Genomic DNA, 226060 nt, shown 5'->3' on the forward strand with positions numbered 1-226060 from the left:
GCCTTTGCCGGCTTCGATTTCGACAAGGTCGCGAAGTTCGGTGAGACGGACATCGAGCGCTGCCTTGGCGACACGGGCATCGTCCGCCACCGCGGCAAGATCGTTTCGACCATCAACAATGCCCGTCGCGCCCAGGAGCTCAGACAGGAATTCGGTTCTCTTGCGGGCTATTTCTGGTCGTATGAGCCGCAGGCAGCGGAACGCCCGAAACTGGTGACCTATGAGGCGATCGTCGCCAATCCGACGACCCCGACCTCGACGCGGATTTCCAAGGACCTGAAAAAGCGCGGCTGGACCTTCGTTGGTCCGACGACGATCTACGCCTTCATGCAGGCCATGGGCCTCGTCAACGATCACATCGAAGGCTGCCATTGCCGCACAGCGGTCGAGGAACTGCGTGGCAAGCTCGTAAGGCCCGGGGCCGGCGTGGCCTGATTGATGCGCCCGTCGTCAGATTGGCGATGGGCGTTTCCGGGCGAAGGCTTAGCAGGAGCGAGCGCCGTCGAGGCGGTCCTTGGAACCACTTCAATCCGGAGAAGGGTTGTTGGTGGATTCAAGCTTTGTGTTCAAACGCAGAGCATCACACGCTCGCGCGGAAAGGCGAAGACGCCTTGCAGCAGATCCTCGCCACCAGGCGTTCCCAACGCCGACCGCCCGATGCAGAAAAGCTGCGCTTTCAAGGTCGGCACGTGCACCATGGCAGTAAAGCAGAAGGATGAGGACGAAGCGCTCGCCTGTTCGAGAATGTTGAGCACGGTCGGGCGATCCTTTCGGTCATAGGCGCGCACCAGATCGATGACGCCGCAGGAAGGAGCGGAGATGCCGAGCAAGGCGGTGGTCTGTTGGCCGAGCTGGAAAATGCCGGTCGCGAGATCGCAGCGCCAGGCTTCCATGAAGTAGGTCGCCTCGTCGAGGCCCCGCATCCAATTGTCATCGGCGCCCAGATGACCGGGCCGGATCGCCCCACAGCCTGGTGTCATGAATCTCAACATGATGCCCATCCCTCTCTTCGCGCCGGTCGCGAGAAGCCTCTGCAGGAAACCGCCATTCCCGATGAAATGTTCGCCGTTCCATGTTGCCGTTGGGGTCTTCGGTCCGATGTTCTCATCGCATCCGGAGTGACCTGTGGGTCAATGCTCCAGGCCCAAGTTAGCCGATCATTTCCCTGATCGAAACGTCGACGGATCGCCCGGGTGATAAACTTTCGGTGATTATTGTCGCTCTATTACTCCTTATAGTTGAGGTCAAGTCGTTCCGATCAGTGGGGTCGAGGCAATCGGCTCCAGCTTCGTCTCGTGCCGAGTGCCCCGCATAGCTTGCCACGACCGGCGCGACGTCACGCTTTGCGCGGTGCAAACCCTTGCCGCCCCCCACTTGATCCGATAGGGAAAGCTGCCAACACGCTGACAGCCCGGAATGCTCCCATGACCGAGAAACAGAAGAAACCGCAGAAGCTCAAGGCGCGCCTGCCGCGCGGCTTTGTCGATCGCTCCGCCGCCGATATTCGCGCGACAGACGAAATGATCGGCAAGATCCGGGCCGTCTACGAGCATTATGGTTTCGATCCGGTCGAAACACCGCTGTTCGAATACACCGATGCACTTGGCAAGTTCCTGCCCGACAGCGACCGTCCGAACGAGGGTGTCTTCTCGCTGACGGACGACGATGATCAGTGGATGTCGCTGCGCTATGACCTGACGGCGCCGCTCGCCCGCCACGTTGCCGAGAACTTCAACGAGATCCAGCTGCCGTTCCGCACCTACCGTGCCGGTTACGTCTTCCGCAATGAGAAGCCGGGCCCCGGCCGCTTCCGCCAGTTCATGCAGTTCGACGCCGATACGGTCGGTGCCGCCGGCGTCCAGGCGGATGCCGAAATGTGCATGATGATGGCCGACACCATGGAAGCGCTCGGCATCGCGCGCGGCGATTACGTCATCCGCGTCAACAACCGCAAGGTGCTCGACGGCGTCATGGAAGCGATCGGCCTTGGTGGCGACGACAAGGCCAACGCCCGCCTGACGGTTCTTCGTGCCATCGACAAGCTCGACAAGTTCGGCACAGAAGGCGTGCGGCTCTTGCTTGGCGAAGGCCGCAAGGATGAAAGCGGCGACTTCACCAAGGGTGCGGGCCTCAGTGCCGAGCAGATCGACAAGGTGCTCTTCTTCGTCGGTATCAAGGACTATGCGACAAGCGCTGCCGAACTTGCAGCCCTTGTTGCCGGCACGTCGAAGGGCGGCGAAGGCGTCGAGGAACTGAACACCATCCGCAGCCTGGTATTGAGTGCCGGCTATGAGGCCGACCGCATCAAGATCGATCCCTCGGTGGTACGTGGTCTCGAATATTATACCGGCCCGGTCTTCGAGGCCGAGCTGCAGTTTGCCGTCACCAACGAGAAGGGCGAGAAGGTCGTCTTCGGTTCGGTTGGCGGCGGTGGCCGCTATGACGGCCTCGTCTCGCGCTTCATGGGGCAGCCGGTGCCGGCGACCGGCTTCTCGATCGGCGTGTCCCGCCTGATGACGGCGCTCAAGAACCTCGGCAAGCTCGGCGCCTCCGAAGTTCTGGCCCCGGTCGTCGTCTGTGTCATGGACCGCGACATCGAGAGCATGGGCCACTACCAGCGCTTCGTGCAGCAGCTCCGCCACGCCGGCATCCGTGCTGAAATGTACCAGGGCAACAAGAAGAACTTTGGTGACCAGCTGAAATATGCCGACCGTCGCGGTTCGCCGTTGGCCGTCATTCAGGGCGGCGACGAGCGCGCCGCGGGTCTCGTGCAGATCAAGGACCTGATCGAGGGCAAGCGCCTGTCGGGTGAAATCGAGGACAACGCGGCCTGGCGCGAGGCGCGTGTGGCTCAGGTTTCCGTCCCGACCACGGAACTGGTCGAAAAGGTACGCGAGATGCTGGCGGCGCAGGCCGAGGATCGGGCAAGGGGCTGACGGTCATGGCCCTCATCAACCTGCCTGCCTTCGCCGACGAACTGCTTGCCGACTTCGAAAGCCTCGGCACGCTGCGCGTCGATACCCCGGTGATCCAGCCGGCCGAACCCTTCCTCGCCATGGCTGGCGAGGATCTGCGACGCCGCATTTTCATGACCGAAAGCGAAACGGGCGAGAGCCTGTGCCTGCGTCCTGAGTTCACGATCCCGGTCTGCCTGCGCCACATCGAGGCGGTGACCGGCACGCCAAAGCGCTACGCTTATCTCGGCGAGGTCTTCCGCCAGCGCCGCGAGGGCGGCAACGAGTTTTATCAGGCCGGCATCGAGGATCTCGGCGACACCGACATCGCTAGTGCCGATGCGCGCATCGTCGGTGATGCCATGCGGGTCGTTGCCAACCGCTTGCCTGGCCGCACGCTCAGTGTGACGCTCGGTGATCAGGCGGTGTTCGAGGCGGTCGTCGGCGCCTGCGGCCTGCCAGCCGGATGGCAGAAGCGGCTGATCCATGCCTTTGGCGACCAGAAGCACCTAAAGAAGCTGCTCACGGAACTCGCCCATCCGCGTACGGTCGGTGTCTTCGGCCCAGAGGTGGTCCGCCTGTCGATGGACGGACTGCTCGAGGATGAAGCCCGCCTCGTCGCCCATATCGCCGAAACGATGGAAGCGACCGGCTACTCCACCAATGCCAGCCGTTCGCCGCAGGACATCGCCCGGCGGCTGAAGGAAAAGATGGAGCTGGCGAACACGCAGCTCGATCGCAAGACGCTGGACCAGGTTGGCGCGTTCCTGGCGCTCGATGTGCCGCTTGCCGATGCTCCGGCGGCACTCTTTGCCTTCGCGCAGAAGTCCGGCCTCAAGCTCGATGAGGCGCTCGTCCGTTTCGAAGCCCGTGTCGCAGCACTTTCCAAGGCCGGTGCCGACATCGGCGCAATCCGCTACCGCGCCGCCTTCGGACGTCCGCTCGACTATTACACTGGCCTCGTCTTCGAGGTCGAAGTCGCCGGCATTCAGGCGGTTCTCGCCGGCGGAGGTCGCTTTGACCGGCTGCTGACGCTGCTCGGCGCCCGCGAACACATTCCCGCCGTCGGTTTCTCGCTCTGGCTCGACCGCATCGAAAAGGCGATTGCCTCTGAAGGAGGCGTCCAATGACCATCACCATCGCGCTACCGTCCAAGGGGCGGATGAAGGACGACGCCTCGGCGATCTTCGAGCGGGCCGGCATGAAGATTGTCGCCGTCGGCAATGACCGCTCCTATCGCGGCCGGGTCGAGGGTTCTGATGATGTGGAGATCGCTTTCCTCTCGGCCTCCGAGATTTCGCGAGAACTCGGAAGCGGCGCGATCGATTTCGGCGTCACCGGCGAGGATCTTGTACGCGAGGGGCTTGCCAATGCCGATGCCCGCGTCGAGTTCTGCGCTCGTCTCGGCTTCGGTCACGCCGATGTCGTCGTCGCGGTGCCGGAGATCTGGTACGACGTCGACACCATGGCCGATCTCGGCGATGTTGCCGCGGACTTCCGTGCTCGGCATGGCCGCCGCCTGGCGATTGCGACCAAGTACTGGCGGCTGACGCAGAACCATTTCTCGGGCAGCCACGGCATTCAGCTCTACCGCATCGTCGAGAGCCTGGGCGCCACCGAAGGCGCGCCGGCTTCCGGGTCTGCCGACATCATCGTCGACATTACCTCGACTGGCTCGACGCTGAAGGCGAACCATCTGAAGATTCTGACGGACGGCGTGATCCTACGTTCGGAAGCCTGCCTGGTGCGGGCGCGTAAGTCGGCGCATGACGGCGATCCGGTTGTGGCACGGGTTATCGCAGCCGTTCGTGGCGTACTTTGACGCTGCGAACGGGGCAGGGCGCACCCTACGGCAAACTCGGTGGCCCTGAGGACTGCAAAAAATAAAGTAGGGCCCTCACAAAGCGCGCCCTCCGCTCCTATGTAAGTCCTGCGGACGGCTCTGCCGTTTCCCGACATCCCGTTTCAGGAGACCTTCATGGCCGATCTTTCCACCTTCCCGATCACCAAGCGCTGGCCGGCGAAAAACCCAGATTTGATCCAACTCTATTCGCTGCCGACGCCAAATGGCGTGAAGGTCGCGATCGCGCTCGAAGAGTTGGGTCTTGCCTACGAGCCTCACCGGGTCGCCTTCGACGCCAACGAGCAGAAATCGCCGGAGTTTCTCTCACTTAATCCCAATGGCCGCATCCCCGCGATCATCGATCCCAATGGTCCGGATGGAAAGCCGATTGGCCTGTTCGAGTCCGGCGCGATCCTCATCTATCTGGCGGAAAAGACCGGCAAGCTCCTGCCCGCCGATGCGGCCGGTCGCTACGAGACGATCTCCTGGGTGATGTTCCAGATGGGCGGCATCGGCCCGATGTTCGGCCAGTTCGGCCATTTCTTCAAGTTTGCGGCCGACAAGGTCGCCAACAATTCCTATCCCGTCGAGCGCTACCGCGACGAAGCCAAGCGCCTCCTCGGCGTGCTCGAGGCACGCCTTGAGGGGCGGCAATGGCTGATGGGCGACGAGTACACGATCGCCGATATCGCCACGTACCCGTGGGTCGAAGGTGCCCGCCGCTTCTATGGCGGTGCCGAGGTTCTCGAGTACAAGAGCTTCCCGAACGTGATGGCCTGGGTCGATCGCGGTCTCGCGCGCCCTGCGGCTCTGAAGGGCATGGAAGTGCCGCGCAAGGAATAGCAATCGCGACAGCTCTGTGTCTGAGTTGACGAAGCTCGGGCGCAGGGCTAGGCCTTGCTGTACGGTCGAATAAGAAACGGGTGGAAAGCGTGTCAGGAAGGCTTGTAGTTGTCGGTGGCGGTCAGGCCGCCTTTGCCCTGGTTGCCAAGCTGCGTGCGCTCAATGACGAGCGGCCGATCACCATCGTTGCCTCCGAAGCGAGCCTGCCGTACCAGCGCCCGCCGCTTTCCAAGAAATACCTGTTGCGCGAGATGAGCCTCGACCGGCTCCTCTACCGGCCGGAAGCCTGGTACGGCGATCACAATGTCGACGTGCGGCTCGAGACGACGGTGACCGGGCTTGATCGCGCCAGCAAGCGCGTGACGCTCAGCAGCGGGACGTTGCTCGAATACGAGGTGCTGGCCTTTGCCACCGGCGCCACCCCGCGCCGGTTACCCGCCTCCGTCGGCGGCGATCTCGATGGTGTGTTCGTGGTGCGCGACTTCAGGGACGCGGATCGCCTTGCCGAGGAAATGAAGCCCGGCCGCCGCGCCTTGGTCGTCGGCGGCGGTTACATCGGCCTGGAGGCGGCCGCTGTTGCCCGCACCAGCGGGCTCGAAGTCACCGTCATCGAAATGGCCGACCGCATCCTGCAACGCGTCGCCTCGTCGGCGACATCCGGCCTCGTGCGCGATATTCACCATGCCCGTGGCGTCGACATCCGCGAGGGCACCGGCCTCAATCGTCTCGTTGGCGAAAATGGCCGAGTGACCGCAGCGGAACTTTCCGACGGATCGACCTTGCCGGTCGACGTCGTCATCGTCGGGATCGGCGTCACAGCCAATGACCGCCTGGCGCATGATGCGGGGCTGGAAACCGCCGGCGGTATCGTCGTCGATGCCTTTGGACGGACCGCCGACCCCGCGATCTTCGCCATGGGCGATTGTGCCGTGCTTCCCTGGGAAGACATGCGTATCCGGCTGGAATCGGTGCAGAACGCCGTCGACCAGGCGGAGGCCGTTGCAGCGATCCTCGCCGGCGGCGAACACCCCTATGAACCCAAGCCCTGGTTCTGGTCCGATCAGTACGACGTCAAGCTGCAGATCGCCGGCTTCGGCCTCGGTCATGACGAAACGATCGTCAGGCTCGGCCAGCGCGAGGGCAGCGTGTCTGTCTGGTATTTCCGGCAGGGGCGACTTGTCGCCGTCGATGCGATCAATGACGCCAAGGCCTATGTGACGGGCAAGAAGCTGCTCGAAACCGGCATCAATCCCGACCGGGCCGTCATCGCCGATCCGCAATCGGACCTCAAGGCGCTGCTCTCCCAACCCTGAGTGGCAGAACCACGCCTGGCGGCGTTTCCCGCCTGCTGCAACTTGCAGGCGGTTCGATTTCAATTTTCATTAACGACGAAACGACTGTTTTGCCTCGCAATTGTGGGGTTGAACCACGATTTATCATTTCCTTAAATCACCTGCCGCCAACACAGGTCGCTTAACTGGAGGCGAGAGGTCTCGTTTCCCGGCGGTTGTTGATTTAGGCGATTGCGATGTTCAAGGTTCTTACATGCCTCGTGGTGGAGCATAATCCGAAGCTGGTCGTTTTGGCCGCGCTCGTCTGCTTCCTTTCAAGCTATGGCGCGGTGACGCTGCTGCAGCGGGCCCGCGGTTCGTCTGGCAAGGCCAAGGCGATCTGGGCAACGGCTGCCGGCATAGCCACCGGCTTCGGTATCTGGGCCACACACTTCATCGCCATGCTCGCCTACGACCCCGGCGTTGTGCTCGGCTACCAGATGGACCTGACCGGGTTGTCGCTCGCCGTCGCAATCATCCTGACCACGACGGCGCTGTTGATCGCGACGCATGTGCAGGATCGCCTCGGCTGGCTTGTCGGCGGGTTTGTTCTCGGCGGCGGCGTCGCCTGCATGCATTTTCTCGGCATGGCGGCATTGGATGTTCCCGGCAGCATTCGCTGGGACGCGACGCTTGTCGTGACCTCGATTGTCGCCGGCTCGCTGTTCGACATCGCAGCGCTTCGCACGATCGGTCGCATCGCTAGCCCGCTGAAGGCGAAGATCCTCGCGACCCTGCTCATGACGCTCGGGATCGTTGCCCTCCATTTCACCGCCATGGGGGCGGTGACGATCGAAGCCGATCTGCTTGCGCCGACCCATGAGGGCATGATCCAGCCGCACCTCCTGGCCTTCGTTATCGCCGGGACTGCGTTCTTTCTGCTGTCCATGGTTCTGATCGCAGCCGGCTTTGCGCATCATGCGGAACTTTCGGCCGCTGCTGCCGAGCAGGAGTTCGCCCGCTTCGTCCGCAGTGTGAAGGACTACGCCATTTACATGCTCGACGTCGATGGCCGCGTGGCGAGTTGGAACGCCGGCGCCGAGGCCAACAAAGGTTACGCTGCCGAAGAGATCATCGGCAAGAATTTCGCCTGCTTCTATTCTGCGGAGGATCAAAGGAACGGCATGCCGCAGAAGGCGCTCGAAGTGGCACTCGGCGACGGCAAGTTTGAAAACGAAGGCTGGCGCTATCGCAAGGACGGTTCCCGTTTCTGGGCACATGTGGTGCTCGATCCGTACCTCGATGAGGAGGGCCGGCACGCCGGCTTCATCAAGATCGTCAAGGACATCACCAAAGCCAAGGTCGATGCCGATCGCATTGCCGAAGTCAGCAACAATCTCGACGTCGCGCTCGAAAACATGTCGCAGGGCATCTGCCTGTTCGACAGCGCCGACCGGCTGCTCCTGTCGAACCGGCGCTGCCGCGAGATTTTCGGCTTCTCGGAGACGCTTGCCGGCAAGGGACTGACCTTCCGCGAGATCCTCGACATCGTTTTTGCCCGCATCTACTCCGATCCTGAGATCGCGCAGGCCAAGTCCGCGGAACTCTATCAGAAGCACCGGATCGAAATGGTCGGCAAGGGCGGTGGCGATGTCGTCGAGAAGCTCGCCAACGGCCGCTCGATCCTGACCAAGCATCGCACGCTGCCCGACGGCGGCTGGGTCAGCACCTACGAGGACATCACCGAGCGCCTCGACACCGAGGAGCAGATCACCTTCCTTGCACGCCACGACAGCCTGACCGGTTTGCCGAACCGCCTGCAGTTCAGCAGTTATCTCGAGGAAGAGCTGGATGCGGCCGCCTGGTTCAACCGCAAGGTCGCCGTCATCGGCATCGACCTCAACAAGTTCAAGGAAGTCAACGACCTGCATGGTCATGCTGCCGGCGACTTTGTTCTGGTGACGATTGCGCAGCGGGTGAAGGGCCTGCTGCAGGAAGGTGAGTTCGTGGCGCGCCTCGGCGGCGACGAGTTCGCGGCGGTCAAACGCTTCGAGGAACTGGCCGAGCTCAACGACTTCCTGCGTCGGATCGAAAAGAGTCTGCACGAGGAAATGCGCTTCGGTGATTTCGAGCTCAAGTCCGGTGGTAGCATGGGTGTGGCGATCTATCCGCAGGATGCGGAAACGGCCGATACGCTGATCAACAACGCCGATCTTGCCATGTACCGCGCGAAGGCGGCGCTCAACCAGACAGTCTGCTTCTACGAAGTATCCATGGACGAAGCCGCCCGCCAGCGGCGCGCGCTTGCCAACGACCTCTGGGATGCCGTCGACAAGAAGCAGCTTGCGCTGCACTACCAGGTGCAGAAATCGGTGATGAGCGGCGTCGTCATCGGCTACGAGGTGCTTTTGCGCTGGCACCATCCCGAACGCGGCATGGTGCCGCCCAGCGAGTTCATTCCGCTCGCCGAGGAATGCGGTGCGATTCTGCCGATCGGCGAATGGGTGCTGCGCCAAGCCTGCCGCGAGGCCGCGAGTTGGGAGAGCAATCACAAGATTGCCGTCAATCTGTCGCCAGTCCAGCTCGCCAATGGCGATATCGTCAGCCTCGTGCAGGACGTGCTCGCCGCGACCGGGCTCGCCCCGAACCGGCTGGAGCTGGAAATCACGGAATCGACGATCATCGACGACAAGGAGCGTGCGCTGCTGACCCTGCGGCAGATCAAGGAACTCGGCGTCACGATTGCGATCGACGATTTCGGGACCGGATATTCCTCGCTCGAAACGCTGCGGTCGTTCCCCTTCGACAAGATCAAGCTTGACAAGAGCTTCATGTGGGAAGTGGAGGGCAGCCCGCAGGCCAAGGCGATCGTGCGCGCCATCCTGGCGCTCGGACAGAGCCTGTCGGTGCCGGTCCTTGCCGAGGGCGTCGAGACGCAGAAGCAGCTCGATATCCTGCAGGCGGAAGGGTGCGACGAGGCGCAGGGCTATCTGCTTGGCCGCCCGGCGCCGATTACGCTCCTGTTTAGCGGCGATGAAGAGGTGGCTGCCGCCTGATCCGGCGGCTGCCGCCATCGCGCATGTTGGATCTCGCGCGACCGCTGGTCGCGAACGCCCGTTTCTCGTCTGGATTTCAAGTCTTGCCGCCGCACCTCGTCGGTCGGTCAGACCTGCGCTATTGCCGCAGCAGCGTACGGCCGGCGCCTTCCACCAGGAAGCGCGGGAAGAAGAAGACACCGGTTATCGTGCCGGAGTAGCGCTGTTCGAGACCTGAGGATTCGCCGATGCAGAACAGCGGCTGTTTCTGGCCGTGCTCTTCGAGTGCGATCGTCGTCGAAAAGCAGAAGGATGAGCAGCTTGTCGCTGCTTGCTCGAAAAGCTCGAGCACGTGGTTGCGGTCGGCGGGGTCGTAGCAGCGCACGAAGTTGAGCAGGCCGCATTCGCCGTCGCGCAGGCCGTGGATGGCGGCAGCTTTCTCGCCAAGTCGGAACAGCCCCGTCGACAAGTCGCCCGACCAGCCTTCCGACGCGCAGAACTGTTGCAGGAACTCATGATGAGGCAGGTCGAGGTGCGGCTGTCCCGGAGAGCCGAGGGGAACGGAATTTGCTCTCGTGATCTTGAACACGGTCTACCCCAGCAGCACTCCTGGACATCGTCTTCGGCGACCCAGGAAACACGTCCTATTGTGCAAGTTCCGCCCACCATCAACCAATGCAAGAGTGCACGCCGCCTACCGCGGGCGTTTGCTCAACTTGAAAGGTCGCGAGATGTTAATGAAGCTCGCCAGCGAAGTAATTTCGTCGGAGAGGTCGGCTAAATTTGCGATTAAATACTTATATGCTTTTCGTGATATTCTCGAAGAGGTCTCGGATGTACGGTTAGTCCGAAAAAGCTTCGGCGATTGTTCGCCCGCTTGAGTTCGCTACCCGATCTCCCATGAATCTCCGCCCACTTGGGGCGCTGTTATAGTTCGTTTTTTTTCGACTTCAACGGTTTTTTGAAGCCTGACTACAACCGCCGGCTTTTTTCTGCAAACAGTTTGCCAGACCGGTTCATCACCGGTGAATGGCATTGATAAAAAACAAGAAAGGCGACCCGAAGGCCGCCTTTCCGATCCGGATGGATCGCTGCTGCGATAAGGCTATTGCCTTATCACATCATGTCCATTCCACCCATGCCGCCCATGCCGCCCGGCATGCCGGCCGGAGCATCCTTCTTCGGCAGTTCGGCGATCATGGCTTCCGTCGTGACGAGGAGACCAGCAACCGACGCTGCGTCCTGAAGGGCGGTGCGAACGACCTTGACCGGGTCGACGATACCCATGGCGATCATGTCGCCGTATTCGCCGGTCTGGGCGTTGTAGCCGTAGTTGTCTTCGTTCTTGTCGAGGATCTTGCCGACAACGATCGAAGCTTCATCGCCAGCGTTCTCAGCGATCTGGCGGGCCGGAGCCTGCAGAGCGCGACGAACGATGTTGATGCCGGCTTCCTGGTCTTCGTTGACGCCCTTGACCGAGATCTTGGAGGCCGAACGCAGGAGCGCGGTGCCGCCGCCCGGTACGATACCTTCCTGAACAGCAGCGCGCGTCGCGTTGAGGGCGTCGTCGATGCGGTCCTTCTTTTCCTTCACTTCGACTTCCGTCGAGCCGCCAACGCGGATCACGGCAACGCCGCCAGCGAGCTTGGCAAGACGTTCCTGCAGCTTTTCGCGGTCGTAGTCGGAGGTGGTGTCTTCGATCTGAGCCTTGATCTGGGCGACGCGGCCTTCGATGTCAGCCTTCTGGCCGGCGCCGTCGACGATCGTCGTGTTTTCCTTGGAGATCGAAACCTTCTTCGCACGGCCGAGCATGTCGAGCGTGACGTTTTCGAGCTTGATGCCGAGGTCTTCGGAGATCACGGTGCCGCCCGTCAGGATGGCGATGTCTTCGAGCATGGCCTTGCGGCGATCGCCGAAGCCCGGAGCCTTGACGGCAGCGATCTTCAGGCCGCCACGCAGCTTGTTGACGACGAGCGTTGCAAGAGCTTCGCCTTCTACGTCTTCAGCGATGATCAGGAGCGGCTTGCCGGTCTGAACGACAGCTTCGAGAACCGGGAGCATGGCCTGGAGGTTCGAGAGCTTCTTCTCATGGAGGAGAACGAAGACGTCGTCGAGGTCAGCGACCATCTTTTCCGGGTTGGTGACGAAGTAGGGCGACAGGTAGCCGCGGTCGAACTGCATGCCTTCGACGACTTCGAGTTCGGTTTCGGCGGTCTTGGCTTCTTCAACCGTGATGACGCCTTCGTTGCCGACCTTCTGCATTGCTTCAGCAATGTCGAGGCCGATCTGACGCTCGCCGTTGGCCGAGATCGTGCCGACCTGTGCGACTTCTTCCGAGGTGTTGATCTTCTTGGCCTTGGCCTGGAGATCCTTGACGACTTCGGTGACAGCGAGGTCGATGCCGCGCTTCAGGTCCATCGGGTTCATGCCGGCAGCAACGGCCTTGGCGCCTTCGCGAACGATCGCCTGGGCAAGAACGGTTGCGGTCGTGGTGCCGTCGCCAGCGATGTCGTTGGTCTTCGAAGCAACTTCGCGGACCATCTGGGCGCCCATGTTTTCGAACTTGTCTTCGAGTTCGATTTCCTTGGCAACCGATACACCGTCCTTGGTGATGCGCGGAGCGCCGAAGGACTTGTCGATGATGACGTTACGACCCTTCGGGCCGAGCGTGACCTTTACAGCGTCAGCGAGGATGTCGACGCCACGCAGCATTTTTTCGCGCGCGGTGCGGCCGAACTTGATTTCTTTTGCAGCCATTTGAGAAAACTCCCGGGCTCATTGCCCATTGGTTGTCATGAAAAGGTGTGGACGACGGCTGATCAGCCGATGATGCCCATGATGTCGGCTTCCTTCATGATCAGAAGGTCTTCGCCGTTGATCTTGACTTCGGTGCCCGACCACTTGCCGAACAGAACGCGGTCGCCAGCCTTGACGTCGAGCGGAACAACCTTGCCGCTTTCATCACGGGCGCCCGAACCGACGGCCACGATTTCGCCTTCTTGCGGCTTTTCCTTGGCGGTGTCCGGAATGATGATGCCGCCCTTGGTCTTCTCTTCAGACTCGACGCGACGTACGACGACGCGGTCGTGCAGCGGGCGGAAATTGGTGCTTGCCATTAGTCTAATCCCTCGATCAAATGACATTACGGATCGCAGACCGACCCGATGGATGGGTGTTAGCACTCTCATTTATCGAGTGCTAGCGACGCCGAGATAAGGCTCGGTCCGTAACGAGTCAAGGATTGGCCCTTAGATTTTTTGCCCGGGAAGGGTTCCCTTTTTCAGGTGGCGACACTTGTATTCTTGTGCCTTCCTTGCCATGCAAGCCGGAAACCGTGTTTGCAGGAAGCCAGGATGGCCGCAAGGATCAACAGTTTTCGCGAAATCGCCGGGCGCTACGACGTCGTGCTGTGTGACGTCTGGGGCGTTCTCCACAACGGTGTGCAGGCCTTTGCCTCCGCCTGTGAGGCGTTGGCCGAGGCGCGTGCCGCTGGCCTGACCGTGGTGCTGATCACCAACTCGCCGCGCCCGCATCCGGGTGTGAAGATCCAGATCCGCGGTCTCGGCGTGCCGGATGAGGCTTATGACCGGATCGTGACCTCGGGCGATGTGACCCGCGCGCTGATCGCTGCCGCCGCCAAGAAAATCTTCTTCATCGGTGCCGAGCGCGACCTGCCGCTGCTCGAAGGCCTGGGAACGCAGATCGTGTCGTCGGAAGATGCCGAGACGGTCGTCTGTGCCGGCTTTTATGACGACGAAACCGAAACGCCGGAGCATTACCGCGCGACGCTGACGGGCCTGGCCAAGCGCAAGATCCCGTTCATCTGCGCCAATCCCGATCTGGTGGTCGAGCGCGGCCACAGGCTGATCCCCTGTGCCGGCGCCATTGCCAAGCTCTACGAAGAGCTGGGTGGCGAGGCGCGCATTGCCGGAAAGCCCTATATCGCCATCTACCGTGCGGCGCTGACGGAGGCGAAGGCCGTTCGCGGCGCACTTGACCTGTCGCGTGTGATCTGCGTTGGCGACGGCATGCCGACGGACGTCAAGGGTGCCCAGGATGCTGGCTTCGATCTGCTCTACATCAGCGCCGGTATCCATGCGCAGGAATACATGAACGAAAGCCGCACCGACGAGGCGAAGCTCGCCGCCTTCCTGAAGAAGGAAGGTGCCTCGCCGAAGTATTGGATGCCGCGGCTCGCCTGACGGGAAGACGGAGATGACGGTTTTTCATCGCAACGAGACCCGTGACCCGCTTCCGGAGCATCTGCGCGGCGGCGTCGTCGCGATCGGCAACTTCGATGGCGTGCACCGTGGTCACCAGTCGGTGCTCAACCGCGCGCTGGAAGAGGCAAAGGTGCGCGGCGTTCCGGCGCTCGTGCTGACCTTCGAGCCGCATCCACGCACGGTGTTCCGCCCGGAAACCCCGGTCTTCCGGCTGACGCCGGCGCCGTTGAAGGCGCGCATCCTCGAAGGCATGGGTTTCGGCGCCGTCATCGAGTATCCGTTCGACCGCACCTTCTCGCAGCTTTCCGCGTCGGATTTCATCCACCGTATCCTGCTCGAATGGCTGCACGCCTCGCATGTCGTCACCGGCTTCGATTTTCACTTCGGCAAGGGGCGCGAAGGCGGCCCCGCCTTCCTGATGGCCGCCGGCGGCGATAACGGATTTGGCGTGACGCTCGTCGATGCCTTCCGCGACGAAAACGCGTCGGTCATCTCGTCGAGCTACGTGCGCTCGCTGCTTGGCGAAGGCGACGTCTCGCAAGCTGCCGGCATGCTCGGCTATCGCTATCTGGTCGAGGCGGAAGTGATCGGCGGCAAGAAGCTCGGCCGCGAACTCGGATTCCCCACCGCCAACATGCGGCTTGCGCCCGATGTGGAACTGCGCCCCGGTATCTACGCGGTCCGCTTCCGCCGGCCCGACGGTTCGCTCCATGATGGCGTCGCCAGCTTCGGGCGTCGACCGACGGTCGACAGCAACGGCGAGCCCTTGCTCGAAACCTTCGTCTTCGATTTCTCCGGCAATCTCTACGGCGAGATCTGTACGGTTACCTTCTTCGGTCACCTGCGCGATGAGTTGAAATTCGACGGGCTTGATCCGCTGGTGGCGCAGATCCGACAGGACGAAGCCGAGGCGCGGGCCTTGCTCTCCGGTGTGCAGCCGCTCGGCGATATCGACCGCAAGCTCAACTTCGCCCGATAAAAGATTTCGGCGTCCGCGTGGCGCCGGACCTTTTCAAAAGGCCGAAAACGCCTTAAACAACCGGCCACCATGACCCGGCACCGTCGATTGATCATCGATCAGCGAATTATTGGCCCGGCCTTCCGCGCGCTTTAGTCAGCCGGAAGGTCCGGGATTTCGGCGTTTCCGACGCCCCAGTCATCTCTCGATACCGAGCCCATTTCGTATGCGCGACCCTTCGCGCGAAGAAGCGATTGCAAAGACCATGACCGACACCGCTGAAAAGATCGACTACTCCTCGACCCTCTATCTGCCGCAGACGGAGTTTCCGATGCGCGCCGGCCTGCCGCAGAAGGAGCCGGAAACGGTCGCCCGCTGGCAGAAGATGGGCCTCTACAAGAAGCTGCGTGCGTCGGCTGCCGGCCGCGACAAGTTCGTGCTGCATGACGGCCCTCCCTATGCAAACGGCAACATCCATATCGGCCACGCGCTGAACAAGATCCTCAAGGACGTCATCAACCGCTCGTTCCAGATGCGCGGCTTCGACGCCAACTACGTGCCCGGCTGGGACTGCCACGGTCTGCCGATCGAATGGAAGATCGAGGAAAAGTACCGCGAGAAGGGCCAGAACAAGGACGAGGTTCCGGTCAACGAATTCCGCAGGGAATGCCGCGATTTCGCCGCCGGCTGGATCCAGGTCCAGGCCGAGGAGTTCAAGCGTCTTGGCATTGAGGGTGACTTCGACAATCCCTACACGACGATGAACTTCCACGCCGAAGCGCGCATCGCCGGCGAACTGATGAAGATCGCCAAGCTCGGCCAGCTCTATCGCGGCTCGAAGCCGGTGATGTGGTCGGTTGTCGAGCGTACGGCGCTTGCCGAAGCCGAAGTCGAATATGCCGACGTTGAAAGCGACATGATCTGGGTGAAGTTCCCGGTCACCGAAGGTCTGGACGCACTTGCCGGCACCTTCGTCGTGATCTGGACGACCACGCCGTGGACCATCCCCGGCAACCGCGCAATCGCCTTCTCGTCGCGTTATGCCTATGGCCTCTACGAGGTTGCGACGGCCGAAAACGACTTCGGCCCGCAGCCGGGCGAAAAGCTGATCTTCGCCAAGCGCCTGGCAGACGAGTCTGCGGCCAAGGCCAAACTCACCTTTAATTTCGTCCGCGACATCGAAGGTGCTGAACTGGCGGCTGTTACCTGCGCCCATCCGCTGCACGGTCTCGGCGGCGGTTACGCCTTCAAGGTGCCGCTGCTCGACGGCGACCACGTCACCGACGACGCCGGCACCGGCTTCGTGCACACGGCACCCAGCCACGGCCGCGAGGACTTTGACGCCTGGATGGACAATGCGCGCGCGCTCGAAGCCCGCGGCATCTCCTCGGCGATCCCGTTCACAGTCGACGACGCCGGCTATTTCACCGCCGATGCCCATGGTTTCGGCCCGGACGCAGAAGGTGGCGCTGGCCGCGTACTCGACGACAAGGGCAAGAAGGGCGACGCCAACGACCGCGTCATCAAGGCGCTGATCAGCCGCCACGCGCTCTTTGCCCGTGGCCGCCTGAAGCACTCCTATCCGCATTCCTGGCGCTCGAAGAAGCCTGTCATCTTCCGCAATACGCCGCAATGGTTCGTCTACATGGACAAGGCGTTCGGCGATGGCACGACGCTGCGCTCGCGCGCGCTTTCGGCGATCGACGACACCCGCTTCGTTCCCGGCGCTGGCCAGAACCGCCTGCGCGCGATGATCGAGGGGCGCCCGGACTGGGTGCTGTCGCGCCAGCGCGCCTGGGGTGTGCCGATCGCGATCTTCGCTGACGACCAGGGCGAGATCCTGATCGACGAGGCCGTCAACGCCCGTATCCTCGATGCCTTTGAACTGGAAGGCGCGGACGCCTGGTTCGCCGAAGGTGCCAAGGATCGCTTCCTCGGCAACGACCACGACCATGCCACGTGGCATCAGGTCATGGACATCCTTGACGTCTGGTTCGACAGCGGTTCGACCCACACCTTCACGCTCGAAGACCGTCCGGACCTGAAGTGGCCGGCCGACGTCTATCTCGAAGGCTCGGACCAGCATCGCGGCTGGTTCCACTCCTCGCTGCTCGAGGCCTGCGCGACGCGCGGCCGCGCGCCTTACAACGCCGTTGTCACCCATGGCTTCACCATGGATGAGAAAGGCGAGAAGATGTCGAAGTCGAAGGGCAACACCGTCACGCCGCAGGAAGTGATGAAGGATGCCGGCGCCGACATCCTGCGCCTGTGGGTGATGACGACCGATTACTGGGAAGATCAGCGCCTCGGCAAGACGATCATCCAGACCAACATCGACGCCTATCGCAAGCTGCGCAACACGATCCGCTGGATGCTCGGCACGCTCGCCCACGACAAGGGCGAGGAGATCGCCTACGCCGACATGCCCGAACTCGAAAAGCTGATGCTGCACCGCCTGGCGGAACTCGATCAGCTCGTGCGTGAAGGTTACGATGCCTTCGACTTCAAGAAGATCGCCCGCGCACTGATCGATTTCTCGAACGTCGAGCTCTCGGCTTTCTATTTCGACGTCCGCAAGGATGCACTCTACTGCGATGCGCCTTCGAGCCTGCGCCGTCGTTCGGCACTCGCCGTCATTCGCAAGCTGTTCGATTGCCTCGTGCTGTGGCTGGCGCCGATGCTGCCCTTCACGACGGAAGAAGCCTGGCTGTCGCGCAAGCCGGATGCGGTCTCGGTGCATCTCGAGCAGTTCCCGGCCATCCCGGCCGAATGGAAGAACGAGGCGCTCGAAGCCAAGTGGGACAAGATCCGGGCCGTGCGCACCGTCGTCACCGGCGCGCTCGAGATCGAACGCAAGGACAAGCGCATCGGCTCGTCGCTGGAAGCAGCACCCGTCGTCCATGTTGCCGATCCGGAGCTCTTGAAGGCGCTGGAAGGCCAGGACTTCGCTGAGATCTGCATCACTTCGGGCATCGTGATCGAAGCCACGGAAGGTCCCGCGGAGGCGTTCCGCCTTGCCGACGTGGCCAAGGTGAGCGTCGAACCGAAGCTGGCCGAAGGCCAGAAATGCGCCCGCTCCTGGCGGATCACCACCGACGTCGGTTCCGACCCGCTCTACCCGGACGTGTCGGCTCGGGACGCTGCTGCCTTGCGCGAACTTGGTTTCAAGGCTTAACGCATTGTTACCGGATGAATTGCACTCGTTGCGTTCATCCGGTAAAACCTGCCCGAAATTTGGCGGATTTCTCCGCCATGGGCGCTTGAGTGGCCGCGCTGACCGGTGGCCGGCTGGAAGGAATCTCATGGAAATGACGCGAGACTTGCGAGTGTTTGCCAGCGTGGCCGCCATTTTGACGAGCGGCCTGGTGCTTTCGGGCTGCATCGGCGGCCCGACCTATGGCACTGACAAGACCGCCGGCGAGCAGCTCATGGACGACCTCGGCAGCGTCGCCAGCTTCGGCCCGCCGAAGCGTGATCCGGTCAAGTATCAGCCGCGCCCCGGCCTCGTACTGCCGCCATCGGCGCAGCAGACCGCTCTTGTCGAGCCACAGAAATCGCTGGCCAGCCGCGAGGCGAACCCGGAATGGGTCGAGTCTCCGGAAGAGGTTCGCAGCCGCCTGCGCGAAGAGGCCGACGCCAACAAGAACAATCCGAACTATGTTTCCCCGCTCGCCAAGGCCAGCGCCAACGGCCGCCGCCTTTCGGCGAAGGAGCAGCAGCAAGCCTATCGCGAAGCCCGCAAGATCGAGATGGGCGCCTATTCCGACAAGCGCCGCTTCTTGAGCGATCCGCCGCTTGACTACCGCCGCCTGCCGGAGGGCACCGAGACCGAACTCGGCGAGCCGGAGAAGGACAAGGAGCGCCGCCGCAAGAAGGAGGCGCAGATCAAGAATTCCGGCACCAAGTGGTATTGGCCCTTCTGAGCTGCGCATAAACCATGACGATAAGCATTCGCGAGGCTCGCCCGGAAGACGCGCAAACCATTCTGCGCTTCATCACGGAACTTGCCATCTACGAGAAAGAGCCTGACGCAGTCGAGGCGACGGTCGAGATGTTGCAGGCCTCGCTCTTCGGCCCGGGTGCCATTACCCGCGCCGTGATCTGCGAGAAAGATGGCAAGCCTGCGGGCTTCGCCATGTGGTTTTACAATTATTCCACCTGGCAAGCGCGCAAGGGACTCTACCTTGAGGACCTTTACGTCACGCCGGATTGCCGTGGTTCGGGTGCCGGCAAGATGCTTTTGAAGCACCTCGCGAAGATTGCCGTCGAGGAAGGCTGCGGCCGCTTCGAATGGAGCGTGCTCGACTGGAACGAACCGGCGATCCGGGTCTATGAGGCGGTTGGTGCCGAGCCCATGTCCGAATGGACGCGTTACCGGCTGTCCGGCGCGGCCCTCGAAAGCTTCGCTGCCGATTAGGCGATCTCAAGAAGATCGGAAACGGGGTCTCGCTGAATGTCGGGGCTGGCTTCAACGCTTGCCGGCGAAGAAGTCCCTGAGGATCTCGGCAGCCTCCCGTTCGGCGAGACCCGAATAAACGTCCGGCACGTGATGGCAGGTGGGCGAACCGAAGAAGCGCACGCCGCTGTCGACCGCACCGCCCTTCGGATCGTCCGCGCCGTAGTAGAGGCGGCGGATGCGGGCGAACGAAATCGCCGCCGCGCACATGGTGCAGGGTTCGAGGGTGACGTAGAGATCGGCGCCCGACAGCCTTTCGTCCTTGAGGACGGCAGCAGCCTCGCGGATGGCGACGATCTCCGCATGTGCGGTCACGTCGTTGAGTTCGCGGGTGCGATTGCCGGCGCGGGAGATGATCTGGCCATCGAAAACGACCACGGCGCCGATCGGCACTTCGCCGCGCTCGGCCGCCTTCCTGGCCTCCTCAAGGGCCACATCCATGAAGTGTGTCGTCTCAGCCATCGCTCAAACAATAATTTCTCTTAACCCACGGGCCGCGACCTGATAGGACAGCCGCAAAAGGCAGGCAACACAAATGACATCCAAAGACAAGCCCACACGGCCTGGCGGCAAGTCCGCCGGCCGGGACAAGAAACCGCATTTCGCCGACAAGAAGGCTGGAGCTCCGAAAAAGGCTGCTGGCTCGAAGACTTTCGGCGCCAAGACTTCCGGCCCGAGGGCCGACGGCCCCAAGTCCTTCGGACCAAAGACCGGCGCTTCGCGTCCGGTCCGGGAGCGCCCGAGCGTGGCTGCTCCGGGTGCCGACGAACCGCAGCGCATCTCCAAGATCCTGGCGCGCGCCGGCGTCGCCTCGCGCCGCGACATCGAACGCATGATCATGGAGGGCCGCGTCAAGCTCAACGGCGTCATCCTTGACACCCCGGTCGTCAACGCGACGCTTGCCGATGCGATCGAGGTCGATGGTCAGCCGATCCGCGGCATTGAGCGCACGCGCCTCTGGCTCTACCACAAGCCGGCCGGTCTGGTGACCACCAATGCCGATCCGGAGGGGCGCCCGACCGTATTCGAGAACCTGCCCGACGAACTGCCGCGCGTCCTGTCGATCGGCCGCCTCGACATCAACACCGAGGGCCTGCTGCTTTTGACCAATGACGGCGGGCTTGCCCGCGTGCTTGAACTGCCGTCGACCGGCTGGCTGCGTCGCTATCGCGTTCGCGCCCACGGCGAGATCGACCAGGAAGCGCTCGACCGGCTGAAGGACGGCATCGCCGTCGACGGCGTGCTCTATGGGGCGATCGAGGCGACCCTGGACCGGGTGCAGGGTTCGAACGTCTGGATCACCATGGGGCTGCGCGAAGGCAAGAACCGCGAGATCAAGAACGTTCTCGGCGCGCTCGGCCTCGACGTCAACCGCCTCATCCGCATTTCCTACGGACCTTTCCAGCTCGGCGAACTGCCGGAGGGACATGTGCAGGAAATCCGCGGCCGCACGTTGCGCGACCAGCTTGGACCGCGGCTGATCGAGGATGCCAAGGCGAATTTCGACGCGCCGCTCTACAACGACCAGGCGGCGACCGTTGCCGGCGATGCGGCTGACGATGATGCCGGCGACACGCGCCGGCCTGAACGTGCCAACCGCTGGGAAAAGCCGGAAGACAAGCGCGAGCGCGCTCTGTCGCGGCTGGACACGCGTCGCGACGATCGCCGTGACGGCGGCCGCAAGGACGGTCCCCGTGGCAAGGGCGGCTCCCGCGACGACCGCGACGCCAAGTTCGAGGACCGGCCGAAGCGTGCGCCTGCACAGCGCGCCCGCACCGCCAATGTCTGGATGGCGCCGGGCGCCCGTCCACTGGCCGAAAAGAAGCCGAAATCCGCTGACGGCGACGCCACCGAGAAGCCCGCCCGTCGCGAGCGTCCGGAAGGCGCGCCGAAGAGCAAGCGCTACGGTCGCAGCAAGGACGGTTTTGCGACGAAGACATCCGGAAAGTTCGATCCCGACCGCAAGGGCGGCTCGCCCAGGGATTTCGATCGCGCCGATCGTCCGGCCTCTGCCGCGCCGGTCAAGCGTCGCGACGAAGAAGGCGAATGGATCAGTGCAAGCGAACCTGCCCGTCGCGGCAAGGACGAGGGGCGGGATGGCGGTTTCGGCCGGCGCAAGTCGGGCGATGCGGGAGAGCGCAGGTCGCGCGATCACGGTGACCGTCCTGCGCGTCGTGAAGGCGGCGACCGTCCGGCTCGTTCCGAAGGTGGCCCGCGCAGCTATTCCGACAAGCCGAGAGCACCACGCGCCGACGGTGATCGTCCGCCGCGTCGCGAAGGCGGCGATCGTTCGTTCGGCGATCGGCCGGCTCGTTCCGAAGGCGGTCCGCGCAGCTACTCCGACAAGCCAAGAGCACCGCGCGCCGAGGGTGATCGTCCGCCACGCCGCGAGGGCGGTGATCGCCCGTTCGGCGACAAGCCTCGCGGCAAGTCCTTCGGTGGCAAGCCATCCGGCGGAAAATCCTTTGGCGAACGGTCTGGTGGTCCGCGCGGTGGCAAGCCTGGCGGTGGTAAACCCGGCGGCGGACGCCCCGGTGGCGGTGGACGTCCGGCCGGCGGCGGTAAGCCGCGCGGCAGAGGACACTAAGCGGCGGTGCGTATCGTCGGTGGAGAGTTTCGGGGTCGCAGCCTGGCGACCCCCAAGTCCAGCGATATCCGTCCGACCACGGACCGGACGCGTGAAAGCCTGTTCAACATCCTGAGCCATTCCTATCCGGAGGCGCTCGACGGCACCAGAGTGCTCGACCTTTTTGCGGGCACCGGCGCCGTTGGCTTCGAGGCGCTCTCACGCGGGTGCCGGCAGGCACTCTTCGTTGAGCAGGGCGTCGAGGGCAGGGGACTGCTGCAGACGAACATCGAGACGCTCGGCCTGCAGGGACGGGCCAAGGTCTTCCGCCGTGACGCCACCAGCCTCGGCGGAGTCGGAACGATGGAGCCGTTTCATCTGGTCTTCGCCGACCCGCCCTACGCGAAGGGTCTAGGCGAGAAGGCGCTGGAATCTGCCGCCGCCGGCAACTGGCTCGTCCCCGACGCACTGGTGATCCTCGAAGAGCGGGCAGACGTTCAGCCGGCGCCGACGGCCGTGTTCGAGAACCTCGATGTCAGGGTCTTCGGCGATACACGCATGCACTTCTACCGCTTCCGCGGCGCCTGATGTCATATTTTCGGTTTCCTTGAGGCGATAGGCTGTCGCCGATCACGCTACGCAGAAGCGGAGGCTTGCCGATGAAGCAGGATCTTTCGATGACGAAGGGGGCGGCGCAGGCGTCCGGCCAACCGACCGTCGCGCTGGCGCTGGGCGGCGGTGGTGCGCGCGGGCTTGCGCATATTCACGTCATCGAAACGCTGGATGAACTCGGCATTCGACCCGTGGCGATTGCCGGATCCTCGATCGGCGCGATCATGGGCGCCGGCATGGCGGCTGGCATGCGCGGGGAAGAGATCAGGGCGCACACGCTTTCGACCGTCGGCCATCGTCGCGAAGTCGTCAATCGCCTCTGGCAGTTGCGGCCATCGAGCCTCTCCGAGGCCATGGTGAACGGCTTTCGCTTCGGGCAATTCAATGGCGAGCGCGTTCTCAGGGCTTTTCTGCCAAAGGCCATTCCGCCGAAGTTCTCGGATCTCGGCATTCCGCTCAAGGTGGTTGCCACCGACTATTACGGCCAGACCGAGCATGTCTGCGAAAAGGGTGACCTGTGGCAGGCGCTGGCCGCCTCAGCTGCCCTGCCTGCGATCTTCATCCCGGTCAAGATCGGCGGGCGCGTGATGATTGACGGCGGCATCTATAACCCCATCCCCTTCGATCATCTGCGTGGCCTAGCGGACATCGTCATCGCCGTCGATGTCGTCGGCGGTCCTGACGGCGATGGCAAGACGATCCCGAGCCGTATCGACAGCCTGTTCGGGGCAAGCCAGTTGATGATGCAGTCGATCATCGCGATGAAACTCAAGGAAGGCGCGCCGGATATCCTGCTGCGCCCCGATGTCGGCCGCTACCGCGTGATGGATTTCCTGCGCGCCCAGGAGGTGCTGAACGGAACCGCCGCGATCAAGGACCAGCTGAAACGGGCGCTCGACGAACGGATGAAGGCGCCGAAGCTCAAGTGAGCCTTGACGGCTGACGACCTGGTCGGGAAACGAGGCTGGCCGCGTCAGGCGCTCTCGCGTTCATCGGCAGGAAGCCCCGGCAGGATGCGCTCGCCCGTCTCCTGGGAGTGATCGACCTCACGCTTCGGCTTGACCAGCGGTTCCGGCCTGACGGGACGCGAGTGCAGCATGTCGCGACCGGCGGTGATGCCTTCGGCCTCTTGCAGCACGAGGCGTGCCTCGTCGCGCTTGCGGATGTCGTCCATGATGGCGATCGCCTCGTCGTCACCAACCCCCAATGCCTCCAGTGTCTTGCGGCCAAAGAGCAGGCCGGACTCGAAGGTCTCGCGCAATTCGTAGTCGACCCCTTTGGCACGCAGTTCCAGCGTGTGCAGGCGATCGTAGGAGCGGGCGAAAATGCGGGCGTTCGGGTACTCCGATTGTACCAGATCGATGATGTGGTCGGTCGTTTCCTTCTTCTGCGTGCAGACGGCGACGATCTTTGCTCGCTCGATGCCGGCGGCTCGCAGCACGTCGAGGCGGTTGCCGTCGCCGAAATAGATGCGGAAGCCGAAGGTCGCGGCCTGGCGCACGCGGGCGGCGGAATGGTCGATGATCGTCACGTCGCGGCCGCCGGCGAGCAGGATCTGCGCGGCGATCTGTCCGAAGCGGGAAAAGCCGATCATCAGCACGTCGGCATTGGCGCCGTCGAAATCTTCCTCGATCTCTTCGTCCATCTCGTCCTGCTCGTGCATCAGCTTCGGCGCCAGCATGGAGGCAAGCGGCGTCAGCGCCATCGACAGCGTGACGATCGCGACCAGCAGCGAGGCGTCGCCATCCGAAAAGACACCGGCGCTGGCTGCCGCCGTGAACAGCACGAAGCCGAATTCGCCGCCCTGCGGCAGAAGCAGGCTGATGCGCACCGCGTCGTTGTGGTGCGAACCGGTCAGCCGGCAGAGCCAGTAGAGCACCAGACTCTTCAGCGCCATCAGGAGCGGCACGGCGATAATGATCAGCTGGTAGCGCTCGACGATGACGCCGAGCTCCAGCGACAGGCCAACGGCCATGAAGAACAGCGCCTGCAGGATACCGCGGAACGGCTCGATATCCGCTTCGAGTTCATGGCGATAGGAGGATTCCGCCAAAAGCACGCCCGCGAGGAAGGCACCCATCGCCATCGAGAGGCCGGCGAGCTGCATCATGGTTGCGGCGCCCATGACGACGAGCAGGGCTGCCGCAATCATGACGTCGCGAGCGCCTGTGCGGCCGATGATCTGGAACAGGGGGTTCACGAGGTAGCGGCCGGCGGCGAAGAGCACGACGATCGCGGTCGTGGCAATGGCGAAATCCTCGAGCGGCGGCGTCGTGTCCTCAGGCGCCTGCGCCGCGAGCAGCGGGATCAGCGCCAGCAGCGGCACGATCGCCAGATCCTGCAGCAGAAGGATGGAGAAGGATCGTTGCCCGTAGCGGGTGTTGCGGTCGTTGCCTTCGTCGAGGATCTGCATGGCAAAGGCGGTCGAGGACAGGGCCAGACCGAAGCCGGCGATGATGCTGCCGCCCTGGCCGAGCAGCCCGAGGGCATAGATCATGGAAGAGAGCACGATGCCGGTCAGCACCACCTGTGCCGTGCCGAGGCCGAAGATATCGCGCCGCATCTGCCAGAGACGTGACGGTTTCAATTCAAGCCCGATGATGAACAGCAGGAATACGACGCCGAGTTCCGAGACATGCAGGATCTGCTCGCCGTCGGTGATGCTTTGGGCGACCGGACCGATGAGCACGCCGGCGCAGAGATAGCCAAGGATGGTGCCGAGGCCGAGCCGCTTGAAGATTGGTGCGGCCACCACTGCGCCGCCAAGCAGCATCAGCGCTTGAGAATAGATGATCGGTGTCGTTGCCATGCCTGCGGCTTTCACTATTGGGCACCCGGCCCCGACGAGGGAGCTTTCGAGAGCGGTCATTTGCGGTGTATGGGCGGGAATCAGGCCGATGCCCTTGATGCCTGCGTCACTGCACAATAAATGGGGCAGGAATGAAAGGCTACATCATGTCAGACACGATCGATTCTGCCGACCTCGAAAAACGCGCCTCCGAACTCGTGGACCTCGCCCGCAAGGCCGGCGCCGATGCGGCGGATGCGGTGGTGGTGCGCGGGCGCTCCCGTTCCGTCTCCGTCCGTCTCGGCAAGGTCGAAGCGACGGAAGCCTCCGAAAGTGACGATTTCTCGCTCCGGGTCTTCGTCGGGCGACGCGTCGCCAGCGTTTCGGCCAATCCGGGCTTTGATCTGAAGCTGCTCGCCGAACGCGCTGTCGCCATGGCAAAGGCTTCGCCGGAGGATCCCTTTGCTTCGCTTGCCGATGCGGACCAGCTGGCAAGGTCCTATCCGGACCTCGATCTCTTCGACCCCACCGCCGTTTCCACGGACTCGTTGACGGACGCGGCACTGGCTGCCGAAGAAGCCGCACTCGCGGTCTCAGGCGTCACCAATTCCAGCGGCGCCGGCGCCTCGGCCGGCATGGGTGGTCTGGTTCTCGTTACCTCGCACGGCTTTTCCGGCTCCTACATGGCCACACGCTTCGGCTGCTCCGTCAGCGCGATTGCCGGCGAAGGCACGAAGATGGAGCGCGACTACGATTTCGACAGCCGCCTCTATGTCGGCGACCTTCGGCCGGCCGAGGAGATCGGCCGCCTTGCCGGCGAGCGCGCGGTGGCGCGCCTCAATCCGCGCCAGGTGCCGACGGCCAAGAACGTCACCGTCGTTTTCGATCCGCGTATGGCGCGCGGCTTCGTCGGCCATCTCGCCGGCGCCATCAACGGTGCAGCCGTCGCCCGCAAGACGAGCTTCCTGCGCGACCGGATGGGCAAGCAGGTGATGAAGGCGGGTCTTTCGGTGACCGACGACCCGTTGATCGTGCGCGGCTCCTCGTCGCGGCCCTTCGACGGCGAAGGCGTCAAGGGCTCGAAGCTGGTGATGGTCGAGGACGGCGTGCTCAATCACTGGTTCCTTTCGACCTCGGCCGCGGCCGAACTCGGCCTGGAGACCAACGGCCGCGGCGTGCGCGGTGGCCCGACGGTCAATCCGGCCTCGACCAACCTGGCGCTCGAGCCGGGTTCGATATCGCGTGAGGATCTGATCCGCGGTGTCGGCACCGGCTTCTACGTCACCGAGCTGATCGGCCAGGGCGTCAACATGGTGACCGGCGAGTATAGCCGCGGCGCCTCCGGCTTCTGGATCGAGAATGGCGAACTTACCTTTGCCGTTTCCGAGGTCACGATCGCGTCCAATCTCAAGGACATGTTCATGGCGTTGACGCCGGCCGACGACATCGATCGCAAGTTCGGCGTCGCTGCACCGACGCTTGCCATCGAGGGCATGACGCTCGCCGGTCTCTGAAGAGGCCGAAGGAAAAACGGTGCGGCTTTTCCGCGCCGATCCCGCTCTCGTGCTATAGGAGAGGCGGGCTGACGGGGTATTGGATGTCTGACACAGCACCATCGGGCGTGGATTGGAAGCCGGATCTCGAGTTGATCCGCGCCGCTGCGGTCGTCGCCGGAGAAACGGCACTCGGTTATTTTCGCAAGGCGCCGGATGTCCGCTGGAAGAATGAGGGCCGCTCGCCGGTCAGCGAAGCGGACTTGGCGGCGAACGACGTCCTGAAGACGCGGTTGCTCGCGGCGAGGCCCCATTATGGCTGGCTGTCGGAAGAGACTGACGATGACTCCAGCCGCCTGACCCGCGAAACGGTCTTCGTTGTCGATCCGATCGACGGCACGCGCGCCTTCATCGCCGGCAAGCAGCTCTGGTGCGTCAGTGTTGCGGTCGTCCACCGAGGGCTGCCCGTCGCCGGCGTCCTCTATGCGCCGGCGCTTGACGAACTCTTCGAGGCGGTCGCTGGCGGCAACGCGCTGAAGAATGGCACCGCGATCTCGGTGCGCGAGGCAAAGGCTGGGGAAACGCTGCATCTGGCTGCTGCCGAAGATACGGTCGGCAAGCTTCCGGCCGTCTATCGCAACAGCGTCACGCGCGTACCGCATGTACCGTCGCTTGCCTATCGGCTGGCCATGGTTGCCGACGGGCGGATCGACGGTACGCTGGTGAAGAAGAATTCCCATGATTGGGATCTGGCCGCGGCCGATCTCATTCTCGCCCGGACCGGTGGTGCGCTTGTCGATCTCGACGGGCAACCCTTGTCCTACAATCGTTCCACCGTCGTTCACGGCGTTCTCTGCGCAGCGGCAAAGCCGCTCTTGCCAGGCTTGATCGCCGCATCGCGGTCGATGGAGCCCCATTGACCTTTGGGGCCGAATGCCTCAAATCAACGCCCATACCCAAAAAGAAAAATGGAATTCCGATGGCTCACGAATCCGAGAAGAAACAACGTCTGCACCTCGTCTTTGGCGGCGAACTCACCACGCTGACGGACGTCCACTTCCGTGACTTGGACAAGCTCGATATCGTCGGCATCTACCCGGACTACGAAAGCGCTCTTGTTGCCTGGAAATCCAAGGCGCAGATGACCGTCGACAACGCGCACATGCGTTACTTCATCGTCCACATGCATCGTCTGCTCGACCCGGAAAACGGCTGATGCCGATGAGGTCGGGATGCGCGGCGCAAACCCGCATGCCAGTCGCCCCTGAGTTTCTCCCGGCCGTGACGGCTGGGGAAGGTGTCTCGTCATGAGCAGCTTTCGCGCGCGCCTGGCGCTCTCCAGCTACCGCTGGATCGGCTCGGCCATCTATCCCCTGGTTTGGTCCTACCTTGCCATTCGCGCGGCGAAGGGCAAGGAGGATCCCGCGCGCCGTCGCGAGCGCTACGGCCATGCGAGCGCACCACGGCCGCAGGGCCCGCTGGTCTGGTTTCACGCCGCCAGTGTCGGCGAGACCAACGCGGTCATCCCGCTGATCAAGGAAATCCGCAGGCGCGGCATCAATGTCGTGCTGACCACGGGAACGACGACCTCGGCCCGTGTCGTTGCCCAGCGCCTGGGAACAGGCGTCATCCACCAGTATGTCCCGCTCGATTTCAAGCCGGCGGTCAGCCGGTTCCTGAACTATTGGGAGCCGGATCTGGCAATCATCGCCGAGTCCGAAATCTGGCCGATGACGATCCTGGAGCTCGGCCGGCGCCATATTCCGCAGGTTCTGGTGAATGGCCGTCTGTCCGATCGTACCTTCGCCCGGTGGAAGCGGCGGCCGGCGCTCGCCGATGCGCTCTTTGAAAACCTGGCGCTGGTCATTGCCCAGTCCGACGTCGATGCGGAGCGCTTCCGCACGCTCGGCGCGCTGCCGGTCATGGTCTCCGGCAATCTGAAGGTCGATACCGACGCGCCGCCGCATGATCCGCTGGCGCTCAAGGAATACCAGCAGCAGATCGGCTCGCGGAGGACCTGGGCGGCGATCTCGACCTTCGATGGCGAGGAAAACGCTGCCGGCGTCGTGCATCGCGCGCTGAAGGAACGGACCGGCCTGCTGACAATCATCGTGCCACGCCATCCCGAGCGCAGCGATGCAATCGAGGCGGCGCTGGTGGCCAAGGGCCTGAAGGTCGCGCGCCGCACGCGGCGCGATCCGCTGACGCCGGATGTCGATGTCTTCCTCGGGGATACCATCGGTGAAATGGGCCTCTATCTACGCCTGACCGAAGTCGCCTTTGTCGGCCGTTCGCTCTTTGCCGAAGGCGGCCAGAACCCGCTCGAGCCGGCGATGCTCGGCTGCGCGATCCTCTCCGGCGGCAATGTCCAGAATTTTCGCGAGACCTATCAGACGCTTGCAAAGAACGGCAGCGCAAAGATCGTGCGCGACGTCGAGATGCTGGCGAAGGGCGTCAACTATCTGCTCGCCAACGACGACATGCGTCGCTCGATGATCGATGCCGGCCTTGAAACCGTGCAAGAGATGCGCGGTGCTCTGTCGGCGACGATGAAGGGGCTCGAACCTTACATCAATCCGCTCATCGTCAAAGCGCGCCTCAATCCGCCGACCGAAAGCTGACACAAGCAGGAGACGATCCCTCATCATGACCGAATCCAAAGCCATCGCCGGCATCCTCTTCGACAAGGATGGAACCCTGCTCGACTACGCAAAGAGCTGGGTGCCGGTGAACTATGAGCTGGCACGGATTGCGGCCAAGGGTGACGAGACGCTGGCCCGCACGCTGCTTGCGGCCGGCGGCATGGATGCCGATACCGGCCATGTCCTGCCCGACAGCCTGCTTGCAGCCGGCAACACGGTCGAGATCGCGACCGGCTTCGTGGGCGCCGGCGCACCCTTCACGGTGGAGGATCTCACCACCCTGTTCGACAGCCTGTTTGCACGCTCGGCGGAGTATGCGGTCCCGGTCACCGATCTCGGCACGTTCTTTGCCGGCCTCCACGCCAAGGGCTATCGCCTTGGCGTTGCCTCCAGCGACAACGAGAAGTCGATCCGTGAGACCGCCAAGCGCTTCGGTTTTGATGGTTACCTGCATTATGTGGCCGGCTATGACAGCGGCTACGGCGTCAAGCCGGAGCCGGGCATGGTGCTTGGCTTCTGTGCTGCAACGGGCCTTGAGCCGCAACAGGTCGTTGTCGTCGGGGACAACAATCACGACATGCACATGGGCCGCAGTGCCGGCGTCGGCATGACGGTCGCGGTGCTGACGGGGACCGGTTCGCGCCAGTCGCTCGCTGCAGCCTCGGATCATTGCCTCGCCGACATCACCGAACTTGAGGCCGTCCTCTAGAGCGCCGTGCGTTCAGATGAACGCACCAAGGATGCTCTAGTCGCAAATCCGGGAAAAGCGTGAAGTGGTTGCCTGTCGGCATGCCATTCTGCCGTGCGGTTTCCGACCCAAGCGGCTGCAGTCGTATCCATAGCTTGCGTTTTTTCACATTCTGACGTTTTTTGGGCGATCCGTCGGCTTCCGGCGGCAAGAAGCACATGTGTCCTCCCGGAGAGGGGGGACGATACCGGCTGGGGCACGGAACGAAGATGGTATCGGAAGCGCCACCATTCTGGTGGACAAAGGCGGATTGGCGTGCTCGCGCGTTGTGGCCGTTTTCATGGGTCTATGGCCGGATTGCCGGTCTGCGCATGGACCGCGCCCACCGCGCATCGGTTCCCGTGCCGGTCATCTGCATCGGCAATTTCACCGTCGGCGGTGCCGGCAAGACCCCGACGGCGATCGCGCTTGCCCGCGTCATCCGCCAGAAAGGGCTGAAGCCCGGGTTCTTGAGCCGCGGTTACGGCGGCTCGCTCGACGTGACGACCGTCGTCGACCCGGAGCATCATCGCGCGCGCGACGTCGGCGATGAACCCTTGCTGCTGGCGCGCGAGGCGTTGACCGTCGTCTGCCGCCGCCGTGTCGACGGCGCCCGCCGCCTGGTGAAGGAAGGCGTCGATATCATCATCATGGACGATGGCTTCCAGAGCGCACGGCTCGCCTTCGACTTTGCACTTTTGGTCATCGACTCGCGCCGTGGCATCGGCAACGGTTATCTAGTGCCGGCGGGGCCGGTGCGGGCGCCGCTGCCCAACCAGTTGCGCCACGCAACGGCACTGCTGAAGATCGGCGGCGGCACGGAGGCCGACGCCCTGATCCGCCGCGCAGCCCGTGCCGGAAAGCAGATCTACGAGGCCGAAGTGGTGAGGCTCGATGATGGATCGCTAAAAGGCGTCAAGGTCCTTGCCTGGGCCGGTATCGCCGATCCGGAGAAATTCTACCGCACGGTGCGCGAGACCGGTGCCCTCGTCGAGGAAACCCGCAGTTTTCCGGATCATCATCATTTTTCCGACGACGAGATCGCCGACCTGCTCGATCGAGCGGCGGCTCTCGGCTGCACGCTTGTCACGACCGCCAAGGACATGGTCCGGCTCGAGCCCGGTCATGGCCGCGCCGCCGAACTGGCCTCTGCAAGCCGGGTGATCGAAATCGACGTGCGTTTCGACGATCCCATGGCGCCGTCAAAAATCATCGAGACGTCGCTTGCTGCCGCGCGCGCCCGCAAGCTGCGCGAAGGCATGAGCAAGTAACGGCTCTTCGTGCCAGCAGAAAAGATCTGAGGGAGGCGCCTTAGCGGCGCTGGTTCGGCAGGGCGCCGGCGCGCTTCTCCGCCTCGAGCGACGCTTCCGCGTCGACATACGGCTCCTGCCGGGCGACGCTCCAGTAACGCAGCTCGTCGACGGGAATGGTCTTGCCGGTCATCGCGCAGATCACATGCGAGCCGGCGAGAATGATCTGAAAGTCGCCGTCGAGATAACGGATCTTCGCCTCGCGCGACGTGCTTCCTTCAAACCGGTTCATCATGTTCGTTGCCTATAGGTCTTGTGGTCTGTTCTCTGGTCTAGCTTGCCATCCGGCAAAATGCCAGCCGCTTTTCATAGCCGCTGGCGGGATCAGCTTCGTCCGAACAGCCGTTCAATATCGGAAAGCTTGAGCTCGATATAGGTCGGCCGCCCATGGTTGCATTGGCCGGAACCGGGCGTCGCCTCCATCTGCCGCAGCAAAGCGTTCATTTCCTCGGTACGCATGCGTCGGCCGGAGCGCACCGATCCATGGCAGGCCATCGTCGCTGCAAGATACTCCAGCCGGCTTGTGAGGCCGTTGGCAGTGTCCCATTCGGCAAGCTCGTCGGCAAGCTGGCGCACCAGGCCGACGGCGTCCATTTCGCCGAGCATGGCGGGCGTCTCGCGCACGGCGATCGCGCCCGGGCCGAAGCGCTCGATGGCAAGGCCGAGGCGGGCGAACTCCGCCACGTGCGCCATCAACCGGTCGCAGTCGTCTTCGGCCAGATCGACGATTTCCGGGATCAGGAGAGCCTGCGCCGCGACGGGCCGCGAATGCAGCGCCGTGCGCATCGCCTCGAACACCAGCCGCTCATGGGCGGCATGCTGGTCGACGATGACGAGGCCGTCATTGGTCTGGGCGACGATATAGTTCTCATGGAGCTGCGCGCGCACCGCGCCGAGCGGGAAGGATGCTGGCGCCGGCGCATCCTGGTGCGATACCGGTATCTCACGCTCGATCGGGGCCGCCGTGCGTGCCGATGGCGTCGAAAAGGCGGTGAAGCTTGCCTGCGGCGCTTCCGCAAGGCCGCGCAGCATGGCGTCGAACTGTGTCGGCCGAGAAGGGGATGTTTCGGGAGTCCAGGGCTGCGGGCGGTAGGATCCGGAGCGGAAGGCTTGCATCATGCCGCGCGCCCCGGTGGTTGCCGCGCGGTCGCCGTCGCGCGTCAATGCCTCGCGGATCGCGCCGATGATGAGACCTCGGATGAGGCCCGGGTCGCGGAAGCGCACATCGGACTTCGCCGGGTGCACGTTGACGTCGACCAGCGCCGGGTCGAGCGTGATCGACAACACCGCGACGGGATAGCGGCCGCTCGGGATCGTCTCGGAATAGGCTGCGCGGATCGCCGACAGCAACAGCTTGTCCTGGACCGGGCGGCCGTTGACGAAGACATATTGCTGCAGCGAGTTGCCGCGATTGTAGGTCGGCACGCCGGCAAAGCCGGTGAGCCCGACATCTTCGCGTGTCGCATCGATTTCGATGGCGTTGTCGCGGAAATCCTTGCCGAGCACCTGGGCCATGCGTGCCAGGCGATCGTCGCCGGTCGCCGGGAATTCGAGCGTCGAGCGGTCGCTGCCGGACAGCACGAAGCGGACGGCCGGGAAGGCGATCGCCATGCGGCGCACGATCTCGGAGATCGCGGCTGCTTCCGCCTTCTCGGACTTCATGAACTTCAACCGCGCCGGCGTCGCGAAGAAGAGGTCGCGAACCTCGACGACCGTGCCGGTGTTGGCGGGCGACGGGCGAACCGGATCGGTCTTGCCGCCGGTGACGGTGATGACGGCGCCTTCGCTGGCGCCGGCCGTGCGCGTGGTGATCGAGAGGCGAGCGACCGAGCCGATCGAAGGCAGCGCCTCACCACGGAAGCCGAGCGTGCGGATGTCGAACAGGCTGTGGTCGAGCTTCGACGTGCAGTGCCGGCGCACTGCCAGTTCGAGATCGTTGGGCGTCATGCCCGAGCCATTGTCGGTCACGCGCAGAAGCGTCTTGCCGCCGCCGGCGGTTGCGATTTCGATGCGCGTGGCACCGGCGTCGAGCGCGTTCTCGATCAGCTCCTTGGCGGCGCTGGCGGGGCGTTCGATGACTTCGCCGGCGGCGATCTGATTGATGAGGGTTTCTGAAAGCTGCTTGATGGCCATGTCCCATTTTCCCGGATTCGCTTGGGAAACGGAAGGGGAAATGGCGGCTCGTCCCCGGCCTCGAATCCAAGTGGCCGGCGACCCGGAAAAATGAGCGAGGAGTTTAATCGCCCCTTAACACTCTGCTGCGATTTTCCACAACAACCTGAATGATCACGGGTTTTGTCTTTTGAGCATTGCGGCGTAGCTGGACGCCGTACTCCCGCCGCTCGAAGAGACGCCTGCCAAGGCCTTCCCAGCATGTCCCGAAATGAAACCGCCGCTGCAGCATCGCGCGTCTTATCAGGCGCGCCGAGGTCGCTGTAGCACTGTGAATGGCTGCATGTTTCGCAAATCGGAGACGATTGAAACGTGCAGTAGGCGAGTGAGGACAGCGCAATGAGCGATGGGGCGTCGAACGGCGCGGACATCAACCGGATCATTCTGGAGTCGAGTTGCGACGCACTCGGCATCGCTGTGCTTGTCTGCAGTCGGGACGACACCATTCTCTTTGCCAGCCGCACGATGCTGCAATTCTTCCCGGTGCCTTCGGAAATCCTGATGCCCGGCACGCGCCTTCGAGACTTTCTCGGCGCAGTCTATGACACCGGCGTTCGCCCCGGCACCGTTCCCGAAAGCAGCCGCCGCCGCACCAACCGCGAGGACTGGATCGCCGAACACATGGCGTTGCACTGGCGCGAGCGTTACGAAAGCGTCGAACGCGCCGGCCGTACCCGCTGGGTTTCGATGCGCAAGCGTCGGCTGTCGAGCGGTATCGGCATCCTGTCGATCAGCGACGTTTCCGATCAGAAGAAGCGCGACGAGCAGCTTCAGACGGATCTGGAGCGCGTCGAGTTGACCGAACAGATCCTCGACGCCCAGCCCAACCCGATCTGCGTCAAGGACCGCAATCTCAACTATATCGCCGTCAACAGGGCCTTCTGCTTGATCCATGATCTGCCGCAGGATGCCATTCTCGGCCGTTCCGCCTGGGATCTGGTCGAAAGCGAGCTTGCTGAACGTTTCGAGCAGTCCGACCGTATGGTGCTCGAGACCGGCAAGCCATACTCGCAGGCCGAGCACATCGTGCGCGCAGACGGCAGCGATCTTTGGGTGCTCACGCGCAAGTACCGCGTCGGCATGCCCGGCCGTCATTTCGTCGTTACCTGCATGAACGACGTGACCGATATCGCCGACTTGCATCAGAGTAGCGATGAAGCTCCAGCCGAGGTCGGCCTGCAGATCCGCGATTACAGCATCTTCGCTGCGGCGCAGAACTTCTACGACCCCTTCCGGGCGCTGAACGTCCAGCAGCTTGTGGAAGCGGGGTCGATGATCGAGACCTTGCCCGCCCGCGGCCTCCGTGTTCTGGTCGCCACCGCCGACCGGGCGATGGAGGGCCGGCTCGTCGCGCGCCTGCGCGGTTCCGGGCTCGATGCCTGCGCCGTTCGCGATGCGGGCGAGCTTCGTGCCTTCGGACTTGCGGTCGAAGACGCCGGCGTCAAGCTCGATGTCCTGCTGCTCGACCTGGCGTTTTCCGAGAGACAGCAGGTCGTTTCGGCCTGGCGTCACTGCCCGATCCTGCCGCTGTCGGCGCAGCAGGACGGTGCTGCGGTACTGGCCGAAGTGTTTCGCGTCTGCTCCGAGCGGACAACGACGTCCGCGACGCTACAGCCGGATTGGTCGCTGTCGTTTGAAGGCGAGGGGATCGCCGCACCGCCGCCGGCGCCCCAGGTCGACGTGCTCGTTGCCGAAGACAATCAGATCAACCAGTTCGTGTTCACGCAGATCCTGGAGGGGCTCGGCGTCTCGCATCGGATCGCCGCCAATGGCCGCGAGGCCGTCGAGCTCTGGCACGAGCTGCAACCGGCCCTGGTGCTGATGGACGTATCGATGCCGATCATGAACGGCTTCGATGCGACGGTTGCCATAAGGTCGGCAGAGAACAGCAGAGGACAGAAAACGCCGATCATCGGTGTTACCGCGCAGGCGCTGGATATCGACCTGCAGCAGTGCAAGGCATCGGGCATGGACGACCATATCATGAAGCCCGTGAGCCCGGACATGATCGAGGCGGTCTTAAGAAAATTCATGCCGGCGAAGGCGATGCGAACGGCAGGTTGAAAGAAAGACGTGTCAACTCGCTAGAATTGGGGAGGCTAATGGCAGATTTAGGAGCAAAGCGATATCGGATTGTTAACCGCCGATTGCGATCGTCTGCACCGAATTGCCGTTAAAGTGTAGAGCCTCGCCCGAATGCATTGCGCCCATCCCGTTGCTCATGTCCGGACCGTGTCGGAACGACATTGCCGGTTCGCGCCGTGGCGTGCGTTTTCGCCGGCAGCCGAGCGTCGGCCGTATTCTCCTGATCCGGTCGCGGAGACGCGGCAATGACGGCTGTTGAGACGCCATATCACCGCATCGGCCTCGAGATGCCCGCCATGACCGGCAACATTGATCTGTTGACGGGGCTCGGCAATTCGCGCTGCCTGCGCCAGACTGTGCTTGAACTCGCCAGGGAGCGCGCCAGCGACCCCGCGCCCTTCACCATCGGCCTTGCCAATATCGACGGCTTCAAGCCGATCAATGACCTGTTCGGGCCGGCGGCCGGTGACGAGATTCTCTGCCAGGTGGCCTACCGCCTGAAAGCCTGCGCGCCCGAGGGGGCGACGATCACCCGTTCGGAAAGTGACGAATTTGCCTTTGTCCTGCCGCTCGTCTTCGAGCGCAAGGGTGCAGAGAAGGTCGGGCAGATGTTGAAGGAGGTGCTGTCGGCGCCCTTCGATCTCGGCGACCGCCATGTGCGACTGTCCGCGTCCTTCGGGTTTGCTGTCTACCCCTTTGCCGGCGAGGTGTTCGAGGATCTGCTGAAGAGCGCCGATACGGCGCTGTATCGCTCGAAGCGTCGCGGCCGCGGCCAGATCACCGTCTATTCGCAGGAAATCGCCCAGGAGATGAAGCGCGCGACGCAGCTCGAGCAGGCGCTGCGCAATGCCATCATCGCCAACGAAGTCGATGTGCATTTCCAGCCGATCGTCGATCTGCGCAATGATGCAGTCGTCGGTTTCGAAGCCCTGGCGCGCTGGTGCGATGCCGATCTCGGCTATGTTTCGCCGGCTGTTTTCGTGCCGCTGGCCGAGGAGCGTGGCTTTATCGAGCAGCTGGCCGAAGTGCTGTTGCGCAAGGCGGCGCATGCGGCGCTCTCCTGGCCGAAAGAGCTCTTCCTGTCCTTCAACCTTTCCTCGGCGCAACTGATGGATCCGGCGACCAGCCATCGGTTGCTGTCGATCATTCATCAGATTGGTCTCGATCCCAGGCGCTTGGAACTGGAGATCACTGAGACGGCTGTCATGGCCGATGCCGATATCGCCCAGAAGATCGTTGCGGAACTGCGTGCCGCTGGCGTGCGCGTTTCGCTCGACGACTTCGGCACCGGACAGTCGAGCCTGGGGCGCCTGCGCGATTTTTCCTTCGACAAGGTCAAGATCGATCGCGCCTTCGTCTCGCGCATTTCCGCCGATCGTGCTTCCGAGCATATCATCAAGGCGATCGTTTCGATGTGTGAGGGCCTCGAACTGGAGGTCGTCGCCGAGGGTATCGAGGACTTTTCCGAGGCCCTGAAACTCAAGGCGCTCGGTTGCGGCCTCGGGCAGGGCTATTTCTATGGAAAGCCGGCCGATGCCGTGGCAACGATGCGATATCTTTCCGACCGCTATAGCGGCGTTTCGGCCCAGGCCTGAAGGCCTGATCCGGTCTATTCGCCGGTGGCCGGTAGCGCCACGCGGTCCCGCCGCCCTTCTTCCAGCAGCCAGTCGCGGACCCGTTTTGCCTGGGCGTTGAGTTCGCGTGACCGCGGCCAGACGACATAAAAGGCAAGACCGGTCTTGAGCACGTGTCCGGTGACCGGAACCAGGGCGCCGGAGCGGATCTGCGGGTTGATCAGGTGTTCCCAGCCGAGCGCCACGCCTTCTCCCGCGAGCACCGCCTGAATGACCAGAACATAATCGTTGATCGTCAGGCGGCGTGCCTGCTTGGGGTAGGTGAGGCCGGCGCTCGCAAACCATTCGGTCCAGTCGCAGGCTCGCCGCACCGGCTCTTCGAGATGGATGAGATTGTGCCGCTGCAGGTCGGCCGCGCTCTTCGGCAGCCCGTGCTCTTCGATATAGGCCGGCGTCGCGACGGCGTTGACGACTTCCTCGGCGAGTTGGGCGGCATGATAGCGTGGCCAGTGCCCGGGGTCTCCACCGCGGATGCCGAGCGGGATCGGTTCCTCCTCGAGATCGAGATCGCGCACGCTGGTCTGGATGCGAAGGTCGATCTCCGGCAGATCCTCGCGCATACGGTTGAGGCGCGGCAGCATCCACATCGAGGCAAAAGCGGTAGACGCTGCAAGCGTCACATTGGTCTCGCGACCCTTGGCGCGAATGTCCTCGGCCGACTTCTGGATGCGCGACAGACCGACCGACACATCGGCATGAAATTTCTCGCCTGCCTCCGTCAGTTCCACAGCCCGATGCACGCGATGGAACAGCGGCACGCCCAGCTGCTCTTCCAGGCCACGGATGGCGTAGGAGACTGCCGCCTGGGTCATGCCGAGCTCGTTTGCGGCACGGGTGAAGTTCTGGTGGCGGCCGGCGGCCTCGAAGACGATGAGGTTTGCGGCGGAGGGAAGCAGGCGGCGCAGGTTTTCCATAAACCATACTTATCGCATGGCTCGATTTTTTCCAGCGTTACAATGGAGTTTTTCGCCAATAGCATCATCTCAGGTGATGGGAGGATGTGAGGATGGATACGGCACTGGCAACAGGCGAGGCGGCACCGAGAAGGACGCGGGGCTCAAGGCCGCACCGGCGCGAGGGTGCTGGCCGAGGCCTCGGCGTTCCCTATATCATCAGAAACATCCCGACCTACGATATCCTTGGGGAAGAGAGCCTCCTGCGTATCGAGGCGGTCGCCGATCGTATCCTTGCCGAGGTGGGCATCGAGTTTCGCGACGACCCTGAAGCGATCGACCATTGGAAGCGGGCCGGCGCCAAGATCGACGGCGTGCGCGTAACCTTCGAGCCCGGTATGCTCAAGGAAATCGTCGCCTCGGCACCAAGGCAGTTCACCCAGCACGCCCGCAATCCCGCCCGCAATGTCGAGATCGGCGGCAACAACGTCGTGTTCTCGCCGGCCTATGGTTCTCCCTTCGTCATGGATCTCGACAAGGGCCGGCGCTACGGCACGATCGAGGACTTCCGGAATCTGATCAAGCTGGCGCAGTCGAGCCCGTGGCTGCACCATTCCGGCGGCACGATTTGCGAACCGGTCGATGTGCCGGTCAACAAGCGCCACCTCGACATGGTCTACAGCCATATCAAGTATTCGGATCGCGCCTTCATGGGGTCGATTACCGCCGAAGACCGGGCGGAGGACTCGATCAATATGGCGCGTATCCTCTTCGGTCACGATTTCGTCGATCGCAACTGCGTCATCCTCGGCAACGTCAACGTCAACTCGCCGCTGGTCTGGGACGGGACGATGACGAAGTCGCTGCGCGCCTATGCGCGGGCGAACCAGGCGGCGGTGATCGTGCCCTTCATTCTCGGCGGCGCAATGGGGCCGGTAACCAATGCCGGTGCGATCGCCCAATCCTATGCCGAGACGCTCGCCGGCTGCGCGCTGACCCAGCTTGAACGCAAGGGCGCGCCTGTCATCTTTGGCAACTTCCTGTCGTCCATGTCGCTGCGTTCGGGTTCACCGACCTTCGGCACGCCGGAGCCGGCAATCGGCAGCATGGTCGTCGGCCAGCTCGCGCGCCGGCTTGGTCTGCCACTGCGCTGCGCCGGTAATTTTTCCAACTCCAAGCTGCCGGATGCTCAGGCGATGCAGGAAGGCGCGATGTCGATGCTGTCTGCAGTCCATTGCGGCGCCAATTTCATCCTGCATTCGGCAGGCTTTGTCGACGGTCTGCTCGCCATGTCCTACGAGAAGTTCGTTATGGACACCGACTTCTGCGGCGCCCTGCATTCCTATCTCGCCGGCGTCGTCGTCGACGACAATACGCTGGCGATGGACGCCTTCCTGCAGGTGGGGCCGGGCAGCCACTTCCTTGGCTGCGACCACACGATGCGCAACTACCAGACCGCATTCTGGGATTCTGCCCTATCCGACAACGAACCGTTCGAAAAATGGGTCGAGGAGGGCGAAACGGACATGGCAACCCGCGCCAACCGTGCCTGGAAGAAGACGCTTGCCGAATACGAAGCGCCGCCGCTGGATGTGGCGCTCGACGAGGCGTTGATCGATTATGTCACACGCCGCAAGGAGAGCATGGCGGATGCCTGGTATTGACGAAACCGGCATGCTCGGGCGCCTTTCAAGGAACAGGAAATGACATCGTCGAAAGACCCGTTGATCCAGCCTTACCGCTCAAGCATCTGACGCTCAAGAACCGGATTATATCGACGGCCTACGAGCCAGCCTATTCCGAAGACGGCATGCCGATGGATCGCTACCGGCTCGTCTGAACGAAACGAAGCGGCGGCGCAAAGCACCGCCGCCCGTTGGAAGGCGTACTGAACAGCTTAAGTGCAATTCCAGAGAAAGTGTGAAGCGGCTTTCCGGCCGGAATTGCGGCACTCAAAGTTACTGCTGCGGCTGTTCGGTACCCTGCTGCATCGGCTGCGCCGGTGCAGTGGTCGTGGTCGAAGAGGTCGTCGAGGTGTCAACCGGCTGGTTGGCGTTCTGCTCGGCCACCTGCTGCGCCTTTGTCTTGAATTCCGGCGCTGCCTTCAGCGTGTCGGCGGTTTCCGTTGTCGTCAGCTTCAGGTCGTCGGTATTCGGCTGCTCGGCGATCGCGATGCGGTCAAAGGGGACCGCCACGTCCTTTTCGCCCATGCCCAGGAAGCCGCCGACGCCGATCACGGCCGCTTCAACGCCACCGTCCTTCTTCATGATCAGGTCGTTGATCTTGCCGATGCTTTCATCGCCGGCATTGTAGACACTCTGGCCGATATAGGTGCTCGCGGCGATCTGATCGCTCTCCTGTTCGGTCAGGTACGTGCCGCTGGCCGTGGCGACATCCCCGGGCGCTTCCTCGGTAATCGGTGCCTTCGTCTGGGCCTGGTCTGCCGGTGCTTCGCTACCTGGAACCGGCTGCATCGTTTGCGGCTGATCCATCGGCTTGGTCGCATCCTGCGCAAAGGAAACCGGGGCGACAGCAAGACCAGCGAAAAGGGCGCCGGCCGCGACGGTGGTTACAAGTTTCTTGGTCATGTCAAACTGCCTTTCCTTGATGTTTCGATCAAGGCACGGCCCTGGCGCTGTCGCCAGATCCACCGCACCGGTGATATGACGTCAACGCCCAGACGCCAAAACGGTTCCGGAAAAAACAGTCAAAGCATCACGGGTAAGGCGAAAATAGCGTCAAACCTCCCATGTTCCTTGGATCCTAGTGGCAGATTCCCCGATATTTCACAGGAGCGTTGATCTTATACTCTGCAACATCGGTATTTTAGAAGATGATAATCTTCTATTGTTCGTTGACGGATTCTTGATTGTTCTTGGCGATACTTCGGAATAGACGGGGTGAAGAGCGCAGCTGCTTCGTCCTGCTATCCTGGACGACATCACCATGTTTCTGCCGCGGCGCTTCCTTTCGGTTTCCCTCCTGTCTGTGCTGGCGATGGCCGCTCTGGTTTCGATCGAGCGCAACCTTTTCGGCGCGCCCTATTTTTCCGAGCGTGCGCCTCAGGTCCAACCCTATAATCTCTGGCATGCCTGGGTCGCGCTCAGCCTGTCGCTCGCCGCGGTTCAGGGGTTCACCCGCGACGTCTCCAGGCTCGGAGAGCCGGTGCTTCGGATGGCCTCGCCTCGCGAGCTGTCGACCTGCGTGGCGACGTGGATGTTTGCGACGCTCGTGGCGCTGGTGTTCGCTATCGATCCGAAGGCCTTCAGTGCCCTGGCGCGGGAGGACGGCCTGGTCGAGTGGTCGTCCGCTCTCCTGATCTTCGTCGCCTGCGGGTTCCTTGCGGCAGCAGCCACGGGCCAGCTTCGCGCCGCCCTCGCCGGGGGAGAGCGCCTCGCGTGGATCGCCGCCAGCGCCGCGGCGCTTCTGAGCGCGGGCTTCTTCGTGATCGGTATGGAAGAAATATCCTGGATGCAGCGCGTGTTCGGCATCGTCACGCCGGAGGGGTTGTTGGCCATCAACAACCAGCAGGAATTGAACCTGCACAACATCTCCACCGGCCTTTCCGAGTTGCTTTACTACACCGGCAGTTTCGTGCTGCTGACACTTGCACCCTTCATCTGGCTCCATCTCCGCAAGGGCGTGAGCTTCGGCCGGCTCGACGCCTTCGCGCCGAGCGTTCTGGTGCTGGTGGCAAGCGCGCCCATGGCTGCGTTCAACAGCGACAACTGGAGCATGCTGCCGACGCAGATGATGGTGATGATGACCGTGATCATCCTGCTGGTAATCGCGGACATCGCATTGAAGGCCGGCCACTGGCGCGAGTTCATCGTGCTGACGGTCGGTGCCGTTCTGATCGTTGCGATCCAGGAGCTGTTCATCCTGCAGGCGTCGCAGTTCGTGCGGCTCTGGGATCCGACCGAGTACAAGGAGTTCTTCATCGCCCTTGGTCTTGCGATTTACGGCTTTCAGACCTGGTCGCGTCTGCGCTCGTCCGTGGCGGCATCGTCTGCAAGAGCCGCCCTCAGCGCCCGTCCACTCGCCGGATAAAGATACCCCGCCGGAGCGGCGGGGTATCTGACCAATCGCTCTTTTGACACGTCGTCGTCAGTGGCTTTCGCGCAGGACCTCGCTGCCGCTGCCGCCGACGAGGAAATCCAGGTCCGCGCCCTTGTCGGCCTGCAGCACCGTGTCCTGGTAGAGCTTGTAGTAACCGCGGGTCCATTTCTGCGGCGGCGCCTGCCAGGCTGCCATGCGCGAAGCAAACTCGTCCTCGCTGATCATCAGGTTGAGCTCGCCCTTCATCGCGTCGAGGCGGATGCGATCGCCGGTCTTGACGATGGCGAGCGGTCCGCCGGCGTTCGATTCCGGGCTGACATGCAGGACAACGGTGCCGAAAGCGGTACCGGACATGCGGGCGTCCGAAACGCGCACCATGTCGCGCACGCCTTTTTCCACCAGCCGCCGCGGGATCGGCATGTTGCCGACCTCGGCCATGCCCGGGTAGCCCTTCGGTCCGCAGCCCTTGAGCACCAGAATGGTGTCCTCGGTCACCGGCAGGTCCGGGTCGTCGATCTTTGCCTTCAGCTCCTCGATCGTTTCGAAGACATAGGCTGGCCCTTCATGAACGAGCAGATGCTCGCTCGCCGCCGATGGCTTGATGACGGCGCCGTTCGGCGCAAGGTTTCCCTTGAGCACGCGAATGCCGGCTGCGGCCCTGAGCGGATTGTCGAGCGGGCGGATGACGTCGTCGTTATAGACCTCGGCATCTTCCCAGTACTTGCTGATCGGCACGCCGAAGACCGTCGGTGCATCGGCATGCAACAGATGCTGGATGCGGTTCATCACCGCCGGCAGGCCACCGGCATAGGCAAGGTCTTCGATCAGATACTTGCCCGACGGCATGCAGTTGACGATGCACGGCACCTGGCCGCCGACCCTGTCGAAGTCCTCGAGACAGAGATCGACGCCGGCACGGCCGGCAATCGCCAGCATGTGGACGACCGCATTGGTCGAGCCGCCGACGGCGGCATTGGCGATGATGCCGTTCTCGAAGTTCTTCTTCGTCAGCACCTTCGACAGGCGCAGGTCTTCATGCACCATCTCGACGATGCGTTTTCCGGTCATGTGCGACAGCGCCATGCGGCGGGCGTCAACGGCGGGAAGTGCGGCATTGGTCGGAAGCGACAGGCCCATCGCCTCGACGATCGAGGCCATGGTGGTGGCCGTGCCCATGGTCATGCACACGCCCGGCGAGCGCGACATGCCGCTTTCGGCCGCCATGAATTCCTGCATGCTCATATCCCCGGCGCGCACGGCTTCGGAGAATTTCCAGACATCCGTGCCTGAACCGATGTCCTTGCCCTTCCACTTGCCGTTCAGCATCGGGCCGGAGGAGACGACGATCGTCGGCAGGTCGACGGAGGCAGCACCCATCAACTGGCCGGGGGTTGTCTTGTCGCAGCCGCCAAGCAGCACCACGCCGTCGATGCCATAGGCGCGGATCGCCTCTTCGACATCCATGGCGAGCAGATTGCGGAACAGCATCGCGGTCGGACGCATCTGCGTCTCGCCGAGCGAGGAGACCGGGAACTCGACCGGAAAACCGCCGGCCTCCCAGACACCGCGCTTCACGCCTTCGGCAAGGATGCGAAGGTGGCTGTTGCACGGCGTCAGTTCCGACCAGGTGTTGCAGATGCCGATAATCGGACGGCCGTCGAAGACGTGGTCCGGAAATCCCTGGTTCTTCATCCAGGAGCGATGGATAAACCCGTCCTTGTCGGTGCCGCCGTACCAGTGACGGCTGCGCAATTCTTTCTTCTTGTCGCTCATGCGAGCTTCCTCCTCACCATGCGATGAAACGCGTGGCCGAATTGTATGACTTTTTATTGGCGCTTCGCCAAGTGGTTAGTCGAGCGCTTCCGCTCAGAGGCGGAATGACGGTTCAAACCGGCCCTTGACGGTGATACCGAGATCGAAGGTCTTTCCGGCATGCGGATCGGCCGCACGCGCTGCATCGTCCAGGTCTTGCCAGGCGGACGTCACCAGTATGCGGTCGGCCTTGAGCCCGATGAAGGCGGTGCAGCTCGGCTGCGTTGTCGGCATCGCGTAGCGCGCGATCCGCCCACCGTCGGGCCTGTAGACGTCGACCGTGCCGCTGCCCCAGCGGGCGTTCCAGATCAGGCCATCGGCATCGCACACGGAGCCGTCGATGCCGCCTTTTTCGCCACTGCTGTCGACCAGCAGGCTGGGCTCACCCTTCGGCAGCCCGGTTTCGACATCGATTTCGACACGCATCAGGTGGTTGATGTCGGTGTCGACGAAATAGGCGACGGTTCCGTCCGGCGAAAAACAGATGCTGTTGGGAATGGTGATTGCGTCGTAGAGCTTCGTCACCTTCGTGCCAGCGACGTGATAGATCGCGCCGGCACCCTTCTCGGCGCTGCGGCCCATGGTGCCGATCCAAAGCGAACCGGACGCATGGACGCGGCCGTCGTTCGAGCGATTGCCGGGCTTGTCCTCAAGCGTGGTCACGAGGCTGAAGGCGCCCGTTTGCGTATCCCTGAGGAAAAGCCCCTGGTCGGACGCGATCAGTTGCCGCGACGGATCGATGACGGCAAGCACGCTGCCGAGGAATGGCAGGGTGTGTACGGCCTTGCGGCCGGTTTCGAGGTGCAGCTCATGCAGTTCCTGGCCCTTGATATTGAACCACCAGGCGGTGCCGGTGGCCGGGTCGTAGGTCGGGCCTTCCCCGAGGATCGAGGGCGATTCGCAAAGGATGCTGCCGGAAAAGGGAATGGTATCGCTCATCAGCGTGCTCCATAGACGGCGTCGTAGGCCTTGATCGTTGCGACGGCGCGTTCGCGAACTTCGGCGGCGGACATGCCCGGCTTGTAAAGGCTCGAGCCGAGACCGAAGCTGCGGATGCCGGCCTTGGCGTAGTCGCCGAAGTTGGCATCGGAAACGCCACCGACGGCGGCAATCTCGAGGTCGGGCGGCAGGATGGCGCGGATCGCGGTAATGCCCGATGGCCCGAGCACGCTCGCCGGGAAGAACTTGAGGCCGGTCGCACCCGCGGCGGCGGCCGAAAGCGCCTCGGTCGGGGTGAGCACGCCGGGCATGGTGACCATGCCCTTCTTCGCCGCAAGGGAAATCACCGCGGGCTCGACGTTCGGGCTGACCATCAGCCGCCCACCGACATCCGAGAGCTGCTCGACCTGTGCAGTCGTCAGCACCGTGCCCGCGCCGATCAGGCAGTTTTCCGGCGCCATTTTCACCGCGGTCTCGATCGAGCGGAACGGATCGGGCGAGTTCAGCGGGATCTCGATCGCGGTGAAGCCGGTTTCGATCAGCGCGCCGACGACGCCTTCGGTTTCCTCGGGCCTGAGGCCACGCAGGATGGCGATCAGCGGATAAGTCATCGACGGAAAGGGGATGCGGTTCATGAGCTTGTCTTTCGTTCAGAGAGGCCAGATCGCCTGGGCGGCGGTCGAGAGGCCGGCGCGGACCGCCGTGTCGGCATCGACGACCCTGAGCGGGCAGTCGAGGCTTTCGAGCGCGGCTTGATAAAGCGTACCAAGTGAACCGGAGGCCACGAGGCAGATACTGTCGATCGTCTTGGCTGAAGCCAGCGCGCCGGCAATCTCAAGGCCGATCAACGTGCCCGACAGCAACGCCTTGGCGTCGGTCGCATTCGCACCATGCAAAAGTTGTCCGGCGCGTGCGCCGAAGATCAAGCTGGTCCCCAGGGCAGGATTGGTGCGTGCTTCGGCGACAGCCGCAGCGAAGGCAGGGTGATCACCGGAAAAAACATGGGCATCTGCGATCGAGTGGCTGAGGATCGAATGTTTCGAGATCACGTCGAACAATTCGCCGGTCATGAAGGTGGAGAAGCCGCTGACTGCGCCATCTTCGAGCCGCACCCATTTGCTGTGTGTTCCCGGCATGCAGACGAGGTGCCGGCCGGGGCCGAGGTCGCTGGCGGCGCCGAGCAATTGCGTTTCCTCGCCGCGCATGACGTCTGGACGCCGCCTGTCGCGTTGCGCGAGGCCCGGGAGGATGCGGATGTCGCGGTCGAGATCCGGCACCGCCACCGCATGGGAGGCGATGTCGGCAAGGGCCGCAGGCGTATCCAGATAACCGGCCTCGACCCACCCCTGCTTTGCGCCTGCCATGCCGCAGATGATCGCAGGCAGATGGCTGGGCGCGTCGACGGCGGCTAGGTGCCGTTCCAGGATCGTGTGAAAACCGGCCTTGTTGGCGGTCGTCATGCCTTCGCCGCTGCGGCGTTCGGCAAGCACCGAGCCATCCTCGCCGATGATCCACAGCCGGAAACTCGTGGTTCCCCAGTCGACCGCGGCATAATAGGCTGCCGTCATCAAAGTGCGCCTCCATCGATGATCATTGTTTGCGCCGTCATGCCACAAGAGCAATCCGACGTGAGGTAAAGGCAGGGTCCGACGAGATCGTCGGCAGTCAGGCTGCGTTTCAGGCACTGCCTTTCCTGCATCTTGGCAATCGCCACGTCGTCCAGCCACAGCCGTTTCTGTCGTTCGGTGACGATCATGCCGGGCAGGATCGCGTTGACACGGATATTGTCGGGTCCGAGCTTGCCGGCGAGCGATTTGGTCAGGCCGACGATGCCGGCCTTCGCCGTGGCATAGGCTGGAATTTCGCCCATGTTGAGCAGGAAGGCGATCGAGGAGAAATTGACGATCGAGCCGCCGCCCGCTTGCCGCATGTGCGGCGCGACCGCCTGGCTCATGAAGAAGAGGTGCCTGAGATTGACCGCCTGGCTCTCGTCCCAGCTCTCTTCAGTCACGGCTTCCAAGCTCTGGCGGTCGTCGCGCGCAGCATTGTTGACGAGCACGTGGATCGCACCGAGCGATGCCACCGCCGATTCCGCCGCATGACGCACCGCGTCGATATCGCGCAGGTCGCCGGCGATGAAATGCGGCTTGTGGCCGGTTTGATCGTCAAACCGCGCGCAGAGCTCGGCGCCTGCCTGCTCATCGATATCGACGAAGGCGACCCGCGCGCCCTGGCGCACGAAGCCCTCGACGAGGGCGGCGCCGATGCCGGAGCCACCGCCCGTGATCAGTACACAGCGGTCGCGCAGATCGTGAAATTGTACACTGGGCGCCGGCATGTCCCGTATTTCCCTCGTGAAAGCCGATTTGACATTATCAACAGTTCCATTATTTGGAACTTGATTTTAGTATGTGGAATTATCGTGTCGAAGCGTCTATCTTGTCAAGATCAGGCGCGCGACGGCGAGGCCATTTGAAGACAAGCGAACGACGATGACGAACGAGATGATGGTGGCCGACGAGGGGCGCGGGGAGACTGGCACCGGCACGCTCGGCAAGGCGATCGCCGTGCTGGAAGCGGTGGTCACGGCAGACGGCCCGCAACGCTTCACCGATATTCTTGCCCGATCCGGACAGCCGCGCGGCACATTGCACCGGTTGCTCAGCCACCTCGTCGAGGAAGGGCTGCTGATCCAGCGCAGGGATCTCTCCTATGAGCCCGGCCTTCGGCTGCTGACGCTTGCCTACCGCTCCTGGTCTGCCAACCGCTTTCGCGACGTTGCCGAACCACACCTGCAGCGCCTGCACGAATTGACCGGAGAGACCGTGCATCTAGGCATCTTGCGCGAAACGGAGATCGTCTATGTCGACAAGGTCGAGAGCCGCCAGACGGTGCGCATGAGCTCGCAGATCGGCAAGGCCTCTCCAGCCTATTGCACCGGCATCGGCAAGGCGGCGCTGTCGTTGCTGGCGCAGCCGGAGTTGGAGCATGTGCTGGCGAGGACCGCGTTTCACCCTTTCACTTCGCACACGCATCGATCGGCGGAAACGCTGCGCGCGGAAGTCGAAGAAATCAGGCGTGACGGCCATGCCTTCGATCGCGAGGAGCATGAGGCGGAGATTCGTTGCGTGGCTGCACCCATCGCTATCCCCGGTAGCGAGCTTGCGGCCGGGATCTCGGTGACGGGGCCGGCTTACAGGGTCAGCATGGAGCAGCTGGTAGCCTGGGCCGCACCTGTGCGCGAAGCGGCCCGGGCGATAGCCGAGGAGGCTGCGATCCGGCTCGGGCCCGGGCGCGGTGGACCTTGAATTCACTTTACGGTAAATTAGAAACATCGACTGGACGCGGCGCGTTAAGCTCGATAGTTTTTAATATATCAGACTCAGGTTCGTGGATGGTCTTAGTCTGGTTCGGTTTTGGTATTTGTAGAATTTTTGACGTAATCTTCATGCGGCGTCAGCGGCCGGCCCGTCCATGGTGCCGGATGTGGAGAAGGGCGGAAGATGATCGATTTCAGCGCGAATTTGTCGTCGTTGACGCTTCCTGATGGGCGGAGCATCAGGGGGCCGATCTGTTGCGAAGAGGACTTTCGGCGAGTGATCGCCCAGGTGGCGGATGCCTATGGCTTCCGCGGCTTTCTGGTGCTTGCGGTTCCGGACACGGGCTGCAGCAGCCTGTCGGCCAATGCGCTGATGACCAATTATCCGACTGCGTTTTTGCAGGGGTATGACAGCGCCGGCCTCATCAGTGGCAGCCCGGTCATCCAGCGCCTGCGCCGCAGCACCATTCCCTTCACCTATGACGCCCATCAACTGGCGCGTCGTCGCTCCGACGGCAAGGGCGATGCGGCCATTTGTGTCTTCGAGCAGGCGAACATGCCGCGCGGCCTCTACCTGCCGGTGGCTGACGCGAGCGGCCATCGCGCGGCCATCGCCTTTGGCGGGGATCGTGCCGTCGTCTCGAACGACGAGTTGCAGGAGCTCAATCTGTGGGCGGGCCTGCTCTACAGCAAGTATATGGAAGTTCGCGACCGCGATCGGCGCGGACCGGGCAGTCTTTCGCGCCGCGAGGTGGAGTGCCTGCGCTGGGCTGCTGCCGGCAAAACCACCAGCGAGATGGCAAAAATCCTGGCGCTGTCCGAGTACACGGTCAACCACTACCTGAACCGCGCGACGCGCAAGCTGGACTCGGTCAACCGCGTCCAGACCGTCGCGAAGGCCATGCGCGCCGGTCTCATCAATTGAGATCGGTGCCGGCCGCGGCTGAAGCGGGCGGCACTGACTGCACCTCGCGAAAGAAATACACAGACTTTTGGGCCGAGGCGGCAGGGAATCTCGATCATCTGTTGGCATTGGCAGGCTGCTCGGTCTATTTGATACTTGATGAATGCCATGGAACGCGCGAATGCAGGATACGATGACGACCGGGATGACTGACGCAGATCTGCCCCGGGGCGGTGATTTCGCGTCCGAGATCGCAAAGCTTGAGACCCAGTTCGATATCATCCGCTATATGCGGAGGGTTACGCAGGTCTTCGGCTTCAAGACCTTTCTGATCTGCTCGATCCCCTCGATCGACGTGGAGCGGCTGGCTGCGAGCACGGTCATTTCCAATATGCCGGCCGAACTGCTGAACAAGTATGATAGCCTGTCGATGCTGCGCTTCAGCACCGGTGTGCGCCGCCTGCGCGAGACGACGACGCCGTTCCAGGTGACGCTCGAAGCCTGGGAAGGCGAGGGCGGCAAGCCGGAGACGGCGGCCGAATACATCGCGATGCTGCGCGAGAACGGCATCTTCCAGGCGAGCTATTTTCCCGTTCATGATGCCGAGGGCGGCCGCGGCGCTGTCATCCTCATGGGCCCGCTGGTCGAATTGCCGATGACGGTGACCATGGAACTGCAGATGATTGCGATCCATGTCTACAATCGCCTCGCCGAGATCGGCTCTGTGTGGAAGAGTAGCGGCGCGGCGCTTTCGGAGCGCGAGATCCAGTGCCTGAGCTGGACGGCGGCCGGAAAGACCAGCGCCGAGATCGCCGGCATCCTCGGGCTCTCCGAGCATACGGTCAATCACTACCTCAATCACGTGACCAAGAAGCTCGACGCTGTGAACCGCACCCAAGCGGTCGTGAAGGCGATGAAGAAGGGCTACATCAGCTAGCTCTCCCGGCATCGAAGCCCGTTCGCCTCTCGTTGTGGTCGCGAAGGCTCTGAGCATCGTCGCGCCTGCGCTTCCATCGCCCTGACATCGCCACTCCTGCTGCCGAATTGCTCCATACTTGGACGATCGAAAGAGAGTTGCTCAGAATCTGAGCAGATGCTCCGACCGGGTCAGGCGCTGAGAAACAATACATCTGCTTGAAATTATTTGATATTTTTGCAGGTTCGGAATCTGGCACGCATCCTGCATTTCAATTGGCATGTCCAGAGGGGACTAAAAAGAAGACAGCGCCCACGAAGGTCGCGATCGAAAGGGCCACTGCCCGCCTCAGGTGATCCCGGATGTACGGACACCGGGGTGGGCGGTGGCTCTTCCTTTTTCCGTTATGTCGCATTGGCGAAGCGCTCCGCCTCGACTATCTAAGGGATAACAAAAGAATGAGAGGGCGCGATGCCGGAAGTCAGCAAAGAAGTGGTCCTTGAGAAGCTCCGCACGGTGCGTGGCCCGGGCATGGAGGGCAACATCGTCGACCTCGGGCTCGTGTCTGATGTCTTCATATCCGATGGCAAGGCCTATTTCTCGATCACCGTGCCGGCCGATCGCGCCAAGGAACTGGAGCCGATGCGGGCCGCAGCCGAGCGCGTCGTGCGCGACATTCCGGGGATCACGGCGGCCATGGTTGCGCTGACCGCCGACCGCAAGGCGGCGCCCGCAGGCGCGCCCGTGCAACGCCCGCAACCGTCGGCAGCGCCTCATGCCGGCCACTCCCATGCGCCGCGTCCCGCTGGCGGGCCGCCCGCCAAGGCGGGAATTCCGGGCGTCGGCGCCATCATCGCGGTCGCCTCCGGCAAGGGCGGTGTCGGCAAGTCGACGACCTCGGTCAACCTGGCGCTGGCGCTGAAGGCAAACGGCCTGAAAGTCGGCCTGCTCGACGCCGATATCTACGGCCCCTCGATGCCGCGCCTTCTGAAGATTTCCGGAAGGCCGCAACAGATCGAAGGCCGGCTCATTCGCCCGATGGAAAACTACGGCCTCAAGGTCATGTCCATGGGCTTCCTCGTCGACGAGGAGGTGGCGATGATCTGGCGCGGACCGATGATCCAGTCGGCCCTGCTGCAGATGCTGCGCGAAGTCGCCTGGGGCGATCTCGACGTTCTGGTCGTCGACATGCCGCCTGGCACGGGTGACGCCCAGCTCACCATGGCCCAGCAGGTGCCGCTCGCGGGCGCCGTCATCGTCTCGACACCGCAGGATCTGGCGCTGATCGATGCCCGCAAGGGCCTCGCCATGTTCCGCAAGGTGGAAGTCCCGGTTCTCGGCATCGTCGAGAACATGAGCTACTTCATCGCACCCGACACCGGCAAGCGCTACGACATCTTCGGCCACGGCGGTGCCCGCAAGGAGGCTGAGCGCATCGGCGTCCCGTTCCTCGGCGAGGTGCCCCTGACCATGGGGATTCGCGAAACGTCGGATGCCGGGACGCCGCTCGTCGCGTCCGACCCGAGCGGTGAGGTCGCGCGCGTCTATCGCGATATCGCGACCAAGGTCTGGGAGCAGGTATCCGCCACGCAAAAGGACAAGAGCCGCGCCGCGCCGACCATCGTCTTCGAATGACGGTTTGCGGGGTACCCACCCTGGACTTTGAAGGCACGGTTCGCCTCGCCCCGGAGCCTTCAGCTGTTCAACGTGCTACGGCGATTTTGCGCGTCAGGCATGACGTAACGCTGGGGCACCGAATCGTTTTGCCCTTGATTCGATTTTGATTTAAGCAAACATGCGGTAGGGTGGAGCCAGGATCGCGGCACACGCCCGCGCGCCGGATTGCAAGGGGGCATTGATTTTGCGTTTGCGTTGCGCCATATGCCTTGCCGCACTTGCGAAGGTGCCCAACTTGACGCCCTCTCGCCGGAGATCTTGGCCTCCCGCGATGACTGAGTTGAAGACTTTGTCCTGACTGGCGGAACGTTCGATCCGATGGATCTCTATTGTGGGTATTTTGTGGCGCACGACCTTTCGCCTTCGCTGTTCGGCATCAAGGCTCCCTTGACGAGGACGGTCGCATGATCACCGGCTATTGCGCCGATGGGACTGCCGTCGTTCTGACGCCGGCCGAACCACCCGAAAAATTGCGTCCCGATGTCATCTGGCTGGATCTGGTCGAGCCGACCAAGGCAGAAGACCTGATGATGGAGAAGCTTCTCGGCATTTCCATCCCGACACGCGAAGATCTGAAGGACATCGAACCGTCGAGCCGTCTCTATGTCGAAGAGAGCGCCGTGTTCATGACGGCGTCGCTGGTGTTCCGTTCGGATACGGATATCCCCGGCCTGACGGATGTCGGCTTCATCCTGTCAGGTGGCCGACTTGTCACCATCCGCTATGCCGAGCCCCGGTCGTTCACGCTCTTCAAGACGTCGATGCATCGCTTCCCGGGCGGTTGCCGCGATGGTGCGGTTGTCCTCACCCGGCTTCTGGAAACGATCGCCGACCGTACCGCCGAAATTCTCGAGCAGGCGGTCACCAAGATCGACGATCTGTCGATCGACGTCTTCGGCGACAAGGCTGCAGGCAAGCGCCGGCCGCCACATTATCTCGAGGCGCGCTTGCGTGACGTTGCCGGCCATCACCGCCTGGTTGCCAAGACGCGGGACAGCCTTGCCTCGCTCTCGCGCCTGCTGACCTTCGTCTACACCGTTCCGGTGGTGCAGGACGACAAGGACACGCGTGAACTCTGCCGCTCGATTTCACGCGACATCCAGTCGCTTTCCGAGCATGCAAGTTTCATATCCGGCAACATCACCTTCCTGCTTGATGCGTCGCTGGGCCTGATCAACGTCGAGCAGAACGCCATCATCAAGATTTTCTCGATCGCGTCGGTCGTGCTGTTGCCGCCGACCCTGGTCGCCTCGGTTTACGGCATGAACTTTCGTGTCATGCCCGAACTGGATTGGCACTTCGGTTATCCCTGGGCACTTGCGGCGATGGTGATATCGGCTGTCATCCCCTTTTTCTTTTTCCGCTGGAAAGGCTGGCTGTGAACGCCAGTAGGTTTGCATGACCCAACCGCATGCCCCCTCCCACGAGCCGAAGGATCTGCGCCGCCTGCTGATCCTCGGGCTTGGTTCGATCGGTGTCGTCTACGGCGATATCGGCACCAGCCCGCTCTATGCCTTTCGCGAAGCGCTGCGCCCGGTCTCCCACGACGGCGTGACCGACGTGGAAATCATCGGCCTGATCTCGCTGATGATCTGGACGCTGACGATCATCGTCACGATCAAGTACGTGCTGTTCCTGCTGCGCGCCGACAACCAGGGCGAGGGCGGCACGCTGTCGCTGCTTGCCCTTCTGATGAAGTCCGCCAACGGGCACGCATCGATCCTCTTCTTCATGGGGATTGCCGGTGCAGCGCTCTTCATCGGCGATGCGATGATCACGCCGGCCCTGTCCGTTCTTTCGGCCGTCGAAGGTCTGAAACTGGTGACGCCGGCGCTATCGGAATATGTCGTGCCGATCGCGGTGGTCATCCTGCTGATGCTCTTCGCCGTGCAGTCCAAGGGAACGGCAGCCGTCTCCAACTTCTTCGGGCCGATCACGCTTGTCTGGTTCCTGGTGATGGGCTGGATCGGGCTTGTCCACATTGCCGATGACCTGTCGATCTTCAAGGCCTTCAATCCCTACTATGCCGTGAGCTTCATGCTGAGCGAAGGCTATGTCGGCATCATCGTGCTCGGCGCCGTGTTCCTGACGGTGACGGGGGCGGAAGCGCTCTACGCAGACCTTGGCCATTTCGGGCGCCGCCCGATCCAGTGGGCCTGGTTCCTGATCGTCTTCCCGGCGTTGACCCTCAACTATCTCGGCCAGGGTGCCTTCGTGTTGAAGAACCCGGAGGCGATGTCCGATCCGTTCTTCCTGATGTTCCCGAAATGGGCGCTGTTGCCGGTGGTCATCCTTGCGACGGCAGCCACCATCATCGCCAGCCAGGCGGTGATAACCGGCGCCTTCTCGCTGACCCGTCAGGCAATCCATCTGGGCTTCCTGCCGCGCATGGCGATCTTCCATACGTCTGAAACCCACACGGGCCAGATCTACCTGCCGAACGTCAACACGCTGCTGATGTTCGGCGTCATGGCGCTGGTCTTCGTCTTCGGTTCGTCGGAATCGCTCGCCACCGCCTACGGCATCTCGGTCACCGGCGCGATGGTGGTCACGACGGTGCTTTCCTTCGAGTTCTTGCGCGTGCGCTGGAACTGGTCGGGGATCTGGGCGGCGGCCGTGCTGCTGCCGCTGTTTGTGCTGGAGTTCATCTTCCTCGGCGCCAACATGCTGAAGATCCACGACGGCGGCTACGTGCCGGTGCTGATCGCCGCCACCTTCATCATCATCATGTGGACCTGGCGGCGCGGAACCGAAATCCTGCACGCCAAGACGCGCCACATCGACATCCCGCTTGCAAGCTTCATCAAGTCGATCGAGCGCAAGAGCGAGCATGCGCCGGTGGCCGTGCCCGGAACGGCCGTGTTCCTGACGAGCGATCCGGAGTCGACGCCCGCGGCGCTCCTGCACAACATCAAGCACAATCACGTGCTGCACAATCAGAACTTCATTCTGACGATCCGCACCGCCAATACGCCGAAAGTGCCGAAATCTGAGCGGGTGAGCATGCAGCCGCTCTCGGATCGCTTCACGCTGCTCGAGATGCGCTTCGGTTTCATGGAAACGCAGAACGTCTCGCAGGCGCTCGGCCTTTTCCGCAAATCGGGGCTGAAGTTCGACATCATGTCGACCTCATTCTATCTCGGTCGCCGCAAGCTGGTGCCCGATGCAGAATCCGGCATGCCCCATTGGCAGGACCGGCTGTTCATCGCGCTGGCCAATGCCGCGATCGACCCGTCAGACTATTTCCGCCTGCCGACCAACCGCGTCGTCGAACTCGGTTCGCACGTCATCATTTGACCCCGCGGCCCGGCGTCCGGTGTGCCGGGCGGGGCGGGCACCAAGAGACAAAAGGAGCCGCTCCGGCCAGGGCGGCTCCGTTCGCTTTCTGAGCCATGTCCATCAGCGAGACCGCATTAACCAAACATCAAGGTTAATGCTTCATTTTCAAGGCTCGAACGAAGCGGCTCCGGCGGGGTGTCCGGCCGCCTCATTGTCTTAGCTTCCCGTGCGGAATCTCCGACGCTGGTATCTCGCCGGCGCGGGCGAAGCCGCGCCGTTCGTCAAGCGTTGCGTGGAGTCGGTTGGTGCGTAAGAGTCAGAACCTGCGTCAAAAGTCTCGCCTGAACGTGTCTGCGTGGATGGCGCCTGCAATCATCGGCCTTGCGCTCTATCTCGGCTTTCCCTCCGTCGCGGCCTACGCGGATCTTGCAACATTCCTGTCCGGCATCAATCGCGGCGGCGAGCGCTGGCGTATGTACATGACGCCGTCGCCGGCGGGCTCGATCCACGAAGTCGAAATGGTCTTTGCCGATCCGATCACGACGGGCGCGCTCGATGGCGGCGCCGGCATCAACATGCCCGACGGCAGTCGCGTGGCGCTCACGTCGGAGACCAAGCATTCCGGCACGCCGGATGAGGAGCGCATCAACCGCCGCGCCAAGAAAGGGCGCATTGTCGCCGTCACGCCGGTGACACCGCCGAAGGATTTCACCGCCGGCTCCATCCTGCAGCGCACGAGTTCCCTCACGGAACCGCGCTTCGAGGAAGGCGAGAAGATGGTCTTCGCCAAGTCGCGCATCGAGGGCAAGGAGATCGAGATCGCCACGGCCTTCTATAGAAAGAAGCCGCCAAAGGCAGATCCCGGCGTTTCGCCGATGCTGGCCAAGCTCGTGACGAACGACAAGCCCGACATTCTTGCGACTGCTTACGTCCGGCCCGAGCCGGACTATGCGCGTGAATCACCCTTCGATTCGATTCTGCGCGAAGACAAGAACGCCGGCCGCTTCATTCCTGAAATAGCACCTGACGACCACGCCTGGGCCGCAACGGTGCTGCCTTCGACCGTCTTCAGCAAGGAAGAGCAGGCCTGCCTTGCCGAGGGCATCTATTTCGAAGCGCGCAGCGAGTCGCTCAAGGGCCAGGCGGCGGTCGCTCAGGTGATTCTCAATCGTGTTCGCAATCCGACCTATCCGAAAACCATCTGCGGCGTCGTTTATCAGAACAAGAGCTGGCGTAATCGCTGCCAGTTTTCCTTCGCCTGCGACATGATCCGAGACCTGATCTATTCCCGCTCGCACTGGAAGATGGCCAAGGAAGTCGCGATGGCGGTCACGGCCGGCAAGATCTGGCTTCCGGAAGTAGGCTCTGCGACCCATTACCATGCGACCTACGTCAATCCGCCATGGGCGAAGACGATGAAGCGGGTCGGCAAGATCGGCATGCACATCTTCTACCGGACCTACGGCGGCGGCTGGAGCTAATCGGCGCCTGACGCGATTCCGCCGTCTTTTCCTGTCTGGCCACAGAGCCGGGATTCCAGCCGGCCGAGCGCGGAAATCCTGCGACAACCTTGCCGCCGATCCTGCTTCCTGCCTCTAACTATTTGAATCGGTGTAATAATATTGTCCACGGCCAAGCGACCTGCATGCCTTGACTATGCGGGTGCCTAAAACTATGTTGCGCGCGACTTCAAATGGGGCCGAAACGTGGCTTGAACGATGTCCTATTGTATGACCGAAATCGCGGTCTGAGACCCGATCAGGACGGCAAGGGAGTAGGCACGTGGCGGAGAAACCTGAAGAAAGTCTGGAAGCAAGGCTGAAGCAGCTCGGCGACAAGATTGAGGCCAAGAAGCCTCATGCGTCTGATGCAGCGGAAGCCCGTGCCGCCGAAAGCCGCAAGGGCTATGCGGCGGCGATGAAGCTGTCGAGCGAATTCATCGCCGGCATCGTTGTCGGGGCGTTTCTGGGCTATCTTTTGGACCACTTTGCGGGTACAGGGCCGTGGGGCATGATCATCCTCCTGCTTCTTGGCTTCTGCGCTGGCGTGCTGAATGTGCTGCGCTCGGCCGGTATGGTGGCGACACCGAAAGCCGGAAGAGGCGGCCCTGAGAATGACAAGAAGGACGGAGACGCCCACTGAGGCGTTGTCCCGAAGAAAACGGTTTCCGCTCTTGGGCGGGTAGAACGAAAGAGAAGCGCGGTGTCAAACGATCCGACCCACCAGTTCCTGGTCAACAAGATTGTCCCGATCGAGATTGGCGGAATTGACTTTTCCTTCACCAATGCGTCGCTCTTCATGGTTGCGACCGTGGGTGTTGCCGCAGGCTTCCTGTATTTGACGACGTCGCAGCGCGGTCTGATCCCGACCCGCATGCAGTCGGTCTCCGAAATGTCTTACGAATTCATCGCCTCGATGCTGCGCGAAGGCGCCGGCAGCGGCGGCATGAAGTTCTTCCCGATGGTGTTCTCGCTGTTCATGTTCATCCTGACGGCGAACCTGCTCGGCATGATGCCCTACTTCTTCACGATCACCAGCCAGATCATTGTCACCTTTGCGCTCGCGCTCTTCGTGATCGGCACCGTCATTCTCTATGGTTTCTACAAGCACGGCTTCGGCTTCCTGAAGCTTTTCGTGCCGCATGGCGTTCCTGGCGTGCTTCTGCCGCTCGTCGTTGCGATCGAAATCATCTCGTTCCTTTCCCGCCCCATCAGCCTCTCGGTCCGTCTCTTTGCAAACATGCTGGCCGGCCACATCACGCTGAAGGTCTTCGCAGGCTTCGTCACTTCGCTCAGCGCTCTTGGCGCGCTCGGCATCGGTGGCGCCATCCTGCCGCTCATCATGACCGTCGCCATCACCGGTCTTGAATTCCTCGTCTGCTTCCTCCAGGCCTATGTCTTCGCGGTACTGACCTGCATGTACCTAAATGACGCTGTGCATCCCGGAAGCCACTAAGGAATAACAGTCGCTTGCTTCCGGCCGGCCCTCCGCCGGAAGCGCAATCCTAAGCCGCAACACCATTCGAAGGAGTTCAAACATGGAAGCGGAAGCAGCAAAGTACATCGGCGCAGGTCTCGCTTGCCTCGGTATGGCCGGCACGGCTCTCGGCCTCGGCAACATCTTCGGCAGCTACCTGTCCGGCGCACTGCGCAACCCGTCGGCTGCTGACGGTCAGTTCGGCCGCCTCGTATTCGGCTTCGCCGTTACGGAAGCTCTGGGCATCTTCTCGCTGCTCGTAGCTCTGCTCCTCCTGTTCGCCGTCTAATAACGGCTGGAGTTTCGGCCGCGGCCCGTCAAAAGGCCGCGGCCGCGCATATTCTTGAGTGCACCTGGAGGTGAGCATGTTTGTGACCGCGGCCTATGCCCAGCAGTCAACCACCACTGAAGGCGCCGAAGCACACGATGCCGCTGCGGCCGGTGAGGTGCACACCGAAACGGGTGTGGCCCACGAAGGCGAGGCTGGTTCCGGCGTGTTCCCGCCCTTCGATTCGACCCATTTCGCATCGCAGCTGCTTTGGCTCGCGATCACGTTCGGCCTCTTCTATCTCCTGATGTCGAAGGTCATCATTCCGCGTATCGGCGGAATTCTCGAAACCCGTCACGATCGGATCGCTCAGGATCTCGATGAAGCGTCCCGCCTCAAGGGCGAAGCCGACGCGGCCATCGCTTCCTATGAGCAGGACCTGGCAACGGCCAAGTCCAAGGGTCACAAGATCGCTGACGACGCTCGCGAATCCGCAAAGGCCAAGGCCAATGCAGATCGCACGGCCGTCGAGGCTGATCTCGCCAAGAAGATCTCGGCTGCGGAAGACCGCATCGCCGACATCAAGGCAAAGGCACTGGCTGACGTCGGCGCCATCGCTGAGGAAACCGCGACCGCTGTCGTCAAGCAGCTGATCGGTGGAACCGTCACCAAGGCCGAGATCACCGCTGCCGTCAAGGCATCGGCTGGTAACTGAGGAGCACTGAACTATGCATCTTGATGCAACTTTCTATGCCTTCGTTGGCCTGATCCTGTTCCTCGTCCTGATCGCCTATCTCAAGGTTCCGGGCATGATCGGCAAGGCGCTCGACGCCCGTGCCGACAAGATCGGCAACGAGCTGACCGAAGCCAAGCGTCTGCGCGAAGAAGCACAGAGCCTTGTCGCCGAGTACCAGCGCAAGCGTAAGGATGCCGAGGCGGAAGCTGCCGGTATCGTCGCTGCCGCTCAGCGCGAAGCCGAAATGCTGACGGCGGAAGCCAAGCAGAAGACCGAGGAATACGTTGCTCGCCGCACCGCTCTGTCGGAGCAGAAGATCAAGCAGGCCGAAAGCGACGCGATCAACGCCGTTCGTTCTGCTGCCGTCGATCTGGCGATTGCCGCTGCCGAGAAGGTCGTTGCCGCCAAGGCCGACGCCGGTGCACAGAGCGATCTGTTCACGAAGGCGCTTGGCGAAGTCAAGGCACGCTTGAACTAAGCCTCCAGGTCATTCCCGATTGAAAAAGCCCCGCCCTGTGCGGGGTTTTTTGTTTGGGCCGCGCAGCGTCAGTGCGCGACGGCCTGCCGCTGGCGGGGGGCAGGAACGTGCATTTTGCATCCCGGTTACGCTTCGTCTTTCGGAACGCACGGTCGGACGAAATGATACTGCGCAAACTGCAGCGACGGTGCGCCTTTCTGCCACCCGTGGACGCCTGGGCGAAGTGCCGACGCGCACCGATGTTCGCGAATGTTGGTGGGAACAGGGGGCGCAACGCGACGACCCTGGAGCCGCTTCTTTCCTGTTCAGTCCTTGCGGAGTGGACGGAAGCTCATGCGGTGCAAGGCGCAGGGGCCTTGGGCTTCAATGGCACGACGATGCGTCACGGTCGCATAGCCGGCATGGAGCGCAAAGCCGTAGCCGGGATGCGCGAGGTCGGCGCGGGCCATCATGCGATCGCGCGTCACCTTGGCGACGATTGAAGCGGCGGCAATCGACAGCGATCGCGCATCCCCTTTGACGACGGCCTTGGCGTGGCATGAAAGCCCGGGCGGCACATCGCGGCCGTCGACGAGCACGAAGCGCGCAGTCGAGGGAAGGCCCGCCACAGCGCGGCGCATCGCCTCCAGGCTTGCCTTACGGATATCCGTGGCGTCGATCGTGCCGGCCGAGGCCGAGGCGATCGACACTTCCGATGTCGCAAGGATTGCCTCGAACAGCTTCTCGCGCGCCTGGGCACTGAGCTTCTTGCTGTCGTCAAGGCCTTCGGGAATGGCGTCGGGATTGAGAATGACTGCGGCCGCCACGACCGGTCCTGCGAGCGGGCCGCGGCCGGCTTCATCGGCCCCGGCGACCGGCCAAAATCCATCACCTCTTGCCGACAGTTCAAAACTGAAATCGGGTGCTTCGATGATATCGGGAAAAAGGGGAGAATCGGACGATCTGCGGGACATAAGTCTAATTCGCATGATCGACCGATTCTCTTCAAGCCCCCAGGTCCGAGTGCGGCGGCGGACGGGGGGGATGGCCGATGCCCCAGGCGGGGGCGGGGCACCGGAACTGCTCTGCGACCTTCTAACGCTCACACCGGCTTACCTGAGGGGCTGGGAGGACACCTCTCCCATTTCCCGGGGCATCCTCGGCGCGCATCGCTGGTCACATATCCGGAATGGCCATCGCGAAGGCCAATCCGGAAAATCATCAAAGAAGCGAGAGCTGCACCCCCGTTCCCAGCGGCGGTACGAAGAGGTCGTCGCGAAGCTGACGGCGTGTCGGGTTGAACCCGAGGCGCTTGGTGGCGAGATCGAAACGGCGGCCGATCTGCCAGGCGTAGGGACCGGCACCTTTCATGCGCTTGCCGAATTCGGCGTCATAATCCTTGCCGCCACGCATGGAGCGGACGAGCGACATGACATGGCGGTAGCGGTCCGGATAGTTGCGCAGAAGCCAATCGCGAAACAGCGGGCTGACTTCGAGCGGTAACCGCAACAGAACATAGCTCGCTTCCGTCGCCCCCGCCGTCCTTGCCGCCTCGAGAACCCGTTCGATCTCATGGTCGTTGAGCGCCGGGATGATCGGGGAGACGAGAACGCCAGCGGGAATTCCGGCCTCGGCGAGCGCCCGGATAGCCTCCAGCCGTTTGGGCGGCGTTGCGGCGCGCGGTTCCATCGTTCGCGCCAGCTTCCGATCGAGCGTGGTAACCGAGATGCCGACACGCACCAGTCCCTTCTCGGCCATCGGCGCGAGAATGTCGATGTCGCGGGTGACCATCGCCGATTTGGTGACGATCATGACCGGGTGGTTGGCATCCCTCAGCACTTCGAGGATCTGACGCATGATGCGCCATTCCTTTTCGATCGGCTGGTAAGGGTCCGTGTTGGTGCCGATGGCGATGGGCCTGACCTTGTAGTCCGGCCGCGCCAGCTCGCGTTCCAGGAGCCGCGCCGCATCCGGTTTCGCAAAGAGCTTCGCCTCGAAATCCAGGCCTGCCGACAGGCCCATGAAGGCGTGGCTGGGGCGGGCGAAACAATAGATGCAGCCATGCTCGCAGCCGCGGTAGGGGTTGATCGAGCGGTCGAAGGAGATATCGGGGGAGTCATTGCGGGTGATGACCGTCCGCGGCTTCTCGACCTGAACTTCGGTCTTGAACGGCGGCAGGTCTTCCAGGCTTTCCCAGCCATCGTCGAAGCTTTCCCGCGCCTGCGGCTCGAAGCGGCCGGACATGTTGAGCCCCGCGCCGCGTCCGCGGCGGCGATCGATGTCGATCCGCAAGCCCGTTGCGCTCATCATCGCTTCGGCGACATCTGCCGTATTGGCGGGTGCGAGCGCACCCTGCCTGATCTCAGACAGCTCGTTCATTGGAATCTCCCCGGAATCAGATCTCTGATCCCGTTTTGTTCTGATTATTTTCCTATCGCGAATACGAGAACAATTCAAGAACAAAAAACAGGAATGTTTCGGGCGGGTCCAGGCGCTTCCCGTTCGGCGACCTCAGCCGGTCAGCAGATGTAGCAATTGTGACGGTGATGCGGTAGGACGGGTCATGTTGACGATCATCATGGAAACGCGGGACAACGAAGCCGAACTGGTGCAGACGCTGTCGGTGCTCGTCGCCGGCGCCGTGGAGGGCCTCGTCAGCGATGTGATCATCCTCGACCACGGCTCCAAGGATGGCTCCTTGCGTGTGGCGGAAGCGGCCGGCTGCCGCTTTCACGTCGACTGGAATCTCGGCGATGTCCTGCGTTCAGCGCGCGGCGAATGGCTGATGCTGCTCGAACCCGGTGCCCGTCCGATCGGCCGATGGATCGACGAGCTTGCCGAATATGTCTCGATCAACAGGTCGCCTGCGCGCTTCTCCGATTCCAGAATGCACCGCAAGCCGTTCTTCCGCCGCCTGATCCGGCGAAAGAAGCCGTTGGAAACGGGTTTCCTGGTCAACAAGCACGATGCGGTCGCAGCGGCGGAAGGCAACCGATGCCTTGGCGACATGACAAATGTCCGTGCGGTCCGAAAACTCTCGACGGAGCTCGTTCCTGCCTGGGTCGCCGTCGAAGGCAAGCCGGTGTCGGGGCGCTCCTGACCGCTATGCACTAAAAAGGTGCCAGTCCCGGGGGACGGCACCTCAAGGTGGCTCTCAAATGACCTTGTCTGGTAAATGTCTTGCCGGGCAGCATTCTGGCTGCACGTCGTATCCCCTTGTTCTCCCCGCCCGGGGATATTGGCGGGGAGGCGTCTTTGCAGCCCGAAGAGAAAGGTGCGGCGGCCGATCTTCGCGGGACTGGTGATCGGACGCTAGCGAGGCAAAAAACGGCTGTCAGTTCCAAAGGTAACAGACGGGCCAGAAGAGTGATGTGGCGGATCCGGCTCAGCCGCGTTTGAGGTGCTCATCGAGCCGGGGCATGATCTCGACGAAGTTGCAGGGCATGTGCCGGTAGTCGAGCTGCTGCTTCAGGATGCCGTCCCACGCGTCGCGGCAGGCGCCGGGGGATCCCGGCAGAACGAAGATGAAGGTAGCATTGGCGACGCCGCCAGTCGCGCGCGACTGGATCGTCGAGGTGCCGATTTTTTCGTAGGAGAGCCGATGGAACACTTCGGAGAAGCCGTCCATGCGCTTTTCGAACAGCGGTTCCAGCGCCTCGGGCGTCACGTCCCGGCCGGTAAAACCCGTGCCACCCGTCGTGATCACCACGTCGATCGTCGGTTCCAGCGTCCAGGCCTTCACCTGGTCGTAGATCGTCGCGCGATCGTCCGGCACGATTGCGCGTGCTTCAAGGCGATGACCCGCGTCACGCACCCGCGCTTCCAGCGTGTCGCCTGATTTGTCGTCGGCGAGCGTTCGCGTGTCGGACACCGTGAGGACAGCAATTCCGACTGGAATGAAGGGACGCTTTTCGTCGATGCCGGCCATTCTAATTGCCTCTTCCTGTCGTGTTGCAGGCGAGAACGTACCAGCCGGGCTGCGTCCCCGAAAGAGTACGCGCTGTCGCAGCCGCATGCTCACGGTTGTCGAAGATGCCGAAGCAGGTTGCGCCTGAGCCTGACATCCGCACCAGCATCGCGCCTGCTCCCGTCAGCGCTTCGCAGACGTCGCGGATCACCGGCTGCAGCTGCTCTGCCGGCGGCTGCAGATCGTTGCGCATCGCCGCCATGGCCGCCAGCCAGGAGTCGATCGTTCCCCGATCCTGCGGCAGAGCGAGCGGCGGATTGGTCTTGTTCGCAAGCGTCCGAAAGACCACCGGCGTCGAGACGGCAACGAGCGGATTGACGAGCACGAGAGGCATGGACGGAAGATCGTCGAGCGGCGTGATGTTCTCGCCGATGCCTTTGGCCACAAGGGAAATGCCGGCGAGGCACATCGGCACGTCGGCGCCGAGCGCCAGTGCCATCGCATCGAGGCGAGAGGGTTCGATCGCGGCGTGCCAAAGTTCGAGAAGCCCAAGCAGCGTTGCCGCGGCGTCAGCAGAGCCGCCGCCGATGCCGGAGGCGAGGGGCAGGTTCTTTTCGAGATGCAGGTGAACAGGGCCGGCGGCGGCGGGATCGCGCGCACGCAGTTCCGCACGCAGGATATCTCGGGCCTTCAGGACCAGATTGCCGCCCTCAGCGCTGGCATCCATTGGCAGTTCGGCGGAAAAAGGCCCCGATACGGTGAAGCGATCAGCGTCTGCCGATGCAAAGCCTATACGGTCGCCGCGATCGGCGAAGGTGACGAGGCTTTCGAGAAGATGGTGGCCGTCGGCCCGCTGGCCGACGACGTGGAGCGCCAGATTGATCTTTGCGGGTGCTGCGCGCGTCAGCGCGAAGCCCGCAATTCCGTCCTCGATCATTGATCGATCAGGACTTCTTGTCCGGCGCCGGTGCTTCCGGTGTTACCTTCTTCGGCGCCGTTTCCTTGGCGTCGGCAGAGGCTGGAACCTCTTCCTTCAGCGGCGGCAGACCATTTTCGATCTTCGCCTTGATCTTCGGGATCTCGGCTTCCTCCGGCTTCAACTCGAGCGTCTGCGTCCATTGGAACACCGCTTCGAGCTTGCGGCCAACCCGCCAGTAGGCGTCACCGAGGTGATCGTTGATCGTCGGGTCGCCGGCCATCAGTTCGGCTGCCTTTTCCAGCTCCACCACCGCATCGTCGAAGCGGTTCATGCGGAAATACGCCCAGCCAAGCGAATCGACGATGTAGCCATCGTCGGGCTTCAGTTCGACCGCCTTGCGGATCATCTCGAGGCCTTCGTCGAGATTGATGTTCATGTCGACCCAGGAATAGCCGAGATAGTTCAGAACCTGCGGCTGGTCCGGGTTGAGTTCCAGCGCCTTCTTGAAGTTCGGTTCGGCCTTGTCCCAAAGCTTCTGGCGCTCGTACGCAATGCCGCGCTGGAAAAACACCGTCCAGTCGCCGCGCTTCGGCACCGGTCCGATCTGTTCGACGGCCTTGTCGTAAAGCGTACCCATCTCCTTGTAGTCCTTGGCATCGGAAAGCACACTGCCATAGGCGAGATAGTTGCGGATGTTCTTCGGATCGACGTCGATCAGCGCCTTCAGGTGCTTCTTCGCTTCATCGACCTTGCCAATGCTGGCCAGGCTCAAGCCGAGTTGCAGTTCAGACACGCGCCGCATCGGCGAGGTCTCGGGGATAGCCTTGTAGAGTTCGATCGCCTCGTCCGGCTTCTTCAGGTTTTCGGCGATGCCGCCGAGCATCACCAGGATGTCGGCGCTGTCGGGGTCGAGCCGGCGGGCGGTCTGCAGATAGAGCGAGACGATATCCTCGGCGCCATCGCGATTGAGCGCAGCACCAATCGAGAAAAGCACAGCCGCAGCACCCTGGCTGGCGTTCTTGACCTGCTGTTCCTGCGGAACACCGTTCTCGATCTCGGTCCTCAACGCCTGCAGCGGCGTGTAGTTGTTGACCATGTTCTCGCCGACGGCGATGGTGTCGAGCGCCTTCTGCTTGTTGTTTTCGCGTGCCTCGAAACGGGCGAGCGCTTCCACCGCACGCATGAAGGTGTCGGGAGCAGCGCTTCCGCCCTCGCGATCAAGAATGGCGTCGTTCAGTCTCGTCCGTGCCGTTTGCTTGTCACCAGCGGCAACCGCGATTGCGCCGGCATGATAGTTCTTGAACACGCGGAACCAGTCGGGCCCTTCGAGGCCGTTGACCTCGGCGAGAGCTTCCTTCGGTTTGCCCTGGCCGAATTTCGCCCAGGCGGAAAGCAGGCCGTTCATCAGCCGGTCGAGATCGTTCGGGCCCTGGTAGTTGAGGAGCTTCTGTGCGTTGCGATATTCGCGCTTGCTGATCGCTTCGATCGCGCGGATCACGGTGGTGATGCGCTCGACGGCTGGGTCGGACTTCAGTTGCTCGGCAATCTTGGCGCCTTCGTCGAACTGGCCGGCCATCAGCAGGGTGATCATCAGCCGCTGCTTGACGTCGTTGTTGTTTGGTTCGAACTGCAGCGCGATCTTGTAGAGCTCGGTGGCGGACGCGAAGTCGCGATCCGTATCGGCGGTACGGGCAGCGAGGAACGCGCCAGCAAAAGTGTTCACCGATTTGATGTCAAAGGGTTCGCTTTCCTCGACGGCGGCGGCCTTGTCTTCCGCGAAGGCCTGGTGGCTGCCGCTGACTGCGGCGAGAGCCAGCAGTGCTGCGCCGCTGAGGAGGCGGAGGATCGTCATTTGCCGCATGTCAAACCTTTCGTGCCGATTGCTCGGCCTTGCGCACCACTGAGGGTTGTTTTCGGAGTCAGCCACATATAGCCCAGCACAACTCTTGAGGAACAGAATGGCTTTTTTGGCGCAATGCGGCAAGAAATTCCTGTCGTTCGTCCCGGTACGGTCGAGGTTCCGTCAGCTTACCCGATCGATGCAGAAGTCGATCACTTCAGTGAGCGCCGATTTCCAGGGTGACGCCGGCAGTGGTGCCAGCGCATCGCGGGCAATCGTGCCGTAATGCTGGGCGCGCGCGATGGTGTCGCTGAGGCCGCCGTAGCGCTTGATCAGCCCGAGCGCCTTGTCGAGGTTCTGGTCGCTGCTGTCGCCGCCTTCGATCGCCTCGCGCCAGAAGGCTCGGTCTTCCGCCGTTCCGCGGCGGTAGGACAGGATTACCGGAAGCGTGATCTTTCCTTCGCGGAAGTCGTCACCGACATTCTTGCCGAGATCGCTCGACGAGCCGCCATAGTCGAGCACGTCGTCGACGAGCTGGAAGGCGAGGCCGAGGTTCATGCCATAGGATTTCAGCGCATTGCGGTCGGACTTGCTGGTCTGGGCGACGATCGGGCCGACCTCGGACGCGGCCGCAAAGAGCGCCGCGGTCTTGGCGCGGATGACCTGGAGATAGTCGTCTTCCGTCGTCTCCATGTTCTTGGCGACGGAAAGCTGCAGCACTTCGCCTTCGGCGATGACCGAAGCAGCCGTCGACAGAACGTCGAGCGCATCAAGCGAGCCGACGTCGACCATCATGCGGAAGGCCTGGCCGAGCAGGAAGTCGCCGACCAGAACGCTCGCCTGGTTGCCCCAGATCGTGCGCGCGGTGGATTTGCCGCGACGAAGGTCGCTTTCGTCGACCACGTCGTCGTGCAAGAGCGTCGCGGTGTGCATGAACTCGACGCTGGTTGCGAGCTTTACGTGGGCGTCGCCCTCGTAACCGAACATCGAGGCAGAGGCGAGCGTCAGCATCGGACGCAGCCGTTTGCCGCCGGAAGAAATCAGGTGGTTGGCGACCTCGGGAATCATCTGAACGTCGGAGCCGGCCTTCGACAGGATGAGCTGGTTGACGCGCTCCATGTCCGGCGCTGTCAGGTCGACGAGCGGCTTAACGGACGCCTGTTTGTTTTTGCTGTCTTCCAGCGGTATCACTACGCCCACACCGGGACTCCTGTTTTCATTGTCGCTTTCGACAATAGGAAGGGGTGTCCCGTGCGGCAAGAGGCGAATTGTCCCGCTTGCTGAAATAGGACAGGAAAAACCGCCGGATGAAGGAATTGATCCGTACCAACGATGCCGTCGTGCTCTCCTTTGCCGAGAGCCTGATGAAGGACGCCGGCATCGCAAGCCTCATTGCCGATCAGGGCATGAGCATTCTGGAAGGCTCGCTTGGCCTGCTGCCCCGCCGTTTTCTGGTCGCGGATGAAGACGCGGAAGCCGCAAGGCGGATACTGATAGACGCCGGGCTTGAGGCGGAGTTGCGGTCGTGAAGGTGGCACGCAAACCGGGGATGCCGCAGGTGCAGGCGTAATGGCTTCTGCAACAACCGAAACCGTCGATGCCTTCCATCGCGGCAAGTTCCATGTCGTTCAGCCGCTGGGGCAGGGGCATCGCTCCGGCATGGACGCAATGCTCTTGGCATCGCTCGTCTCGTCGGATCGCCCGTGCCGCATCGCCGACCTCGGCGCTGGTGCGGGTGCCGCCGGCATGGCTGTTGCGTCCCGGATCGAAGGCGCGGAAGTGGTGCTGGTGGAGCGCTCGCCGATCATGGCGAACTATGCCCGCCGCAGCCTGGAACTCGCCGAAAATGCCCGCTTTGCCTCGCGGGTCTCGCTGCTTCAGGCTGACGTCGCGCTTGCCGGCAAGGCGCGTGTCGCGGCGGGTCTGGCGGATGACAGCTTCGACCACGTGATCATGAACCCGCCCTTCAACGATGCTTCCGACCGCAAGACGCCGGACAGCCTCAAGGCCGAGGCCCATGCGATGAGCGACGGGCTCTTCGAGGTCTGGGTGAAAACGGCCGGTGCGATCATGAAGCCGGGTGGGCAACTGTCGCTGATCGCGCGGCCGGAATCGATCGCCGAGATCATCGCCGCCTGCGGCCGCCGCTTCGGCGGCATCGAGATTACGGCGCTGCATCCGCGCGTCGGCGAAAATGCCGTGCGCATCCTGGTGACGGCGATCAAGCAGAGCCGCAAGCGGCTGGTGTTGCGCGCACCGCTCGTCATGCACGAGGAGGGGCATCGTTTCGCCGATCATGTCGACGACCTCAACAATGGTCGCGCCGCCTATCGTCGCCGCTGATTTACCGTATGCGGCATTGCGTTTGTCGTGGCAGTGCATACATGCCATGGATGGGCCAATACACTTGGCCATCGGAGCGGCGTCAGGAAAAGTGCGATGCGATCTTCCACCCTCATCCCGCTCCAAGGTGATCCAGTAGGCAGGAGTTGAAATGAAGGCGTTCCTGAGACGGTTGTTGCCGAGGCGATTTCGCAAGGAAGGCGTGACGGTCCCCGTTGTCCGGCTTCACGGCGCGATCATGGCCGGTGGCGGGCAATTTCGGCCGGCGCTCAACCTGGCAACCGCGGCACCGCTCCTGGAAAAGGCCTTTGCCATAAAGGAAGCGCCTGCTGTCGCGATCTCCGTCAATTCGCCCGGCGGCTCCCCAGTGCAGTCGCGCCTGATCTACCAGCGCATCCGGGATCTCGCCCAGGAGAAGAAGAAGCGCGTCCTGATCTTCGTCGAGGACGTCGCAGCGTCTGGTGGCTACATGATTGCGCTTGCCGGCGACGAGATCATCGCTGATCCGACCTCGATCGTCGGCTCGATCGGTGTCGTGTCCGGCGGTTTCGGCTTTCCGGAACTGCTGAAGAAGATCGGCGTCGAACGACGCGTCTATACCGCCGGTGAAAACAAGGTGATGCTCGATCCGTTCCAGCCGGAAAAGGAAAACGACATCGCGTTTCTGAAGAACCTGCAGCTGGACATCCATGATACCTTCATCCAGATGGTGAAGGCCCGTCGCGGGCAGATGCTGGCCGACGATCCGGAAATCTTTTCCGGGCTTTTCTGGACTGGCCGACGCGGGCTGGAGCTGGGGCTTATCGACGGTCTCGGCGATCTGCGCGGCGAGGTGAAGAAGCGCTACGGCGACAAGGCGCGGCTCGAACTCATCCAGCCGGTGCGCAGCCTTTTCGGCCGCCGGCAAGCTGGCGCGGCCGTTGCCGGCGCCATCGTCGAGCCCTTGGCGGCGTCGGCCGCGGCGGGTCTTGCCGAAGCAATCGAGGAAAGGGCATTGTGGGCGCGGTTCGGGCTTTGAGCCCAAGCAATTCCGGCGAAAGCGCAAAGCCGTTTCGCGTCCGGAACTGCGCAAGACAATGAGATAGGGCGTCCACGACTGTATTTTGATCGGAAGCGCCTCAGCTCGCGCGTGATGTCCTTGGAGGAAAAATGCCGCAACTCATCCTGCTCTTGATTGCAGGTTTCATCTTCTGGCTCGGCTATCGCAAGTTCGTTGCCGATGCGCAGAAGTTGACGCGCCAGCGTGAACAGACCCGCCGCGAGGAGCGGACGGGGGCGCAAGGCACGCTGGTCCAGGATCCGGAAACCGGTGAGTACAGGCTGAAACGCGAAGACGAATAGAGAGATCGAAGGGCGCGGAAGCTCCGGAGTGTCTAAATGGCGGGCCGGCGCTGTAGTTGCTTGACCCTCGACATCAGGCGTGGCACCTGTCCGGCTCAATTTTTAGAAGAAATCCGGACGCGATCCATGACCACTCTGCCCGATCATATGAACCCGAAGCGCTCGTTTCAGGCCCTGATCCTGACTTTGCACAACTACTGGGCCGACAAGGGTTGTGCCGTCCTGCAGCCCTACGACATGGAAGTGGGCGCCGGCACCTTCCACCCGGCAACGACCCTGCGCGCGCTTGGTCCGCGCCCCTGGCGCGCAGCCTATGTGCAGCCGTCACGCCGCCCGACGGACGGCCGCTATGGCGAAAACCCCAACCGCCTTCAGCACTACTATCAGTACCAGGTGCTCCTGAAGCCGAACCCGTCCAACCTGCAGGAGCTCTATCTCGGCTCGCTCGAGGCGATCGGCCTCGATCCGCTGCTGCACGACATCCGTTTCGTCGAGGACGATTGGGAAAGCCCGACACTCGGCGCCTGGGGCCTCGGCTGGGAATGCTGGTGCGACGGCATGGAAGTGTCGCAGTTCACCTATTTCCAGCAGGTTTGCGGCATCGAATGCTCGCCGGTCTCCGGTGAACTGACCTATGGTCTCGAGCGTCTCGCCATGTACGTCCAGGGCGTCGACAACGTCTACGATCTGAACTTCAACGGCCGCGAAGGTGCGGATAAGATCAGCTATGGTGACGTCTTCCTGCAGGCCGAGCAGGAATATTCGCGTTACAATTTCGAATACGCCAACACCGCCGTGCTGCATCAGCACTTCATCGATGCGGAGGCCGAGTGCCAGGCGTTGCTGGCAGCCGGCGCACCGGGCGACCACAGCAACAACCGCCTGCACAAGTGCGTATTCCCCGCCTATGACCAGTGCATCAAGGCGAGCCATGTGTTCAACCTGCTCGATGCCCGCGGCGTGATCTCGGTTACCGAACGCCAGAGCTATATCCTGCGCGTCCGCACGCTGGCAAAGGCTTGCGGCGAGGCCTTCCTCCTGACCGACGCGGGCGGCGCCAACCTCAACCAGGATGCCGCTTGACCGAGCAAGCCCCGAGCCTTGTCGTTCACATCAACGGCTGGCCGGGCTCGGGCAAGCTGACGATCGCGCGCCATCTGGCCGAGAGGCTCGGCGCGCGATTGGCCGACAATCACACGCTGATCAATCCGGCAGAGGCGCTGTTTGAGCGCGGCAATCCGCTTTATCGCTCGTTGCGCGCCGCGATCCGCGAGAGCGTTTTCGAGCATCTGGTGAAGGCGTCGGCCGAACAATCTTTCGTCTTCACCGATGCGCTCTCGGATGACGCAGCCGACGCGCGCGCCTTCCAGGATTGTGCCGAACTCGCGCGACGACGCGGCGCCCGCTTCGTCGCCGTCGTCATGGATTGCGATGTCGAGGAAAATCTGAAGCGGCTGACACGGGCCGGACGGTCAAAGCAACACAAGCTCACCGATCCCGCGATCCTTCTTGACCTTAGAGCCAAACACCGATTGCTGCGGGGTAATGGTGATGCGGTTATCGAGATCGATGTGACGAGGCTTGGCGCCAATGAGGCGGCCGATCTAATCGCTGACGGCATCCTTGCTTGATCAAAGAACCTTGACGATGACGGCGGCTGTGTTGGCCTGGTCGAGCGTCGGATACGCGCCTGTATAGATCTGGCCCGCATAGGTCTGGAGGGCGCGACGAACACCGACGGGCTTTTCCCCTGCGATGGAGACGTTCGCATAGGCAACGAAAAGCGCCGTGAAGGCGATTGCGTTGATGAGGGTTGCGAACGTTTTCATGACCTTAGCTTCGTCTTCCAGGAGTTGCTCTCTGGATCGGAATATGGCTGAAGGTCAGCAATGCTGCCGTTCCCATTGGAACAGGGATTGGATGCTGCGCGCGAACACTGTGTTCACGAGAGAGACATGCGCATCTTCTCGGTTCGTAGCGACAGTTGGGGAGGAGTGCGTTTCTCCGCGAAATTGCGCTAGAAAGGCCTTTGCAGCTTGAAAGCCGGTGCTAATCTCTGCCGGGCAATTTTGGAGGGTACCCTATGATCGGTCTGGCAATCGCCGTCGTCGTGATCCTGTATCTGGTTTTCGTCTATAACGGCCTGGTCAAGGCGCGGCAGATCGCCGAGGAAGCCTGGTCCGGCATCGACGTGCAGTTGAAGCGCCGCGCCGATCTCATCCCCAACCTGATCGAGACGGTGAAGGGTTACGCCGCGCACGAAAAATCGACGTTCGAAGAGGTGATCGCCATGCGCAACCGGGCGCAGGCGGTGCCGGCGGGCGACGTCGAGGGACGCGCCCAGGCGGAAGGTGCGCTCTCTCAAGCGCTCGGCAAATTGTTCGCGCTTGCCGAGGCCTATCCGGATCTGAAGGCCAACGAGAATTTCGCCGAACTGCAGCGCTCGCTGGAGGCGATCGAGGGCGAGATCCAGATGTCGCGCCGCTATTACAACGGTGCTGCCCGCGACCTCAACGTCAAGGTCGAAAGCTTCCCGTCGAACCTGATCGCCAACGCCTTCCGCTTCGTCAAGGCCGGCTATTTCGAGATCACCAACGAAGCTGATCGCGCGGTGCCGCAGGTCAAGTTCTGACCATTCCCCGTCGCGATCCCGATCGCTGCAAACCCTCCACGCCGCGGGCTCCCGCCGCGGCGCCCTTCGCATCAAGAGACCTCATTCGATGACCACCGATAGCATGAAGAAGCTGACCATCCTGCCGACCGATCACCCGCTCCGCGGCAATGTCCGCCCGCCGGGCTCGAAGTCGATCACCAACCGCGCACTGCTGCTGGCCGGCCTTGCGAAAGGCACGAGCCGGTTGACGGGCGCGCTGAAGAGTGACGATACGCGCTACATGGCGGAAGCGTTGCGCGCGATGGGTGTCGAGGTCAGCGAGCCGGATGATACGACCTTCGTCGTCACCAGCACGGGCAAGCTGCTCCCGCCCGCCGCACCCTTGTTCCTCGGCAATGCCGGAACGGCGACGCGCTTCCTGACGGCGGCGGCGGCCCTTGTCGATGGCACCGTTGTCGTCGATGGCGACCAGCACATGCGCAAGCGGCCGATCAAGCCGCTGGTCGAGGCACTCGGCACCCTCGGTGTCGAGGTTACCGCCGAAACCGGCTGCCCGCCGGTCACCGTTAAGGGCACGGGCGGCTTCCTGGCCGGCCGTGTCGTCATCGACGCCGGTCTGTCCAGCCAATACGTTTCGGCGTTGCTGATGGCGGCACCTGGCGCGAAGGGGCCGGTCAGCATCGAGCTTGCCGGCGACGAAATCGGCGCACGCGGTTACATCGACCTGACGGTTGCCGCCATGCGCGCCTTCGGTGCCGAAGTCGAGCAGGTGAGCCCGTCGGTCTGGCAGGTTGCCCCGACCGGCTACAAAGCTGCCGACTATGTCATCGAGCCGGACGCTTCGGCTGCCACCTACCTCTGGGCGGCGGAAGTTCTGACCGGCGGCGCCATCGATCTCGGCGTTCCGGCAACGGCTTTCTCGCAGCCCGATGCGCGCGCCCATGCGGTAATCGCAAGCTTCCCGAATCTGCCCGCTGTCATTGATGGCTCGCAGATGCAGGACGCGATCCCGACGATCGCGGTGCTTGCCGCCTTCAACAACACGCCGGTTCGTTTCGTCGGTCTTGCCAACCTGCGGGTCAAGGAATGCGATCGCGTGCGCGCGCTGTCGCTGGGCCTGACCGCTATCCGTCCCGGCCTCGCACATGAGGAAGGTGACGATCTGATCGTCTCCTCCGATCCGGGCCTTGTCGGCCAGACCCTGCCAGCCTCGATTGACACCTTCGCCGATCATCGCATCGCCATGAGCTTTGCGCTTGCCGGCCTGAAGATCCACGGCATCACCATCGAGGATCCCGGCTGCGTCGCAAAAACCTACCCGGCCTATTGGGACGCGCTTGCATCCCTCGGCGTCGAATTCACCGGCGACCGGCCATGATCGAGAGCGGGATGAGGAAAAGCGTATGCGGTTTTCCGCCCGCATCCCGCTCTAACCTATCAAATCGCCGCGCTTTGACCCTCAACCGGAACTTGATCCTCCACCGGAAGAAAGCTTGATCCGCATGGCTCGTCTCGCTGCCGCATTCACCGTTCTGGTTCTTTTGCTGGCGACGGCGGGCATCGGGCGGGCGGAGGAGGTCTTCTCCGCCTATCGCTCCGTCATCGATTTCGCCAAGGACGGCACGATGACGGTGACCGAGACGATCACCGCGACGGTCGAGGGCAACAAGATCCGCCGCGGCATCTATCGCGACCTGCCCTTGACCTTCACCGATGCGAAGGGCAAGCGCAGCAAGGTGGACTTCAAGCTGCTTTCGGTCGAGCGCGACGGCGAGGAAGAGCCTTACCGCACTGAATCTATCAGCGGCGGGATCCGCATCTATACCGGTTCGGCCGAGGTTTTTCTGGAGCCAGGCGAGCACACCTTCCAGTTCACCTATGAGACCGGCCGTCAGATCCGCTTCTTCGACGACCACGACGAACTCTATTGGAACGTCACCGGCACCGAATGGGACTTCCCGATCGACGAGGCAAGCGCCACCGTGACGCTGCCGGAGGGCGTGAGGGCCGAAGCGCTTGATTACTTCACCGGTGGCTATGGCGCGACCGGCAAGGACGCCCGCGCGTCGCGGGACGGCAGCGAGATCTTTTTCGCCACCACCCGCCGCCTCGACCCGCGAGAAGGGCTGACCATCGCCATCAAGATGCCGAAGGGCAGCATCGACCGACCGACCTCCAACCAGGAGAACGCCTGGTGGCTGCGCGATCACCTCGCGCTCGTCATCGCCGGAGCCGGACTTGCCGTCGTGCTTCTTTACTATAGCCAGGCCTGGCTGCGGGTAGGGCGCGACCCGGACCGCGGCGTCATGGTGCCGCGCTGGGATCCGCCGGATGGGATTTCGCCGGCACTGGTAAACTACATCGACAACAAGGGTTTCTCCGGCGAAGGCTGGACGGCGCTTTCGGCAGCGGCACTGAACCTCGCGGTCAAGGGCCATGTGGTGCTCGAAGACCTGAAGAACGCCATCGTCATTGCCGCGACCGGCAGCAGGGGCGGCGAAAAGCTGCCGACGGGTGAGGCGGCTGTCATGAAGGCGGTCAACGCCGCCGGTGGCAAGCTCACCATCGACCGCGCTCATGGCACACGGGTTCAGGCGACCGGCGCTGATTTCCGCAATGCCATGGAGCGCGAGCACCGCGGCAAGTACTACCACGCCAACAGTGGCTACATCGTTGCCGGCGCCATCCTGTCTGTGCTGGCAGTCGCGGCGGTGTTCATCTTCGGTGATCTCAGCGAGGACAGCCTTCCGCTGGTGATCGTTCCCGTTTTCATCGCCTTCTTCGTCTCGATCCTCGCGGTCTCCTTCGGCAAGTCGCTTCGCCGCGAGAAGAGCCTGATGAGCCGGATCATGTCGATCGTGGTGGTCGCCTTCATCGGCTTCGTCGCCTTCACGATCTTCTCGGCGATCCTCGCCGCCGTCTTCTATTCGGCGGCCGAGACGGACGAGCTTCCGTTGCTGTTCGTGATCGGCGCGATCGTGCTGGTCAATGTCCTGTTCTTCTTCCTGATGGGCGCGCCGACGCCGCTCGGAACGCGGATGATGGATGGCATCGACGGGCTCCGCCAATACATGACGCTTGCGGAGAAGGACCGGATGAACATGCAGGGTGCGCCCGAGATGTCACCCCGGCATTTCGAGACGCTGCTCCCCTATGCCGTGGCACTCGGCGTCGAAAAGCCCTGGACGGCGACCTTCGATCGCTGGTTGCTTGCGGCTGCAGCGGGAGCGGCGGCCGCGGCTGCCTATCAGCCGGGCTGGTATCACGGCGACAGTTTCGGCTCGAGCACCTTCGGCGATCGTATCGGCGGATTTGCCGGTTCGATGGCCGAGACGATGACCTCTTCCCTGCCGCCCCCGCCCAAATCGTCATCGTCAGGGTTTTCGACCGGAGGCGGCTTCTCCGGCGGCGGCGGTGGTGGTGGCGGCGGCGGTGGTTGGTGAATCGGCCGCGGTCGCGCATAGAAAGCCAAATTCATCGCAGCGCTTGGTGACAATCTTGCCAGAGATTGCTAAGTCCGCCGCAACCGTCAGGAACAGAAAAAGTCGCTCCCATGCCCGATCTTCTTATCGAACTCCGCTCCGAGGAAATTCCTGCCCGCCTGCAGCGCAAGGCGGCCGGCGACCTCAAGAAGCTGCTGACAGATGCTCTGGTCGAGGCGGGCTTGACCTATGAGGGGGCGCGCGAATACTGGACGCCGCGCCGGTTGACGCTCGATATCCGTGGCCTCAACGCCCGCTCCGCCGATATCCGCGAAGAGCGCAAGGGCCCGCGCACCGACGCCAACGAGAAGGCGATCGAAGGTTTCCTGCGCGGCGCCGGCCTCGCCTCGATCAGCGAGGCGCATGTCCACAACGATCCGAAGAAGGGCGATTTCTACGTCGCCCATATCGTCAAGCCGGGCCGTCCGGCCGAAGAGATCATCGCCGAGGCGATGCCGGGCATCATCCGCAACTTCCCCTGGCCGAAGCCGATGCGCTCCGGCGTGGCGTCGGCAAAGCCCGGTGCGCTTCGCTGGGTCCGCCCGCTGCAGTCGATCGTCTGCACCTTCGGCTCGGAAACCGAGGAAACCCATGTGATCCCGTTCGAAGTCGACGGCATCGTCGCCTCGAACGTCACCTACGGTCATCGCTTCCACGCGCCGGAGGCGATTACGGTTCGCCGCTTTGCCGACTATGCTGAAAAGCTCGAAAAGGCGAAGGTCGTTCTCGATGGCGAGCGCCGCAAGGAGATGATCCTTGCCGATGCACGCAACGTCGCCTTTGCCAATGGCCTGGAGCTCGTCGAGGACGAGGGGCTCCTCGACGAGGTTTCCGGCCTCGTCGAATGGCCGCAGGTGCTGATGGGCAGCTTCGAAGATGCCTATCTCCAAATTCCCTCGGAAATCATCCGACTGACCATCAAGACCAACCAGAAGTGCTTCGTTACCCGCGCTCCGGGCGCCGAGACTCTTTCCAACAAGTTCATCCTCGTCTCGAACATCGAGGCGAAGGACGGTGGCAAGGAGATCGTGCACGGCAATGGCAAGGTCGTGCGTGCGCGCCTTTCGGACGCCGCCCATTTCTGGCACCGCGACCAGGGCAACCTGCCCGATCTCGAGACGCTCGAAGCTTCCGCAAAGAAGTTCGCTCTGGATCTCGATAAGCCGCTCGACCAGCGCATGGCCAAGCTCGACGCGCTGAACGTCACGTTCCACGCCAAGCTCGGCACGCAGGGCGAGCGCGTCGCCCGCATCCGGGCGCTGGCAGGAGAACTTGCCAAGGTCACCGGTGCCGACCAGAAGCTCGTCGATCGTGCCGCGGTGCTGGCCAAGGCTGATCTGCGCACCGAGGCTGTTGGCGAATTCCCCGAGCTTCAGGGCATCATGGGTCACAAATACGCGCTGCTTCAGGGTGAGGAGCAGGCTGTCGCCGATGCACTCGAGGATCACTACAAGCCGCAGGGCCCGTCCGACCGCGTACCGACCGATCCGGTGGCGGTAACGGTGGCGCTTGCCGACAAGCTCGACACGCTGGTCGGCTTCTGGGCGATCGACGAAAAGCCGACCGGCTCCAAAGACCCTTACGCGCTTCGCCGCGCGGCGCTCGGTGTCATCCGGCTGATCCTGGAAGGCAAGGCGCGCCTGGCACTGCTCCCGGCCTTCGAAGCCGCGCTCGTTGCTCTGCGCGCACAGAAGCCAGCCCTGGCGGACGACGTTTCCGCCGATCTGCTTTCCTTCTTCCATGATCGCCTCAAGGTCTATCTGCGCGATCTCGGCGCCCGTCACGACCTGATCGACGCGGTGGTAACGCCCGATGCCGACGACCTATTGATGATTGCCCGCCGCGTCGAGGCGCTGACGGCCTTCATCACCGACGAGGAGGGCCGCAACCTCCTCGCCGGCACCAAGCGCGCCACCCAGATCCTCGCCGCCGAAGAGAAGAAGGGAACGACCGTCGCCGACGCTGTCGATGCCGGCCTTTTCCGTCTCGACGCCGAAAAGGCCCTGCACCAGGCCGTCGAGGTCGGCTCGGGCGAAGCGCGCAACGCTATCGCCAAGGAAGACTTCCGCTCGGCGATGGAAGCGCTGGCCAAGCTGCGCCAGCCGGTCGACCAGTTCTTCAACGATGTTCTTGTCAATGACGACGATGCCGCGATCCGTGCGAACCGCCTGGCACTGCTTGGCCTGATCCGTTCGGCAACCGGCACGGTTGCCGATTTCTCAAAGATTGCGGGCTAAGACAGAGATGCTTGCCGCCGGTTCGCTGGCGGCATCGGCCGTTCCTCACGCACAAACGTTCAAGCTGGTTGCGAGCGTGCGCCCTATATCCTGTCTCCATCATCAAGATGGAGACAGCCGATGGATACCGCGACGAAGACCCACAAGCCGATCAATTTCGCCGAAAAGCTCTCGCTCTTCAGCGACCAGTGGCAACCGCGCGTCATTGCCGAACTCAACGACTACCAGTTCAAGATCGTGCGCATCGAAGGCGACTTCATCTGGCACGATCACAAGGATACCGATGAGGCCTTCATCGTACTTGAAGGTTCGCTGCGCATCGATTTCCGCGATGGCTCGGTGACGCTTGGACCAGGAGAAATGTACGTCGTGCCGAAGGGCATCGAACACAAGCCCTGTGCGGAACGCGAGGTGAAGATGCTGCTGATCGAACCGCGCGGCACTCTCAATACCGGCCATGAAGGTGGCGAACGCACTGCGGAAAACGATCGCTGGATCTGAGGCGCGCGGCTGCCGGCGTCACGATCATGCTTGAAGGGAGCGAGACCTCGGAGTAGGAGGGGCGCATGCCCGCAAAAATCCTCGTCAGCGCCTGCCTCATGGGCCATGCCGTACGCTACGACGGCCAGTCGAAGCCGCTCGTTCATCCGGCGATCGAACGCTGGCGCGCCGAAGGCCGCCTCGTGACCATCTGCCTGGAAATGTCTGCCGGCATGCCGGTACCGCGCCCGCCGGCAGAGATCGCCGGCGGCGCCGTCGGCAACGACGTTCTGGCAGGCAGCGCGAGGGTGGTGGAGATCAACGGCCGCGATGTTACCGAAGGTTTCGTACGAGCCGCCGAAAACGCGCTTTCGCTTGCGAGGGAAACCGGCTGTCACTTCGCCCTGCTGATCGACGGAAGTCCGTCCTGCGGATCCGGTTTCGTCTATGACGGAAGCTTTTCCGGCGCGCGTCATCCGGGCGAGGGGGTGACGGCAGCCTTGCTCGCCGGCAATGGCATCGAAGTCTATTCGGACAGGCAGATCGACGCGCTGGTCGCGCGGATCGAAGAATTGGAAGGCCCTCAATAAAGATTACGCCCCTGCTTCTCTCAGGGGCGCAATCTCTCGCTGTGCAGCGAAACGCCCGTCAGCCTTGTATGCAGGGGACGGCTGAGCGGGGCAGGGAACTTTCCCGATAGGAGATCAGTCTAACCGAAGTTCGAGGGTAGACGGATCAAATTGCTGTGAGCCGTCTTTGGTTGGCTGTGCAGCCGCGCCGCCCATGGAGGCGCCGATCGGCGTGACCGCGGCGGTCTTTGCGGTCTGGTCGATCGCGATCAATTTCGCGTCGTCCGCGACCGGGTTCTGGTCGTCGGTGTTCGTCGAGACGACGACTGTCGGCGAGGCATCGCCGTCGGCGGCGGCGGCCTTGATGATCTCCTGCGAGGGCTTGCTGACGAAAACAACCGGTGAGCCACCGAGCCAGGCCTCGGTGCGCACCATCTTCATCTCGCCGTTGATCTTCTTGAGCTCGATCGTTTCGTCGCCTGCAGCGATCGTCGGCACCACATAGGTCACCTTCTTCTTCGATTGAAGCGGCGGGCACGCGGCGCAAGAGACCGTGGCAACGCTGGCGTTGTCGGTCGTGCCGGACGCGAGCGCCTCGATCGACGATGCCGCTGCGTTGCCGGCGGCAAGGCCAAGGACGGTGGTGATCAGCAACAGGCGCATACGCTTTCTCCCGCAATTGTTAGCGGCGAGAATATGCGCCCTCCCTTACTTTCCCGTCAGGAGAATTGGTAAAAATAGAATGATCCTGGAACGCGGTTCTGTTCCGGATCACGCTTTCTCGCGTGCAACCGCGCGCCAGCCGATATCGTGCCGGTAGAAGCCATTTTCCCAGGAAACGGCCGAGACGGCCGCATAGGCCCTGTCCTTGGCCGTGCCGGCATTTTCGCCCGTTGCGGTAATGTTGAGGACGCGGCCGCCGGTCGCGACCAGGGCGCCATCCTTCATCGCTGTGCCGGCATGAAACACCTTGGTGGTTTCGGAGGCTGCGGGCAGGGCGTCGATCGGCGTATTCTTGGCGTAGCTGCCCGGATAGCCCTTGGACGCCATGACGACGGTCAGCGCCGTCTCGTCGCGCCATTCCGCGGCCATGCCGGCGAGCGTGCCGGTCGCTGCGGCATAGAGCAGCGGCAGCAGATCGCTCTTCATCCGCATCATCAGCACCTGGCATTCCGGGTCGCCGAAGCGGACGTTGTATTCGATGAGTTCCGGTCCCTTGGCGGTGATCATCAGGCCGGCGAAGAAGACGCCGGAGAAGGGATGGCCGCTTTCGGCCATGCCGCGCATCGTCGGCTCGATGATTTCCTTCATCGTGCGCTCGATCATATCAGAGGTCATGACCGGGGCGGGCGAATAGGCGCCCATGCCGCCGGTGTTCGGCCCGGTGTCGCCGTCGCCGACCCGCTTGTGGTCCTGGGCGGAGGCGAGCGCCAGCGCCGTCTTGCCGTCGCAGAGGCAGAAGAAGCTTGCTTCCTCACCATCGAGATAGGCCTCGACCACCACTTCCGCGCCGGCTGCCCCAAAGGCGCCGGCAAAACAATCGTCGACGGCGGCGAGCGCTTCATCGAGGGTCATCGCAACGGTCACACCCTTGCCGGCAGCAAGGCCATCGGCCTTGATGACGATCGGCGCGCCCTGCTCGCGTACATAGGCCTTGGCGCTTTCGGCATCGCCGAAACGACCATAGGCACCGGTCGGGATGTCGTAGCGGGCGCAAAGATCCTTGGTGAAGCCCTTGGAGCCTTCAAGCTGAGCGGCGGCGGCAGAGGGGCCGAAGACAGCGATGCCGGCTGCGCGCAGGACGTCGGCCAGACCGGCGACCAACGGGCCTTCGGGACCGACCACGGCGAAGTCGATCACTTCCTTGTGGCAGAAGGCGGCGACCGCCGCATGATCTTCCGTGTCGAGCGCAACGATATCAGCTTCCTCGGCGATCCCGGGATTGCCCGGGGCCGCATAGAGCTTCGTCAGTTTGGGAGACTGCGCGATCTTCCATGCAAGGGCGTGCTCGCGCCCACCCGATCCGATCAGAAGAACCTTCATTGCAGCCCCCGATATCCTGAAATTGCTGCGCTGCGGTTAGGACGGCGGGGCGGCAAGGTCAAGGGAAAATGGGACTCCGGGCAGCGATTCCCGCAATCGCGACCGTTCAGGCAATGGCCTGCCGGCTTTGAACGTCGTCCAGCCCTTCGTCGTGTGCGTAGCGAGCGGTGCGTGTCAGGGCCCAGATGCCGAGATCCTCGATCGGCAGCGGCTTGCTGATGAGGTAGCCCTGAAACAGGTCGCAGCCGGCTGCCGTCAGCATCGAGAGTTTCTCCGGCGTGTCGATGCCTTCGCCGACGACCGCAACGTCCTTGGCGTGGCAAAGCGCGATCAACGCTTTCAGCACCGGCAGTGACTGCGACGCGGTTAGGTTCGACACCAGCGCCCGGTCGAGCTTGATGGTGTCGGCCGTGTATTCGATGATCTGCTGCACGGAGGTGTAGCCGGCGCCGAAATCGTCGATCGAAAGGCGGAAGCCCTTCTGACGCAAGGCGTCGATGTTGCGGCGAAGCTGGTCGCTGAATTTGACGGCGAAGGTTTCGGTCAGTTCGATTTCGATCGACCGTGCCTCGAGCCCATGCCGCTCGAGGCACTCGGAGAAATGATCGGCAATCGCCTTGGAATGCAGTTCGGCCGAGGAGATGTTGATCGCCAGCACGGTTTCCGGGCCGAAGAGTGCCTTGAGCTGTCCGCAATCGGACATCGCCTGGTTGATCACCCACCAGTCGATCTTGGTAAAGAGGCCGGAGCTTTCGGCGATCGGGACGAATTCGTCTGGGGTAACATTGCCGAGGACGGGCGAATACCACCGCAACAGCGCCTCGCAGCCGGTGACGCGACCTTCGGTGTCGACCATCGGCATGTAGACGAGATGGAACTGTTCGTCCGGATCAAGCGAGCGCAGTTCGTCCTGGATCTGGCGCAGCCGCGTGCGCTTGTCGTGAAGCGCACGAGAGAAGCGGGCGGAACGGTTCTTGCCGCTGGTCTTTGCCTGATACATCGCGGCGTCGGCGTTCGAAATCAGCTCGGCAAGGTTGGTCGCATCATCCGGGCAGATCGCCGCGCCGATGCTTGCCGTTACCGGGTAGCGTTTGTCGGAGACTTCGAAGCCGTCCTCGAAAAGCCCCAGAATGGCCGCGGAGATTTCCCGGACCGTTCCGTCGCCGGGTCGCGACCGCACGAACACGGCAAATTCGTCGCCGGAGAGACGGGCGAGAATGGCCGGCTTCTGGCCGCGACGCTCGGTGATCGCGTCGACACGCTCGCCGATGCGGACGGCCAGCGTCTTCAAAAGCTCGTCGCCGATCTCGTGGCCATGCTTGTCGTTGACGAACTTGAAGTTGTCGATGTCGATGAACAGCAGACTGCACTTCTCGCCGGCGGCAATCGCCTCGCGCACGGCGCCGGCAGCAAGCGCATTGAAATGGCCGCGGTTGCTGATCCCGGTCAGGGTATCTGTCCAGGAACTGCGTTGCACGAGTTTCAGCGATTGCACCGACTGCCGGTGCAATTCGCGGATATTTTCCGTCAGCCGCCCGATCTCGCCCTTCTCCTCCATGTCGCGGATTTCGTCGCGCGCACCGACCATCACCGCCATCACATTGGCGTCGAGGGATGCGATCGGATCGGTAATGAAGCGGCGGATCAGCACGATGATCAGCCAGATCGAGAACAGGCTCATCGCGACGGCACCGAGCGCCAGCAGGAATTTCTGCCGCGCCATCAGCGCATCGAAATGCTCGCTCGAAACCGTGAGCGTGGCATAGAGCGAAGGCCCGAGATGAACGCTGGCAGAAAGATCTTCGGTAATCGCCAACGGCCAGGGCTGGAGCACGATGTCGGAGCCGTACTCCTTCTTCAACGCCTGCTGCATGTCGAGGAAACGGTCCGGCTGGATCGCGACCTGCACGAGCAAAGCGTTCGATTTCTTGCTCGGCAGCGGCCGGCTGAAGGCAACCGGATCGAGGAAGAAGGAATAGACGATACGTGGTCTTTGTCCTGCTTCGTAAAGATAGGTCCAGTCGGCGAGTTTGTCGTCGCGGATCAAGCGGCGGGCGAGGTTGAGCTGGGCCTCGTCGATCTGGGCGAAGGGGTCAAAGCTGTTCTCGAAATAGTAGTCCGTCTTCAGATCGGAAGTCAGCAGCGCCAGCGACACGTAGCCCGTCGGGTCGTCCAGGAGCGATTTGAGGCTTTCCTGCAGCCTGACACCGAGCGCATTGGCGCGGTAATTCTCATCCGTTTCGGACACATACTGGCGCAGCGAGTTGCCGTTCAGGAGCGCATTGAGGAAGCCCTTGCTGCGGCCGATCTCGTTCTGGAACACGGCGGCTGCATGTTCGAGACGTTGCGACAGCTTGGCGTGCTCGAGCGCGCGAATGGAACGGCTCTGGGTGACGTGGACCGAGACTGCGGCCAGCAGGTAGCCAGCGAGAACGACGGGGAAGATCAGGATGAGCGCGCGTTTGCCGAGGTTCACTGGAAGTTCGCCAATGTGCTGATGATGCGCCGGCGCAATTGCACCGACTCTGTGGACAGTTCCTGCTGGTACTGGCTCTTGGCCAGGATGTCGGGTGAGGGGTAGATCGCGGGGTCGCCGCGAACTTCTTCCGGCAGAAGGGCATAGGCCGCCCGGCTTGCCGTCGGCATGTTGAGCGCCAGCGCGTTCGCGGCAGCACTGCCAGGCGAGCCGAGATAATCGAGAAGAGCCAGCGCCCGGTCCTTGTTCGGGGATTTGGCGACCACAGACATGCAGTCGAGCCAGGAAAGCGTGCCTTCCTTGGGAACGGCGTAGCGCCAGACACCAGGCGTAGCGGCCTTGTCGTTCAGCACGTGCTGGTCGCCGCTATAGCCCAGCGCCATGTAGATTTCCTTGCTGACCGTCGGGTTCTGGATCGCGCTGATGATATATTCGTAGGTGAGCACCGAAGGCGCCTGTTCCTTCATGAGACCGAAGGCGGCCTTCAGAGTCGCGCTGTCGTTGGTGTTGATCGATTGACCGAGCAGCATCAGCGGCGCGACGAAGGCCTCATTGTGGTCGTCGTACATGGCGACATGCTTGGCGAGCGCCGGGGCAGGGCGCATGAGCTCCTGCCAGGAGGTCGGCGCCTCCGATACGACGTCTGAACGATAAAGAATGCCCATCGTGCCCCAGAGATAGGGAAGGCCGCTGCCCGCGCAGCGCTTGCGCCAGCTTTCGTCATAGTCCCGGAGCGAGGCGACGTTGGTCTCGTCGAGCTTTTCGAGCACGCCCTTGCGCCCGAAAAGGGCGGCGCTGTTCTCGCCGGTTACCACCAGGTCGACGCGGCTGTTCGGATCTGCCAGCACCTCGTCGCGGGTGTCGCCGCTATCGTAATAGACCTGGTGCACCGCGACGCCGGTTATCGACGTCCAGCGGTCGAGGATCTTCTGGTCGATGTAGGATTCCCAGATTAGCAGGTTCAGGGTCTCGGCCGGTGCCGCCGTTGCGAAGAGCAACGTCGCCAGAAAGGCCGGAATCGCCGTTCGCCCCTGCATTGAATACCCCTACCCAAGCCCGTCAGACGACCGTAGCGCGCAAAAATTGATGAATGATTACGTAGGGCTGCGACGAATAGTGGGGTGTCGAGTGCTGCTTGCGGCGGAAACGAAAGCCGGGCGCCGCATAACGGCGCCCGGTGAAAACGAAAGCGATTTCGGCGCAAAACAGCCCTATCTTGCAGGGATCTTCGGCAGCAGGATCGTGAGGATGCCAAGCAGCGGAAGATAGGAGCAGATGGTGTAGACGAATTCGATGCCCTGCCGGTCGGCGAAGATGCCGAGCACGGCCGCGCCCATGCCGCCGAAACCGAAGGCGAAGCCGAAGAAGACGCCGGCGATCAGCCCCACCCGACCCGGTACCAGCTCCTGCGCGAAGACGACGATCGCCGAGAATGCCGAGGAGAAGATCAGGCCGATGATGACCGACAGGACGCCGGTCCAGAAGAGGTTCGCATAGGGCAGCAGCAAGGCGAAGGGGATGACGCCGAGGATCGAGAACCAGATCACGAAGCGGGCGCCGTAACGGTCGCCGATCGGACCGCCAAGGAAGGTTCCGGCCGCGGCCGCGCCGAGGAAGAGGAACAGCATGAGCTGCGCCTGCTGCACGTCGATGCCGAACTTCTCGATCACGAAGAAGGTGAAGTAGCTGGAGATGCTCGCCATGTAGACGTTTTTGGTGGCCGTCAGCAGCACGAGCACGGCGACCGCCCACATGACCCGCCCTTTCGGCAGGGGAAGGGTGCGGCTGGGCGCTGCCCGGCTCATCGTCGTGCGGCGATGGCGCACATACCAGGTGCTGACCCAGGAGAGCACGAAGAAGCCGATGATCGCGACGATCGAGAACCAGCTGAGGCTTCCCTGGCCGAAGGGAATGACGATGAAAGCGGCCAGCAGCGGACCCATGGCGCTGCCGGCATTGCCGCCCACCTGGAACAGCGATTGCGCCAATCCGTGGCGTCCGCCGGAGGCGAGACGGGCGATGCGCGAGGATTCCGGATGGAAGATCGCCGAACCGACACCGATCAGGCTCGCCGCCACCAGAAGGACCCAGAAATCATTCGCGTTTGCCAGCAGGATCAGGCCGCTGCAGGTCGAAAGCATGGCGAGCGGCAGCGAATAGGGCAGCGCCCAGCGGTCGGTGATGATGCCGACAGCCGGCTGCAGCATCGACGCCGTCAGCTGGAAGGTAAAGGTCAGGAGGCCGATCTGCACGAAATCGAGCGAGTAGTTCGCCTTGAGCAGCGGATAGAGCGCGGTCAGCAGCGACTGCATGATGTCGTTCAGCATATGGCAGAAGCTGACAGCCAGGATGACGGAGAAAGCGGTCTTCTCCGGGGAGATCCCGGAAGTTGAGGTCACGGTAGACATGGGGTGAATCCTTGCCGTCTCGAAGGTTGTATGCGGCGTGGGCTATCTGTACTGAGGTTGCGATTGGCCTGCTTTTGTGATGTGGTCGATTTCTTTCGTGAGTGGGCCAAATGCCGATCCGCCGATTTCCCTTGCCGCAGCTTCCCGATGCCGATCACTTCCGGAATCTCGATTGGGTCGAGACTGGAAACGCGCCGGTGCTCGCACTGGGACGAGACTACAGCGCCGGCCTTCTGGTTCCGTTCCACAGCCATACGCGCACGCAGCTCTGGTGGGCGCGCGGCGGCGTCGTGCTGATGCGCACCGAACGCGGGCGGTGGATGGTGCCGCCCGGCCATGCCCTGCTGATCCCCGCTGGCATGGAGCACTCGGCCGAGATGATCAGCGACGTGCGCATGCACTCGATCTATTTCGCGCCGGACCTTCTGCGCGCCGAGCGGCCGATGGTCATGGAGATCAATCCGCTGGCCGGCAGCCTGGTGGATGCGCTCGTCAGTATCGAGAACGAGACGATGTCGGAGCGGCGTGAACAACTGGTCACGGATCTTTTGCTGGAGGAAATCGGCCGGCTGCAGGAGCGCCCGCTCGGCTTGCCGTATCCGCGCGACGAGAAACTAGCAGCCCTTTGCCGGCAGTTCCTGCAGGCGCCGTCGGCTGCGGCAAGCATCGACCAGTGGGCGGAACGGATGGGCCTCAGCCGGCGATCGTTCACGCGGTTCTTCCGCAAGGAGACGGGTGTCAGCTTCGTCACCTGGCGCCAACAGGCCTGTATCTTTGCCTCCTTGCCGTTCCTGGCCGATGGCGAGCCGATCACCAATGTGGCGCTCGATGCCGGCTATGAAAATGTGGCCGCCTTCACCACCATGTTCCGCCGCATGCTCGGCAGCCCGCCGAGCGTCTATCTCAGGACATATCTTGGGCAGTAATCGGCGCCGGTTGGCCGGCTATGGCAAAGGAACGTTGAATTGACCTGGTTAACGGAATCGTAGGAACAAGCCGCAATAACTCGCCCCGTGCCGTTCCAGTCCACCTCCCTCCCTCCCTCCCTCGGCCTGTCGGCACGGTCAAAACTTCGCCCCGGCGAATGATTCTTCCGGAGTTGTTTCTTGCGTATCCGTTCTCTTGTCCTCCTTTCTGGAACCCTTTTGCTATCGGCGAACGCCGTCTCTGCCGGCGACGGCCAGTATTTCTGGTCCGGTGACTGGTATCTGAAGGTGGGAGCCACCGGCTTCCTCGGTCCGAAGTATGAAGGCGCCTCCAAGCGCATGTTCCAGGCAGCACCCCTGATCTCGCTCGGCAAGGCCGGCAGCTCGGTTCGCTTCTCCTCGCGCAACGACAACATGTCCTACGCGCTGGTCGACCAGGGAAGTTATCGTGCGGGTCTCGTCGGCAAGCTGATCTTCGAGCGCGACGCCGGCACGTCCAGTGACCTGAAGGGTCTCGATCCGATCAAGTTCGGCGGTGAAATCGGCGGCTTTGCAGAGGTCTATCCGACGGACTGGCTGCGGGTGCGCGCCGAAGTCCGCCAGGGCATTCGCAGTCACCATGGCGTCGTCGCCGACGTCGCGGCTGACGCCTTCACCGATGTCAGCAGCAATGTCCGCATCTCCGGCGGTCCGCGCGTGACCGCTGCCACCAGCGCCTACTACGGCGCCTATTATGGCGTGAACGACCGCGAGTCTGCCGCATCCGGCCTCGCCAAGTATTATCCGCATGGCGGCGTCGGGTCCGCCGGCGTCGGCGCCGCGATCACCTGGCAGGCAACGGAGAAGCTCGAAACGAGTGCCTATGCCGAGTATCGGCGCCTGCTTGGCCCTGCCGCCGATTCCAGCCTCGTTCAAGAGCGCGGCAGCCGAAACCAGGTCCTGGTCGGCCTGTCGGCGACCTACCGTTTCGACTTCACCCTTCCTTGACACCCGCTGGTCCGGCGCTGCGGCGATCTCGCCGCTTGACCGGTCGGACCTGCGGCGTCAAACAGGGGGATGAACACGTTCCCCGCCGATTCCGGCCGCGTCCACGACGCGCCGTCCAACAATTGGGTTTATCGCGCACTGCCGCGCGCGCTCTGGCCCCATGCGCAGCTTGCCCGTTGGGACCGTCCGATCGGCTGGCAATTGCTGCTGCTGCCCTGCCTCTGGTCCGTGGCGTTGGCTACGGGCGCAGCGGCAGGCACCGAAGCCTTCTCGTTCGGCCGCTTCTTGTACCATTGCTTCCTGTTCACGGTGGGCGCGATCGCCATGCGCGGCGCCGGCTGCACCTACAACGACATTGTCGACCACGACATCGATATGGAGGTTGCGCGCACCCGCTCGCGGCCGTTGCCGTCGGGGCGCATTTCGCGTCTTCAGGCGAAGGTGTTCATGGTGCTGCAGGCGCTCGTCGGCCTGGTCGTGCTGCTGCAGTTCAACACCTTCTCGATCGTACTCGGCATCCTGTCGCTTGCGATCGTCGCAATCTATCCCTTCGCCAAACGGTTTACCGATTGGCCGCAATTCTTCCTGGGGCTAGCCTTCTCCTGGGGCGCGCTGATGGGCTGGGCGGCCGAATTCGGTACGCTGTCGCTGGCTGCCGTGCTGCTTTACGGTGCGGCGATTGCCTGGACGATCGGCTATGACACGATCTACGCCTACCAGGACAGAGAGGACGACGAGCTGATCGGCGTGCGTTCGACGGCAAGGCGGTTCGGCGACAATCCACGGCCGTGGCTGATCGGCCTTTATGGCATTGCGACACTGTTGCTGCTGCTGTCCTTCGTGGCCGCCGGTGCCGGCGCAATTGCCTATATCGGACTTCTGATTGCGGCGGCGATGCTGACCTATCAGATCCTGGTGCTGAACATCCACGATCCGGTGCAGTGCCTGGCGCTGTTCAAGTTCAACGGTGTTGTCGGCCTGATCATCTTTGTCGGCCTGGTACTGGCGTTTCTGGTACGCCTGATATGAAAAATCCTCCGTCGCGGCGGAGGATCCTCTTCATGCATCTGGTCCGTCCCGCTTCTGCATGTTTCCTAAAATCCTAGCCGATTTAAGGGTAAAAACATGCAGCCTCGAAAGTGCTACAACGACCTTTGCGCGTCAGATAAGATGCGCGGCGCTGTAGTGGCGGGCCGTAAAAGCTTCATGCCCAGCTGATCTCGCGGGCGGCCTTGCGCTCCTTCGCCTCATGACGCGCACGGAAGCTGGACAGGATGACGGCAACGGCGGCGGCGATATGCTTGCGCATCGGGTTTCTCCTTCTTTCGTGATCTTGGCTATGAACCCGATATGGCACGAAGAAGGCGACGGAGCTGTTTCCGTGGGAACATCTGAAGCAATCCCAGAAAACCCTGTGAAGTGGCTTGCCGTGCGCAACGGCATCTCAAAATCGGCAGCCCAAAATCGGCAGCACGGAAATCGAACGACAACAGCCGGCCGCAGGGAACGGCCGGCTGTTGCGCTGGAGGTACTGCTGCGGATTAGCTGCGGGCGATGATCTCGCGCCCGTCGATTTTCATGTGAACGCCGAGCGTGCCGGTGGAGCGGCGCACGAGGAAGCGCGGCCGGCGCTCTGCGAAGAAGGAGTGGCGGCGGCGCGGCTTGACCGGTGCGGTGCGCACGTCGCCCAGGTGCTCTTCAAGCGGTCTTGCGACGCCATCCGCTTCGACCATCAGCATCGGAATGCGATAGGCCTCCGCCCAGGCGCGCCAGTCGGCGGCAATGTCGGACAGGTCGTGTGCGACGAGCAGCGGAACGCAGAGGTCCGGGTCGTCGTGATGAAGTTCCAGCGTCACTGTAACGTCTCCGTCGCCGTGATCGATCGCGCGAGCCGCGACCCCTTTGAATGCCCGCGCCGGCAATGCGATCGAAAGCGGCAGGCCGCTCGATGGTAGCACCTTGCGCAGAACTGCGCCACGCTCGTCCAGGCTGATCGTGACATTACCCGTGTGACCGTGCAAAGCGTAGCTTGCTTGCTGTGGAAAGCGCTTCGGATCAAGACGGAGCGTGTTTTCGACCCATGCGGGTTGAGAGAGTGTGTTGCGCATTTCAATCGCCCTTGTTTTTCCTTGAGAGCCGGTTTCCGGTCTTCTCGTCGGGACTTTTTCGTCCTCTATGGGCTGAAGAATAGGCGCCCCCCTTTCCGAACGGCTTAAGAATCGCGGTTAAGAAAACTTTGCGTTTTTCGATGGTTAGCAAAAGCCGACCGCTCAGGGTTTCCGTTTCGTCAACGGCTCCGGCGGTCTTGTTCCGATCGGAGGCAACCAGTGGCACGTTGGCCGCCGGCGAAAAGCCACACACAAGCCAGTGCTGCAATCATGACGCGTCAGAATTCTGTTTCGGGGGTGGTTCGGCCGCTCCATGGGTAACCGACGGGGCCAGGCATGGTATCGACCTATCTCGACTACAGTCGCATCACGCGTGATTTGCGCAGCAGCCTCAATCGTGTTGCCCAGCAGCCGCAGATCGCGCGCGAAGCTGAATATTACCGGGAGAACATCGACAAGGTGAAGACCGTCGACGCGTTCCTCGACGATTACCGGCTCTACTCCTACGCGATGAAGGCACATGGCCTGGAGGACATGACCTATGCCAAGGCCTTCATGCGCAAGGTTCTGGAAAGCGACCTCAAGGACGACAACAGTTTTGCCAACCGTCTCACGGATGAACGCTACCGCAATTTCGCGCAGGCCTTCAACTTCAGTTCGGCAACCGCAGTGGCCCAAACCAACGCACAGCAGGATGCGCTGATCGGCCTCTATAATGACCGCATCAACAATCTCGATACAGTCATGCGGCAAGAGATGGCCTATTTTGGCGCGGCGATGGATCTGGTCACCGATGTCGACCAGTTTCTGGGCAATGAAAGGCTGCGCTCCTTTGCCTTCACCGTGTTCGGACTGGATGCGAAGACCTTTTCGTACACGGAAGTTCGCAATGCGTTGACGAGCGATCCCGCGACCTTGACCGCTAATCAGACGGCAGCCAAGACGCGGCTGACCGAAGCGAGCAAGCAACTGACGGATCTCGGCGCACGCGACACGGCTCTCGCCCAGATCGTCAGCCTGACGGCCCAACTGGCCGCAGCGCCCGATGCCGACAAGCCTGCCATCCAGACGAAGATCGATGAGCAGAACGCAATCGTCACCGACCTCGATGGACGGCTGCCCCCGCGCGACCAGGCGCCGGCGCTAAAGGCGCAACTCTCCCTGGAGGTGAACACGCTTGCCAGGCAGATCAGCGGTCTCGATATCTATATCCAGCTCGCCTCGACATTCAATTTCAATGCTGACGGCAGCGTGCCTTCCGGTGAGAAGGCGATCAGCGACGAAAAGAAAAAGCTGCTCAACGAGGCCTATGTCTTCCAGCGGCCAGGCGTCACACCGTCGGGTGGCGCACGGCTGACCGGCGCTGGCGCGCTGCTCAACAAGGAATACTACGAGCAGAAGATCGGCAGCATTACCAAGGTCTCTGACCTGCTCGCCGACAACCGCCTGCTCAACTACGTCATCACCGCCTTCGGCCTGCCGTCCGCGACAACGATGCCCTCCACGGTCGAAAACATCCTCACCAGCGACATCAACGACCCGGAGAGCTACGTCAACAAGTATGGTGGCGAATACAACGCCGCCTACAAGAAGATGCTCGCCGCCTTCAACTTCCAGACTGACGGTACGCTGCCAGCCGGCAAGACCGCGCAGGATGCGGACCAGATGAAGACGACGTCCGACGGCTACATGGTGCGCTACAACGACAAGAGTGATGCCGAGGACGAAGCTCTGGTCAAACGCTTCAAACTCGTGATCGGCACGATGAAATCGGTCGATGAACTGCTCGCCAACAACGACATGAAGAAGTTCATGCTGCGTGCTTTCGGTCTTGAGAATGAAGATCTGAGCACGCGAACGTTGAAGCGGATTCTGACCAGCGACCTCAACGATCCCAAAAGCTACGCCAACACGCTGCGCGATGATCGATACGTCAAGCTGGTAAAGGCATTCAACTTCAATCCGGACGGCACGCTCGGCGCACCAAAGCTCGCGCAGAGCGAGGCCGACATCATGAATACGGCCAAGGCCTATGTGATCGCCAAGTCCCGGTTCGGCACGGATGAAGAGAAGAAGGTCGCCAAGGACAAGGCGCAGGAGGAAGCCAAGTACTACGCGGCCGAGATCGAGAAGGTCGAGACGCTCGACGCCTTCCTCGCGAACCGGCGTCTGGTCGATTTCGTGCTCGTCGGATCCGGCATCGACCCGGAAACGGTCAAGACCGAATATCTCAAGGACATGTTCACGTCCAACCTGGACGATCCAAAGAGCTTCATCAATACCGATCCGAACGGATTGAAGTATCGCGGGATCGTCGCCTCCTTCAACTTCGACACAGACGGCAAGATCGTTCGGGGTGAGGCCGGCCAGATCCAGACCCGGCGCGGGTTGATCACCACGGTCGACCTCTATCTCAATCAGTCGCTCGAGGAATCCGAAGGCGCCGACAACGGCGGCGTTCGCCTGGCGCTCTATTTCAAGCGCAAGGCCCCGGAGATCAACACCGCTTACGACATCCTGGCCGAAACCGCCCTGTTCCAGGTCGTCAAGACGGCCTACAGCATGCCGGAGGGGTTGCAGAACGCCAAGATCGAGGCGCAGGCCGCCTATCTCGAGCGCGTCATCGACATCAAGGATCTGCAGGATCCCGCAAAGCTCGAGAAGCTTTTGCAGCGGTTCACCGCGCTCTATGACGTCGAAAACAACACGGACGTCTCGCCGGGCCTGGCCATCCTCAGCGGTAGCGGGGGAGGCGGCGTCAGCGCCGAGACGCTCCTGTCTCTCTCGCAGCTACGGGCAGGCGGTCGCTGACGCGGATTGCGTCAAGTGCAGCGAGCCCGTTGCGGCAGGTGCCCAAGCCTGCCGCATAAGACCGTCCGCTTCAGCGGTCGGCGCGCAGCACCTTGTCAGGGTTCATGATGCCGGCCGGATCGAAGGCGTGCTTGATCCGTTGCATCAGCTCGATCTCGATCGGCGTGCGGATTTCTGCGAGCTCGTCGCGCTTCAACTGGCCTATGCCGTGCTCGGCCGAGATCGAGCCGTTATAACTGAGGACGATACCGTGCACGATCACGTTGATCTCGCGCCAGCGGTCGAGGAAGGCCTGCTTGTCGGCGCCGACCGGCTGCGAGATGTTGTAGTGGATGTTGCCGTCGCCCATGTGGCCGAAGGAGCAGATGCGGGCGCCCGGGATCGCCTTCGTGACCGCGGCATCCGCCTCCTTCATGAAGGCGGGAATGCTGGAAACGGGCACCGAAACATCGTGTTTGATCGAGCCGCCCTCGGGCTTCTGCGCCGGCGACATGCTTTCGCGCATATGCCACAGCGCCTTGGCCTGCATCTCATTGGCGGCGATCACCGCATTTTCGACAAGGCCGGCTGCAAATCCCTGTTCCAGGAGGTCGTTGACCATGCGTTCGGCGCTTTCGGCCGAATCCGAGGTGGAGATGTCGATTAGCGCGTACCAGGGATGGACCGTCTCCATCGGATCGCGAACGCCAGGAATATGCCTGGTCGTAAACTCGACGCCGAGGCGCGGCATCAGCTCGAAACCGGTCAGCGCCGGCCCGCAAAGGCTGGAGGCCTTTTCGAAGAGGGCGAGCGCCTGCTCGACGCTGCCGACGCCGGCAAAAGCCACCTGGTGACCGAGCGGTTTCGGGAACAGCTTGAGCACCGCGCCAGTGATGACGCCGAGCGTACCCTCGGCGCCGATGAAGAGGTCGCGCAGGTCGTAACCGGTATTGTCCTTCTTCAGCCGGCGCAGTCCGTCCCAGATCTCGCCGGTCGGCAATACCACCTCGAGGCCGAGGCAGAGCTGGCGCATGTTACCATAGGCTAGCACCGCCGTGCCGCCAGCATTGGTGGAGAGATTGCCGCCGATCCGGGCTGAGCCTTCCGAGCCGAGCGACAGCGGGAACAGGCGATTATGGTCGTCCGCGGCCTTCTGGATGTCGGCGAGAATGCAGCCGGCGTCCGCGACGATCACGTTGCCGACCGGATCAATGTCGCGGATCCGGTTCAGCCTTTCGAGCGAAAGCACGATGTCCGCCTTGCCTTCCCGCGGGATCTGTCCGGCGACGTGGCCGGTGTTGCCGCCCTGCGGCACAATCGCAGTGCGGGTCGCGCTGGCGAGTTTCAGGATGTGCGACACCTCGTCGACCGAGCCGGGACGAAGCACCATTGGCGTCGTGCCGCGATAAAGCCCGCGGGACTCGACGAGATAGCGCGCCTTGTCCGCTTCTGCGGTGAGCGCATTGGCGCTGCCGACGATCTCGACGAAGGAGGCGATGAGTTCGGGAGAGGGAAGGGTCGTCATGGGTCTGCCTTCGCGTTGCGCTTGAGCGCGCTATCGGATCCGTTGATCTAAAGTCGCGATCCTCGGTTCGTATCGATTGCGATCATAACCGCAATCGCAACCGTTCGGTGAGGTCGGGGTGCGGGGGAGGCGCCGCACGCGAACTCACCCTCGTGGTGCTGCTGCCCGCTGCAGCCGGTCGATGATCGCTTCCCCCAATCCGTCAGCTGGTATCGGGCCGAAGGCGATCGTTGCGGCCCCGCTGGCATCGGCTCGCTTCATATAGTCGAAGAGATTGGCTGCCGCTTCGCGCAGGTTTCCCGTCGGGCTGAGGTCAAGCACGATCGCCGCCTGCTCCTCGCCGGCGATCTTGCCTCCGCCGAAACGGATCAAGGCCTCGCCCGCGCGCACATTGGCAGCATCGAGCCTGACGGCAGCGCCCGGCGCATAGTGCGAGGCCAGCATGCCCGGAGCCTCGATCGTCGCCCCCGCGGTCTCTGGCCGGATCACCGGACGGTCGAGCAGGCGCTCGATCTCGGCGGCATCGAGGCCACCCGGTCGGAGCAGCCGGATCTCGCCACCGTCGACCTTTATGATCGTGGATTCCAGGCCGATTTCGGCCGGACCGGCATCGAGGATCAGTTTCAGCTTGTCGCCGAGATCGGCATCGACGTGGGCCGCGCTGGTCGGGCTGATCTTGCCTGAGGTGTTGGCGCTGGGCGCTGCGAGCGGGCGCCCGAAGCGGGCGATCACTCGGCGCGAGAAGCCGTCGGGCATACGGATGCCGAGCGTGTCGAGGCCGGCCGAGGCGAGGGCATGCACGGCGCTATCGGGCCGCTGCGGCAGGATCAGCGTCAGCGGTCCTGGCCAGAACGTTTCTGCCAGGCGCCGCGAAATCGGATCGAAACGCACGTGAGCCTCGGCCATGGCCATGTCGGAAACATGCGAGATCAGCGGATTGAAGCGCGGCCGTCCCTTCATCTCGTAGATGCGACTGATCGCCTCGGGATTGGTCGCGTCGGCGGCAAGGCCATAGACGGTTTCGGTCGGGATGGCGACCGGCTCGCCTTGGGCAAGAACGGCGCAGGCGCGTTCGATCGCGCGGTCCGGTTCCCTGCCTGTGTCGATGATTTCTGCCATGCCGTTTCCTTTCCGACGCTTCCATATCGGACGCGCCGGGAAAACAGAACGATTTTCTTTGCGGGACTTCGGTTGCTGCCTCAGAGGCTGCGGATGATGCGGCGCAGCGAATCGTTCCGGGCACCGAGCATCAGCACGTTCTTGAGGGCGATCTTGGGGTCGTCCGTGCGGAAAAGGAGCCCGTTGTCGCGGACGTTGCGGTTGATGATCATTTGTCCGTCTTCGGAGTTCGGCTCGATCGCGACCGCGAAATACATGCGGGAGTAGCCGCTCTGGATGCGGTCGAAGAAATGCGTCTCGTCACCAAGGTCGCTGAAGAAATTGGCGAAGTAGAACGACCAGGTGATATCTTTGGAAGGCGTGACCGCCGTCCTCGCCGCCGTCACGTGGCAATAGCCAAGATGCGGCTTGCCGACGAGCGTGCGGTGAAAAATCAGCTTGGGAAACTGGATCGAGGCATGGAAGCCGTTGATCCGCTTGTGCGTGGTATCGCCGGCGGTCGTGAGCTTCTTGCCAGTCCTGTCGGCGACTTCCTCGTAGCTGAGGTACCGTCGTTCGTTCGGCAACCACTGCCGGCGGTTGATCCTGCCGGTGCGCAGAAACTCGGTGTGAACTGCCGTCTTCGGCATGATCGCCGGCGGCTTTTCGGCCGCTGCGTCGTAATATCTGAACTTTGCCATGATCGTCAGCGCGCCATCTGCCTGCCGGACATCTTCGTCCGCCGTCAAACCTAATGGCTTATGGTTAATGAAGGATTTCCTTTCGTTAGCGCAATATGCCTTTGCCCATTCGCCGGAATGTCGCAAACGGGCGAAGCTTTCCCGCGTCTGCGCCGTATCGGCCGCAAAAGGCGGCATATGCCCAATTTTTGATCTATCCATATGTTTATAAAGTGAAAAACTCTCGAACTCGTCTCCAGAAGTCGGTTTCGATCGTGTCGTCATTCTGGAATTGGATGTCGCTATCCGGCGCCTGCCGAGGTGCCTTCCGCGCTTACATATCCTTACTCAAGGTGTCGTCTTCCAAAGGTGAAGGCGGAGAATTGGGAAGCCGGTCAAATCCCGGCGCTGCCCCCGCAACGGTGGTGGAGCGAAAGCCTCGGCAAAGGCCACTGGGCGGTTCCGTCCGGGAAGGTGCCGGGCTGGTCCTTGCAAGGACGGCTCCTGAGCCCGGAAACCAGCCTTGACGGACATAACCGTAACGGGTTGCGGCGGGCAGCCGGATCGGAGCCTAAAACGCATGGGCGTGCGCCCGTGCGGGTTCCTGTCCTGCCTCTCCGAAACATGGCGCATGAGGACAGGACATGGATACCAAGACCGATATGTTTCGCAAGCTGAAGGGCCGGCGTGACGGCTACAGCCTTGATCGGGCCTTCTACATCGACCCCGACTACTACCGGCAGGATCTGGAAAACATCTGGTATCGGGACTGGCTGTTCATCGGCCACGATTGCGAAATCCCGCGCGCCGGCAATTACTTCACCGTCCAGGTCGGCGACTATCCGGTTGTCATCACCCGCGATCGCCAGGGCACGATCCGGGCGCTGCACAACTCCTGCCGGCACCGCGGGTCGCGCGTCTGCACACAAGCAAAGGGGTCGTCTGCCAAGCTTGTCTGTCCCTATCACCAGTGGACCTACGAACTTGACGGCTCGCTGCTCTTCGCACGCCAGATGGGCGAGGACTTCGACAAGGCGGCCCACAGCCTGAAGCCGATCCATTGCGAAACGGTCGGCGGCTACATCTTCATCAACCTGTCGGAAACGCCGGCGGATTTCACGGCTTTCCGCGAGATGGCATTCCCCTACCTCGCCCCACATCGCCTCGGAGAAACCAAGGTCGCCTTCGAAAGCACGATTATCGAAAAGGGCAATTGGAAGCTCGTCTGGGAAAACAACCGCGAATGCTACCACTGCGCCGCCAATCACCCGGAACTCTGCCGCACCTATCCGGAAGCACCCACCGCAACCGGGGTGCAGGGCGCCAAGGACGATCCGGTGATCGCCGCCCACTGGGCGAAGTGTGAGGCCGAGGGCCTGCCGAGCGAGTTCCGGATGTCGCCGACCGGCCAGTTCCGCGCCGCGCGCATGCCGCTGGTCGACAATGCCGAAAGCTACACCATGTCGGGTGCGCGTGCCGTGAAGCGGGCGCTGTCGGCCGACGTCCTGCAGAAGCAGATCGGCACGCTCCTGATGTTCCATTACCCGACCACCTGGAACCATGTGCTGGCCGACCACGCCATCACCTTCCGTGTTCTGCCGCTCGGTCCCGAGCTCACGCAGGTGACGACCAAGTGGCTGGTCAACAAGGATGCGGTAGAGGGTGTCGACTACACGCTTGAGGACCTGACGCATGTCTGGACCGAGACAAACGACCAGGATCGCCAGATCGTCGAGGAAAACGCCTTCGGCATTCGCTCGCCTGCCTATGAGCCCGGCCCCTATTCGCCGGATCATGAAGGCGGCGTGATGCAGTTTGTCGAGTGGTACTGCAAGTTCATGGAGCAACGCCTGCAGGGCGATGCGGCTCCGCTTTCAAGGGTCGCCTGACATGCAGATGGCATCCTCCTTCCATCATTTCGATGAGCTGCATGTCTGGATCGACCGGCAGCAGATGCTCGAATGCACATCGGCAGTTGTCGAAACCGCCGATGTGATGACCTTCACCTTCCGGGCGGAGAAGCCCGCCTGGTTCCGCTACCTGCCCGGCCAGTTCGTCACCCTCGAACTGCCGGTCGCCGACGAGCCGGTCATGCGCACCTACACGCTGTCGTCGACACCTTCGCGGCCGCTGTCGATCGCGGTCACGGTGAAGGCCCAAGCCGACAGCATTGGCACCCGCTGGATGTTCGATCATCTGAAGCCCGGCATGAAGCTCCGGGCTTTCGGGCCGCTCGGCGATTTCAGCTTCGTTCGCCATCCGGGTGACAAGTACCTGTTCATCTCAGCGGGATCCGGCGTCACGCCGATGATGTCGATGACGCGCTGGATGGCGGACTGCGTGCCGGAAACCGATGTCACCTTCATCTCCTGCGCGCGTCGGCCGGACGATCTTCTGTTTCGCTCGGAACTCGAGGTCCTGGCAACGCAGATGTCCGGGCTGAACCTCGGCTTTATTGTCGAGGGGCATGAAGCCCGTCACGGCTGGCACGGCCTGCGCGGCCGCATCGACGGTGCCAAGCTGCCATTGCTCGCTCCCGACTTCCTGGAACGAACGGTGTTCTGCTGCGGTCCGGAACCGTTCATGCGCGGTGTGCGCGAGATGCTGAAGGCGGCTGGCTTCGACATGGGCCGCTATCACGAGGAGAGCTTCCAGCCGGCGGCAGCACCTGCTGCCGAAGAGATCGCCGTCCGCGCAGGCGTGGCGGGCGACAGCGAAGTCGCCGCCGCCAAGGTTGCTTTCACCATGAGCGGCAAGGAAGTCGAAGCAAAACCCGGCCAGACGATCCTGCAGACCGCGCGCGCCAATGGTGTGAGGATCGGCGCTGCCTGCGAGGGCGGCATTTGCGGCACCTGCCGGGTGATGAAGGTCGCCGGCGAGGTCGAGATGAGCCACAACGGCGGCATTCTCGACGACGAGATCGACGAGGGCTACATCCTCGCCTGCTGCTCGCGGCCACTCGGAGATGTCCAGATCGAAGCCTGAGGAATCTAGGGCGTGTTGCAGGGCGCGAGCTTGACTGCAACGCGCCGTAGATTGTCGGCATAGGCGGCTGCGCTGATACAATCGCCCTGTGCGGCATCATCGGCGGCGACCGCCACCTGCAGGGCGCGCTCGTGGCGGGCGAAGTCGATCGAGCCCGTCACCAGCATGTCGACGCCGCTGCCGGCGCCGCTCGTGGCACCGGCACGGCTGATAAGCAGCGGCTCGTCAAACGTCGCGGTTGCCCGTGCTGCGACTTGCGCGCCTGTTCCCCGCTCGGCTTCCGCGACCAGGGTGAGCGGCAATGGCTTTTCGGGCAGCAACGCGCCTTGCGCCCAGATCGCTTTCAGCGCCGGTGGCGACATCGCGGCGACATTCACGTCGATGTCGTCGAGTGTCCCGGGCACGCGGTAGGGACAGCGCCGCTTGCCGCAGTTGATGCCGGAGGAAAACTGCCACAGCGCATAGCTTTCCCAATTGCCCATGGGGAAGACCTGGCGGATATCCGGCTTGTAGCGCGCATACCAGAGCGGCAGACGCGAAAGCAGCCGATGCTTGGCGCGGTGGGTGGCGATGTATTTGGCGGTGATGTGATTGGTATAGAGGATCGGGTAGCGCCCCGTCCGGGTCTTGATATGGCCGGCGAAGATGGCGGCATCTTCGAGCGACATGTATTTTTCCGGATCGATGCCTTCGAGATCGAGAACCATCAGCTCGTCGTCGCGTGGCTCGGCGTAGTCGAGGAAATGGTTCGCCTGGTCGACGGGGTTGCCGGGACGCGCGAGATGGTAGGCGCCCCACAGCAGCCCATGCGTACGGGCGATCATGCGCCGGGTCTGGTAGAGCTCGCGGCTGACGGCGTATTTGCGCCACATGGTCTTGCAGTGGTTGAACGTGTCGCCGTTGTGGTCGCCGGTGCAGGAGAAGCTTTCGGGCAGGCCGTCGGAGGCCTTGGCGATGAAGCCTGAGATGCGCTTGTCCGCAAGCATCGTTTCCCAGTCAATGCTGTTCATCTCGTAGGCATCGACGATGATGGCGTTGGACTTGGTTTTCCAGGGCTCAAGTTCACCGGCGCGTGCGATCGCCGCCGCGAAAACCAGACCCAGAAGGGTCGCGAGGCGCAGAATCATCCCTGTCGTGGAGATATACCGCTTTGCCATTCTCTGAGATTGCCGACAGTATCGTTAATGCATCGTAAATCCCAGCCCCCGAGCGGGACTGTGCTGGACCGGCGCGTGAATGTATACCGACCTCTGGCTGTATATGAGCAATGCCTTGCGTAAAAATGATGTGTCGTTCGGTGCCTTCGATACCGCAAGGCGGATGATCGAATGCACCCAAGCATTCGCCGTCGCCGATCTGCCGCACCCGGTTTCGCCACGCGAACACAACGGCTAAATGCCTGAAGATGGAACAAAACCGGTGGCTTATGCGTTGCTGGTTGGTTTCGGATTTCCCGGCTGAGGGTCATCCCCGGTTCTGCAGCGATCCGGGTGAAATCATGCAGAGGCTGAAGTTTCCATGGTTGCCCTCTTTTCGGCACCGTGCGGAGCGTGGATTTGGTTACGGAGGTTTTGATGAAGACTTTGCTGGAGACCGGGAAGAGCCGGTGGTTTTCTGCGATTGTTGCCGCGGCAGTTCTGATGACGTCCGCGGCCCCGTCGCAGGCGTTTGTGCCGACGCCGCCGCGCGTCGAGCGGCAGAACGACGCGACGAACGTTCAGTATCGCCGGCCGGGTTACGAGCGCCGCGGCAACTATTACTACTACAACGGCTACCGCGGTTATAACTACCGACGTCCGGGATACCGATATTATAACGGCTGGTGGTACCCGATGGCCGCCTTCGGCGCCGGAGTGATCGTCGGCGGGGCAATCGCTCAACCGCCGCGCTACGAGCGCCCGGCTCCCGTTTACGGCAGTCGCCATGTGCAATGGTGCGCGAACCGGTATCGTTCCTACCGGGCCTATGACAATACCTATCAGCCCTACGGCGGCCCGCGCCAGCAGTGCTATTCGCCCTATAGCTAAGGGTTGAGCAGGGCCGGGGCTCCCGCTTCCGGCCCTCGCCTGTAAGCCTACAGAATTCCGATCCGCCTGAGGATCCACCAGGCAAAGCCCATCGAAAGTGCGATGAACAGCGCCGCATAGAGCGTGCCGCCGCCGTCGGCGAAGGGCAGGGCCCCCGTGTTCATGCCGAAGAAACCGGTAACGAGTGTCGGCGGCAGCAGGAAGGCGGTCATCAGCGACAGGATGTAGAGGTGGCGGTTGGTCTCAGACGAGATCTTGCTGTCGATTTCTTCGTGCAGCAGTCGTGCCCGTTCCTGCAGCGCAAAGACGTCGCGGTCGACCGCTTCCAGCCGGTCCGACAGCCGCTCGGCGGCATCGATGAAACCGGGTGGCACCTCGTCCTCGTCCGAAGCGGCCGCCCGTCTCAGCAGCGCCAGGATCGTGCGCAGATGCCGATGAAGCCGCACCACCGTGCGGCGGAGCGGCGCAAGTCCCGGCTGCTGGCGATGTCCGGTCGCGCCATAGACATGATCTTCGATGACGTTCAGTTCCTCGGTCAATTCCAGAACCAGCGAGATCAATGTGCGCTGGAACTCGATGACGATCATCTCGAAGAGGTCGATCGGGCGGGCACATTTCGTGCTCTTTTCCACGGCTGCCTTGACGCGGTCGATGCTGCGCAGCGGATGCAGACGCGTGGTGATGATGATCCTTTCGCTGACGGCGAAATGCAGCCAGCCGATCGTCTTGGTCACGGCATCGAAGGTGCGCTCGAAGTCGACGAGCGTGCCGTGTACGATATCATCCGAAACCGTAATCGCGGCCTGCGTGTCGTGGCTGGTCAGTGCGGTGACCGCGAGTGGCGGAAGATTGCCGATCCGCTCGATCAAGGCAGGCGTGCGTGCATCCGAGAGCGCCAGATGAACCCAGACCCAACCCTCGCCTGTCAGCAGGCTGTCGATCGACGCGTCGGTGGCGATGCGCTGGCAGCGGCTTTCGCCCGGCAGGAAACGATAGGCCCAGACGATGCCGGGTATTTCGGGGGAAATCAGGTTCATCTGAACGCCTTGGCAAAAGCCTTATGCCTTGGCTTCTATGCGCCGTTGATGACAGTTTTGTTACAGGCCCGTGCCGCGTCCCGTACAGGGGTGGATACCGGTGACGTTGACGTTTACGTAAAAATCAATAGTGTTCGCCGCAACGAGGATGCGCCCTGCGCGACCTGGCTATTCTGGGAGGATCATCATGTACAAGGCACCCGTCGACGAGATCGCGTTCACGCTGAAGCACGTCGCTGGCATGGGCGACGCACTGCAATCGGGTGCGCTCGGCGACCTTGGCGAAGACCTGGTCGATGCCATCCTTTCGGAAGCAGGCCGATTCGCGACCGAGGAAGTTGCACCCCTCGGCGATATCGGCGACCGACAGGGATCGCGCCTGGTCGAAGGCAAGGTCGAGACCCCGGATGGCTGGCGTGACCTCTACCGCAACTGGATTGCAGGCGGCTGGAACGGACTGACGGCACCCGAAGACTTCGGCGGCCAGAATCTGCCGCATATGCTGCATGTCGCCGCCATGGAGATGTGGAACGCAGGCTCGATGGCCTTCGCGCTTGGCCCGACGCTCACCATGGGCGCTGTCGAGGCGCTGGAAAAGCACGGCTCCGAAGCGCTCAAGGCGACCTATCTGCCGAAGATGGTCTCCGGCGAATGGACCGGCACGATGAACCTGACCGAGCCGCATGCCGGCTCGGACCTTGGGGTGCTGAAGACCCGCGCCGAGCGTCGTGATGACGGCACCTACCGCATCTTCGGTCAGAAGATCTTCATCACCTGGGGCGAGCACGACTTCACCGACAACATCATCCATCTGGTGCTGGCCCGACTTCCCGATGCGCCGGCGGGCACCCGTGGCATCTCGCTCTTCCTGGTGCCGAAATTCCTGGTCAACGCGGACGGTTCGCTCGGCGAACGCAACGATCTCTTCTGCCATTCGCTAGAACACAAGCTCGGCATCCACGGTTCGCCGACCTGCACGATGATCTATGGTGACGGCAAGTTTGGCTCTGAAAAGGGTGCGATTGGCTATCTGATCGGCGAGGAAAACCGCGGTCTCGCCTGCATGTTCACGATGATGAACAACGCGCGTCTCGCGGTCGGCATGCAGGGTGTCGCCATCGCCGACGCCGCAACGCAGAAGGCGATCGCCTTTGCCAAGGAGCGCACCCAGGGCAAGGCGCCGGGCTGGACCGGGCAGGGCATGAGCCCGATCATCGAACACCCCGATGTCGCCCGCACGCTTTTGACGATGAAGGCGCTGACGCAAGGGTCGCGCGCGATTTCCTATGCCTGCGCCCACGCCGTCGACATGGGGCATGCGGCCGAAGGTGAGAAGGCGAAGTACTGGCAGGAACGCTCCAGCCTGCTGACACCGATCGCCAAATCCTTCTCGACCGACGCCGGCGTTGATGTCGCCTCGATGGGCATCCAGGTTCATGGCGGCATGGGCTTCATTGAGGAAACCGGTGCTGCCCGCTACCTGCGCGACGCTCGCATCGCCCCGATCTACGAGGGCACCAACGGCATCCAGGCGATCGACCTCGTCACCCGCAAGCTGCCGCTCTCCGATGGCGGCCATGTGCGCGGCTTCATCGCTGAACTGCGCGAGATCGCTGATGCGGTGTGCGCCTCCAACCGCGACGGGTTCGGCGAAACGGCCGCCCGGCTCGATGCTGCACTGGACGATCTTTCCGAGGCCACCGAGTGGCTGATTGCGGCCGTCGCCGGCGGCAAGCTTGCCGAGGCACTGGCCGGCGCCACCGCTTACCAGCGCCTGTTCGGCCTGGCGCTGACGGGCGCATATCTTGCCAAAGGCGGCCTCGCCGAAGTGACCGACGGCAAGGAAGACCAGCGCATTGCGCTCTGCCGCTTCACCGCTGAAAACCTTCTGGCGGAAACCGCCGCCCTGAAGGATCGTGTCGTCAATGGCGCCGACAGCCTGGCTGTCGCTCGCGCCGTCCTGGCTTGAGAGGAAGACCCATGACCGACCATGTGCTCATCGAACGGCCGGAAGCCTATCCCGGCGTCCAGGTGATCCGCTTCAACCGGCCGGAAAAAAAGAACGCCATCACTCGCGACATGTACGCGAAGATGACCAATGCGCTGACCGTCGCTTCAAGCGACCCGGCCGTGCGCGCCACCGCCTTCCTGGGCACCGACGGTTGTTTCTCCGCCGGCAACGACATGGCGGATTTCCTCGCCTTCGCCATGGGCGGCTCCATGGGCATGGAGGTCATCGAGTTCCTGAAGGCGCTCGCAACCGCCACCAAGCCCGTCGTATCGGGCGTGGACGGCCTGGCGATCGGCATCGGAACGACGATCCATCTCCATTGCGACCTGACAATCTCGTCCGAGCGTTCCCAGTTCAAGACGCCCTTTGTCGACCTGGCGCTGGTACCGGAAGCGGCATCGAGCCTGATCGCACCCCGCATCATGGGCCATCAGCGGGCCTTCGCGCTGCTTGCCGCCGGCGAGCCGCTCGACGCCAAGGGCGCACTGGACGCAGGGCTGATCTGGAAGATCGTCACTCAGGATGCTGTCGAGAGCGAGACGCTGGCGCTTGCCGCCCGCCTCGCCAAGAAGCCGCCGGAGGCGCTGCGCATCGCCCGCGATCTCGTTCGTGGCGACCGCAGCGACGTGCTCGCACGGATCGACGAGGAGGCAAAGCACTTCGCTGCGCAGTTGAAGAGTACCGAGGCGCGCGCCGCCTTTGAGGCCTTCATGCGCCGCTAACGCATTCGCTTTGCGCATTGCGCGACCAGAAACGGGTGCCCCTGGCGCCCGTTTTGCTTTCGGGGGCAATGTCCTTGCCTCCGGACGGTAAAGATCGCGTTGCCGCGGGCATCGCGAACTTGCGTAGATCAATTTTAATTTGTTCTTAAATAGCGATCGCTAGCGTGCGGCGCGATAGGCCTATCCTCATTTTGAGAGGCCCCAGCCGCATGAAGCATGGCTGGCTCCGCCTTCTGGCATGTTCAACGTTTTCCCGTAAGCGTCACCGCTCCGTCCCTCCGGCGGACGAAGGATGCTGCGCGAAAATCATTAAGAGCTCATGTCCGGCGGCTGCCGCCGGCACCCAATGGGAGCCCATCTTGTCCAAGCGATCGAACCTCATGACGCGCATTCTCGTTGCCGCGTCCTGTGTCGTCGTCGGCGCCTTCGCCGGCTTTTCCGTCTACATCGACACGCTGCAGCGTGGCACCACCACCAAGGCCGTCGAGGAGAACATTGCCTCCTCCGGCACGCAGGCCGCCCAGAGCGTTGCCAAGTGGCTGAACGGCCGCGTCACGCTGACCGCGATGGTGGCCGACGCCACCGGCAATGTGGCCGATGACGGCGCCATCCAGCCGATCCTCAAGAACGACGTTCTGACAAGCGAATTCATGTCGACCTATGTCGGCAACGAAAGCGGCAAGTTCATCACCTGGCCCGACAATCCGATGCCGGCCGGCTATGATCCCCGCCAGCGCCCGTGGTACCAGCAGGCCGTCAAGGCCGATGCCCGCGTCCTGACCGAGCCCTATGTCGACGCCTCCAGCGGCGCGCTGATCATCAGCGCCGCCGTCCCGGTCAAGCGCGACGGCGCGCTCTATGGCGTTGCTGCCAGCGACTTCTCGCTCGATACGCTGGTGGCGATGATCAAGGGCGTCGACGTCGGCGGCGAAGGCTTTGCCTTCCTCGCCAGCAAGGACGGCCAGATCCTCGTCCATCCGGACGCCAAGCTCGTCACCAAGACGCTCGCCGATGCATTCCCGATCGATACCCCGGCAATCGGCACCGGCATCATGAACACCGAACTCGGTGGCAAGCCGATGCTGGTGAGCTTCGTTCCGGTGCAGGGCCTTCCCTCGGTCGAATGGTACGTCGGCTTCGTCATCGACGCTGATGCTGCTTACTCGGCAATCGACCAGTTCCGCATTGCCGCCACCATCGCCACCATTCTGGCGGTCGGCGTGATGCTGGTCTTCCTCGCAACCTTCCTCAACCGTCTGGTCATCCGTCCGGTCACCGACATGACCGGCGCGATGGAAAAGCTCGCTTCGGGCAACCACAACATCGAGATCCCCGGTGAAGATCGCACTGACCAGATCGGCTCGATGGCCGCTGCCGTCGCGATCTTCAAGGCCAACGCCGTTGAACGTGCCCGTCTCGAAAGCGAAGCGGACGCAAACCGCTCGCTGTCGGAACGCGAGCGTCTGGAGCGCGAGGCGCAGAAGGCGCGCGATGCCGCTGAGATCCAGCAGGCCGTCGATGGCCTGGCGTCCGGTCTCGGTCGCCTTGCCGAAGGCGATCTCGCTTATCGCATTGACAACCCGTTCGCCGATCGTCTCGATCGCCTGCGCGCCGACTTCAACAATTCGGTTGCCAAGCTCCACGACACGCTCTGCGCCGTTGGCACCAACGCCCGCGGCATCGATGCCGGTGCAACGGAAATCCGCTCGGCCGCCGACGATCTTGCCCGCCGCACCGAGCAGCAGGCAGCGTCAGTCGAAGAGACTGCGGCTGCCCTCGAAGAGATCACCACGACCGTCAAGGACTCTGCCCGTCGCGCCGAAGAAGTTGGCGCGCTGGTTGCCCGCACCCGCGCCGGTGCGGAAAAGTCCGGCGAGGTGGTCGCCAACGCCGTCGAGGCGATGCACGCGATCGAAAAGTCCTCGGGCGAGATCTCCAACATCATCGGCGTCATCGATGACATTGCCTTCCAGACCAACCTGCTTGCGCTGAACGCTGGCGTTGAAGCGGCCCGTGCCGGTGAGGCCGGCAAGGGCTTTGCCGTCGTCGCCCAGGAAGTACGTGAACTCGCCCAGCGCTCGGCCAATGCGGCCAAGGAGATCAAGGCACTGATCACAACTTCGGGCAACCAGGTCCGCAACGGCGTGACCTTGGTAGGCGATACCGGCAAGGCACTGGAGACGATCGTCGCCGAAGTGCAGGAGATCAACAAGCACGTGAGCGCGATCGTCACCGCGACACGCGAACAGTCGACCGGTCTTCAGGAGATCAATACGGCGGTCAACACCATGGACCAGGGCACGCAGCAGAATGCCGCGATGGTGGAAGAGCAGACGGCGGCAAGCCACGGTCTTGCCTCGGAAGCCGCTTCGCTCAACGCACTGCTTGCCCAGTTCAACCTCGGCGATACACAAGGGGTTTACGCGGCAGCGACCAGCCAACGGCGACGGGCAGCGTAGTCTTCGCCAAGATCTGACAAGCAAAAGGCCCGGGAGACCGGGCCTTTTCTTTGCGCACAGAACAAAGATTCTCGTCTTTCACTGCAGGATCACGACACGTTCCCTTGTTTCTTAAGCTTTGATAAAGCGGTCGCGCATACCGTTTCTTCGCCGCGAAATGACTTCGCTCCGCACGTCGCCTCACGCATTCCATCATCGCGATGTGTTCCAGACACCTGTCCCAATGCTGTGCGTGCCGCTGACCCGCCACGCAATCGATGATTTGGCCGCGCACGACCGGAACGGCGAGGCGCGAGGGAGACGTACGGTGATCCTAAAGACCGCAACGGCAAGAAACATGTTCGCCATCGTGATGACCGGCTTGTTGACCTCGATGGTCACCGCCGCCGTCGTCTTCTGGCTCTCCTATCAGCAACTGCGCGAGCGCAGCATTGCCGAGATGACCAATGCGGCATCGGCAAGCGCCCGCAGCGTCGAGACGAAGTTTGCCGAAGGTAAGACGCTCGCAAACAACATCCGTTCCGCACTCTATGCCGTGAAGAGTACCGGCGCGCCGTCGCGCGAGGAAATCGAAATCCTGATGAAGCGCTGGATCGTCGACAATCCGCTTGCTGTCGGCATGAGCACCGGCTGGGAGCCGAACGCCTTTGATGGCAAGGATGCCGAGTATGTCGGCAAGCCCGGCCATGATGCGACCGGCCGTTTCGTTCCCTATATCGCCCGCTCGGGCGACAAGGTGATCCACGAGGCGCTCGCCGACTACGACAAGCCGGGTCCGGGCGATTACTACCAGATCCCGAAGAAGACCGGCCTCGACATGGTCACCGAGCCCTATGTCTACCCGATCAACGGCAAGGACGTGCTGATGACGTCGATCATGGTGCCGCTGAAGAAGGACGGCGCCTTCATGGGTGTTGTTGGCGTCGACATGGCGCTCGGCGAACTGTCGACCGAACTCGGCAAGCTGAAGCCTTTCGGCACCGGCTTCGTCTCGCTCTTGAGCAAGGACGGCAGCATCATCAGCCATCCCGATGCGAAAGTGCTTGGCAAGGTATTGAAGGATACGCCGCTGCAGGCAGAGGGTTGGGGTCAGCTGCTGGCCAACACCGGCCGTGCTTTCGCGCTGAAGCACACCGATGGTAGCGCACACCTCGCCGTCGCCGTGCCCGTCAACCTGCTGCCAGATACCGTCTGGTACGTCGTGGTCTCGGTGCCGGAGGCGACGGTCTTTGCCGGGCTTTCGCAGCTCGCGATGATTTCCATCGCCGTGATCGCCATTGCGGCCGCCATCATGATCATCGTCGGCTGGACGCTTGCCAGCCGCTTCCGTAAGCGCGTCGCCAATGTCATCGGCGTTACCGGCCAAATCGCTGCCGGCGAGACCGATGTCGATCTGTCGGAGGCCGAGCGCAAGGACGAGATCGGCGATCTCGCCCGGTCGCTCCGGGTCCTGCGCGACGCGACCATCGCCAAGATGCAGCTCGAAAGCGAGGCGGACGCAAACCGCTCGTTGTCGGAACGCGAGCGTCTGGAGCGCGAGGCGCAGAAGGCGCGCGATGCGGCTGAGATCCAGCAGGCCGTCGATGGCCTGGCGTCCGGCCTTGGCCGCCTTGCAGAAGGCGATCTTGCCTACCGCATTGACAACCCGTTCGCCGATCGTCTCGATCGCCTGCGCGCCGACTTCAACAATTCGGTCGCCAAGCTCCACGACACACTCTGCGCCGTCGGCGCCAATGCCCGCGGCATCGATGCCGGTGCAACGGAAATCCGCTCGGCCGCCGACGATCTCGCCCGCCGCACCGAGCAGCAGGCAGCGTCGGTCGAAGAGACAGCGGCTGCACTCGAAGAGATCACCACGACCGTCAAGGACTCGGCCCGTCGCGCCGAGGAAGTCGGTGCGCTGGTTGCCCGCACCCGGGCCGGTGCTGAAAAGTCCGGCGAGGTCGTTGCCAACGCTGTCGAGGCGATGCACGCGATCGAAAAGTCCTCGGGCGAGATCTCCAACATCATCGGCGTCATCGACGACATTGCCTTCCAGACCAACCTGCTTGCGCTGAACGCCGGCGTCGAAGCGGCCCGCGCCGGTGAAGCCGGCAAGGGCTTTGCTGTCGTCGCCCAGGAAGTGCGTGAGCTTGCCCAGCGCTCTGCGCAGGCCGCCAAGGAGATCAAGGCACTGATTACCACGTCGGGCAACCAGGTGCGCAACGGCGTGAGCTTGGTCGGTGACACCGGCAAGGCGCTGGAGACGATTGTTGCCGAAGTGCAGGAGATCAACAGGCATGTAAGCGCAATCGTCACGGCGACGCGCGAACAGTCGACCGGTCTTCAGGAGATCAACACGGCCGTCAACACCATGGACCAGGGCACGCAGCAGAATGCCGCGATGGTGGAAGAGCAGACGGCGGCAAGCCACGGTCTTGCTTCGGAAGCCGCCTCGCTCAATGCGCTGCTTGCCCAGTTCAACCTCGGTGAGGTACAAACGGCAAACGGGGGTCGTCGTCGCGCGGCCTGAGCAGAGGTCTGCGTGGGTTTCGACAGAACGCTGCGATAACAAAGCGATAGGATCACTATCGTGAATCACGATCGCAAGTGCTTCAAGCCTGACATGACAAAGGCCCGGGAAACCGGGCCTTTGTCATTGGGACGCTTTTGACGCCGTCCGCTGATTTCTGGGTCTTTTCTTACTTCTCGAGCGTCGCCACCGCCTCGACATGGGCAGACCAGAGGAATTGGTCGATGGGCGTCACCGAGGTGATGCGGTAGCCGGCGGCGGTAAGGATGGAGAGATCCCGCGCCAGCGTGATCGGATTGCAGGAAACGGCCACGACCTTCTTTACGCCGGACCGCGCGATCTCGTGACATTGCGCCTCGGCGCCGGCGCGCGGCGGATCGAAGACGATCGCGTCGAATACCTTCAGTTCCTGCGCCATGACCGGGCGGCGGAAGAGGTCGCGCTTCTCGACGGTGACGGGCTTCAGCCCTTGCGTGTTGCGGGCGGCAAAATCGAGCGCCTTCAGCGCCTTGTCCTCGCCTTCGACCGCATGAACGCGTGCCTTGCGGGCGATCCGCAGCGCGAAGGTGCCGCAGCCGGCAAAGAGATCGGCGACGCGCTTGGCCTTGCCGAGATGATCAAGAACCAGCTTCGCCATCGCCTCTTCGGCTTCCGCGGTCGCCTGGGTGAAGCTGCCGGGTGGCGGCGAAACAGAAACACCGCCGAAATCGATCACCGGCTTCACCGGCTCGACAATGATTTCACCGTTCAGGCTGACGCGGGCGATGCCGCGTTCGCCGAGTACGGCTTCGACCGTGCGTCGGCGCTCGCGGTCGTCGAGCTTCTTGATACCATCGACCGCGAGATCGAGGCCGGAGAGCGTTTCGAGCACGGTGATGCGGAAAGGCTCGGCGTTGACGGCCATCGCCGCGCCGATCTTGGCGATGGTTGCGAGCTTCGAGACGATACCCGGGCTCGCGATCGGACATTCCGAGATCGCGACAATGTGGTGGCTTTCGGCCTGGTTGAAGCCGAGAAGCAGGTCCTTCTCGGTCTTGCGCGCGGTGAAGACGGCGCGGCGCCGCTGGCCCGGTTCAGCGGTGATGAGCGGCGCCACCTCCGGCTTCAGGCCTTTCGACTTCAGGGCGGCGATCACGAGATCGCGCTTGAAACCGTGATAGAGCGTGTCGGAAGCATGCTGCATCGTGCAGCCGCCGCAGGTGCCGTTGACACCGTCAGGCCCGAAGTGGCGACAGTGCGGCTCGATGCGCTCGGGTGACGCTTCCTTCAGCGAGATCAGCGTTCCGTGCGACTTGTTGACCGCCAGCGCCACGCTTTCGCCAGGCAGCGTGAAGGGCGCATAGATCGGCCCATCAGGGCCTTCTGCAATACCGTCGCCCTGGGCGCCGAGCCGGTTGATGGTGACGGTCTCGGTGCTCACGGCTTCTTCCCCGCGAGCAGGAATTCGACATTGCCGTCGCCGCCGGCAATGGGCGAGGGGATGAGGCCAAGGCTCTGCCAGCCCATGTCCTCCACGAGCCAACGTTCCAGTTCGGCAGCAACGGCCGGAGCGCTGTCGGGATCCTTGAGCAGCCCCGCCTTGCTGATCGCGTCGCGGCCCGCCTCGAATTGCGGCTTTACGAGCAGGACGCAGTGCGCGCCGGGAAGCGCCATCTCGAGCGCCGGTGGCAGCGCGAGCTTCAGCGAGATGAACGAAACGTCCGAAACGATGAAGGTGACTTCGCGCTCGTCGATATCCTCTGGCGTCATCGCGCGGGCATTGAGACCCTCGATACTGGTGACGCGCTCATCGCCGGAAATGCGCGGGTGGATCTGCCCATGGCCGACATCGACCGCGACGACATGATCTGCCCCACGCTTCAGCAGCACTTCGGTGAAGCCGCCGGTCGAGGCGCCGATATCGAGGCAGCTTTCGCCCGAGGGATCGAGCGCGAAATGATCGAGCGCTGCGACGAGTTTCAACGCGGCGCGCGAGACATAGTCCTGCGCCGGATCGTCAATGGTGATCGTCACGCTTTCGGCGAACATCAACGACGGCTTGGTGACCGTGCGGCCGTCGACCTTGACGGTGCCGCGCTGGATTGCGTCTCGGGCGCGGGCGCGGCTGGCGACCAGTCCCGTGTTGAGCAGCAACTGATCCAGGCGCACCCTGTTTCTGTGTTCTTCATTCTGGCGTTCTTCTGACATGTGTTTCTCATGGCGGCTTGCCGCAGCAATGGCAAGCCCCTCGCGGTCGCAGCAAGGGCACGCCTTGGATTCAACGGTTAGGAAACCTTAAAAAACAGGGGAAGACGACGGGTCCATGGCGCAGGACGAAGGGTAGAAATTCTGCAAATCCGTCTGGAAAAGCAAAAACCCCGGTGATGAGCCGGGGTTTTCTTTTGTGATCAATGCTTGGCAGCCTTAGCCGGCGGCGCCGATATCGATATCCTGTTTCTGCCCGAGCGCCCTAAAGACGGTCGAGACGATGCCGGCGCGGTCGAGGCCGGCGGCGGCGTACATCGCCTCGGGCTTGGCCTGCTCCATCCAGATATCGGGCATGACCATCGGGCGGACCTTGAGGCCGCCGTCAAGCAGGCCGTCTTCGGCGAGGAACTGCAGCACGTGGCTGGCAAAACCGCCGACAGCACCTTCCTCGATGGTGATCAGCACCTCGTGGTTGCGGGCAAGCTCACGGATGAGGTCATGGTCAAGCGGCTTGGCAAAGCGCGCGTCGGCAACCGTGGTGGAAAGCCCGGCGGCGTCGAGATCTTCTGCAGCCATCAGACAGTCGGCAAGGCGGGTGCCGAAAGAGAGCAGCGCCACCTTGGAACCCTGCTTGACGACGCGGCCCTTGCCGATCTCGAGGATCTCTCCACGCTCGGGCATTTCAACGCCTACACCTTCGCCGCGCGGATAGCGGAACGAGATCGGACCGGCGTCATAGGCCGCGGCCGTGCGCACCATGTGCTTCAGCTCCGCCTCGTCGGCGGCCGCCATCACCACGAAGCCCGGAAGTGTGGCGAGATAGGTCGTGTCGAAAGAGCCCGCATGCGTCGGGCCGTCGGCGCCGACAAAGCCGGCGCGGTCGATCGGGAAGCGTACCGGCAGGCCCTGGATCGCAACGTCGTGCACCACCTGGTCGTAGCCGCGCTGCAGGAAGGTCGAATAGAGCGCTGCGAACGGCTTGTAGCCTTCGGCGGCGAGGCCCGCGGCGAAGGTCACGGCGTGCTGTTCGGCAATGCCGACGTCGAAGCAGCGCGACGGGTGCACCTTGGCGAACTTGTCGAGCCCGGTGCCCGACGGCATGGCGGCGGTGACGGCGACGATCTTGTCGTCGAAACCCGCTTCCTGCGTCAGCGCATCAGCAAAGACCGAGGTATAGGCCGGCGCGTTCGGCTTGGCCTTCGCCTGCGCGCCGGTGATGACGTCGAACTTGTTGACGCCGTGATACTTGTCGGCGGCGGCCTCCGCCGGAGGATAGCCCTTGCCCTTCTGCGTCACCACGTGGATCAGCACGGGGCCCTTGGCATTGTCGCGCACGTTGCGCAGCACCGGCAGGAGATGGTCGAACGAATGCCCGTCAATCGGGCCGATATGGTAGAAGCCCATCTCTTCGAACAGCGTGCCGCCGGTGACATAACCGCGGGCATGCTCGACCGCGCGGGTGATCGCCCGATCGACGGTCTTGCCGAGATAGGCGGTCAGTTTCTTGCCGACCTCGCGGATGCCCATATAGGTGCGGCCCGAGGCAAGGCGCGCGAGATAGGCGCTCATCGCACCGGTCGGCGGCGCGATCGACATGTCGTTGTCGTTGAGGATGACGATCAGCCGCGCGTCGAGCGCGCCGGCATTGTTCAGCGCCTCATAGGCCATGCCGGCCGAAAGCGCCCCGTCGCCGATGACGGCGATGACATTGCGGTTCTTGCCGTCGAGGTCGGCGGCAACAGCCATGCCGAGGCCGGCGGAAATTGACGTTGAGGAATGGGCGGCTCCGAAGGGGTCGTATTCGCTCTCGGCGCGGCGGGTGAAGCCGGAAAGGCCGCCCTCCTGGCGCAGCGTCCGGATACGGTCGCGGCGGCCGGTCAGGATCTTGTGCGGATAGCACTGGTGGCCGACGTCGAAGATCAGCCGGTCGTGCGGCGTGTTGAACACCTTGTGGATGGCGATCGTCAGCTCGACGACACCGAGGCCCGCGCCGAGGTGGCCGCCGGTGCGCGACACCGCGTCGATCATTTCCGCCCGCACTTCTCCGGCGAGCTGCGGCAGATCCTTGTCGTCGACCTTCTTCAGATCGTCGGGATAGGTCACCTTGTCGAGCAAGGGAGTAGCCGGCATCGGATTGGTTGGCAGTTGTGTCACGCTGCATGCCTCATGCGCGCCGCGGGATCGGGCGCGCGATAGTTGGTGGGGACCGTCAAAGCGGCTCTTTAGACGCAATCGTTGCTGAATGCAAAACTAGGCATTCCTGCGTCACAGACCAAGAGACTAGCGCATGATTCTGTGAATCGAAATCGATTCAAGCGCCCTGAGGCAATGTTGCGCGGTTTTCCGCAGGCATTCTGTTCCACTTTAGGTCGAATTACCCTTCGGGCAGCGGGACGAATTCTTCCTCATCGCCGGGCACGATGTCGAAGCGGCCGGTGCGCCACTCTTCCTTCGCCTTGTCGATGCGTTCCTTGGAAGAGGAGACGAAGTTCCACCAGATGTGGCGGGCGGAGCCGAGTGCTGCCCCACCGAAGAGCATGACGTGGCAGCCCTGAGGCCCGGCGGTCACCGTGATCTCGTCGCCGGCACGGAAGACGAGCAGCTGGTTGTCGGCGAAATGGTCGCCGGCGATGATCGCCTCGCCGGAGAGGATGTAGAGCGCCCGCTCTTCCCACTGGGCTGCGAAGGGGGCGCTTTTTCCCGGAGCGATGTTGAGGTCGACATAGATCGTGTCGGTGAAGACTGAGACGGGCGACTTCGCGCCCTCGAAGCTGCCGATAACGACGCGCGCCTTGATGCCATCGTCGCTCATGTGCGGCAGCATCCGTTCTTCCGTGTGGCTGAAGATCGGGTCGATTTCTTCCTTGTGGTCGGGCAATGCCAGCCAGGTCTGAAGTCCGGAGATCGAGCGGTCGTGGCCGCGCTGGTTTTCGGGCGACCGCTCGGAATGCACGATGCCGCGGCCGGCGGTCATCAGGTTCACGTCGCCGGGGCGGATGACCATCTCGGTGCCGAGGCTGTCGCGGTGCTTGATCTCGCCGTCGAAGAGATAGGTAACGGTCGAAAGTCCGATATGCGGGTGCGGGCGCACGTCGATCGCTTCGCCGGCGCGCAAGAGCGCCGGACCCATGCGATCAAAGAAGATGAACGGCCCGACCAGACGGCGCTTTGCCGTCGGCAGGGCACGGCGAACCTGCAGTCCGCCGATATCGCTGGTGCGCGGAACGATCAGATGTTCGATGGCGTCGCAGGCGGGCTGGTCGCCGGCGAGCGGGTCGGGGCCTGGGAAGAAAGACATGGCGCGTGCTCCCGTTTTTTGCTGTCGCATCAAGTACTAACGCCTGCGCAGGCAAGCGGATAGGGGCGAAGCAAAGACGCAGCGTTTCCGCGTAGCGATCAATCCCTGGAGCGTCATGCGGTCAGCGCACGAAGGACGCTCCAGCGCCTTGATGCCTTAGTCGGCGTCGAGCGGTTCCACGCCCTGCGGCTTGCCGGCGCGGTCGAGGCGAATCTTTTCGATGCGGTCTTCGGCGGCCTTCAGCAGCGCCTCGCAGTGCTTCTTCAGCGCTTCGCCGCGCTCGTAGATCTCGATCGACTTGTCGAGGGCGACGTCGCCGCGCTCCAGCGCCGAAACGATCCGCTCCAGTTCCTCGACGGCCTGCTCGAAGGAGAGGGCGGAAACGTCCGTTTGCGTGGTGGTGTTCATGTCTACCCTCTCATCAGTCTCAAAATGTGCAGACCTGCCGATTCGGCCAGCCCTTGAAGGTCATAGCCGCCTTCGAGCAGACTGACCATGCGATTGCCGGCGCTGCGGTCGGCGATCTCGTGGAGCCGCCCGGTCGCCCAGTCGAAATCCTCGGCGACGAGGTTGATCTGCGCCAGCGGATCGCGGTGGTGGGCATCGAAGCCGGCAGAGATGAAGATGAAGTCCGGCCGGAAATTGGTGAGCGCAGAAAGTACGCGCGAGCGGAATGCCTCGCGGAAATGTTCGCTGCCCATGTTCGGTGAAAGCGGCGCGTTGACGATGTTGCCCTTGATGCCGGTCTCGTCCTTGGCGCCGGTGCCGGGATAAAGCGGCATCTGGTGCGTCGAGCAGAAGAGTACCGACGGGTCGTCCCAGAAGATGTCCTGCGTGCCGTTGCCGTGGTGCACGTCCCAATCGACGATCGCGACGCGCTCGGCGCCATGGGCCTTCTGCGCGTAACGGGCGGCGATCGCGACCGTGTTGAACAGGCAGAAACCCATCGCCTTGTTCTTTTCCGCGTGGTGGCCAGGCGGGCGGGCGGCGACGAAGGCGTTGTCGGTTTCGCCGGAAAAGACTGCATCGACCGCCGCAACTGCGCCGCCGATCCCCGTCAGTGCAGCTTCAAGGCTCCGTGGGCTCGCATAGGTATCCGCCTCGAAATGGTTGAGGCCTTCCTCCGGAATGGCGCGCCGGACGGCAACCAGGTGCGCTTCCGGATGGGCAAGCAGGACAAGGTCCTCGCTCGCCTTTTTCGCCTCGATGCGCTTGAGGTCGGCGAAGTTCGGATGTTCGAGCGCAAGGTTCAGCGCCTTCAGCCGATCCGGCCGTTCGGGATGCCCCTCCGGAACCTCGTGTTCCAGAAAGACCGGATTTTCATAGAGGAACGTGGTCATGCCCGGAACCTAGTGCGCTCACCCCGCAAGGTCCATGGCGAGGCAGCCGAAAGATCGAATTTTCAACAGCGCGGATCGAGAAGCAGCTTGCCGTCGCGGCCGGGATCCGCCTGGTGTGCAAGCGCCTCATCGAGCCGGCTCAAGGGGTAGATCTCGGCGATACGGCTCGAAAACAGGCCTGACCGTAAGCCTTCGAAACTCTTTGCAAAAGCGGCCTCGACTGCCGCTCGGCCGGCAGAATGCACCCAACTGCGCAGCCAAAGGAAGGAGAAGCGGATATCCGGCCGCGCCTGGATTGCTCCTTGCGGGACCGGCACGCCGCTCAGCGCGCCGTACTGAATGAAGGCGCCGCCGGGTTCGAGCGTGCGAAGGATCAGTTCTCCGGCAAACGGACCGCCGACGGCATCGATGATGGCGTCCAGACGGAGCTCCGGCAGGCTCCGCTCGTCGCCAAGCACGGCCCGACCGGGAACGTCACGGGTAAGCCGATCGGCGCTTCGCTTGCTGCGAACGATGCCGATGGCATCGGCGCCTGCACCGGCAAGCAGCTTCATCAGCATGCCGCCGATGGCCGATCCTGCCGCCGTCACGCCGATCCGGCGCCGTTCGAGCGAGCCGAACTGCTGGCGCAATGCCTCGATCAATTGCAGCGCCGTCAGCGGATTGACGTAGCAGGTCGCCGCATCGGCATCGCCGATGTCGTCGGGCAGGGCGAAACACCATTCGGAGGGTCTGATCAGATATTCCTGCCAGAGGCCACTGGCGCCGATCGGGATTACGCGATCGCCTGGCTTTGGCGATTGGACGCCCGCGCCGATACGCGTCACGGTGCCGAAGCCCTCAAAGCCCGGCACGAAGGGAAGCGTGGTGCGGGCGCTGTAGGCGCCGGTAACGGGGATGAGATCGGATGGATTGATGGCGGCAAGCGACAGCGCCACCTCAACTTCGCCGGGTCCCGGCGCGCGACGTTCCGCATCGACGAGCGCAATCACTTGCCGGGGATCGCCGAACTGGCTAACGAGGGTGGAGCGCATCGTCAGGGAGCCTCGCATGGACGGCAGGGAGCTGGAGAACGTCACGGAAATCCGCATTCCGTTTCGCGATATAGACATGCACGGCCATATGCACAATGCCGCCTACTATGCCCACGCTGAAGCCGCCCTTTCCGGTCTATGGCGACACCGTCCCCATGTGGTGAACGAGCCGAGCTATCTCGTTCGCCGCTCCGGCTGCGTCTATCATCGCGGCCTGCGCTACGATGAGCCGGCACGTTTCACCGTCAATGTCGCAAAGGTCGGCGGCAGTTCGATCAGCTTTGCCATCAAGGTCGAGGCCCGCGGTCAGCTCGTTGCCGAGGTTGAGGTTGTCTGGGTGGCGGTCGACCCGCAGCGGCACACGCCATTGCCATTGCCGACCGCAACACGGGAATGGCTGGCGGCCTACACGGTCTAGCCAAAGCAATTGCAGGAAAAGTGCGAAGCGGTTTTCCGTTCGCAATTGCGTCTTCTCAAACCACGCGAAACAGCGCGACGATGCCCATGCCGCCGCCGACGCCCATCATTGCCAGGCCCTCGGTGCCGGCAGGCGCCGCCATCATCTGCGAGAAAAGCCGTACAGTGAGGATCGCGCCAGAGGCGCCATAGGGATGGCCGAGCGCGATGGCGCCGCCGTCCAGATTGACCCGCTCGGGGCCAATTTCCATCTGGTCGAGACTGCCAAGCACCTGTGAAGCGAAGGCCTCGTTGAACTCGATGAAATTGACCTTGGTCGGGTCGAGCCCGGGCTGCCGCACCTTCAGCTTCTGCATTGCCGGAACAGGGCCGAGGCCGAGCAACTCTGGGTGCACGCCGGCCGTTGCCGCATCGACGAATTCGAGCGCAAAGGGAACGCCGAGCCGCTGTGCTTCGGCAAGGCTTGTCACCAGCACCACAGCCGCGCCGTCGTTGATCGGGCAGGCATTGCCGGCCGTCACCGTCCCGCCCTCGACGAAAACCGGCTTCAGTCGCTGCAGCGTTTCCATCGAGGCGTTGGCTCGCGGGCACTCGTCGCGCGAGACTGGACCTGCCACGGTTTCGATCGCGACGATCTCGCGGGTGAATCGCCCGCCAAGTTCGGCCTCGACAGCGCGGCGATGGCTTCGAAGTGCAAAGGCGTCTTGGCGCTCGCGGGAAATGCCGCACTCGATCGCGACATTCTCTGCGGCGACCCCCATGTCCGGATCGCCGATCTCGTCCGGCGCCATGCGGGCGCGCTTCACCGGAGCCAGTTCGCCGCCGCGCTCAAGCGGTGGCCGCAAGCGGATATGCGCCCGGCTGGCGCTCTCGGTGCCGCCGGCGAGGTAGAAGCGCCCGGCACCGGCTTGGATCATGCGCGCGGCAAGTGTGATCGCTTCCAGCCCCGATCCGCATTGGCGGTCGACGGTCACACCCGGCGTTGATACCGGCAATCCGGCCTCAAGTGCTGCGAGCCGCGCCAGGTTGCCGGCGCTGTTTGCGGCGTTCCCGAGAATGACATCATCGATCTCGGTCGCCTCAATCCCGACGTCTGCGAGGATTCGGGCCATCAGCGGCGCCGCCAGTTGCGACGGTTCGATATCGCGAAGGGTACCGTTGACCCGGCCGATCGGCGTTCGGAGCGCCGCGATGAGCACCGGTACGCGCGAAGCGTCAGTCGAGACGTTCAAGGTCATCGTTGTCGTCCGCGATCCATTGTCTGAGTGTGCCTGCCGCCACCTTGCCCGAGCGCGTCATCGGCATCTTCCGGCAAAGCCAAATGCGGCGCGGATGTTTGTAGCGGGGCAGGTGGGCGGCAAGATGGCGTTCGAGCGCTTTCCGGTCAAAAGCGCTGCCTTCCGGTTCGATGACGGCGACGAGCTCGCTGCCGAGATCTGGGTGATCGAGGCCGAGGACGAGTGCGGCGTGTATGCCGGGATGCGCCGTCAGCGTTGCTTCCACTTCCTGCGGATAGATGTTGTTGCCGCCCGAAAGCACCATGCCGCCGGCCCGGCCGAGGAGGTGCAGCGTACCGTCCTCTTCGAGAAAGCCGAGATCCCCAACGGTCGTAAGCGAACGAAGGCGGCGGAACCCGGCACCATCGTTCGCTCCGACGTAGCCATCGGAGACGAGCGCGCTGTCGACGAAGATGGTTCCCGTTTCGCCCGGCGGCATCTCGTGCCCCGTCTCGTTGAGGATGTGAAGCGCGACACCGGGAAAAGCACGGCCGACGGCGGTAGCCGACATCGTGTCGCTCTCGGTCGAAACGCTGATGAACCCGAGTTCGGAGGCCCCGTAGTATTCGCTGGTGCGGGCTTCAGGGAAGGCGAGGGCGGCGCTGGCGCGATCGCTTGGCGTCAGTTTGGCGCCGGCGACCGTGATGCGCGTAACGGATCTCTGTGGTCTGCCTAAAGTCGCAGCACAGAGCCGCCGCAGCATGGTCGGCACCAGCACCAGTCGCTTCACCGCCTCCCCTTCGATGACGGCAAGGGAATGCGCCGCGTCGAAATGCTTTGCGCCGATGAATTCGGCGCCGGCGATGAGGGTTTCGGCCAGCGCATAGAGGGTCAGCCCGTGCGCCAGCGGACCGGGCGCCAAGGTTCTGCTGTTGCGGTCGATCTCGAAGAAGTCCTGACCGGTTGCAAGGCTCGCTCGCCACGAGCCGCGATCGCGGACGATCGCCTTGGGCGTGCCCGTCGTTCCTGAGGTGAAGACGATCAGGAACGGCTCGGAGTCGTCACCGACCGTGAGCGGCGCTTTCTTTGCTCCGTCATCGGTCTCGGCGAACCGCCGCGTCTTGCCGTTTGCCAGTGCTTCGACACCAAGTCCGTCGCCATCGGCCGTGATGATAAGGTCGGGAGACAGAAGCGCGCGCATGGCCTGTCGGGTCGGGGCCGGTAAATGCGGGTCGATCAGCGCGACGCAGTGGCCACGGCTGGTGGCGGCGAGGAAGGCGGCGGCAAAGAGCGGATGGTTGCCGATCTCCAGGGAGACCAACCGCCCGCGGTCGCCGAGGACGCTGCGGGGCTCGCTGTCGGCGGCAAGATCTCCGAGAATGGCCACAAGCTGTCGCCCAAGTCGTGACAGCTCACCGAAAGTGAAAACCCGGCCTTCGATGCGGAAGGCCGGGGCATGCGGATGTTCGTCCGCGTGGCGATTGATCGCTTCGGCAAAGGGCATCGGTTCAGGCGCGGGCCGGCAATAGCGGATAACCGGCGTAGACGGCGCGTGCGGCAAGCGTCGCGATGGCCGCCTTCAGCAGATCGCCCGGGATGAAAACGAGCGAGCCTCCAGCGGCTGCCAGCAGCGGCGTGCCGGTGACGAACGAGATCCACGGAACGCCGATTGCGTAAAGCACGACAATGCCGCCGAGGACGGAGGCAAGGAAGAAGCCGACGAACTGACGCGTTTCCGCCTGGCCCTCACGCACGGTGCGCTCTGCAATCAGGCCAGTGACGAAAGCGGCGACGACCCAGCCGAGGATGAAGCCACCCGACGGTCCTTGCAGGACGACGAGACCGCCGCGGCCGCCGGAAAGCACCGGCAGGCCGATCGCAACCAGAAGCAGGAACAGGAGAAAGGCGAGTGCGCCGCGCTTGGCGCCGAGAATGCAGCCGGCGAGCATCACACCCATCGACTGGGCTGTGATCGGCACCGGAATGAAGCCAAGTGTGATCGGCGGAATGAGGCCGAGCACGACGACGATCGCAGCGAAAAGGGAGATGAGGACGAGGTCTCTGGTGTTCATGCGAGTTCGGTTCCCTGTGTATTAGTATTCGCAAATTTATTGGCGACGAAATCCGCGCGCGTCAATCGCCGCGGCGATCGTATCGGCATCCTTGAGCGTCAGGATGATCAGCGGGCCGATGATCGTCAACGGTCTGACCGGCAGGCCGCGGGCCCGGTGCGCCTCACGGATCGCCTCGTAGCGCGCAAAGATATCGGGGACGAAGCGCAGCACGAGCCCCAGCGCCAGGCTGACATCCGCCGCTTTCAGCCAGCCCAGCCGTTCGAGCGGAGACAGGAGGATGGTTATCTCGTCCATGAAGGCGCTGATCGTCGTCGTCGCCGTCACGGCAGCGGCAAACAGCACCAGGGCCATCAGGCGCAATGTCAAAGCTGCCACGTCGGAAACGGGAAGCAGGAAAAGGTTCACGGCGGCGAGAAAGAAGATCGTCAGGAAAACGAAGCCGACACGCTTCAACGCCTCCTTCAGGGGAAGCCCAACGGACAGGTAGAGGGTCGCGGCGACAGCGAAGGCGATTGCCTGGAGGACGAGCGAAGAGCTCAAGAAAAGCACGATGCTCGACGCCACCAGCGCGATCAGCTTCACTCTCACCGGCAGACGGTGCAGCAGGCTGTTGCCCTCGATGTGCAGGCTCGTCAGCATTCGGCGATCTCGTGGTAGTGGCGGATCGTGTCTTGCGGGTTGCCGTCGGCAGCAAGCCGGCCCTCGTGGAAGAGCAGCAGCCGATCGACGTTCTCGATAAGTGCGAGATCGTGGGTGATCACGACCGTGTCTTCGGGCAAACCATCGATGGTCTCGGCGACGCGCCGCCGGTTCTTGAGGTCGAGCTGGTTGGTAGGCTCGTCCAGGATGAGGATCTTCGGATCGGTGACGACGACGCTCGCCATGGCGACCAGTTGCGTCTCGCCGCCGGAAAGCTCGTGCACGCGACGCCTTGCCAGATGTTCGATGCCGAAGCGCGAGAGCGCCGCCTGCATGCGGCGATCGATTTCGTCGCGGGGCAGCCCGCGGTTCTTCAAGCCGAAGGCGATGTCTTCGGCGACAATGGGCATGATCAGCTGGTGCTGCGGGTTCTGGAAGATAAAGCCGGCCTCGGAAAGAACGGCGCGATCATCCTCGACCGTGTTCAGCCCGTTGACCGTGACGCGGCCGGACGAAGGCTTGACGAGACCGTTGATCAACCGGGCGAAGGTGGTCTTGCCGGAACCGTTGAGGCCGATGATGCCGATGCGCTTTTCGCTAAGCGTGAGCGTCAGGGGGTGCAATGCCACCCGTTCGCCGAAGCGGACGGCGCAATCGGTAAAGCGGATGTCCATCCCGTCCCTCGCTGTCCTTGGCCCGCGTTGCTGCGGTGCTCTATAGGCCAAGTCCGACGACAAGGGCAATGCGGTCCCCGGATCGATGCGGCATTTGAATTATGGGAATAAAAGCCTATTCTTTTCGCCATGACGATTCGCCTTTCCAACAGCGACGCCCGTCGCATCTTCCTCGCCAAGCAGGGCCTTTCTGGCGCGCCGAACCGCGCGCTCGGCAAGGAGGGCCTGCTCAAGCTGATCCACGACATCGGTTTCGTGCAAGTCGACAGCATTGCCACGGTGGAGCGTGCCCATCACCAGATTCTGTTTTCCCGTAACCAGACCTATCGCCGTGAGCATCTGACGGCGCTTCTGGAAGACGACCGCGACCTGTTCGAGCACTGGACGCATGACGCCTCGATCATTCCGAGCAGCTTCTTCCGCTACTGGAAGCATCGCTTCAAATGGGAAGGAGAGACGATTGTCGAGCGCTGGAAGGCGTGGCGCGGTGAGGGCTTCGAAAAGGGGTGCGACGACACTTATCAGCGTATCGCCGAGGGCGGTCCGGTGCTCGCGCGTGATCTCAAGGAGGCGGAACACGAATCCGGAGGCTGGTGGAACTGGCATCCGTCGAAGACGGCGCTTGAAGTGCTGTGGCGGACGGGAAAACTGGCGATCGCTCGCCGCGAGAATTTCCAGAAGGTCTATGACCTCACCGAAAGAGTGATACCGCAGCACCATCACGAAGGTGATGTCAGTCATCCGGAATTCATCGACTGGGCCTGTCGCAGCGCGCTTGATCGACTGGGTTTTGCCACCCATGGCGAGATCGCCGCCTTCTGGGATCTGGTGTCTCCCGAGGAGGCCAAGACCTGGGTGGCCGAACATCGCGACGAACTCGACGAGATCGCAATCGAAGCGATCTATGGCGGTCGACCGCGTCTCGCCTATGCCTTTACCGGATTTCCAGGAATGCTTGGCGACATCCCCGAGCCTCCCGGCAGGGTCCGGGTGCTCAGCCCCTTCGACCCGCTGCTGCGCGACCGCAATCGCACCGAGCGGCTGTTCGGCTTCTATTATCGCATCGAGATCTTCGTGCCCGAGGCCAAGCGCGAATACGGCTACTACGTCTTCCCGCTGATCGAGGGCGACCGGCTGATCGGTCGCATCGACATGAAGGCGGATCGCAAGCGCGGCAGTCTCGCCGTCCGCAGGCTCTGGCTCGAAAAGGGCGTCCGTGCGTCGGCAGGGCGGCTGGAGCGCATCGATGCCGAGCTTGACCGTGTCGCCCGCTTTGCCGGCGTCGAGCGAGTGGAGCGTCTCGAAGGCTGGAACTCTTCGCTTACGTGATATTTTCCTTGGCTTGAACCCGCCGCCTTCCTAAATGGAGGCCATAGATATCTTGATGCGGGAGCGCACCACCATGAACACCGATCTGATGAGCCTCTTCGATGCCGACGAGGCAACGGTCCGCAAGGTTCTCTCGGAAACGCTCGCCGGCGCCGACGACGGCGAACTGTTCCTCGAGCACGCCCAGGCCGAGGTCCTGTCCTTCGACAACGGCCGTCTCAAGGGCGGCAGCTTCAATACCGACCAGGGTTTCGGCCTGCGTGCCGTTGCCGGCGAAGCGGTCGGTTACGCCCATTCCGGCGAGCTTTCCCTGTCGGCGCTTCGCCGCGCCTCCGACGCGGTGGCGCAGGTGACGCGCGGTTATGCCGGCTCCTACGCCGCAGCCCCGCAGCGCACCAACAAGAAACTTTACGGCGACGAGAACCCGATCGGCGAGCCAAGCTTCGAGGCGAAGGTCGCGCTGCTTCAGGAAATCGACGCCTATCTGCGCGCCAAGGATCCAAAGGTTCGTCAGGTCACGGCATCGATTGCAGCGAGCTGGCAGGTCGTCGACATTCTTCGTGCCGATGGCCATCGCGTGCACGACGTCAGGCCGATGACCCGCATCAACATTTCAGTTGTCACCGGTGACGGCGACCGCCAGGAAAGCGGATCCTTCGGCACCGGCGGCCGCCGCGGCTTCGGCGATTTCGTTACTGAGGAAAACTGGAAGATGGGCGCCGACGAGGCGCTGCGCCAAGCGCTCGTCAATCTCGAAGCGATCGATGCGCCGGCCGGCACCATGGACGTGGTGCTCGCCTCCGGCTGGCCGGGCGTCATGTTGCACGAAGCCGTCGGCCATGGCCTTGAAGGCGACTTCAACCGCAAGAAGACCTCGGCTTTCGCCGGCCTTTTGGGCGAGCAGGTTGCCGCCAAGGGCGTCACCGTCGTCGACGACGGCACCATTGAAGCGCGGCGCGGTTCGATCTCGATCGACGACGAAGGCACGCCCTCCGGCTACAACGTGCTGATTGAGGACGGCAAGCTCGTCGGCTACATGCAGGACCGGCAGAACGCCCGGCTGATGGGCATGCAGCCGACCGGCAATGGTCGCCGGCAGGGTTATGCCCATGTGCCGATGCCGCGCATGACCAACACGTACATGCTCTCGGGCGACAGGACACCCGAGGAAATCATCTCTTCGGTCAGGAAGGGGATCTATGCCGTTTCCTTCGGCGGCGGCCAGGTGGACATCACCTCGGGCAAGTTCGTCTTCGGCTGTACCGAGGCCTATCTGATCGAAAACGGCAAGATCGGCGCGCCCGTCAAGGGCGCGATGCTGATCGGCAACGGCCCGGACGCGATGAAGCGCGTGACCATGGTCGGCGACGACACCAAGCTCGACACTGGCATCGGCAATTGCGGTAAGGCCGGCCAATGGGTACCGGTCGGCGTCGGTCAGCCGCATCTGCGCATGGATCAGATCACGGTCGGCGGCACGCAGGCGTAACGTTAAGTGGCGGTCTTCAAGCTCTCCTTTCTGTCGCAGGAGACCGCCACGCCGAGCCACGAGCTGAAGTTTGATGCCGATGCCGGCGAGATCGCGCGGGTGTTGGATCTGCGCAACGGCGTTTTCCTGGATCATGCCTACTACCGTCTGGATCAAAACGATCTGACGCTGCTGGCCTCGGCCCTCGGGCTTGCTTTGCCGAAAACGGGTGAGGAGGCCGTGCTTCGACGGCCGCATGCGCTCGATACGGTGCCCTATCTGGTGCACACCGGTTATGAGCTTCCGCTGATGCTCGAAGGGCGCAAGCCCTTTGCCCATTTCTCCGATGACCCGGAATCGCCCTGGCTGGAGGAAGCGCGATTGCTCTTTGCGCCGCACGTGGATGCGGGGGCCCTGGTTCTAGATAGGTTCGAAGTCGCGCGGATGTGCCCGACCACGACCGGCGGCGAGAAAGAGCAACGGGTCCTATACCTCACCTATGCATTGCCGGGAGACGAGTGGCGTTTTGACCTCTTCAGACAGCGCTGCCATCGGCTCTTTCACGATTGGCGTCCATGGACCGCGGAAGACGAGCGCGAGGAGGGGCTGCTCCTTGGCTACACCGAGGAGCAATGTGACTGGTGGCTCGCCAATCGTTTCCGCAGGATCGCTGCGGAAACATGATGAAGACTGCCTTTGTTCCCGCGGACGCTCACCCGCGCGACGGCAGCATCATGCAATCATAAGAGCGCTGCTTGAGCGCGTCGCAGGCGGCCGCTGCCGCATCACGGCTCGAGAACCCGACGAAGCGCGCGCGGTAGATCGCCTTAGCACCTTTGCCGACAGCTTCGGTGTAGGGCGTGGCTCCTGCGAGTGGAGCGCCGGCTTCGGAGCGCGCCTGGGCGAGCAGCATACGAGCCGCCTCGGCAGACGGAGCGGCCGAAATCTGGATCTGCCAGCCGCCGCCTGCCATGGGCGTCGCGGCACTGTTTTCGATCTCGGCCACCTCTGTGGGGCGGTCTGCGGGGACTGCCGTCGTGGGCGTCGCCGCAATCAGTGCGGCAACGGAATCCTGCTTCGCCCGCTGAGGGGCGGCATAGGGCATCGGGACGTCTGATGTTGCTGCAGATGCCACTTCCACCGGGGTTTCGACCGGTTTGCTGCCGCGTGTCGACGCCACGAGCTGCCGCCCGGTTTTCGTTGAGGCCTTGCCGACATGGCGATCGAGAAGGGCCGCCATCTTGGCATCGCGGCTACGCGCCGTCCTGCCGCCGAGAACGACGCCGACCACCCGGCGATTGCCATCCTTGACGGCGCTGACGAGATTGAAGCCGGAAGCGTTGGTGTAACCGGTCTTGATACCGTCCATGCCCTCGTAGCGATACATCAGGTTGTTGTGGCCGCGGACCTTGCGGCCGCGGAAATTGAAGCTCTCGGTCGCAAAGAGCTGGTATTCCTTGGGGAAGTCGCGCATCAGCGCGACGGCCAGCGTCGACATCTCACGCGCCGTCGTCACCTGCTGGCTCGCCGGCAGACCGGAAGAGTTGACGAAGACGGTCCTGCTCATGCCAAGCTGCCGCGCCTTGGCGGTCATCATCCGGGCGAAGTTGGCCTCGGAGCCTCCGAGCCTTTCCGCCATGGCCGCTGCCGCATCGTTGCCCGAGCGCACGATCATGCCGAGCACGGCTTCGCGAGCCGTAATGGTCATGCCGGGCTTGAGGCCGAGGCGCATCGGTGGTTTCGCCGCAGCCGCTTTTGACACCTTGATCTTGCTGTCCCAGGAGAGCTCGCCGCGCCTGAGAGCCTCGAAGGCCATATAGACCGTCATCATCTTGGTCAGCGAAGCCGGATGGTTGAGCACGTCGGGATTTTCGGCCGACAGAACCTTGCCGGTGCGCGCATCCAGCACCAGCGAGGCAGTACCGGCAATCGCCGTTGCGGTCCCCAAGGCGAGAGCGAAGGTCGCCAAAAGGAGGCAGCGCAAAGTATTCATGTCGATCCCCGTCGAATGGCGCCATCGGTCACAGGCGCGAAGCTGTTTCGTTTTGTGACAAAATCCGTGTCTTTGCTGCAACTTTAGGGCGGAATGTGACACTTCTATCCTGTTTTCGAGGTTGTGGTAAACGGGCGATAAATGTCCTCTCCGTTCAACAAGGCTTAACGCCCTCGTCGTTAACCTTTGAGCCCGGAGCACGGCGCAGAGGACGCTCTGGCGCCGCACGGGGAAACATGGGGCAGGCCATCAGGAACACGATCAGGGCAATTGTTCGCCGGGCCGCCATTGCCGGCGGACTGGAAGTGGCCGGAGGGCTGAGTCGCGTCGGGCTGATGGCTGGCGCGCGCGGGCAGGGGGCGATCTTCACGCTGCACCATGTCCGGCCGAAACCTGCCCGTGCCTTCGACCCGAATGCCCATCTGGAAATCACCCCTGAATTCCTCGACGCGGCGCTGACGACGCTGAAGCGCGACGGCTATCGTTTCGTCGCGCTCGAGCAGTTGCCGCATGTGCTGGCCGCGGAGCGCGGCCCGATCGCCTGTTTTACGCTTGATGACGGCTACCGGAACAATCTCGAGCATGCGCTGCCCGTGTTCGAGCGCCACGCCGCACCCTTCACCGTCTTTGTCACCGGCGGCTTCATCGATCGGACCCATACACTCTGGTGGGAAACGCTCGCCAATGTGCTCGCCACGAACGAGACGCTGCGCTTCGACTTCGGTCACGGTATCGAAACGCTGCCAACGCGCACGACTGCGGACAAGCAGGCGGCTTTCAATCGTGTCGCGGCTTTCATTCATAGCCGTGATGAAGCGCCGGCCATTGCTTCACTGAACGCCACAGCGATCGAACACGGTATCGATCCGCTGGCGATCACCGAAGGGCTGACCTTGGATCCGGCAGGTCTGCGACAGCTGGTCAAAAGCCCGCTGGCCAGCCTCGGCGCGCACACGATCAGCCATCGCTCTGTCGCGCGCCTGAGCGACGACGACGCAAGGCGAGAAATTCACGAGTCCGCGCAGCGCGTCGAGGCCATTACCGGCCGGCGGCCTCTGACCTTCGCCTATCCCTATGGCGACGCGCCGGCGGTGTCGGCACGCGACCATCGCATCGTCGCCGATCTCGGCTTCACGCTCGCGGTCACCACCCAGCCCGGCACGCTCGACGAACGCGCGCAGTCCTACCTTCATGCGTTGCCACGCATTTCGCTGAATGGTCATTTCCAGCGGGCACGCTACGTCTCGGCGTTGGCCTCGGGCATCCCCTTCCGGCTGGCGTCAGGCTAGGGCGCTGAAGCCCAGCCACTCAAGGATACATCCGCACCTTTTCCCAGCCGCCTTCGGGCGTCGCGCGGCGGAACTCCATCCGGTCATGCAGGCGGAATGGGCGGTCGTGCCAGAATTCGATCGAAGTCGGGCGGATGCGGAAACCGGACCAGTAGCTCGGGCGCGGGATCTCGCCAAGCGCGTGGCGGGCGGTATATTCGGCAACCGCCTTTTCAAGCGCGAAGCGGCCTTCAAGCGGGCGCGACTGCTTCGAGGCCCAGGCGCCGATGCGGCTGCCGCGCGGCCGGCTCTTGAAGTATTCGTCTGCCTCTTCGTCGGTCACGATCTCGACCGGGCCGCGCACGCGCACCTGGCGCCTCAGGGATTTCCAGTGGAAGCACATGGCCGCCTTGCGGGCGCCAAGGATTTCCTGGCCCTTCTGGCTCTCGAAATTCGTGTAGAAGACGAAGCCGCGTTCGTCGAAACCCTTCAGCAAAACCATGCGGACATTCGGCAATCCGTCGCCGTCGACGGTGGCAAGCGCAACCGCATTCGGGTCGTTGATTTCGCTGCCTTCCGCGTCCTTCAGCCATATGCCAAACAGGGAAAAGGGCTCATTTGATTCGGTGAAGTCACCGCTTGTTAACTCATTCGCCGCCATTATTGCCTTCCAATGCCGTGATGTCTGGCGCGGAAATGCTTCGGGATGAACCCGACCGGTGTTTCCGCATCGAAAATGTCGGAGCCTGTATGTTGACCACTCGAGCAACGTGCGGCTCCAGCGAGTCTGACAGGATTGCCGTGCAAGACATAGCAAAGTGGATCGATGCCAAGAAGGGGTATTCCTTCACCTTGCTGCGTAGCGCGGCAATTTGCCTGCCGGTGCTTGTGCTTTCCGGCTGCATGGGCGCGGGCCTCGATTTCTTTGGCGGCGGCGTCGACCGCACGGTCTCGACGGGCACCGTTCCCGTCGCCAAAACCTCCGATGGGCTCTCCGACGCGGTGATGGTTCGCAACGCCGTGACTTCGGCGGAACTCGGCGGCGGCACGATCAATCCGATCCCCTGGGCCAACGCGACCTCCGGTAGCGCCGGTGTCATCAGCAGCATTCAGGAAGACCGCGCGAGCGGCATGCTGTGCCGTCGTTTCACCACGACGCGCCATTCCTATGAGGGCATCGCAAAGTTCGACGGCAACACGTGCCAGGGCGGCGATGGCGCCTGGTATTTGACGAGCTTCGGCCCGCGCGCCTGAGAAAAAGCTCGCAAGCACGAGTTAACGCTCGGAAATCGGCGATTAACCACATTTCTCTAAAAGTGCGAACGATCGTCGGCAGGGCTCATTCCAGAGCCGGTGGCGGCGTTGTGGCTAACCACTATTTAGCAAGTTCTCCGGATCATCGGTGCCGAGTGGAAAGGCGGCAATGACGCCTTCAATCGGGGCATAAGGCGGGCATCAGGGAGAGGCCGCCGATCAGAGAAGATGGTAGAAGCCATGCGTGATCCCTATGCGATCCTCGGTGTCCGGCGCAATGCCGGGCAGGACGAAATCAAGGCGGCCTGGCGTTCGCTGGCAAAGGCCGTGCATCCTGACCATAACCAGGACGACCCCACCGCCGCCGAGCGCTTTGCCGAGGCAGGCAAGGCCTACGAGCTTCTGCGCGATCCCAAGCTCAGAAGCCGCTACGACTATGCGCGCCGCGAGGCCGAGCTTCGCCGCATGGAGGCGATGAAGGCAAAGATGCGCGGCAATGGCCAGGAGGAGGCGCCCGTCGACGCGGAGACCGCCGAGGACGCCATCTCGCAGATCTTTGGCGCCGACGCGCGTGCCAGGTCGGCCCGGCCATCGCCGAGGCCGGCGCCGAACCCATCGCCCAAGCCCGCGCCGAAACCGACAGCGGCCAAGGAGCCGGAACGCCCGGCTCAAGCTGCCGAGGCAAAGCCTGAACCTGCGGCCGAGACCCAGCCGGAAACCGTTGCCAAGACGGAAACCCCGCTCATGCAGCGCGCCGCAGCGCCCGCAGCCGAACTCGTTGCAGCCATCGTCCGGCGCATCCGCGGCCGCGCAGCAAAGACCGCAGAGAAGGTGCCCGACCTGACCGTCGATCTGGTTGTCGGCATCGAGGATCTTATCAATCGCCAGCGCCTGACGGTCGAGCTTCCCGACGGCGAGAGCCTGAAGGTTCAAATTCCGCCGGGTGCCGTCGACGGGCAGACCATTCGTCTGGCCGAACAGGGCTACCGTGTCACCGGCATGAGCCGCGGCGATGTCGTCGTCACGCTCCGGGTCGATCAGAACGGCGCCTTCCGCACCCGTGGCCTTGATCTGCTTACGACTATGCCGATCGATCTGCAGGGCGCCGTCCTCGGTTGCGAGGAGCGCATCGAAACGCCGGTTGGCCCGGTGACCGTCGTCGTGCCGCCCTGGTCGGGTTCGGACAAGATCATCCGCCTCACAGGCCAGGGCCTTCCCGGAACCTACGGGACCCACGGCGATCTCCTGGTGGAGTTGCGGCTGGTCCTGAAAGACACGCCGGATGAGAAGGTGACCGATCTGATGAAGTCGCAGCGCGACGGACTCTATCTGTGACGGTCCATTTGTGACAGTTCGCTGACACTTTGAACCAATATTACGGGGACTAACAGTTCCTGATCTCAGGCGCGCTTGAACCACCCTTGCCACTATGCCATAGGCAATTCTCGACAATTTGCCGCACCCGTTCGGTGGGGTGTCTATGACATTTGTGAACTTTGGCACCGGCACCGGCCGTTGCTGGAAATAGTATTGGGGACTTACCATGGCTCAGGCATCCGGTCTGATGAAGGGCAAGCGCGGCGTCATTATGGGCGTTGCAAACAACCGTTCCATCGCATGGGGCATTGCCAAGGCCATCCACGCACAGGGTGGTGAAGTTGCGTTGACCTATCAGGGCGATGCGCTGAAGAAGCGCGTCGAGCCGCTGCTCGCCGAGATCGACGGCTTCATGGCCGGCCATTGCGACGTCAGCGACGAAGCCAGCATCGACGCCGTCTTCGATACGCTCGAAAAGCAATGGGGCAAGATCGACTTCGTGGTGCATGCGATCGGCTTCTCCGACAAGGACGAACTGACCGGTCGCTACGTCGATACCTCGGCCGACAACTTCGCCAAGACGATGCAGATTTCGGTCTACTCCTTCACTTCGGTTGCCCGTCGCGCTGAAAAGCTGATGACCGATGGCGGCTCGATGCTGACCCTGACCTACTACGGCGCCGAAAAGGTCATGCCGAACTACAACGTCATGGGTGTCGCCAAGGCTGCGCTCGAAGCGAGCGTGAAGTATCTGGCGGTCGACCTCGGCCCGAAGAACATCCGCGTCAACGCCATTTCTGCCGGTCCGATCAAGACGCTGGCGGCCTCCGGCATCGGCGATTTCCGCTATATCCTCAAGTGGAACGAGTACAACGCGCCGCTGCGCCGCACCGTGACGATCGAGGAAGTCGGCGATGTCGGCCTCTACATGCTCTCCGACCTGTCGCGTTCGGTCACCGGTGAAGTTCACCACGCCGACAGCGGCTACCATGTCGTCGGCATGAAGGCGGTGGACGCGCCCGATATCTCCGTGATCAAGGACTGATCGATACCCTCAATCGGTGTCGGCAGTCCGCTGCCCCGGAGACATGTTGTGCTGATCTATGTGATCCGTCACGGACAGACCGACTGGAATGCCGAAAGCCGGCTCCAGGGCCAGAAGGACATCCCGCTCAATGATTTCGGTCGCCAGCAGGCGACCGGAAACGGCAAGGCACTCGCGGGCATCCTTGGCACCGACGCCGCGCATTTCGATTTCGTCGCGAGCCCGCTTGGCCGCACGTGCGAGACCATGGAGCGCGTGAGGCTGGCGATGGGTCTCGATCCCGCTGCCTACCGCACCGACGAACGGCTGAAGGAAGTATCCTTCGGTGACTGGGAAGGACACACGCTTCCCGAGCTCAAGCGTTCGGCGCCGCAAAGGATCGCCGAACGGCGCGCGGTGAAGTGGGACTTCATTCCGCCGGGACCTGATGCCGAGAGCTACGAGATCCTGTCCTGGCGCGTTGCAGCTTGGCTGAAGGACGTGACGAAACCGACCATCTGCGTCAGCCACGGCGGCGTCATCCGATCGCTTTTCAAGCTTTTTGGGGAAATGGAGGCCGAGGAGGCTGCGTCTGCGGCGATCCCGCAGGATCGCCTACTGCGCATTTCCGGCGGTGCCATCGGCTGGATCTGACGGCCGGAACGATAACCGCCCCAAAGCAATGCCCGGAAAAGTGTGGAACGGTTTCCCGTCCGGCATTGCGTGATCTGAGGGACGGGGCGCTGCTTACTGTACGATTTCGAGGTCGTTGATGACCCGTTTTCCATCGACTTCGGTATAGAAGACCAGAACCTTCACGCCCGCTTTCAGACCCTCGAAATTGAACTCTTCGGGCGCTTGGTAGCTCTTGCCGTCATCGAGCTGCAGGCTGAGGCGTTCAGTGTCGACACCCGTAATGATAGCTTCCACGTCGGCGCTTTCCGCAAGAGCGGACAAAGGCGAAAGCAGGCCGGCAGTGGCCATGAGCGCGGCAATGACAAAACGCATCTTTCTTGCCCTTTTCAACGATTCTGCGAACATTCCTGTCATCACCCTTGGCCCCCGATTGTGGCAAAAATTGCCTTGTAACTTGGCTTTTGGCCGTCAGGCCCCGGTTTTTTGATGGCCTGCCCGACGCCGGAAGACTGGACGGCGACATCGTTTTTTTCAAGCGGGGGAGCGCCGAAGTAGGGGAGCCGGAATATTGATTTCCCCATGAATCATAGGGTTTTCCAAGGATTTGTAACGAAAGCCAATCTTAAGACTCGCTCGCTACCTTTGGTTGGGGACTGAGGGGAATAGCTTGAAGATCATCGACGTACTGCGCCAACGCATTCGGGCGGCAGCCAGATTTGCGAAACCATCGCTCATACCAGCGGCGATCGCCGGCCTTGTCGTCTTTACCGGCGGGTACGTTTACGAGCGGCAGAATCGCGAAAATTTCCAGAATGACCTCAGGATCGACGTCGAGAACGAACTGAACCTCATCGCCAATCGGTTGCAATCGGAGATAAACACCAACATCGCCGCGCTGAACGGATTTGCCAACAGCATCGGCGTGCACCCGGCGATGACGCCTGACGATTTTACCGTCATGGCGACGAAGCTTCTCCTCCAGAACCCGCAGATGGTGCGCGCTTCGGCTGCGCCTGCCGGCGTGGTGTGGATCGCCTTTCCGCGTGAAAGCCAGCAGTGGTTCGTCGGCACCAATTTCAACAGGTTCGGCGCGACAAGGCACGCCATCGAACGCGCATCGTCGACGGTGAGACCCGTGATGATCGGTCCCATTCGCCTGCCGAGCGGCCGCAATGGCTTCGAGCTTTTCTTGCCTGTCTTTTCCAAGATCCAGGGGCGAATGGAGCGCTGGGGCTATGTCGAGGCCATCATCGACGAAAAGGCGCTTTATCGCGCCGCGCGCCTTCTGGAGACGGGCAGCGAAGCGCCCGAACTGACGAAGGATCATCGCCACGTCGACGTTCACCTCGCGATCAGGGATGTCTCCGAGCAGGAGCGGATCCAGGATGCGTTCTTCGGCGACGACGCGCTGTTCCGCAAGACATCGGTGACGCGGCGGCTGGATCTGGCGGGTGGCGCATGGGAGCTTGCAGCCATGCCGGTCGGCGGGTGGGACCAACTGCCTGAAAACATCGATAGCATTCGCCTGGCGATCGCCGCCGCCGTCGCAATCGTGGTGATCCCGATCCTCTTGACCGGCGGGCTGTTCAATGAACGGCAGCGCAATATTGCCAAGCTGAAAGCGCGGGAAGGAGAGGTGATGACGCTGTCCCACCGGCTGAACCTCGCACTTGACGCGTCCAAGATCGGCATCTGGGAGATCGACGTCGAAACGCAGCAGCGCTCCTGGGACGACCGCATGTTCCACCTGCACGGGCTGGAGGTCCATCTGGAGGAACCGACCTATGAGGAATGGCGTGCGACCGTGCACCCGGATGACATCGGCATCGCCGCCAACGCGCTGTTCCGCAGCCTGGACGACGGGCTGGAGTACCGTTCGCAATACCGGGTCGTCCTCACCGACGGAACCTTGCGCCATATCCGCAACGTCGGATCCAGCCACCGCGGCGCCGACGGCCGCGCAAAGATCACCGGCATAAGCTGGGATGTCACGGACGACGTCATGAAGACCGAGCGGCTGACTGCGGCCAAGGCACAGGTCGATCAGCAGAATCTCGAGCTCGAACAAGCGCTGAAAGGTCTTTACGAGCGCGAGCAGGACCTTGAACTGCTCTCGCGCCGCCTCGACCTGGCGCTCGATTCCTACCGCTGCGGCATGTGGGAGGCGGACCTCGACAACGACGTTGCCTACTGGGACGAGCGCATGCATCAGCTCTACGGTCTGGTCTATACCGACGGGGCCACGAACGAGGAAATATGGCTCACAACGCTTCACCCCGATGATCGGTCGCCGGCGCTGGACGCGGTCAACCGCGCCATAGCGGCCGACGAGACCTATGTGCACCAGGCACGCGTGGTTCTGCCGGCCGGCGGCGTCCGCCACATCCGCTCCGTCGGCAAGCTGCATTTGGCGCCGGATGGCGCGCGCAAATTCGTCGGCATGGCGCTCGACGTCACCGAAGACGTGCTGATGACCGAGCAGTTGCGGGCCGCCAAGGCGATGGCAGATGCGAAGAATGCCGAGCTGGAACAGGCGCGGGTGCGGATCGAGCACAACGCTCTGCATGACCCTCTGACCGGCCTCGGAAACCGCCGCATGCTCGACAAGGCTTTGGAGCGGCTGGCGAGGGCCGGCGATCACGAGGATATCGCCATCCTTCATATCGATCTTGACCGTTTCAAGCAGATCAATGACACGCTCGGCCACGCGGCCGGCGATGCCATGCTGATCCACGCTTCCGAAATCCTGCGGGCAAATACCAGGCCCGGTGATCTCATCGCCCGCATCGGCGGTGACGAATTCGTGGTCGCCGTCACCGGTGCGCCTGGCGAGGCGGCGCTCGCGGTGCGCTGTGACCGGATCATCGCCGCGATGCGCCAGCCGGTCGACTACAACGGTTTTCCCTGCCGCTTCGGTGTCAGCATCGGTGTTGCCGTCGGCCGAGGTGCGGAGATCGATGCGCGCAAGCTGCTCGTCAATGCCGATATCGCCCTCTATAGGGCCAAGGAAGCGGGACGTAACCGCTATCAGTTCTTCACCGAAGTGCTGCAGGCGGAAGTGGTGACGGCCAAGCGCATCGCCGACGAGATCCTCGAAGGCATCGAGCGCGACGAGTTCGAGCCCTGGTATCAGCCGCAATTCGACGCGACCACGCTGGCGCTTTGCGGCGTCGAGGCACTGGTGCGCTGGAAGCATCCGCGCGAGGGCATTCTGACGCCGGACCGCTTCCTTGGCATCGCCGATGAACTCAATGTGACGGCGATGCTCGACCGCCTCGTTCTGGAGAAAGCTCTCACCGATCAGATGCGATGGGCTGCCGCCGGCGTGCGCGTTCCCAAGATCTCCGTCAATGTTTCGGCCAAGCGCTTGCAGGACGATGATCTTCTGTCCTCTCTTGAAGGCTTGAGCATCGCGCCCGGCCAGATCTGTTTCGAACTGGTGGAATCGATCTTTCTCGATGAAAGCGACGAAATCGTTGCCACCAATATCGAGGGCATCAAGAAGCTCGGCATCGATATCGAGCTCGACGACTTCGGCACCGGTCATACCTCGATCGTCAGCCTGCTGAAGATCAAGCCGAAACGGCTGAAGATCGACCGCCAGCTCGTCGTCCCGGTCCTCAGCGCTCGGCGGGAGCAGGCGCTTGTCCGTTCGATCATCGAGATCGCCCGTTCGCTCAACATCGAGACCGTTGCTGAAGGCGTCGAGACGATGGCGCATGCCGAGATGCTCGGCATCCTCGGCTGCGACGTCCTGCAGGGCTATGCCTTCTCCCGGCCGCTGAGCGCCGAGAAGTTCCTCGCCTTTGCCGCTGATCGTGGCCTGCGCCTGGCATCGTGACGAACGTCATCGCGTCGAGCCGCAAAAGTCTTTCCCCGTCCACGGCTTTCCACTAAGAGAGGGCATCCGCGTACGAAACGTACGGCCGTTGCTTGCTCAAGGTCCGGTAGCCTTCATGTCGCATAATACTTTCGGTCATCTCTTCCGCGTCACCACCTGGGGCGAAAGCCACGGGCCGGCGCTTGGCTGCGTGGTGGACGGTTGCCCGCCCGGCATCCGGTTCACGCTTGCCGAACTCCAGGCCTGGCTCGACAAGCGCAAGCCCGGCCAGTCGCGCTTCGTGACGCAGCGCCGCGAGGATGATCTCGTCAAGGTGCTCTCCGGCGTCATGTTCGACGAGGACGGCGAGACGATGATCTCGACCGGTACGCCGATCTCCATGCTGATCGAGAACACCGATCAGCGTTCGAAGGATTATTCCGAGATCGCCAAGCGTTATCGCCCGGGCCACGCCGACTATACCTATGATCTGAAATACGGCATCCGTGACTATCGCGGCGGCGGACGCTCGTCGGCACGAGAGACCGCGGCGCGGGTTGCTGCCGGCGGCATCGCCCGCAAGGTCGTGCCCGGCCTCGTCGTGCGCGCAGCGCTCGTCCAGATCGGTAAGCACAAGATCAACCGGGCCAACTGGGATTGGGCCGAGGTCGGCAACAATCCCTTCTTCGCTCCGGATCCGGAGATCGTGCCGGTGTGGGAGGAGTATCTCGACGGGATCCGCAAGGCCGGGTCCTCGATCGGTGCCGTCGTCGAAGTGATCGCCGAGGGCGTGCCAGCCGGCATCGGCGCGCCGATCTACGCCAAGCTCGACCAGGATATCGCCTCCAACCTGATGTCGATCAACGCCGTCAAGGGTGTCGAGATCGGCAATGGCTTCGGTGCAGCCGAGATCACCGGCGAGGAGAACGCCGACGAGATGCGCATCGGCGCCGACGGCAAGCCGATCTTCCTGTCCAATCATGCCGGCGGCATTCTCGGCGGCATCGCCACCGGCGAACCGGTGATCGCGCGTTTTGCCATCAAGCCGACCTCGTCGATCCTCACGGAGCGCCGCTCGGTCGATAGCGATGGCAAAGAGGTCGATGTGCGGACCAAGGGCCGCCATGACCCCTGTGTCGGCATCCGCGCCGTGCCGATCGGCGAGGCGATGCTTGCTTGCACGATCGCCGATCACTACTTGCGTGATCGCGGCCAGACCGGCCGCCTCAAGTAATTCGCCCTCTATTTCGGGAAGAGCACCATGTCCTATGACCAGAAGCGTGTCGTCGACGCCATCCGCGCCTTCGAGGCCGGCGAGATCGTTGTCGTGACCGATGATGACGGCCGCGAGAACGAGGGCGATTTGATCGTCGCGGCGGTGCACTGCACGCCGGACAAGATGGCCTTCATCGTGCGCCACACGTCGGGCATCGTTTGCACGCCGATGCCGCGCGAGGAGGCGAAACGCCTCAACCTCAATGCCATGGTCGCGGAAAACGATTCCGCCCACACGACGGCCTTCACTGTCTCGGTCGATTTCAAGCATGGGACGACGACGGGCATTTCCGCTGATGACCGCACGCTGACGGTGCGCAACCTTGCCAATCCCAATGTCGGGCCGACGGACTTCGTTCGTCCGGGCCACATCTTCCCGCTGGTCGCTCGCGAAGGCGGCGTTCTCATGCGCTCGGGTCACACGGAAGCGGCTGTCGACCTCTGCAAGCTTGCAAGCCTGCCGCCGATCGGCGTCATCTGCGAACTCGTCAACGACGACGGCACTGTCATGCGCGGACCGCAGGTCGCGAGCTTTGCCGAGGCCCATGGCCTCAAGCAGGTCTCGGTTGCCGACCTCATCGCCTATCGCCAGCGCAAGGAAACGCTGATCGAGCATGGCGGCTCCTTCGATATCGAAACGCCCTACGGTTCGGCCAAGGGACATTCCTATTCTCTGCCCTGGGATCCGATGCAGCATCTCGCCGTCGTCTTCGGCGATATCCGCGACGGCGTCGATATCCCGGTTCGCCTGCATCTCGAAAATGTCGGCGCCGATGTCTTCGGCAAGGACTGCCAGATCGATCGCATCATGAAGCGCATCGCAGACGAGGGCAGGGGGGTCATCGTCTACCTGCGCGAGGGATCTGTCGGTGTCGGCGTCTCGCAAACAGCCCGCAAGGGCAAGCATGATCGCGAAGCGCATGACGAGGCGCAGGCGCGCGAGAACGAATGGCTGGAAATCGGCCTTGGCGCGCAGATCCTGAAAGACCTCGGCATCAGCTCGATCCGCCTTCTTGCCTCGCGGGAGCGACACTATGTCGGCCTCGAAGGCTTCGGCATCAAGATTGCCGGAACCGACATCATCTGACGCATGACAATTCCGAATACGACAAAGCCCGGATCGTCGATCCGGGCTTTGTCGTTTGTACCGGCGCTTGCCAACAAAAAGCCGCGCATGAAGCGCGGCGTTGTGTCTTGTTTGCCTATCTTCCGGCGCCCATCAGGGCAGCGCGTCGTAGCCTTCGCCGAAGCCCTTGAGGTCGACCGGGATGCCGATGCCTTCTTCCGGCGACTGGAAGACGATGAAGGTCGCCGTCGCGCCGGAGCGGAAAGTCTTCAAAAGCTCGTCCTCGAGCACGACTTCCGCATAGCAGCCGTCGGAGAAGCAGCGCACGAAATAGGCGCGACCGATATCCTTGCCGTCGACATTGAGGCCGAGGCCGTTCGGCAGCAGAACGCCGAGCGGGGCGAGCACGCGCAGGATCTTCGCCTTGCGGTCCGCCGTCTTCAGCACCACCACGGACAGGCCGACTTCCGGCCGGTCTTCGGCAATGACGTTCTGCATCAGCGCGCACTGGTCGGAAGATGCGCCTGCCGGCTGATCGCAAACGATCGACCACGCGCCGTGGTTGGACTTGACCGTGCCGGGTGTTCCGGCGGGCTGCTGGGCCAGGCTCTGAACAGGGAGAGCGAGAACGGCAAGGCCGAGGGCGGCGAAGGCCGACAGTCGCGAAAAGAGGGGCAGGCCCATGTAAACCTCAAAACGTCGAATCATCAGGGCTATTCTTGAAGCGCGCGGGAATAAATGAAAAGCCCTGCGGGGCACATTCCAGCGTCATATGGCGGAAATTGGGCGGGGTAGACGCCCTATCCTGTGAGTTGCCGCGCGAACCGCGTACGATGGCGCCGCCAGGGGCGCGGAAGACGTCATATAAGTCGATTCGTGCCGGCTTCTAAGGGGTGCCTGTGTGAAAAGATGCGTTTGTGCAAAAATGCCGCATGGGGTTGATTGGTCAGATGTTGCGGCATCGGACAAACTGTGGTTTGAAGCGCAGCAGTATCGCAGGGATTCTGCGTTCCGGTTTGATCCTGATCAAGCGCATTGGGGAGACACATTGTGAAAAACAAGGCTTATGCAGTTCTGGCAGCGCTTGCCTGTCTGCTTTTTGCTTCTAGCGCCTTTGCTGACAAGCCTGTCGAATGGCAGACGAACTTTCAGACGGCCGCTACGGGCATCATGGAAGAAATCACGTGGTTTGAACATTATACCCTGTGGTTCATCATTCCGATCACTCTTTTCGTTCTCCTCCTGCTGATCATCGTCGTGGTCAAGTTCCGCGAGAGTGCCAATCCGGTTCCCTCGAAGACCAGCCACAACACCGCGATCGAAGTCGTCTGGACCGTCGGTCCTGTTATCGTACTTCTTTTCCTTGCCATTCCGTCCTTCCAGCTCCTGACTGCGCAGCTCACGCCGCCCGCCAATCCGGACCTGACGCTCAAGGCGACCGGCAACCAGTGGTACTGGTCCTATGAATATGAAGTCGGCGAAAGCCCGCTCTCCTTCGACAGCATCCTGATGAAGGAAGGCGATCGCGCTGCCCTCGGCAAGGAAGACAAGAAGGAATATCCGCGCCTGCTCGCCGTCGACAACGAAGTTGTCATTCCGGTCGGCAAGACGGTTCGTGTCCTCGTCACCGCTGCCGACGTGATCCATGCCTTCGCCATGCCCGCCTTCGGCGTGAAGATCGATGCCGTTCCCGGCCGTCTGAACGAAACCTGGTTCAAGGCTGACCGCGAAGGTCTCTACTACGGCCAGTGTTCCGAGCTCTGCGGTAAGGACCACGCTTACATGCCGATCGCCATCCGCGTGGTTTCGCAGGAAAAATACGACACCTGGCTCGCAGCCGCCGCCACCAATCTCGGCGATGCGAACAAGGCGCTCATGGCGTCCATCGACGCGGCAAAGACCGTCGACGTCGCCGCTAACGCCGCACAGTAATCGGAAGGGGAGCTCGACCCATGGCTGGAACAGCCGTTCATCACGATCAACGCCATGATCACTCCGATCATGGCCACGCAGACCATGCGCATAAGCCTCTGAGCTTCTTTCAGCGCTGGTTCCTGTCGACCAACCACAAGGACATCGGCACGCTGTACCTGATCTTCGCGATTTTCGCGGGCATCATCGGTGGCACGCTTTCGGTGTTCATGCGCGCCGAACTGCAGGAGCCGGGCATCCAGATCTTCCACGGTCTGGCGCAGATGGTCTACGGCTTCGAGGGCGATGCTGCCATCGACGGCGGCAAGCACATGTTCAACGTCTTCACGACCGCGCACGCGCTCATCATGATCTTCTTCATGGTCATGCCGGCGCTGATCGGCGGCTTCGCCAACTGGATGGTTCCGATCATGATCGGTGCGCCGGACATGGCGTTCCCGCGCATGAACAACATCTCCTTCTGGCTGATCATCCCGGCCTTCCTGCTGGTGCTCCTGTCGATGTTCGTCGAGGGACCGGCCGGTGCCTATGGTGCGGGCGGCGGGTGGACGATCTATCCGCCATTCTCGACATCGGGCATGCCCGGGCCGGCCATGGATTTCGTGATCCTCGGCCTGCACATCGCCGGTGCGTCCTCGATCCTCGGTGCGATCAACTTCATCACCACGATCCTGAACATGCGCGCTCCAGGCATGACGCTGCACAAGATGCCGCTGTTTGCCTGGTCGGTTCTGATCACCGCCTTCCTGCTTCTGCTCTCGCTGCCGGTTCTGGCAGGCGGCATCACCATGCTGCTCACCGACCGCAACTTCGGCACGGCCTTCTTCGCGCCTGAAGGCGGCGGCGACCCGATCCTGTTCCAGCACCTGTTCTGGTTCTTCGGTCACCCGGAAGTGTACATCCTGATCCTGCCGGGCTTCGGCATCGTCAGCCACATCGTCTCCACCTTCTCGCGCAAGCCGATCTTCGGCTACCTCGGCATGGCCTACGCCATGGTCGCGATCGGCGCCGTCGGCTTTATCGTGTGGGCACACCACATGTACACCGTCGGCATGTCGCTCGACACGCAGCGCTACTTCGTCTTCGCGACGATGGTCATCGCAGTTCCGACCGGCGTTAAGATCTTCTCGTGGATCGCGACGATGTGGGGTGGTTCGATCCGCTTCACGACCCCGATGGTCTGGGCGATCGGCTTCATCTTCCTGTTCACCGTCGGTGGCGTCACGGGCGTTCAGCTCGCCAATGCCGGCCTCGACCGCTCGCTGCACGACACCTACTACGTGGTTGCCCACTTCCACTACGTTCTGTCGCTCGGCGCCGTGTTCGCGATCTTCGCTGCCTGGTACTACTGGTTCCCGAAGATGACCGGCTACATGTACTCCGAGTTCGTCGGCAAGCTGCACTTCTGGGTCATGTTCATCGGCGTGAACCTGATCTTCTTCCCGCAGCACTTCCTCGGCCTCGCCGGCATGCCGCGCCGCTACATCGACTATCCGGATGCCTATGCCGGCTGGAACATGGTTTCGTCCTACGGCTCCTACATCGCAGCCGTCGGCGTCCTTATCTTCCTCTTCGGCGTCTTCGAAGCCTTCGCCAAGAAGCGCGTCGCTGGTGACAATCCGTGGGGCGAGGGTGCGAACACTCTGGAATGGCAGCTGTCTTCGCCGCCGCCGTTCCACCAGTGGGAACAGCTCCCGCGCATCAAGTGATGGGCAACGAACAGAAGCCGCCGGTTCCGGCGGCTTCACCCCGCCGGAAAACCGGCGACACACGGCTATTGCGGCCGGGACTAAAGCAGGGACAGGACATGACGGTCATCGACAATCACGAAGCAGTCGGCATGGAAGGCGTACCGCGCCTGTCCGAAGCCTCTGCGCGCGATTACTTCGAGCTCCTGAAGCCGCGTGTCATGTCCCTCGTCGTCTTCACGGCGCTCGCCGGGCTTGTGCTCGCGCCAGGACACATCAATCCCTTCATCGGTTTCATCGCCATTCTCTGCATCGCCGTTGGCGCAGGCGCTTCGGGCGCGCTGAACATGTGGTATGACGCCGACATCGACGCGGTCATGAGCCGCACCGCCAAGCGCCCGATCCCTGCCGGCAAGATCCTGCCGCAGGAAGCGCTGGCTTTCGGCCTGACGCTGTCGGCCTTTTCCGTGATTATCCTCGGGCTCGCCGTCAATTGGCTCGCAGCCGGGTTACTCGCCTTCACCATCTTCTTCTACGTGGTCATCTACACGATGTGGCTGAAGCGCTCGACGCCGCAGAACATCGTCATCGGCGGTGCGGCCGGTGCTTTCCCGCCGATGATCGGCTGGGCCTGCGTCACCGGCGCCGTATCGATCGAAAGCATCGTTCTCTTCCTGATCACCTTCCTGTGGACGCCAGCGCATTTCTGGGCGCTTGCCCTCTTCAAGATGGGCGATTACGGCGCCGTCGGCGTGCCGATGATGCCGAACGTCTGCGGCCAGGCGACCACCAAGAAGCAGATCGTCATCTATGCGGTGCTGACCGCGCTCATCGGTATCTGTCCCACCTTGCTCGGTTTCGCGAGCATCGGTTACGGCCTCGTCGCAGCGGCACTCGGTCTCGGCTTCATCTGGTATTCGATCGGCGTGCTGCGCATGCCGGAAGCGGATGAGCGCATGCTGCCTGCCAAGAAGCTGTTCGCGTTCTCGATCATGTATCTGTTCGTGATCTTCTCCGCCCTGATGGCGGATCACCTGATCGTCAATATCTGGCTGAACGCCGGGAGTATTGCCTGATGGAAACCGTCAAGCTCACTGATGCCCAGAAGAAGTCTCGCCGCGGCCGCAACATCGCGCTCGGCTTTGTTCTCTTCGGGCTTGTCGTCCTTTTCTACATCGTCACGCTGATCAAGTTCGGCAACGGCATGGTCAACTGAGGCTGGATGGCATGAATTCGTCGGAAACCACGCCCAAGCAGCGCTCGAACCGCGTCGTCGTCGGCACTTGCCTCGCCTTCGTCGCCGGCATGGTCGGCATGGCCTATGCTGCCGTGCCGCTCTACGACATGTTCTGCCGCGTCACCGGCTACAACGGCACGACGCAGCGCGTCGAGCAGGCTTCGGACGTGATCCTGGACGAGAAGGTGAAGGTCACCTTTGACGCGAACACCTCGGGCGGTCTGCCCTGGGAGTTCAAGCCTGTCCAGCGCGACATCGATATCCGCATCGGCGAAACCGTGCAGGTGATGTACCGAGCGAAGAACCTGTCGTCGAAGCCGACGACAGGTCAGGCAACCTTCAACGTCACGCCGATGCAGGCCGGTGCCTATTTCAACAAGGTACAGTGCTTCTGCTTCACCGAGACGACGTTGCAGCCGGGAGAGGAGATGGAGATGCCCGTGGTATTCTTCGTCGATCCGGACATCGTCAAGGCGGTGGAGACCAAGGACATCAAGACGTTGACGCTGTCCTACACCTTCTACCCGCGCGAACCGTCGAAACCGGTGGCGCAGGTGAAGACGGAAGAGAACAAACTTTGACTGGAGGTCCTTTTCGGCTATGCCGGAAAGGCGACAAGAGAGAGACATATCGGGGATTACTGACATGGCCGGTGCGCATCAGAAAAATCACGACTACCACATCATCGACCCGAGCCCCTGGCCGTTGCTTGCCTCGATCGGCGCCTTCGTCATGGCGTTCGGCGGCATTTGCTACATGCGCTACCTCGCGGGCAGCTCGCTGAAGATCTTCGGCCTCGAGCTTGCCAACGTCTGGATCCTGCTCGCCGGTCTCATCATCGTTCTCTACACCATGTTCGGCTGGTGGTCGGACACGGTGAAGGAAGCGCATGAGGGCCACCACACCCGCGTCGTGTCGCTGCACCTGCGCTATGGCATGATCATGTTCATCGCTTCGGAAGTGATGTTCTTCGTGGCCTGGTTCTGGGCCTTCTTCGATGCGAGCCTGTTCCCGGGCGAAGCGATCCAGGCAACCCGCGCCACCTTCACGGGCGGCGTCTGGCCGCCGAAGGGCATCGAAGTTCTCGATCCGTGGCACCTGCCGCTCTACAACACCGTCATCCTCTTGCTTTCGGGCACGACGGTCACCTGGGCACACCATGCGCTGCTGCACAACGACCGCAAGGGCCTGATCTCGGGCCTGACGCTGACCGTCGTGCTCGGCGTGCTGTTCTCGTTCGTCCAGGGTTACGAATACGCGCACGCTCCGTTCGCCTTCAAGGACTCGATCTACGGCGCAACCTTCTTCATGGCGACCGGTTTCCACGGCTTCCACGTTCTGGTCGGCACGATCTTCCTGCTCGTCTGCCTGTTCCGCGCTCTGCGTGGCGACTTCACGCCGAAGCAGCACTTCGGCTTTGAAGCGGCCGCCTGGTACTGGCACTTCGTTGACGTTGTCTGGCTGTTCCTCTTCTTCTCCATCTACATCTGGGGAAGCTGGGGCGCTCCGATCGCGCACGGCTGATAGCGCGAGCATCTCGATCTCTAGAAACAAGGCGGTTGCAGCCATGCAGCCGCCTTGTTCATTTGGTTGTGTGAAAACCAGCGAACCAGAACGGGGAATAGGGATGCGGGTTGCCTTGTTTACGGGTGTCTTGGTGCTGTTGGGTGGCGCGACCGCGGCTGGGGCCGAAGTCGTCGACAAGGTGGTCGTCCATAAGGAACGACGAATCCTGCAGCTCTTCCTGGGCGACCGGATGATACGCGAATACTCTGTCGCGCTCGGCGGCAATCCTGTCGGACATAAACGGCAGGAAGGCGACGAGAAGACGCCGGAAGGGCTCTATCGTCTCGATTGGCGCAATCCGGGAAGCGGCTACTACAAATCCATTCACGTCTCCTATCCGGCGCCGGAAGATACCAAGGCCGCCGTCGCAAGCGGGGTCGATCCGGGCGGCCTGATCATGATCCACGGCCAGCCCAATTATTTCGGTTGGCTGGCGTTTTTGACGCAGCGCTTCGATTGGACGAATGGCTGCATTGCCGTTACCAATGCCGAAATGGAAGAAATCTGGACGATGGTTCCCAACAACACGCCGATAGAGATCAAGCCGTGAGCGAAGACAAGGCACATTTCCCGCCGGTGGATCCGGTGATGACAGGGATCAAGGGGCTTTGCCCGCGCTGCGGCCAGGGCAAGCTGTTTGATGGATTCCTCAAGGTCAAACCGGCCTGCACAAGCTGCGACCTCGACTATCGCTTCGCCGATTCCGGCGATGGCCCGGTGGTCTTCGTCATCCTCATCGTCGGCTTTGTCGTTGTCGGCGCGGCGCTCTGGGCGGAGATCAATTTCAACCCGCCGCTGTGGCTGCATTTCCTCTTGTGGATTCCGCTCGCGATTATCCTCAGCCTTGGTTTGACGCGCATGCTCAAGGGCGTCCTGATCAATCTGCAGTACCGCAACAATGCGCGCCCGGGCGAGATCGACCGTGGCTGAGATTGAAGTCAAGAAGCGTGGCATTCTCGGGCGCCTCGGCGCCTTCCTGTTGCTCGCAGTCGCCTTCGCCATCCTTATCTCGCTCGGTACCTGGCAGATGCAGCGGTTGCACTGGAAGGAAGGTCTGCTGACGGCCATTTCGGAGCGCCGGTCGGCGCCGCCGGTGACACTCGGCGGGATAGAAAAGATCCTTGCCGAGGGTGGCGACATCGATTACCGGACCGTGACCGTCCCGGGCCGGTTCGACCACACCAAGGAACGGCACTTCTTCGCCACCTTCAACGGCCGCACCGGCTATTATATCTTCACGCCGCTGATGCTCGACGACGACCGCTTCCTGTTCGTCAATCGCGGTTTCGTGCCCTTCGAGCAGAAGGACTCATCGACGCGCTTGGCCGGCGAGCTTCCCGCCTCAGTCGTAATCAAAGGCCTTGCAAGGCCGAAGCTCAGCGAAAAGCCGTCGTCGATCGTTCCGGACAATGATCTCGCCAAGAACATCTTCTACTGGAAGGACCTCGACACGATGGCGTCCTCGGTTGGGCTTCCCGCCGACAAGGTCCTGCCGTTCTTCGTTGATGCCGATGCGACGCCCAATCCGGGCGGACTGCCGATCGGCGGTGTGACCCAGTTCGATCTTCCGAATAACCACCTGCAATATGCCCTGACCTGGTATGGCCTGGCGGCGGCTCTGGTTCTGGTCAGCGGTCTCTACGCGGCGCGCCGCGGACGATAGCCCGGAGGGCGCCGCCGTGCTAACGCTGACGGAGGGATCGACAGCGGGGGACAAGGATGGCGATCATCACGAATACTCTGATTGCCTTGACGGGCCTGCTGCATGTCGGTTTTCTCGTGCTCGAAATGTTCCTGTGGACCGGGCCTCGGGGGAGGGCAGTCTTCCGCATGACACAGGAACAGGCGGAGACGACGCGGGTCCTTGCCGCCAACCAGGGGCTTTACAACGGTTTCCTCGCGGCCGGCCTGTTCTGGTCGTTGATCCAATCGGAACCATCCTTTGCCTTCGAACTGAAGGTGTTCTTCCTTGTGTGCGTGATCGTTGCCGCTATATATGGCGCGTGGTCGGTCAAGCCGCGTATCCTCCTGATCCAGGGCGGCCCGGCGATCGCAGCGCTCGTTTTCCTTCTAATGGCATCCTGATCCATGGCATCTTCAGCGGCAGCAAAATCCCCGATCACCATTCGCCTCTGCGGCCCGCGCGGCTTCTGCGCCGGCGTCGACAGGGCGATCCAGATCGTCGTCCTGGCGCTGAAGGAGTTCGGCGCCCCGGTCTATGTCCGCCACGAGATCGTGCACAACCGCTATGTCGTCGAAGGTCTCGAGGCCAAGGGCGCGATCTTCGTCGAAGAGCTTGATGAGATCCCGCCGGAGCACCGCAAGCAACCGGTGGTCTTTTCGGCCCACGGCGTGCCGAAGTCGGTGCCTGCCGACGCCGACGCCCGCAATCTCTTCTATCTCGACGCCACCTGTCCGCTGGTCTCCAAGGTTCACAAGCAGGCGATGCGTCACAATCGGCTTGGGCGCCACGTCGTTCTGATCGGTCATGCCGGCCACCCGGAAGTGATCGGCACCATGGGGCAGCTGCCCGAAGGTGCCGTGTCGCTGGTGGAGACCGTCGAGGATGCCGACGTCTATCAGCCGCCGGACCCGGACAATCTCGGCTTCGTGACCCAGACGACACTGTCGGTGGATGATACCGCCGGCGTCATCAAGCGCCTGCATGAGCGCTTCCCGAACCTGACTGCGCCTGCCGCCGATTCGATCTGCTACGCCACCACCAATCGCCAGGAGGCAGTGAAGCAGGCGGCTCCCGGCTGCGACCTGTTCCTGGTCGTCGGCGCGCCCAACTCGTCCAATTCCAAGCGGCTCGTCGAAGTTGCATTGCGGGCCGGCGCGAAAAAATCCGTGCTGGTGCAGCGTGCGTCGGAGATCGACTGGGATGAGATGGGCGACATCGCGACGGTGGGGCTGTCGGCTGGAGCTTCAGCGCCCGAAGTGATCGTCAACGAGATCATCGAGGCTTTCCGTGAGCGCTATGACGCTCAGGTGGAGCTTGCAGATACCGTCGAGGAGAACGAGAACTTCCTCGTCAACCGCGAGATCCGCCATGTGCCGCTGACATCAGCCGACATGGCCTTCGTCAACGGCGAATAACCCGCATCTTCTTGCCCGCATTTTCTTGAGAGTGGAAAACCTTGGCAGTTTACACCGATATCACGGAAGACGATCTCTCCCGTTTTCTCACCGCCTATGACGTCGGGCAGCTGACCTCCTACAAGGGGATCGCCGAAGGCGTCGAGAACACCAATTTCCTGCTGCACACGACCAAGGGTTCCTACATTCTCACGCTTTACGAGAAGCGGGTGAACGCCGATGACCTGCCATTCTTCCTTGGGCTGATGCACCATCTGGCCGAGGGCGGCCTGTCCTGCCCGCTGCCGCTGCCGCGTGCGGATGGCAAGCTGCTCGGCGAGCTCTCGGGCCGCCCGGCCGCAGTCATCTCGTTCCTCGAAGGCATGTGGCTCAGGAAGCCGGAAGCCAAGCACTGCCACGAAGTGGGCAAGGCGCTGGCCGCCATGCACGTCGCCGGCGAAGGCTTCGCGCTGAAGCGCACCAATGCGCTTTCCGTCGGCGGCTGGCGGCCGCTCTGGGTCAATTCCGAGGCGCGTGCCGACGAAGTGCAGGCGGGCCTCAAGGATGAGATCGCCGCGGAACTCGAGCATCTCGAGCGCCATTGGCCGAAGGCGCTACCGGAGGGCGTCATCCATGCCGATCTCTTCCCGGACAACGTCTTCTTCCTCGGCGACCAGCTTTCCGGCCTGATCGACTTCTATTTCGCCTGCAACGACTATCTCGCCTATGACGTCGCCGTCTGCCTCAATTCCTGGTGCTTCGAGAAGAACGGCTCTTATAACATCACCAAGGGCATGGCGATGCTTGCTGGCTACGAGAGCGTGCGCAAGCTGACGCCGGCGGAGGTCGACGCGCTGCCGCTCCTCTGCCGCGGTTCGGCGCTGCGCTTCTTCCTGACGCGGCTCTATGACTGGCTGATGACGCCCGCCGGCGCGCTCGTGGTCAAGAAAGACCCGCTCGAATATCTGACGAAGATCCGCTTCCACCGGGCGATCTCGTCAAGTGCGGAATATGGCCTTCGCCGTGACGAGGGCCGGGCATGAAGCATGTGGACATCTTCACCGACGGCGCCTGCTCGGGCAATCCGGGGCCGGGCGGCTGGGGAGCGGTGCTGCGCTATGGCGAAGTCGAAAAGGAACTGTCTGGCGGCGAAGCGGAAACTACCAACAACCGTATGGAATTGTTGGCGGCGATCTCGGCGCTCGACGCGCTGAAGAGCGCCTGCGAAGTCGATCTCCACACCGATAGCAAATATGTGATGGACGGCATCTCCAAGTGGATCCACGGCTGGAAGAAGAACGGCTGGAAAACCGCGGACAAGAAGCCGGTGAAGAACGGCGAGTTGTGGCAGCGGCTGGATGAGGCCAATCGCCGTCACAAGGTGACGTGGCACTGGGTGAAGGGCCATGCCGGTCATCCGGAAAACGAGCGCGCCGACGAGCTCGCCCGCAAGGGCATGGAACCCTACAAGAAGGGGCGCCGTTCGGACTCTCTTCTCGTGAAATGAAAAACGGGCCGTTGAGGCCCGTTTCCCTTTGCACCTGCTTCTGCGTTCAGAGCTGCTCGAGCATCGCGGCAGCGCCGGAAACGGTCGCCTGGCCCGGGCTTTCTTCGAGATTGAGCGACTTCACCACGCCGTCTTCGACAAGCATCGAATAGCGCTTCGAGCGCACACCGAGCGTGCCGGCCGAGAGGTCGATGTCCATGCCAAGTGCCTTGGTGAAGGCAGCGTTCCAGTCGGAAAGGAAGTGGATCTTGCCCATGCCGCCGGACGCGGTTGCCCAGGCGCCCATCACGTGCAGGTCGTTGACCGAGACGACGGCGATATCATCGATACCGCGGGCGAGGATCGCGTCGCGGTTTTCGAGGTAGCCCGGCAGATGGTTGAGCGAGCAGGTGGGCGTGAAGGCGCCGGGAACGGCAAAGAGCACGACGCGCTTGCCCGAAAACAGCTGATCGGTGGTGACCTCCACCGGACCATCGGCGGTTTTTTCCTTGAAGGTTGCGGCTGGCAGTTTGTCTCCGACGGCAATGGTCACGGCACTCTCCTTGCGTTGCTTGCGTCCTCGCTTCTCCGCTCGCGTCGGAGAACTCGGCGGACTATAGATGCGGCCTAATCAAAGGCAAGGGTCGTCTCCATGCTGCGGCCCTTGGCGCGTATGGTGACAACGATCGGCTTGCCCTTGAGTTCCCTGTCCTTGCCGGAAAGGCGAACCGGGACGGCTGCGCCGAGGCCTGTCTCACCCTCGGTCGTGATCTCGGGCTTGCCGAAGGAAACGCCGGAAGGGCCGGCCAGGAACAGCTCCGGATGATCCGCGCCATCAGGCAAGTGCACGGAGAGGTGCAGCACCGCATTTGCGTCGTCATAGCGGCTCGCCGTGACGGCAAAGTCCTTGGACGGCGCTTCCGGCAGTGCGGCGACGGCATCATCGATGCGTGCGCTGTCGAGCGGGTTGTCGAAATCGCCCTGCTTCAGCGTCAGTGTCAGCTCGCCCTGGACCGGGATGCAGATGTCCTCGCAAATGCCGAGAAACACCGACGCACGAATATTGACGTCGCCGGCGCCTTGGACACGCTTCAGCGTCAGCGGGAAAGCGACCGACTTGTCGTAGCCGACATAGCGCACGACGCCATCGTCGAACGTCTTTGGCACCGGGAAGCCGATCTTCTCAAGCTTGACGTCGCTCGCCGGATCGATCGTCACCTGCGGGGGAATGCCGCTTGCACCAGGCTCGCGCCAATAGGTCTTCCAGCCGGCGTTGAGCCTGACTTCGAGCGTTGCGGGGATCGTGCCATCCTGTCTGGGCTGGGCTGCGACGAGGCGGATCATGCCGCCTGGGGAGGTCACCCACTCGCTGGTGGCCGCCTGTGCCGCCACCGGAAGAAAAAATGCGGCGATGAGGCTTGCCGCGCCAATGAACTGGACCATGTTCTGATGTGTGGAGCGCTGGATCATGCCGGAAGCAATATCGGTTTTGCCGGCGAGGCTCCAGACGCTCCGAAGAGAGCAACGATCATAATCGCTTGATCGGACACGGCGAAGTGAACGTCGTGCGTGCAATATTTCCGGGCCGCGACGCTGAGGCGCTTTTCATTTCGCGGCGAATTGGTAGGCTGTTCCCATGATGTCAACTCCGATGGCGCAGAAGAGGCGGGAGCGAGGTTTCCTTGACGGTCAGTTCCTGATCGCCATGCCGGGAATGTTTGATGCCAATTTCGCCCGCACGGTGATCTTTATCTGCGCCCATTCGGACGATGGAGCGATGGGCTTCGTGCTCAACAGGCCCCAGCAACTGACCTTTCCGGACGTGCTGCTTCACCTCGATATTCTCGATGAGGAAGAGGCGATCCGGCTTCCGCAGATGACACGGGATTTCCAGATTCAGGCCGGCGGGCCGGTCGAGACCGGGCGCGGCTTCGTGCTGCATTCCGACGATTATCTGAGCGATTCCAGCATTCCCGTCAGCGACGACATCTGCCTGACCGCAACGCTCGATATCGTCCGCGCCATTTCGCGCGGGGAGGGGCCGGTGAGGGCGACGATGATGCTCGGCTATGCCGGCTGGGGCCCGGGCCAGCTTGAAGCAGAAATCACCCAGAACGGCTGGCTCACATGCCCCGCGCGCGAAGAGCTGATCTTCGACAAGGCGCTCGACGACAAATACGACCGGGCACTGGCGCTGATGGGCGTATCGGCCGCGATGCTCTCGGTGGACGCGGGCCACGCCTGATTGCCTGATTAGCCGGTCTTCTCCAGATCATTCAAGCTGAAAAAAGCCCGTCGAACTGTTGCCGACGGGCCTATGGACGATGGTGCGCGCGCTGAGCGGCGCCGGGTTGGCGAACTCACGCCCGCTTCATCAGCGGAAAGCGTTCCTTCAGAAGCCGCTGAATCGATTCCGAGCCGATCGGCGGGCCGAAGAGGAAGCTCTGACCGTAGTCGCAGCCCATCTGTGAGAGCTGGATCGCGTCGTCCTCGGATTCGATACCCTCGGCCACCACCTGCATGTCGAGTTCACGCGCCATGGTGATCACCGAGCGCAGCAGGATGCCGCGCTTGTCGCTGGGGTCACGCACCAGCGCCTTGTCGATCTTGATCGTGTCGAAGGGGAAGCGGGTAAGATAGGAAAGCGACGAATGGCCGGTCCCGAAGTCGTCAAGCGCCAGCTTCAGGCCGGCCTCCTTCAGCTTTTCAAGGACGAGACGGGCCTGCTCGGGATTTTCCATCACGAGCGACTCTGTCAGTTCCATCTTGACCTTGCCGGGATCGCAGCGGTTCTTGTTGAGAATGGCGCGGACGTCGTCATAGAGCTCGTTGTTGAGCAACTGGGCGCTTGAAAGATTGATCGAGACGAAGATCGGCAGGTCGCCGGTCTGCAGCTGCCATTCCGTCAGATCGCTCGTCGCCTTGTCGAAGGCGAACATGCCTAGCTGGTTGATGAGGTCGGAATTCTCGGCAATCGGGATGAACTCGGTCGGCGAGATGTTGCCGCGCTTCGGATGATCCCAGCGCATCAGCGCCTCGAAACCGGCGATTTCGGCATCATTCAGCCGCACGATAGGCTGGTAGACGAGCGAAAGCTCCTTGCGCTCGATCGCCTTCTTGAGATCGGCTTCAAGCTGCAGCCGGTCCGATCCCGAGGTACGGAAAGCGGGACGGAAGGGTTCGACGCGGTTGCCGCCTTCCTTCTTCGCGCGGAACATGGCGAGTTCGGCATCGTCGAGCAGGCCTGCAGCGCTTTGCTCCTGGTCGAGCCAGGAGACGAGGCCGATCGAGGCCGTCAGGTTGATTTCGCGGTTGCCGTAGTTGAGCGGCACCATGATCGCCTTGCTCACCGCGTCGGCGAAATCCGCGACCTTGGCGGGATCACGCTCGGACATCAGGATCAGCCCGAACTGGTCGCCGCCGAGGCGGGCTAGCGTATCCTGCGGGCGCAGCAGCCGGCGCAGCCGCCGTGTCAAGGCGATCAGAATGTTGTCGCCGGCGGCAATGCCGAGGAGATCGTTGACCTGCTTGTAGCGGTCGATGTCGATCGCAAGCACTGTCGGGCGAACGGAATTGTTGCCGTCGGCCATCAGCAGGATCGCCTGCAGCCGGTCAAGGAACACCTGTCGGTTCGGAAGGCCGGTCAGATTGTCGAGCAGCGCATTGTGCAGCAGACGCTCGACGGAATTGCGTTGTTCGGTGATGTCGATGATGGTGCCGACGCAGCGGATGATCTCGCCATTGGCGCCGAGTACCGGCCGGGCGCGAATGGAAAGCCAGTGATAGTGGCCGTCCTCGGCGCGCACGCGGAATTCATGGTTGAGCTTGCCGCGACGGCGCTCGAGCAGCACGTCGAGTGTCGCCCGGAAGCGGTCACGGTCATCAGGGTGGAGCCGCGGCAGCCAATTGCGCAAGGGGCCGTGCATGCTGCCGAGCGATAGACCGAGCTGGGTCGAGATATCGGGCATGGTCACGACGCGATCGCGGGAGACATCCCAGTCCCAGACGGTATCGCCCGAGCCGGTGAGCGCGAGCGACTGGCGTTCGAGATCCGAGAACAGGCCCTGCTGGTAGCCGCTGCCGGCGACCGCATGCTGCATGACGGTGAAGCCGATCAGAAGCACGATAAGGACGAGACCGCCGCCGAGCGCCGGCTGCACGATGTCGTTGGCGAGCTGGCCGGTGACGGTCAGCCATGCTCCGAAGAGCCAGACGAGAATGAGCAGCCAGGCAGGCACCAGAAGAATTGCACGGTCGTAGCGGTTGAAGCCGAGATAGGCGATCAGCACGATCCCGACCGTTCCCGTCAGCGCGAAGGAAAGGCGGGCGATACCGGACGCAATCGCCGGATCGTAGACAGCGACGCCGAAGAGCAGGCCGAGCCCCAGGATCCAGGCGAGCGTCGCATAGCCGAGATGCTGGTGCCATCGGTTGAGATTGAGATAGGTGAACAGGAAGATCACCAGGCCCGCCGCCAGGAAGACCTCGGTGCCCGCTCGCCATATTCGCTCGTCGCCGGCCGTCACGCTGATGAGTTTCGACAGGAAGCCGAAATCGACGCAGATATAGGCGAGAACCGCCCAGGCAAGGGCTGCCGTCGCCGGCAGCATCGAGGTTCCCTTCACGACGAAGAGGATGGTCAGGAACACCGCAAGCAGGCCGGCAATGCCAAGCACGATCCCGCGATAGAGCGTGAAGGCGTTGACCGTGTCCTTGTAGGAATCCGGTTCCCACAGGTAGATCTGCGGCAGTTCCGGCGTCGCGAGTTCCGCAACGAAGGTGATGATGACGCCCGGCGCCAGCGTGATGCGGAAGACGTCCGCCTCGTCGCTCGGCTCACGGCTGAGCGCGAAACCTTCGCTGGGCGTAATCGACAGGATGCGCTTGGAGCCGAGGTCCGGCCAGAAGAGCTTGGAATTCACCAGTCGGAAATGCGGCGCGACGATCACGCGGTCGAGCGGCTCGGCCGAAACGTTGGCGAGCGCGAACACTGCCCAGTCGCCCTGATGGTCTTCGCTGCTCGAGCGCACTTCGATGCGCCGTACGATGCCGTCGGTGCCCGGTGCCGTCGAGACCTGGAAGGCTTCGTTGCGGCCACTGTAGATTTCGGTCGTTGCCGTCAGGTCGAGCGCGGTGTCCTCGCGCGAGATCTTCACCGGCTCCAGAGCCTGGGCCGCACCGCCGAGCGCGCAGAAAAACGTCGTGAGCGTAATCAGAAACGCTGCCAGCTTCGAGGCTGACCAGGCGAAGGGCGAGCGGGCTAGAGGCATCAAAGGGGCATATTCCTGTTCGGTAGTGCATCGTCGGACAGCAGAGAAAAGAGCACGTGGTCTCGCCACTGGCCGTTGATTCTCAAGTACTGTCTTAAGTAGCCTTCACGCTCAAAACCGGCCTTTTCAAGGAGCCGGATGCTTCTTGAGTTGTCCGGAATACAGGCTGCTTCAATACGGTGCAACTCAAGGGTCGAAAAGATGTAGGGAATGGTCAGCCTGAGCGCCGCGTACATATGGCCCTTGCCGGCGTGGCGCGCGCCCATCCAGTAGCCGATCATGCAGTTTTGCCCGGCGCCGCGGCGGATGTGGCCGATGGTCAGTCCACCGAGCAGCATTTCGTCAGGCTTGTGGAAAAGAAAGAGCGGCACAGCCTGGCCCGAGGAATATTCCTGCTCGTTGCGGATGACCCGGCTGCGAAAAGCGCTCTCGGTCATCTCGTCGGTGCGCCAGGTTGGTTCCCATGGTTCCAGGAAAGGGCGACTCTCGCTTCTGAGCTGAAACCATTGGCGATAATCGGCATAGCGGGGGAGCCGCAGCAGATAATTCTGGTCGGCAATTTCGATCGTCTCCGGCTGCCGCGACAGGAACCGAAAAACCGATCGTGTCATAGCTGCCTCCGAGGCCGTCCAGTTTGCGTGCGGGGACCTTTTATCATCCGCCCGGCAGCGCGCCTTTGCGCTGTCACAAACCGAAACGTTGCACAACTTTGCGCGCAAATCGAATCCGAATTTGCGAAAAGACGCAAAGACTTCACCATTTGAACACGGTGTTTGCGTCTTCGGCGGTCCAGGGCAATTCTAGGGAAAGTGGCAGACGCTTTTCCGCTGGGATTTTCCTGGCGTCGAATAGGTAAAGTCATTTCACGGTTTCCATGAAACCGTGAAATGATCTGGGCCCGTTTAGCTGGCGACGGCGTGCGGAACTGCGGCCTTGCCGGTCAAGGACGACAGGATGTCGCCCATCGGGGCAAGCTGTTCCAAGGGGCCGATGGCCGAAAGCGTCGGCGTCGTGTCGAAGAACAGCCGGCCGGCAAGGTCGGTCAGGCGCTCGATGGTTATGCCGGACAGGCGCTCCATCAGTTCTTCGTTGGGGATCGGTCGGCCGTAGAGCATCATCTGCCGGGCGATCTGACCGGCGCGCGCCGCCGGGCTTTCCTGGCCCATCAGGAGCTGCGCGCGAATCTGGGCGCGGGCGCGCTCGATTTCCTGCTGCTCGATGTTCATCGAGGACTTGCGCAGTTCGTCGACGATGACGGGCATCAGCTCCGGCAGGTTCTCGCCGCCCGTGGCCGCATGCACGCCGAAGATACCGGTGTCGGAAAAGCCCCAGTGGAAGGCATAGACCGAGTAACAGAGGCCGCGATGCTCGCGCACTTCCTGGAAGAGGCGGGAGGACATGCCGCCGCCAAGGATGTTGGCAAGGATCTGCGAGCAGTAGAAGTCACGGGCGTGATAGGCCTTGCCCTCGAAGCCGAGCAGAACCTGCGCATCCATCAGGTCGCGCGTCTCGCGGCTTTCGCCGCCGGTATAGCGGGCGGCTTCCAGCACCGGCGTCGCGATCGGTGTGCGCGGCAGCGACGAGAAACGTTCTTCCACCTGGCGCACGAAGGCGTCGTGCTCGACGGCGCCGGCCGCGACCACGAACATCCGGTCGGTCGTATAGTTGCGGCCGAGATAGTGCCGGATCTGATCGGCAGAGAACGACATGACCGTATCTGGCGTGCCGAGGATCGGCCGACCGACCGTCTGGTTGCGATAGGCGGTCTCGGCAAAACGGTCAAAGACGACGTCGTCGGGCGTATCGTCGGCGGCGCCGATCTCCTGCAGGATCACCTGCTTCTCGCGACGGAGCTCTTCATCGTCGAAGGTGGATTCCGTCAGGATGTCGGCGAGAATGTCGACCGCGAGCGGGACGTGGTCCTTGAGCACGCGGGCGTAGTAGGAGGTGGTCTCCGTCGAGGTCGCAGCGTTGACTTCGCCGCCGACATTTTCGATCTCCTCGGCGATCTGGCGAGCGGTGCGCCGCCCCGTGCCCTTGAAAGCCATGTGCTCCAGCAGGTGGGCAATGCCATGTTCGCCCAGGGTTTCATTTCGCGAACCGGACTTGATCCACACCCCGAGCGCCACGCTTTCGAGATGCGGCATCTGCTCGGTTACCACCGTCAACCCGGAAGGGAGCCGGGTGCACTCAACTTTCATCATACGTTTCTTCTCGTTCTTACCCCCGGAGGCGGGTGCGCTCGCCGATAAAGGTCTCGACGCTCTTCAGGTCCGGATCCAGGATATCGAAACGCTCCTCCCTGTTCATCAGGTCAGCAAGCCACGTCGGAAGCGCCGGGTCAATACCACTGGCCGATTTTACCGCGTCCGGGAATTTCGCCGGATGGGCGGTTGCAAGCGTCACCATCGGGGCAGACGCCTTCTCGTGCTTGGCCGCAACGAAGACGCCGACGGCGCTGTGCGGATCGAGCAGATAGCCGGTTTCTTCCAGTGTCTTGGCGATCGTCCTGGCGACTTCCTTCTCCGACGCGCGGCCGGCGCGGAATTCCTTGCGAATGGCCTTGAGCGCCTTTTCGCGAATGGTGAAGGAGCCGGACTGCTTGAGGCCGTCCATGGCCGAGCGCACTTCGCCCGGGTCTCGGTCGTTCGCTTCGAACAGAAGCCGCTCGAAATTCGACGAAATCTGGATGTCCATCGACGGTGCGGTAGTCGCCTTGACGTCACGCATTTCGTAGCGGCCCGTCTTGAGCGTCCGGGCAAGAATGTCGTTTTCGTTGGTGGCGATCACCAGCTTGTCGATCGGCAGGCCCATGCGCTTGGCGACATAGCCGGCGAAGATGTCGCCGAAGTTGCCGGTCGGAACGGTGAAGGAGATCTTGCGATCCGGTCCGCCGAGCGCCACCGCCGTGGTGAAGTAATAGACGATCTGGGCCATGATGCGTGCCCAGTTGATGGAGTTGACGCCCGAAAGCTTGACCCGATCACGAAAGGCCGCATCGTTGAACATGGCTTTGACGAGGTTCTGGCAGTCGTCGAAATTGCCTTTGACGGCGATGGCGTGGACGTTAGAAGCCTCAGACGTCGTCATCTGCCGCTGTTGCACCGGCGAGACCTTGCCGTGCGGGAAGAGGATGAAGATGTCGGTGCGTTCGCGGCCGGCAAAGGCGTCGATCGCCGCACCGCCGGTGTCGCCCGAGGTTGCGCCGACGATGGTGGCGCGCTCGCCGCGTTCGGCCAGCACATAGTCCATCAGCCGTGCAAGCAGTTGCATCGCCACGTCCTTGAACGCGAGCGTCGAGCCATGAAAGAGCTCCATGACGAAGGCGTTCGGTCCGGTCTGCACGAGCGGCGCCACCGCCGGGTGGCGGAAGGTGGCATAGGCTTCGTCGATCATTTCGCGGAACTTGGCCGCCGGGATTTCGCCGTTGGTGAAGGGCTCGAGAACGGCGAACGCGATCTCCTGATAGGATTTGCCGCGCAGGCCCCGGATTTCCTTCTTGGAAAACTTCGGCCATTCCTTGGGGAGATAAAGACCGCCGTCGCGCGCAAGACCGGCAAGCAGCGCGTCGCAGAAGCCGAGAGGAGCGGCTTCGCCGCGCGTCGAGATATACTTCACCATGATTGTCCTTCGTCCCACCTGCCGATCGCGACGACCCTAGAAAGCGGTCTCGCGGCACGCCCGTCTTATTGCGTCAGTCCTTGACAAAGTCTGCATCTATTCTTGTCACCGGCGCAATTTCCGGCCGTAACAAGGAGTTCGGAAAAATCGGAAGGGGCGGGCTGACCCAATCGATTTTTCAGTTTGGCGCTGCTATAGACGATGCCCGAAGGCCACGAAAGGTCTTCCGGCCGAGATTTCGGTCAAGGAGTTTCAACCGGTCCAGCAGAGGTTGTTCAACGTGTTTGGCAAAGTATCCCGGCCTGTTCTCGCAATATCTTTTCTCGCGGTCCTCGCCGGCTGTAACAAGACGCAATCCGGCGGAGCGATCGATACGGGCGGCAGCGCCGCCGCTCCGACGCCAGCCGTCGTCCAGGCCGCGTGCCCGCAGGTTGTCCTGCGCGATGGCACGTCGGTGTTCACCAGCTACGCCAAGGGTGCCAAAAACGACCCGACAAAGGTCGTCTACCAGGCCTCTCTTGCCGACACCACGCGCCAGTGCGTGCAGAGCGAAGGCGCATTGACGATGACCGTCGTGGTGCAGGGTCGCGTGGTCAACGGCCCGGCGGGCGGCCCCGGCAAGATCACCATGCCGATCCGTGTCGCCGCGACCGACGACGACAAGACGCTTTACTCCGAACTGACTCAGCAGGCGGTGGAAATCCCCTCGACCGGCTCGGCGCAATTCGTCTTCACCAAGGCGAACGTGGCGCTGCCGGCCGGCGCGGGATCCAACGTCACCGTCTATGTCGGCTTCGACGAAGGTCCGCCGGCCAAGGGCAAGAAGAAGTAAGCAGCGGCACTGACCGCACAAAAAAACGCCAGGGCTTGCCCCGGCGTTTTCATTTCCGTCGTGTTGGATCCGATGATCTTGGGTCGGATCAACCCAAGATCATAGACGTGACCGACGCTCATAAGTGGGCGGCAAACCGTACTTACTTTCCCTCATTCCGCTTCAGCTTACTCAGCCGGAACGCTCTTGCCGCCTTCCCACTTGTAGAGCGAGAAAGCCTGCGAGGTGAGGTCGCCGGCTTCGCCATAGGTCAGCTTGCCGAGCACGGTGTCGATTGCTTCGCCGGACTTGATCGCAGTGGCAACTGCAGTCGAGTCTTCGGCCGAGCCAGCCTTTTCGATGCCAGCCTTCAGCACCTGCACGGCGGCATAGGCATTGAGGGTGAAGGCTTCGGCCGGAATGTTCTTCGCCTTAAGCGCTTCGACGGCCGGAGCCGACGCCGGGTTGCGGGTCGCGTCGCTGGCGTTGGTGTAGATCGTGCCGGTCGCAGCTTCGCCGCCGATTGCCCAGAACTCGGTGTTCGACAGGCCGTCGCCGCCGAAGATCTGTGCCTTCACACCCTGGTCGTGCATCTGGCGCGCGAGCAGGCCACCTTCCGGATGGTAACCACCGAAGTAGACGACATCGACGTTCCCGGCCTTCAGGCGGGTGACGATGGCGCTGAAGTCCTTGTCGCCCGGGTTCAGGCCTTCATAGACGACTTCGGTGATGCCGCCTGCGTTGATCGCCTTCTTGAAGCCGTCAGCAAGGCCCTTGCCGTAAGGAGCCTTGTCGTGCAGGACGGCGACCTTCTTGTCCTTGAGGTTCTTGACCACATAGGCAGCAGCGACTTCAGCCTGTTGGTCGTCGCGGCCGCAGGTGCGCAGCACGTTCCAGAGGCCGCGGGTGGTGAGGTCAGGCGTCGTTGCCGTCGGGGTCACCATCAGGATGCCGTTCTCGGCGAGAACGTCGGAAGCCGCCATCGAAGTGCCAGACAGAACCGGACCGACGACGTAGCGGATGCCTTCGCCGGCCGCCTGGTTGGCAACCGAAACGGCCTGCTTCGGGTCGCCGGCGTCGTCGAGCAGCTTCAGGACGATCTTTTCGCCGTTGATGCCGCCAGCCTTGTTGATCTCTTCAGCGGCCGTTTCCGCCCCGTTCTTCACCTGCTCGCCATAGGCTGCGACCGGACCGGTGAGCGGCGTGATGACGCCAACGGTGATATCGGCGAAGGCGAGCGGTCCGAAGGCGACGCTCGCCGCCAGGGTCAGGCCTGTCAACAGTGAAAGACGCATAGTGTTTCCTCCTAGAAATAGCCCTGAGGGGGCTTGCTTGATATGGCCCTCGTGCGCGGCTTTTCGAAATCCGGGGAGATTTTCTAAGGGGACGCGGCGTCACTGCAATGTGACATCGTGTCCCCCGACGTCTAATTGGACGCCTGCCGTGGTGGCCGAAGGCTTCTTTCCCGCTCCGGCCTCCGGCCGGGGCGAAAGGGTTTGCGGCTCAATCCAGCCGCCGCGCGGCACCTCAGGCCGTCAGCGATTCCGACCATTCGGAAAGTGCTGCGATCACACCTGGCAGAGCCGACATGCGCGAAATCACGGTTTCAGCGCCCGCTTCGGTCAGCTGGTCGGCATGCGAGGGATGGGTGTGCGAACCGCCGGTGAAGCCGACGACGCGCATGCCGGCCGCACGCGCGCCATGAATGCCGTGCACCGAATCCTCGATGACCAGGACGCGGGATGGGGCGATGCCCATCTGCTTGGCGCCGTGCAGGAAGATGTCCGGCTTCGGCTTGACGCGGTCGGCGCCAAGGTCGCGGGCAGAATAGATGTGGCGGCCGAAGTGATCCTTGATGCCGACCTTGCCGAGCATCATGGCAAGCCGCGCCGATGTGGAGTTGGAGCAGATGCAGTGTGGCAGCGTCAGTTGCGCCAGCATCGGCTTCACGCCCTCGATGATCTGGACGTCGCGCGCCAGCCGCTCGTCGAGGATCGTGTCGACCTTGTTGATCAGCGAGGCGGAGAGCGGAATGCTCGCTTCCTTCTCGATCTGCAACAGCGTGTTGTGCCAGGTCATGCCGGCAAAACGCTCTGCCATTTCGTCGACGCTGATCGGGTAACCCGCTTCGGTCAGCAGTGCCGCTTCCACTTCCGAAGCGATGATTTCGGAATCGACGAGAACGCCGTCGCAATCAAAAATGATGAGATCGATACCGGTCATTTGGAACAGTTCCCTGGGAGGAGAGGCGCCGCAGGCGGGGGGAGGATCGTTCGCGCGGCGCGGGGCTTTCGTACGGCAGAGCTTTATACGAAGGCGGCTGAAAGCTCAACCTTTGGAAATTATCGAAACCGCCGTCCCGCTTGCTCGACAGCTTTGTTTCGCGGCTCTATCAGTAGGCGATGGAAAAGCAACCGGACGATACGCTCGCAAGTCGCATCAGCAGAGCTCTGGCCGAGAGGATCATCTCCGGTCTCCTCATGCCTGGAGAACGACTGCGGCAGGATCATATTGCCGAGGAATTCGGCGCGAGCCACGTTCCCGTTCGTGAGGCTTTTCGGCGGCTGGAGGCGCAAGGGCTGGCAGTCAGCGAGCCGCGGCGCGGCGTACGCGTCGCCTCCTTCGATTTGAAGGAGGTTCGGGAAGTCGCCGAAATGCGCGCCGTGCTTGAGGTTCTGGCGCTTCGCCATGCCATCCCGCACCTGACGGTGGCGATCCTCGACCGGGCGGAGGCGGCAACGGTTGCCGCTGACACCTCGCGCGATGTGCGCTCCTGGGAAGCGGCAAACCGCGCCTTCCACCGGTTGATCCTTGAGCCCTGCGGCATGCCGCGGCTGCTGGCCGCGATCGATGACTTGCATGCTGCAAGCGCCCGCTTTCTCTTTTCCGCCTGGCGCACCAGCTGGGAGGCGCGCACCGATCACGACCATCGCGCGATCCTCGCAGCCTTGCGGGAAGGTCGGGGGGAAGAGGCTGCCAAGATCCTCGAACGCCATGTCGGCTGGATCGGCAAGACGCCGGTGAGAACTGCAGCCGGCGAAACCCGCGAGGCGTTCTCGATCGTCGGTTAGAGCAATTCCAGGAAAAGTGCGAAGCGGTTTTCCGTCCGGAATTGCGTTGAAGCTTTCCGATCTATTGCGGAAACAGTTCCGAAAAAGCCTTGTCGCCATTGGCCGTGAAGCGGATGGCACGGCTGTTGGCCTCGCGCTTTGCCCAGCCCTTGTCGATGAACAGCGTCAGGAGCGCTTCGCCGAGCGAGCCGGCGAGATGCGAGCGACGCTCGCTCCAGTCGAGGCAGGTGCGACAGATCGGGCGGCGTGATTTCTTCAGCGCCGCATAATCGATGCCCAGCGCCTCGATCCGGCTCTGGCCGGCCGGCGTCAGCGTGAGGTCGTCGCCGGTAATCTCGATCTGCTTCTTGGAGATCAGGCTGTCATACATGCGCACGCCATAGTCGCCGGCGAGATGATTGTAGCAAACACGCGCCTTTCTGAGCGCCGGATCCTTCGGCCCCGGCCGATGGCGGTTCATGCCGCGGCTTGCAGCAAAGCCCATCAGGTTTTCGAGCATCAGCCCGACCTCGTCTTCCGCAAGCTGGAAGTAACGGTGGCGCCCCTGCTTGCGCTGTGTCAGCAGGCCGCCCGCCTCGAGCTTGGAGAGGTGGGAGCTCGCAGTCTGCAGCGTGATGCCGGCATGGGTGGCAAGTTCAGTTGCGGTAAGCGCACGGCCGCCCATCAGCGCCGTCAGCATGTTGGCACGGGCGGGGTCGCCGATCAGCGATCCGATGAGAGCGATGTCAGGGCCTTCCTTCATACTTCGATCGTAGTCGAAGCATCCCGGCCGAACAAGCAGGCATAGTCACATCATCGAAGGCCAGGCCAACCGCTTCGGCCATAAGGAGAAGACGATGATCACCTGCTTCATCCGCTACGAAATCGATCCCTTCAAGAAGGAGGAGTTCGCCACCTATTCGCGCAACTGGGGCGAGGCGATCCCACGCTGTGGCGCAGATCTCATCGGCTATTTCGGACCGCATGAGGGGTCTGCGACGACCGCCTACGGAGTCTACAACATCGAGAGCCTCGCGGCCTACGAGGCCTATCGTGCCAGACTTGCAGCCGATCCGCTCGGACGCGAGAATTATGCGTTCGCGCGCCGCGAACGGATTATCCTGAAGGAGGACCGGATCTTCCTGAGAAACGTGTCCGCGCCTGCCGGAGGTAAGTGAACAATGATTGCCGTCATCTTCGAAGTCCTGCCGGCCGAGGGCCGGCGCGACGTCTATCTCGGTATCGCAGCCGACCTGCGCCCGCTGCTCGACGACATCGATGGTTTCATCTCGATCGAGCGTTTCCAGAGTCTCACCAATCCCGACAAGGTTCTGTCGCTGTCCTTCTGGCGTGACGAGGAAGCGGTGAAGGCCTGGCGGAACGGCGCAGAACATCGCGCCGCGCAGGACGCGGGACGTCATGGAGTCTTCGCCGACTATCGCCTGCGCATCGCCTCCGTGATCCGCGATTACGGCTTGAACGAGCGCCATGAAGCGCCGGCCGACAGCCGCGCCTTTCACGGCTCCAAATGAATCGCCGCAGCAAAAGCTCTCACTAACATGGCGTGAATACGCACTTTTTCGGAGCGGCCTTCAGGCTTTGGTAACCATCTTCGGTAACCATAAGCTCCATAGTCCGTTCCGAGTAAGCGTATTTGCGAGTTGTCCATGTCTTCAGTTGTTTCGCTTGCCGAAGTCTCCCGCTCCACCCGCCCGTTGGGTTGGCTCGACAGCATCATCAAGGGTGACTGCGTTGCGGCGCTCAATGCGCTTCCCGACAATTCGGTCGACGTCGTTTTCGCCGACCCGCCCTACAACCTCCAGCTCGGCGGCATGCTGACACGTCCCGATCAGTCGGTGGTCGACGCCGTCGATGACGAATGGGATCAGTTCGCCTCCTTTGAGGCCTATGATGCCTTCACCCGCGCCTGGCTGCTCGCCTGCCGCCGCGTACTGAAGCCGACCGGCACACTTTGGGTCATCGGCTCCTACCACAACATCTTCCGCGTCGGCGCCATCCTGCAGGATCTGCATTTCTGGATCCTCAACGACATCATCTGGCGCAAGACCAACCCGATGCCGAACTTCAAGGGCCGCCGGTTCCAGAACGCTCATGAGACGCTGATCTGGGCGACGCCGAACGCCAGTGCCAAGGGCTACACCTTCAACTACGATGCGATGAAGGCGGCCAATGACGACGTGCAGATGCGCTCCGACTGGCTGTTCCCGATCTGCTCCGGTCACGAGCGCCTCAAGGACGACGACGGCAAGAAGGTGCATCCGACCCAGAAGCCAGAGGCGTTGCTTGCCCGTATCATGATGGCCTCGACCAAGCCCGGCGACGTCATTCTCGATCCCTTCTTCGGCTCCGGCACGACAGGTGCCGTCGCCAAGCGCCTCGGCCGCCACTTCGTCGGTATCGAGCGCGAACAGGACTATATCGACGCGGCCTCGGCGCGCATCGATGCGGTCGAGCCGCTCGGCAAGGCGATGCTCTCGGTCATGACCGGCAAGAAGGCCGAGCCGCGCGTTGCCTTCAACACGCTGATCGAGAGCGGCCTGATCAAGCCCGGTACGGTACTGACGGACGCAAAGCGTCGCTACAGCGCGATCGTCCGGGCCGACGGCACGGTCGCTTCCGGCGGCGAGGCCGGTTCAATTCACCGCCTGGGCGCCAAGGTCCAGGGGCTTGATGCATGCAACGGATGGACATTCTGGCACTTCGAAGACGGGAACACCCTGAAGCCCATCGACGAACTCAGAACCGTCATTCGAAATGATCTGGCAAAGCTGAACTGATCAACCAGTTCGCCAGATCCCTTCGAAAAGCGCTCCGACCGGTTTTGGTACCTTCAGTCCCGGAAGGAGAGCTTTAAATGCCCGGAATCCTCCAAAAGGGGATTCCGGGCATTTGTATTCTGACTAGTCGTCGTAGACCTCGATCGCGACGATCCGCCCCTGATCGTCGAACTGCAGATGTTCGATGCCTGTCCGTTCGATCCGCTTGCCGGTCGTCGCGTTCGTCGCCGTCAGTTGCCATTTGGTCCGGGCAGAGGTCGGTGAAAGGGTTTCGATCAGGCTGTCCCGCGCTATCTGATCCGGGTAGGTGACGAAGTAGTCGCGAAACGCCGAGATGATCGCCGTGCGCCCGACGAGGGCGCCGACACCATTGGATATATAGCGGGCGTCTTCGGCGAACGCCGCTTCTATGGCCGCGAAATCGAGGGCGTTGATCGCTGCATGGTAGCGGATGGCCTGGGTCGACGGATCGAAAGACATGGCGTCAGGGATGGATGCCGTAGGCCGAGAGGTCGACCTTCAGTTTCTCCGGATCGACGAAATGGACCGCGTGCCAGCCGGCGACGCGCGCGGCTTCGACATTCGGGATGCTGTCGTCGATGAAGAGGGTTGCCGACGGGGTAAGGTCGAAGGCGCGGGTATGCGTCTCGTAGATGGCGATATCGGGCTTGATCAGCTTGACGTCGCCGGAAACCGTGACACCGCGCGGCAAGGTCAGGAAGGGATAAAGGACCTGCGCCTCACGGAACGTGTCGGAGGCAAAATTGGTCAGCATCGTCACGTCGCGGCCTTCGGCGATCAACCGTTCCAGCAGCGAGACCGTCTCGACATAGGCGTGCGGCACCATCTCCTGCCAATGCTTGCGGAAGGCGCGGATGTGCTCTTCGCGTTCCGGATGGTCTTTGATCAGAAGCGCCTCGGCTTCCGCCCAGGGACGGCCACGGTCCTGCTCGATGTTCCAATCGTGGGTGCAGACATTGGCGAAGAACCACTCGCGCTCGGCTTCATCGGGAATGATGCGGCTGTAGGGCAGGTTGGGGTCGTAGTGGATCAGCACCTTGCCGATGTCGAAAACGATGTGGCGGATATCGATGCTGCTCATGGACGTATTCCTTGCTTGGTCTCTCGGGTCAGGCGCCAGATAGGGATGCGGACTAGAAAGCCGCGCATACTTTTTCCTGCTCTAGCGTTCCGCCTTGAATGCATGCGGGATCGCCTGGGCGATCGCCTTTTTCATGACTGTCGGCAGCGCCTGGGCCTTGAGGGAGTGAACCGGCTCCCACCAGCCATCGCCCTCCGTTCCGGCGCGCGCGACATTGGCGCGGTAGACGGAAAGGCGCAACTCGAAATGTGTGAAGACGTGACTGATGCTGCCGCAGTCTTCCCAGTTGGCGGCAAAAGGTTGTGAGGCGAGCGAGGTGTCGCCGTCCTGCCGCGATGTCCAGTCGGTGCCGGGCACTTCGGTCATGCCACCAAGAAGACCGGTTTCGATCCGCTTGCGCAGATAGACGGCATTGTCGGCATCGATTGCGACGAACGCAGCACCGCGACGGAGCGGCTTTTCCTTCTTCTGTGCCTTGCGTGGAAAGGTCTCGGGATCGGCAACCGAGAGTGCGCGACAGTGCGCACGGAAGGGACAGAGCGAGCAGGCAGGACGCTTCGGGGTGCAGATCGTCGCGCCGAGATCCATCATCGCCTGGGCGAAATCGCCAGGACGATGATCAGGCGTGAGGGTGGCGACCCGCGCCCGCATATCGGGTTTGGCTGCCGGCAGGGGCTTTTCGATCGCATAGAGGCGTGAGATCACCCGCTCGACATTGCCGTCGAGCACGGCGCTCTTGCGGTTGAACGCGATCGCCGCGATCGCGGCCGCGGTGTAGTCGCCGATGCCCGGAAGCGATTTCAGTCCGTCCTCCGTGTCGGGAAAACGGCCACCGTGACTGTTTGCGACAGCTTCGGCACATTTCTTCAGGTTGCGGGCGCGGGCATAATAGCCGAGCCCGGCCCAGGCCTTCATCACATCCTCATTGTCCGCGCGCGCCAGGTCATCGACAGTCGGCCACAGCGACAGGAACTTCTCGAAATAGGCCTTCACCGCCTGAACGGTCGTCTGCTGCAGCATGACCTCTGACAGCCAGACGTGATAGGGATCGGCAACGATACCTTGGCTCGCCATAGGTGGAGAGACCCGCCAGGGCAGGTCGCGGTGGTGCCTGTCGTACCATTCCAAAAGCAGGGGTGCGGCGTCGGCCGCCGGGATTGTATCGTGCATGATTTGCCGGGAGTTCTCTTTCCGGCCTATACTTGGCGAAGCGGAGCCGCGGCATCAAGGCTCAATCGACGTTGCATACAGAAAGTCGCTTTCGTGAGTGAGCAGAAGCCCCGCAAGGGTGTCGTCCAGATCAGCGAAGTCGCCAATGGCCTGATCGATCCGGTGCTTGCCAAGCGGGCAGGCATCAACACCATGCTGCTCGGCTCCTGGGACGAGATCGCCGGCGAAGAGTTTGCCGATTGCACCCGGCCGGAGAAGATCGCCTGGCCGCGCCGTGCTTCCGAGATCATGGGCGAGGGCGGGCATCAGCCGGGCGTTCTGACGGTCGCCTGCGAGGGCGCGCGCGCCCTGTTCCTGACCCACGCCCAGGGTGAACTGATCCAGCGCATCAACGGCTTCTTCGGCTTTTATGCCGTCGGTCAGTTGCGCATCGTCCAGAAGCCGGTGTCGCCACAGTTCAAGCACCGCGGCAAGCCCAAGCCGCTTTCGGGAGAACCGGCGCGCCGGCTGGAGACGATGGTCGAAGGCATCGAGAGCGAGGAGTTGAAGGCAGCCCTGCGGCGACTGGGCACCGCCGTTCTCAATCCGCGGCGCCGCTAAGGCACGGCGCGCAGTCGCCAAAGCGCGTCGCGCAAACGTGCGCAGCGGTCTTGCGCTAACGACATGCGGCAAATCAAAAGCTTGAAGTGCAGAGATCAGAAAGATCGCGATGCGCTTCAGCCGGGCCATCGGGCGGTCACAATTCTTTGAATTCTGTTGACGTCGCGCCACTTGCCGCCCTGCGCGCGGCAAGATATCGAATCCGCACTGCAATTCCCTCCGAACACGGGTTAAATCATGTCCGCTTCCGCAATGAACCTTACCAAACGCCTGCTCAGCGGTGCCGCCATCGCTACCGTTGCCCTGGTGCTTGCCGCCTGCAGCGACGAGAAGAAGGAAACGGCATCGACCGCGCCGACCGCGGCGAGCGAGACGGCGGCAAAGCCCGCTACGGACGCCATCACCACGGCATCGACGGCCGCGACCCCTGCAAGCACCGAGGCAAAGTCGGCCGCGGGCACCGAAGTCGCTCAGTCGACTGCCGCCCCCGTGAAGGTCGAGCTTCCTTCTTCGGAAGGTTCGGTCGATCAGGCAAAACTGCTCGAGCCGGGCGCCCTGCCTGAAATGGCGCTGGGCGAAGCCAATGCGCCGGTGACGATCGTCGAATACATGTCGATGACCTGCCCGCACTGCGCGGCTTTCCACAACAACACGTTCGAAGCGATCAAGACGAAGTATATTGACAGCGGCAAGGTTCGCTTCATCGTGCGCGAATTCCCGTTCGATCCGCGCGCCGCTGCCGCCTTCATGCTGGCGCGCTGCGCCCCGGAAGGCCAGTACTTCCCGATGGTCTCGATGCTGTTCAAGCAGCAGCAGCAGTGGGCTGCAGCCCAGAATGGCCGCGATGCGCTGCTGCAAATGTCCAAACTCGCCGGTTTTACACAGGAGAGCTTCGAGGCCTGCTTGACGAACCAAAAACTTCTGGATGATGTGAACTCTGTTATGCAGCGGGGCGCAAAGGATTTCGGCGTACAGTCGACGCCGACCTTCTTCGTCAATGGTGAGCACTATTCGGGGGACATGTCGGTTGACGTTATGTCGGCCCTCATCGACAGCAAGCTCTGATCCTTCGCTTTTCCGGAAAGCGGGCGACGGCAGCAGCCGTGCGCCCGCTTTTTTCGTTTGGGCTGACGGCACAGGGGGGTATCTTGCCCCAGCGTTGCCCGCATGAAGTTCAACAAGCTTCGCCTGCTCGGCTTCAAATCCTTCGTCGAACCGACCGAGTTCATCATCGAGCGGGGCCTGACCGGTGTCGTCGGGCCGAACGGCTGCGGCAAGTCCAACCTCGTCGAAGCGCTGCGCTGGGTGATGGGGGAGAACTCCTACAAGAACATGCGCGCCTCCGGCATGGACGACGTGATCTTTTCCGGATCCGGCAACCGTCCGGCCCGCAACACGGCGGAAGTCGGACTTTATCTCGACAACAGCGATCGCACGGCGCCGGCCGCCTTCAACGATAGCGACGAGATCCAGGTGACGCGCCGCATCGAGCGCGAGCAGGGTTCCGTCTATCGCATCAACGGCAAGGAGGCGCGCGCCAAGGACGTGCAGCTTCTCTTCGCCGACGCTTCGACCGGTGCGCGCTCGCCGTCGATGGTCGGGCAGGGGCGGATCGGCGAGCTGATCGCCGCCAAACCGCAGGCGCGTCGTCAGCTTCTCGAAGAGGCGGCCGGCATCTCCGGCCTGCACTCGCGCCGCCATGAGGCGGAGCTGCGCCTCCGCGCCGCGGAAACCAACCTTGAACGCCTCGACGACGTGACGTCGCAGCTCGAAAGCCAGATCGAGAGCCTGAAGCGCCAGTCGCGCCAGGCAAACCGTTTCAAGATGCTCTCGGCCGATATCCGCAAGCACGAGGCGATCCTGTTCCATATCCGCTGGGTGCACGCCAAGGAGGCGGAAGCCGAAGCGACGAGCCAGCTCAACCAGATCACGGCGCTGGTTGCGGAAAAGGCCCAGGCGCAGATGCAGGCGGCGAAGGATCAGGCGATTGCCAGCCTGAAGCTGCCGGAACTGCGCGAGAACGAAGCGCGGTTCGCCGCTGCTTTGCAACGGCTGCAGATCGCCCGCTCGCAGCTCGAAGAGGATGCCGGCCGTATCCTCCGCCGGCGCGATGAACTGCAGCGCCGGCTGGCGCAGCTTGCCGAAGATATCGCCCGCGAAGAGAGGCTCGTCGTCGACAATGCCGGCATACTGGCGCGGCTCGACGAGGAGGAGGCCGAACTCAGCGACATGCTTGCCGAGGCCGACGATCGCGCAACGGAGGCGCGCGAGCGTCTGGAGGAGGCGAACGAGAAGCTTGCCGGCAACGAAGTGCTGCTGGCGCGCTTGACCGCTGAGCGGGCCGAGGCGCAGGCCGGTCGCAACCAGCTGGAGCGGACGCTTCGCGACCTCTCGGAACGCCAGGCCCGCCTTGCCCGGCAGCTGTCCGATCAGTCGCGCGATCTCGACGAGCTCGACCGGCAGATGGCAGCGCTTCCCGACCCGCATGAAAAGCAGGGGCAGGTCGAAGTTGCCGAAGCTGCCTTGGAAGAGGCGGAAATCAGTGTGCTTGCGATCGAGGAGGCTCTGGCCGAGGCGCGGCGCGCGGAGGTCGAGGCGCGTCCGCCGGTTGATCGCGCACGCGCTACCCTTAACGGCATCGAAACGGAGGCACGCACGATCCGGCGCATGCTGGAAGCGGTAGCCGGCGGCGCCTATCCCGCTGTCGTCGAGGATATGAAGGTCGACCGCGGCTTTGAGACAGCACTCGGTGCAGCCCTTGGCGACGATCTCGATTCGCCGCTCGAAAGGGATGCGCCGGCGCATTGGCGGGCGCCGGGAGATCATGCCGGCGACGCCGGTCTGCCGGAGGGCGTTACGTCGTTGATTGCACACGTGAAGGCGCCGGATGCGCTGACGCGCGCGCTGAAGCAGATCGGCATCGTCGCCAACGAAGCGGACGCGGAACGGCTGCTACCGCTGTTGAAGCCAGGCCAGAGCCTTGTCACCAAGCAAGGTTCCGTCTGGCGTTGGGACGGGCACGTGACCGGCTCCGAGGCGCCAAGTGCTGCCGCCTTGCGACTGGCGCAGAAGAACCGGCTGGCAGAACTCGATACGGAAGCCGAAGGCGCCGCGGAGGCGTTGCGCCATGCCGAGGCCGGACTCGCGGCCGCCGGCATGCGGATCCGCGCCGAAGACGAAAGACTGCGGTTCGCCCGCGATGCGCAGCGCATGATCACGCGGCAACTCGCCGAGGCAAGGGATGCGCTCGCTGCTGCCGAGCGCGCCTCGGGCGATCTCGCCCGCCGACGCGCGGTACTGGCGGAAACGCGCAGCCAGATCGAAGCCCAGGTCGTGGAAGTGGCCGAGCAGATCGAAACGGCGAACGACGCGCTGGCAGATGCGCCCGATCTCTCTGAACTTGAATTGAAACTGCGCACACAGACGGCCGATGTTGCCGCCGATCGTGCCGCCGTTGCCGAAGCCCGTGCCGCCCATGACGGACTGGCGCGGGAGAACGAGGCCCGCCAGCGGCGCATTGCCGCGATTGGCGCGGAAAGGCAGACCTGGAAAGCACGTGCGGCGAGCGCTGAGGAGCATATTGCGACGCTCCGCGACCGCGAGGCCGAGGCTCGCGACGAAGTGGAAGATTTGATCGACGCCCCGGACGAATTCGATGAGAAGCGCCGTGCGTTGATGAACGAATTGCAGAAGGCCGAAGCGGCGCGGCGCGAGGCGGCCGACCTCCTCGCCGAGGCCGAAAATCACCAGCGCGAGGCGGACCGGCTGGCGGCAACGGCGCTGTCCGAGCTTGCAGAATCACGCGAAAAGCGCGGCCGCGCCGAGGAGCGCCTGGTCTCGGCCCGCGAGCGCCGCGTCGAGATCGAGGCACGCATCCAGGAGGCACTGTCCTGCGCGCCGCATGAGGTGATGCGCCTGACCGGACTTGCCGTCGACGAGGCGCTGCCGGACATGCGCAACATCGAGCGCGAACTGGAACGGCTGAAGATCGAGCGCGAACGGCTCGGCGCCGTCAACCTGCGCGCAGAAGAGGAGCAGAAGGAGCTTTCCGAAAAGCTTGCTCTTCTCCTCCGGGAGCGCGACGACGTCATCGAGGCGATCCGCAAGCTGCGCAGTGCCATCCAGAATCTCAACCGCGAGGGCCGCGAACGCCTGATCGCTGCCTTTGATGTGGTCAACGTGCAGTTCCAGCGGCTGTTCACCCATCTTTTCGGCGGGGGCACCGCTGAGTTGCAACTGATCGAGAGCGACGATCCGCTGGAAGCGGGCCTCGAAATTCTCGCCCGCCCGCCGGGCAAGAAGCCGCAGACGATGACGCTGCTTTCAGGCGGCGAGCAGGCACTGACGGCGATGGCGCTGATCTTTGCCGTGTTCCTCACCAATCCGGCGCCGATCTGCGTGCTCGACGAAGTGGATGCGCCGCTCGATGACCACAATGTCGAGCGCTACTGCAACCTGATGGACGAGATGGCGGCCTCGACCGAGACCCGCTTCATCATCATCACCCACAACCCGATCACCATGGCCCGGATGAACCGCCTCTTCGGCGTGACCATGGCGGAGCAGGGGGTATCCCAGCTTGTTTCCGTCGACCTGCAGACGGCGGAGCGCCTGCGCGAAGTCGTGTAAGTCCACATCAATTCGGCTATGAAACCCGGAGCGGTGCGCGACGCATCGCATGGTTCTGAGGTGTCGAGGCAGGGGAGCGCTGGAACCTTGTCGGCGCGGTAGGCCCCGCAAAGGGGCGCGATCCCCAGCCTTTGCCGGCGGGCTGCGAGCATCTGTCACTCGAATTCGAGAACAAAACTGCTGGTGCTGTCCAGCGGCGCCATATCGTCCCATGTTGTGACACGCAACGATCCTACGTCGGCCTTGCCCTCTCGATGGGCAAAGTACATTCCGACGTCGTCGCCCTTCTTGTCTTCGTTCGGCATATTGGCGAACCAATTCGAATAGACCATGGGCTCGCCGTCGTCCCAGCTCCAGCCGCCGCGCGGCTCCTTGCCCTGAGGCGACTGAACGAGACCGATCCAGGGACCCATCTTGTAGGTGACGGCGCTTCGCGGATCGTACCCGACGTTGAAGAAGCTCGCGTCCGAATTGAAGAGCGAGGCGACGAACTCGTTTTCCGCTTCCGACGTGATCGCAGCGAGATGCGCGCCGCAGAGCTTCGTCCAGAATTGCGCCGTGGAGGCAGGAATGTAAACGGGCGACTGGACGGCAACATAGAGATGGCCCTGAAACACGCCATAGACCATGTGGTAGTGCGGCAGGCAACTGACAGCTTTCAATATACGCTCGTCGGTCTCCAATCCTTTCAGATCGTCGATATTGTATTCGCGTGGTTTGGCGGCGCTGTAGATGCCGTCGGCGCTCTGCGAAAAGGCGATGCCGAGCGCCTTGGCCGTGAGCTCGCCAATGAAGCCGCTGATCGGCTGCCGATTCTGGCTCTGGTATCGCCGGATCGCAGCACGTGTCTGTTCGCCGAAGACGCCATCGGCCGCGCCGATCTCAAGTCCCTTTGCCGCAAGTGCCAGCTGGACATTCTTGCGTGCGTCCTTGTTGGGCAGCAATCGGTCTTCGATGGCCTGTCCCGTCGTGCTCTGGCTGCGAGAAACCGGCTCCATCTGCGCAAGCATCTGGCGTCCGAGTTGAGCATATTCGCCCGTGCGATGTTTTTCGACGAAGAAGCGCCAGATGCGTGCCGTGCCAACCCTCAGCGCCTTCTTGAAGTCGGCTTCGGCCGCGAGTGCTTCCGGGTCTATGGCCGGTGTGGCAACGGCGGGCTGGGCGGCCTGGGCATGCGGTGCTGCCGTCTCCGGTCCGAAGTAGAACTCCAGCGAAAGCGAAGACAGGATCTGCGGCTGCTGTTTGCCCTGTGTTTCCTTGCGCACGTCGCGCACGACCCGTTTGAAGGCGGTGCCGACTTCGAGGCCAGCGCCGGAGAGATTGGCGATCAGCGCTCGGGTGAACGGCGAATGTCCGTCGGTTCCGTCGGCTGCCACTTGTCCAGGGGCGGCAGCAAAGGCGACAAGAGTTCCGCCACCCTGGGTCTCGATCGGCGCCAGTCCTCTGGTCGCGCCGCCGCGGGTGGCACCCTCGACTTCGCGCGTAAGCCGCTCGGCGAGCGGATTGTTGCGGCAGGCATCGAGGAAGACCATCGATATCCTTGCACGTTTTTCCAGCGCGTTGATGATTTCGGACAGGGCTATGGTTTCGGCGGGAACATCGAACTCGCTTTCAAGCTTTGCGTCCGTCCCGATGAGAAAATTCTCGCCGCGCAACTGCATGCCATGTCCGGCGTAATAGAAAAGCGCGACATCCTCGGGGCCGATCTTGCGCGAGAAGTTTGAGAGCGCGCTGGCAAGACCTCGGCGATCGGCGTTGAGCACAAGATCGGTTTCAAATCCCTGCCCCTTGAGGAAGGTGCCGAAGGCTTCGGCGTCGCGCGAGGCATTAGGCAGCGTTCCTGCCACCACGTAGTTCGTCATGCCGACGACAAGCGCCAGCCGTTTGCCGCTTCCTTCAGCAAGAGCACTTCCCGTCGCAAGCGGCATGATCAGAGCGGAAAGGACCAAAAGCAGCAGCTTCACACGCCAATTCATGATCTTGCCTCCTGCTTGTGATTATCCAGCCGTACCCGCGTGCCTCGTCGCCCAAGCGATCACTCGAATTCGAGAATGAGACCACCCGTGCCGTCTCTCGACCCCATATCGTCCCAGGTATCGACATAGAGGGACTTGGTATCGGCTCTGCCGTTTCGAGCGGCGAAGTACATGCCGATATCGTCGCCCTTCTTGTTTTCGTTCGGCATGCCCTGGAACCATTTCGTGTAGGTCATGGGCGCGCCGCTGTCCCAGCGCCAGCCGCCTTTAGGTTCCTTGCCCTGCGGATCCTGTATCAGGCCGATCCAGGGGCCCATCTTGTAGCTGACGTTGCCCGAGGGATCGTAACCGGTCTCAAAGAAGCTCGGGTCGGCGTTGAAAAGCGATGCGACGAACGCGTTCTCTTCTTGCGTGGAAATCGCCGCAAGGTGCGCGCCACAACCGCCGGCGATCCCGCGTGCGTAAACCGCCAGGATCGTTCCGGTCCGCACGGCGACGTAAAGGTGCCCATTGAACATGCCATACACCGTCTCGAAGTGACGCAGGCAGGTCAGCGCCCGTAGAACGGTTTGATCGGTCTCGAGGCCTTCGAGATTGGCGACATCATAGCGTCGGGCCTTGGGCGAGCTGTATATGCCCTCCGCACGGTTGTTGACCTTCACGCCGAGAGCTTCGGCTGTGCGCTCGGTAATGAAACCGTTCGCGGGTTGGTTATTGTTGCTTTGGAAAAGTTTGATCGCGTCTCGCGTCTGTCCACCGAAAACGCCATCGGCAGTGCCTGCAGCAAATCCCTTGGCGGCGAGGGCGAGTTGGACGTCGCGTCTTCGACCCTTGTCCGGCAACAGCTGCGCCTCGACGGATTGCGGCAGATGGAACTCGTTGCGCACGGCGGCGGGTTCGATCTGTGCCAGCGCCTGGCGCCCAAGGTCAGCATATTCACCGGTACGATGCTTTTCGACGAAGAAGTGCCAGATGCGCGCCGTTCCGATCTTAAGCGCCTTCTTGAAGTCCTTTTCCGCCTCAAGCGCTTCCGGGTCGGTGGCTAGAACGGCGAGTGCAGGCTGAACCGTCTGCGCAGCCGGAGTCTGCGGTGTTACCGTCTCGGGCCCGAAATAGAACTCCAGCGACAGGGAAGACAGGATCTGCGGCTGCTGTTTGCCCTGTGTTTCCTTGCGCACGTCGCGCACGACCCGCTTGAAGGCGGTGCCGACTTCGAGGCCAGCGCCGGAGAGGTTGGCGATCAGCGCTCGGGTGAACGGCGAATGTCCGTCGGTTCCGTCGGCTGCCACTTGTCCAGGGGCGGCAGCAAAGGCGACAAGCGTTCCGCCACCCTGGGTCTCGATCGGCGCCAGTCCTCTGGTCGCGCCGCCGCGGGTGGCACCCTCGACTTCGCGCGTAAGCCGCTCGGCGAGCGGATTGTTGCGGCAGGCATCGAGGAAGACCATCGATATCCTTGCACGTTTTTCCAGCGCGTTGATGATTTCGGACAGGGCTATGGTTTCGGCGGGAACATCGAACTCGCTTTCAAGCTTTGCGTCCGTCCCGATGAGAAAATTCTCGCCGCGCAACTGCATGCCATGTCCGGCGTAATAGAAAAGCGCGACATCCTCGGGGCCGATCTTGCGCGAGAAGTTTGAGAGCGCGCTGGCAAGACCTCGGCGATCGGCGTTGAGCACAAGATCGGTTTCAAATCCCTGCCCCTTGAGGAAGGTGCCGAAGGCTTCGGCGTCGCGCGAGGCGTTGGGTAGCGTTCCTGCCACCACGTAGTTCGTTATGCCGACGACGAGCGCAAGCCGCTTGCCGCTATCCTCGGCGAGGCCATGCCCGACGACGAGCATGGCCATCGGGATCGAGAGGATCCAGGATCTGAGTTTCGCACGCCATTGCATGACCTACCCTCCGAGCCCACGGGACTGAAACGGATCGCCATGACGGGATATTCCAGGACGCGCCCCATCGCATACATTATATTAGATTTTTATAATGGAGCCGGCAATGTCGACACTCAAGCCATTGGCGGGCGTTTTCGGTGCCGATAGAAGAGGCGAAGCCCATGACGTGTGGGTTCCGGCCCCCTGACCCGCCAATATGTTGCATTGTTACAGAAAATGATGCGGTGCAGCATAAATCTTCGCCAGATGCATTTTCAGCCTGAAACATATACTGTAAATCGTCGTAAAACACTGTTTCTGGGTGGAGAGCAGGCATGACGAAATGGGTTTACACCTTCGGTGGGGGCAAGGCCGAGGGACGTGCAGGAGACCGCGAGCGGTTGGGTGGCAAAGGCGCAAACCTTGCCGAGATGTGCAACCTCGGCTTGCCGGTGCCGCCTGGCCTGACGATTGTCACCGATGCCTGCAACAGCTACTTCGACAATGACAGGCAGATGCCGGAAGGCCTGCGCGACCAGGTGCGCGAGGGTATCATCCGGATGCAAGAGGTGACCGGCCGCGTCTTTGGTGACACGAGCCATCCCTTGCTGCTCTCGGTCCGCTCCGGTGCGCGCGCCTCGATGCCGGGCATGATGGATACGGTTCTCAATCTCGGCCTCAACGACCAGTCGGTGCATGCACTTGGCCATGATGCCGGCGATGCGCGTTTTGCCTGGGACAGCTACCGCCGCTTCATCCAGATGTACGGCGATGTCGTCATGGGCGTCGACCACGATGTCTTCGAAGAAATCCTGGAGGATGAAAAGGCGCGGCTGGGCCACGAACAGGACACGGAACTCTCCGCCGTCGAGTGGCAGCACGTGATCACGCGCTACAAGGAGGCGATCGAGGAGGCGCTCGGCGAACCCTTCCCGCAGGATCCGGAAGTGCAGCTTTGGGGCGCGATCGGCGCCGTCTTCTCGAGCTGGATGAACCCACGCGCGATAACCTATCGCCACCTGCACGGCATTCCGGCTGCCTGGGGCACTGCCGTCAACGTCCAGGCCATGGTATTCGGCAATCTCGGCAACTCCTCGGCAACCGGCGTTGCCTTCACCCGCAATCCCTCGACCGGTGAAAGCGAGCTTTATGGCGAATTCCTGGTCAACGCTCAGGGCGAAGACGTCGTTGCCGGCATCCGCACGCCACAGAACATCACTGAGGCCGCCCGCATCGCCTCCGGCTCCGACAAGCCGTCGCTGGAAAAATTGATGCCGGAGGCTTTCGCCGAATTCCGCTCGATCTGCGACACACTGGAGCGGCACTACCGCGACATGCAGGATCTGGAATTCACTATCGAGCGCGGCACGCTCTGGATGCTGCAGACGCGTTCGGGCAAGCGCACCGCCAAGGCGGCGTTGAAGATCGCCGTCGATATGGCGGAAGAGGGGCTGATCTCCGAGCAGGAGGCCGTCGCCCGCATCGACCCCGCCTCACTCGACCAGTTGCTGCACCCGACCATCGATCCGCATGCGCGCCGCGACATCATCGGCTCCGGCCTGCCGGCATCGCCGGGTGCTGCGACCGGCGAAATCGTCTTCACCTCGGAAGAGGCCGTGCAGGCCGACAAGGAAGGCCGCAAGGTCATTCTCGTGCGTGTCGAGACCAGCCCGGAAGACATCCACGGCATGCACGCCGCCGAAGGCATCCTGACGACGCGCGGCGGCATGACCAGCCACGCGGCCGTCGTTGCCCGCGGCATGGGCACGCCTTGCGTTTCCGGCGCCGGCAGCATCCGCGTCGACCTTCGCAACGAACTGCTGACGGCCGGAAGCGTGACGCTTCGCAAAGGTGACATCATCACCATCGACGGTTCGTCTGGCCAGGTGCTGAAAGGTTCGATCGCCATGCTGCAGCCGGAGCTTTCCGGCGACTTCGGCAAGATCATGGCCTGGGCGGACGCCACGCGCCGCATGACCGTCAGGACCAATGCGGAGACGCCCGCGGATGCACGCGCCGCACGCTCCTTCGGTGCCGAAGGCATCGGCCTCTGCCGCACCGAGCACATGTTCTTCGAGGACGACCGCATCAACGTGATGCGCGAGATGATTCTTGCCGACGACGAGGCTGGGCGGCGCTTGGCACTCGCCAAGCTCCTGCCGATGCAGCGCTCGGATTTCGCCGAGCTGTTCTCGATCATGCATGGTCTGCCGGTGACGATCCGCCTGCTCGACCCGCCGTTGCACGAGTTCCTGCCGAAGACCGACGAGGAAATCTCCGATGTCGCCGGCGCGCTTTCGCTCGACCCGAATGAGCTCCGCCAGCGCGTCGATGAACTGCACGAGTTCAACCCGATGCTCGGCCATCGTGGGTGCCGTCTCGCGATTTCTTACCCAGAGATCGCCGAGATGCAGGCGCGCGCCATTTTCGAGGCAGCCGTCGAGGCCGCCCATGAAACAGGAGCCGCCGTCGTTCCCGAAATCATGGTGCCACTCGTCGGCCTGCGGGCCGAGCTCGACTATGTCAAGGAACGCATCGACGCGGTCGCCAAGGCGGTGATCGGCGAAGCCGGCATCGGCATCGACTATCTCGTCGGCACGATGATCGAGCTGCCGCGTGCGGCATTGCGCGCCGGCGTGATCGCCGAAGCGGCCGACTTCTTCTCCTTCGGCACCAACGACCTCACGCAGACGACCTTCGGCATCTCGCGCGACGACGCCTCGCAATTCCTTGCGACCTACCAGCAGAAGGGCATCATCGAGCAGGACCCGTTCGTCTCGCTCGATTTCGACGGGGTCGGCGAATTGATCCAGATCGCGGCCGAACGTGGACGTCGCACCAAAAACGGCCTGAAGCTCGGCATCTGCGGTGAACATGGCGGCGACCCGGCCTCGATTCGCTTCTGCGAGGACGCCGGTCTCGACTATGTCTCGTGCTCGCCATTCCGGGTGCCGATTGCCCGCCTTGCCGCCGCCCAGGCGGCGATCAACGGCAAGGGGTGAGCTTGGCCGGCGCCGGTCGCGTGTTGCAACGGTGCAACGCGCGGGCGCCGGTTGACCTGCGTCCTGCATTTCTGGTTGCAGCCGGAATACAGCTGGTGCATCAGCAGTGTCGTTCGCGCTGTATCGGTGCGGGCGCTTGTAGGCCGCGCCGAGGCGCGGTGTTTGTTCAGAACGGGAGCGGAAAATGACGCAGTGCGTTTCCACACGCCCCTTGGGGCTTCGCGGCTAATCAGCGTTGATGCGCTGAAAGAGCCCGTCCTGCCGACCAATGCGTCGGCTGTTTGACCCTGTTCTGGATTATTTTCATGGGCAATCATTCTTTTGGGGACGTCGTCCCCGAAGGCGACGACGGTGCGCGTAAAGCGACCGTCACGCATTATTTTACTGCCGGCAGCTGGATTGAAGGCGCGGCAGTTCATCAACTGGCGGAGACTGCTGGTCTCCCCGGCATGATCTCGGTCGCGGGTTTTCCGGACCTTCACCCGGGCAAGTATGGCCCCGTCGGCATGGTCGCGCTTTCGCAGCGGCTCTATCCGCAGTTGATCGGCAACGATATCGGCTGCGGCATGTCATTCTTCGAGCTCTCATTGCCGCTGCGCAAGTTGAGGGTCGAGAAGGCGGCCGAGCAACTGCGCAGACTGGAACAGATCGATCTCGGCGACATGGCAGCCCGTCTTGCTGAGCACGATCTTTCGCCCGACATGTGCCCGCAATCCCTCGGCACGATTGGCGGCGGTAATCACTTCTGTGAGCTGCAGGCCGTGGATGAAGTGTTCGAGGGCGAAATGGAGTGCGTCGTCGACCGGCAAAAGCTCTACCTGCTGGTCCATTCTGGCTCGCGTTCGGTCGGCGCCAACCTTTTCGATCTGACGCTCGCCGGCGATGAACAGTTGAGGGGCGGCTTGGCTGCCGACTCGGCCGCCGCCGTCGAATGGCTCGCCGGTAGTGGTGAATGCGTTCGATGGGCGTCGCTCAACCGGCGGATCGTTGCGGAGCGCGTAGCGCGGGCATTGCGTGCCGACCTGTCGCTTGTTGCCGACATCCCGCACAACCTCGTTCGCGCGACCGCGTCCGGCTTCCTGCATTACAAGGGTGCCGCCGCCATCGGCGAGGGTGTCGTTGCCCCGGTCGCCGGCTCGCGCGCGACGCGAAGCTATCTGGTGAAGGGGCTCGCTGGTGCGGAGCGGTCGCATTGGGGGATCTCCCACGGTGCGGGGCGGAAATACGACCGCAAGGCCATGCATGGTCGCGTCGGTGGCAATCGTTCCGAGCGCGATGCCTTGCGCATCAACGACTGGGGTGGCGTCGCAATCTGCGAGGACCGCAACCTGCTGATCGAGGAAGCGGCAGGCGCCTACAAGGATGCCGCGAAGGTCGTCGCCGACCTCGATGCGTTCGGGCTCGTGCAGCCGCTCGCGGCGATGAGGCCGCTCGTCACCTACAAGAACGCGCAGCCGCAGCCGCGGGTGCGCGAGAAGGCGAAGTGGGAGCGGACCACCATCAGGAGGATGCGCCATGGGTGAGGTGACGCTCTTCTTGACCTCCGGCAACGGCCCTGTCGAATGCCGCATCGCCGTCGCCGCGCTGATCGAAATCCTGAGGAGCGAAGCGTCAGCCAGTCACTGCAGCTTCGATCTGGCGCTTGGCGGGCAACCGGATGCGTTCGGTCCTAAATCTGCCGTCGTTACGATGGCGGGTACTCGGTCCGGGGATGTGGCGAAGGACTATTGCGGGACGATCCGCTTTGTCTTCAAAAGCCCTGTCCGCAAGGGGCACCAAAGGCAGAACTGGTTCGTTGGTGTGCGGCAGGTCGATCTTTCCGCTGCCGAAACCGTTGCGGCCATCGATCCGCGCGAAGTGCGTTTCGAGACGATGAGAGCGGGTGGACCCGGCGGCCAGCACCAGAACACGACCGACAGCGCCGTACGGGCAACGCATTTGCCCACCGGAATAACGGTCGTTTGTCGGGAGGAACGGTCGCAGCATCGCAACAAGGCGGCGGCAATTCGCCGGCTCCAGACCATTCTGGAGCTGATCGCCGCCGGGCGCGAACAGCAGGAAAAAGCGGCCTTGTTCATGGCCAGCAAGGAGCTGGAACGTGGCAATGCGGGGAGGACCTTCCACTTGTAGCCGCCTTGCGCGGCCCGGGCAAAAGAGCGTCCGGGCCGTCTTGAAGCGTCCACCGATCAACGCATGATGACGACCGGGCGGTCCCAGCCCCACATCATAACGTCGTTCTGATAGCGGAAGGCGCGCGATTCGGCGCGCCGGTCGAGTTCAATGCGTTGCAGGCAGGTGGCAAAGGCGTCGGTACCGCGGCGAAAGCCGTAGGAGGCGCAGGTGTTGCCGTCGGCGACGCGCCGTTCTTCCGGTGTCATCGTCTGGCACGCCGTCAGCAGCAGCGCGGCTGCGACAAGGATCGTCAATCGGATCGTCATGGTCTTCGTGCCTCCTGAGTGCCGGCGCGCGCCGCCTTCGGATTCATCTCTCGAATCGCAATTAATATAGGGAGTTGCGCCGAAAATCGAAGCGGATCGTGCCATTTCCATAGCAGACGTGTGGTCGCAGGTGGGAGGCCATACAACCAGCCATTGTCGTCCTGAAGCGGTTTTCGGAGCCCCGGCCGGAAGCGATCAGCGGGCACCGGCGGAAGGCTGTCGGAGCGAAACCGGCGAACCGTCTCGCGGCGTCAGAGGGAAATGTTCAGATCGAAGCGATGCCGCAGCAGGCCGGTTGTGATCACATGCGCTCAAGCACGCCGACGAAGGACTCGGCGAAGCGCTCGAGGTCGCGCGTGCCATCGCCCGGGTGCTCGATACGGATGGTCGTTGCCTGCTCGTCAAGGCAGGCAAACAGGATCGATGTTTCGGCGTCCTGCTCGCCAAGCCGAAGCACGGCGATGCTCAGGCAATCCTCGATCAGCTCCGAAGCGGGTAAGGCAAACAGAAACTCGCCGCCGACATTGTCGGCAACGGTCCGGACGAAACCGGCAAAATCGTCCTCGTCTCCTGAAAAGCCCTCGAGGGAGAGTTCGAGCTCGAGGAGCCCCATCGGAATGCCGCCGTTGCCCGGGGGAAGAGCGGTAGGGGTGGCGTTGGCCACGGCTGCCTGCAATGTGCCCATCTCGGTTCTCCTTCGATCGCCGCCCACTCACGCATGAAGCCGTGCGCGGCTGTTGCCTCCGAATGAAACTCCGCGTGCCGGCCGATCCTTGGGCGCGGGCACATTCCCATGTGTTGATAGGTGGTTAACGAGAATGGCGATTTTGCGGCGAAGCCCAAGGCGTGGCCGGTGGTGCGCGGCCGACTGGCGCATTGCCTGTTTCCACGGCACGGGGCATGGTCTAAGAATGCGGTCTGTTTTGCGGCAGGGGATTGATTCAACTACATGATGGTCCGGTACGAGCGTCCCTATTCCTATGCCGCCCACTGGGCGCGCCGCTTCGCCCGTGTCTCCTTCGTGCTTTTTGCGCTATCGCTATTGTCGCACCGCTTTGGACCACTGACGACACCGCACTTTCTGGCCCTTGTCGGCCTGTCCGGCATTTTCGCCCTGCTCGGCGTGTTGCTGGCCATCGTCGGGCTTGTGCGCCTCTGGCAGGTTGCTGCGATCGGCGGCCTCGCGTCTGCTGCAGCGCTCGTCTATGCCGCGCCGGCGCTCGGTTTCATCGGCTTCGGCGCCGTGCAGTATCTCACCCGCCCGGCGATCTACGATGTCAGCACCGACACGGTGACGCCGCCGCCGTGGCTCAAGGTACCGCAGACCGAAGAGAGCTGGCTGAAACGCAAGGACGCGGTAACGCCAGAGGACCGGGAAGCGCAGATCCTTGCCTATCCGGGCCTTACCGGCCGGCGCTACGATGGCGCACTCGACCGCGTTTACCAGGGCGTGCGCACCGTCATTGAACAGAACCGCGTCGGCATTACTGAGGAGCTTGGCGTCGAAAACGCCCGGGCCGATCTGGAAGACCTGACCGTCCGCCCGAATGCCGGGGCGGAGACGACCGTCGAGCCGGAAAACGTTCCGGTACCGGCAGCGCGGCCGGAACTCTCGCTCGAAGGGGCGATCGCAGGGCGCCGCGCCAGCGACGTCGTGCTCCAGGGCGAGTGGCGCACGCTGATTGCCGGCTTCCGTTTCGATGTATTGATCCGGCTGCGCGAAGAAGCCGAAACGACCTTCGTCGACCTGCGCGTCGCCTCTCGCTATGGCCCGCACGACCTCGGCATGGGGGCCGCCTTCGCTGACCAGTTCCTGCGGGCGCTCGATGCCGAGCTACTCGGGATCGCAGGCGATTGATCGGCAGAAGACCTTAGTCGTTCACCACGGCGCCGCGGCCACCGAATTCAGCGCTCGCTTGTCGATCGAGGGCGGGCGCGCCCGACGATGGCTCGTTGGCGGGTACCAGCCAGCCGCGATAGCGCACGATCAGTCCGGTCAATGGACTTTCGACTTCGACATGGAAGTGAAACCGGCCGTCGCGATCCTCCTCGAACGTCCGGCCGCCCGGCGCAAGCAGCAAGGGAAGCGGAAGGCCGAGGACGGACCAGGCGCGAACCGAGAGATGCAGGCGATTTTCTTTTGGCTCCAAGGCGCACAGGATGCGGAACGGTCCGAAATCTTCCGCCAGCAGTTGTTCGTTTCGCCGCCCTATCTTCCGCTGCGAACTGCGCAGGATCTTTTCGCCGAAGCGCCGGGTCCAGACCTCCCGACTATCGCCGCATGTAAAGCGGATTTCGACCGGCACATCCGCGCCGGTGCTGGGAAAACCGAGAACAGAGGCGACGAGACGAGCCCAGATCGATCCGCCTCGCTCGACGACCGCGCGCCCGCGAAACGTTGCGTGCCCTTCCGATCTTTCATGCAGGGCGCGGATCGATGCCGGCACGCGCTCCCAATCGCGTCCGAGGATCCGCTGGTACAGGCTCTGCTGTTGGGCGACCATGCTCTCCGTCGTCATGCGATGAAGCGTGCGCGCTCCTCGGGTGTCGGCACCATGCAATTCTGGCGGCGTCCGGCGATGCGATACCGGTTTCTCGCAACGAGATCGTAGAGGGGATCGCGAAGGACAGCGGGCAGGATGCGACAGACGTTCACCAGCGACCATGGCAGGCCGAGCCGCGCAAGCGTTCGGATCGATCCGTCGGATTTGAAGCGGGCAACACCGTCCTCGATCAGCATGTTGCTCTCGAAGCTGACGGCGTCGAGCCCGTAGTGCCGATAGAGTGCCGCCCCCAGCGGCGACTGGGCGGTGAGATAGCGATATTGTGCTTGCCGGTCGTGGCGAAGCAGGAAGCGCACCCAGCCGGAACAGAAGATGCACTCGCCGTCGAAGACGACCACGGGTTTGTCGTCAGCAAAGGCAGGCACTGTGGCATCGCTGCGATAGCTGTAGGCCTCCCTCCGCATGATTAGCCGGCTCCGCCAGGCGCCAGCCGGTAGGCGCCGAGGAGCGAGGGTGGCCCATCGGTCTCGACCCGTCCCTGCTCGATCAGGTCTTCCAGATGGGCAAGGACCGAGAGTGCCGCCGCCCCATGCAGCCGCACGTCGGTCGAGGCATAGATGACCTTGACCATATCCGGGATCAGGCTGTCGCCGGCACGAATACGTTCGAGCACGGCGCGCTCGCGCATCTTGCGGTGGGCGCGCAGGCCCCGAAGGAAGGAAGCCGGTTCGGTTACAGGCCCACCATGGCCGGGCAGGTAGAGATGATCGTCGCGGTAAAGCAGCTTTTCGAGCGAGGCCATGTAGTCGGCCATGGCGCCATCCGGCGGCGCGACGATCGTCGTCGCCCAGGCCATCACGTGGTCTGCGGAAAAGAGAATGCCTGTGCCATCGAGCGCGAAGGCCATGTGGTTGGCCGTGTGGCCCGGCGTGGTCAGCCCCGTCAGGCTCCAGCCATCGCCCTCGATGCGTCCGCCGTCGGCAAGCAGGAGATCAGGGGCGAACTCCATGTCCGAACTCTCTGCGAAAGGATTGGTTTCGCCCGTATGCAACGGGCGGGCGGAGCGGTGCGGGCCCTCGCCTACGATCAGCGCGCCGGTTGCAGCCTTCAGCCGTTGCGCAAGCGGCGAGTGGTCGCGGTGCGTATGGCTGACGGCGATATGGGTGACTTCGCGGCCGGCAAGGGCCGCCATCAGCGCCTGAAAATGCGCCTCGTCGTCCGGACCTGGGTCGATCACGGCAACGGAACGCTTTCCGACGATATAGCTGTTGGTGCCGTGGAAAGTGAAGGGGCCGGGATTGTTGACGGTGATGCGCTGCACATCGTCCGCAACCGTCACCGCCTCGCCGTGGGCCGGCTTGAAATCGAGATCGAAGTCTGGCCCCTGCATGCGTCTCTTCCTGGCTTTCACTTGTACTCGATCTCGATGAACGACATCGGCTCAGCTCCGGCATTGACGACATTGTGCGCAATGCCCGCCTCGCGGTGGTAGGCAGCCCCCTTGGCGATATCGACGCGGCGGCTGCCGCCTTCTTCTTCGAGCAGGAACTGGCAGTCGGTCATCGGCACGACGACATAGCCGAGACCGTGCACATGATGGCCGGTGTCGGCGCCAGGCTCGAAATCCCAGCGGGTGATCCGGACGACCGCATCATCGACGAGCACGCTCGGAACGGCAGGGGGACGGGCGCGAAACTGGCTCATGAGGTTCTCCATTTGGCGGGACAATAGGAGGTGCTTTCATCGAAGGGAAGGGTGCATGTGTGCCCCGCGTTGGGGAGCCCTGGGCGCCTTTTGCGCGAAGGCCCAAACAAATCCGCCGAAAATTCAACTTCGTGCCAACTTAGTGATTGTGACGGACGGCGAGCTTTGATAATCAGGCGCTCGATTTGGCGGAGTTATCTTTTCGCCACATCCGTTGGGGCGTCGCCAAGCGGTAAGGCACCGGTTTTTGGTACCGGCATTCCCAGGTTCGAATCCTGGCGCCCCAGCCACATTTCCCCAATCATTAGATCCGAAATGGCAAGGATCGCCCGTGGCGCGGGCACTACTAGCACTCTTGTCAAGTCACTCTACAACTGACACGCTAATTGCGTTGATTCCTACTTGTATGAGGGAGAAGATGGCTCACAAATTCGAAATCTACAAAGACAAGGCTGGCGAATACCGGGTTCGCTTCAAGTACAACAGCGAAATCATGTTCTCGACCGAGGGCTACAAGACCAAAGCCAGCGCGCAGAACGCCATCGACTCGATCAAGAAGAACGGTCCCGACGCACCCGTCGAGGACAACAGCAACAGCTGAGTTCGGCACAATCCCTAGAAAAAGCCCGCCGATCTTCACCGGCGGGCTTTTTTGTGTCTGGCGCTTAGCCCGCGGTTGCGGGTGGCTTGGTCTGGGCTGGTGCGCCCAGGAACTCTTCGCACCAGCTCGGGCCTTCGGCGCGCTTGCGGTCGCCGGCGATGTGGATCGAGCGGATGACATAGTCCGACGAAACCGTGAGCTGAACGGCGCAGCTCAGATACTCCGTGCGGGCCGAGGAAATACGCTTGCCGCGCTTGCCATCCTTGGTGGTTTCGTACTGCGCCGGGATCTTGCGGGTCTTGTAACCGCCCTTCCAGCTGTAGACGGTGGAGCTGCCGCTTTCGACGTCGGAGATCGGCGGACCGTATTGAGCAAAAAAGCCGCCGGCCGGCTGGCCGAGCCAACGCGCTTCGACTGCGTTTCTGGAGGTCCCTGTTCCGGTCGTCGTGCAGCCGGCGAGCACGAGCGCAAGGCCGGCCACCGTCATCATACGGAAGTTCATGTTTCTGTCCCTTTGGCTCTCGTTCTGAAATAGGCATGGCGCGGAAGCCCGTATCCCCTGGTTTTCCGCGCTTTCCGTTGTGCCTCTAGCGCCAAACCCGGCGAAAGGAAATCCACGCCGCGCCTTGCATTTCAGGAAAATGTGAAGCGTTGCACAAAGTCCCTATTGGGCGTTCTTTCACACGCCGTCGCTTTCGGAAAACGGCAATCTCCGCACGAGTTTTCCACCGTCACAAATTTTTTGAAAAAGGCGGAAGGTTTTTCGAGATAGGCGCTTGTGAAATCAAAATGCCTGTTCTATAGAGGCGCCGCTGGTCACGGAGTGTAGCGCAGTCTGGTAGCGCACCACGTTCGGGACGTGGGGGTCGCAAGTTCGAATCTTGCCACTCCGACCAGCCAAATCAATCCTTTACCCGATTATTCCCTTGCATGGCGCCCGGCGCCGGACCGTAGGCGCTTGCGCTTTGCGCGCCTGTTCCGGCGTCGATCCTTACCCCCTCTCTTGCTCCAGTTTTAGCCGTTCGTCGCTCCTTCTGAGCCGTTGGTCGAATAGCGGTGCATTCGCGCAGGCGTCGGCCTGTCTGGGCAAAGGCGAAGGTTCTAGGTTCCCGTCATTCGATCAATGACGACGAGGAACGGGAATGTCGATCAAGCATCTATTCATTGCAGCGGTTCTGCTTACGGCCAGCCATTCGGCTGCGGCGGCGCAGAGCTGCGAGAAGAATTTCAAGGCTTCGGGCGTACCACTGGTCACGCCGGTCTATTACAAGACCTGGCAGGAGTTTCCGAAGCTGAAGCCCGAAGCCGCCCTGCAGCGGATGGCGCGCGGCGTCGCGGCGGAAGGATTTTCGGGGATCGAGATCAACAAGTCACTCGGAACCATCGAGGCCTATCAGGATACGGCCGGCTCCGGGCGCTTGCAGACGCTGCGCGTCGTTGCCCGCAAGCGCGGTTCAGGCACGCGGATTGATGCGATGTTCGATATTCAGGTGGGGCAGGTGGCCACCAAACAGGTGGTGCAGGAGGGGCTCTGCAACATCATCCGCTCCGCGGTCGAGTAAGGAGCAGGCGGGCGCAGCACGCAGGTAGCGACAGGAGAGCGTTTCCATCACATGGCAACGCTCCGTCCGCCTGTCAGCTCTGCCGTTCGAGCGTCTTTAGCGCCAACTGGGCCGCGGCCTGGGCTTGAAGCATCGACGTGAAATTGCCCTGGGCGGGATAGGTGACGCCGCGATACTTGATGACGAAGCACCATTTGCCGTTGATGCGTTTCTCGACCTTCACGGTGGTTTCCGGTTGCTTGTCCGTGCTCACCTTCTCGTCTCCCTGATTCGGCGCTTCGTTGCGCGAAAGTCGTCCAGATACGCCGGAGAGGTCGGTCCTGTCTATCGATACGCCGCAAAGATGGGGCGCTGTCTTGCGGAGGGGCCGAAAGCATTGCGTATGCCGGGCAGAAGTCTCGCTGCCGGTCCACGGTCAGGCGGACTGTCCCACAACGTCCAGAAACGGTGAAACAGCCCTATCGATCATCATGATCGACGCGCCAACTTACGAATGCGGCGACGGATGAAAAGGTGCGATCTGTGCGATTTCGGGTCAAGGTGAAGCGATTGCCCGTCCTGTCCCGTTTTGGGACGATGGCGATGCGGGAGGGGCCGGGAACCTCTCGAAGGTAAACGCTTGGGGTGGTTCTCCAGATGCCGTCTCTGCTCGATTCCGGCCACTATGCACGACTTCATTGTTCACATGGAAACGACGTGTTCACGAAATGACGTCTTATCTGTGTGAACAATCCGGACGATATTTCCCTCAACACCAGCTCTTGCCCGAGAGGCTCACATGTTGAAGGAACCGATACTCACCTTTCGCGAGATCGCCATATGGACCGCCATACTTGGTAGCGTCGTCGGCTATCAGCTTTGGCAGCACGCCGAACCGGCGCCGTTGACGATGGTCCTCCCGGCGATCGAGCAGCAGCTTTGATGACGAGCGCCGGCAGGAGGTCACTCCTCCGGCATTCCGTTGCGCCGGGCCGCCTGCAGCAGGTCGATTTCGCCGGCGACCGGACCGAACTGGTTCTCCAATCGCGCGGCTTCCTCCGCATCGAGCCGATACTTCCGGGCAAATGTTTCGATCGATACCATGCGCCCGCGAAAGCCCTTCTGCCTCGCGTCCTCGCCTTGATGTTCCGTTTTCATGGTGCTTCTCCCATGCGTCAGGGAGATAGGGCGACGGACTTGTTTGCAAAGGCCCAAATCGACCGGTAGCGAGCATGATATCCGCAACAAAAAAGGGGCTCTGGTCGGGCCCCTTTCTTGTTGTCTGCGCAGCTGTCGATCAGCCGTCGATATCGTCGATGATCTCGACCGCCTTGCCGGCACTGACGCGTCGGACTTCGGCCTCCTCGCGGCGGCCCGCGAAGAGTTCGGTCGCCATCAGCTGGTCGGCGAGGTCGGCCGGCAGCGAGAGGATGACGCGTGCATCTTCCGTATGGATGCCGCCGAGCGCCGAGCGCTTGGCTGTGATCATGCCTCCGGCCACCGTGTTGTTGGTGTCCGGGTCGATCAGGATGAAGGCGCCGGTGGTGCGGTTCTGCTCGTAGGTGTCGAAGACTGCCTGTTCGTCGAAGGCGAGGTGCACCTTGCCGATCGCGTTCATCGGCAGCTGCTCGGCATGGTTCCACTTGCCGGTCTGGAGATCAAGCTGGCTTACCGGCTGGATCTGGACGCGCTGGCGGCGGCTGCCGCTCTTCAGCCAGTAGCGTTTGCCCGGCTGAATGCCCTCGGGCTGCAGCGCGACGAGTTGCGCGTCGAAGGAGAGGCCGGTGAGCGGCTGGCTGTCGATGGCCACGATCATGTCGCCACGCGACACGTCCACCTGCCGGTCGAGCACGAGCGTGATCGCGTCACCGGCGACCGCGGCGTTACGCACGAGGTCGAAGGTGACGATCTTGGTGACATTGGCGACCATGCCGGAGGGCAGGATCACGACGCTGTCGCCGGGCTTCACCGAGCCGCCGGCAACCGTGCCCTGATAACCGCGGAAGCTTTCGCCGGGGCGCGAGACGCGCTGTACCGGCAGACGGAAGCCGACGGTCTGGGCCGAACGGGTGGTTGCCAGTTCGAGCACCTCGATCAGCGTCGGGCCATCGTACCAGGGCATGGAGGCACGGCCGTCATAGACGACGTTTTCGCCCTTCAGCGCCGAGACCGGAATGGCGGTGACCTGGCGCACGCCAAGAGACAGCGCCAGTTCCCGGAACTCGTGGTTGATCTCCTCGAAGCGGGCGCGGTCGTAGTCGGTGAGGTCGATCTTGTTGACCGCCAGCACGAACTGCTTGATGCCCATCAGCGTCGCGATCGTCGCATGCCGGCGGGTCTGTTCGAGCAGGCCGACGCGGGCGTCGACGAGCAGCACGGCGAGATCGGCCGTCGAGGCGCCGGTCGCCATGTTACGGGTATACTGCTCATGGCCGGGCGTGTCGGCGACAATGAACGAGCGCTTGTCGGTCGAGAAATAGCGATAGGCGACATCGATGGTGATGCCCTGTTCGCGCTCGGCCTGCAGGCCGTCGAGCAGCAGCGCGAAATCGGGCAGGCCGAGGTCGTTCTGCTTGCCGTTGGAATCGCGCTGAAGCGTCGCCGCCTGGTCTTCCTTGACCGCCTTGGTATCCCAGAGCAGGCGACCGATCAGCGTCGACTTGCCGTCATCGACCGAGCCGCAGGTGATGAGGCGAAGCGGGCGGCTGTCACGCGTGGCGCGCGCCGGCTCCTGCGCCGGAAAGGCGAGAACCTCGCCGGCTGCAACGTGCTCAACGGCATTCGCGGTTGCGGGTGCGGTCATCAGAAATATCCTTCGCGTTTCTTCTTTTCCATCGAGCCGGACTGGTCGCGGTCGATGGCGCGGCCCTGGCGTTCGGAAACGGTCGCGGTTTCGAGTTCGGAAATGATGTCGTCAAGCGTCGTTGCCTTCGAGCGGATGGCGCCGGTCAGCGGGAAGCAGCCGAGCGTGCGGAAGCGGATCACTTCCTCGCGCTTGGTTTCGCCCGGCAGCAGTTCGAGTCGCGGATCCTCGGCCAGGATCATCATGCCGTCGCGTTCGACGATCGGGCGCTTCTCAGCAAAGTAGAGCGGCACGATCGGGATATCTTCTGCCTGGATGTAGCGCCAGATGTCGACTTCGGTCCAGTTCGACAGCGGGAAGGCGCGCACGCTTTCGCCCTTGCGGATCATGCCGTTATAGACGTTCCAGAGTTCCGGGCGCTGGTTGCGCGGATCCCAGCGATGGTCTGGCGTGCGGAACGAGTAGATGCGCTCCTTGGCGCGGCTGGCCTCTTCGTCGCGGCGCGCGCCGCCGAAGGCCGCATCGAACTGGCCGGCGTCGAGCGCCTGGCGTAGCGCCTCGGTCTTCATGATGTCGGTGTAGAGCGCCGAACCGTGGGTGAACGGCGTGACGTTCTCGGCCGCACCGCGCGGATTGACGTGCTCGATCAGATCGAGGTCGTAGCGCTCGACGATCTCGTTGCGAAACGCGATCATCTCGGCAAACTTCCAGCCCGTGTTGACGTGCAGCAGCGGGAAGGGCACACGGCCGGGGTAGAAGGCCTTGCGCGCCAGATGCAGCAGCACCGAGGAGTCCTTGCCGATCGAATAGAGCATGACCGGGCGCTCGAACTCGGCGGCCACTTCACGGAAGATGTGGATCGCTTCGTTTTCCAGCGCCTTCAGGTGCGGATCGAGCGGCGGTTTGGCGCTCTGCGGATTGTGCAGTTCCGTTTCCGGATGGTTATGGGGCATTTCAGTCTCCGGGAGGATTTGTCTTCAGAAGAGTGCGCCAGCCCTCAGGCGGCGCTGCTCGAATTCGGGATGATGGAACTCGCGGCGGTCTCCGGAACGTGCAGACCACATTCGCGCTTCTCGTCGTTCTCCCACCACCAGCGGCCGGCACGCTCCGGCTCGCCGGGCTTGATGGCACGGGTGCAGGGCTCGCAGCCGATCGACGGGTAACCGCGGGCATGCAGCGGGTTGACCGGAACGGCATGGGCGGCGACGTAAGCGCGGATGGTCTCGATGTCCCAGTCCGCAAGCGGGTTGATCTTGATGAGGCCGCGCTCGAGATCCGCCTCGGCGAAGGGTGTCGATGCACGGTTGCCGGACTGGCCGCGGCGCAGACCGGTGACCCAGAAGGTTGCCCCTTCGAGTGCGCGCGCAAGCGGCTTCAGCTTGCGCACGTCACAACAGGCATGCCGGGCTTCGACGCTCTCATAGAAACCGTTGAGACCGTAGCGCGCCGCATACGCGTCGATGTCGGCCTGTTGCGGATAGTATCTCTTGATCAGGATGCCGTATGCCTCTTCGGTCTTGTCTATGAGGGCAACGGTTTCGTTGAAGAGCCGCCCGGTTTCAAGCGTCGCGACATCGACGGAAAGCTTGTTCTGGCCGATGACCGCGGTGATCACCTGGTCTTCGATGCCGAGTGAGGTCGTAAAGACCGCGGGCCCTGCAAGGCTTGCCACATACGCCAGTCGTCCGGCAAGGTCCAGACCCTCCAGCGTCTCGTTCAGTGTCTTGGCAGTGGCTTCGAGGGATGACGTTGTCATGTCTGCGTCCTGTTCCAACTGGGTCGGAATATCGCAGTGCAAGGCGACAATGGACAGAAATAGCGGTTTCTAATGCTGTTTGTTTGGAGCAAATCTGCCTCTCAGAACGAAAGGCAGCGAAAAACCGAATATAGACTAGTAAATTACTAGATTTTATACTTTAATCGCGCCTGTAGACTCCGTTTAGCAGGAAAAGACGGGAAAGGGCACGCTCCAGACGGTCCGCGCCCTTTCTGCGTTGATCGTCAAAACTCCGCCCAGCCGTCCTCCTGTGGCTGGGGAGCACTGCGATAGGCGGTGGCGAGCTTGCGGCTCAAGGCGCGTGCGGGCGAGGCGGCAGCAGTTTCCCGGGCCGTGCTTGCCACGAGGCGGGGTGCCGCCGAAGAACCGTTGCCGGTCTTGAAGCGCATCAGCAGATCGTTGAGCGCGCCAGCCTCGCGGGCGAGGCTGTGGCTCGCGGCGGTCGATTGTTCGACCATCGCCGCGTTCTGCTGTGTTCCCTGGTCGATTGCATTCACCGCGGTGTTGATCTGCTGGATGCCGGCGGCCTGTTCGCGGGCGCTTTCGACGATCGCGGTCACATGGCTGCTGATCTCCTTGACCTCGGTGATGATGTTTTCGAGCGCCGTACCGGTTTCTCGCACCAGGGTGACGCCGGATTTCACCTGCTGCCCTGAGGTGGCGATCAGCACCTTGATCTCCTTGGCGGCCTGTGCCGAGCGCTGCGCGAGCTCACGCACCTCCTGGGCGACGACGGCAAAGCCCTTGCCCGCTTCACCGGCCCGCGCTGCCTCGACGCCGGCATTGAGCGCCAGAAGGTTCGTCTGGAAGGCAATGTCGTCGATCACGCCGATGATGCTGGAGATCTCCCGTGAAGAAGCTTCGATGCCGCTCATGGCGGTGACGGCCTTCCCGACGATCTCGCCGGATTTCTCGGCAGCACCACGGGCGCGCGTTACCAACGTGCCAGCCTCTTCCGCCCTCCGGCTGGCGTCCGCCACCGTGGTTGCGATTTGATCAAGTGCCGCGGCCGTTTCCTCGACCGAAGCTGCCTGCTGTTCCGTGCGCCTGGAGAGGTCACCGGCGGCAGAGCGGATCTCGCCGGCTCCGGCGTTGATGCTGCGGGCGTTCTCGCCGACGGAGCGTAGCGCATCTTCGAGATTGGCGACGGAGCTATTGAAGTTTGTGCGGAGGGCGTCGAGCCGTTCGACAAGCGGCGTATCAATTCTGAAGGTGAGGTCGCCTTCCGCCAGCCGGTCGAGACCGGAGCCGAGGGCGCTGACGGCCGTCTGGATCTCGGCAGCTTCCTTGGCCTTCTGCGCCTCACGCTGCTCGCGTTCGCGTTCGGAGAGCGTTCGACCCGCCTCCGCTTCCTGCTCGAGCCGCTGGCGTTCCAGCGCGTTGTCGCGGAAGACGGCAACGGCGCCGGCCATCTGGCCGATTTCGTCCCGGCGTTTCTCTCCGAAGATCTCGGCCTTGAGATTGCCGATGGCGAGCTGGCGCATGGCCTCGCGCAGCCTCGTCAGTGGTGTGAGGAGACCTGCGATGACAAACCACACAGTCGCTGCCAGGATCATCAGGGCGAAGCCGGCTATGACCGTTTGCCAGAGCGTCAGCTTGTCCCTCTCGGCTTTGGCAGCTTCGAGTTCGCCGTTGGCTTCGGAAAGCTGCAGCTTGATCAGTTCGCTGATCGGTGCCGCGAGAGGGTCGACGGAGGCGTAGAGCCTGGTATCGACGAAACGCTCGAGTTCCGTCTTGTCCTCGCGTTCCATGATTTCAACAAGCTTACGGATCGAGGTGTCGCTTGCCACGCGCGCCTTGTCGAAGATCTCCGTGAGCTTCTTTTCCTCAGGCGTGAGTCGGGTCGCCTCATAGGTGCGCCAGCGCGTGTCGATGGTGGCAAGGGCAGTATTGATCGCTTGGCTGCCTGCCGCCCAGCCGAGCGCGCCGCTTCGAACCTTGTGGGTCGTGTCGACGATCTCGACCGCATACATGTCGGAGACCGTTTTGAGATGATCGACGGGCAGCAAACGGTCCGCGACGATCGATTCGGTGCGCTTGGAGATTGATGTCATCGCATTGAAGGCCGTGATGATCATGACCAGCATGGCGACGGCGAGCAGGGACAAGCACACGAGCAGGCGTGCCTTGATTGTCATGGGTAACGCTCCGCGGTTGCCCGCAAGGCAAATCATCCTCGGCCGGTGACCGCGGACAGGGCCGCAAGGACATCGGGAAGCGAGCTCGCCTTGGCAGGGGAGTGATGACGATGATGGGATGGAGCACGCGATATCTCGCGGCGAAACTGCCGTCATGGCACGTTCGCCCAGCGTTCACTCCGTCTCATCTAGACATAACAACCGGAGATTAAGAATGGCTAAATTTTAAGCTGTTGAACAATATTAGCGCAACCAGTGGTCTTCGCAACCACAGGCGGCAGCCGAGCGGCGGTGCTCAAGAAGTGTTGAAGACAGTGTCCTTCCGCAAAAGGCTCTTCGGGTGCAAGCTGCGGCGTCTCCAGAAAAGGCGAAGGAATAGGCAGATGTTGACAGCCATTTCACGCCGCGGCCTTGCGGCAGCGATTGCCGTCGCACTCCTGGCCACCGGTGCCTCTGCCCACCACGGCTGGTCCTGGGCGGAGGCCGACCAGATCGAGCTCAAGGGTACGATTCGAGAGATCTCTATGGCGCCGCCGCACCCGACGCTCGAGGTCGAGACTGCAGCGGACGGGATGTGGCATGTCGAACTCGGCAATCCGCGCCAGACCGAGCGCTCGGGATTTGTCGACGGCACGGCCAAAGTTGGCGACGCCGTCATCGTTCTCGGCAACCGCTCGCTCGACCCGAACGAAAAACGCATGAAGGCCGTGCGCATCACCGTTGCCGGCAAGGTCTATGACATCTATCCGGAACGCATCCGAGCCGGTGGATGAGCGGATCAGAGTTCGTCGAATGGATCGCAAGCTTGCCGGTCGGCGTAGCGCTCCGGCGTTCGGCGCTCCTTTATCTTCTGATCAACGCGGCCCATATCCTGGCGATCGGGCTGCTGATCGGCGCGATCGTGCCGCTTGATCTGAGGCTGCTGGGTCTCGTCGGCAACGCACCGATTGCGGTGGTCGGACCATACCTGTCGCGGGCCGCGGCCGTCGGCCTCGCGCTGGCCATTGTCACTGGCCTTTGCCTATTTAGCGTCAGGCCTGCGGCCTATCTCGGCAATCCTGCTTTCCTGACCAAGCTCGCGCTTCTGGCGCTCGGTGTTCTCAACGCTCTGTCGGTACGCGTGAGCACGGCCTGGTCACAGGCCGTCGCTAGTGGAGCAACGTTGCTACGCCTGCGGATCCAGGCCTTGGCGTCGTTGATCCTATGGCTTGGCGCGTTGCTCGCCGGCCGCTGGATCGGCTTCGTCGCTTAGGCTTACCGGTCGCTGACTTGCCAGCGCGGATTGATCCACGGCTCCTGGTTGGAGCGCGCCAGCGACTGCTTGCCGAGAATGTGGTCGGCCGCCTTTTCACCGGTCATGATCGAGGGGCTGTTGAGGTTGCCGTAGGTCACGTGCGGGAAGATCGAGCTGTCGGCGACACGCAACCCATCGACGCCGATGACGCGGGTTTCCGGATCGACGACCGCCATCGGATCGTCCTTGGCGCCCATCTTGCAGGTGCCACAGGGGTGATAGGCGCTCTCCAGGTGTTCGCGCAGGAAGGCGTCGATCTCTTCGTCCGACTGCACTTTTTCGCCCGGCTGGATCTCCGGGCCGCGATAGTGGTCGAAGGCCTTCTGGCTGAAGATCTCGCGCGTGAGGCGTACGCAATGGCGGAATTTCTCCCAGTCTTCCGGATGGCTCATATAGTTGAAGCGGATGACCGGGTCGGCCATCGGGTCGGAAGAGCGCAGCGTGACGTTGCCGCGCGACTTGGAAAGATTGTAGCCGACATGCACCTGGAAGCCGTGCGTATTGGCGGCCGCCTTGCCGTCATAGCTGATCGCCACCGGCAGGAAGTGATACTGGATATCAGGCTGCTTGACGCCGGCAGCCGAGCGCAGGAAGGCGCAGGCCTCGAACTGGTTGGAGATGCCGAGGCCCTTCTTGAAGAACAGCCATTGCGCGCCGGCAACACCCTGCCAGAACCAGGGCAGCCAGGAATAGAGCGACACCGGCTTGGTCGAGACCTGCTGGAAATAGAACTCCATATGGTCCTGGAGGTTCTGCCCGACACCCGGCCGATCGACCTTAACCTCGATCCCCATGTCCTTCAGGTGCCCGCCCGGGCCAATGCCGGAGAGCATCAGCAGCTTCGGCGAATTGAACGACGACGCCGAGACGACCACTTCGCGGTTCGCCTTGACGATCTCGATCTTGCCGCCGCGCTCGATCTCGACGCCGGTCGCCCGGCCGTTTTCGATGATGATCCGGCGGGCGAAGCAGCGCACCAGCGAGACGTTCTGACGCTTCATCGCCGGCTTCAGATAGGCGTTGGCCGCCGACCAGCGCCGGCCCTGCCAGACGGTCTGCTCCATCAGGCCGAAGCCTTCCTGCTTTGAGCCGTTGTAGTCGTTGGTGGCTTCGAAGCCAGCCTGCTTTCCCGCCTCGATGAAAGCGTGGAACAGCGGATTGTGAACCGGGCCACGCTTGACGTGCAGCGGACCATCGGTGCCGCGCCATCCGGCTTCGCCGCCCTGCGAATTTTCCATGCGCTTGAAATAGGGAAGCACGTCGGAATAGGCCCAGCCGCGTGCACCAAGCTCCTCCCAGCGATTGAAGTCCTCCGCATGCCCGCGCACATAGACGAGGCCGTTGATCGAGGAGGAGCCGCCAATGACCTTGCCGCGTGGCGCGGTGATGCGCCGGTTGTTGAGGTTCGGCTCGGGCTCGGAAAGATAGCCCCAGTTGTAGCGCTTCATGCTCATCGGCCAGGCAAGCGCTGCCGGCATCTGGATGAAGGGGCCGGCATCCGTCCCGCCATACTCGAGCACCATGACGGTGTTCTTGCCGTCCTCCGAGAGGCGATAGGCGAGCGCCGAACCGGCCGAGCCGGAGCCGATGATGATGTAATCTGCCTGCATAAGCGTGGTCTTTCTTCTAGCGTCTCTCGTTCGACCTATCTGGCGCTATCCCCCACGTTCCGGTGCTTGTCACAGGAATCCAGCCAAGCGACGTCTGTCGCTTGAAGACTCTTGTGCGCCACCGACGTGGCGCTGCTGGATCCCCGGAACTCGCTACGCTCGCCCGAGGATGAGGGGGTGGCAAACCGCCGTGTCTCTACGAACGGCAGCCTCAATCTCAATACGGCGCCTGTACCGGTCCCATTCCGACATAGACGGTCTTCAGCTCGCTGTAGTGGTTGAGCGCGGCCACCGAATTCTCGCGGCCGAAACCGGACTGCTTCGAGCCACCGAACGGGATTTCCACAGGGCAGAGGTTGTAAGTGTTGATCCAGAGCGTACCGGCTTCGAGCTGGTCGACGACGCGGTGCGCGCGGGTGATGTCGGCGGTAAAGACGCCGGCCGAAAGGCCGAATTCGGTGGCGTTGGCGCGCGCGATCACCTCGGCCTCGTCGTCGAAGTCGAGCACGCACATCACAGGACCGAAGATCTCCTCGCGGGCGATCGTCATGTCGTCGGTGACGTCGGCAAAGACCGTCGGCTGGATGTAAGTGCCTTCGGCGTTGACGGCATTTGGGATGCCGCCGCCGGTCACGAGCCGCGCGCCCTCAGCCTTACCCTTCTCGATGTAGGAGAAGACCTTGTCGCGCTGCGGCATCGAGACCATCGGTCCGAGCTGCGTCGCCTCATCCATCGGGTCGCCGATAACGATGGCTTCTGTGCGGGCTTTCAGCCGTGTCAGGAACTGTTCCTTGATCCCCTTCTGCACGAAGACGCGGGTGCCGTTGGAGCAGACCTGGCCGGTCGAGTAGAAATTGCCGAGCATGGCACCGCCGATGGCGCTTTCGAGATCGGCATCGTCAAAGACGATCAGCGGCGACTTGCCGCCGAGTTCCATGGTCACGTGCTTGAGTTCGGCGGCGGCCGCACCCGCCACCTTCTTGCCCGTCGGTACCGAGCCGGTCAGCGACACCTTGGCGACATCAGGGTGGTTGACGAGCAGCGGCCCGGTGGTGCGGTCGCCCTGGATGACGTTGTAGAGGCCTTTCGGCAGGCCGGCCTCAACGAGGATTTCGGCGATCTTCAGCGCGCCGAGCGGCGTGTTTTCCGAAGGCTTGAAGACCATGGCGTTGCCGGCGGCAAGTGCCGGCGCGCCCTTCCAGCAGGCGATCTGCTGCGGATAGTTCCAGGCGCCGATGCCGACACAGACGCCGAGCGGCACGCGCTTGGTATAGGCGAAGTCGCCGCCAAGCGGGATGTAGTCGCCGTTGAGCGCGGTGGCGATGACGCCGCCGAAGAACTCGAAGCTGTCGGCGCCCGAGGTCGGGTCGGCGACGATCGTCTCCTGGATCGGCTTGCCGGTGTCGAGCGTTTCGAGCTCGGAAAGTTCGCGGTTGCGCTCGCGCATGATCTCGGCAGCGCGCTTGAGGATGCGGCCGCGCGCCGTCGGGCTCATCGCCGCCCATTCCGGCTGGGCGCGTTTGGCCGCGGCAATCGCCTTTTCGACGATGGCGGGCGTTGCCACATGCAGCCGCGCGATCACTTCGCCGGTCGCCGGATAGATGCTCTCGAAAACGGTGCCGGCGATGTCCTCGACATATTCGCCGTCGATGAAGTGCGAGGCTTGTGGTTGGGCTTTCATGTCATTCTCCCCGCGGGTAGCGTTTGGATTCCTCGAGATTGTCGAGGTTCATATGGTTGCGCATGTAGCGCTCGGATGCTTTCTGCAGCGGCTGATGGTCCCAGGGGTAATAGGCGCCGTTTCTCAGCGCCTCGTAGACCACCCAGCGCCGCGCCTGGCTTTCGCGCACGGCCGCATCGAAAGCCTCCATGTCCCAATGGGCAGTGCACATGTCGCGGAAGGCCTGCAGTGTCGCTGCCTGCACCGGCGTTTCCGGATTGGCAGCAAGGTTGTTCAGTTCCAGCGGGTCTGCCTCGAGATCGTAGAGCTGATCGGGATCGAGCGCGCAGTGGATGTACTTCCACTTGCCTTCGCGGATGGCGACGAGCGGCGCGTAGGAGGCTTCAGCGGCATATTCCATCAGCACCGGCTCCGAGCGCTCCTCGCCGTTGATCATGGGCACGAGGCTGATGCCATCGGTCCAGCACTTCACTTCGTCCATGGAAATGCCGGCGAGGTCGGTAAGCGTCGGCGTCACGTCGAGATTGGAGGTCGGGGCAAGGTGGAGGCCAGGCGCGACGCCGGGACCGGCGACCATCAGCGGCACACGGGCGGACCCCTCGAAGAAGTTCATCTTGAACCACAGGCCGCGCTCGCCGAGCATGTCGCCGTGATCCGAGCAGAAAAGGATCAGCGTGTTGTCGAGCATGCGCGTGCGGGTCAGCGTGTCCACGAGCTCGCCGACCTTCTCGTCGAGATAGGAGATGTTGGCGAAATAGGCCCGGCGCGAGCGGCGGACATTGTCTTGCGTCAGCTCGAAATTGCCGTAGTCGCAGGAATGCATGATGCGCTTGGAGTGCGGGTCCTGCTGATCGTCCGGCAGCATGCCGATCTCGGGCAAGAGGTGCTCGCAATCCTCATAGAGATCCCAGAACTTCTTGCGCGCCACATAGGGGTCGTGCGGGTGGGTGAAGGAGACGGTCAGGCACCAGGGGCGGCGGTCCGCGTCGTCGTTTTCGCGCGAAAGCTGGTAGAGTTTCTGGTTGGCGAGGAAGGCGACCTCGTCGTCATACTCCATCTGATTGGTGATTTCGGCGACCCCGGCACCGGTGACCGAGCCGAGATTGTGGTACCACCAATCGATGCGCTCTCCGGGCTTGCGATAATCCGGCGTCCAGCCGAAATCGGCGGGATAGATGTCGGTCGTCAGGCGCTCCTCGAAACCATGCAACTGGTCGGGTCCAACGAAATGCATCTTGCCTGAGAGCGCCGTGTAGTATCCGGCACGGCGCAGGTGATGCGCATAGGTCGGGATTGAGGACTGGTATTCGGCGGCGTTGTCGTAGACGCGGGTGCGGCTTGGCAATTGTCCGGCCATGAACGAGGCGCGGGCAGGGGCGCAGAGCGGCGATGAGGTGTAGTTGTTGCGGAAGCGGGCCGAACGGGCGGCAAGCGATTTCAGGTTCGGCGCATGCAGGAACGCGGCCGGCCCGTCCGGAAAGAATTTTCCATTCAACTGGTCGACCATGATGATCAGGATGTTCGGTCTTGCGGTCATGCGGCCGTTCCCTGGTATTTGAGCCGATCGATGTGCGAGGTGACATAGTCTTCGGTAAGCGCGATCGAGGCTTCGATGCTGATCGGCGCGGAGCGCAGACTCTGGCGGATATAAAGCCCGTCGATCATCGCAGCAGCGCCTTCGGCGATGCGTTCCGCGTCATCGTCGGCACAAAGCGCCTTGAGGCTCGCCATGAGGTTGGAACGCAGGCGCCGGGCATAGACGACGAGCAACCGTCGCACCTCCTCGGACCGCTGCGCCTCCGAATAGAAGGCGAGCCATGCCGCGATGGTGTCGGGAGCGAACTGGCTTGCCTGGAAGGAGACGCGGATGAGGGCGCTCAGCCTTTCGCGCGGGCCTGAAACGGCGCCAAGCGCCGTCACCGTGTCGTCGCGCAACTGCCGTAGAAGGCTTCTGATCGTTTCGATCAGCAATTGTTCCTTGCTGCCAAAATAATGGTGAGCAAGGGCAGGGGACACGCCGGCGTGGCGGGCGATCTCGGACATGGTGACGGTCAGTGTGCCCTGGTCGCCGATCACGCGAAGTGCTGCGTCCACCAGCGCCTTGCGGCGCACCGGCTCCATTCCGACCTTCGGCATCCGTCTCTCCCTTGACGGCGGTCAGTTTATTTTTGATTGACTCATCAATCAATAAAAATCTTCAGTGTTTTTGCTTCCCTTTTTCGAAGAAATCCGGCTCAATCCTCCCGGTAGCGATCCTGCGTTCCGAAGGACTGGAGGTTGAAATGACCCATGCATTCGATCAGGCCGACAAGACAGCGATTGCCGGCAAATGGGGATGGTTCGTGGCACTCGGCGTGCTGTTGATCATGTGCGGTGGTCTTGCCTTCGGCAATCTGCTGATGGCCACCGTCGCTTCCGTCTACTATGTCGGGATCATCATGCTGGTCGGCGGGCTGTTCAATCTCGCCCACGCCTTCCAGGTCAAGGGCTGGGACAGCGTGCTCTATTGGGGCTTGAGCGGCGCCTGCTATACGATCGCCGGCCTCTTTGCATTCATCAATCCCTTGCTTGCCTCGTCCTTCCTGACCTTCGTGATGGCGGTCGCCTTGATCGTCGCCGGCTGCTTCCGCATCTGGGTCGGTCTCAAGCTCAGGCCCGTGCAGGGCTGGGGATGGGTGGCACTCGGCGGTCTGGTCACGCTCGCAGCCGGCCTCATCATCGCTGCCGGCTGGCCGGTCAACAGTCTCTGGATCCTCGGCCTGTTCCTCGCCGTCGACCTGGTGATGCAGGGCCTGTCGCTGATCGCCTTCGGGGTGTTGGCGAAGGGGTGATCCGCCTGCGATCCGTGAGTTGCGAGCTCGGCGTCCGGCGGTGCGAAAGTGCCGCTTCCGGCCCTGTTGTCCGTCACAGCATCTGCTCATGAAACAACTGATTTCATTAGAGGCTTTTCATTTGAGACGCGCAGTGGCGACTGTCACATAGCTTTCATCAAAGCTTCATAGTGGGGAAAGACTTCGTTGACGGTTGGCGGCCATGCTGCCGCCGTCTGATCGTCCGTTCCCCTGTCTCTGGAGCCCGGCATGTCCGCCGCCCCCGCCGAAATCCTCTCGTTGCGCCGGTTCGGCGACGACCAGATCGTCACCCTTGCCAAGCTGGTGATCGAGAGCGCCTTCCAGCCGATCGCCGAAGCGGCGACCGGTACTGTCTTCGGCTACGAATCCTTGATGCGCGGCTTCCAGAAGCTGGGCTTCGCCTCGCCGCTGGAACTGCTGGACAAGGCCGAAGAAGCCGGGCAATTGCTGGCGCTGGAGCACATGATCAACAGCCGCGCCGTTGCGGGCTTCGCGACGCTGCCCGATCATTCTGCCCGCACCCTCTTCCTCAATTTCGACTCGCGTCTCGTCGGCGGCGAGGGCGATATCGTCGAGCGCCTCGTCAACCATCTCAAGCGCGCCAACATTGCCCCGTCATCGCTCTGCTTCGAGCTCTCCGAGCGTTTCGACAGCGGCAAGATGCCGGACTTTTCCGCGCTCGTGCGCGAGCTTAGGCTTGCTGGCTTCAAGCTGGCGATCGATGATTTCGGCGCCGGCTTCAACGGTTTGAAGCTGCTTTGCGACCAGCCGGTCGACTATGTGAAGATCGACAGACACTTCATTTCCGGCATCGAGGCGGATGCCCGCAAGCGCCATCTGGTTCGCCACACGGTCAACACCGCGCATGTGCTCGGCACACGCGTGATTGCCGAAGGCGTCGAGACGGAAGCGGAGTTTCTCACCTGTCGCGATCTCGGCTGCGACCTCGTGCAAGGCTATTATGTCGCCCGGCCGACGACGCATCTGAGCGAGCTTCTGCCCGCCTATCCGCATCTTGATCAGAGCGTCAACGGCAGGCGGTCCTCGTCCTCGCTCGACGGCATCCTGATCCGCAAGCAGATCGAGCAACTGCCGACGGTGCGCGAAAGCGACGAGCTCGATTCCGTCTTCGATCTCTTCCGGCGTAACCCGCGTCAGGGCTTCTTCCCCGTCTTGAACGCCAATGGCGAACCGCGCGGCATCCTGCATGAATATCACGTCAAGGAACTGATCTATCACCCCTTCGGCCGCGACCTCCTCAAGAACCGGATCTACCAACGGCGGATCTCGCATTTCGTAAGCCCCGCACCGATCGCCGATCTCGACACGCCGGCCGACGAGATGCTGAAGATCTTCGCCGGGATGGACGGCAGCGATTGCCTGATCCTGACGGAAAACATGCGCTACGCCGGCACGCTCTCGGCCTCGTCGCTGCTGAAGATCATCAACGAGAAGCAGTTGAAGATGGCGCAGGAGCAGAACCCGCTGACGGGGCTGCCCGGCAATCGCGCCATCCGCGACTACGTCCAGGACGCGATCCTCGACGGCGATAATGCGCGCTATTTCTGCTATTGCGACTTCGACGACTTCAAACCCTTCAACGACACCTACGGGTTCCAGAAAGGCGACCTCGCGATTACGTTGTTTGCCGCGCTCCTGCGTCGGCACTTCATCGGCGAGGAGAAATTCCTCGGCCATGTCGGCGGGGACGATTTCTTCGTCGGCATCAGCGGCTGTTCGGTCGAAGAATTGGAGACGGTGCTGAACCGTCTGCTCGACGATTTTCGCTCCGATGTGCGCCAGCTCTATTCGTCAGAACATCAGGCCGAAGGTCGCATCAGCGGTCATGGCCGCGACGGCGCGCCGAAGGAGTTCCGGCTGATGCGCTGCTCGATCGCCGTCCTCGGTCTACCGGAAGGTTTCGTCTTTTCCGACGCTCAGGCCGTGAGCGCCCGCATCGCCGAAATCAAGTCGCGCGCCAAGGCGAGTGATACCGGTCTCGTCATGGACGCGCTCGGCGGCTGATGTTCCGCCTGCGGGATCGCCTAGGCTTCAGGCAAGCGGTAGGCGAGGTAGTCGCGCATCTGTGAAAGCGCCATGTCGCGGGTCAGCCCTTCCGATTGCAATCCGAGCCGGAGCCACAGGCCGTCGATCAGCGAGGTGATGCCAAGTGCGACAGCCTCGCAGTCTTCCGCAGGCAACAGATCCACGAGTGCGGACAGAAGGTTCGAGCGCATGCGCGCGTGGATCACCTTCTGGATGCGGGCAAGCTGCGGCTCGCGCGGAACTTCGGCACAAAGGGAAAGCCAGGCGTGGCAGACCGAAGGCTGGAAGAAGCGCTCCTCGAAGTTCGCCTCGATGATCGCCTCCAGCCGTTCGCGCGGCGTGCGGGCGCGGTTCAGTCGTGCGACAACCGCTTCCTTCAGCGCGGCGTTCGCCTCGCGCATCGCGTGTTCGAAAAGCTCCTGCTTGTTGGCGAAGTAGTGCAGCACGATGCCCTTGGAGGCGCCGGCATGGGTTGCCACCTTCTCCAGCGTCGCGCCGGCCATGCCCTCTTTCTGCAGTACCTCGAAGGCCGCCCGGCGCAATTCGCGCCGCCTGATCTCGCTTATCTTCGTCAGTCGCATCCGCCGCCTCCAAACGATTCCCACATTGACAATCTTTCCGCAAAGATCAATTGTTGACCCATGGGTCAATTTTTAGTCCACAAGGATAAGTTTGGAGGATGCGATGCCAAGCCTGAGACTATGGATGTCCACCGTTGCCCTGATCGCCGTGAGCGCGCCGGCCTTCGCCGGTGATGCGCAATCCTGTCGGCAGGTTCGGCTCGCGGAGCCCGGATGGAACGATCTGGCCTTCACCACGGGTGTCGGGCTGACGGTGCTGAAGGCGCTGGGTTACGAGCCGGAGAGCAAACTGCTCGGGATCGACGTCATCTACACCAGCCTGCGGACTGGTGATCTCGACGTCTTCCTCGGTTATTGGGACCCGGCAATGGTCTCCTACTACAAGCCCTACAAGGAAGATGGGTCGGTCGAGACCGTTCGCACCAACCTGAAGGAGGCGAAGTACACTTTCGCCGTGCCCGACTATGTCTGGGACGCAGGGGTCAAGGATTTCGCCGATCTGAAGACCTTCGCCGACAAGTTCGAAAGGAAGATGTATGGCATCGAGCCCGGCTCAAACCAGTTGATGCTGGACGCCATCAAGGACCAGAGCCTCGGGCTCGATGGTTGGGAGGTGGTGGAATCGAGCGAACAGGGCATGCTGGCGGAGGTCACCCGCCGGGTGCGCGACAAGGGCTTCATCGTCTTCCAGGGCTGGGCGCCGCACCCGATGAACACGGCGCTGTCGATCAAGTACCTCACCGGCGGCGACAAGTTCTATGGACCCGACTTCGGCGCGGCGACCGTGTCGACCCAGGTGCGCAAGGGCTACCTGCAGGAATGCCCGAACGTCGCCAGGCTGCTCGACAATCTGACCTTCGACATCGACTTCGAGAACCGAGGCATGGGCTATTTGATGAACGATGGGCTTGCTCCGGAGGAGGCTGGTGAAAAGGCGATCAAACAGGAGCCGCAGCGGCTCGACGCCTGGCTTGCCGGCGTGACGACCTTCGACGGACAGCCGGGGCTGGCTGCGGTCAAGGCGGCGCTCGGACTGTGATCATCGAGCAGCACGAGTGGACGTCGCTGAAGCGGTGGCTTGAACTACCCGGCGGGCGCCGATTCGCCTATATCGATCGCGGCGAGGGGCCGGTGCTGTTGCTGCTGCACGGCTATTCCGACAGCAGCCGATCCTTCTCGCTGATCGCACCCCATCTCGCTCACCATCGACTGATCATTCCCGATCTTGCCGGCCATGGCGGGTCGCAGGCAGGGCAGGGGGCAAGCGTTGCCGATTTCGCCCGGGACCTCGCTTGTCTCGCTGATCGAAAGGCGCTGAAAGATGTCGTCGTTATCGGTCATTCCATGGGGGCGATGACGGCCATCGCGCTTGCCGCCTTGCGCCCGGACGTGATCCGGGCTCTCGTTCTTATATCCGGCAGTCTGCAGCCCGGTCTTGGCGCAGGAAATCCGACGGCACGGGCGATCCGCGCACTGAAGGATCCGCTAGATCAGGATCACCCGTTCTTCGATGTCTGGCACGCCTGCAGCCGGCCGGTTGACCTTGCCTTCCTTGCTCACATGCGCAAGGAGGCCAGCCAGATACCAACGCAGACGTGGCTCGCCATTCTCGATGGCCTTGCCGCGATCGATCTTTGCGCCAGCGCGCGGCAGTTGCGTTTGCCGGTTCTGGCGATTGGCGGGAGCGAGGACCCACTCTTCGATGCCGGGCATCGTCTGCTGCTGGTCGATACCATAGGTCCGGCGCGCTCGATCACCTTGGCCGGCCATGGCCACAACCCGCATTGGGAAAGCCCGGCCCTGGTGGCTGACGAGATCCTATCCTTCCTGGCGGCCGAACTCTGATCGGCCAATTCCGCAGCCACCCTTTTCGCGCCGCGCCGCTAGCGCTAGATGATGACGCATCAGCAGCATGAGGTGTGCCATGTCCCTTCCGTCAGAAATGAACTTTGTCGATCTCCCGGCTCCAGGTGGACCGGAAAACATGGTCGTGAAGAAAGGACCGCTGCCTGCACTCAAGCCGGGCGACGTTCTCGTTCGGGTCGAAGCCGCCGGTATCAACCGTCCGGATGTCCTGCAGCGCAAGGGTGACTACCCGCCGCCGCCGGGCGCAAGCCCGATCCTCGGCCTCGAAGTGGCCGGTGAAGTGGTTGCTCTCGGTGAAGGCGCCACCGGCTTTCGGATCGGCGACAAGGTCTGCGCGCTCGCCAATGGCGGCGGTTATGCGGAATATACGGCGGTGCCGGCAACCCAGGCCCTCCCGTGGCCGAAGGGCTATGACGCGGTGAAGGCGGCGGCGCTGCCCGAAACCTTCTTCACCGTCTGGGCCAATGTCTTCGACATGGCGGGCCTCAAGGCGGGCGAAACCATCCTCATCCATGGCGGCTCCAGCGGCATCGGCACGACTGCAATCCAGCTTGCCAAGGCCTTCGGTGCCGAGGTTTTCGTTACCGCCGGCAGCGCGGAGAAATGCGCGGCCTGCGAGGCGTTGGGTGCCAAGCGTGCGATCAACTATCGCGAAGAGGACTTCAAGACGGTCGTTGTCGAAGAGACGGACGGACGCGGCGTCGACGTCATCCTCGATATGGTCGGCGGCCGCTACTTCGATCGCAACATCGCCTCGCTCGCCAAGGACGGCCGCCTGTCGATCATCGCCTTCCTCGGCGGCGCCAAGGTCGAGGCGGCGAACATCGCGCCGATCCTGACCAAGCGCCTGCACGTCATGGGTTCGGCCCTTCGCCCGCGCACGGCGGCCGAAAAACAGGCGATCCGAGATGGGCTGACAGCAAAGGTCTGGCCGCTGCTCGAAGCGGGCAGGATAACGCCTGTGATCCACTCCGTGCTGCCCTTCGCCAAGGTTGCCGATGGGCATCGCGAGATGGAGACCGGCGATCATATCGGCAAGATCATCATGTCCATGTGATCCGAGATCATCATGTCCATGTGATCCGAAGGGGCCGTCGTGCGATGCGGTGCTGCGGATCGTCAGGCGATGCGATCTTTCCACTAAACTTTAGTCGGTCTTGCAATTGCCGGGAGATCACCTACCTTGTCGCTATCTGAAACGAACAGAAAGGAAGGTGGTCCAATGTCTAATGAGATTTCGGTCTTGGTGAAAGGCATGGGAGAGGTGAACACGTCGAGGCAGCCCTCGGCCTGATCCCGCCTTCCTTCGGGTCCAAAGCCCGGGCCATCCACTTGGCCAGAACTCATGGAAGGGTCGCCTCGGGCGGCCCTTTTCCATTTCCGGCGCCTTGCTCGCTGTGCGAGGCTTGGCCTAGCCGGCGGCGCCTGCAGGCGCGGCTTCCTGGATCAGCAGCCAGGGATTTGGCGTGTTGTCGGCGAATTCGTCCCGAATGTGCCTCAGGACCTTCCGTTGCCCCGCAAACGGAACCATGCGCAGAGCCTCGTCGAAACCCACCCAGCGGAATTCGCTGTGCTCGGCATTCAGCTGGACGGATGCGTCCGGAGGCGCGTAGCCGACGAACACCGGAAGCAGACTGATCGAGTTGCGGTCGGCTTCGTAGAACTGTTCACAGATGTCGGCGGAATAGAAGCGCTCGAGGCGCAAGCCCGTTTCCTCATGCGCCTCGCGCAGGCCCGCCTGCCAGGCCGTCTCATTCGCCTCTATCGCACCGGCGACCTGGCACCAGGTTCCTGCAAGTGTTCCATTGCGGCGGAGAAGGAGAACGTCAAAACCGCTGCCGTTGGAACGCAGCACGACGACCGAAACGGCGAAACTTCTGATGGGGATTTCATGCATCGGCGCACCCTCTTTGTTCGACGCTGGAACATGCAACGTCGCAACCTGCGCTTCAACCTGCGTTGTCGGGACCGTCTCGGTTGCGCGCCCGTCTACACCCCAAAGCGCCCGAGTGCCGGGATCTTGATGCCCGGCCTCGCGAAATCAAAACCGGCAACAAGTCCGAAGAAGTGCACTTCCAAACCGCTGCGAACCCCGGCCGATATGCCCGCCACGCCATAGAGCGTCGCGTGCAGATCGCGGCCATCGGCATCGATCTGGAACAGCTTGCCTTCCGGCAGATAATCCCGGCCGACGGCGTCCGGCGGCAGAACGGCACCCAGTTCCGGTACGGAGCGCAACACATGCGCGACGAAGGTGTTGGAGTTCGGTCCCGGCCAGATCCGGTAGCCGCCGGGCGACGCATAGGGGTAACCGGCGATGGCGGCTTCGATTTTCGGGATCAGTCGGCCGGCCTCAGTGCCGGTCACCGAAACGACCAACTGCGGCTCATTCGAATACCAGCGGGCATCCGCCGGATAGGCATTCTGGCGGATCGGCTTGCCCCAGCCGACCTTGTCGTAGCGGTTGTACGAGGGCGCTCCCTGTTCCTTGGTGACAATCCAGGCGTGGCTGGCGACAGCGCCCTTCATGCCGCCGGTCGTTGCAGAGAAGACATAAATCGCCGCATCGGCACTGTCTGTCGCTTTGGGCAGGATGTCTGCCGAGGACCAGTCCGCATTGCGCCAGCTCTGCGGTCGGTCTTGCATGTACCACCATCCGGCCGAAGCCAGCGCCGGCAAAAGGTAGATGACCAGAAAGGCGGCGGCGAGCCTGCGGACGAATTTCATGAAAACTCCGTTTCCTGTCGATAGATTCCTGCTAAATGCACGGAGCAATTTCGGAAATTTGAGGGCAAGGCATGTCGAATCCCGTTCTCGTCGAAGTCACCCGCGGAAACCTCGTCGAAAGTCGTCATCGCGGCATTGTCATCGCCGTCGATGGTGACGGCCGCACCGTCTTCTCGCTCGGCGATACCGATGCCGCCGTCTTCCCGCGCTCGGCCTGCAAGGCGATGCAAGGATTGCCTTTGATGGAGAGCGGCGCTGCCGATGCCTATGGCTTCGGCAGCAGGGAACTGGCACTTGCCTGTTCCTCCCATTCCGGCGAACCGGAGCACGTGGAACTCGCAGCAAAGATGCTCGCAGCGGCGGGCCTCGACGTCTCGGCGCTCGAATGCGGCGCCCACTGGTCGTCGGACCAGAAGACGCTGATCGGCCAGGCCCGCAGCCTCGACGCCCCGACGGCGCTTCACAACAATTGCTCCGGCAAGCATTCCGGCTTCATCTGCGCCTGCTGTCATTCGGGCACCGAGGTAAAGGGTTACGTCGGCTACGAGCATCCGCTGCAGCGGGAAATCCGTGGCACGATGGAAAGCCTGACGGGTGCGATCCTGGCCGCGGACAATTGCGGCGTCGACGGCTGTTCGATCCCGACCTATGCGGTGCCGATCAAGGGTTTGGCGCACGGCTTTGCGAAGATGGCGACCGGCACGGGGCTCGAACCGGAGCGCGCGCGCGCCTCGAAGCGACTGATCGAGGCCTGCATGGCCGAGCCCTTCTACGTGGCCGGTACCAAGCGCGCCTGCACCCGGCTGATGAAAACCGCGCCTGGCCGTATCTTCGCCAAGACCGGTGCCGAAGGGGTGTTCTGCGCCGCCATTCCGGAAAAGGGTATCGCGATCGCGCTGAAATGCGAGGACGGCACGACGCGAGCGGCCGAAGCAATGGTGGCTGCAACGCTTGCCCGCTTCTTCCGCGATGAACCGGAACTGCACGCAGCGCTGATGGCGCAGGCCAACCATGCGATGCACAACTGGAACGGCATCCATGTCGGCGACGTCAGGGTGACGGAAGCTTTCGCCGCCTGAGGTGCGGCGGTCGAAGGCCTCGGCCCCCGTTTGCCAATGGAGCCGTCGGGCCGTCGGTCCACGACATCAGGCGGCGATAATCGCTATGTCCGCGTCTTGATAGGCCGCGAGCATCTCGTCCTCGATTTCCGCAGGTAGGATGAAACCGGCCAGGTCGGAGATTACGGCCACACGGTGCGGCGAGACCGCGCCGAATTTCTCCGTCGTCGCAAGCACATAGGTGTCGGCCGCCTGCTGCAGAATGGCGCGCTTGACCGCCGCCTCTTCAAAGTCGCCCGTCGAGACGCCGTGAACGGGATGAATGGCGGTCACGCCGAGGAAGAACAGGTCGACACGGATGCTAGCGATGGCGGCAAGGGCGGCGGCTCCTGTCGCAACCATCGAATGTTTGTAAAGGCGGCCACCGATCAGGATCACTTCGGCTTCGTGGCGTTCAAGCTCGGCGGCAATTGTCGGGCTGTGGGTGACAACGGTCAGTCGCATCTCCCGTGGCAGTGCCCGCGCGATTTCGGCGTTGCTCGTGCCGCCGTCGAGGAAGATCGTCTGTCCAGCTTCGATCATCGTCGCGGCCTTTCGCCCAAGCCGAGCTTTGACGTCGCCGGCGATTTCTTGCCGTGCCGCAAAGTTCGGTAGCGGCGGGACCAACGGTAGCGCTCCGCCATGTACGCGCTTCAGCAAGCCTTCCGCCGCCATCTCGCGCAGATCGCGCCGGATCGTGTCTTCCGAAAGGTCCAGTTCGTCCGCCATGCGCTTGGCGACGATCTCGCCATCGCGCGCAAGCCGTGCCGAAATCAAAGCCCGTCTCTGTGTGGTCAGCATGAATGACTCCTTGACTCTTCACGATAGTGCACGAATTATCATGAATATTCCAGAATAATCTGGATATTTCGTGCAAAAAGGTGGAGAAAGTCATGTTGATTTTGATCGCGGGTCCCTATCGCTCGGGAACGGGAGACGATCCGGCCAAGATGGCCGCCAACCTGAAGCGGCTGGAGGAGCCGTCCTATGCGCTGTTTCGGGCCGGGCACGTGCCGATGATCGGCGAATGGGTGGCGCTGCCGGTGTGGAATGCGGCGGGTGGAGAGCGGATCGGCGACGACCTCTATGAGGAGATCTTCCATCCCGTCGCCGGCCGCTTGCTGGCGTTGTGCGACGCGGTGCTGCGCCTGCCCGGCGACAGCAAGGGTGCCGACAACGATGTGCGCATTGCCCGCGAACGCGGCATTCCCGTCTACTATCGCCTGGAAGATGTGCCCGGTTGCGGCGAGGCGCTGGTCGCCTGATCTGAAAACGGCCCGGCAGGAATTCCTGCCGGGCCATGTCTCTAAACCTCACCCCGACCTCAGGATCAACGCGATGATCACGTTCGTGCGGAAATGAGGGGAGGCGGGCGGCCTACTCGTGAACGTGCGGCTCGGCGACGAAGGTCAGCGTGGCGGTCAAACCTTTCTTGTCGGCGGCGACATTACCTTCGAGCGGGACCGCGTGGCTGACGGCGAGAATGTTGACGCCGGCATTGCGCAGCGTCACTTCGGCTTCGCCATTCGTGTTCGTCTTTTCGGAGACAAGTTCGGGCAATCCGGCATAGTCGAGGGTGATTTCCTTGCCTTCGAGCGGCTTGCCGTCGAGGAGCAGGCGGATGCGAAACTTCTCACCCGGCTTCAGGCCGATAGGGTTGTCGAGCGGGACGATCTGCAGCGGCTGTTCAGGAAAGGCCGGCAGAGCGCCAGCGTGCACCAGCGCGATGCTGTATTTGACCGAGTGGCTCGCCTGTTTGGCGCCGGGCACCTCGTTCTTGGGCTTGTTCACCCATTTGCCGTCGGCACCCTCGCTCCAGAAGCCGTTATCGAACTCCAGCGCGATGACCACCGGTTCGCCATCGAGCTTCAGGGAGGCGTGATTATCGGCCGGCACGATCGTCACCGGCAGCGCCTTGCCGTCCTCGCTGATCGCCGACACCGATTTCACCTTGGCCGGATCATAGGCTTCGTCCGCGGGGCCGTGGCCGTAGACAACCGCAAGTGTTCCCCAGCGCTCGCCGATCCACGCGCCATGGGAGAAGGCGGGTGTGGCGGTGGCGGCAAACAGGCCTGCGGCGATGAGGGTCGAAAAGAGCGTCTTCATGAGTAACTCCGAATAATGTTATAACGTAACACATCGGTTTTATTGAAATCCGTTCGGGCTTGTCAATCGGGGTGACATCCTTTCTTCTGCCGCCGATCTTTGGTTTGGTCTGGAGTTGAAATAGCAAGCGCCCGGTTCATCGAGTCCATTTCGCATCCGTCGCCGGATTTGATGGGCGGGGCCTGTCGACACCACGCCATCCAATCCGCATGACCGCAGAGGAGAATTGAAGTGTTGAAACTATTCTATGCCCCGGGCACTTGTTCATTGGCCTCGCATATCGCGCTGGAAGAGGCTGGCGCCGACTACGAGGCGCGCCGCGTCGATTTCTCGACTGCCGAGCAGACCAAGCCGGATTATCTGGTAATCAACCCGAAGGGCCGCGTGCCGGCGCTCGTCACCGACCGCGGCGTCATCACGGAAACACCGGCAATTCTGACCTATGTCGCCGAGACGCATCCGGCGGCGAACCTTGCACCAAGCGGCGATGCCTTCGCCTTTGCGCAGTTGCAGTCATTCATGAACTATCTGTGCTCGACGGTGCATGTCGCCCATGCCCATGGACGTCGCGGCGCGCGCTGGGCCGATGATCCGGCGGCGCACGAGGCAATGAAGGCCAAGGTTGCGTCCAACATGGCGGCCTGCTTCGAGCTGATCGAGAACAAGGTGTTTGAAGGTCCCTTCGTCATGGGCGAGACCTACTCGATCGCCGATCCCTACCTTTTCACCATCGCCGGCTGGCTCGAATCCGACGGTGTGGATCCCGCGCGTTTCCCGAAAATCCTGGACCACCGCAATCGCATGACCGCGCGTCCGGCCGTTGGCCGGGTCTTGGCCGCGCTGAAGGCCTGAGCCGCGTGACCATTCGGGCTACATCAGGATGTAGTCCTTAGGCTGCGGCAGGGGCGGCAGGTCCGTCTCGCCGAGCGCCTCGCGCAGGTTGATCTCGATGATTTCGGCAAGCGCCATGATCGGCAGGTCGTTCGGCAACACGCCGAACGGCTCCTCCAGCTCGTCCCCGAGCGCATCGAGGCCGAAGAAGGTGTAGGCGACCAGCGCCGTGACGAACGGCGTCGCCCAGCCGAGCGCATCGGCAAAGCCGAAGGGCAACAGGAAGCAGAAGAGATAGGCGGTGCGGTGCAGGAGCAGCGTATAGCCGAAGGGCACAGGCGTGTTGCGGATGCGCTCGCAGGCGGCAAGCATCGCCGACATCCTGCCGACCGTACCGTCTAGCTGGGCCCACTGGAAGTCGCTGATCGCGCCTGAGCCGCGCAGGCCGGCGAGGTCGCGGCCCATCTCGCGCAGTAGATAATCCGGCGCGTTGCGGCTTGCCTTGTAGCCGGGAGCAAGATCTTCGGGCAGTCTTGCGAGCGCTCTGCCGGCATGGGTGCCCGGTCGCAGGTGGCCAACCAGAGCGTGAGCAAAGGCGATGGCGATGTTGAGGAGCCGTTGCCGCGTCTCGTTCTCCGATGCTTTTGCCTCGCCCAGGACCAATGTCTGCCGGGCGAGATCGCGCGATGTGAAGATCAGTTGGCCCCAGTCCTTGCGCGCCTCCCACCAGCGGTCGTAGCAGGCGTTGTTTCGAAAGCCGAGGAACACGGAGAGCGCGATGCCGAGCAGGGCGAAAGGGCCGCTGTTGACGCTTGGAACGATGCCAGGATCGGCGCGATGCGCCCAGACGACGAAGGCGGAAAGACCGAAGACGAACAGCACCTGCGGAAAGATCCGCTGGATGACCGATCCCCTGAGGATGAAGAACAGTTTCAGAAGGCTGGGGCGGTCGCGAACGATCATGGAAGTGCACCTGTGTGGCCGGCAGCTTCCACCGGTATAGGCGTGGGCTGTGAAATGGAAGGCCGCTCATCGGATGCCGCCAGCTGTCGGCGGGAGATTTTTGCCGCCTATGTCGGTTCGGTCGTTGCGCGCACGTCCTTGTTGCGTAACGCCAACAGGGAGACAACGACGATGCGCAAGGTGGTTGCCGGCATGCAAATGTCCATCGACGGGATGATCGACGGACCGGATGGTTATACGGACTGGGTCGATTCCTGGTCGGACACTTTCGACCTTTTGCCTGACATCGATGCGTGCGTTCTCGGGAGCGGCATGTATTCGGGCTATGAGCAATATTGGAGCGCGATCAAACGCGATCCGCATGCGCCGCTGGAGTTTACCGGCAAGGTGCCGACGCAGGAGGAGATCGAATATGCGGACTTTGCCCTTGGCACGCCGCATTATGTTCTCTCGAAAAATCGCTCCGAGGTGCAATGGGCCAACGCCACCATTGTTCGCGATGCCGAAGAGGTCGACCGGCTAAAACGCGAGCCGGGCCGGACCATATATGTCATCGGTGGCGCTCGCACGGTGTCGAGCCTGATGGACCGCGGCCTGATCGACGAGTTGCGTCTCACCATCCATCCCCTGGTGGTGGGTAAGGGCAAGGCGCTGTTCGATACCATCGCCGAGCGCCACTACGTGCAACTCGATCAAGTGAAGAGCGTCGATAACGGCAAGGTCTGCCTGATCTACACGGTCGGCGATCGGGGCTGAAAGCGCTCAGCCGGCGAGTTTCGCGGCAAGCCGCTTCGGCGCTTTCTGGCGCCAGGCGGCGACCAGTCGCCCGGTCAGGCTCTTATCGTCGATCACCGAAAGCCGAACCAGCATCGCCGGCCAGCCCTTGTAGTGATCCGTCTCGAAGTAGAGCTGCGGGTCGAGTTCCAGCAGCATCTCCTTTTCTTCGAGCGCACACATGACGACAAGCGTGTCGCGGTCCTTCATGCGCACGAAGCCCTTGTCTTTCACCAGCAATGCCGGCGTGCCGTAGGAGGTCCCGATGGTAACCTCCGGCAGGCCGGCAATTTCCGCCAGCTTGACGACCCGTGCAAAATTGCGGTCGAGATCCTCGCTCATCCCGTCAGCATATCACACGGCCATTGTTCGTCAGCGGCCCCCTGCCTGCAGGCATTCTTGCGTGCAATCGGCGGCGCGCGGCCAGGGCCAGCCGGGAAACGGCAGGTCGCCGAGTTCGCGCTCGTCCATGCGCTCGAGATCCGGATGCTGCAGCGGGTCGCGTGCCCATGCAAGTGGCGCATCCTGCTTCCGGCGTTCCGAAGTGGCGAACGCGGTCAATGTCGAGAGAAGCTTCAACATGGTGGACCATCCTTTCGATGGTTGGATGATCTGCCTGCCCGATCCACTTTTCAATTGAGAATGGCAATGAACGAGTTTAGAAAAACTATATGAAGGATCTGAACTCTGTCCATTTGAACGGGCTCCGCGCCGTCGAAGCGGCCGGGCGCCTTGGTTCGCTTGCAGCCGCTGCCGAGGAGCTCGGGGTGACCTCCGGTGCGGTGAGCCAGCAGATTGCCAAGGCGGAGGCCCAGCTTGGCCGCGTCCTCTTCGAGCGCACGCCGCGCGGCCTTGTTCCGACGGACTTCGGCCAGCGCTTCCTCGCGCGCCTCAGCAACGCCTTTCAGGAACTGGCAGAGGCGGTCGCTTCGGCTCGGCGACGCGACGAGTCGGTGTTGACGATCTCGGTGGCGCCGGTCTTTGCCGCCCGTTGGCTGGTCTACCGGCTGAATCGTTTCGCCGAGCGCCATCCCGACATTCGCCTGCGCATCGATGCCACGACCAAACTCGTCAATCTCGACACATCGGATGTGGACGTCGGCATCCGTGTCGGCTCGGGCGAATGGCCTGGCGTGAAATCGGAACTGCTGTTGCAGCAGGAGATCTTTCCCGTCTGTTCGCCGGCCATGGCCGAGAACTTGCGTGTACCCGCAGATATTCTAAAGCTTCCCGCTGTGATCGACGGCCACTCGATGTTCAGCTGGGAGGTGTGGCTTCGCGAAGTTGGCCTCTCCGGTGCCGAAATGACCGTGCGCCATACGTTCAACGAAGCATCGCTGGTGCTCGATGCGGCGATCTCGGGGCAGGGGGTCATGCTCGCCTGGCAGACGCTCGCCGGCTTCGCGATCACCCAGGGCAGTTTGGTCGTACCGTTCGGTATCCGCGTCGAGACGGGCTACGGCCATTATTTCGTCAGTTCGCCGTCGCGGCGGGAAAGCAAGGCAGCGGCCGCCTTCAAGCGTTGGGTTCGCGACGAGGTGGAGGATGGCATGCGCCTGCTCGATCTCAGGGCTCCGCGCGTTCGCTTCGACGCGGCGCCCATAAGCTGATCATCGGAAGCGCCCTCCGGGCGGCTCAGTCCGCCGGCTCTTTCTGCCGCTCTTCCATCATCGCCTTGAAAGCCGGGCGGGCTTGGCAGCGGGCAAGCCAGGCCGAAACGCGTGGATGCTTCTCGAAGAGTTGCTTCTGGCTCATGGCGTAGCGGAAGACCTCCGCGAGATTGAGATCGGCGACGGTGAAGCGGTCGCCGACCAGATAGTCGCGTCCGTCGAGGTGCTTCTCCATACGGGCAAACACCTTGTCGAGCGACGTCGCACAGGTAGCGATCGTTGCTCTGCCTTCGTCGGTTTCTTCGGCGCCGTAGTCGTAGGTCAGGATGATCTGCACGGCATGCGGCTCGACCTCGGTCGCCGCCCACATCGTCCAGTTGCCCATCAATCCCTCTTCGCGGATATCAGCCGGTCCCAGCGGACCGCCGTATTTGCGCGCTAGGAAAAGATTGTTGGCAAGCGATTCCGTCAGCACCACGCCATCGTCTTCGATCGCCGGGATCAGCCCCATCGGGTTGACGGCGAGGAAGGCCGGCGACTTGGTGTTGATCGGCGCATCGGCGGCAAGCGGATCGGCGACGCGGCGCGCCTGGATGACCGGCACGGACGTGAAGGGGATGCCGAGCTCCCGCGCCATCCAGTAATTGCGCGATGCGCGCGAGCGATAGACCCCGTAGATCGTCAGCATGTCGAATTCCTCCCGTCGTTGCCGTGGCCTGTCATAGGCAAGCGCGCTGGATCGGGGAAGCCGACGCCGCTTATATCAGGCATGAAATCTTTTGATGGGCCATGCGGCCCATTGTCGGCTTGTCTTTCGCGCCGTTGGCCTTTAGCTGTCGCAGTCAATTTTGGGGGCACTTTTGGCACGACGGTTTCTGGGAGATCGGTTGACGGATTTGGCGGCGCGTTTGCTATGCGCGCTCGTCCTCGTCACCTCGGCACTGGTCCAGCAGCCTGCGGTCGCCATGCCTGTCGCGACGGGCTTGGCCGCCTATGTCCTTCCCGACGGCACGCTCGCCGATCTCTGCCTCACAGCCCACGACGATGCTGGCGGCAAGGGCGGAACGAAAGGCCATGGATGCCAGTCCTGCTGCCTTGTCGCCCCCGCTGATCTGCCGGCGCCGTATCCGATCGCCGTACCATCGCCATCTGTCGCCTGGCAGGTGTCGATCCCCGCCAACGAACTTCTGCTTGTTCGCATGGTGCTCCGCGGCGGCACCGGACCAAGGGCGCCACCATCGAGTTTCTCCGTCTGAGTTCCGCTGAAGCGGCCGCTGAGGGCCTTGCAGCGTCGAACTACTGTTCGACGCCTGCGGCCATGATCTGCGGCCGATCCGACCATCGAGAGGCGAAGCCGCGAAAATGCGGTTATCCCCGGAGAATCCCATGACAACCGCATCCCTTACCGGCGCCGCAGTGCAGCCGGTGGCCGCCGAACGCGGCATCTCCCTCTATCGCGCTATCTGGCGCTGGCACTTCTTTGCCGGCCTGCTCGTCATTCCCTTCATGATCAGCCTGGCCGTCACCGGCGGCCTCTATCTCTTCAACGACGAAATCGACGATACGGTCTTTGCCTATCGCAACATCGTGTCCGCCGGCACCGAACGGCTGTCTGCTTCGGCGATCGTTGCGACCGCCGTTGAATCCGTGCCGGGTAGCGCCGCCATCTCCTATCGCACGCCCGCCGGAGTCGATCGTTCGGCACGCGTCATGGTCGGCATTGGCAAGGCCCGCATGCTGGTCTTCGTCGATCCCTATAGCGGCGCCATCCTGGACCAGGTCGCGCCGACGGAAGAGTTCAACCAGGTGGTCGAGGATCTGCACAGCCTCGACTATTTCGGCAAGTCGGTCGAAACGATCATCGAGATCGTTGCGGGCTTTGCCATCCTGTTGGTCTTCACTGGCATCTATCTCTGGTGGCCGCGCCAGCAGACCGGTGGCGTACTGACCGTGCGCGGCACGCCGGCGCGCCGCGTGTTCTGGCGCGACCTTCATGCGGTCACCGGCATCGTCGCCGGACTGTTGATCGTTTTCCTGGCCTTCTCCGGACTTCTCTGGTCCGGCTACTGGGGCGCGACCGCCAACGGCAAACTGACGGCCATGGGGCTCGGCTATCCCGCCACGCTTTGGGACGAGGTTCCGACCTCGACGAAGGTCTCGACCGACGTCCTTCCCAAGGCCAATTGGCTGATGGAGAATGCACCGGTTCCGACTTCGAGCGGCAGTACCGCCGAACCGGTTGGTATCGACCGCGCGGTCGCGATCGCCGATGAGGCCGGCATGCTGCCCGGTTACGAGCTGGCGCTTCCGGCCGATGAGAGCGGCGTCTACACCGCTGCGATCTTTCCAGCCGAGCTCGCACGCGAGCGCACGATCCACATCGACCAATACTCCGGCAAACCGCTCGTCGATGTCGCTTTTGGCGACTACCCGGCGCTCGGAAAGGCGATCGAATGGAGTATCAACGTGCATAAGGGCCAGGAGTGGGGACGCGCCAACCAGTTGTTGATGCTTGCCGCCTGCCTGTCCATCGTTCTCGTCTCGCTCTCCGCCGTCGTCATGTGGTGGAAGCGCCGCCCGGCTGGCCGGATTGGCGTACCGCCGATGCCGCCGAAGCGCAGCGTTTATGCGGGATTGTGGATCATGGCCGTTTTCTTCGGTCTGGCCTTTCCGCTGACGGGGCTCGCAATCCTCGTCATGGTGGTCGTCGACCAATTGCTGATGCTCTTTCCCTCGGCGCGCCGGCGGCTTTCTTGAGCAGTGCCTTTGGGGGTGGCATTGTCCACCCCTTCTTTCATCGCCGATGACTTCGAGATTGCAACCTCTACACGATTTTTCTACAAGTTATTTAGGAAGGGCTAACTCTTGCTCGTCTAACGTGAAGTGGGGAACGATCGACCAGCGACGCGGCTCGGCGCGTCGGGAGGCCTTGCTTGGCGAAGAACACGTCTCGCAATCCGCGGTATGCTGCCTTGAATGCCGGTGGCAACGAGGATACACGTCGCCTGATAGATGCCAGCCACCGGCTGGCCGAAGAAGTTGCGCGCATCTTTCCGGCCGAACCCGACATCGCCGACCGCCACTACTGGTTGGAGACGATGATCAACCATGTGCCCGACTACATTTATGCCAAGGATGTCGAAGGGCGGTTCCTCATCGCAAACCAGGTGACCGTTGCCGACAACGGGCTGGAAGCGCTCAAGGATATCGTCGGCAAGACCGACTTCGATCTCCATCCGCCGCATATGGCAAAGGCGATCGCCGACATCGAGCGCCGCGTCATCGAAACCGGCGAACCGATTTTCGGCATCGAGGAACGGGCGATCGTCAGCAAGGGCCGCGACCGCTGGCTGATGACCTCCAAGGTGCCGCTGCGCAACAAGAGCGGCAAGATCGTCGGCGTCGTTGGCGTGTCGCGCGATATCTCCGACAGAAAGGCGGCCGAGCGCCTGCTAGAGGGGCAGGCCCGCCTCCTCGAAATGATCGCCAACAGCCGGCCGCTCGACGAAATCTTCCGCGACATGATCCTGCTGATCGAGGCGCTGATGCCTGGCATCAAGGGGTCGGTGCTGTTGCTGTCGGCCGATGGCCGCCACCTCTTCCATGGCGCGGCACCAAGTCTCGACGAGAGCTATTGCGCGACGATCCATGGCCTCGAGATCGGCCCGAGCATGGGCTCGTGCGGGACGGCGGCCTGGCGCGGCGAACAGGTGATCGTCTCGGACATTCTCACCGATCCTCTCTGGGACAATTACCGCGAGTTCGTTCGCCCCTATGGTTTCCGCTCCTGCTGGTCGACTCCCATCCATTCGCGCGACCGCAAGGTGCTTGGCACATTTGCGCTGTATTCCGGCACGGTCTGCGTTCCGGACGATGGGCAGAAGGAACTGATCGCGATGGCGGCACATCTGGCCGGCATCGCAATCGAGCGCAAGCAGGCGGAGGACCGGATCAGTTTCATGGCGCATCATGATGCGCTGACGGGGCTGCCCAACCGGGCGCTGTTCGAGGAGCAGGTCGCCGAGGCGCTGGAAGCCCTGCGCGGTACCGGTCAGTGGGCGGTGCTCGCCTTCCTCGATCTCGACAATTTCAAGCTGGTCAACGATACCCTCGGCCATGCGGCCGGTGATGAACTGTTGAAGGTCACCGCATCGCGCATGCGCTCGTCGGTGCGCAAGTCGGATATGGTCGTGCGGGTCGGCGGCGACGAGTTCATCGTGCTCTTGAACGGTCTTCCCTGTGAACGGGATGTCGTGCTGGCAAGACTTGAGGATATCCGCTGCGCCATCGCTGCGCCGATGCAGATCGAGGGCCGGAGCCTGCAGGTGACCTGCAGCATGGGCGTCGCCTGCTTCCCCAATCAGGGCAAGACCGTCGGCGAGCTGCTCGCCAATGCCGATATGGCGATGTATCGGGCCAAGGAGCTCGGCCGCAACAATCTGCAGGTGTTTACCGAGGAAATGGCCGCCAAGGCGCACGAAAAGCTGCGTCAGCAGGAGGAACTGCGCACGGCACTGGAGCGCGAAGAGTTCGTCCTGCAGTTCCAGCCACAGATGAACCTTGCGAATGGTCGCGTTTTTGCGGCCGAAGCACTGCTGCGTTGGCGTCACCCCGAGCGCGGCACGGTCTCGCCTGCCGAGTTCATTCCACTTGCCGAAGAAACCGGGCTGATCGTGCCGATCGGCGACTGGGTGCTGCGCGCCGCCTGCCGCCAAGCCAGGGACTGGCAGGACGCCGGCTTGCCGCCGCTGATCGTCAGTGTCAACGTTTCGGCGCGCCAGTTCCGCGAACGCAACTGGTCAGGCCATGTGGCGGCAATTCTTGCCGAAACCGGGCTTGAGCCCTGCTGTCTCGAACTGGAACTCACGGAAAGCCTGATCATGCAGGACGTGCCGGGGGCGATCGCCACCATGCACGAGTTGCAGGCGATCGGGGTGCACCTGGCAATCGACGATTTCGGCACCGGCTATTCGAGCCTCAGTGCCTTGAAACGCTTCCCGGTGCGCCGCCTGAAAATCGATCGCTCTTTCGTTGCGGATATTCCTGTCGATCTCGACGACAACGCGATCACTGCGGCGATCATCTCGCTCGCGCAAAACCTCGGCCTACGCGTCATTGCCGAAGGTGTGGAAAACCAGGCGCAGGTCGAATTCCTCCGACAGAGCGGTTGCGACGAAATTCAAGGCTATTTCTTCAGCCGGCCGCTCAGCGCGACGGACTTCGAAACGTTGATGCGCCAGCCGCGGTTCAACGCCCATACCGTTTGAGTTCTTCCGTTCACGCCACGACGCAAGCTTCGGTCCAGCCGCAAATGCAAGCATCGCCCCCATTCCGAGGGGCTGTGCGTAGTATTTCGTTAAGCATTTTCATGCAGCACTCCTCAGGCCGCACTCAAGCCCTTCAGAGTTCGATGTCCTCTTCAGTCCTCTTCTCCCGCCGTCAGTTTCTCCGCTCGTCCGGGTTGGCTCTTGCCTCTGCCGGCCTTGCAGGCTGCACCTCCTCGATGAACACGGATGTTTTCCGCTACGAGACGGCGCCTGTGTTCCGTAATCCCGCACTCGAAGGACGCTTTACCGATCCGCGCGCCGGAGGTGTTTATGTGGGGCAGGATGGCCCAGGACCGGTTCCCACCGGTTTGCCGCCACAGGGTCTCTATGTATCGGACATATATGCCTCCATGTACGACGGCGGCTATCAGGTGCCGGAGGTACCGTTCCGTCAGATCGACGCGCGCTTCTATCGTCAGGAGGTGAGCGATCCCTTTGGCGAGCAGCCGGGAACGATCGTTGTCGATACCGGCGACCGCTACCTCTATCTGATCCAGCCGGGCGGCCGGGCACTGCGCTACGGCGTCGGCCTCGGCCGTGAGGGTTTCGCCTGGTCGGGCCGCGGCGTCATCCAGTGGAAGCAGAAGTGGCCGCGCTGGACCCCGCCGGACAGCATGGTGGCCCGCCAGCCGCAACTGAAGCAGTATTCGGCCAGGAATGGCGGCATGGCGCCGGGACTCAACAACCCGCTCGGGTCACGCGCGCTCTACATCTTCCAGAATGGTCAGGACACCCTCTACCGCGTCCATGGAACGCCGGAGTGGAAGTCGATCGGCAAGGCCGTCTCGTCGGGCTGCGTGCGCATGCTCAACCAGGATGTGATGGATCTCTACGATCGCGTGCGCGGCAAGGCGCCGATCCTCGTCATCTGACGAACACGGACGTCGTCGCTCACGGCACCTTCAGTCAGGAGCGACGCCCCCTGCAAGTCCAGTAGTAAGGTTGCGGTCAGTCGGTGCCGTGGCCGGAATTGAGCTGTCGCGTCAATTGATGCAGCGTTTCGCGGATTTCACCCGCTTCTTCCAGGCTGCAGCCCGAAGCCTTGCCGATATCCACGAGAATGCCGAAGGCATCGCTTTTCAACGCGCGGCCTTTCTCGGTGAGGCGAACGATCACCTGCCGCTCGTCACCCGGATCACGCTGCCGCGCGACAAAGCCGGCCGCCTCCAGGCGTTTCAGGAGCGGCGACAAGGTTCCGGAATCGAGCCCTATCTCTTCGCCGATGCGTTTTACCGTCATCTCGTCCTGTTGCCAGAGCGCGAGCAGCACGAGATACTGGGGATAGGTGAGGCCGAAGCGATCGAGCAGCGGCTTGTAGGCGCGGTTGAAGGCATGTGCCGCCGAATAGACGGCAAAGCAGAGCTGCTTGCCGAGCGCCAGCGCCTCCTCTGGGATTGTGTCGCTATGTGTCGCCTTGTTTGCCATGACCGCATTTTCGCAAAAACACGTCCAAAATGCAATTTGCAAAATTAATTTGCACACAATTGAATTTTGCGCTATCTAAGCCGCATTCACTCGAAAACGCAAAGGAGACCCGCCAATGCCCATTCTCTACCGCACCACTGCATCCGCAACCGGTGGCCGTGCTGGCCAGGCCAAGAGCGCCGATGGCGTTCTCGATGTCACCCTTACCGTGCCGAAGGAACTCGGCGGAGACGGCGCCCGTGGCACCAACCCGGAGCAGCTCTTCGCGGCCGGCTACTCGGCCTGCTTCCTCGGCGCCCTGAAGTTTGTTGCCGGCAAGGAGAAGGTAAAGCTTCCGGAAGACACGAAAGTGACGGGAACAGTCGGCATCGGTCCGCGCGAGGATGGCACCGGCTTCGGCATCGATGCGGCGCTCGAGATCTCGTCACCCGGCGTCGACAAGGCGGTTCTCGAAGACCTCGTCCAGAAGGCGCATATCGTTTGCCCCTATAGCCACGCGACCAAGGGCAACATCGACGTCAAGCTGACGGTTGCCTGAGGCTCCCGACCTCAGAAACAAAAAAGCCCGGCGCCAAACTTCGCCGGGCTTTTCTATTGGCCACAAGATTTACCGCAGGACTTCGATCACCCGTCGGCTCTGCGGGTCAACCAATACCGTTTGCTGGTTGAGGACGACGTACCCATAGCTCGGCTGTTGTGGGATCGGGTAGACCTCCACCGTGTCAGGCAGCGCCTCGCCGACGACCACGGTTCCACCATAAGTCACCGAAGGGCTGCCCTGTTGAAGAACATAGGTCTTGACCTCTCCGGGCACCACGACCGTCGTGGTCTGCGCCAAGGCCGCTCCCGAAAATGCAAGTGTCGAGACAAGACTAACCAGAATGAGTTTCTTCATAACTGTACCTCCTGTCTCGAGCCAACTGTTCAGACGGCGATTGGTTCCACGGTTTCCTGCCGGAACTCCATGCCTGTGCTCGGAGTTGATGGGCAGGAGGTGGATCGGATGATCACCGGACGAAAGAGCATCGGAGCGCTTGCCGGGCGAGACCTGGAATGCGGGTTCACGCTCGAAGAGGAATTCGGGCTGCTGACGGATCTGGCCGAGCGAGCAGGATGGCGGTGGGATGAGATTGCGCTGGCTCTGTTGGAGTTGACGGACGAATATGCCTCGGC

The 226060-nt window shown here is 62.6% G+C and carries 212 protein-coding genes, 2 tRNA genes, 1 pseudogene and 1 riboswitch (2 of these 216 running past the window's edge); of the genes and pseudogenes, 124 read left to right on the plus strand and 91 right to left on the minus strand.

Annotation, left to right across the window (positions count from 1 at the left end; all coding sequences use genetic code 11):
- Positions 1 to 435 carry the 3' portion of a DNA-3-methyladenine glycosylase I gene (locus PWG15_RS02110; RefSeq protein WP_275022851.1) on the plus strand. Its footprint begins 210 nt before the window's first position, so only the last 435 of its 645 coding nucleotides appear in the window; its start codon lies off the left edge, out of view; it ends in the stop codon at positions 433 to 435.
- 131 nt (positions 436 to 566) lie between these two features.
- Here PWG15_RS02110 and PWG15_RS02115 read toward each other — a convergent pair whose 3' ends face one another.
- Positions 567 to 992: a hypothetical protein gene (locus tag PWG15_RS02115; RefSeq protein WP_275022852.1), complete on the minus strand. Its 426-nt coding sequence runs from the start codon at positions 990 to 992 to the stop codon at positions 567 to 569.
- Between the two features lie 432 nt (positions 993 to 1424).
- On the opposite strand from PWG15_RS02115, the gene hisS reads away from it, so the two are divergent.
- From hisS to PWG15_RS02145, 6 genes are all read left to right on the plus strand, one after another.
- Positions 1425 to 2936 carry a histidine--tRNA ligase gene (hisS, locus tag PWG15_RS02120; RefSeq protein WP_275022853.1) on the plus strand — a complete coding sequence of 504 codons (1512 nt, stop codon included), beginning with the start codon at positions 1425 to 1427 and terminating at the stop codon, positions 2934 to 2936.
- 5 nt (positions 2937 to 2941) lie between these two features.
- Entirely contained in the window at positions 2942 to 4084 is a 1143-nt protein-coding gene (locus PWG15_RS02125; RefSeq protein WP_275022854.1) for an ATP phosphoribosyltransferase regulatory subunit, read from the plus strand.
- On the plus strand, positions 4081 to 4776 hold the full coding sequence (hisG, locus tag PWG15_RS02130; RefSeq protein ID WP_275022855.1) for an ATP phosphoribosyltransferase: 696 nt from the start codon (positions 4081 to 4083) through the stop codon (positions 4774 to 4776). The genes PWG15_RS02125 and hisG overlap by 4 nt, the downstream gene beginning before the upstream one ends.
- 156 nt (positions 4777 to 4932) lie before the next feature.
- Entirely contained in the window at positions 4933 to 5640 is a 708-nt protein-coding gene (locus tag PWG15_RS02135) for a glutathione binding-like protein (protein ID WP_275022856.1), read from the plus strand.
- An 89-nt stretch (positions 5641 to 5729) separates the two neighbouring features.
- Complete coding sequence (locus PWG15_RS02140) at positions 5730 to 6953, plus strand: NAD(P)/FAD-dependent oxidoreductase (protein ID WP_275022857.1); 1224 nt, start codon at positions 5730 to 5732, stop codon at positions 6951 to 6953.
- A 215-nt stretch (positions 6954 to 7168) separates the two neighbouring features.
- Complete coding sequence (locus PWG15_RS02145) at positions 7169 to 9967, plus strand: bifunctional diguanylate cyclase/phosphodiesterase (RefSeq protein WP_275022858.1); 2799 nt, start codon at positions 7169 to 7171, stop codon at positions 9965 to 9967.
- Between the two features lie 118 nt (positions 9968 to 10085).
- On the opposite strand, the gene PWG15_RS02150 is transcribed toward PWG15_RS02145, so the two are convergent.
- The 3 genes from PWG15_RS02150 to groES all read right to left on the minus strand — a co-directional run bounded on the left by PWG15_RS02150 (position 10086) and on the right by groES (position 13062).
- Entirely contained in the window at positions 10086 to 10535 is a 450-nt protein-coding gene (locus PWG15_RS02150; RefSeq protein ID WP_275022859.1) for a hypothetical protein, read from the minus strand.
- A gap of 527 nt (positions 10536 to 11062) precedes the next feature.
- Positions 11063 to 12703 carry a chaperonin GroEL gene (groL, locus tag PWG15_RS02155; protein WP_043618373.1) on the minus strand — a complete coding sequence of 547 codons (1641 nt, stop codon included), beginning with the start codon at positions 12701 to 12703 and terminating at the stop codon, positions 11063 to 11065.
- Positions 12704 to 12765: 62 nt separating this feature from the next.
- The gene (gene groES, locus PWG15_RS02160) at positions 12766 to 13062 is read right to left on the minus strand and encodes a co-chaperone GroES (protein ID WP_012706990.1); all 297 of its coding nucleotides are present in this window, start codon (positions 13060 to 13062) and stop codon (positions 12766 to 12768) included.
- A gap of 237 nt (positions 13063 to 13299) precedes the next feature.
- Between groES and PWG15_RS02165 the strand changes: the two genes are divergently transcribed.
- From PWG15_RS02165 to PWG15_RS02185, 5 genes are all read left to right on the plus strand, one after another.
- Positions 13300 to 14148 carry a TIGR01459 family HAD-type hydrolase gene (locus tag PWG15_RS02165; RefSeq protein WP_275022860.1) on the plus strand — a complete coding sequence of 283 codons (849 nt, stop codon included), beginning with the start codon at positions 13300 to 13302 and terminating at the stop codon, positions 14146 to 14148.
- Between the two features lie 13 nt (positions 14149 to 14161).
- Positions 14162 to 15148 carry a bifunctional riboflavin kinase/FAD synthetase gene (locus tag PWG15_RS02170; protein ID WP_275022861.1) on the plus strand — a complete coding sequence of 329 codons (987 nt, stop codon included), beginning with the start codon at positions 14162 to 14164 and terminating at the stop codon, positions 15146 to 15148.
- Positions 15149 to 15392: 244 nt separating this feature from the next.
- Positions 15393 to 18302 (plus strand): isoleucine--tRNA ligase, encoded by a 2910-nt coding sequence (gene ileS / locus PWG15_RS02175; RefSeq protein WP_275022862.1) that lies wholly within the window; start codon positions 15393 to 15395, stop codon positions 18300 to 18302.
- Positions 18303 to 18429: 127 nt separating this feature from the next.
- Positions 18430 to 19050 (plus strand): hypothetical protein, encoded by a 621-nt coding sequence (locus PWG15_RS02180; RefSeq protein ID WP_275022863.1) that lies wholly within the window; start codon positions 18430 to 18432, stop codon positions 19048 to 19050.
- Between the two features lie 14 nt (positions 19051 to 19064).
- Positions 19065 to 19544 (plus strand): GNAT family N-acetyltransferase, encoded by a 480-nt coding sequence (locus PWG15_RS02185; RefSeq protein WP_275022864.1) that lies wholly within the window; start codon positions 19065 to 19067, stop codon positions 19542 to 19544.
- A 51-nt stretch (positions 19545 to 19595) separates the two neighbouring features.
- Here PWG15_RS02185 and PWG15_RS02190 read toward each other — a convergent pair whose 3' ends face one another.
- Positions 19596 to 20045, minus strand: a complete 450-nt coding sequence (locus PWG15_RS02190; protein ID WP_275022865.1) for a nucleoside deaminase — start codon at positions 20043 to 20045, stop codon at positions 19596 to 19598.
- Positions 20046 to 20118: 73 nt separating this feature from the next.
- Between PWG15_RS02190 and PWG15_RS02195 the strand changes: the two genes are divergently transcribed.
- The 3 genes from PWG15_RS02195 to PWG15_RS02205 all read left to right on the plus strand — a co-directional run bounded on the left by PWG15_RS02195 (position 20119) and on the right by PWG15_RS02205 (position 23690).
- Complete coding sequence (locus PWG15_RS02195; RefSeq protein ID WP_275022866.1) at positions 20119 to 22170, plus strand: pseudouridine synthase; 2052 nt, start codon at positions 20119 to 20121, stop codon at positions 22168 to 22170.
- Between the two features lie 6 nt (positions 22171 to 22176).
- On the plus strand, positions 22177 to 22737 hold the full coding sequence (gene rsmD / locus PWG15_RS02200) for a 16S rRNA (guanine(966)-N(2))-methyltransferase RsmD (protein WP_275022867.1): 561 nt from the start codon (positions 22177 to 22179) through the stop codon (positions 22735 to 22737).
- A 71-nt stretch (positions 22738 to 22808) separates the two neighbouring features.
- Complete coding sequence (locus PWG15_RS02205; RefSeq protein WP_275022868.1) at positions 22809 to 23690, plus strand: patatin-like phospholipase family protein; 882 nt, start codon at positions 22809 to 22811, stop codon at positions 23688 to 23690.
- Positions 23691 to 23734: 44 nt separating this feature from the next.
- On the opposite strand, the gene PWG15_RS02210 is transcribed toward PWG15_RS02205, so the two are convergent.
- Positions 23735 to 25570 (minus strand): monovalent cation:proton antiporter-2 (CPA2) family protein, encoded by a 1836-nt coding sequence (locus PWG15_RS02210; RefSeq protein WP_275022869.1) that lies wholly within the window; start codon positions 25568 to 25570, stop codon positions 23735 to 23737.
- Positions 25571 to 25716: 146 nt separating this feature from the next.
- On the opposite strand from PWG15_RS02210, the gene PWG15_RS02215 reads away from it, so the two are divergent.
- The 6 genes from PWG15_RS02215 (at position 25717) to lpxK (ending at position 31682) form a co-directional block, all read left to right on the plus strand.
- Complete coding sequence (locus tag PWG15_RS02215) at positions 25717 to 27063, plus strand: TldD/PmbA family protein (RefSeq protein ID WP_275022870.1); 1347 nt, start codon at positions 25717 to 25719, stop codon at positions 27061 to 27063.
- A gap of 83 nt (positions 27064 to 27146) precedes the next feature.
- The gene (locus tag PWG15_RS02220) at positions 27147 to 27962 is read left to right on the plus strand and encodes a 3'(2'),5'-bisphosphate nucleotidase CysQ (RefSeq protein ID WP_275022871.1); all 816 of its coding nucleotides are present in this window, start codon (positions 27147 to 27149) and stop codon (positions 27960 to 27962) included.
- A gap of 59 nt (positions 27963 to 28021) precedes the next feature.
- The gene (locus PWG15_RS02225) at positions 28022 to 28258 is read left to right on the plus strand and encodes a DUF4170 domain-containing protein (RefSeq protein ID WP_113536295.1); all 237 of its coding nucleotides are present in this window, start codon (positions 28022 to 28024) and stop codon (positions 28256 to 28258) included.
- Between the two features lie 91 nt (positions 28259 to 28349).
- The gene (gene waaA / locus PWG15_RS02230; protein ID WP_275022872.1) at positions 28350 to 29663 is read left to right on the plus strand and encodes a lipid IV(A) 3-deoxy-D-manno-octulosonic acid transferase; all 1314 of its coding nucleotides are present in this window, start codon (positions 28350 to 28352) and stop codon (positions 29661 to 29663) included.
- Between the two features lie 25 nt (positions 29664 to 29688).
- Positions 29689 to 30393 (plus strand): HAD family hydrolase, encoded by a 705-nt coding sequence (locus tag PWG15_RS02235; RefSeq protein ID WP_275022873.1) that lies wholly within the window; start codon positions 29689 to 29691, stop codon positions 30391 to 30393.
- A 248-nt stretch (positions 30394 to 30641) separates the two neighbouring features.
- Complete coding sequence (gene lpxK, locus PWG15_RS02240) at positions 30642 to 31682, plus strand: tetraacyldisaccharide 4'-kinase (protein WP_275022874.1); 1041 nt, start codon at positions 30642 to 30644, stop codon at positions 31680 to 31682.
- Between the two features lie 40 nt (positions 31683 to 31722).
- Here the strand turns inward: lpxK and PWG15_RS02245 are convergent, their stop codons facing one another.
- Positions 31723 to 31956 carry a DUF2093 domain-containing protein gene (locus PWG15_RS02245; RefSeq protein WP_275022875.1) on the minus strand — a complete coding sequence of 78 codons (234 nt, stop codon included), beginning with the start codon at positions 31954 to 31956 and terminating at the stop codon, positions 31723 to 31725.
- Positions 31957 to 32045: 89 nt separating this feature from the next.
- Positions 32046 to 33854, minus strand: coding sequence for a DNA mismatch repair endonuclease MutL (mutL, locus tag PWG15_RS02250; protein WP_275022877.1), 1809 nt, complete (start codon positions 33852 to 33854; stop codon positions 32046 to 32048).
- Positions 33855 to 34232: 378 nt separating this feature from the next.
- On the opposite strand from mutL, the gene PWG15_RS02255 reads away from it, so the two are divergent.
- On the plus strand, positions 34233 to 35957 hold the full coding sequence (locus tag PWG15_RS02255; protein ID WP_275022878.1) for a response regulator: 1725 nt from the start codon (positions 34233 to 34235) through the stop codon (positions 35955 to 35957).
- A 308-nt stretch (positions 35958 to 36265) separates the two neighbouring features.
- Positions 36266 to 37573 carry a putative bifunctional diguanylate cyclase/phosphodiesterase gene (locus PWG15_RS02260; protein WP_275024483.1) on the plus strand — a complete coding sequence of 436 codons (1308 nt, stop codon included), beginning with the start codon at positions 36266 to 36268 and terminating at the stop codon, positions 37571 to 37573.
- Between the two features lie 14 nt (positions 37574 to 37587).
- Here the strand turns inward: PWG15_RS02260 and PWG15_RS02265 are convergent, their stop codons facing one another.
- On the minus strand, positions 37588 to 38526 hold the full coding sequence (locus PWG15_RS02265) for a LysR substrate-binding domain-containing protein (RefSeq protein ID WP_275022879.1): 939 nt from the start codon (positions 38524 to 38526) through the stop codon (positions 37588 to 37590).
- A gap of 92 nt (positions 38527 to 38618) precedes the next feature.
- On the opposite strand from PWG15_RS02265, the gene PWG15_RS02270 reads away from it, so the two are divergent.
- Entirely contained in the window at positions 38619 to 40169 is a 1551-nt protein-coding gene (locus PWG15_RS02270) for a trimethylamine methyltransferase family protein (RefSeq protein ID WP_275022880.1), read from the plus strand.
- Positions 40166 to 40345 (plus strand): hypothetical protein, encoded by a 180-nt coding sequence (locus tag PWG15_RS02275; RefSeq protein ID WP_275024488.1) that lies wholly within the window; start codon positions 40166 to 40168, stop codon positions 40343 to 40345. Before PWG15_RS02270 ends, PWG15_RS02275 begins: the two co-directional genes overlap by 4 nt.
- Positions 40346 to 40463: 118 nt before the next feature.
- Here PWG15_RS02275 and PWG15_RS02280 read toward each other — a convergent pair whose 3' ends face one another.
- On the minus strand, positions 40464 to 41093 hold the full coding sequence (locus PWG15_RS02280; protein ID WP_275022881.1) for a PRC-barrel domain-containing protein: 630 nt from the start codon (positions 41091 to 41093) through the stop codon (positions 40464 to 40466).
- 358 nt (positions 41094 to 41451) lie between these two features.
- Here PWG15_RS02280 and PWG15_RS02285 point away from each other — a divergent pair, with 358 nt between their 5' ends.
- Positions 41452 to 42555: a hypothetical protein gene (locus PWG15_RS02285; protein ID WP_275022882.1), complete on the plus strand. Its 1104-nt coding sequence runs from the start codon at positions 41452 to 41454 to the stop codon at positions 42553 to 42555.
- Between the two features lie 57 nt (positions 42556 to 42612).
- Here PWG15_RS02285 and PWG15_RS02290 read toward each other — a convergent pair whose 3' ends face one another.
- The 5 genes from PWG15_RS02290 to PWG15_RS02310 all read right to left on the minus strand — a co-directional run bounded on the left by PWG15_RS02290 (position 42613) and on the right by PWG15_RS02310 (position 47653).
- Positions 42613 to 44337, minus strand: coding sequence for an IlvD/Edd family dehydratase (locus PWG15_RS02290; protein ID WP_275022883.1), 1725 nt, complete (start codon positions 44335 to 44337; stop codon positions 42613 to 42615).
- 93 nt (positions 44338 to 44430) lie between these two features.
- Positions 44431 to 45315: an SMP-30/gluconolactonase/LRE family protein gene (locus PWG15_RS02295; protein WP_275022884.1), complete on the minus strand. Its 885-nt coding sequence runs from the start codon at positions 45313 to 45315 to the stop codon at positions 44431 to 44433.
- A complete protein-coding gene (locus PWG15_RS02300; RefSeq protein WP_275022885.1) occupies positions 45315 to 45950 on the minus strand; it encodes a 2-dehydro-3-deoxy-6-phosphogalactonate aldolase in 636 nt (211 codons plus the stop codon). The genes PWG15_RS02295 and PWG15_RS02300 overlap by 1 nt, the downstream gene beginning before the upstream one ends.
- A gap of 15 nt (positions 45951 to 45965) precedes the next feature.
- Positions 45966 to 46883, minus strand: coding sequence for a 2-dehydro-3-deoxygalactonokinase (locus PWG15_RS02305; protein ID WP_275022886.1), 918 nt, complete (start codon positions 46881 to 46883; stop codon positions 45966 to 45968).
- Positions 46883 to 47653 carry an SDR family NAD(P)-dependent oxidoreductase gene (locus PWG15_RS02310; protein WP_275022887.1) on the minus strand — a complete coding sequence of 257 codons (771 nt, stop codon included), beginning with the start codon at positions 47651 to 47653 and terminating at the stop codon, positions 46883 to 46885. The genes PWG15_RS02305 and PWG15_RS02310 overlap by 1 nt, the downstream gene beginning before the upstream one ends.
- A 154-nt stretch (positions 47654 to 47807) precedes the next feature.
- Between PWG15_RS02310 and PWG15_RS02315 the strand changes: the two genes are divergently transcribed.
- The 12 genes from PWG15_RS02315 (at position 47808) to PWG15_RS02370 (ending at position 59868) form a co-directional block, all read left to right on the plus strand.
- Positions 47808 to 48623, plus strand: a complete 816-nt coding sequence (locus PWG15_RS02315; protein ID WP_275022888.1) for an IclR family transcriptional regulator — start codon at positions 47808 to 47810, stop codon at positions 48621 to 48623.
- Between the two features lie 195 nt (positions 48624 to 48818).
- Entirely contained in the window at positions 48819 to 49559 is a 741-nt protein-coding gene (locus PWG15_RS02320; protein WP_342457047.1) for a LuxR family transcriptional regulator, read from the plus strand.
- 142 nt (positions 49560 to 49701) lie between these two features.
- Entirely contained in the window at positions 49702 to 50475 is a 774-nt protein-coding gene (locus tag PWG15_RS02325; RefSeq protein WP_425536730.1) for a LuxR family transcriptional regulator, read from the plus strand.
- A gap of 450 nt (positions 50476 to 50925) precedes the next feature.
- On the plus strand, positions 50926 to 52089 hold the full coding sequence (locus PWG15_RS02330; protein ID WP_275022890.1) for an Mrp/NBP35 family ATP-binding protein: 1164 nt from the start codon (positions 50926 to 50928) through the stop codon (positions 52087 to 52089).
- 446 nt (positions 52090 to 52535) lie between these two features.
- The gene (locus PWG15_RS02335) at positions 52536 to 53513 is read left to right on the plus strand and encodes a magnesium transporter CorA family protein (RefSeq protein ID WP_275022891.1); all 978 of its coding nucleotides are present in this window, start codon (positions 52536 to 52538) and stop codon (positions 53511 to 53513) included.
- Positions 53514 to 53529: 16 nt separating this feature from the next.
- Positions 53530 to 55428, plus strand: coding sequence for a potassium transporter Kup (locus PWG15_RS02340; RefSeq protein WP_275022892.1), 1899 nt, complete (start codon positions 53530 to 53532; stop codon positions 55426 to 55428).
- 341 nt (positions 55429 to 55769) lie between these two features.
- Positions 55770 to 56891, plus strand: coding sequence for a cell wall hydrolase (locus tag PWG15_RS02345; RefSeq protein ID WP_275024484.1), 1122 nt, complete (start codon positions 55770 to 55772; stop codon positions 56889 to 56891).
- A gap of 301 nt (positions 56892 to 57192) precedes the next feature.
- A complete protein-coding gene (locus PWG15_RS02350; protein WP_275022893.1) occupies positions 57193 to 57552 on the plus strand; it encodes an AtpZ/AtpI family protein in 360 nt (119 codons plus the stop codon).
- 60 nt (positions 57553 to 57612) lie between these two features.
- Entirely contained in the window at positions 57613 to 58365 is a 753-nt protein-coding gene (locus PWG15_RS02355; RefSeq protein ID WP_275022894.1) for a F0F1 ATP synthase subunit A, read from the plus strand.
- 82 nt (positions 58366 to 58447) lie between these two features.
- The gene (locus tag PWG15_RS02360) at positions 58448 to 58675 is read left to right on the plus strand and encodes a F0F1 ATP synthase subunit C (RefSeq protein ID WP_025426100.1); all 228 of its coding nucleotides are present in this window, start codon (positions 58448 to 58450) and stop codon (positions 58673 to 58675) included.
- Between the two features lie 76 nt (positions 58676 to 58751).
- On the plus strand, positions 58752 to 59369 hold the full coding sequence (locus PWG15_RS02365) for a F0F1 ATP synthase subunit B (protein WP_275022896.1): 618 nt from the start codon (positions 58752 to 58754) through the stop codon (positions 59367 to 59369).
- A 13-nt stretch (positions 59370 to 59382) separates the two neighbouring features.
- A complete protein-coding gene (locus tag PWG15_RS02370) occupies positions 59383 to 59868 on the plus strand; it encodes a F0F1 ATP synthase subunit B (protein WP_275022897.1) in 486 nt (161 codons plus the stop codon).
- Positions 59869 to 60173: 305 nt separating this feature from the next.
- Here PWG15_RS02370 and PWG15_RS02375 read toward each other — a convergent pair whose 3' ends face one another.
- Both PWG15_RS02375 and PWG15_RS02380 read right to left on the minus strand, forming a co-directional pair.
- The gene (locus PWG15_RS02375) at positions 60174 to 60821 is read right to left on the minus strand and encodes a ribonuclease HII (protein ID WP_275022898.1); all 648 of its coding nucleotides are present in this window, start codon (positions 60819 to 60821) and stop codon (positions 60174 to 60176) included.
- Positions 60822 to 61068: 247 nt separating this feature from the next.
- Positions 61069 to 62226 carry a PA0069 family radical SAM protein gene (locus PWG15_RS02380; RefSeq protein ID WP_275022899.1) on the minus strand — a complete coding sequence of 386 codons (1158 nt, stop codon included), beginning with the start codon at positions 62224 to 62226 and terminating at the stop codon, positions 61069 to 61071.
- Between the two features lie 184 nt (positions 62227 to 62410).
- On the opposite strand from PWG15_RS02380, the gene PWG15_RS02385 reads away from it, so the two are divergent.
- Positions 62411 to 62947 carry a glycosyltransferase family protein gene (locus PWG15_RS02385; protein ID WP_275022901.1) on the plus strand — a complete coding sequence of 179 codons (537 nt, stop codon included), beginning with the start codon at positions 62411 to 62413 and terminating at the stop codon, positions 62945 to 62947.
- 285 nt (positions 62948 to 63232) lie between these two features.
- Here PWG15_RS02385 and moaB read toward each other — a convergent pair whose 3' ends face one another.
- From moaB to PWG15_RS02405, 4 genes are all read right to left on the minus strand, one after another.
- Positions 63233 to 63775, minus strand: coding sequence for a molybdenum cofactor biosynthesis protein B (gene moaB, locus PWG15_RS02390; protein WP_275022902.1), 543 nt, complete (start codon positions 63773 to 63775; stop codon positions 63233 to 63235).
- Position 63776: 1 nt separating this feature from the next.
- Entirely contained in the window at positions 63777 to 64691 is a 915-nt protein-coding gene (locus PWG15_RS02395; protein WP_275022903.1) for a 4-(cytidine 5'-diphospho)-2-C-methyl-D-erythritol kinase, read from the minus strand.
- A 7-nt stretch (positions 64692 to 64698) separates the two neighbouring features.
- Positions 64699 to 66534, minus strand: a complete 1836-nt coding sequence (locus PWG15_RS02400) for a tetratricopeptide repeat protein (RefSeq protein ID WP_275022904.1) — start codon at positions 66532 to 66534, stop codon at positions 64699 to 64701.
- 162 nt (positions 66535 to 66696) lie between these two features.
- Positions 66697 to 67713, minus strand: a complete 1017-nt coding sequence (locus PWG15_RS02405) for a polyprenyl synthetase family protein (protein ID WP_275022905.1) — start codon at positions 67711 to 67713, stop codon at positions 66697 to 66699.
- Positions 67714 to 67820: 107 nt separating this feature from the next.
- Between PWG15_RS02405 and PWG15_RS02410 the strand changes: the two genes are divergently transcribed.
- The 6 genes from PWG15_RS02410 to PWG15_RS02435 all read left to right on the plus strand — a co-directional run bounded on the left by PWG15_RS02410 (position 67821) and on the right by PWG15_RS02435 (position 71828).
- Positions 67821 to 68042, plus strand: coding sequence for a putative signal transducing protein (locus PWG15_RS02410; protein ID WP_057250796.1), 222 nt, complete (start codon positions 67821 to 67823; stop codon positions 68040 to 68042).
- Between the two features lie 40 nt (positions 68043 to 68082).
- The gene (locus PWG15_RS02415; RefSeq protein ID WP_275022906.1) at positions 68083 to 68856 is read left to right on the plus strand and encodes a tRNA1(Val) (adenine(37)-N6)-methyltransferase; all 774 of its coding nucleotides are present in this window, start codon (positions 68083 to 68085) and stop codon (positions 68854 to 68856) included.
- A 151-nt stretch (positions 68857 to 69007) separates the two neighbouring features.
- Positions 69008 to 69874 (plus strand): S49 family peptidase, encoded by an 867-nt coding sequence (locus PWG15_RS02420; protein WP_275022907.1) that lies wholly within the window; start codon positions 69008 to 69010, stop codon positions 69872 to 69874.
- A 131-nt stretch (positions 69875 to 70005) separates the two neighbouring features.
- The gene (locus PWG15_RS02425; RefSeq protein WP_275022908.1) at positions 70006 to 70197 is read left to right on the plus strand and encodes a hypothetical protein; all 192 of its coding nucleotides are present in this window, start codon (positions 70006 to 70008) and stop codon (positions 70195 to 70197) included.
- Between the two features lie 126 nt (positions 70198 to 70323).
- Positions 70324 to 71280, plus strand: a complete 957-nt coding sequence (locus PWG15_RS02430) for a glycine--tRNA ligase subunit alpha (protein WP_275022909.1) — start codon at positions 70324 to 70326, stop codon at positions 71278 to 71280.
- Complete coding sequence (locus tag PWG15_RS02435; RefSeq protein WP_275022910.1) at positions 71277 to 71828, plus strand: AAA family ATPase; 552 nt, start codon at positions 71277 to 71279, stop codon at positions 71826 to 71828. The genes PWG15_RS02430 and PWG15_RS02435 overlap by 4 nt, the downstream gene beginning before the upstream one ends.
- Here PWG15_RS02435 and PWG15_RS02440 read toward each other — a convergent pair whose 3' ends face one another.
- Positions 71829 to 72026, minus strand: coding sequence for a hypothetical protein (locus PWG15_RS02440; protein WP_275022911.1), 198 nt, complete (start codon positions 72024 to 72026; stop codon positions 71829 to 71831).
- A gap of 254 nt (positions 72027 to 72280) precedes the next feature.
- Between PWG15_RS02440 and PWG15_RS02445 the strand changes: the two genes are divergently transcribed.
- From PWG15_RS02445 to PWG15_RS02470, 6 genes are all read left to right on the plus strand, one after another.
- Positions 72281 to 72829, plus strand: a complete 549-nt coding sequence (locus PWG15_RS02445) for a LemA family protein (RefSeq protein ID WP_275022912.1) — start codon at positions 72281 to 72283, stop codon at positions 72827 to 72829.
- Between the two features lie 88 nt (positions 72830 to 72917).
- Positions 72918 to 74189 carry a 3-phosphoshikimate 1-carboxyvinyltransferase gene (gene aroA / locus PWG15_RS02450; RefSeq protein ID WP_275022913.1) on the plus strand — a complete coding sequence of 424 codons (1272 nt, stop codon included), beginning with the start codon at positions 72918 to 72920 and terminating at the stop codon, positions 74187 to 74189.
- Between the two features lie 124 nt (positions 74190 to 74313).
- Complete coding sequence (locus PWG15_RS02455) at positions 74314 to 76254, plus strand: DUF2207 domain-containing protein (protein ID WP_275024485.1); 1941 nt, start codon at positions 74314 to 74316, stop codon at positions 76252 to 76254.
- 110 nt (positions 76255 to 76364) lie between these two features.
- Complete coding sequence (glyS, locus tag PWG15_RS02460; protein WP_275022914.1) at positions 76365 to 78530, plus strand: glycine--tRNA ligase subunit beta; 2166 nt, start codon at positions 76365 to 76367, stop codon at positions 78528 to 78530.
- Between the two features lie 120 nt (positions 78531 to 78650).
- Positions 78651 to 79031, plus strand: coding sequence for a cupin domain-containing protein (locus PWG15_RS02465; RefSeq protein ID WP_275022916.1), 381 nt, complete (start codon positions 78651 to 78653; stop codon positions 79029 to 79031).
- 65 nt (positions 79032 to 79096) lie between these two features.
- On the plus strand, positions 79097 to 79600 hold the full coding sequence (locus PWG15_RS02470) for a 2-thiouracil desulfurase family protein (RefSeq protein WP_275022917.1): 504 nt from the start codon (positions 79097 to 79099) through the stop codon (positions 79598 to 79600).
- Between the two features lie 114 nt (positions 79601 to 79714).
- On the opposite strand, the gene PWG15_RS02475 is transcribed toward PWG15_RS02470, so the two are convergent.
- The 5 genes from PWG15_RS02475 to PWG15_RS02495 all read right to left on the minus strand — a co-directional run bounded on the left by PWG15_RS02475 (position 79715) and on the right by PWG15_RS02495 (position 86506).
- Entirely contained in the window at positions 79715 to 80242 is a 528-nt protein-coding gene (locus PWG15_RS02475; protein WP_275022918.1) for a plant virulence effector HPE1-like domain-containing protein, read from the minus strand.
- Between the two features lie 108 nt (positions 80243 to 80350).
- Entirely contained in the window at positions 80351 to 81622 is a 1272-nt protein-coding gene (gene purD / locus PWG15_RS02480) for a phosphoribosylamine--glycine ligase (RefSeq protein WP_275022919.1), read from the minus strand.
- A 106-nt stretch (positions 81623 to 81728) separates the two neighbouring features.
- Positions 81729 to 84098: a putative bifunctional diguanylate cyclase/phosphodiesterase gene (locus PWG15_RS02485; protein ID WP_275022921.1), complete on the minus strand. Its 2370-nt coding sequence runs from the start codon at positions 84096 to 84098 to the stop codon at positions 81729 to 81731.
- The gene (locus tag PWG15_RS02490; RefSeq protein WP_275022922.1) at positions 84095 to 85135 is read right to left on the minus strand and encodes a polyamine ABC transporter substrate-binding protein; all 1041 of its coding nucleotides are present in this window, start codon (positions 85133 to 85135) and stop codon (positions 84095 to 84097) included. Before PWG15_RS02490 ends, PWG15_RS02485 begins: the two co-directional genes overlap by 4 nt.
- Positions 85136 to 85309: 174 nt before the next feature.
- Positions 85310 to 86506, minus strand: a complete 1197-nt coding sequence (locus PWG15_RS02495) for an MFS transporter (RefSeq protein WP_275022924.1) — start codon at positions 86504 to 86506, stop codon at positions 85310 to 85312.
- 110 nt (positions 86507 to 86616) lie between these two features.
- On the opposite strand from PWG15_RS02495, the gene PWG15_RS02500 reads away from it, so the two are divergent.
- The 3 genes from PWG15_RS02500 to ubiA all read left to right on the plus strand — a co-directional run bounded on the left by PWG15_RS02500 (position 86617) and on the right by ubiA (position 89448).
- A complete protein-coding gene (locus PWG15_RS02500; protein ID WP_275022925.1) occupies positions 86617 to 87432 on the plus strand; it encodes an AraC family transcriptional regulator in 816 nt (271 codons plus the stop codon).
- Positions 87433 to 87612: 180 nt separating this feature from the next.
- The gene (locus PWG15_RS02505) at positions 87613 to 88419 is read left to right on the plus strand and encodes a MipA/OmpV family protein (protein WP_275022926.1); all 807 of its coding nucleotides are present in this window, start codon (positions 87613 to 87615) and stop codon (positions 88417 to 88419) included.
- Between the two features lie 69 nt (positions 88420 to 88488).
- Positions 88489 to 89448 carry a 4-hydroxybenzoate octaprenyltransferase gene (gene ubiA / locus PWG15_RS02510; RefSeq protein WP_275022927.1) on the plus strand — a complete coding sequence of 320 codons (960 nt, stop codon included), beginning with the start codon at positions 88489 to 88491 and terminating at the stop codon, positions 89446 to 89448.
- Between the two features lie 512 nt (positions 89449 to 89960).
- On the opposite strand, the gene PWG15_RS02515 is transcribed toward ubiA, so the two are convergent.
- Positions 89961 to 90527, minus strand: a complete 567-nt coding sequence (locus tag PWG15_RS02515; RefSeq protein ID WP_275022929.1) for a DUF6101 family protein — start codon at positions 90525 to 90527, stop codon at positions 89961 to 89963.
- Between the two features lie 336 nt (positions 90528 to 90863).
- Here PWG15_RS02515 and PWG15_RS02520 point away from each other — a divergent pair, with 336 nt between their 5' ends.
- Positions 90864 to 93338, plus strand: a complete 2475-nt coding sequence (locus tag PWG15_RS02520) for a DUF1217 domain-containing protein (protein ID WP_275022930.1) — start codon at positions 90864 to 90866, stop codon at positions 93336 to 93338.
- Between the two features lie 70 nt (positions 93339 to 93408).
- Here the strand turns inward: PWG15_RS02520 and PWG15_RS02525 are convergent, their stop codons facing one another.
- From PWG15_RS02525 to PWG15_RS02535, 3 genes are all read right to left on the minus strand, one after another.
- A complete protein-coding gene (locus tag PWG15_RS02525) occupies positions 93409 to 94842 on the minus strand; it encodes an FAD-binding oxidoreductase (protein ID WP_275022931.1) in 1434 nt (477 codons plus the stop codon).
- Positions 94843 to 94986: 144 nt separating this feature from the next.
- Positions 94987 to 95961, minus strand: coding sequence for an L-threonylcarbamoyladenylate synthase (locus PWG15_RS02530; protein WP_275022932.1), 975 nt, complete (start codon positions 95959 to 95961; stop codon positions 94987 to 94989).
- A gap of 80 nt (positions 95962 to 96041) precedes the next feature.
- Positions 96042 to 96641, minus strand: a complete 600-nt coding sequence (locus tag PWG15_RS02535; protein ID WP_275022933.1) for a DUF6656 family protein — start codon at positions 96639 to 96641, stop codon at positions 96042 to 96044.
- Positions 96642 to 96954: 313 nt separating this feature from the next.
- Positions 96955 to 97160, plus strand: a riboswitch (cobalamin riboswitch).
- A gap of 104 nt (positions 97161 to 97264) precedes the next feature.
- Between PWG15_RS02535 and PWG15_RS02540 the strand changes: the two genes are divergently transcribed.
- Entirely contained in the window at positions 97265 to 98509 is a 1245-nt protein-coding gene (locus PWG15_RS02540) for an aromatic ring-hydroxylating oxygenase subunit alpha (RefSeq protein WP_275022934.1), read from the plus strand.
- 1 nt (position 98510) lies between these two features.
- Complete coding sequence (locus tag PWG15_RS02545; protein WP_275022935.1) at positions 98511 to 99605, plus strand: FAD-binding oxidoreductase; 1095 nt, start codon at positions 98511 to 98513, stop codon at positions 99603 to 99605.
- A 146-nt stretch (positions 99606 to 99751) separates the two neighbouring features.
- Here PWG15_RS02545 and PWG15_RS02550 read toward each other — a convergent pair.
- Positions 99752 to 100762 (minus strand): annotated as a pseudogene (locus tag PWG15_RS02550) (glycoside hydrolase family 25 protein); the annotation flags it as partial.
- 79 nt (positions 100763 to 100841) lie between these two features.
- Between PWG15_RS02550 and PWG15_RS02555 the strand changes: the two are divergent.
- The gene (locus PWG15_RS02555) at positions 100842 to 101000 is read left to right on the plus strand and encodes a hypothetical protein (protein ID WP_275022937.1); all 159 of its coding nucleotides are present in this window, start codon (positions 100842 to 100844) and stop codon (positions 100998 to 101000) included.
- Positions 101001 to 101179: 179 nt separating this feature from the next.
- Positions 101180 to 101632: a BA14K family protein gene (locus tag PWG15_RS02560; RefSeq protein ID WP_275022938.1), complete on the plus strand. Its 453-nt coding sequence runs from the start codon at positions 101180 to 101182 to the stop codon at positions 101630 to 101632.
- A 47-nt stretch (positions 101633 to 101679) separates the two neighbouring features.
- Here the strand turns inward: PWG15_RS02560 and PWG15_RS02565 are convergent, their stop codons facing one another.
- Positions 101680 to 102669, minus strand: a complete 990-nt coding sequence (locus PWG15_RS02565; protein ID WP_275022939.1) for a transporter — start codon at positions 102667 to 102669, stop codon at positions 101680 to 101682.
- Positions 102670 to 102856: 187 nt separating this feature from the next.
- On the opposite strand from PWG15_RS02565, the gene PWG15_RS02570 reads away from it, so the two are divergent.
- The 4 genes from PWG15_RS02570 to PWG15_RS02585 all read left to right on the plus strand — a co-directional run bounded on the left by PWG15_RS02570 (position 102857) and on the right by PWG15_RS02585 (position 110373).
- The gene (locus PWG15_RS02570) at positions 102857 to 104638 is read left to right on the plus strand and encodes an acyl-CoA dehydrogenase family protein (protein WP_275022940.1); all 1782 of its coding nucleotides are present in this window, start codon (positions 102857 to 102859) and stop codon (positions 104636 to 104638) included.
- 11 nt (positions 104639 to 104649) lie between these two features.
- The gene (locus PWG15_RS02575) at positions 104650 to 105402 is read left to right on the plus strand and encodes a crotonase/enoyl-CoA hydratase family protein (RefSeq protein WP_275022941.1); all 753 of its coding nucleotides are present in this window, start codon (positions 104650 to 104652) and stop codon (positions 105400 to 105402) included.
- Between the two features lie 380 nt (positions 105403 to 105782).
- Positions 105783 to 107861 (plus strand): methyl-accepting chemotaxis protein McpU, encoded by a 2079-nt coding sequence (mcpU, locus tag PWG15_RS02580; protein ID WP_275024335.1) that lies wholly within the window; start codon positions 105783 to 105785, stop codon positions 107859 to 107861.
- 307 nt (positions 107862 to 108168) lie between these two features.
- The gene (locus tag PWG15_RS02585; protein ID WP_275022942.1) at positions 108169 to 110373 is read left to right on the plus strand and encodes a methyl-accepting chemotaxis protein; all 2205 of its coding nucleotides are present in this window, start codon (positions 108169 to 108171) and stop codon (positions 110371 to 110373) included.
- Between the two features lie 169 nt (positions 110374 to 110542).
- Here the strand turns inward: PWG15_RS02585 and PWG15_RS02590 are convergent, their stop codons facing one another.
- From PWG15_RS02590 to PWG15_RS02620, 7 genes are all read right to left on the minus strand, one after another.
- Entirely contained in the window at positions 110543 to 111793 is a 1251-nt protein-coding gene (locus PWG15_RS02590) for a class I SAM-dependent RNA methyltransferase (protein WP_275022943.1), read from the minus strand.
- Positions 111790 to 112560, minus strand: a complete 771-nt coding sequence (locus PWG15_RS02595; protein ID WP_275022944.1) for a TlyA family RNA methyltransferase — start codon at positions 112558 to 112560, stop codon at positions 111790 to 111792. The genes PWG15_RS02590 and PWG15_RS02595 overlap by 4 nt, the downstream gene beginning before the upstream one ends.
- A 216-nt stretch (positions 112561 to 112776) precedes the next feature.
- Positions 112777 to 114690, minus strand: coding sequence for a 1-deoxy-D-xylulose-5-phosphate synthase (gene dxs, locus PWG15_RS02600; protein WP_275024336.1), 1914 nt, complete (start codon positions 114688 to 114690; stop codon positions 112777 to 112779).
- 244 nt (positions 114691 to 114934) lie between these two features.
- A complete protein-coding gene (locus PWG15_RS02605; protein ID WP_275022945.1) occupies positions 114935 to 115858 on the minus strand; it encodes a pirin family protein in 924 nt (307 codons plus the stop codon).
- Positions 115859 to 116014: 156 nt separating this feature from the next.
- Positions 116015 to 116266 carry an exodeoxyribonuclease VII small subunit gene (locus PWG15_RS02610; protein WP_275022946.1) on the minus strand — a complete coding sequence of 84 codons (252 nt, stop codon included), beginning with the start codon at positions 116264 to 116266 and terminating at the stop codon, positions 116015 to 116017.
- 2 nt (positions 116267 to 116268) lie between these two features.
- A complete protein-coding gene (locus PWG15_RS02615; protein WP_275022947.1) occupies positions 116269 to 117198 on the minus strand; it encodes a histone deacetylase family protein in 930 nt (309 codons plus the stop codon).
- Between the two features lie 62 nt (positions 117199 to 117260).
- Positions 117261 to 118232 carry a zinc-dependent alcohol dehydrogenase family protein gene (locus tag PWG15_RS02620; RefSeq protein WP_275022948.1) on the minus strand — a complete coding sequence of 324 codons (972 nt, stop codon included), beginning with the start codon at positions 118230 to 118232 and terminating at the stop codon, positions 117261 to 117263.
- A 16-nt stretch (positions 118233 to 118248) separates the two neighbouring features.
- Here PWG15_RS02620 and PWG15_RS02625 point away from each other — a divergent pair, with 16 nt between their 5' ends.
- Entirely contained in the window at positions 118249 to 118650 is a 402-nt protein-coding gene (locus PWG15_RS02625; RefSeq protein WP_275022949.1) for an acyl-CoA thioesterase, read from the plus strand.
- A gap of 55 nt (positions 118651 to 118705) precedes the next feature.
- Here the strand turns inward: PWG15_RS02625 and PWG15_RS02630 are convergent, their stop codons facing one another.
- From PWG15_RS02630 to PWG15_RS02650, 5 genes are read right to left on the minus strand one after another with little or no spacing between them, the layout of a single operon-like run.
- Positions 118706 to 119881 (minus strand): thiolase family protein, encoded by a 1176-nt coding sequence (locus PWG15_RS02630; protein ID WP_275024337.1) that lies wholly within the window; start codon positions 119879 to 119881, stop codon positions 118706 to 118708.
- A complete protein-coding gene (locus PWG15_RS02635) occupies positions 119865 to 121370 on the minus strand; it encodes a class I adenylate-forming enzyme family protein (protein WP_275022950.1) in 1506 nt (501 codons plus the stop codon). The genes PWG15_RS02630 and PWG15_RS02635 overlap by 17 nt, the downstream gene beginning before the upstream one ends.
- 4 nt (positions 121371 to 121374) lie before the next feature.
- Complete coding sequence (locus PWG15_RS02640; RefSeq protein ID WP_275022954.1) at positions 121375 to 121938, minus strand: biotin transporter BioY; 564 nt, start codon at positions 121936 to 121938, stop codon at positions 121375 to 121377.
- A gap of 36 nt (positions 121939 to 121974) precedes the next feature.
- Positions 121975 to 122580 (minus strand): energy-coupling factor transporter transmembrane component T family protein, encoded by a 606-nt coding sequence (locus PWG15_RS02645; protein ID WP_275022955.1) that lies wholly within the window; start codon positions 122578 to 122580, stop codon positions 121975 to 121977.
- Positions 122574 to 123254, minus strand: coding sequence for an energy-coupling factor ABC transporter ATP-binding protein (locus tag PWG15_RS02650; RefSeq protein ID WP_275022956.1), 681 nt, complete (start codon positions 123252 to 123254; stop codon positions 122574 to 122576). Before PWG15_RS02650 ends, PWG15_RS02645 begins: the two co-directional genes overlap by 7 nt.
- Positions 123255 to 123383: 129 nt before the next feature.
- On the opposite strand from PWG15_RS02650, the gene PWG15_RS02655 reads away from it, so the two are divergent.
- From PWG15_RS02655 to PWG15_RS02665, 3 genes are all read left to right on the plus strand, one after another.
- A complete protein-coding gene (locus PWG15_RS02655) occupies positions 123384 to 124583 on the plus strand; it encodes a winged helix-turn-helix domain-containing protein (RefSeq protein WP_275022957.1) in 1200 nt (399 codons plus the stop codon).
- A gap of 73 nt (positions 124584 to 124656) precedes the next feature.
- On the plus strand, positions 124657 to 126072 hold the full coding sequence (tldD, locus tag PWG15_RS02660; protein ID WP_275022958.1) for a metalloprotease TldD: 1416 nt from the start codon (positions 124657 to 124659) through the stop codon (positions 126070 to 126072).
- Positions 126073 to 126078: 6 nt separating this feature from the next.
- Positions 126079 to 126735 carry a hypothetical protein gene (locus PWG15_RS02665; protein WP_275022959.1) on the plus strand — a complete coding sequence of 219 codons (657 nt, stop codon included), beginning with the start codon at positions 126079 to 126081 and terminating at the stop codon, positions 126733 to 126735.
- Between the two features lie 28 nt (positions 126736 to 126763).
- On the opposite strand, the gene PWG15_RS02670 is transcribed toward PWG15_RS02665, so the two are convergent.
- Complete coding sequence (locus PWG15_RS02670; RefSeq protein ID WP_425536746.1) at positions 126764 to 128035, minus strand: serine hydrolase; 1272 nt, start codon at positions 128033 to 128035, stop codon at positions 126764 to 126766.
- A 245-nt stretch (positions 128036 to 128280) separates the two neighbouring features.
- Here PWG15_RS02670 and PWG15_RS02675 point away from each other — a divergent pair, with 245 nt between their 5' ends.
- Positions 128281 to 129333 (plus strand): polysaccharide deacetylase family protein, encoded by a 1053-nt coding sequence (locus tag PWG15_RS02675; RefSeq protein ID WP_275022961.1) that lies wholly within the window; start codon positions 128281 to 128283, stop codon positions 129331 to 129333.
- Positions 129334 to 129352: 19 nt separating this feature from the next.
- Here the strand turns inward: PWG15_RS02675 and pdxH are convergent, their stop codons facing one another.
- Positions 129353 to 129973, minus strand: a complete 621-nt coding sequence (gene pdxH, locus PWG15_RS02680; RefSeq protein ID WP_275022962.1) for a pyridoxamine 5'-phosphate oxidase — start codon at positions 129971 to 129973, stop codon at positions 129353 to 129355.
- A gap of 140 nt (positions 129974 to 130113) precedes the next feature.
- On the opposite strand from pdxH, the gene PWG15_RS02685 reads away from it, so the two are divergent.
- The 4 genes from PWG15_RS02685 (at position 130114) to PWG15_RS02700 (ending at position 133561) form a co-directional block, all read left to right on the plus strand.
- Positions 130114 to 130566: an RT0821/Lpp0805 family surface protein gene (locus tag PWG15_RS02685; protein WP_275022963.1), complete on the plus strand. Its 453-nt coding sequence runs from the start codon at positions 130114 to 130116 to the stop codon at positions 130564 to 130566.
- A gap of 228 nt (positions 130567 to 130794) precedes the next feature.
- The gene (locus tag PWG15_RS02690) at positions 130795 to 131901 is read left to right on the plus strand and encodes a DnaJ C-terminal domain-containing protein (RefSeq protein WP_275022964.1); all 1107 of its coding nucleotides are present in this window, start codon (positions 130795 to 130797) and stop codon (positions 131899 to 131901) included.
- A gap of 208 nt (positions 131902 to 132109) precedes the next feature.
- Positions 132110 to 132928, plus strand: a complete 819-nt coding sequence (gene fabI / locus PWG15_RS02695) for an enoyl-ACP reductase FabI (protein ID WP_043619845.1) — start codon at positions 132110 to 132112, stop codon at positions 132926 to 132928.
- Positions 132929 to 132976: 48 nt separating this feature from the next.
- The gene (locus PWG15_RS02700) at positions 132977 to 133561 is read left to right on the plus strand and encodes a histidine phosphatase family protein (RefSeq protein ID WP_275022965.1); all 585 of its coding nucleotides are present in this window, start codon (positions 132977 to 132979) and stop codon (positions 133559 to 133561) included.
- A gap of 93 nt (positions 133562 to 133654) precedes the next feature.
- On the opposite strand, the gene PWG15_RS02705 is transcribed toward PWG15_RS02700, so the two are convergent.
- Complete coding sequence (locus PWG15_RS02705; RefSeq protein WP_275022967.1) at positions 133655 to 133915, minus strand: DUF1344 domain-containing protein; 261 nt, start codon at positions 133913 to 133915, stop codon at positions 133655 to 133657.
- A 295-nt stretch (positions 133916 to 134210) separates the two neighbouring features.
- On the opposite strand from PWG15_RS02705, the gene PWG15_RS02710 reads away from it, so the two are divergent.
- The 3 genes from PWG15_RS02710 to ribB all read left to right on the plus strand — a co-directional run bounded on the left by PWG15_RS02710 (position 134211) and on the right by ribB (position 139725).
- A complete protein-coding gene (locus tag PWG15_RS02710; RefSeq protein WP_275022969.1) occupies positions 134211 to 137384 on the plus strand; it encodes a bifunctional diguanylate cyclase/phosphodiesterase in 3174 nt (1057 codons plus the stop codon).
- Between the two features lie 115 nt (positions 137385 to 137499).
- Positions 137500 to 138597 (plus strand): chorismate synthase, encoded by a 1098-nt coding sequence (gene aroC / locus PWG15_RS02715; RefSeq protein WP_275022970.1) that lies wholly within the window; start codon positions 137500 to 137502, stop codon positions 138595 to 138597.
- A 27-nt stretch (positions 138598 to 138624) separates the two neighbouring features.
- The gene (ribB, locus tag PWG15_RS02720) at positions 138625 to 139725 is read left to right on the plus strand and encodes a 3,4-dihydroxy-2-butanone-4-phosphate synthase (RefSeq protein ID WP_275022971.1); all 1101 of its coding nucleotides are present in this window, start codon (positions 138625 to 138627) and stop codon (positions 139723 to 139725) included.
- A gap of 132 nt (positions 139726 to 139857) precedes the next feature.
- Here ribB and PWG15_RS02725 read toward each other — a convergent pair whose 3' ends face one another.
- Positions 139858 to 140412, minus strand: coding sequence for an invasion associated locus B family protein (locus tag PWG15_RS02725; protein WP_425536731.1), 555 nt, complete (start codon positions 140410 to 140412; stop codon positions 139858 to 139860).
- Positions 140413 to 140754: 342 nt separating this feature from the next.
- Between PWG15_RS02725 and coxB the strand changes: the two genes are divergently transcribed.
- The 13 genes from coxB (at position 140755) to rnhA (ending at position 150712) form a co-directional block, all read left to right on the plus strand.
- A complete protein-coding gene (coxB, locus tag PWG15_RS02730) occupies positions 140755 to 141636 on the plus strand; it encodes a cytochrome c oxidase subunit II (RefSeq protein WP_275022972.1) in 882 nt (293 codons plus the stop codon).
- A gap of 20 nt (positions 141637 to 141656) precedes the next feature.
- Positions 141657 to 143345, plus strand: a complete 1689-nt coding sequence (gene ctaD / locus PWG15_RS02735) for a cytochrome c oxidase subunit I (RefSeq protein ID WP_057250686.1) — start codon at positions 141657 to 141659, stop codon at positions 143343 to 143345.
- 98 nt (positions 143346 to 143443) lie between these two features.
- Positions 143444 to 144400 (plus strand): heme o synthase, encoded by a 957-nt coding sequence (locus PWG15_RS02740; protein WP_275022973.1) that lies wholly within the window; start codon positions 143444 to 143446, stop codon positions 144398 to 144400.
- Positions 144400 to 144540 carry a cytochrome c oxidase system small membrane protein gene (locus PWG15_RS02745; protein ID WP_043619862.1) on the plus strand — a complete coding sequence of 47 codons (141 nt, stop codon included), beginning with the start codon at positions 144400 to 144402 and terminating at the stop codon, positions 144538 to 144540. The genes PWG15_RS02740 and PWG15_RS02745 overlap by 1 nt, the downstream gene beginning before the upstream one ends.
- Positions 144541 to 144551: 11 nt before the next feature.
- Positions 144552 to 145142 carry a cytochrome c oxidase assembly protein gene (locus tag PWG15_RS02750; RefSeq protein ID WP_275022975.1) on the plus strand — a complete coding sequence of 197 codons (591 nt, stop codon included), beginning with the start codon at positions 144552 to 144554 and terminating at the stop codon, positions 145140 to 145142.
- 64 nt (positions 145143 to 145206) lie between these two features.
- A complete protein-coding gene (locus PWG15_RS02755; RefSeq protein ID WP_275022976.1) occupies positions 145207 to 146085 on the plus strand; it encodes a cytochrome c oxidase subunit 3 in 879 nt (292 codons plus the stop codon).
- A 103-nt stretch (positions 146086 to 146188) separates the two neighbouring features.
- Positions 146189 to 146677: a L,D-transpeptidase family protein gene (locus PWG15_RS02760; RefSeq protein ID WP_275024339.1), complete on the plus strand. Its 489-nt coding sequence runs from the start codon at positions 146189 to 146191 to the stop codon at positions 146675 to 146677.
- Positions 146674 to 147057 (plus strand): DUF983 domain-containing protein, encoded by a 384-nt coding sequence (locus PWG15_RS02765; RefSeq protein WP_275022977.1) that lies wholly within the window; start codon positions 146674 to 146676, stop codon positions 147055 to 147057. Before PWG15_RS02760 ends, PWG15_RS02765 begins: the two co-directional genes overlap by 4 nt.
- The gene (locus PWG15_RS02770; protein WP_275022979.1) at positions 147026 to 147790 is read left to right on the plus strand and encodes an SURF1 family protein; all 765 of its coding nucleotides are present in this window, start codon (positions 147026 to 147028) and stop codon (positions 147788 to 147790) included. Before PWG15_RS02765 ends, PWG15_RS02770 begins: the two co-directional genes overlap by 32 nt.
- Positions 147791 to 147846: 56 nt before the next feature.
- Positions 147847 to 148212: a DUF1304 domain-containing protein gene (locus PWG15_RS02775; RefSeq protein WP_275022981.1), complete on the plus strand. Its 366-nt coding sequence runs from the start codon at positions 147847 to 147849 to the stop codon at positions 148210 to 148212.
- Between the two features lie 3 nt (positions 148213 to 148215).
- Positions 148216 to 149226, plus strand: a complete 1011-nt coding sequence (ispH, locus tag PWG15_RS02780) for a 4-hydroxy-3-methylbut-2-enyl diphosphate reductase (protein ID WP_275022982.1) — start codon at positions 148216 to 148218, stop codon at positions 149224 to 149226.
- A 41-nt stretch (positions 149227 to 149267) separates the two neighbouring features.
- A complete protein-coding gene (locus PWG15_RS02785; protein ID WP_275022983.1) occupies positions 149268 to 150248 on the plus strand; it encodes a homoserine kinase in 981 nt (326 codons plus the stop codon).
- Positions 150245 to 150712: a ribonuclease HI gene (rnhA, locus tag PWG15_RS02790; RefSeq protein WP_113537975.1), complete on the plus strand. Its 468-nt coding sequence runs from the start codon at positions 150245 to 150247 to the stop codon at positions 150710 to 150712. Before PWG15_RS02785 ends, rnhA begins: the two co-directional genes overlap by 4 nt.
- Positions 150713 to 150758: 46 nt before the next feature.
- Here the strand turns inward: rnhA and PWG15_RS02795 are convergent, their stop codons facing one another.
- Positions 150759 to 151244, minus strand: coding sequence for a peroxiredoxin (locus PWG15_RS02795; protein WP_275022985.1), 486 nt, complete (start codon positions 151242 to 151244; stop codon positions 150759 to 150761).
- Between the two features lie 74 nt (positions 151245 to 151318).
- Positions 151319 to 152161, minus strand: coding sequence for a protein-disulfide reductase DsbD domain-containing protein (locus PWG15_RS02800; RefSeq protein ID WP_275022986.1), 843 nt, complete (start codon positions 152159 to 152161; stop codon positions 151319 to 151321).
- Positions 152162 to 152330: 169 nt separating this feature from the next.
- On the opposite strand from PWG15_RS02800, the gene PWG15_RS02805 reads away from it, so the two are divergent.
- Complete coding sequence (locus PWG15_RS02805; protein WP_275024340.1) at positions 152331 to 152936, plus strand: YqgE/AlgH family protein; 606 nt, start codon at positions 152331 to 152333, stop codon at positions 152934 to 152936.
- Positions 152937 to 153051: 115 nt separating this feature from the next.
- Here PWG15_RS02805 and PWG15_RS02810 read toward each other — a convergent pair whose 3' ends face one another.
- The 4 genes from PWG15_RS02810 to thrC form a co-directional block, all read right to left on the minus strand.
- Positions 153052 to 155961, minus strand: a complete 2910-nt coding sequence (locus tag PWG15_RS02810) for an EAL domain-containing protein (protein WP_275022988.1) — start codon at positions 155959 to 155961, stop codon at positions 153052 to 153054.
- On the minus strand, positions 155961 to 156572 hold the full coding sequence (locus PWG15_RS02815) for a GNAT family N-acetyltransferase (protein ID WP_275022989.1): 612 nt from the start codon (positions 156570 to 156572) through the stop codon (positions 155961 to 155963). The genes PWG15_RS02810 and PWG15_RS02815 overlap by 1 nt, the downstream gene beginning before the upstream one ends.
- 291 nt (positions 156573 to 156863) lie before the next feature.
- On the minus strand, positions 156864 to 158165 hold the full coding sequence (locus PWG15_RS02820) for a M16 family metallopeptidase (RefSeq protein WP_275022990.1): 1302 nt from the start codon (positions 158163 to 158165) through the stop codon (positions 156864 to 156866).
- 16 nt (positions 158166 to 158181) lie between these two features.
- Positions 158182 to 159582 carry a threonine synthase gene (gene thrC, locus PWG15_RS02825; protein ID WP_275022991.1) on the minus strand — a complete coding sequence of 467 codons (1401 nt, stop codon included), beginning with the start codon at positions 159580 to 159582 and terminating at the stop codon, positions 158182 to 158184.
- Between the two features lie 280 nt (positions 159583 to 159862).
- Between thrC and PWG15_RS02830 the strand changes: the two genes are divergently transcribed.
- Positions 159863 to 160414, plus strand: coding sequence for a hypothetical protein (locus tag PWG15_RS02830; RefSeq protein WP_275022992.1), 552 nt, complete (start codon positions 159863 to 159865; stop codon positions 160412 to 160414).
- 167 nt (positions 160415 to 160581) lie between these two features.
- On the opposite strand, the gene PWG15_RS02835 is transcribed toward PWG15_RS02830, so the two are convergent.
- Both PWG15_RS02835 and PWG15_RS02840 read right to left on the minus strand, forming a co-directional pair.
- Complete coding sequence (locus PWG15_RS02835) at positions 160582 to 161688, minus strand: ABC transporter substrate-binding protein (protein WP_275022993.1); 1107 nt, start codon at positions 161686 to 161688, stop codon at positions 160582 to 160584.
- Between the two features lie 232 nt (positions 161689 to 161920).
- Positions 161921 to 162616, minus strand: coding sequence for an HAD family hydrolase (locus PWG15_RS02840; RefSeq protein ID WP_275022994.1), 696 nt, complete (start codon positions 162614 to 162616; stop codon positions 161921 to 161923).
- 179 nt (positions 162617 to 162795) lie between these two features.
- On the opposite strand from PWG15_RS02840, the gene PWG15_RS02845 reads away from it, so the two are divergent.
- The gene (locus PWG15_RS02845; RefSeq protein WP_275022995.1) at positions 162796 to 163464 is read left to right on the plus strand and encodes a GntR family transcriptional regulator; all 669 of its coding nucleotides are present in this window, start codon (positions 162796 to 162798) and stop codon (positions 163462 to 163464) included.
- Positions 163465 to 163525: 61 nt separating this feature from the next.
- Here PWG15_RS02845 and PWG15_RS02850 read toward each other — a convergent pair whose 3' ends face one another.
- Positions 163526 to 164206, minus strand: coding sequence for an ArsR/SmtB family transcription factor (locus PWG15_RS02850; protein ID WP_275022996.1), 681 nt, complete (start codon positions 164204 to 164206; stop codon positions 163526 to 163528).
- 94 nt (positions 164207 to 164300) lie between these two features.
- Here PWG15_RS02850 and PWG15_RS02855 point away from each other — a divergent pair, with 94 nt between their 5' ends.
- The 3 genes from PWG15_RS02855 (at position 164301) to PWG15_RS02865 (ending at position 166241) form a co-directional block, all read left to right on the plus strand.
- Positions 164301 to 164621: an NIPSNAP family protein gene (locus PWG15_RS02855; protein ID WP_275022997.1), complete on the plus strand. Its 321-nt coding sequence runs from the start codon at positions 164301 to 164303 to the stop codon at positions 164619 to 164621.
- A gap of 3 nt (positions 164622 to 164624) precedes the next feature.
- Complete coding sequence (locus PWG15_RS02860; protein WP_275022998.1) at positions 164625 to 164975, plus strand: antibiotic biosynthesis monooxygenase family protein; 351 nt, start codon at positions 164625 to 164627, stop codon at positions 164973 to 164975.
- Positions 164976 to 165110: 135 nt separating this feature from the next.
- Entirely contained in the window at positions 165111 to 166241 is a 1131-nt protein-coding gene (locus tag PWG15_RS02865; RefSeq protein WP_275022999.1) for a site-specific DNA-methyltransferase, read from the plus strand.
- 123 nt (positions 166242 to 166364) lie between these two features.
- Here PWG15_RS02865 and PWG15_RS02870 read toward each other — a convergent pair whose 3' ends face one another.
- The 3 genes from PWG15_RS02870 to mutY form a co-directional block, all read right to left on the minus strand.
- On the minus strand, positions 166365 to 166721 hold the full coding sequence (locus PWG15_RS02870) for a nuclear transport factor 2 family protein (protein WP_275023001.1): 357 nt from the start codon (positions 166719 to 166721) through the stop codon (positions 166365 to 166367).
- Between the two features lie 4 nt (positions 166722 to 166725).
- Positions 166726 to 167343: an HAD family hydrolase gene (locus PWG15_RS02875; protein WP_275023002.1), complete on the minus strand. Its 618-nt coding sequence runs from the start codon at positions 167341 to 167343 to the stop codon at positions 166726 to 166728.
- Positions 167344 to 167424: 81 nt separating this feature from the next.
- Positions 167425 to 168513 carry an A/G-specific adenine glycosylase gene (mutY, locus tag PWG15_RS02880; protein ID WP_425536732.1) on the minus strand — a complete coding sequence of 363 codons (1089 nt, stop codon included), beginning with the start codon at positions 168511 to 168513 and terminating at the stop codon, positions 167425 to 167427.
- Between the two features lie 93 nt (positions 168514 to 168606).
- Here mutY and PWG15_RS02885 point away from each other — a divergent pair, with 93 nt between their 5' ends.
- The 3 genes from PWG15_RS02885 (at position 168607) to smc (ending at position 173742) form a co-directional block, all read left to right on the plus strand.
- A complete protein-coding gene (locus tag PWG15_RS02885; RefSeq protein ID WP_275023003.1) occupies positions 168607 to 169113 on the plus strand; it encodes a DUF721 domain-containing protein in 507 nt (168 codons plus the stop codon).
- Between the two features lie 237 nt (positions 169114 to 169350).
- Complete coding sequence (locus PWG15_RS02895; RefSeq protein ID WP_425536733.1) at positions 169351 to 170178, plus strand: DsbA family protein; 828 nt, start codon at positions 169351 to 169353, stop codon at positions 170176 to 170178.
- Positions 170179 to 170280: 102 nt separating this feature from the next.
- Positions 170281 to 173742 carry a chromosome segregation protein SMC gene (gene smc / locus PWG15_RS02900; RefSeq protein ID WP_275023004.1) on the plus strand — a complete coding sequence of 1154 codons (3462 nt, stop codon included), beginning with the start codon at positions 170281 to 170283 and terminating at the stop codon, positions 173740 to 173742.
- A 155-nt stretch (positions 173743 to 173897) separates the two neighbouring features.
- On the opposite strand, the gene PWG15_RS02905 is transcribed toward smc, so the two are convergent.
- A complete protein-coding gene (locus PWG15_RS02905) occupies positions 173898 to 175718 on the minus strand; it encodes a caspase family protein (RefSeq protein WP_275023006.1) in 1821 nt (606 codons plus the stop codon).
- 59 nt (positions 175719 to 175777) lie between these two features.
- On the minus strand, positions 175778 to 177607 hold the full coding sequence (locus PWG15_RS02910; RefSeq protein ID WP_275023007.1) for a caspase family protein: 1830 nt from the start codon (positions 177605 to 177607) through the stop codon (positions 175778 to 175780).
- Between the two features lie 317 nt (positions 177608 to 177924).
- On the opposite strand from PWG15_RS02910, the gene ppdK reads away from it, so the two are divergent.
- The 3 genes from ppdK (at position 177925) to prfH (ending at position 182721) form a co-directional block, all read left to right on the plus strand.
- Positions 177925 to 180591 (plus strand): pyruvate, phosphate dikinase, encoded by a 2667-nt coding sequence (ppdK, locus tag PWG15_RS02915; RefSeq protein ID WP_275023008.1) that lies wholly within the window; start codon positions 177925 to 177927, stop codon positions 180589 to 180591.
- A 305-nt stretch (positions 180592 to 180896) separates the two neighbouring features.
- Positions 180897 to 182114: an RNA ligase RtcB family protein gene (locus PWG15_RS02920; RefSeq protein ID WP_275023009.1), complete on the plus strand. Its 1218-nt coding sequence runs from the start codon at positions 180897 to 180899 to the stop codon at positions 182112 to 182114.
- Complete coding sequence (gene prfH / locus PWG15_RS02925; protein WP_275023010.1) at positions 182107 to 182721, plus strand: peptide chain release factor H; 615 nt, start codon at positions 182107 to 182109, stop codon at positions 182719 to 182721. The genes PWG15_RS02920 and prfH overlap by 8 nt, the downstream gene beginning before the upstream one ends.
- Positions 182722 to 182777: 56 nt before the next feature.
- On the opposite strand, the gene PWG15_RS02930 is transcribed toward prfH, so the two are convergent.
- The gene (locus PWG15_RS02930; protein ID WP_275023012.1) at positions 182778 to 183029 is read right to left on the minus strand and encodes a hypothetical protein; all 252 of its coding nucleotides are present in this window, start codon (positions 183027 to 183029) and stop codon (positions 182778 to 182780) included.
- Between the two features lie 301 nt (positions 183030 to 183330).
- Positions 183331 to 183714: a hypothetical protein gene (locus tag PWG15_RS02935; protein ID WP_275023013.1), complete on the minus strand. Its 384-nt coding sequence runs from the start codon at positions 183712 to 183714 to the stop codon at positions 183331 to 183333.
- Positions 183715 to 183978: 264 nt separating this feature from the next.
- Between PWG15_RS02935 and PWG15_RS02940 the strand changes: the two genes are divergently transcribed.
- Positions 183979 to 184887, plus strand: a complete 909-nt coding sequence (locus PWG15_RS02940; RefSeq protein ID WP_275023014.1) for a DUF1499 domain-containing protein — start codon at positions 183979 to 183981, stop codon at positions 184885 to 184887.
- Positions 184888 to 184900: 13 nt separating this feature from the next.
- Here the strand turns inward: PWG15_RS02940 and PWG15_RS02945 are convergent, their stop codons facing one another.
- Genes PWG15_RS02945 through PWG15_RS02960 form a run of 4 tightly spaced genes read right to left on the minus strand, consistent with a single transcriptional unit; the run spans position 184901 to position 187237 of the window.
- Complete coding sequence (locus PWG15_RS02945) at positions 184901 to 185548, minus strand: DUF4166 domain-containing protein (protein WP_275023015.1); 648 nt, start codon at positions 185546 to 185548, stop codon at positions 184901 to 184903.
- Entirely contained in the window at positions 185545 to 185997 is a 453-nt protein-coding gene (locus PWG15_RS02950) for a thiol-disulfide oxidoreductase DCC family protein (RefSeq protein WP_275023016.1), read from the minus strand. Before PWG15_RS02950 ends, PWG15_RS02945 begins: the two co-directional genes overlap by 4 nt.
- A gap of 2 nt (positions 185998 to 185999) precedes the next feature.
- The gene (locus tag PWG15_RS02955) at positions 186000 to 186923 is read right to left on the minus strand and encodes an MBL fold metallo-hydrolase (RefSeq protein ID WP_275023017.1); all 924 of its coding nucleotides are present in this window, start codon (positions 186921 to 186923) and stop codon (positions 186000 to 186002) included.
- 17 nt (positions 186924 to 186940) lie between these two features.
- A complete protein-coding gene (locus PWG15_RS02960; RefSeq protein WP_275023018.1) occupies positions 186941 to 187237 on the minus strand; it encodes a cupin domain-containing protein in 297 nt (98 codons plus the stop codon).
- Between the two features lie 215 nt (positions 187238 to 187452).
- On the opposite strand from PWG15_RS02960, the gene PWG15_RS02965 reads away from it, so the two are divergent.
- Positions 187453 to 187527, plus strand: a tRNA-Gln gene (locus tag PWG15_RS02965).
- Between the two features lie 128 nt (positions 187528 to 187655).
- Positions 187656 to 187838, plus strand: a complete 183-nt coding sequence (locus tag PWG15_RS02970; protein ID WP_275023019.1) for a YegP family protein — start codon at positions 187656 to 187658, stop codon at positions 187836 to 187838.
- A gap of 64 nt (positions 187839 to 187902) precedes the next feature.
- Here PWG15_RS02970 and PWG15_RS02975 read toward each other — a convergent pair whose 3' ends face one another.
- A complete protein-coding gene (locus tag PWG15_RS02975; protein WP_275023020.1) occupies positions 187903 to 188340 on the minus strand; it encodes a hypothetical protein in 438 nt (145 codons plus the stop codon).
- A 317-nt stretch (positions 188341 to 188657) separates the two neighbouring features.
- Here PWG15_RS02975 and PWG15_RS02980 point away from each other — a divergent pair.
- Positions 188658 to 188734: transfer RNA gene (locus PWG15_RS02980), tRNA-Pro, on the plus strand.
- Between the two features lie 246 nt (positions 188735 to 188980).
- The gene (locus PWG15_RS02985) at positions 188981 to 189400 is read left to right on the plus strand and encodes a hypothetical protein (RefSeq protein WP_425536734.1); all 420 of its coding nucleotides are present in this window, start codon (positions 188981 to 188983) and stop codon (positions 189398 to 189400) included.
- Between the two features lie 73 nt (positions 189401 to 189473).
- Here the strand turns inward: PWG15_RS02985 and PWG15_RS02990 are convergent, their stop codons facing one another.
- Positions 189474 to 189653 carry a hypothetical protein gene (locus PWG15_RS02990; RefSeq protein WP_275023021.1) on the minus strand — a complete coding sequence of 60 codons (180 nt, stop codon included), beginning with the start codon at positions 189651 to 189653 and terminating at the stop codon, positions 189474 to 189476.
- Positions 189654 to 190178: 525 nt separating this feature from the next.
- Here PWG15_RS02990 and PWG15_RS02995 point away from each other — a divergent pair.
- Complete coding sequence (locus PWG15_RS02995) at positions 190179 to 190322, plus strand: hypothetical protein (protein WP_176707513.1); 144 nt, start codon at positions 190179 to 190181, stop codon at positions 190320 to 190322.
- Between the two features lie 20 nt (positions 190323 to 190342).
- Here PWG15_RS02995 and PWG15_RS03000 read toward each other — a convergent pair whose 3' ends face one another.
- From PWG15_RS03000 to PWG15_RS03020, 5 genes are all read right to left on the minus strand, one after another.
- Positions 190343 to 190537: a hypothetical protein gene (locus PWG15_RS03000; RefSeq protein ID WP_275023022.1), complete on the minus strand. Its 195-nt coding sequence runs from the start codon at positions 190535 to 190537 to the stop codon at positions 190343 to 190345.
- A gap of 139 nt (positions 190538 to 190676) precedes the next feature.
- Complete coding sequence (gene cysN / locus PWG15_RS03005) at positions 190677 to 192182, minus strand: sulfate adenylyltransferase subunit CysN (RefSeq protein WP_275023023.1); 1506 nt, start codon at positions 192180 to 192182, stop codon at positions 190677 to 190679.
- A complete protein-coding gene (cysD, locus tag PWG15_RS03010; protein WP_275023024.1) occupies positions 192182 to 193135 on the minus strand; it encodes a sulfate adenylyltransferase subunit CysD in 954 nt (317 codons plus the stop codon). Before cysD ends, cysN begins: the two co-directional genes overlap by 1 nt.
- 44 nt (positions 193136 to 193179) lie before the next feature.
- The gene (locus PWG15_RS03015) at positions 193180 to 193938 is read right to left on the minus strand and encodes a phosphoadenylyl-sulfate reductase (protein WP_275023026.1); all 759 of its coding nucleotides are present in this window, start codon (positions 193936 to 193938) and stop codon (positions 193180 to 193182) included.
- Between the two features lie 245 nt (positions 193939 to 194183).
- Positions 194184 to 196097 (minus strand): HAMP domain-containing methyl-accepting chemotaxis protein, encoded by a 1914-nt coding sequence (locus PWG15_RS03020; protein ID WP_275023027.1) that lies wholly within the window; start codon positions 196095 to 196097, stop codon positions 194184 to 194186.
- A gap of 383 nt (positions 196098 to 196480) precedes the next feature.
- Here PWG15_RS03020 and PWG15_RS03025 point away from each other — a divergent pair, with 383 nt between their 5' ends.
- Together PWG15_RS03025 and PWG15_RS03030 are read left to right on the plus strand one after the other, a co-directional pair.
- Positions 196481 to 196870: a DUF6152 family protein gene (locus PWG15_RS03025; RefSeq protein WP_275023028.1), complete on the plus strand. Its 390-nt coding sequence runs from the start codon at positions 196481 to 196483 to the stop codon at positions 196868 to 196870.
- Positions 196867 to 197349, plus strand: coding sequence for a DUF6644 family protein (locus PWG15_RS03030; protein WP_275023030.1), 483 nt, complete (start codon positions 196867 to 196869; stop codon positions 197347 to 197349). The genes PWG15_RS03025 and PWG15_RS03030 overlap by 4 nt, the downstream gene beginning before the upstream one ends.
- 2 nt (positions 197350 to 197351) lie before the next feature.
- Here PWG15_RS03030 and betA read toward each other — a convergent pair whose 3' ends face one another.
- The 4 genes from betA to betI (PWG15_RS03050) form a co-directional block, all read right to left on the minus strand.
- On the minus strand, positions 197352 to 199001 hold the full coding sequence (gene betA, locus PWG15_RS03035) for a choline dehydrogenase (RefSeq protein WP_275023031.1): 1650 nt from the start codon (positions 198999 to 199001) through the stop codon (positions 197352 to 197354).
- 217 nt (positions 199002 to 199218) lie between these two features.
- Positions 199219 to 200682, minus strand: coding sequence for a betaine-aldehyde dehydrogenase (gene betB / locus PWG15_RS03040; RefSeq protein ID WP_275023032.1), 1464 nt, complete (start codon positions 200680 to 200682; stop codon positions 199219 to 199221).
- A 1-nt stretch (position 200683) separates the two neighbouring features.
- Complete coding sequence (gene betC / locus PWG15_RS03045; protein WP_275023033.1) at positions 200684 to 202219, minus strand: choline-sulfatase; 1536 nt, start codon at positions 202217 to 202219, stop codon at positions 200684 to 200686.
- Positions 202216 to 202818: a transcriptional regulator BetI gene (gene betI, locus PWG15_RS03050; protein WP_275023034.1), complete on the minus strand. Its 603-nt coding sequence runs from the start codon at positions 202816 to 202818 to the stop codon at positions 202216 to 202218. The genes betC and betI (PWG15_RS03050) overlap by 4 nt, the downstream gene beginning before the upstream one ends.
- 146 nt (positions 202819 to 202964) lie before the next feature.
- Here betI (PWG15_RS03050) and PWG15_RS03055 point away from each other — a divergent pair, with 146 nt between their 5' ends.
- Complete coding sequence (locus PWG15_RS03055) at positions 202965 to 203513, plus strand: HdeD family acid-resistance protein (RefSeq protein WP_275023035.1); 549 nt, start codon at positions 202965 to 202967, stop codon at positions 203511 to 203513.
- Positions 203514 to 203762: 249 nt separating this feature from the next.
- Positions 203763 to 205559, plus strand: a complete 1797-nt coding sequence (locus PWG15_RS03060) for a GGDEF domain-containing protein (protein ID WP_275023036.1) — start codon at positions 203763 to 203765, stop codon at positions 205557 to 205559.
- Positions 205560 to 205579: 20 nt separating this feature from the next.
- Here the strand turns inward: PWG15_RS03060 and betI (PWG15_RS03065) are convergent, their stop codons facing one another.
- Positions 205580 to 206161, minus strand: coding sequence for a choline-binding transcriptional repressor BetI (gene betI, locus PWG15_RS03065; protein ID WP_275023037.1), 582 nt, complete (start codon positions 206159 to 206161; stop codon positions 205580 to 205582).
- 124 nt (positions 206162 to 206285) lie between these two features.
- Here betI (PWG15_RS03065) and choX point away from each other — a divergent pair, with 124 nt between their 5' ends.
- The 3 genes from choX to PWG15_RS03080 all read left to right on the plus strand — a co-directional run bounded on the left by choX (position 206286) and on the right by PWG15_RS03080 (position 209084).
- Positions 206286 to 207200, plus strand: a complete 915-nt coding sequence (gene choX / locus PWG15_RS03070) for a choline ABC transporter substrate-binding protein (protein ID WP_275023038.1) — start codon at positions 206286 to 206288, stop codon at positions 207198 to 207200.
- On the plus strand, positions 207197 to 208006 hold the full coding sequence (locus tag PWG15_RS03075; protein WP_275023039.1) for an alpha/beta fold hydrolase: 810 nt from the start codon (positions 207197 to 207199) through the stop codon (positions 208004 to 208006). Before choX ends, PWG15_RS03075 begins: the two co-directional genes overlap by 4 nt.
- Before the next feature lie 79 nt (positions 208007 to 208085).
- The gene (locus PWG15_RS03080; RefSeq protein WP_275023040.1) at positions 208086 to 209084 is read left to right on the plus strand and encodes an NAD(P)H-quinone oxidoreductase; all 999 of its coding nucleotides are present in this window, start codon (positions 208086 to 208088) and stop codon (positions 209082 to 209084) included.
- A gap of 354 nt (positions 209085 to 209438) precedes the next feature.
- On the opposite strand, the gene PWG15_RS03085 is transcribed toward PWG15_RS03080, so the two are convergent.
- Positions 209439 to 209924, minus strand: a complete 486-nt coding sequence (locus tag PWG15_RS03085; RefSeq protein WP_275023041.1) for an NUDIX hydrolase — start codon at positions 209922 to 209924, stop codon at positions 209439 to 209441.
- A gap of 92 nt (positions 209925 to 210016) precedes the next feature.
- Entirely contained in the window at positions 210017 to 210754 is a 738-nt protein-coding gene (locus PWG15_RS03090; protein WP_275023042.1) for a DUF3750 domain-containing protein, read from the minus strand.
- Between the two features lie 71 nt (positions 210755 to 210825).
- Between PWG15_RS03090 and PWG15_RS03095 the strand changes: the two genes are divergently transcribed.
- Positions 210826 to 211833: an asparaginase gene (locus PWG15_RS03095; RefSeq protein WP_275023043.1), complete on the plus strand. Its 1008-nt coding sequence runs from the start codon at positions 210826 to 210828 to the stop codon at positions 211831 to 211833.
- Positions 211834 to 211899: 66 nt separating this feature from the next.
- On the opposite strand, the gene PWG15_RS03100 is transcribed toward PWG15_RS03095, so the two are convergent.
- Positions 211900 to 212652 (minus strand): DeoR/GlpR family DNA-binding transcription regulator, encoded by a 753-nt coding sequence (locus PWG15_RS03100; RefSeq protein WP_275023044.1) that lies wholly within the window; start codon positions 212650 to 212652, stop codon positions 211900 to 211902.
- A gap of 92 nt (positions 212653 to 212744) precedes the next feature.
- Between PWG15_RS03100 and PWG15_RS03105 the strand changes: the two genes are divergently transcribed.
- Positions 212745 to 213116 carry a DUF4406 domain-containing protein gene (locus PWG15_RS03105; RefSeq protein WP_275023045.1) on the plus strand — a complete coding sequence of 124 codons (372 nt, stop codon included), beginning with the start codon at positions 212745 to 212747 and terminating at the stop codon, positions 213114 to 213116.
- A gap of 112 nt (positions 213117 to 213228) precedes the next feature.
- On the opposite strand, the gene PWG15_RS03110 is transcribed toward PWG15_RS03105, so the two are convergent.
- Entirely contained in the window at positions 213229 to 213957 is a 729-nt protein-coding gene (locus tag PWG15_RS03110) for a DUF4198 domain-containing protein (protein WP_275023047.1), read from the minus strand.
- A 231-nt stretch (positions 213958 to 214188) separates the two neighbouring features.
- Here PWG15_RS03110 and PWG15_RS03115 point away from each other — a divergent pair, with 231 nt between their 5' ends.
- On the plus strand, positions 214189 to 214809 hold the full coding sequence (locus tag PWG15_RS03115; RefSeq protein ID WP_275023048.1) for a glutathione S-transferase family protein: 621 nt from the start codon (positions 214189 to 214191) through the stop codon (positions 214807 to 214809).
- 18 nt (positions 214810 to 214827) lie between these two features.
- Here PWG15_RS03115 and PWG15_RS03120 read toward each other — a convergent pair whose 3' ends face one another.
- Positions 214828 to 215724, minus strand: a complete 897-nt coding sequence (locus tag PWG15_RS03120) for a bestrophin family protein (RefSeq protein ID WP_275024344.1) — start codon at positions 215722 to 215724, stop codon at positions 214828 to 214830.
- On the opposite strand from PWG15_RS03120, the gene PWG15_RS03125 reads away from it, so the two are divergent.
- Complete coding sequence (locus tag PWG15_RS03125) at positions 215626 to 216507, plus strand: dihydrofolate reductase family protein (protein WP_275023050.1); 882 nt, start codon at positions 215626 to 215628, stop codon at positions 216505 to 216507. The genes PWG15_RS03120 and PWG15_RS03125 overlap by 99 nt on opposite strands.
- A gap of 6 nt (positions 216508 to 216513) precedes the next feature.
- Here the strand turns inward: PWG15_RS03125 and PWG15_RS03130 are convergent, their stop codons facing one another.
- Both PWG15_RS03130 and PWG15_RS03135 read right to left on the minus strand, forming a co-directional pair.
- Positions 216514 to 216867, minus strand: coding sequence for an MmcQ/YjbR family DNA-binding protein (locus PWG15_RS03130; RefSeq protein ID WP_275023051.1), 354 nt, complete (start codon positions 216865 to 216867; stop codon positions 216514 to 216516).
- Between the two features lie 30 nt (positions 216868 to 216897).
- Entirely contained in the window at positions 216898 to 217107 is a 210-nt protein-coding gene (locus PWG15_RS03135; protein ID WP_275023052.1) for a hypothetical protein, read from the minus strand.
- Between the two features lie 89 nt (positions 217108 to 217196).
- Here PWG15_RS03135 and PWG15_RS03140 point away from each other — a divergent pair, with 89 nt between their 5' ends.
- On the plus strand, positions 217197 to 218135 hold the full coding sequence (locus PWG15_RS03140) for a LysR substrate-binding domain-containing protein (protein WP_275023053.1): 939 nt from the start codon (positions 217197 to 217199) through the stop codon (positions 218133 to 218135).
- 25 nt (positions 218136 to 218160) lie between these two features.
- Here PWG15_RS03140 and PWG15_RS03145 read toward each other — a convergent pair whose 3' ends face one another.
- Entirely contained in the window at positions 218161 to 218823 is a 663-nt protein-coding gene (locus PWG15_RS03145; RefSeq protein WP_275023054.1) for a glutathione S-transferase family protein, read from the minus strand.
- 199 nt (positions 218824 to 219022) lie between these two features.
- On the opposite strand from PWG15_RS03145, the gene PWG15_RS03150 reads away from it, so the two are divergent.
- From PWG15_RS03150 to PWG15_RS03165, 4 genes are all read left to right on the plus strand, one after another.
- Entirely contained in the window at positions 219023 to 219391 is a 369-nt protein-coding gene (locus tag PWG15_RS03150) for a hypothetical protein (protein WP_275023055.1), read from the plus strand.
- 130 nt (positions 219392 to 219521) lie between these two features.
- Entirely contained in the window at positions 219522 to 220892 is a 1371-nt protein-coding gene (locus PWG15_RS03155; protein WP_275023056.1) for a PepSY-associated TM helix domain-containing protein, read from the plus strand.
- 176 nt (positions 220893 to 221068) lie between these two features.
- Positions 221069 to 223402, plus strand: coding sequence for a sensor domain-containing protein (locus PWG15_RS03160; protein ID WP_275023057.1), 2334 nt, complete (start codon positions 221069 to 221071; stop codon positions 223400 to 223402).
- A 143-nt stretch (positions 223403 to 223545) separates the two neighbouring features.
- Positions 223546 to 224334: a L,D-transpeptidase family protein gene (locus PWG15_RS03165; protein ID WP_275023058.1), complete on the plus strand. Its 789-nt coding sequence runs from the start codon at positions 223546 to 223548 to the stop codon at positions 224332 to 224334.
- Between the two features lie 76 nt (positions 224335 to 224410).
- Here the strand turns inward: PWG15_RS03165 and PWG15_RS03170 are convergent, their stop codons facing one another.
- Positions 224411 to 224887 carry a MarR family winged helix-turn-helix transcriptional regulator gene (locus PWG15_RS03170; protein WP_275023059.1) on the minus strand — a complete coding sequence of 159 codons (477 nt, stop codon included), beginning with the start codon at positions 224885 to 224887 and terminating at the stop codon, positions 224411 to 224413.
- Positions 224888 to 225002: 115 nt separating this feature from the next.
- Between PWG15_RS03170 and PWG15_RS03175 the strand changes: the two genes are divergently transcribed.
- Positions 225003 to 225425 carry an organic hydroperoxide resistance protein gene (locus PWG15_RS03175; protein ID WP_275023060.1) on the plus strand — a complete coding sequence of 141 codons (423 nt, stop codon included), beginning with the start codon at positions 225003 to 225005 and terminating at the stop codon, positions 225423 to 225425.
- 69 nt (positions 225426 to 225494) lie between these two features.
- Here the strand turns inward: PWG15_RS03175 and PWG15_RS03180 are convergent, their stop codons facing one another.
- Positions 225495 to 225782 (minus strand): DUF1236 domain-containing protein, encoded by a 288-nt coding sequence (locus tag PWG15_RS03180; protein ID WP_275023061.1) that lies wholly within the window; start codon positions 225780 to 225782, stop codon positions 225495 to 225497.
- A gap of 108 nt (positions 225783 to 225890) precedes the next feature.
- On the opposite strand from PWG15_RS03180, the gene PWG15_RS03185 reads away from it, so the two are divergent.
- A protein-coding gene (locus tag PWG15_RS03185) for a hypothetical protein (RefSeq protein WP_275023062.1) crosses the window boundary here: on the plus strand, positions 225891 to 226060 show its 5' portion. It continues 70 nt past the right edge of the window; the window shows 170 of its 240 coding nt (coding positions 1-170); the start codon lies at positions 225891 to 225893; the stop codon falls past the right edge of the window.

Origin of the sequence: Ensifer adhaerens (assembly GCF_028993555.1) — a bacterium.
Taxonomy (GTDB): domain Bacteria; phylum Pseudomonadota; class Alphaproteobacteria; order Rhizobiales; family Rhizobiaceae; genus Ensifer; species Ensifer adhaerens_I.

Excerpts from the sequence above, each read along its gene's own strand:
- PWG15_RS02815 (WP_275022989.1), bottom strand. The coding sequence starts at position 156,572 with ATGACACGATCGGTTTTTCGGTTCCTGTCGCGGCAGCCGGAGACGATC.
- PWG15_RS02380 (WP_275022899.1), bottom strand. The coding sequence starts at position 62,226 with ATGAACGAGCTGTCTGAGATCAGGCAGGGTGCGCTCGCACCCGCCAAT.
- aroC (WP_275022970.1), top strand. The coding sequence starts at position 137,500 with ATGTCGCATAATACTTTCGGTCATCTCTTCCGCGTCACCACCTGGGGC.
- PWG15_RS02410 (WP_057250796.1), top strand. The coding sequence starts at position 67,821 with ATGAAGGAATTGATCCGTACCAACGATGCCGTCGTGCTCTCCTTTGCC.
- cysN (WP_275023023.1), bottom strand. The coding sequence starts at position 192,182 with ATGACCGCACCCGCAACCGCGAATGCCGTTGAGCACGTTGCAGCCGGC.
- PWG15_RS03165 (WP_275023058.1), top strand. The coding sequence starts at position 223,546 with ATGTCCTCTTCAGTCCTCTTCTCCCGCCGTCAGTTTCTCCGCTCGTCC.
- PWG15_RS02850 (WP_275022996.1), bottom strand. The coding sequence starts at position 164,206 with ATGAAGGAAGGCCCTGACATCGCTCTCATCGGATCGCTGATCGGCGAC.
- PWG15_RS02650 (WP_275022956.1), bottom strand. The coding sequence starts at position 123,254 with ATGGACATCCGCTTTACCGATTGCGCCGTCCGCTTCGGCGAACGGGTG.
- PWG15_RS02960 (WP_275023018.1), bottom strand. The coding sequence starts at position 187,237 with ATGAGCCAGTTTCGCGCCCGTCCCCCTGCCGTTCCGAGCGTGCTCGTC.
- PWG15_RS02775 (WP_275022981.1), top strand. The coding sequence starts at position 147,847 with ATGGCGATCATCACGAATACTCTGATTGCCTTGACGGGCCTGCTGCAT.
- thrC (WP_275022991.1), bottom strand. The coding sequence starts at position 159,582 with ATGGTGAAGTATATCTCGACGCGCGGCGAAGCCGCTCCTCTCGGCTTC.
- PWG15_RS02855 (WP_275022997.1), top strand. The coding sequence starts at position 164,301 with ATGATCACCTGCTTCATCCGCTACGAAATCGATCCCTTCAAGAAGGAG.
- PWG15_RS02495 (WP_275022924.1), bottom strand. The coding sequence starts at position 86,506 with ATGTCTACCGTGACCTCAACTTCCGGGATCTCCCCGGAGAAGACCGCT.
- PWG15_RS02770 (WP_275022979.1), top strand. The coding sequence starts at position 147,026 with ATGCGCGCCCGGGCGAGATCGACCGTGGCTGAGATTGAAGTCAAGAAG.
- betB (WP_275023032.1), bottom strand. The coding sequence starts at position 200,682 with ATGAAAGCCCAACCACAAGCCTCGCACTTCATCGACGGCGAATATGTC.
- PWG15_RS02935 (WP_275023013.1), bottom strand. The coding sequence starts at position 183,714 with ATGGGCACATTGCAGGCAGCCGTGGCCAACGCCACCCCTACCGCTCTT.
- PWG15_RS02940 (WP_275023014.1), top strand. The coding sequence starts at position 183,979 with ATGATGGTCCGGTACGAGCGTCCCTATTCCTATGCCGCCCACTGGGCG.
- cysD (WP_275023024.1), bottom strand. The coding sequence starts at position 193,135 with ATGCCCCATAACCATCCGGAAACGGAACTGCACAATCCGCAGAGCGCC.
- PWG15_RS03025 (WP_275023028.1), top strand. The coding sequence starts at position 196,481 with ATGTTGACAGCCATTTCACGCCGCGGCCTTGCGGCAGCGATTGCCGTC.
- PWG15_RS02290 (WP_275022883.1), bottom strand. The coding sequence starts at position 44,337 with ATGAGCGACAAGAAGAAAGAATTGCGCAGCCGTCACTGGTACGGCGGC.
- PWG15_RS02655 (WP_275022957.1), top strand. The coding sequence starts at position 123,384 with ATGACGATTCGCCTTTCCAACAGCGACGCCCGTCGCATCTTCCTCGCC.
- PWG15_RS02335 (WP_275022891.1), top strand. The coding sequence starts at position 52,536 with ATGATCACCGGCTATTGCGCCGATGGGACTGCCGTCGTTCTGACGCCG.
- PWG15_RS02310 (WP_275022887.1), bottom strand. The coding sequence starts at position 47,653 with ATGCCGGCGCCCAGTGTACAATTTCACGATCTGCGCGACCGCTGTGTA.
- PWG15_RS02370 (WP_275022897.1), top strand. The coding sequence starts at position 59,383 with ATGCATCTTGATGCAACTTTCTATGCCTTCGTTGGCCTGATCCTGTTC.
- PWG15_RS03130 (WP_275023051.1), bottom strand. The coding sequence starts at position 216,867 with ATGAGCGAGGATCTCGACCGCAATTTTGCACGGGTCGTCAAGCTGGCG.
- PWG15_RS02860 (WP_275022998.1), top strand. The coding sequence starts at position 164,625 with ATGATTGCCGTCATCTTCGAAGTCCTGCCGGCCGAGGGCCGGCGCGAC.
- PWG15_RS02805 (WP_275024340.1), top strand. The coding sequence starts at position 152,331 with ATGTCAACTCCGATGGCGCAGAAGAGGCGGGAGCGAGGTTTCCTTGAC.
- PWG15_RS02560 (WP_275022938.1), top strand. The coding sequence starts at position 101,180 with ATGAAGACTTTGCTGGAGACCGGGAAGAGCCGGTGGTTTTCTGCGATT.
- PWG15_RS02970 (WP_275023019.1), top strand. The coding sequence starts at position 187,656 with ATGGCTCACAAATTCGAAATCTACAAAGACAAGGCTGGCGAATACCGG.
- pdxH (WP_275022962.1), bottom strand. The coding sequence starts at position 129,973 with ATGGCGGCGAATGAGTTAACAAGCGGTGACTTCACCGAATCAAATGAG.
- PWG15_RS02985 (WP_425536734.1), top strand. The coding sequence starts at position 188,981 with ATGTCGATCAAGCATCTATTCATTGCAGCGGTTCTGCTTACGGCCAGC.
- PWG15_RS02725 (WP_425536731.1), bottom strand. The coding sequence starts at position 140,412 with ATGATTCGACGTTTTGAGGTTTACATGGGCCTGCCCCTCTTTTCGCGA.
- PWG15_RS02270 (WP_275022880.1), top strand. The coding sequence starts at position 38,619 with ATGGATACGGCACTGGCAACAGGCGAGGCGGCACCGAGAAGGACGCGG.
- PWG15_RS02475 (WP_275022918.1), bottom strand. The coding sequence starts at position 80,242 with ATGCGCCTGTTGCTGATCACCACCGTCCTTGGCCTTGCCGCCGGCAAC.
- PWG15_RS03140 (WP_275023053.1), top strand. The coding sequence starts at position 217,197 with ATGAAGGATCTGAACTCTGTCCATTTGAACGGGCTCCGCGCCGTCGAA.
- PWG15_RS03055 (WP_275023035.1), top strand. The coding sequence starts at position 202,965 with ATGACCCATGCATTCGATCAGGCCGACAAGACAGCGATTGCCGGCAAA.
- tldD (WP_275022958.1), top strand. The coding sequence starts at position 124,657 with ATGAACACCGATCTGATGAGCCTCTTCGATGCCGACGAGGCAACGGTC.
- fabI (WP_043619845.1), top strand. The coding sequence starts at position 132,110 with ATGGCTCAGGCATCCGGTCTGATGAAGGGCAAGCGCGGCGTCATTATG.
- PWG15_RS02225 (WP_113536295.1), top strand. The coding sequence starts at position 28,022 with ATGGCTCACGAATCCGAGAAGAAACAACGTCTGCACCTCGTCTTTGGC.
- waaA (WP_275022872.1), top strand. The coding sequence starts at position 28,350 with ATGAGCAGCTTTCGCGCGCGCCTGGCGCTCTCCAGCTACCGCTGGATC.
- PWG15_RS02810 (WP_275022988.1), bottom strand. The coding sequence starts at position 155,961 with ATGCCTCTAGCCCGCTCGCCCTTCGCCTGGTCAGCCTCGAAGCTGGCA.
- PWG15_RS02620 (WP_275022948.1), bottom strand. The coding sequence starts at position 118,232 with ATGCGCTCCACCCTCGTTAGCCAGTTCGGCGATCCCCGGCAAGTGATT.
- PWG15_RS02360 (WP_025426100.1), top strand. The coding sequence starts at position 58,448 with ATGGAAGCGGAAGCAGCAAAGTACATCGGCGCAGGTCTCGCTTGCCTC.
- PWG15_RS02455 (WP_275024485.1), top strand. The coding sequence starts at position 74,314 with ATGGCTCGTCTCGCTGCCGCATTCACCGTTCTGGTTCTTTTGCTGGCG.
- PWG15_RS02875 (WP_275023002.1), bottom strand. The coding sequence starts at position 167,343 with ATGAGCAGCATCGATATCCGCCACATCGTTTTCGACATCGGCAAGGTG.
- PWG15_RS02215 (WP_275022870.1), top strand. The coding sequence starts at position 25,717 with ATGTCAGACACGATCGATTCTGCCGACCTCGAAAAACGCGCCTCCGAA.
- PWG15_RS02115 (WP_275022852.1), bottom strand. The coding sequence starts at position 992 with ATGTTGAGATTCATGACACCAGGCTGTGGGGCGATCCGGCCCGGTCAT.
- PWG15_RS02340 (WP_275022892.1), top strand. The coding sequence starts at position 53,530 with ATGACCCAACCGCATGCCCCCTCCCACGAGCCGAAGGATCTGCGCCGC.
- PWG15_RS02755 (WP_275022976.1), top strand. The coding sequence starts at position 145,207 with ATGGCCGGTGCGCATCAGAAAAATCACGACTACCACATCATCGACCCG.
- PWG15_RS03100 (WP_275023044.1), bottom strand. The coding sequence starts at position 212,652 with ATGCTGACCACACAGAGACGGGCTTTGATTTCGGCACGGCTTGCGCGC.
- PWG15_RS02895 (WP_425536733.1), top strand. The coding sequence starts at position 169,351 with ATGTCCGCTTCCGCAATGAACCTTACCAAACGCCTGCTCAGCGGTGCC.
- PWG15_RS02640 (WP_275022954.1), bottom strand. The coding sequence starts at position 121,938 with ATGAACACCAGAGACCTCGTCCTCATCTCCCTTTTCGCTGCGATCGTC.
- PWG15_RS02305 (WP_275022886.1), bottom strand. The coding sequence starts at position 46,883 with ATGACGGCAGCCTATTATGCCGCGGTCGACTGGGGAACCACGAGTTTC.
- PWG15_RS02420 (WP_275022907.1), top strand. The coding sequence starts at position 69,008 with ATGAAGGCGTTCCTGAGACGGTTGTTGCCGAGGCGATTTCGCAAGGAA.
- smc (WP_275023004.1), top strand. The coding sequence starts at position 170,281 with ATGAAGTTCAACAAGCTTCGCCTGCTCGGCTTCAAATCCTTCGTCGAA.
- choX (WP_275023038.1), top strand. The coding sequence starts at position 206,286 with ATGTCCACCGTTGCCCTGATCGCCGTGAGCGCGCCGGCCTTCGCCGGT.
- prfH (WP_275023010.1), top strand. The coding sequence starts at position 182,107 with ATGGGTGAGGTGACGCTCTTCTTGACCTCCGGCAACGGCCCTGTCGAA.
- PWG15_RS03000 (WP_275023022.1), bottom strand. The coding sequence starts at position 190,537 with ATGAAAACGGAACATCAAGGCGAGGACGCGAGGCAGAAGGGCTTTCGC.
- PWG15_RS02415 (WP_275022906.1), top strand. The coding sequence starts at position 68,083 with ATGGCTTCTGCAACAACCGAAACCGTCGATGCCTTCCATCGCGGCAAG.
- PWG15_RS03030 (WP_275023030.1), top strand. The coding sequence starts at position 196,867 with ATGAGCGGATCAGAGTTCGTCGAATGGATCGCAAGCTTGCCGGTCGGC.
- mutY (WP_425536732.1), bottom strand. The coding sequence starts at position 168,513 with ATGCACGATACAATCCCGGCGGCCGACGCCGCACCCCTGCTTTTGGAA.
- PWG15_RS02760 (WP_275024339.1), top strand. The coding sequence starts at position 146,189 with ATGCGGGTTGCCTTGTTTACGGGTGTCTTGGTGCTGTTGGGTGGCGCG.
- PWG15_RS02195 (WP_275022866.1), top strand. The coding sequence starts at position 20,119 with ATGACATCCAAAGACAAGCCCACACGGCCTGGCGGCAAGTCCGCCGGC.
- PWG15_RS02950 (WP_275023016.1), bottom strand. The coding sequence starts at position 185,997 with ATGCGGAGGGAGGCCTACAGCTATCGCAGCGATGCCACAGTGCCTGCC.
- moaB (WP_275022902.1), bottom strand. The coding sequence starts at position 63,775 with ATGGCCGGCATCGACGAAAAGCGTCCCTTCATTCCAGTCGGAATTGCT.
- PWG15_RS02645 (WP_275022955.1), bottom strand. The coding sequence starts at position 122,580 with ATGCTGACGAGCCTGCACATCGAGGGCAACAGCCTGCTGCACCGTCTG.
- PWG15_RS02545 (WP_275022935.1), top strand. The coding sequence starts at position 98,511 with ATGCAGATGGCATCCTCCTTCCATCATTTCGATGAGCTGCATGTCTGG.
- groES (WP_012706990.1), bottom strand. The coding sequence starts at position 13,062 with ATGGCAAGCACCAATTTCCGCCCGCTGCACGACCGCGTCGTCGTACGT.
- lpxK (WP_275022874.1), top strand. The coding sequence starts at position 30,642 with ATGGTATCGGAAGCGCCACCATTCTGGTGGACAAAGGCGGATTGGCGT.
- PWG15_RS02190 (WP_275022865.1), bottom strand. The coding sequence starts at position 20,045 with ATGGCTGAGACGACACACTTCATGGATGTGGCCCTTGAGGAGGCCAGG.
- PWG15_RS02235 (WP_275022873.1), top strand. The coding sequence starts at position 29,689 with ATGACCGAATCCAAAGCCATCGCCGGCATCCTCTTCGACAAGGATGGA.
- PWG15_RS02905 (WP_275023006.1), bottom strand. The coding sequence starts at position 175,718 with ATGAATTGGCGTGTGAAGCTGCTGCTTTTGGTCCTTTCCGCTCTGATC.
- PWG15_RS02365 (WP_275022896.1), top strand. The coding sequence starts at position 58,752 with ATGTTTGTGACCGCGGCCTATGCCCAGCAGTCAACCACCACTGAAGGC.
- PWG15_RS02530 (WP_275022932.1), bottom strand. The coding sequence starts at position 95,961 with ATGGCAGAAATCATCGACACAGGCAGGGAACCGGACCGCGCGATCGAA.
- groL (WP_043618373.1), bottom strand. The coding sequence starts at position 12,703 with ATGGCTGCAAAAGAAATCAAGTTCGGCCGCACCGCGCGCGAAAAAATG.
- PWG15_RS02635 (WP_275022950.1), bottom strand. The coding sequence starts at position 121,370 with ATGCCCTTTGCCGAAGCGATCAATCGCCACGCGGACGAACATCCGCAT.
- PWG15_RS02300 (WP_275022885.1), bottom strand. The coding sequence starts at position 45,950 with ATGAACCGCATCCCCTTTCCGTCGATGACTTATCCGCTGATCGCCATC.
- PWG15_RS03145 (WP_275023054.1), bottom strand. The coding sequence starts at position 218,823 with ATGCTGACGATCTACGGGGTCTATCGCTCGCGCGCATCGCGCAATTAC.
- PWG15_RS02470 (WP_275022917.1), top strand. The coding sequence starts at position 79,097 with ATGCCCGCAAAAATCCTCGTCAGCGCCTGCCTCATGGGCCATGCCGTA.
- PWG15_RS02910 (WP_275023007.1), bottom strand. The coding sequence starts at position 177,607 with ATGCAATGGCGTGCGAAACTCAGATCCTGGATCCTCTCGATCCCGATG.
- PWG15_RS02865 (WP_275022999.1), top strand. The coding sequence starts at position 165,111 with ATGTCTTCAGTTGTTTCGCTTGCCGAAGTCTCCCGCTCCACCCGCCCG.
- PWG15_RS02995 (WP_176707513.1), top strand. The coding sequence starts at position 190,179 with ATGTTGAAGGAACCGATACTCACCTTTCGCGAGATCGCCATATGGACC.
- PWG15_RS02520 (WP_275022930.1), top strand. The coding sequence starts at position 90,864 with ATGGTATCGACCTATCTCGACTACAGTCGCATCACGCGTGATTTGCGC.
- PWG15_RS02260 (WP_275024483.1), top strand. The coding sequence starts at position 36,266 with ATGCCCGCCATGACCGGCAACATTGATCTGTTGACGGGGCTCGGCAAT.
- PWG15_RS02740 (WP_275022973.1), top strand. The coding sequence starts at position 143,444 with ATGACGGTCATCGACAATCACGAAGCAGTCGGCATGGAAGGCGTACCG.
- PWG15_RS02615 (WP_275022947.1), bottom strand. The coding sequence starts at position 117,198 with ATGACCACGTTCCTCTATGAAAATCCGGTCTTTCTGGAACACGAGGTT.
- PWG15_RS02610 (WP_275022946.1), bottom strand. The coding sequence starts at position 116,266 with ATGAACACCACCACGCAAACGGACGTTTCCGCCCTCTCCTTCGAGCAG.
- mutL (WP_275022877.1), bottom strand. The coding sequence starts at position 33,854 with ATGGCCATCAAGCAGCTTTCAGAAACCCTCATCAATCAGATCGCCGCC.
- PWG15_RS03095 (WP_275023043.1), top strand. The coding sequence starts at position 210,826 with ATGTCGAATCCCGTTCTCGTCGAAGTCACCCGCGGAAACCTCGTCGAA.
- PWG15_RS02690 (WP_275022964.1), top strand. The coding sequence starts at position 130,795 with ATGGTAGAAGCCATGCGTGATCCCTATGCGATCCTCGGTGTCCGGCGC.
- PWG15_RS02945 (WP_275023015.1), bottom strand. The coding sequence starts at position 185,548 with ATGACGACGGAGAGCATGGTCGCCCAACAGCAGAGCCTGTACCAGCGG.
- PWG15_RS03110 (WP_275023047.1), bottom strand. The coding sequence starts at position 213,957 with ATGAAGACGCTCTTTTCGACCCTCATCGCCGCAGGCCTGTTTGCCGCC.
- PWG15_RS03125 (WP_275023050.1), top strand. The coding sequence starts at position 215,626 with ATGCGCCCAGACGACGAAGGCGGAAAGACCGAAGACGAACAGCACCTG.
- ppdK (WP_275023008.1), top strand. The coding sequence starts at position 177,925 with ATGACGAAATGGGTTTACACCTTCGGTGGGGGCAAGGCCGAGGGACGT.
- PWG15_RS02570 (WP_275022940.1), top strand. The coding sequence starts at position 102,857 with ATGTACAAGGCACCCGTCGACGAGATCGCGTTCACGCTGAAGCACGTC.
- betI (WP_275023034.1), bottom strand. The coding sequence starts at position 202,818 with ATGCCGAAGGTCGGAATGGAGCCGGTGCGCCGCAAGGCGCTGGTGGAC.
- PWG15_RS02385 (WP_275022901.1), top strand. The coding sequence starts at position 62,411 with ATGTTGACGATCATCATGGAAACGCGGGACAACGAAGCCGAACTGGTG.
- PWG15_RS02430 (WP_275022909.1), top strand. The coding sequence starts at position 70,324 with ATGACCACTCTGCCCGATCATATGAACCCGAAGCGCTCGTTTCAGGCC.
- PWG15_RS02265 (WP_275022879.1), bottom strand. The coding sequence starts at position 38,526 with ATGGAAAACCTGCGCCGCCTGCTTCCCTCCGCCGCAAACCTCATCGTC.
- PWG15_RS03105 (WP_275023045.1), top strand. The coding sequence starts at position 212,745 with ATGTTGATTTTGATCGCGGGTCCCTATCGCTCGGGAACGGGAGACGAT.
- PWG15_RS02180 (WP_275022863.1), top strand. The coding sequence starts at position 18,430 with ATGGAAATGACGCGAGACTTGCGAGTGTTTGCCAGCGTGGCCGCCATT.
- PWG15_RS02400 (WP_275022904.1), bottom strand. The coding sequence starts at position 66,534 with ATGCGGCAAATGACGATCCTCCGCCTCCTCAGCGGCGCAGCACTGCTG.
- PWG15_RS02395 (WP_275022903.1), bottom strand. The coding sequence starts at position 64,691 with ATGATCGAGGACGGAATTGCGGGCTTCGCGCTGACGCGCGCAGCACCC.
- PWG15_RS02575 (WP_275022941.1), top strand. The coding sequence starts at position 104,650 with ATGACCGACCATGTGCTCATCGAACGGCCGGAAGCCTATCCCGGCGTC.
- betC (WP_275023033.1), bottom strand. The coding sequence starts at position 202,219 with ATGACCGCAAGACCGAACATCCTGATCATCATGGTCGACCAGTTGAAT.
- hisS (WP_275022853.1), top strand. The coding sequence starts at position 1,425 with ATGACCGAGAAACAGAAGAAACCGCAGAAGCTCAAGGCGCGCCTGCCG.
- PWG15_RS02135 (WP_275022856.1), top strand. The coding sequence starts at position 4,933 with ATGGCCGATCTTTCCACCTTCCCGATCACCAAGCGCTGGCCGGCGAAA.
- PWG15_RS02295 (WP_275022884.1), bottom strand. The coding sequence starts at position 45,315 with ATGAGCGATACCATTCCCTTTTCCGGCAGCATCCTTTGCGAATCGCCC.
- PWG15_RS02955 (WP_275023017.1), bottom strand. The coding sequence starts at position 186,923 with ATGCAGGGGCCAGACTTCGATCTCGATTTCAAGCCGGCCCACGGCGAG.
- ileS (WP_275022862.1), top strand. The coding sequence starts at position 15,393 with ATGACCGACACCGCTGAAAAGATCGACTACTCCTCGACCCTCTATCTG.
- PWG15_RS02675 (WP_275022961.1), top strand. The coding sequence starts at position 128,281 with ATGGGGCAGGCCATCAGGAACACGATCAGGGCAATTGTTCGCCGGGCC.
- PWG15_RS02220 (WP_275022871.1), top strand. The coding sequence starts at position 27,147 with ATGTCTGACACAGCACCATCGGGCGTGGATTGGAAGCCGGATCTCGAG.
- PWG15_RS02145 (WP_275022858.1), top strand. The coding sequence starts at position 7,169 with ATGTTCAAGGTTCTTACATGCCTCGTGGTGGAGCATAATCCGAAGCTG.
- PWG15_RS03135 (WP_275023052.1), bottom strand. The coding sequence starts at position 217,107 with ATGTTGAAGCTTCTCTCGACATTGACCGCGTTCGCCACTTCGGAACGC.
- PWG15_RS02465 (WP_275022916.1), top strand. The coding sequence starts at position 78,651 with ATGGATACCGCGACGAAGACCCACAAGCCGATCAATTTCGCCGAAAAG.
- glyS (WP_275022914.1), top strand. The coding sequence starts at position 76,365 with ATGCCCGATCTTCTTATCGAACTCCGCTCCGAGGAAATTCCTGCCCGC.
- PWG15_RS02205 (WP_275022868.1), top strand. The coding sequence starts at position 22,809 with ATGAAGCAGGATCTTTCGATGACGAAGGGGGCGGCGCAGGCGTCCGGC.
- PWG15_RS02555 (WP_275022937.1), top strand. The coding sequence starts at position 100,842 with ATGTATACCGACCTCTGGCTGTATATGAGCAATGCCTTGCGTAAAAAT.
- PWG15_RS02375 (WP_275022898.1), bottom strand. The coding sequence starts at position 60,821 with ATGTCCCGCAGATCGTCCGATTCTCCCCTTTTTCCCGATATCATCGAA.
- PWG15_RS02185 (WP_275022864.1), top strand. The coding sequence starts at position 19,065 with ATGACGATAAGCATTCGCGAGGCTCGCCCGGAAGACGCGCAAACCATT.
- PWG15_RS02920 (WP_275023009.1), top strand. The coding sequence starts at position 180,897 with ATGGGCAATCATTCTTTTGGGGACGTCGTCCCCGAAGGCGACGACGGT.
- PWG15_RS02425 (WP_275022908.1), top strand. The coding sequence starts at position 70,006 with ATGCCGCAACTCATCCTGCTCTTGATTGCAGGTTTCATCTTCTGGCTC.
- PWG15_RS02320 (WP_342457047.1), top strand. The coding sequence starts at position 48,819 with ATGATCGATTTCAGCGCGAATTTGTCGTCGTTGACGCTTCCTGATGGG.
- dxs (WP_275024336.1), bottom strand. The coding sequence starts at position 114,690 with ATGCCGGCTACTCCCTTGCTCGACAAGGTGACCTATCCCGACGATCTG.
- PWG15_RS02835 (WP_275022993.1), bottom strand. The coding sequence starts at position 161,688 with ATGCGTCTTTCACTGTTGACAGGCCTGACCCTGGCGGCGAGCGTCGCC.
- PWG15_RS02565 (WP_275022939.1), bottom strand. The coding sequence starts at position 102,669 with ATGAACCTGATTTCCCCCGAAATACCCGGCATCGTCTGGGCCTATCGT.
- PWG15_RS03080 (WP_275023040.1), top strand. The coding sequence starts at position 208,086 with ATGTCCCTTCCGTCAGAAATGAACTTTGTCGATCTCCCGGCTCCAGGT.
- PWG15_RS02330 (WP_275022890.1), top strand. The coding sequence starts at position 50,926 with ATGCCGGAAGTCAGCAAAGAAGTGGTCCTTGAGAAGCTCCGCACGGTG.
- PWG15_RS02280 (WP_275022881.1), bottom strand. The coding sequence starts at position 41,093 with ATGACCAAGAAACTTGTAACCACCGTCGCGGCCGGCGCCCTTTTCGCT.
- ribB (WP_275022971.1), top strand. The coding sequence starts at position 138,625 with ATGTCCTATGACCAGAAGCGTGTCGTCGACGCCATCCGCGCCTTCGAG.
- PWG15_RS02245 (WP_275022875.1), bottom strand. The coding sequence starts at position 31,956 with ATGATGAACCGGTTTGAAGGAAGCACGTCGCGCGAGGCGAAGATCCGT.
- ctaD (WP_057250686.1), top strand. The coding sequence starts at position 141,657 with ATGGCTGGAACAGCCGTTCATCACGATCAACGCCATGATCACTCCGAT.
- betA (WP_275023031.1), bottom strand. The coding sequence starts at position 199,001 with ATGCAGGCAGATTACATCATCATCGGCTCCGGCTCGGCCGGTTCGGCG.
- PWG15_RS02535 (WP_275022933.1), bottom strand. The coding sequence starts at position 96,641 with ATGGCAAAGTTCAGATATTACGACGCAGCGGCCGAAAAGCCGCCGGCG.
- PWG15_RS02870 (WP_275023001.1), bottom strand. The coding sequence starts at position 166,721 with ATGTCTTTCGATCCGTCGACCCAGGCCATCCGCTACCATGCAGCGATC.
- PWG15_RS02930 (WP_275023012.1), bottom strand. The coding sequence starts at position 183,029 with ATGACGATCCGATTGACGATCCTTGTCGCAGCCGCGCTGCTGCTGACG.
- PWG15_RS03090 (WP_275023042.1), bottom strand. The coding sequence starts at position 210,754 with ATGAAATTCGTCCGCAGGCTCGCCGCCGCCTTTCTGGTCATCTACCTT.
- PWG15_RS02525 (WP_275022931.1), bottom strand. The coding sequence starts at position 94,842 with ATGACGACCCTTCCCTCTCCCGAACTCATCGCCTCCTTCGTCGAGATC.
- PWG15_RS02745 (WP_043619862.1), top strand. The coding sequence starts at position 144,400 with ATGGAAACCGTCAAGCTCACTGATGCCCAGAAGAAGTCTCGCCGCGGC.
- PWG15_RS02625 (WP_275022949.1), top strand. The coding sequence starts at position 118,249 with ATGGACGGCAGGGAGCTGGAGAACGTCACGGAAATCCGCATTCCGTTT.
- PWG15_RS02210 (WP_275022869.1), bottom strand. The coding sequence starts at position 25,570 with ATGGCAACGACACCGATCATCTATTCTCAAGCGCTGATGCTGCTTGGC.
- rnhA (WP_113537975.1), top strand. The coding sequence starts at position 150,245 with ATGAAGCATGTGGACATCTTCACCGACGGCGCCTGCTCGGGCAATCCG.
- purD (WP_275022919.1), bottom strand. The coding sequence starts at position 81,622 with ATGAAGGTTCTTCTGATCGGATCGGGTGGGCGCGAGCACGCCCTTGCA.
- hisG (WP_275022855.1), top strand. The coding sequence starts at position 4,081 with ATGACCATCACCATCGCGCTACCGTCCAAGGGGCGGATGAAGGACGAC.
- PWG15_RS02255 (WP_275022878.1), top strand. The coding sequence starts at position 34,233 with ATGAGCGATGGGGCGTCGAACGGCGCGGACATCAACCGGATCATTCTG.
- aroA (WP_275022913.1), top strand. The coding sequence starts at position 72,918 with ATGACCACCGATAGCATGAAGAAGCTGACCATCCTGCCGACCGATCAC.
- PWG15_RS02515 (WP_275022929.1), bottom strand. The coding sequence starts at position 90,527 with ATGCGCAACACACTCTCTCAACCCGCATGGGTCGAAAACACGCTCCGT.
- betI (WP_275023037.1), bottom strand. The coding sequence starts at position 206,161 with ATGCGACTGACGAAGATAAGCGAGATCAGGCGGCGCGAATTGCGCCGG.
- PWG15_RS03020 (WP_275023027.1), bottom strand. The coding sequence starts at position 196,097 with ATGACAATCAAGGCACGCCTGCTCGTGTGCTTGTCCCTGCTCGCCGTC.
- mcpU (WP_275024335.1), top strand. The coding sequence starts at position 105,783 with ATGACGCGCATTCTCGTTGCCGCGTCCTGTGTCGTCGTCGGCGCCTTC.
- PWG15_RS02165 (WP_275022860.1), top strand. The coding sequence starts at position 13,300 with ATGGCCGCAAGGATCAACAGTTTTCGCGAAATCGCCGGGCGCTACGAC.
- PWG15_RS02605 (WP_275022945.1), bottom strand. The coding sequence starts at position 115,858 with ATGTCTTTCTTCCCAGGCCCCGACCCGCTCGCCGGCGACCAGCCCGCC.
- PWG15_RS03060 (WP_275023036.1), top strand. The coding sequence starts at position 203,763 with ATGTCCGCCGCCCCCGCCGAAATCCTCTCGTTGCGCCGGTTCGGCGAC.
- PWG15_RS02800 (WP_275022986.1), bottom strand. The coding sequence starts at position 152,161 with ATGATCCAGCGCTCCACACATCAGAACATGGTCCAGTTCATTGGCGCG.
- PWG15_RS02125 (WP_275022854.1), top strand. The coding sequence starts at position 2,942 with ATGGCCCTCATCAACCTGCCTGCCTTCGCCGACGAACTGCTTGCCGAC.
- PWG15_RS02540 (WP_275022934.1), top strand. The coding sequence starts at position 97,265 with ATGGATACCAAGACCGATATGTTTCGCAAGCTGAAGGGCCGGCGTGAC.
- PWG15_RS02285 (WP_275022882.1), top strand. The coding sequence starts at position 41,452 with ATGTTTCTGCCGCGGCGCTTCCTTTCGGTTTCCCTCCTGTCTGTGCTG.
- PWG15_RS02490 (WP_275022922.1), bottom strand. The coding sequence starts at position 85,135 with ATGCAGGGGCGAACGGCGATTCCGGCCTTTCTGGCGACGTTGCTCTTC.
- PWG15_RS02500 (WP_275022925.1), top strand. The coding sequence starts at position 86,617 with ATGCCGATCCGCCGATTTCCCTTGCCGCAGCTTCCCGATGCCGATCAC.
- ispH (WP_275022982.1), top strand. The coding sequence starts at position 148,216 with ATGGCATCTTCAGCGGCAGCAAAATCCCCGATCACCATTCGCCTCTGC.
- PWG15_RS02975 (WP_275023020.1), bottom strand. The coding sequence starts at position 188,340 with ATGAACTTCCGTATGATGACGGTGGCCGGCCTTGCGCTCGTGCTCGCC.
- PWG15_RS03155 (WP_275023056.1), top strand. The coding sequence starts at position 219,522 with ATGACAACCGCATCCCTTACCGGCGCCGCAGTGCAGCCGGTGGCCGCC.
- PWG15_RS03175 (WP_275023060.1), top strand. The coding sequence starts at position 225,003 with ATGCCCATTCTCTACCGCACCACTGCATCCGCAACCGGTGGCCGTGCT.
- PWG15_RS02170 (WP_275022861.1), top strand. The coding sequence starts at position 14,162 with ATGACGGTTTTTCATCGCAACGAGACCCGTGACCCGCTTCCGGAGCAT.
- ubiA (WP_275022927.1), top strand. The coding sequence starts at position 88,489 with ATGAACACGTTCCCCGCCGATTCCGGCCGCGTCCACGACGCGCCGTCC.
- PWG15_RS03085 (WP_275023041.1), bottom strand. The coding sequence starts at position 209,924 with ATGCATGAAATCCCCATCAGAAGTTTCGCCGTTTCGGTCGTCGTGCTG.
- PWG15_RS02845 (WP_275022995.1), top strand. The coding sequence starts at position 162,796 with ATGGAAAAGCAACCGGACGATACGCTCGCAAGTCGCATCAGCAGAGCT.
- PWG15_RS03170 (WP_275023059.1), bottom strand. The coding sequence starts at position 224,887 with ATGGCAAACAAGGCGACACATAGCGACACAATCCCAGAGGAGGCGCTG.
- PWG15_RS02820 (WP_275022990.1), bottom strand. The coding sequence starts at position 158,165 with ATGATGAAAGTTGAGTGCACCCGGCTCCCTTCCGGGTTGACGGTGGTA.
- PWG15_RS03015 (WP_275023026.1), bottom strand. The coding sequence starts at position 193,938 with ATGACAACGTCATCCCTCGAAGCCACTGCCAAGACACTGAACGAGACG.
- PWG15_RS02345 (WP_275024484.1), top strand. The coding sequence starts at position 55,770 with ATGGCGCCTGCAATCATCGGCCTTGCGCTCTATCTCGGCTTTCCCTCC.
- PWG15_RS02705 (WP_275022967.1), bottom strand. The coding sequence starts at position 133,915 with ATGCGTTTTGTCATTGCCGCGCTCATGGCCACTGCCGGCCTGCTTTCG.
- PWG15_RS02315 (WP_275022888.1), top strand. The coding sequence starts at position 47,808 with ATGACGAACGAGATGATGGTGGCCGACGAGGGGCGCGGGGAGACTGGC.
- PWG15_RS02840 (WP_275022994.1), bottom strand. The coding sequence starts at position 162,616 with ATGACCGGTATCGATCTCATCATTTTTGATTGCGACGGCGTTCTCGTC.
- PWG15_RS02750 (WP_275022975.1), top strand. The coding sequence starts at position 144,552 with ATGAATTCGTCGGAAACCACGCCCAAGCAGCGCTCGAACCGCGTCGTC.
- PWG15_RS02325 (WP_425536730.1), top strand. The coding sequence starts at position 49,702 with ATGCCATGGAACGCGCGAATGCAGGATACGATGACGACCGGGATGACT.
- PWG15_RS02445 (WP_275022912.1), top strand. The coding sequence starts at position 72,281 with ATGATCGGTCTGGCAATCGCCGTCGTCGTGATCCTGTATCTGGTTTTC.
- PWG15_RS02595 (WP_275022944.1), bottom strand. The coding sequence starts at position 112,560 with ATGTCAGAAGAACGCCAGAATGAAGAACACAGAAACAGGGTGCGCCTG.
- PWG15_RS03180 (WP_275023061.1), bottom strand. The coding sequence starts at position 225,782 with ATGAAGAAACTCATTCTGGTTAGTCTTGTCTCGACACTTGCATTTTCG.
- PWG15_RS02440 (WP_275022911.1), bottom strand. The coding sequence starts at position 72,026 with ATGAAAACGTTCGCAACCCTCATCAACGCAATCGCCTTCACGGCGCTT.